The organism is Paenibacillus sp. S150, from assembly GCF_019352175.1.
Lineage (GTDB): Bacteria > Bacillota > Bacilli > Paenibacillales > Paenibacillaceae > Paenibacillus_AQ.
This window is the reverse complement of record NZ_JACBYI010000002.1, coordinates 173,014-403,699: the sequence shown is the minus strand read 5'-3', so window position 1 is coordinate 403,699 and position 230,686 is coordinate 173,014. Positions and strand designations below refer to the sequence as shown.

Here is a 230,686-nt window from a genome sequence, read left to right as displayed (position 1 = left end):
TATCGGCAATATAGGACTGACCTTTGTGAAGCGCGGGCCGCTTCAGAGCTGTATGATCGGCTACAGCCTGGACCGGGATTATAACGGCAAAGGCTATATGACGGAGGCTGTGAAGCAGGCGGTACGCTATGCCTTCGAGGTGCTGAAGTTTCACCGGATCACAGGCGAGGCCTCTCCCAGGAATCCCGGATCTATCCGTGTGCTTGAGAATGCGGGATTCCACAAAGAAGGTATCGCCAGGAGCAACGTGAAGATCAACGGCGTGTGGGAGGATCATCAGGTTCTGGCTATTATCAATCCCTCCGAGTGAGCTATACGGCAACTTAAATGAACAGGAAAAAACGGCAGCCAGATTTACGGCTGCCGTTTTTCTGTATTAACGGGCATTGCAAGACTAACGGATCGAAATACATCTTGGAGGATACCTTTTTTGATGTCGGGGTCTAAGCCCAAGTGGAAAAAGTGAACTTAATTCTCTCCACATCCCTTTTTCGCAAACGTTAGTGGGAAAAAGGACCCCTAATTTATCTGATTCTCTCTCTTTCAGGGGAATAGGCTTCAATGAAGTCTGCTTTTTCCCACTATTTCTTCTACCGTCAGCTTTTCCGTCCATTTAGGTTTACTAATTCCACTTCACTTCATTTTACTCCACTTTCCTACCCCAGCTATCCCGTTAGCTCCAGCTTGCACCTTATCCACAATAAAAGAAATTCAAGTATCGTTAAAATTGGAAATCCTCATCCTTCAGCGGTTCCACGTTAAGCGCCCGGATATATCCGTTGCCTTTCTTGGAGAAGAAATCATGCTGCTTGGTGTGGGTGCTGATGCCGTTCTGGACAATCGGGTTAATCTCTTCCTCGTCGAACAGGGGGTCATGGCCCAGATTCATCATCGCTTTGTTGGCGTTGTATCTGAGGAAGGTCTTGACCTCGTCCACCAGCCCGATGGAAGCATAAATCTGCTCCGTATAGCGCTCTTCATTCTCATGCAGCAGGCGGAGCAATCCCACCAGCGTCTGGTGCAGGTCGCGCTGCCCGTCTTCCGGGAGTCCGTCAAAGATCTCCTGTGCCAGCACACCTACATAAACCCCGTGAATGCTCTCATCCCGCAAAATAAGGTCGATAATCTCGCCGCTGCAGGTCATTTTGCCCTGACCGGCCAGATAGAGCGGATAGAAGAAGCCGCTGTAGAACAAGTAGCTCTCCAGCAGCACGGAGGCTGCCATGGCGAGGTACAGATCCCCGGGCGACTCTATGCTTTTGTAATATTGTGAGATGGTCTCCGCCTTGAATTGCAGGAACGGATTTTCTTCCACCCAGCGGAATACACTGTCTATCTCCTCTGTGGAGGCCAGAGTGGTGAAGATGCTGCTGTACGACTTGGCGTGAATCTGTTCCATCATGCCCATGAAGCCCAGCACAGCCTTGCGCTGAAGGCCTTCCACATGCTCCATAATCTGCGGCATGCCTACTCCGCCCTGAATTGTATCCAGCAGCGTCAGGCCGCCCAGTACTTTCATATAAGAGTCCTTTTCCTGCTCACTGAGCGTGAGCCAGGACATTTTGTCATCGGATAACGGGATTTCATCATCCGTCCAGAACTGCATAATATTCTGATTCCAGAACATCAAAGAGAAGTCATCGTCGGGACGGTTCCAGTTCACAGCTTGAATAGCGCTCATAATCGTGCAGTCTCCTTTTTTGCGGCTCCAGCCTTCCATTTAGATCGAGCAGGTGAGGCATTCCTCGACGGACAGCTTTTTGGTCCGGGTGTAATACAGCGACTTCAGTCCTTTATGCGCCGCATACAGGTAGGAACGGGCCAGCTCCCGGGTGGATACATCACTGTTGACATGCAGAACGGCCGAGATGCCCTGGTCGATATGGGGCTGAATCTCCGCGATCAGGTCTATGACCTTGAACTGGTCCATCTGGTAAGCCGATTTATAGAAAAACACATTGTCCGGCCGCAGGTACGGCATCGGATAGTAAGTGGTTGAATTGGCATAGGTCCGGGTCTCAATCTGCTCGACAATCGGCATCACGCTCGAAGTGGCATTCTGGATATAGGAAATGCTGGCCGTCGGCGCAATCGCCAGGCGGTAAGCATGGTACAGGCCGCTCTCTTTTACTGCATCCCGGAGCTGTTCCCAGTCAGCAGGGGAGGGGATAAACATATCACCGAACAATGCCTGCACTCTTGGTGTAACCGGGCGGTAATCCGTAGTCAGATAACGCTCAAAATAAGCTCCGGAGGCATAGTCGGATGCCTCGAAGCCATGGAAAGAGCGGCCGGTTGCAGCGGCAATCTCCATGCTTTTCTCCAGCGAGTGGAAGTTCATGGTCATGAAGAAGGTCCGTGCGAAGTCGCGGGCCTGTTCGCTTTCATAAGCAATGTTGTTCTTCGCGAGATAGCCGTGCAGATTCATGGCACCGAGGCCGACAGAGTGCATCTCGTTGTTAGCCTTCGCTACGCCCGGGGCATTGGAGACGCTGGTCATATCGCTGACAGCGGTAAGTGCAAGCATGCCCTCATGCACCGATTCACGGAGCTTGCCGTGCTCCATCACGTTGACAATATTCAGAGAGGCCAGATTGCAGCTTACGTCGCGGCGGATTACGTCTTCTTGGCCATAGTCGCCAATCTCCGAGGTTTCCTGCAGCTGGAAGATTTCCGTACACAGGTTGGACATCTTGATCTGTCCGACGTTTTTCAGGACATGGGCCGCATTGGCATTGCTCTTGTTCATGATATAAGGATAGCCGGATTCCAGCTGGATCATGGCAATTTTGGTCAGCATATCCCGTGCGCCCATGGCCTTCTTCTTCTTGACACGCGGATCAGCCAGCAGCTTGTCGTACATGTCGTCCAGGTCCATATCGTCGAGATGCGTGCCATAGGCCCTGTACACACTGTAAGGGGCAAATACATGCAGCGGTTCATTATCCTTCGCGAGCTTATAGAAGCGGTTCGGAATGATCAGGCCGATGGAGAGGGTCTTGAGTCTTGTTTTCTCATCGGCATTGATTTTCTTGCTGTCAAGGAATTCCAGAACATCCCAGCCAAAAATATTATAGTAAGCTGCTCCCGAGCCTTTGCGCTGGCCCATCTGATCCGCATAGGAAAAGCCGTCCTCCATGAGCTTGAGCACAGGCATAATCCCCTTGGCCGCGCCCTCGACACCCTTGATCGTAGGTTGACTGCCACACCGCCGCCGATCTTCGACAGCTGCATGCAGGTATTGAGCACGTAGTTGATGGAATTCAGCGAGTCGTCCATCTCGATAAGGAAGCAGGAGACCAGCTCCCCGCGCCGGCTCTTACCTGCATTCAGGAAGGTAGGGGTAGCCGGCTGCAGACGCTGCTCCATCATTGAACGGGCAAGCAACCCGGCAGTACCGGCGTTGCCGCGGCCCAGGTGAAGGGCGACTGCCGCTACACGGTCCGGGAAATGCTCCAGATATTGCTTGCGGTCATTGCTTTTTACAGCGTAATCCGTATAGAACTTCGAGGCGGCCATATAAGAGGGGAAGCTGAAGTTATACGCATGGGTAATCCTGTAGATTTCCTCAATCTCCGCCGTGCTGTATTGCGCATAGAAGTTCTCGTAATAGTCCTGTTCGATCATGTAATCAACCTTAGCTTTGGTGTCCGCAAAAACCAGGCTCCGCCGCTCCACATCCCGCATAAATTCGGCTACCGCCTCAAGATCTTTGTCCAGTTGGAAGAAGCCGCTCTCGTCCCGCTTCATTAGCATGTTGTTCAGTTCAATATGCCGCAACCCGGCTCACCTCCTGTTTAATCCGTTCCACATCGCCAAAGGTACCCGATAGCTCGAATTTTCCGATAACCGGCACGTTGTACCGGTCCGCAATCAAGTCCGCGCTATGCGCGAACAGCACGCCCCAGTTCTTGTTGCCGCTGGCGGCGGTTCCTCTGAGATTGGCATAATTGTTCTTCAGGAAAGCAGACACCTTCTCTGGAATCGGCGGGCAAGCTTGAAATACAGGAATGCAGCAAAAGTTCTACCCGAAAAGCTAATCCTGGAAATTCAAAAATATATCCAAGGAGAAACACTGTATATTCCCAAGCTGGAGGCGGATTATAAGAATTGGGGAAGCCTGAGCGGAGGAAGACGGCTGCTGGATCAGCGGAATGAGCGCATCAGAGATGCTTTTCATAGCGGCATTAGTATCGAGTGGCTGGCAAAGGAATATTTCCTCTCCGCCGACACCATTAAGAAAATTGTATATTCGCACAAAAAGTAAAGACGGCACTGGTGAAGATTCTTCATCAGTGTTTTTTGTTTTATGCCGACAATGATTCTAAATCATTGTTTTCATGTTCGAAGCTCCCTGTATCTTTTAGAATAAGGTGGTACGGAAAACCAAGAAAATGAGGGGATTATGGTATGGGTGAGCCAGCAAGCAGAAGCAGACATCTGATTGATCAAGAAATCATCGGTGTACTCGATGTAATACCAACAACTGATCTTACCGAAACGGCACTTATGGAATCGCGTAAGAATCAGACGCAAATGATGCCGCAGACCGATGTAACGCAGATCTTCCCGGTTGTATTAGAGGAACAGAGGGTGCCAAGTTACTTTGGCGGTCCGGATATTCGCATTGAAATCATTAGGCCAAAACAAGCGGAATATAATAAGCTGCCTCTATATTATTGGATTCACGGGGGCGGAATGGTCCTGGGCAGTCCAGTCGTTGATCGTCCGGCTAATGCGTCACTTGCTGCACAGCATAGTTTTTGCTGCGTATCTGTGTACTACGGCTTGGCTCCCGAGCATGTTCAGCCCAGTCAGCTGCAAGACTGCTATTCCGGCCTAAAATGGTGTATTGAGCATGCAGAGGAACTGGGGATAGATATACAGAGGATTGCCCTCGCGGGCGGAAGCGCCGGCGGCGGATTAGCAGCCGGGCTGGCATTATACATTCGTGATCAGAGGGAATTCACGGTCCATCATCTTAGACTATTGAGACCTATGCTGGATGACCGGACAAGCATAACGCCGGATCACCCGTATGCCGGAGAGTTTATCTGGACCCGGCCAAGCAATTATTTTGGCTGGAAAGCAGTATTGGGGCATGAGCCCGGCCGGGAGGCGGAAAGTGAGTATTATGTGCCAGCGCGTGCAGCATCACTGGCCGGGTTGCCGCCTGTGTATATGAATATAGGTACCGTTGATTTATTCATCGATGAAGCGCTGCTATTCGTAAAACAGCTGGTTTTTGACGGTGTCCCGGCAGAGCTGCATGTCTATCCAGGGTACCATCATCTGTCGCCGATATATCCGGATGCCCATTATTCACGGGAAGGCGCCAAATCAAGTGAACACGCCTTGCTGAAAGCCCTACAGCTGCTCTGATCTTGAGGTCCGAAAAGGTCTGTAGAAGGCGCGGATGTCCTCGGCCAGCAGCTCCGGTTCTTCCATGGCGGTAAAATGTCCACCGCGGGGCATTGAAGTCCAGCGGGTTATATTCAGGCTGCGCTCAGCCCATGTTCTGGGCGGCAGCAGGATATCTGCCGGGAAAAGCGCAATGCCTGCCGGTACCTCTATGCGGCCGAGTGAAGGCAAGGAATGCGTATTCTCATAATACATATGCGCCGATGATCCAATCGTGTTGGTGACCCAATAGATCATAATATTGGTGAGCAGCTCGTTTTTGCTAAATCTAAGCTCCAGATCACCGCTGCAATCGCTCCATGAACGGAATTTCTCAACCAGCCAGGCAGCCAGCCCTACGGGTGAATCGGATAGTCCAAAGCTAAGCGTCTGCGGCTTGGTCGATTGAATGGACATATAGGCGCCTTCAAGGGAAATCCACTCCTGAGCCTGCTGCTTGTATCGCAGCTCTTCTTCCGAAAGCTCTGCCTGAGCTTGTGAAGCCAGCAGATCTCTGATGATGCCGATGTCGGTCAGATGGATTCCTATGAGCAGTTCGGGATGGCTTGCTGCAAGATATCTTGTAACACCTGAGCCCATATCCCCGCCTGCGGCAGCAAACCTGCTGTAGCCGAGTTCTTCGGTCATGAGCTTAGCCCATATTCCGGAAACACGTGAATTGTTGATTCCACTGTGGCCAGGACGGCCGGAGAAGCCAAACCCGGGCAGTGAAGGGACAATGACATCGAAGGAGTCCTCAGGGTCACCGCCATAAGAAGCGGGATCAGTAAGCAGAGGGATAATCTTCCGGTAACGCAAGTAACTGTCCGGCCAGCCGTGGGTAAGAATCAGGGGGATGGGATTAGGCCCTGTGCCGCGCTCATGCACGAAGTGTACAGCTATTCCGTCAACCGTACTGCGAAACTGGGAGAAGCGGTTCAATTCGGCTTCTTGTGCACGCCAGTCAAAATCGTCCCGCCAATACGAAACAAGCGATTGCAAATAACCTAATTCCGTACCTCTTTCCCAACCGGAGTCTTGCAATTGGCCGGGCCAGCGGACGTGATCCAGCCTGTATTTCAGGTCGTCAAGCACTTCATCAGATACCTGGATTTGAAAACGTTCAACAGTCATAATGGACTCTCCTTCCCGTAGCACATCGTTATTATATCTCTTGATTTTGTGTGATACACTGTTATAAATGAAGCATTTGACTATACTATTGGACAGGTGACGACGATGCCGCAAATTGACCGATATAAAAAACGCACGGTTCACATTGAATTTGCAGCAGTGGAGGATTTTAATATTCTTCCCTATCCGGAACGTTATACTCTGCTGTTTGTTACGTCCGGGAGCATCAGCGGCACATTAAATGCACGGCCAATAGCTATCGCTGCCCCCGGTGTGCTTTGCTTGGCTGAAGATGCTGAGATACAGATAATTGAGATGAATGACGTAGCTGCACAATCCTTCAGCTTTCATCCGGATTTCCTTAACACTGTCACTCTTTCTGGTCCAGAGGATTACTTTCCCGCCAATCCGAGAATACAAACGGGTCTTTCACTTTTTCAAGGTGATCATTTAAATTCAGGGGTACCCCGTGTAACCGAAAAAGCATTTCCAATTTTATTGGAATGGTTTTTTGTGCTTGGAACAGAGGTGTATGCCCAAAGTGATGAACTATGGGTGTGCAGAATAAAAAAATACCTGATCCAAATGTTAGGGCTGCTTGAGGATTTGAACCGTGATAGAGAGCATTCACCTGTTGATCTGGTAATGGATTATATACACACTAATTATCCCAACAGGATTGCGTTGAAAGATTTAACGAATTGCGCCCGTTTGAATCGCGTATCCCTCAATAAGCTGTTCCGGGAGCGATGCGGAAATACAGCCGTTGGCTACTTGCTTTCGCACCGTCTGAAGGTTGCGGGGGAGCTTTTAACGCATACAGATATGAACCTGAATGAAATTGCACATTCCACCGGATTTGAGTATGACACCTACTTCATTAAACAATTTACAGCTAAAAAAGGGATGTCGCCCACAACGTACCGGAAAACCTCCCGCAAGCTGGCTCTTGTTCAATAGGAGACTTTGTCTACACTAACTTTCAACATCAGACCTTCCTCTGTATTCACTCGGGGTTAAGCCTACGAACTTTTTAAACTGCCGCATAAAATGCACATCGTTCTCATACCCGCAAATGCCGGAAACCTGGCTTATCGCATACGGGGTGTTCTTCAGTAAATATGAGGCATATCCCAGTCTGTTGAGGATGATGTCGTTTATTACTGATATCCCAAAGATTTGTTTGTACATATGCTGAAAATAGGAACGGCTCATATTCAGCTTATCCGCCAAAGCTTCTACTGTATACCAAGTCGAAGGAGCGTTGAAAACCTCATTCCGCAGGTTCAGGAACTGATCATAGTATTTACTGACTTGATTACGGGACTCCACATGATTTCGGATATCGCTAAGCTTCATAAAAAGGCAACGAATGGTATAATCGGTAATTTCATTGCGGAAGGTTCCGTTTTGCAGATTCTCCCAATGAATATCGTTCACTTTTCTGGAGATATAGAAGGGGTCATATGCCTTGATTAAGGTATCCAAAGGAAGGTTCAGCCGATCAAAAAAAGCATCCGCAGCCTCCATATCAAAATGGAACCAATCATGAATCAGCGGCTGTTCAGCATCCCGGTAGAAATACGGGCTGTTTTTGTTATAAATAATAAATGTGTTAGGTTCAGCCATCACCGTTTGTGATCGGATTTGAAGCTCCATTTTGCTCCGGAAAAACACAAAAACATAATCGCCGGAGCCTCCCGGGCGATCAACGGTGAAGCCCTCCGGATGAATCACGTTATAGCCGCATCTCTTAAGCTGTATCAAACAAGCTCCACTCCCCGAAAAGATTATAGATCAGTCATTAAATAGGATAAATCATTTTCTTTTAATGAACAAGATAGTAATCTGTGATAAGAAATACAGATAATATTTCAGTAATGAGAGAGGATAGGTGCCAAAGTGCCAGCAGCAGCTACGAAATTTTATATAAAAAACTATCCGCGGCCCCAATTTGTGCGCAGCCATTGGCTGGATCTTAACGGGGAGTGGGATTTCAGCTTCGATGATGCCAAAGCCGGCGATGCGGAGCGCTTTATGGACCATTTTCCGGCCGCGCAAAAAATAAACGTTCCATTTACCTATGAGACTGTGGCGAGCGGGATCGGCGAGGAGAAATTCCATCCGCAGATCTGGTACCGCAGAAAACTGACGCTTTCTCCGGAGGCGGAAGGGAAGCGGACGATGCTGCATTTCGAAGGCGTGGATTATAAAGCGGCCTGCTGGGTGAACGGCAGCTTTGCGGGGGAGCATGAAGGGGCGTACGCCCGGTTTTCCTTTGATATTACCGGCCTGCTTATGCAAGAGGACGAAAATGAAATCGTGCTGAAGGTGGAAGACAGCGACAGCTGTCTTCAGCCCCGGGGGAAGCAGCGCTGGGCCGGCCGCAATCATGATTCGTTTTATGTGCAGACGACAGGCATTTGGAAAAGCGTTTGGCTCGAGCATGTCCATGAAACCCGCCTGGACAAGGTGAAAATGACGCCGGACATCGACCGCCAGATGATCCGGTTTGATTTCAGCATGCACGGTACGAAAGACAAAAAGGATCTCCGGCTGGAGACGGAAATTACATTTAAGGACGAAACGGTAAGAAAGCTGAGCCTTTCGGTGGACAGAGCCTCGCTGACCGTGGAAACCGGCATGATGAGCGGCATCAACGGCCCATGGCTGCAAAACCTGTGGTCGCCGGGCAATCCGAATCTGTTTGACGCGGAATTTGTGCTGTACGAAGGAGAACGGGAGATCGATAGGGTCGGCTCTTATTTCGGCATGCGTAAAATCTCGATCAAGGGCGGCCAAATCCTGCTGAACAATATTCCCCTTTACCAAAGACTGATCCTGGATCAGGGCTACTGGCCCGAAAGTCATTTGACGCCTCCGTCCGAGGACGCGCTGATAGAAGATATCGAGGCAATCGCCGGGATGGGCTACAACGGCTTGCGCAAGCATATGAAGATCGAAGACGCCCGGTTCCTGTACTGGTGCGATGTCAAAGGCATGCTGGTCTGGTCCGAAATGGCGGCCGCTTATGAATTTAACGATGAGGCCGTAGAGCGGTTTACCAAGGAATGGCTGGAGGCCGTGCAGCAGCAGTACAATCATCCCTGCATTATCACCTGGGTGCCTTTTAACGAATCCTGGGGTATTCAAAATATTATCCATGAAATCCGGCAGCAAAGGTTCACGGAAGGCATTTATCATTTGACCAAATCCATCGATCCATATCGACCGGTCATCACCAATGACGGATGGGAGCATACGGTTTCCGATATTTTGACCCTTCACGATTATGTGGAGCGGGGCGAGGATTTGTACGAAACCTACAAGGATAAGCACTCGATTACGGGCAGCAGCGGTACTTATAACGAATGGAAGTTTGCGTTCGCCCAAGGCTACAGCTACAAAGGACAACCGATTATCATCAGCGAGTTTGGAGGCATTGCCTTCAAAAGCGGACAGGGCTGGGGTTACGGCAATCAGGTGGATACCGAGGAAGCTTTCCTGGAGCGGTTCGGCAGTATAACCGGGGCAATTACAGCAATTCCGTTTATTTCCGGCTACTGTTATACGCAGCTTACGGACGTGCAGCATGAGGTGAACGGCCTGCTGACCGAGGACCGGAAGCCGAAAGTGGCGCCGGAGAAGATCCGGCAGGTTAATTTGGGGCAGAAAAACGGTAGCGCTGTGGCTATATTGCCGAATATGGCCAACTGACTGAAGATTAAATTCGTGTGATGACAACAAAAGCAGTCCATCCCCGGCAAAGGGCGGGCTGCTTTTGTCAGTTCCGTTTAGCGAGTATTCTGATATACGATATTTCCTTTTATTGTGCCGCCTGCAAGGAGCTGAATACAATATTGCGCAGCTTGCGGGTAATCGCCATCGTACCGGCATCTTTTTTCTGGATCATAAATAGTATGGTCAGACCGTCTTGAGGACTGTTGCAGAAGTACGCCCCAAGCCAGCCGTCCCAGCCGTATTCGCCTTTGCCGCCGATAATCCCGGCTTTCCCGGTGTCGTTCAGGATGCGCATCAGGTTGCCGTAGGTATGTCCGCTCAAGGTATGCCACGTATCGAAGCCCTTTTGCTGCCAAGCGGTTAAGGAAGGCGATGTTAAATACTGAACCGTTCTGGGCTGCAGCAATTGATGACCGTTTAAGCTGCCTTGCTTCATCAGCATCGTCGTAAATTTGGCGGCATCGTCAATCGTGGACGCAAGGCCCGCTCCGCCCGACTCGAATGCCGGATTGCGGTCCAGCTGATGGCTGATGCCCAGATGGCTTTCTGCGTACAGCTTCAAGCCGCCTTCGCCGTCATCCTGATAGGTTTTCGCCAGGCGGGCTCTTTTTTCTTCAGGCAGCCAGAAACCGGTATCTTTCATTTCCAGCGGCTCAAAGATTTCCTTCTTCAAAAATTCACCATACCGCATGCCGCTAACCGCTTCCACAATTGCTCCAAGGACATCCGCCGACGTTCCGTACTGCCAGTATGATCCCGGCTCGAACGAAAGAGGACCTTGTCCCAAACGGTTGGCGAATTCCATGGTGCCCATTGGGTTTTCACCGTATAGACGGCTGCCCAGCTCCTGGAATAAGGCCTCTGTGTGCTGCCCGGCCTTGTCGGTTCCGCCATACACCAGCCCAGATGTCATGTTGAGCAAATCCTGAATATTGACTTCCCGGCTGACCGGTACCAGCCCGCCGTTTCTCTCAACCTGCTGGTTTTTGAAGCCCGGGATATAGTGGCTTACCGGATCGAACAAATCGATATCCCCACGCTCCAGCAGCATCATAACGGCCGTGGCGGTAACCGGCTTCGTCATCGAATACAAACGGAAAATCGAATCCCTTGCAACAGGGCGCCCAGACTCAAGATCGGCCCAGCCGTCTTCATGATAAAAAACTTCGTTGCCGTCCTTGATCACCATGAAGTTTGCACCGGCGATTTCCCTGCTGCCGATACTTGCCCTCAGCGTTTTTTTCAATTGGTTGGTTAGGTTTGGCTCCAGCATTGTCACCTATGTCTCCTTCTTAATAAACTAAAGCGGTTCGCTATAGAAAATATTAAGCGCTTTTGGAGCGGTTGTATAGTGCCGTAACGAACTTTAACCACCGGATCGGCACGAGGGGGATACGACGCTTCCAACTGTTCTGCTTCTTCGTCGGTCAGCGTGACCGAGAGTGCCTTGATCGCCTCATCAATATGACTGGTCTTGACGGCCGGTTTATCCAGCAGGCGGATAAGCCGCACAACAGCATCCAGCATGGATACATCTAATTCGGCAACATTCGTACCGCGTTTGGAGGCTCTCCTGTGGTTCGCCTTGAGCTCATCATCGCTTAACTGAAGCGGCCTTCACCGAGTATTACCCCCTTTAGGCCTTGAACAACAATACAGAGCAAAGGGGAGCCATTGCTGAAAACTGTGGAATTCAATCAGCCTTACTGTTAATATAAGATTTACGCCAATAAAGGATGAGATATAGAAAAAGAGGACAGCTCAATGATGAAAATCTACAGACATAAAGCTTATTTTACCGGAGTACATGTTTTATTGTTTATTTTCTTGTCTGCAACACTGTATGCTTATTCCCCATGGATTCGGGTTAAGGTCAAAGAATTAATTGATCCTGCGGGTAATGTCTATACGATTGCCCACCGCGGCGCTTCAGGATATGCTCCTGAGAACACACTGCCGGCTTTCGAACTGGCAATCGGTATGAAGGCGGATTTCATTGAGCTGGACATCCACTTAACCATGGATCATATTCCTGTCGTGATTCATGATGAGAGCGTTAATCGCACAACCAATGGAAAAGGATATGTTAAAAACATGACCTTAGAGCAGATTACTCGGCTTGACGCAGGGTCATGGTTCAACAAGGCGTATCCGATGTTTGCCAGGGAGAGCTATGCAGGCATTACAATTCCCACACTTGAGCAGGTGTTTGATACTTTTGGCAAAAATATCAAATATATTCTTGAAATCAAGGATTCTACTCCAAACAATAATATTGAATCCTTAATAAACGAATATATTACGAAATATGATTTGGAAAAAGAGGTAGCCATTCATTCATTTAGTGCAGCCAGCTTGCGTAAGTTTCACCAAATCAATCCGGCTATTCCGTTATATCAGCTCGTATGGAATAATTATGCCGCATCGAGAGTCTCGGAATCATACCTGGCGGACGTGAAATCATACGCAGCGGGAATCAGTCCAAACTTTCAGGGAATCACTTCAGCTTATGTGGCGCAGGTGAAGAATTCTGGACTTAAGGTGATGCCTTATACGGTGAATTACCAAGTCAACATGGATAAAGCCTATCTTTGGGGGGTGGATGGAGTGTACACCAATTTTCCGGACCGTTTTCTTGAAGTCATTAATACCAACAGGGACAACGCTCAATGGTAACACAATTAAGCAGGAGACAGTTCAATTAACAGAGGCAGTCCGGGACTTTTATTGTCCGCGGCTGCCTCTGTTTGCGCATTCGGGAGCCGCTGCAATAATTATCTCTGAGGTACGGGAACGGGAATAACCTGCCGCCAATTATGGGCAAAATAAGCGTAATCTTTGTTGTAAGCCTGTCAAAATTTCTTCCGGCATTTCCCTGACCTTAATATCCCTGCCCAGAAAAAGTAGCCAATCGGTTATTTCGGCCACTTCTTCGGGCTTATCAACATGGATAAAAGTCTTTAATAAGGCTGTGGTCTGGTAAGGATTTGTGTAGGAAAGTGAAGCTTTTAAAGGATGGTATTTTTTAAACTGGGCAATCGCTTTTGGACCAAGCTCAAGGATCAGGTTGATTGCTTCCTCCTGCTTGCTCAGTTTTTCCAGGATCTTTTTCCGGCTTAATCTTTTTTTCGCCGGGCAGGGTATGACATCGGTAAGCAGGTCAACAGGATACAGCTGCTTCTTTTCCTCCCTTAAGTCAAAGCCCTCAATCAGCCAGAGGCTTTTTTCCCGATAAAGGTGCAGAAGATAAATTGGATAAGACTTGATTACCTTCTCTTCTTCGAGGGTTATCAATAAATAGCTGTCCACAAGCAGAATTTGAATCAGTTTTTCCAGCATGGGATGAGGGAGGTCTGAAAGATCAAGCAGGTCGGGATTGCTCGGATTGGTCCCTTCAAACAGCAAGATTTGATTTAATGAAAAAAGGTCATCCTGCTGGTTTTGTGAGATGAGGCTCAGTAATTTTTCGGTTAAAGACTGCCGGCTCTTTAGATAGGGGAGCTGTTGATTTCTGGTGGCCATAAAGGCAATAAACAGTGCTTTGACCTCATTCACGGTAAAGCGGACAACAGGAAGGACCGAGTTATGCATGACAAAATAGCCCCCGTCCCTCCCGACTTCAGCCACAAGCGGCATCCCCATGGCTTCGATTTCCCGGATATCTCGAATAGCGGTCGAACGGGAGATATTGAATTCCCGCATGATTTCAGCAATTGTAAAGCGGGAGCGGTTGTTGATATAGCGCATGATGATATTAATCCGTTCAACTTTTTTCATCGGGACTCCTAAACAGTATCATTTTTTGACATATTTTAAGGCTATCATATACTCATCAAGTGAAGAAGACAAATCATTTGATAATCTAACCAAAGAGGAAGGTTTTGAATATGGCGGATTATACCCTCGAACAAAAAGACAGCTTTACTGTGATCGGTTTAGGAACGGAGCTGAAGAGTGATTACAACGACTATGGGCGGATAAACAAGGAAAAGGCAGATTTTTGGCAGGCTGTCAGCAAAGATGGCCGGCTTGATTATTTAAAAGGCATAGCAGCGAATAACTATATTTTTGCCGTGAACGAAGCCGTGAACCACAAGATGATGCATTATGCCGGCGTCATGACCGGGGCAACGGCTCCAGAGGAAGCCAGAGTGATCCAATTTCCTAAGGGAGAATACCTGGTTGTTAAGGGGGAAGCGCAGACGGCTGACGAATTGAACAATAAGCTGGCCGGTATTGCCTTTGGCCAAGCCTTGCCGGATGCAAAGAATGTTGCCTATGTCGGGGGGCCAAATACTTCAGTTGAGATGGGGCAGCGGAACGGGTTGATTGTTGGTGAAATGTGGATTCCTGTGGTAAGGAAATAAAAAGTACAAGGAGAGATGGGCATGTCCTATACCGTTGATTTTAAAAATGTGTCTGCGGTTGGCCTAGAGTCTTCACCCGCAGCAGAAGCGCTTGCCGGCTTGCGTGCTAATGAAGCCCGTTACTTTATGAACAAATACAAGCATGAATTTACGGTTGTACCAGCCAGCGAAAGCCAGGAGACCCTTGATTATGTGAACCGGATTTTGAAAGAAGAGCGTGATATTGAGTTTTCGGCCAAGCCTTTGGAAACGTCGCGTTTTCAAGTGGAAAATATCCAATTTTCCTACGTCTTCTATGAAGACGGGCTTGCGCTCAACGTCATGTATACGATTGATGATCCTAAGAAGCGGGCCGTTGGCTTTAAGCTTTCCGAGGGGATGGAGGTGCCAAAAGAGTTGGAAGGAAAGTTTAAGTTTGCAAGGCAGAAGTCTAAGCTGGCGGGAACCATCCGCGGTTCATTTTTTGTTATTAAAGGAGAATATTAAAATAGAACGAAGGTAACGTTAGCGGGAAGCTGTTCCGCAGCGGTTAAGGGGCGTTCAATAAATGGTTCGGGGGATTGCAATAATGAAACCGTCAGTGCAAAAAATTCGCGATTTAACCTTGGTGCGAAGAGCGGGAAGCCGCTTGCTGGTCATTGGCTGTGACTCCAGCGCAAGTATCGGGAATAAGCCGATGGATGCAGTGCAGACTCCGCCGGATATCGTCGGCTATTATACAGCCCGGGTTGCGGTGATGGAAGTTCTGTCCATAGGGGCGGACATTCTTACCGTAGTGGATACGTTGGCTGTGGAGAAGTATCCGACAGGGAGCGGAATTATCCGCGGGATACAAAAACTGTTGGACGAAGCCGGACTTACGGAGGCTCATTTGAATGGCAGTACAGAGGACAATTTCAACACATGCCAGACCGGCGTAGGGATTACCGTTATCGGGGAAACCGATGAGGAACGGCTGAAGCTGATGCGGTCGCTTGCCGGAGATTGTGTAGTTATGCTGGGGGAACCGCTGGTCGGGAGCGCAGTATTGGAACAAGGGGCAAGACTATGCAGCATCCGGCAGCTGCAGTCACTTGCAGCCTCGCCTGAGGTGCATGAGATTCATCCGGTCGGCTCTAAGGGGGCCGGGTATGAGGCAGAACTTCTGGCTGAGCTGAACGGCTGCAGCTTTCAGGCAATACCAGGGATCACGGAGAAGCTGAATGCCTCGGGAGGTCCGTCGACGGCAGTGATTTTCTCAGCGGCAGAGGGCAAGCTTGAAACCATCCAATCCGAAATTGGCGGAGAGCTGGAGATCATCGGCCGTTTGCTTCCCCTCAGGCGATAGAGAGCAACAGATAATTAATCTATAGGCTGATTTCAGCCGGATTAGTTGTACTTTTTCCCACTAAGGATCATCCGGAATCCGAATGCGCTACCTTAGTGTTCCTTTTTCCCGCTAAGGCTGGCTGCAAGGGCTTACCGGATCTGAAGCTCTTTCGGATGAAGGCACAATGAAAGAAAGCGAATAGAATGGGCACCAGGACACCCGCGGGTGTCTTTTTTTATTGTTTAGGAAATTATGAATTGCTTTTGCTGTGGATAAGGTGTGTATAAAGTTGGGGGTAAGTTGAAGATGTGGTCATCGTGCTGAACCTGCGGGTTGCGCTTTGCAGGAGGAACAGCGGAATTTGAGGAGCTAACCGGAACCGCGGGGTGGGGAAGTGAAGTACAATGAAGCGAAGTGGAATTAGTGAACTTAAATGGACAGAAAAGCTGGCGGCAGAGGCAATAGTGGGAAAAAGTAAAATTAATTTCAGTGTATTTCCCTGTAGAGGGTAGAATCGGATGAATTAGGTATCCTTTTTCCCACTAACGCTTGCGATGAAGGGTATTTAGGAAGAATGAAGTTCACTTTTTCCACTTGGGCTTGCCGCCGGCCGGTCCCGGCAGCCAACCTTGAATTTGAAATCTCAAACGGCTGCGCTGGCCAGTCAAGGACGGCATAGCCGTTTTGTTCATGAGAAGAATTTATGTTTTGGGGTCCCCGCAAAGTACCTGAGTCATCATCGAAGCCAAGGCCCCGCTTTGTGGGGTTATTTTGTTACGAATAAAACAGCGTCTATTTTAATTAAGCCCAAAAATAAAAAGTCGATTTTAGGCCTAAAGTGCGTTTTTTTGCGAAGAATCTATTCCCAGCATTTGATACACTTGTGCATATTTGGAGACAAAGTTTAACCGTTCAATATGGAAGACACGTGAAAGGGGGTGATCCTCCCAAGTTGAAGCTCATGGGATTGATGTGGCACCGTTGTGTTTTATTCAGATTTTAGATGAATAGGAGGATTTAAGTACATGGGTGTAAAAATGATTTCCATCAAGAAATCAATGCTTGCAATCTTTTTATCATTTCTGATAGTAATTCCGCTTGCCGTCCCGCCATCTCCGGCTAATGCAGAGTCAGCGGACAATCTCCCCGCCCGTCAGGCCGAGTATCTGAACCGTGGATTAGTCGCGGTACTGACCGGTAACGGGGTCTTTTTAAGCTGGCGGTATTTGAATACGGATACAAATGATATCGCTTTCAATGTATACAAAAACGGATATAAAGTAAATTCGGCTCCCATCAGCGACTCTACAAATTATGTGGATGCAACTGGCGCGGACAGTTCCCGGTATCAGATTTCCACTGTTATCGGCGGTAAGGAAGAAATGCAGCCGGAGACGGCATCGGTGTGGCATAACGACTATTTGCCCGTTCCGCTGAATAAACCGGCCGACGGCCGCACCAAGGACGGCGGCACGTATTCCTACTATGCCGGAGATGCTTCCGTGGCGGATTTGGATGGGGACGGCAATTATGAAATCGTTTTCTTGTGGAGCCCGAGCAACTCGAAGGATAATTCCCAGGCAGGCTATACCGGAAATGTCTATATCGATGCCATTGAGCTGGACGGCACCAGTCTCTGGCGGATCGACATGGGCGTCAACATCCGCGCCGGAGCGCATTATACACAGCTGATGGTGTATGATCTGGACGGTAACGGCAAAGCCGAGGTCGTCGTCAAAACGGCGGATGGCACGAAGGACGGACAAGGTAATGTGATCGGCGACGGCACCAAGGATTACCGCAACGAAAGCGGATATATCCTGTCGGGGGCTGAATATCTGACGCTGTTTGACGGTGAAACCGGAGCAGCCGTGTCTACCGTCCCTTACGACCCGCCAAGAGGCGATGTAAGCGCATGGGGCGACGGATACGGCAACCGTGTAGACCGCTTTTTGGGCGCCGTTGCCTATTTGGATGGCGTGAAGCCAAGCGTAGTTATGGCCCGCGGCTACTACACGCGTACCGTGCTCGCCGCTTACGACTATGCAGGCGGCGAACTGGTGAAGCGTTGGACATTCGACACTAACGAAGCCGGAGCGCAATATGAAGGACAAGGCAATCATAATTTAAGCGTGCTTGATGCTGACGCTGACGGTAAAGATGAAATCATGTACGGCGCACTTGCGATTGACGACGACGGAACCCTGCTCTACAGCACCGGACTCGGCCATGGCGACGCTATGCACGCCGGCAAGCTCGATCCGAATCGCGCCGGTTACCAGGTCGTCAGCGTGCATGAACACTCGGGTGCTGCATACGGGCTTGAGATGCGCGATGCCGCTACAGGTGAAATCCTCTGGGGTGAGAATACAGGCAGAGATACCGGCCGCGGAATGTCCGCTGATATTGATCCGAATTATCCGGGATACGAATCCTGGGCCTCCACGATAGTCGACGGACAAATGGAACCCTTGACCCGCGTATATGCAGCCAGCGGAGAAGCCATTTATGAACAGAACGAAGCGCCGAAAAGCGCCAATTTTGCGGTTTGGTGGGATGGAGACCTTGAGCGTGAGCTGTTCGATCACGATTGGGACAACAGCACCGGGACAGGAATTCCGCTCATTTACAAGTGGGATTACGAGAATAAGCAGCTGAAGGAGATCTTCCGGGCAACGGGCGCCTTGACCAATAATTACACCAAAGGAAGTCCGGCCATCCAGGCGGATATACTGGGAGATTGGCGCGAGGAAATTCTGCTCAGAAGCGAAGACAGCACGGAATACAGACTCTATACGACGACAATCCCAACGGGCTACCGGATTCCCGCGCTGATGCAGGATCCGGTATACCGGCTGGGCGTAGCCTGGCAAAATGTAAGCTACAACCAGCCTCCCCATACCGGATTTTATCTCGGGGCGGAAGCGACGGATTTTCCTAAAGCGAATCTAACTCTTACCGGAGCAGAAGAATCGCCTGAAGAGGTCTATCACTTTGATTTCGGCACGGCTCCGGCAGCCGGCACAACCGACGTGCAGGATACCCTTTATGCACAGGCTGCGGGATACGGCTTCGAGAATACAAGCGGCATTGCGGCAGGCGCAAGCCAGGTTTCTCTGCCGGAGAACGCCAAATTCTTAGTTGATCTGCCCAATGCCAATTACAAAGTAACGCTCAGACTGGGGGATGCTGCCCATGACTCGAACGTAGGCGTCAAGTCCGAATTCGTTCAGAAGCTGGCCGTGACCCGCGTGAACGCGGGAGACCCCCTGGAATATTCCTATGACGTTGCGCTGGTAGACGGGCAGCTGGAGTTCATCTTCTCCGGCACGGCCATTGATGTGCAGGAAATCATCATTGCGAGGTACCCGGAGAAAGTGCAGGGAACCGGAACAACGATATATATGGCCGGCGATTCGACGATGCAGTCTTACAGTGCGGCGCAGGCTCCGCAGGAAGGCTGGGGCCAGCAATTCGGACGCTACTTCTCAAATGGCGTAGTGGTCCAGAACGATTCGATCGGCGGCAGAAGCAGCAAATCGTTTATGGCTGACGGCCGTCTGGATTCGATATTGCAGCGGATCAAGCCGGGGGACTTCTTCTTTATTTCCTTCGGCCATAATGATGCCAGCATAGGAATTCCGGACCGCTATGCGTCTCCGGAGGATTATAAAACCTACTTGGCCCGTTATGTGAACGGCGCGAGACAGCGCGGCGCAACACCGGTGCTGCTTACTCCGGTAGGGCGCAGAGATTTCAATACAACCACCCAGGAATTTAATGTAAGCTTCCCGGAATACGTGAAGGCGGCCAAAGAAGCGGCGGAAGAGCTGAACGTGCCGCTGATTGATTTGAGCACGCTAAGCATCGCTTATTATGATCAGGTCGGTCTGAGCGCTACGGAGAAAATCTTCCTGTACGCCAACCCGGGCGAATATCCGAAATACCCGGATGGTGTGGGCGATAATACGCATTTCAGCAGCTACGGCGCGCAGATCATTGCCTCATTGGTTGCAGGAGCTGTGAAAGATATGGATCTAAGCATTTCGCCGTATGTCATTGACCCGGACATTTCGGAGCCTGAGCCGGAACCGGAGCTCCAGGTCTATGAGGAGAACTTTGAGGGCGATCCTGCCGCCGCACAGTATTCAATGGTGAATGCCACAGGTATCGCCGGACAGATGGCGGGAACTGTCGTAGAGCAGAACGGGAACAAGGTGCTGTCCGTTGCCGGTTCCGGCTCCGGTAACCGTGCGAAGGTGTTCCGTTTGTTCGACGCGGTGAACGGCGACATCGTCAATGTTAATTTCGACTGGCAGTCCGGCAATGTAGGCGCGGCCCCGTCCGAAGGACATCTGTCGCTCCAGGATGCGAACGAGAATATCATTTTCACTCTGTTAACAAAAACCGGCTCCACAGATCCAAATACAAAAATCCATTATTTTGTCGGCCCGTATACAGCTGATTACGGAACCGGCACTACAGCTGTACCTGATGGCGGCACCGCCACAAGCATCCGGAAAAACGAATGGGTCAATGTGAATGCCAATATTAACTTTGCCGAGAAAAGAATCGATTTGACATTGACGAGTCTGGCTGACCCAAGTATCACGCAGACGATCGGGGATATTCCAATGAGTCCCGGAGTCTACACCAATAACGTAAGGGGTATCCGGCTCTTGGGAACGAGAAAAAGCGGCGGCGGCACACTGGACTGGACCACCCAGATCGACAATGTGAAGCTCGAAGGTACAAAGCTTCCGCCGGCTGCAGGCGATCAGACGGCGCTGATAGCATTGCATAATGAGGTGAAAGCATTGGATCTGTCAGCTTATACGGAAGCCTCCGCAGCGGTGCTGAATAGAGCCTTGGCGGCTGCGGAGGCGGTCATCGGTACAGAAGCGACACAGGCCCGGGTCGATCATGCCTTTAACATGCTGACGGTCGCGAGGGATTCGCTGACAAGCGAACCGGCAGGCGGGATTAGCGGGTACAAATTCGATTTCGGCTCCGGAATTGCAGCTGAAGGCTACACGAAGGTAGACGCCAAGAGAGCTTATGTGGAAGGAAACGGTTATGGCTTCGCCGATACCGCTCTGGTCCAGGACGAGAACCGGGAAACCGGGGATCACCTGAAGGAAGATTTCACGCGTGTGAACGGCACCTCCTTCCTCGTGGAAATGGAGCCGGCTAATTACCGGGTAACAATGACCATTGGCGATGCGCAAGAATCAACCAATGCAGGCGCTGTTGTGGAACAAATGCCAAAATTGCCGGTTACCGCCGTACCTTCTGGCGAGTTTACTGAAGTTTCGTATGACATTGCCCTTATTGACGGTATCTTTGACTTTACCTTCCCGGGCAGCACACCGAAGATCAATGCACTGAAGATCGAGCGTCTGCCTGACAACGGTGCAGGGCATCAGCCGGTTATTTATCTGGCAAGCGATTCCACGGTGGCCAATTATGCGGAAAGCTATCGTCCGCAAGCCGGATGGGGCGAAACGCTTAAAGGGTACTTCGATCCGGATGAGATCAGTATCGATAACCGGGCGGTCAGCGGGTTAAGCAGCAAAACCTTCCTTGTAGGCGGATATCTCAACGATATTCTGCTGGGCATTCACGAGGGGGATTATCTGTTCATGCAGTGGTCTCATAATGATTCCACGCCCTCCCGTCCTGAACGTTATCTTACGCCGGAGGAATTCAAGGTATATCTGAAAGATTACATTAACGGCACTGTGCAGAGGGGCGCAATTCCGGTACTGGTCACGCCTGTGAACAGACGCGATTTTACCGGAGAGATATTGAACAAGAGCTTCCCGGAATATGTGCAGGCAATGAAGGAGACCGCACAGGAAACCGGAACCTTATTAATTGATCTGAATCAGGCCAGCTGGGAATATTTCCAGGAGCTTGGGCCTGAAGGCACTAAATCTATTTTCATGTGGGTAGGTACAACCGAGGATAATACACATCTTCAGATGAACGGTGCGGTCAAGGTATCCGAGATGGTGGCACGGCTTGTGCAAGAGCTGAATATTCCGCTTTCTGCTTTTGTTACACTGGAAGAGGAGCCTTCGGACCACCAAGCGCCGCATACGACCGCGGCAGTGGAAGGAGAATCACAGAACGGGTGGTATACTTCGGCGGTAGAAGTGACGTTTACTGCAACCGATGAACATCCCGGAGTAGACGCGACCTACTATCAGGTTGATGGCGGTGAGATTCTGAGCGGCACGAATCTGGCTTTAAATGATGAGGGCAAGCACACCGTGACTTACTGGAGCGTCGACCTGGACGGCAACAAGGAGACCGGGCAGTCGCTTTCCGTGCCGATCGATCTAGCGCCTCCGGCCATCGACATCCAGGGCCACACGGAATATACGATTGATGAGCGGGTAGAGATCACCTATACGGCTTCTGACACGCTGTCCGGCGTGGCGGAATCAAGCGGCGTGCTGCTGAATACTCCGGCTTATACGTTGGAGCCCGGCCGGCATGAAGTAACCGCTGCGGTCTCCGACTTAGCGGGCCGGGAAGCGAGCGTAGACTTCAGTTTTGGAATTACCGCTAACTTCGCAAGTCTGGCTAGGCTGACGCGCGGCTTTGCGGGTGAATCGGAAGATCCGGGCGCCGGGGCAATTGCCGAGCAGCTCGCCGGCAAGCTGCTGCAGGCGGAACAGGCGGCGATTGCCCATGAAGGTGCGAAGGCACGCCAGCTCCTTGAGGCCTACAGCAATGATGTCGATGCCGTCAGAGATCAGATCTTTACGGCGGACCAAGCGGATGTGCTGCATAAGTGGGCTGCATGGATCAGCCAGGCGACCCCGCTCGCGGGCAGCGCTCCCGGCACTCCTGTGCTGTCCGATAATAACGGTCATGATACCGGGCTGAGAGACGGAGATTACACCATCACGATGAATCTCTGGTGGGGCAATAACGGCACCCGGTTCAAGCTGTATGAGAACGGCGAGTTGCTCACAGAAGTGCCTTTGACAGACCAGTCTCCGGCCGCCCAGTCCGTACAGATCGGCATTGCCGGCAAGCGGAACGGTACGTATGTCTATACTGGTGAACTGATCAATGCACTGGGTACGGCCACGAGCGTGCCGCTGACTGTAGTCGTCACAGATGCCTCCCCGGGGCAAGCGGTATTGTCAAACGACAACTGGGATGGAGACGGCAGCTTTAATGTCAGTATGAATCTGTGGTGGGGTACCAATGCTGCCGAATATGAGCTTTACGAAAATGGAGTCCTGGTAGACTCACAATCTCTGCAGCCGCATACGCCCGGCGCACAGTCGGCGGTGACGGCAATCTCTGATAAGGCTCCAGGAACCTATGAATACGAGGTGGTGTTACGCAACCCGGCGGGTGAAACCAGAACGGAGAAGATGATAGTAACAGTACGTAAATAGCCTGGTCAGGCGCCCGGCAGAAGATACAAATTACGAAAAGTCCGGATTCCGGGCTTTTCTTTTTTTAAGCTTGAGGGAAGAGACACCTATTGCGGAAAAGCAAAAAGAACCTGGATAGTTTTATCAGGTTCTTTTATATTGCATATAAACGGACACGATGATATAATCGGTTCACGACTTTGTAATCTTTAGTTTACAAAAATATCACATTTTATATTTTAAATGTACCATGCCGCTAAGCTCTTGTCAAATGTTTTTTTTAAAGATAAGACTTTATAGGCTTGGCACACTAAATAATCCTTCTATTTCTCGCTGAAACACCCCGTCCTTTATAAGGACGGCGTAGCCGGTTCTACTTAATTTAATGGTTAGGGGAGATATTGAATGAGCTCTTTGGTTCTCGGTTTTCAGGAATTGGACAATACGCAGCTTTTGCTCGTTGGCGGAAAAGGGCTGCATTTAGGGGAGTTATCAAAAATCGAAGGAATACAAGTGCCGGAAGGATTTTGTGTTACAACAGCGGGATATCAAAAAGCCCTTGAGCACAACGAAATGTATTATGCTTTGTTGGACCGGCTAACCTTGCTGAAAGCTGAAGATCGAGAGCAGGTTGGTGAAATCAGCAAGAAGATTCGGCAAATCATTATGGACGCAGAAATTCCTTCCGGTGTGGTGAGAGCAGTTACTCACTATCTCTCCCGGTTTGGCGAGGAACTTGGCTTTGCAGTGCGCTCCAGTGCGACAGCTGAAGATTTGCCGCATGCCTCTTTTGCCGGTCAACAAGACACCTATTTAAATATTATCGGCAGGGAAGCAATCTTGCAGCATATCAGCAAGTGTTGGGCTTCGCTATTTACGGACCGCGCGGTAATCTACCGGATGCATAACGGATTTGACCACCGTCAGGTTTATTTATCCGTTATCGTTCAAAGAATGGTTTTTCCGCAGGCTTCAGGGATTTTATTTACCGCTGATCCGGTGACCTCTAACCGAAAGCTGCTATCCATCGATGCCAGTTTTGGACTGGGAGAAGCGCTGGTCTCCGGCTTGGTATCTGCCGATTGTTATAGGGTACAGGAAGGGCAAATCGTCGATAAGAGGATAGCAGCCAAAAAATTGGCCGTCTATGGACTAAAAGAAGGCGGAACAGAGATCAGGAAGATCGATCCCAATCAGCAAAAGGCTCAAACACTTACTGAACAACAAATTTTACAACTGGCACGCATCGGAAGACAGATCGAAGCTTATTTTGGTTCCCCCCAGGACATTGAATGGTGTTTGGCCCGCGATACCTTTTATGTTGTGCAGAGCCGGCCAATCACTACTCTATACCCGATCCCTGAATCGAAGGATCAAGAAAATCGCGTCTATGTATCTGTCAGTCATCAACAAATGATGACCGACCCTATGAAGCCCTTAGGATTGTCTTTTTACCTGTTAACGACTTCTGCTCCCATGCGTATCGCCGGCGGAAGGCTGTTTGTTGATGTCACACCACATTTGGCTTCTCCTGCCAGCGGAAAAATGGTCATAGATGCCTTGGGAAAATCCGATCCGCTTATCAAAGACGCACTCATGACCATCGTAGAGCGGGGGGATTTTATAAAATCCTCACCAGATGACAGGAAAGCACTGAGTCCCGTTGAAAGCAATAAAGGTATATTGTCTTCGGGTCAAGCACAAACCGGAGCCGATCCGGCAATTGTTCCTGTTTTGATGAAGAGCAGTCAAGCATCGGTAGCAGAGTTGCAACAAAACATCCAAACGAAAACAGGCCCGGATTTATTTGATTTTATTCTGGAAGATATCCCGCAATTAAAGAAGATTCTCTTTGACCCGCAAAGCCTGGATGTGATTACGGCGGCAATGGATGCATCATCATGGATCAATGAAAAAATGAACGAGTGGCTTGGAGAAACTAACGCAGCAGACACGCTGTCTCAATCTGTAGAGAACAATATTACTTCGGAAATGGGGCTGGCGCTGCTGGATGTCGCAGACGTGATTCGTCCTTATCCGGAAGTCATAGATTATTTACAGCATACAACAGATGATAACTATTTGGATGAACTGGCTAAGTTTGATGGTGGGCAGGAAACCCGGGACGCTATCTGTGCATATCTGGATAAATACGGAATGCGATGTGCCGGAGAAATCGATATTACCAGAACCCGTTGGAGCGAAAGGCCAATTATACTTATCCCCATGCTTCTCAGTAATATCAAAAACTTTGCGCCTGATGCCGGCACCCGCAAATTTGAGCAAGGGCGGCAGGAAGCTATGAAAAAAGAACAAGAGTTATTGGAACGGTTGAAGCAATTGCCGGATGGTGAACAAAAAGTCAAAGACACAAAACGGAGGATCGGCCTGATCAGGAATTTTAGCGGGTTTAGGGAATATCCAAAATACGGCATGGTAAATCGCTACTTCGTTTATAAACAGTCTTTACTGAAAGAAGGCGAACAACTCGTACAAGCGGGCGTCATTCAGGAAAAAGAAGATATCTACTATCTCACCTTTGAAGAGCTCCGCGAAGCCGTACGCAGCAATAAACTGGAGTACCAGATCATCAGCACACGTAAAGACGAGTACAAATTATATGAAAAACTATCTCCTCCGCGTGTTATCACGTCTGACGGTGAGATCATTGCGGGTGAGTACAAGCGAGAAAATCTCCCAGCCGAAGCGATTGCGGGCCTGGCTGTTTCTTCCGGAGTAATAGAGGGACGGGCACGTGTCATCTTAAACATGGAAGCTGCTGATCTGGAATATGGCGATATATTAGTCACCTCCTTTACCGACCCTAGCTGGACCCCATTGTTCGTATCCATAAAAGGCCTGGTCACCGAGGTTGGCGGACTGATGACCCATGGAGCAGTGATTGCACGTGAATATGGCTTGCCGGCAGTTGTCGGAGTGGAGAATGCTACCAAACTGATAATAGATGGACAACGAATTCGCGTGCATGGAACGGAAGGGTATATCGAAATATTGTAACCGTTCAGTGAATTAAGTGAATCTTATGAGAACCCGCGCCCAGCGCGGGTTCTTTGTTGTGCGCCCGGCATGGGCCAATAACTTGGCGGCAGTGGGGATTTGAGTTTCCGGGACACAAGCTCAAGCCCGTCCAATCGTTCATGGACATCATTCGAGCAGGATCACAAGGAATTCGAATTTTATCTTGTTTCTTTAGAAAATCTTTCGGTTTAACCGCAGTGGAATTTTAGTTCCTTCTTTTATCATGGATGAACAAAGGACAGTGGGGAGAATCCATGGAGCCAGTAGTCAACAAGGAGGAATGATTGTATGCGAATCGCTATGTTCACCAATAATTACAAGCCATTCTTAGGAGGTGTGCCTATTTCCATTGAACGGCTTGCTCAAGGATTGCGGCAGTTGGGGCATACTGTATATGTGTTTGCTCCCAGATACGGGACGGAGCAGGATGAAGCTTTTGTTATACGGTACCGTTCCAGAAAAAAGAGACTGAAAGGCGGTATCGTGGTTCCTGACATTTTTGATCTGTCGATTGAAACCTTCTTTTGCGTTCTTGAGTTTGATCTGATCCATGTACATCATCCGATGCTGATGGGTCAATTGGCGCAGCGTCTGGCGCGCAGGTATAACCTCCCGGTAGTGTACACCTTTCATACCCGGTATGAGGAATATCTACATTATATCGGTATGCTTGACAGGCTGCAGAAGCTCGGCACCGGGAGCAGGTTGAAAGCAGTGCGGTCCATTTGCGCCAAAGTGTTCTCGGTATGCCGGAAGCTGGTATTGCAGCATAATCGGTTCTTCACCAACCGGTGTGATCTTGTCTTCACTCCGACTCCCGGCATGAAGGATTTCCTTCAGGAGCATGGGACCGTAACGGATATAGAGATATTGCCTACCGGACTTACGGAATATGACTTTCAATATAATGCCGACGAGGTTGAAAGAATCAGGGTACAATACGGCAGACCCGGTAAATATCTCTTCTGTACAGTATCCCGGCTGGAGAAGGAGAAAAATATTAATTTTATTCTCGAAGGTCTGAAGCAATTGAAAGCGAACAAAGGGGATTGCTTCCGGCTTTTAGTTATTGGCGACGGTTCTGCCAAAGCTGAACTGGAAAGAGAAGCTGTTAAGCTTGGGCTGCAGGACAATCTTGAATTTATTGGAAGCATCCCTCATAATGAAATCCGCAACTTTTATCAAGCTTGCAGTATCTTTCTCTTTGCATCGCAGTCAGAGACCCAAGGAATCGTTCTGTTGGAAGCTATGGCGGCAGGATTGCCTGTCCTTGCGGTGAAAGGCAGCGGTGTCAGCGACATTGTTGAAAATGGCGAGCATGGCTTTGTAACCGAAAATGATGTTCTCCTATGGGTATCCCATCTGGAGAAATTATTGGGGGACAGCAATATACGAAAAAAAATGTCAGATGAAGCCCGTAAAGAAGCTGTGCTTTATCTTCATTCGAGCGTTGCTAAAACAGCTGAGTACGGGTATCAGAAGGTTTTGGGCAATGAAAGGCAGGGAGTTCTATGGGTTGCCCAAGGCTAGTTCATGTAATTTCCAAAATACTGACACATTATTTAGGGTTTGTGGCCATAACAAGCCTGTTTGATGTACAGAATCAAGAACATTTTCAGAATAATATTATAGTCGGCTTTTGGCACGGAGACAGCTTAACGATGCAGCTGCTGCTCAGAAAATTGTCTGGGCAATTCAAAGGAATCAAGGTTATCATTACTACAGACGCAAGAGGCAGCTATATCGAAGGCCTGTTGAAGGTTTATGGGGCGGAGGCCGTCCGGATGCCGGATGGGTTACGGATACGCCATTTTTTAGAAGCTTTACAGCGGATCGGCAAGGACGAAGGAATATTGGCGGGTGCTCTGGACGGACCAACGGGTCCCATTCATTGTCCTAAGAAATTGCTGTTCAAACTGGCGGAAACCGCGCAAAAGGAAGTAGTGTGCGTGTCTTTTCATTACAGCCGGGTGCTTCGGCTCTGGAAGAGGTGGGATAAGTATGCCATCCCCTTACCCTTTTCCAGCATAACTGTAAAAAGTGAAGTCTTATCGTTTAAAAAAGAAGGGGATGGACATGACTTATCACGTGCTGATTGTCGAAGACGACAAAGAAATTCTTGAGGGTGTAAGCATCTATTTAAAAAATCAGGGTTATGTGGTATTCAAGGCCTCCAATGGATATGAGGGGCTGGCCTGCATTGCCAAAGAGGAGATTCATCTGGCGATTGTCGATATTATGATGCCAGAGATGGATGGAGTTACAATGACCATGAAGCTGAGGGAATCCTATGATTTCCCGGTCATTTTTCTGACTGCCAAATCGGAGGAAATAGACAAAGTCACTGGCCTTAATATCGGAGCGGACGATTACATCACCAAACCCTTTGCTCCAATGGAGCTATTGGCGAGGGTTAATTCGCAGTTGCGCCGTTATTCCAAATACTTATCTTTTTTGACTGCAAAAAATGAGGAGAATATTCATACCATCGGCGGATTGGAGCTGAACGAGGATTCAGTGCAGGTAAGCTTGGACGGTAATCCGGTTAAGCTCACCCCGCTTGAATTTAAAATCCTGGCGCTCTTGATCAAGAGTCCGGGACGGGTCTACCCTGCTGAGGAAATCTATGAGAGAGTCTGGAATGAACGTGCAGTCTCTACAGAAACGATTATGGTCCACATCCGGAATATCCGCGAAAAGATAGAGATTAACCCGAAAAATCCGAAATATCTTAAGGTTCTTTGGGGGGTTGGATATAAAATTGAAAAACAATAACAGCAGCAGACTGGCGGGCAGAATGTTCCGCTTTTTGCTGATCGCAGTCATGTCGATAGTAGCGGTTGCTTCATATCCGGAGATATTGAAGAAAGCGGAGGTCCTGGAGCAGCAGCAGGCACATCCTGATTCTGGCGCTATAGACCATCAGAAAGACGAGTTTTTGAAAAAGATGTTCCAGGCGAATTATTCTTTATCCTGGGATATTTTACGGCAGAATAGCGAAGACGGCCTGCTGCCTTCGGACGCGTTTCTCCCAAAATCTTTAAACAGCGGCGACAACAGATCCGATTACGTCGAAGATTTCATTTCCAGATTCAATGAGGTTATAGATAACTGGCAGCAGGATTTTTTTCAGAATACCTTCAAAAACTACAACCTCGAATATCTGGCGATTGATCATAAAACGGGGAAGATGGCAACCAACAGTCTTCAACAGTCGCTGATTGAGCTGGCAGATCATCCGCAGGAATCTGTCCAGCTTAACGGAACTTATTCTTTCTATACGGTCATTACGTATCAGCCGGACGGAACAATGGAGATCCCTGTATGGCACGGAATGGACGAGTCGAAGCAAAATGCTCTGCTGCTCTTGGAAATGAATAACACGATTTTTGCCGAGGAAAAAGGGGCTCAGCGGCAATATATCGCTCAAATCGCTCCTCCACTGGATTTCACCGTTGTTTATGCCTCCAAGCAAGAGCAGTTCTACGCAAGCCAGAGCAGCGTATCCTCCATTCAGAGCAAAAGCTTCAATGAAGCAGGATTCAGCATGGTCTATCAGCTGTCAGTTGGCTGTGTAACGCTTATGGCCTTGCTGCTGTTTCGAAGAAGCTGGTATGCAATTGGAGGCTGGGCGGCAAAAGTCCCCTTGGAAATATGGATTATCGGATTGACGGGAACCGTATTCTTCTATGATGTCTTCCTGCAATGGTCAGATGAAATCGCGCGGGGCAATTTTCGGGCTACAGACGGGACTGTCTCGTCTCTCCTGATCTGGTACAGGGAAATAAGCAGGGGGATTTTACCTCTATCGGAAACGGCGTTATCGCAAATCTTCATTGGATCAGTCTGGTTTGTTATCTTAACCATTTGGCATTTTGGAGCTTTATCGATACTGCAAATCGTTCAAACAGGAGCAAAGCGTTATTTCCGGGAACATATGCTGCTCGGCAAATGGTCCGGGTGGATGATGAATATGGTACAGAGCCATATCGTTTCTTTAAAAGCGTTTAGTCTGTCAGATCCCTACAACAAAATGCTGGCCAAAACTTTGGCGATTCATTTTGCAATCCTCGCAATGATTTGCAGTACTTGGTTATTAGGAATTGTCCTGCTGATTCCCTATTCCCTCTTCGTGTTCTATTCTCTAAGAAAGTATATGAACAATATAAGAACCAACTATGCCGTTCTCTTCAAAGCCACACAGCAAATGGCGGAGAAAAATCTGGAGATTTCAATCAACAGGGATTTAGGGTTGTTCAATCCATTGAAGGAACAACTGGGGAAAATCCAGGATGGCTTTAAACGGGCTGTGGACGAGGAAATAAAAAGTCAAAAAATGAAAAGTGATTTGATAACCAATGTATCCCATGATTTGAAGACACCTGTTACAGCCATCATTACTTACGTGGGCCTGCTGCAGGATGAGCAGGTCTCGGATGAGGAAAAACGCATGTATGTAGACATCCTGAATAACAAATCCCAGCGGCTGAAGCGGCTCATTGAAGATTTATTCGAATTCACCCGGACGTCAACCAGTAATATTAGCCTGAATCTGATAGATGTCGATTTGGTTGAATTGATTAAGCAGGTGCAGGTTGAATTGAGCGAGCAAATCGCCGATTCCCGTGTTCAACTCCGGTTTCAGCTGCCGGTAGACAAGGTAATCGTTCCACTGGACAGCGAAAAAACATTCCGCATTTTCGAAAATCTTTATACAAACATTATTAAATATGCGTCTCCCGGTTCCCGGGCCTATATTGAGGTGGAGAACAGGGAGACAGAGGTGAGAATCGTATTTAAGAATGTCTCCGGCTCGGAGCTTGATTTCACTCCCGACGAGATTATGGAGCGGTTTGTCCGCGGGGATAAGTCACGCCACACCGAAGGCTCGGGCCTGGGACTGGCTATCGTGAAGAATCTGGTCGAACTGCAGGGAGGAAGCTTCCGGATCGAGCTGGACGGAGACTTGTTCAAAGCAATTGTAGAATGGAAGAAAAAGCAAGAATAATTTACTTGCAGCCGCACAATTTACTTAGAAACGGGCAACAGCGACCAAAAACGATAGGCAGCGATTCTCGATAACAGAGAATCGCTGCCTTTTTAAAAATATAAGCATTTATATGCCTGGCACACTAAATGATTCTTCGATTTCTCGCTGAAACACCTGTTAGGAGCCGGTTATGCATTCTTTAGAAATTCTTTCGGATTCTACAAGGTTTAGCTTTTAAATCTTTTCTTATAATTTGACTGTACATCATTATCATGCGCTTGAAGGGGGAGGAAAGAGCGGGCAGATCATATGTTTAAAAAAATTCATTTTAAAAATAATGTCAACGTCCTGTCCACTGCTGGCCTGCCGGGAATAATTGCGCTTTGCATTTACGGATACAAAGCGGGGCTGTTCACTTCTTTTGAAACGTTGCGTACGCTTATGGATCAGACCGGTTTTTGGGGACCGCTGGTATTCATCCTGATTCAAATTATTCAGGTGGTATTGCCCATTCTTCCTGGTGGAATCAGTTGCGCATACGGAGTGCTTCTTTTCGGGGCAGCTTACGGTTTCCTCTATAACTATGCCGGCATTGTCATGGGTTCCGTGATTGCGTTCCTTCTGTCCAGACAACTTGGTAAACCGTTTATCCGAAAGATCACACCGGGCAGAATCTATCAGAAATATATTGGCTGGCTGGACAAGAGTGCCTGGTTTGAGAAGCTGTTTGCTTTAGGGATATTCCTGCCTGGAGCACCGGATGATCTTCTGTGCATGCTTGCTGGTGTCAGCGGGATGAAGTTGCATAAATTTATCATCATCCTGATCCTGTGCAAGCCGGGTGCTCTTTTTTTATACAGTACCGGTTTGTCTGGTGCAATAAGCTGGATTACCGGATAGGGGATTTGTGGATGCTGCCGGCCGGTACTGCGCCGAAATCCCGTCATAAGGGGGAAAATAAATGAACGATTCAACATCGATGATCATACAGTTACAGCATTGGATTGAGTGGATTGGCGTGCTGACAAGCTTATATGGAGCGTATTTTATATCTCTTGCTCTGATAGGAGAGGTGAAGAAAAAAACAAAAACAAAAACAATGCCACCTGTCACTCGATTCGCACTGGTGATAGCGGCCCGCAATGAAGCGGATGTAATTGAAAACCTGGTCCTTAGCTTGCAGCAGCAGAATTACCCTGCCGATTTGTATGATATTTTTGTAGCGCCTAACAATTGTACCGATAACACCCGCGAGCTTGCCGTTTCATGCGGTGCACAAATTTTTGACCCGGTTGGAGAAATACGATCCAAAGGAGATGTTCTGTCCCAGTTTGTGAAGAGGTGTTTGAACGAAAAGAAGTACGATGCCATCTGCGTTTTTGATGCCGACAACATCGTGCATTCAGATTTTTTGCAAAAAATGAATAATGCCAAGCTGTCAGGCGCTCACATCGCCCAAGGCTTTAAAGACAGCAAGAATCCCACTGACAGTGATATTGCTTCAAGTTTTTCTATTTATTTTTGGATCATCGACCGTTTTTACAACGCCAGCAGAGAGGCTCTGAAGCTTTCAAGTTTCATAACGGGAACCGGATTCATGGTAACAACCGCTTTTCTTGAAAGAATTGGCGGATGGAACACAAGAACAATTACAGAGGATTATGAGTTCAGCGCGCAATGTGTGCTTGCAGGAGAGAGAGTGCATTATGTGTCCGATGCGATTGTGTACGATGAGCAGCCTCTTACATTTGAGCAATCATGGAAACAGCGCAGACGTTGGAGTACGGGCAATTTTGACAGCTCGAAATATTATCTCAGGGATTTGCTTTCACAGGCTGTTCATAAACGCAGTGCCGCTTGCTTTGATCTGGCAATGACCTATTTGAGTCCTGTTATTTTCATTTTATCTTTAGCTGCATTGTTGGGCCAAGCTGTTCTTATGGGATGTAAATTCTTTATGCCCTCCTTCACGGACCAGCCGCAGTTTCTGTCATTCGGTTTGTTTTTGGGATTAGTGTTATGCAGTATACTGGCTGTTTTTGTGACTTATACAAGTAATAGAAAAACAATCCGGGGACTCTGCAGAGCAATTAGCTTTTTTATGTTATTCTTATTAAGCTGGCTTCCAATTAATGTTGTCAGTCTTCTAAAAAAGCAGCGGAAATGGGAGGCTATTGCGCACACAAGGGCGCTTACCTTGGAGGATTTATAAGTTGGACTGCGATCTTGATGCCCATAAGCGGGTGCCTGTCAATATAATTTGTTAATGTCGGTGGAACAAGACACAGAGTCTCGGTAAAAGTCGCTAAGTTAGCGGCTTTTTTCTTTTAAGGAAACCGCGGATAATATGTTAACGGTACCTGTAAAAAAACCTTTGACAAATACAACAGGTACCGTTATATTAATAATCAACAGGTACCGTAAATAAATTAATCCAATCCATATTAAGGAGGCTTCATTATGAACATGAGTAATGAACTGTACGAAAAACTCGCGAAACTGCAATGGCTGCTGCAGAGACATCACTTGAAAACCCATGCCGCCGTTGGACCTATGGCCGATACGTCACGCGGGCAGGGCAGGATACTGGCGTTTCTCCGGATGAAAGACGGGATCAGCACAAAGGATTTATCCTATATGCTGGACATCCGGGTATCCTCCCTCAATGAATTGCTTGCCAAACTGGAGAAAGCCGGATACATCACCCGCAAGCCTTCAGAAACAGACAAACGAATCATATTGATTTACCTGACGCCAAAAGGACGGGAGGAAGAGGAACACGACATCGGCAGCGGCAGCATATTTTCCAGCCTATCGCCAGAAGAGCAGGTTAGCTTCGGGGAGTACCTGGTCCGCGTCATTACAGCTTTGGAGGAAGAACTTGGAACGGACGTAGGACGTGATGAAATGGCCATTTGGATGGAAGCCGCAAAGGAGCGGATTGGCGCAGAGGAATTTGACAGACTAATGTCAATGCGCGAACAGATGCAAAGAATGTGGGGGAATTCTGGGGATGGACGCTTTAGCGGAAGGTTCCCTGGAGGCGGGGAAGGGCATGGCAGAGGGATGCATGGTTTCGGCTGGCCTTCAAGAGATGGAAGAAATTCGTCGCCGGACAACTCACATGACCCGGACGATAAGCCGGACGATAAGTAAATAGAGCATTTACAACAAGCAGCAGGGGTGCTGCCTTTCCACAAGCCGTTAAGCAGCGCCCTTATTTTATTGCGCCTTTTTAAGTCAATAGTTAGAATTCTAAGTTAATTTGAAAACTAAAAATATATAAATAAAGAAAGTGGTGACCCGCATGGATGCAGAAAACCTCCATTACTTTGAAAAAGCACCTGTCGCAAAAGCCGTAGCTCACTTCGCTGTCCCGATGATGCTAGGCACATCAATGAGTGTCGTATATTCCATCTTGAATGCCCTTTTCCTTGGCACACTGGGCAACACTGCCATGTTAACCGCACTCGCACTGACCTTGCCGTTATTCGCGGTCATTATGGCGCTAGGCAACCTGATTGGCGTCGGCAGCAGTGCATTCATCTCCCGTTTGCTGGGAGAGAAAAAAGTTGATGATGTAAGGCATGTGTCTTCATTCGCCTTTTACAGCAGTCTGGTTCTCGGTCTTATCGCAATGGCCGTTGGCCTCCCGCTCATCGATTCAATCGTTCATGGGCTGGGGGCGACGCCTGACTCCTTTGGATTTACAAAGGACTATGTCACAATGATGCTTATTGGTTCACCATTCGTCGTATTATTCTTCACCCTGGAGAATATCGTGCGCTCGGAGGGTGCAGCAATTACCTCGATGACCGGCATGCTTCTAAGTGTTGTCGTGAATATTATTCTCGATGTGCTAGTCATCTTCGTCTTCCATTGGGACGTGATCGGCGTTGCGTCTGCTACGGTCATTTCTAACCTGGTTGCGAGTGCATTCTACGCCTTTCATATAGGATATAAGAGCAAATTCTTAACGATCTCCATCAAAAGGTTTAAGGCTACCAAGGACATTCTGAGCAATGTATTCAAAATTGGCGTTCCCGTCTTTATTATGAGTATCTTCATGGGGGCAATGTCGCTCATTTTTAACCGTTTCTTGGTCGAGTATGGGGAGCAGGCTGTGGCGGGGTTTGGAATATCGTCACGTTTATTGCAATTCCCCGAGTTAATTCTGATGGGCTTAAGCGAGGGAGTCGTACCGCTCATTGCGTTCTCTTTTACAGCGAATAAATTGCGCATGAAGCATACCATTCAATTCACGATTAAAACAATTGTGGCGTTAGCAGCCGTGTTCGGCGTTATCGTCTATCTGATTTCCGACCACTTAATTGGTTTATTTACGGATGACCCGCAATTAATTGAAATGGGCAGCTACATTCTGCATGTGACGTTCTTATCCCTGTTTATTACAGGAATGACTGCATTGTTTACGGGGATCTTCCAGGCAACAGCACAAGGGACCGCCGCGTTTATTATGTCAGTTATCCAAGGAATTACTCTGATTCCTGTGCTCTTTATCGCCAATCGGTTGAACGGCTTCCACGGGGTAGTCTGGTCGCTCGTCATTTCGGATGCCGTCGCGTTCCTAGTTGGTGCCATTATGCTGTATGTTCTGCGGAACAAATTGCAGCCGGATGTGGATAATTTAGGTAAAATAGAATTAAAAATATAAGAAAGGCAGAAGGAGTGTTGCAATGATTTATTTGAGAAGCTTTAAGCTTTCTGATTATACGGATCGAAATCCCAACATATACCCTGATTATGTCTTTAAGCATTTGGCGGGAGAGGTGTTTTTGTTTGATCGAATTACTGTGTTGTATGGCAATAACGGTAGCGGAAAATCCACATTACTCAATGTGATTTCCAACAAGCTGGGAATTTGGGGGGCTGAAACAGAGTTGAGTGACGGCATAAAATTCTAATCGGCCACATTTGAATAAAATACGGATTTTGTGCATATGTATCAGAAAAACCGCGAAGCACCGCGGTTTTATCGATCCATGTTATTTACAGCATTACGCATCTCTTCATCTGTTAAGTGTGTATATATCATAGTTGTTTGTATAGATGAATGCCCTAACTGATTCTTTAACCTTGGTACATCGTTGTTTTCCAAATGGTATCGCGTTGCAAACGAGTGTCTAAGTGAATGTACTGTTAAAGAAGGTTTCCCAAAGGAAGCGGCATATTTTTCAATCAGCTTTTCAATCGAGCGACCAGTCAAACGCCGGCTTTTTCCTTTACGGCCAACAGGAGCTGCAATGAATAAAAAGCTTTCGTTTTTTTCTGGTAAATATCTTGCTTCTCTGATCTGCAGATAACTTTCTAAATCCATTAAAGCCTGTTTGCTAAAGTAAACGTATTGTTCTTTATCACCTTTACGGATCACTCGGACTAAAGCTTTATTCATATCTAAATCATCCATATTAATGCCCGCAACCTCGGACAATCTAAGCCCTGAACCCAATATCAGCGAAACGATCGCCGTATCACGCTCGCGATTGAAGCGATGAAACGTAAAGATCCGTTTGTTCTCCTTATGCATTTCTCCAAAATCATGGGCCACGAATTGTCTGAACGCTTCAAAATCATCTTCTCTAAGAATTTTTCCTTCAATGCGGTTCGCTATGGTTTCCTGGCTTTCCTTGACGGCATTCAAGTCCATTTTGGCCATTACATTTCGTTGAATATAAGGCTTCAGATCGCTTGTTTCCGCCTTGTTCTGAAGGTAATCAAACAAAGATTTTAGCGAGGACAATTTGCGGTTTATTGTAAGTTTCTTGTTTCCAAGCTGATAATCCAGGAATGACAAGAAGTTTTCCACCTCACGGATAGTTAATAGCTCCAGCGTTTCTAAGTTTATTTCTTTCCGACTCGATGCAGCTTGATTCTCAGCAATAAGCCAATCGAAAAAAATAATGTAATCATGGCAGTAATTAAGAAGTGTCGTTGGAGACAGCTTGCGTTTTTTGCTATCGATAAATTCTGTAACATACCAGGGTAAATCAGACAGCTTTTCATCAATCCGTTGCATGTAGTGCATTTTCATTTGCTTATCCATATGTACGAACCTCCGTGTAACAAATATAGCTTATTATTAATTATTCGTCAAATTATTATTTTACGTAATATTAATACTCCCCGCTGATACAATATCACAAACCCAGTACTGCGGGCTGGACCGGGTACTGGGTTTGTTTTTCACAGAAACTGTATGCGATTTGCAGAGCTTTCGGAGCCGGGGGGTGTTACAATAACTGCTCCCAACTCAATGGAGTACCCTTTTTTAGATCTCTTTTACTTGGCTTTCCTAAAAGTAGATCATAGTATTTTGGGTCCAAGCCAAATCCCGGACGAATCACGCTTAAATTTTTCGTTGTCAGCACTTCGCCGGCCTTTATATCCTTAGAAACATAAATCGACCGCCTGAATTGAAGTGAATTTTCTTCTTCCTTTGTTGGACCGATTGAAACCCCGCCCAATGACTTCCAAGCAGCATCAGTCTCTTTCACGAGTGAAGCAAATTCATCAGGCTCCAGGGAAAAAGCAGAATCAACTCCACCTTCATCTCGGTTAAGTGTAAAATGCTTTTCAATTACTGTACTGCCAAGGGCTACACCCGCAACTGCTGCTCCAATTCCCAAGGTATGGTCTGATAAGCCTACCTGACAATCAAACAAAGCTCTTAAATAAGGAATCGTATTTAGATTCGAGCTTTCGGGTGACGCAGGGTAACTGCTCGTGCATTTCAATAAAATGAGTTCATCGCAGCCTGCATCCGAAATTGTTTTTACTAAATTTTCAATTTCACCAAGTGAAGCCATCCCTGTTGAAACAATCATCGGCTTTCCTTTTGACGCAACCTTTCTTAATAAAGGGATATCATTATTTTCGAAGGAGGCAATTTTGTAGCAAGCAGCATCAAGGGTTTCTAAAAATTCAAGCGATGTTTCATCAAACGGTGTACTAAAAGGAATCATCCCTAATTTCTTGCAGCATTCAAAGATCGTCTGATGCCATTCCCAGGGTGTATACGCCTCATGATAGAGTTCAAATAGAGACTTTCCTTTCCACAGCCCATTTGATTCAATCCTAAAATCTCCATGCTGGATATTAAGTGTCATCGTTTCCGGAGTATATGTTTGAATTTTAAATGCATGCGCTCCGGCTCTTGCCGCCGCCTTGACGATGTCCAGCGCCCGGTCCAGCGACTGATTATGGTTCCCTGACATTTCCGCGATGATAAAGGGCGGCTGGCCCTTACCTATGCGTTTGTTGCCGATGGTGATCTCCTTCATGTGCGTTCCTGACCTCCTCTTTCAGCCGTTCGCTTTGCTGCTCCCAGGGTTCCTTGAATAGACTCATCAGCACCACATCGGCGTAATGGTTATTTTTGCGGATATGCCGGACCAGCCGGCCTTCTTCAATAAATCCCAGTTTGTGGTGATAGGACAGGCTCCGGCTGTTGAAATCCAGTATTTGCGCACATACCTTCCGCATATGTCTAAACATCAAGTCCAGCGCCAGTATCCCCATGATCGTCCCGGACCCCCGCGGACAGGCTTGATCCCCAATATACAAGCCCCATTCACAAGTTTTATTCTTGGGATCGATTTGTGAAAAGTTAACTAAACCAATTGGCTTTTCTTTATAAAAACACAATTTCACCAGTTTGCTCGCATCTTTTTCCATGGACTCAAACCACCGGTAATGATCTTCTAACGGGATGAATTCACCATGATTCATAAAAGGACGTATATGATCTGCATTACGCCATTCCAGTACAAGCATTAATTCTTTTTGACCTGGATTTTCCAGTTTATAGTCGTTAATGTGTGCCATTTTCCCCTCCCATAATCATCTTTATCACGTCATTGAATTTATCCTCTCCCATAAGCTCAAGGGCTTTTTCAGACATCTCTTTCACCAGTAACGGGTTGGCAAGCATTGTGCTTATTCCGTTCCCAATCCTTTTCGCCGTTACTTCAGCACTGACCCCTAAGCAGCAAGCAGCCCCTCTCTCATGCACCAGTTTTGTTATTTCCATTTGGTTATCCGCAGTTATAATTAAAAGTGAAGGCAAGCCCAGATAGCATCGCTCCCAGGTCGCGCTTCCGCCCGCTCCGATGGACAGGTCGGCCTTCCCCATCAACGCGGCCATATAATCAATCTGGCAATGATAAGTTACCCCTGGCATACGTCCGCACATCTGTTGAATACTACCCCTGTCTTGATTCATTTCACCTACAACGACATCCACGAGCATCCCGGAAGTTGGGAAATCGCTCCAATTCTGAAATGCTTGCAAGGTTTTCAAGGTTTCATGGGTCGGATCTGTGCCGCCAAAAAATACAAGAATCCGGTTGATTCTTCCATCACGGTCAGCTAGCTGCTTTTTAGCTAATCGAAATTCTGGACGGAATATGGCATAACGGGTTCCTACTAATTTCACGCAGTTTTTTGGAACTAAATCCTTATAGCGGTCCTCAGCATCCGAACAATTTTGATCTAATACAATGCTGCATCGATGTGGCCGGTTAGCCAAGTCATCAATCACAACAATCTTCTTCACATTCTCTTCTATGAAGGTCTCCCATCTCTGATCGATTCCATAATGGTCAATGATCAAGCAGTCAACAGGCGGAGATTTAATAAGTATCTGTGCTGTTTCCATCGCATCTGTTTGCCAATCCACCTGTAACCAGGATGCATTCGTCCGGTCAGTTTGGAAAGGCAGCAAAAAAACGGGATAGCCTTTATCCGTAATATAATTTATTAAATTCCCGGGTAAATCACGGCAAATGAACGAGACTTTCGCTTTCTCTTTTTCAAGTTCATTGGCAAGTGTCAGACAACGCATGACATGACCAGTACCCATTTCGTAGGAAGAATCTACTCGAAAGATTATATTCATTTTCCAAGTCCCGCTTTTACCATGCGGTCCAGCCACCGTCGACAGAAATATTTTCACCTGTTAAATAACCCGAAGCAGCCGATGCAAGAAAAACCATGATTCCTTTTAAATCTTCAGGTTTACCGATCCTGCCTAAAGGGTTTTTCTCTTCAAGATGTTTAATGAAATTTGTATCCGCTTGAACAGATTGATTTGGAAATGGTCCAGGTGATACGGTATTTGCTCTAATCCCATATTTACCGAAGTGGCAGGCAACATAACGGGTAAATTGATTAATTGCCGCTTTACCTGCTCCGTAATTAGCCGGATTATCCATCCCGCTGCCGCCATAGACCTCAGGGTTTGGAGAGACTAGGCCATACATGGAAGACACATTAATGATGGAACCATTTTTTTGATCCATCATGTAAGGCAGTACAGCTTTAGTACATCTATAAGTTCCATTAATCGTTCCATCCAGGCCTTCTAACCAAACCTCTTCACTCATTGTGACGAAATTTCCTGGCGAACTGAATGCTGCATTATTAATTAAAATATCAATACTCCCGGTAGCCTCAAAAATTTCCTGAAAACATTTTTTGATTGATGCTTCTTTTCTAATATCGATAAATTTCCCGAAGCATTTGGATGTGGTTTCATTGGAAATCCTTTCCGCCAAATCCATACACTTCACTTCATCCGAACTTACAATATAGACATTAGCACCAGCCTCGGCAAGACCTTCTGATATCGCTTTTCCTAAATAACCCGCACCGCCTGTCACTACCGCTGTTTTGCCCTGCAGATTAAAAATCCCGCTAATTGCAGATTCCATTTTATTTCCACCTCCTGGGATCAATAATGTTTATAGGCATATCCATAAATAATTGATGAATCTCTTTAATCGTTTCTTGTCTCAAAGGCGGTAATTCCATCATCGCGAGATTTTCCTTTAGTTGATCGATCGTCTCACACCCAATGATGATTTTGGATACACCTGGAAGCTCCCTTACAAACAAAAAGGAAAGTTCCTTGATGGATATCCCTGTTTCTTTGCTGTATTCTGATAAGCGTTCCAATGGTTTTTTTGCTTGCTTAAGCTTTTCAGGAAGCTTCTCCGGTTCCATTACTAATAATCCTTGAAGATAGATGCTCCGTGCGAATACTTCTATTCCTTTTTCAGATAGTTTTTCAAGCATTCCCTCCCGTATCCATCTTTGGTCAAACAAATTAATGGGCATTTGAATACTATCAAAACAGCCCAAGTTCAAATACATCTCAATATCTTGTGGATCATATACGGAAACACCAATTTTATGGATAATTTGTCTTTGCTTAAGATCACTAAGGATTTTAATGATCTCGCCATTTTGGTAGTTCATATCCAGAGGATCATGCAAAAGACACATCTCTAAAGCAGAAAGCCTTAAATTTTTCAGAGAAGAAATTATTGAAGAATACACAACGTTTTTTCGTTCTTCTTCAGTTTGGAATCCTAATCTCTGTACAGAGGGCAGCTTTGTCACAATAACAGGCCTGCTATTCAAATGTAATTTGTTTAAACAATCCCCAATAATTTTCTCACTTTCACCATATCCCGGTGCTGTGTCAAAATAACCGATACCTGAGGAAACGGCATATTTAATTAGTTCGCAGCTTTTTTGCATGGACGGAATACCTGCCGCATTAGCAATACCATAATTCCCGCCTAATTGTGCCGTCCCCAGCATAAGTCTGGATAACCTTTTCATCCGAAAAACCTCACAAGCTTTCAGGGTTATATAATCTTGTGGCTTGATTCAACTCGTTAATTAGTGATATATCATCCAGCCATTTCACTTTGATTCCCTTATTAATTTCAATCAACTCCGGATGATTCAACAAAAAGGACTTTAATTCTTCAAAATAAAGCGGCCTTTTTCCAACATCTAAATCTTTATATATTTTCTCAAATAATTCTAAATCCTTAGGTTCATCCAGCGTTAGTCTCCAATCCGGGAAAACCCATTTATTCGGAATAACGATAGAATCCACATTGAAAAGTGTTGGATTATTGAAAAAATAAAAAGACAGATATTCTGTATAAATGAGGTTTTCTGAATGCTGCAACAATTGCAATAGTCTTCTAAGCGCTTCAACTGTAATTACATCGCCAACAGTACCCATTGTAGATTCCTTTGCATAGGTAAAATCGGCTCCGCTTTTTAAATGATGATCTATTAAAAAGGCAAGAATTTCCGGTGAAACAAAAGGATCGTCGCCTGTGACACGAACAACAATATCTGCATTTGTTTCTTCAGCAGCTCTAAGCATTCTTTTGGCAACATTTATTGGATCTCCAGTTACTATCTTCACCTTATTATCCAAAGTGAAGGCCGTGAGCGGTTGATCCTCAGGAAGGTCAGAGGTTGCCAGGATTACTTGATGACAATTAGGGACTGCCAAACAATTGATTAGACATCTTTCAATTGAAGGAACACCATTTATAGGAAGCAAAGCCTTTTGCCGAAGCCTTGTTGATTTCAATCTGCAAATAACTGCAATGCAAACCTTGGGTTTCTTGACCATTTCGCGGGTGATTGGGGTATCAGCGGGAATAACTGATTTTGCGATAAGCGGGAATAGTTCTGAGGCCTTTTGTGCCATAAATGCATCCGGTACGGAAGAGCGTTTATATATTATTTTTTCATCTGTAATTATCTCTCCCGGGTTAATACCTTTTCTGGAAACTATTTTTAAAGAAGAATCCTCAAGATACTTTCGTTCTGATTCTTTTATTTCCAGGCTGCCAAATACAACCTCTGCTCTGCGCAGCTTTTCAACCATTACTCTAAATTCGTGCGGTTCTAGTGCTGAATAGTAATCAGTCCCTTTACTCGAACGATGAATTGTAATATGCTTCTCAATAATTCCTGCCCCCAATAAATAGGCGTAGACAGGCAGGTCTACAGCCATTTCATTGTCGGCATCTTCGTGATCGGCAAATCCAACCTCCAATTGATATCTTTGTTTTAAGTAAGCGAGACGTCTTAGATTTGAATCTTCTGTTCGCGTAGGGTATCCTTGAAAACCATGGATTAAAATGATTGGACCCCTAAAGTTATTTTTAATATAGGCTAGCTGTTTATCAATTTCTTCCTCAAACCAACCGCCCACGCCAATTAATATTGGTTTTTCAAACTTTTTTAAAGCTTGAATTAATGTATTGGACTGTAATACTGTTGTTGGTACTTTTAAACCGTCAACGAAATTTTCAAATTCAGCTAATACCCCAACCCCCCATTCATCGTAAATGTCCACCCACACCTCTAAGCCCAAGCCTTTCGCAAGTTTTAAAGAATCGGCCCATATTTTCTTGTCGATAGACAAATCAATATAATCTTGATAGTAAATAAAGTCCGGTGCAGCTATACTGTCGTATCTGAACCATTGAAATTTCACAGCATCTGCACCACTATCTGCGGCGGCAATAATCAATTCTGCGAGCCGGGCGGGGTCACCCAAATGCGCATTAGCAATCTCAGCAATGACCTTCACTTTTGCCACCTTGAGCACTCCCTTCTTTATTTATTGGAATAATGGCTTATCACCTTCTTCACAGCATCAACAACATCCATCACATCGCGATGATCCATCCCCGCAAATAAAGGGAGTGTGATAAATTCTTCATAACAGCTTTCAGCGACCGGACAAATTCCCTTTTGAAAGCCTAAGCTTTCGTAATACGGGTGAAGATAGACCGGGATATAGTGGACATTTACACCGATATTTTCTTTTTGCAGGGCTTGAAAGATCTCTTTCCTGCCGGCAGTAAGCTTTGAGAGCTGAAGTCTTAAAACATATAGATGCCAACTCGAATCAACATGTGAAAGCTGATGCGGGAGAATAATTTCTTCTATCGGGCCCAGTTCCTTTGTATAGAATTCAGCCAGTTGCTTGCGCTTTTCGATAAAACCGTCAATTTTTTTTAACTGTGATATGCCCAGTGATACTTGAATATCTGTTATCCGGTAGTTAAACCCGAGGAATTGCATTTCATAATACCAGGGTCCGTCGTTTTTCCTTAATAGACCCTGATTCCTTGTGATTCCATGTGTCCGGAATTGCAGCAATTTCTCATAAAATTTTTCATTATTTGTAGTAATCATTCCACCTTCACCCGTTGTTATATGTTTCACTGGATGAAAGCTAAACATCGTCATATCACCAATTGAACCAATACTTCTATTCTTATATTTTGCACCAAGCGCATGTGCAGCATCTTCAATCACAACCAGTTTTTTTTCCCGGGCGATTTTTATGATTTCATCAAGCTCAGCCGGCTGGCCTGTAAAATGAACCGGAATAATTGCTTTTGTTTTTTCTGTTATGTTCTGTTTTATTAATGTTGGGTCCAGGTTATACGTTAGCGGATCGATATCGACGAATACGGGTTGTCCTCCCTGGTATAAGACACAGTTGGCTGAGGCGGCAAAGGTCATTGGTGTTGTAATAACCTCATCCCCCTCGCCAATTCCGGCAGCAAAGCAGGCACCATGTAATGCTGCTGTTCCGCTTGAAAAGGCCACAGCATACTTCGCTCCTGTGAACCTTGCAATATCAGCTTCAAATTGTTCAATGGCAGGACCAGTCGTTATGAAATCACTTTGCAGCACCTTGATAACCGATTTGATATCCTCCTCATCAATTACTTGTCTTCCATAAGGCAAATAGCGACCACGTACGGGAGCTCCACCATGGATTGCCAGTTTATCTTCGCTCATGATTTGAAACACTCCCTTTTTCATTTATTCAGGTCTTTCATTGATTAACCGGTTAATCAAATTTGAAAGCTCGCCGCCAGAATGTTCTATTTTATATGAGGACAGTAAAAACTTGTTTTTCACATTTTCATAATTTAATTTCTCTTGTTCACTTGCAAAATAGTGAGAGACTGTTTTTATCAATTCTGCTGGCTCGTTCTGGATATAACTCTCAAGGGAATTATAATAATCGTATTCACGATTTGCATGAATGAAATGAAAGACAAAAACGGGCTTATTAAATAAAAAGGATTCCAATGCAACGGTAGAAAGTGAAGCGATGACACCATCTGAATTAAAAATCAGCTCACGTGTGTCTGCTTTTTTATCTTTGATAACACGGACAGATTTATATTTCTCTTCCAAATCCGTATAGATTGAAATCAGCCTTTTTGAAAGCTCCCAAGGATGAGGTTTTATGATTAATTGAAATTTCTCATTAGCAGCCAGCCCAGTGATTAGCATTTGTATCTTATCTGCATCTAATCTAGGCCCTGTAGCAAGCAATAACGTAATTTTATTTGGGTCAAGGCCGTGTTCCTCAATAAAAGTAAGATTGGGCAGCCGTGCAGAAGTAAAGATTTCATCATACCGGGGGTGACCGATTACGGCGATTCGTTTTTCTTCAAGTCCTCTTGCCAAATACCATGATTTTTCATATTCTCCATATATCCCAACATGGCTTGAGAAAACAGGGATAAATGCTTCTTCCCCCATTAAAATCCCATGCTGCAAACAAATGCTGGGAATTCCTTTCACAGCTCCAACGACCGCAAGGGACCGGCTGACCACATCCTCGGTCGTACCTATCAATACAGCACTTATTGGAATTTGATCATAAAGATTAGAAACTGTTTCTATGGCATCTACAATACCGGGAATCCGCTTAATGAAGGTTTGGCTAAAAAAGGGATTGCTAAAAGCGGGATGTCCTTCGTATTTGGCTAAAATTGAAGCTGCTATTCTGATCAGCTCTTCTGACGCATGTCTTGTGTCGCTCTTAAAGCCTCCAATACATACATTTGGAATCCCAAAAATTTCAGATGTTCTGGAACGTGACAAAATCATCGTTTGATCTCCACTAAAATGATCGCTTAGTGTTTTCTCCGAAATCCTTGTGTAGTCTTGATTGATTAATATCTTTCCCTCTACATTTGTCTTAAATGGCCGCTTAAAAGGTGCTACCATCCTTTCAAAAAAAGGCTGAATCTCGTTTTGTGCCTTAATACCTGAATCGTTCAATTTCATCTCAAAATCTTTATGCTCCATTTCGCTGCTAAGTTCATCATTAATTTGTTGATAGAAATTCGTCATCAGGGCAATGGGTATGTCTTTATATTTTAAATCCTTTAACACATTGATGAATTCACTATAAAGAGACCAGTAATTTGACAGATAGACAGACACCCGCTTTATCCCTCCCTGTTATATGCATATTGGCAGATCCTTTATTTTTGTTTCATTGCTTTTAGATCTTCTCTAAGCTCTTTACAGGTTCTCTGAGGCGGCAGCATTTGTATAAATTCACTCTTTTCTTCTTGCTGCAGTTGGTAATGAATGGATAATTCTGTTATATAGTTATCATCTAAAATATTCTCTATCGGATAGAAATCCCAGAATTGATTTAAACGCCAAAAAAATCTGGCATCCCCGATTCTATAAAATTCGGGATTTTCATCCCAGAATGAGCCGAATTTTTCTCTGATGACAGGGAGAACGGAGCTTCTGTGCATGACGGAGCAATGATCGATTTGGCAAGGGGCCACCGGGACAATTTTCTTTGCAGGCCTTAATTGTTTTCTCGTTATCTCATTCTTTTCATTCAGGTAATTGACTAATGAGGCCGAATAGACAATCATGACACTGGGATTGATCTCTAAATAATCCACCATTTTTTCTAGTCTAGTTTCTCTATAACAGTTATCATCAGTTGCATATGAGATATACTCACCCGACGCTTTTAACAAGGCTTCATTTATTAGAGCGGCATATCTAACCTTCTCAACTCTTTCGTTCATGGTTTGAATATTACTCTGATAAAATTTGATTCTTTTATCATTTAAAAATGGCTCAATGACTTTCATTGTTTCTGAATTCGAATTATCATCCATCAAGAAGAGCTCAAAGTCTGTAAAAGTCTGATCTAAAATGGATTGAATGGACTTTGTGATATATGCCGGTTTATTGTAACTGGTCATTAGTATGGATACCTTTGGCAATATAACCCCCCCTAATTTTGTTTACTTGCTATAATATGTCTTGATAATCAAAACGTAATAGGATATAAGACTAAATTTTTAAACAAAGCGTAGAATGCAGGACGGCGTGGTTTCATATTATGGCTTGAACCTTCATTAACAAATGATCGATTCGCTGTTGAAAGGTGTGCGAAGTCAAAACGCGTTTTCTTGCCTGTACAGCAATTTGTTTGCGTGCTTCGTCGTGCGCAATATAATAATGAACCTTCTCAAGTAAATCATTCTTATCCTGGAAAGAAATAATTTCTTTCCCTTCCTCAAAATGATTTAGCAGCTCTTCTTTAGAATCAATAAGTTGAAATGCTTCACAGCCGGCAGCATCAAAGGTACGATTGTTGATGCTTTTGGCAATAATACCCGTGCGGTTTTTATTGTATTTCTCATCGGAAGGACGGTGGATATTTAGAACAATTTTAGAACCATTATAATAATTCACAACTGTTTCGGGATTTACCCAGGCATTCACTAAATGAATATCCCGATTTAAATTTTTTATCCATTCATTATTATGCTTCCCCCACCCTCTCCCAACTACTTGAATTTCATAATCTGTTCTCTGTAACAAGAATTCAATAAGCTCAATTCGATTACTGTAGGGCACGCCTACTAAACAAATATCACTTGTGAACTCTTCAGAGACTGGTGTGGAATGAAACATTTCCGGATCTGTTCCCAGCGGAAGATGATAAACATGTGGATGCCCAAGTTTTTTATATTGTTCCAATGCCGCTTGATCAATGGTAAAAATGCAGTCAAAATAAGTGATAAGCGGAATGGTCCAATCTATATAATAAGGATCTTCCGTCATCCAAATAGCCGATTTTACTTTTGTTTGTTTTATGAATTCCAGGATAGGCTTGGAGATTTTCAATCCGGCCATTGCCAAAATAAGATCCGGCTGCATAGATTGTTTCATAAGTTGTAATGCATTTAGACCTTTATTTACTGTAAAAGGTTCACAGCAGTGGCCTGCATTCTGAAATGCTTTTACTACACTTTGTTCAAAAAAGTAATAAACGGCTCTAAAGCCTGAAGTAATAAAAAGAATTTTCATTTTCTTCTCTCCTTGTAAATTTGAGATAATGGGATATTGTCACTAGCATAAAATAAAATAAGCCATATGATGTTTTATAAAATACGTGGAGGTGAACATATGGCACACACCTTAGTTGAATTCGGCAGAAGCGTCCAGACAAACCTGGTCAATGGAGTTGTTATTCCAATTAATGCAACACCAGCATTGATCTTGCAATTTGGTATTTCCAATCCCACTGCAACCAACTTTTTAGAAATCACTACTACAGTAGGCTGGCAGGTGACTAACGTTTTTGCTACACCGCCAGATCAGCCCAAGCTCTTCCTTCAAATCTTTTTTGATGGAGCCGTTGTTGGCAGTACTGTGCAAGAGTCCATTTCAAACGGTGAAGATGAACCGCTTGAAATGACTACAACATTCCAGACCATTCTTACGGATGTACCCGTAGGATTTCATGCATTTCAAGTGTATGCCTCAAACCCGGAGGATCTCGAGGGAGATATTACCCTAACGGGTCCAGTCAATATTACCGGAAAAGTTTACGCGCCTGCATAAACTTCTTAAAATTAGCATTTCTCAATCCATACTTGTACTAATTAAAATAAAAACTCCTTTGTAGAAGTCTTGTTAGTTTTAGGGAACTAACAAGACTTCTACTATAAGGAGTTTTTTTAAAATGAAATGATTCCCGCCGACGCCTTCCATTAAATTTCCATAGGATGTTATTAAAAACCTGGAAGGAATAGATGTAAATATACTATTCATCCGAATGGCAGCATATGCCAAAACAGTTGAACATTTAAAGATATTTCAAGTGTTGTTTATGCTGCTGCTATAGATCCGAATTCACCTTAATCAATAATTTCATCAGTGTCTCCGCTTCTTCCTCCGTAAGGCCACCGGTAATGCTTTTTTCCACTTCCATAAAAATACCATTGAATTCTTCGACCAGAACCGCAGCTTTTTCCAGCAGGTATATTTTTTTCTGCCGCTCATTTTCTTTGGGGATTACCCGCCTGATGTATCCCTTTTTCTCCAATCCCTGCAGCATGCTGGTGATGCTGGCCTCCTTGCGGTTAAAATGCTCCGCCAGATCCTTCTGGATCAAGCCTTTATCCTGATGCTCTGCAATATAGCCGATCATCTGCCCCTGTTGGGCATTCATGCCCAGCTCGGCCAGTCTCTCATCGGCCTCCTTCTTCTTTTTTAACCCAATTTCCCGGATCAGATCTGAGAAAGGCGTGTTCGAAATTCGCTTCGGCATGCGGATAACTCCTTTTACAATAGTTAGAATTCTAATTATATGTACATCATACACTTCGCCCTTCTAACGTTCAATTAAATATGAATATATATTCTATTATTATCATTTTTTAATTTAATTTCATTAATTATGATTATAGTCACAGTTGAATACCAGTTCTGTAAATATAATAAAAATACTATAATTACATTATTTTCTATATTTCCGCATTACTTATTCGAATGTAATTATAAGTTTCAGGAAAGGGGTTGTGTCTGCTCTTTCTTTTACATCCTAGATCGCAGCTTGAGTACAGGCCAGATAAAGAATGTCTGCAGGAACTCGGCACAGGTTAATTCCAACCATTTGGATCGGAGGAGTAATATTTATGAAAAAGAGTTTAGCATCCCTTCTTGCAGGCCTCTTAGCATTAGGATCATTCGCATCCGCAGGTACGGCAGCCGAGAACAATGGGCGCGGTAAATCCCCGGAGCTGTTCACGGGAGCTTCCCCTATTTCGATTACGGGCCAGTCATGGAAAGCGCCGGCGGGAGGCGGTTCCGAGGATAAGGTATATGCTTATCTGGAAAGCGTTAAAGGCAGCCTGCATTTATCTTCGAAAGATAATATCCGCGGGAAATTTCAAATTACGGAACAAAAGGTAAACAGCAAAACAGGCAGCCAGCACTACCGATTAAGCCAATATATTTCCGGAATTCCGGTATATGGAGCGGACCAAACTCTGCACATCGACAAAAGCGGCAATGTCACCTCACTGCTCGGAAGTGTGGTTGAAGATGTCTACCAGACCCTCCCCCAACCCCTGGTTCAGCTTAAGACCCTTTCCGGAGCAGAAGCCATCTCCGCTGCCTTAAAGGATGCAACACAGGATTACGGCCCGCTTGGCGAGGCCCAAGTTACGCCTGCAGCGGATTTATATTATTTTATCGTTGCCGGAGAGCCCAAATTAACCTATAAAACAGAAGTGAATGTGCTCGAACCGGAGCCGCTGCGGATACGCTACTTCATTTCTGCCGAAGACGGAAGTGTGTTGTTCAAATATAATATTCTGGAGCATCTGACGGGCACAGGGACAGGGGTTAACGGTGATACAAAAACCTTCGAGACCCGGCTCTCCGGCTCCACCTACCAGCTGTACGACAACACACGCGGCAACGGCATTGTTACTTATACGGCCAGGAACCGTACCAGCCTTCCGGGAACGCTGCTAACCAGCAGCACCAATGTCTGGACGGACAAAGCCGGAGTGGATGCCCATACCTATGCGGAAAGAACCTACGATTACTACCTCCAGCATTTTGGCCGGAACAGCCTCGACAACAACGGACTGCAGATCCGCTCGACCGTCCACTATTACACCTCTTACAATAATGCTTTCTGGAATGGAGCGCAGATCGTCTTCGGTGATGGCGACGGGGTGACCTTTACCCAGTTATCCGGGGACTTGGATGTTGTGGGACACGAGCTTACACATGGAGTGACCGAGCACACAGCCAATCTTGAATACTACGGCGAACCGGGAGCACTGAATGAATCCTTCTCCGACATTATCGGGAATTCCATTGAAGGCGATAACTGGCTGGTAGGGGATGATATCTATACACCGGCTATTGCGGGTGATGCCCTGCGCTCACTGGCCAATCCAACGCTCTACGGGCAGCCGGACAAATACAGCAGCCGTTATACCGGCACCAGCGATTACGGCGGTGTGCATACGAACAGCGGCATCAACAACAAGGCGTTTTACCTGGCGGCTCAGGGCGGCACATTCAATGGTGTTTCCGTTACAGGAATCGGCCGCGAGGACGCCGTTCAAATCTATTACAATGCACTGGTCTATTATCTTACAACTTCCTCTAACTTCTCGGCCGCGCGCACAGCAGTCATCCAGTCGGCAACAGAACTGTTTGGGGCAGGCTCACCTCAGGTCACGGCTGTGACCAAAGCGTATAATGCGGTTGAAGTGTATTAAAAGCTAAATGAACAGGCCAGTGATCATTTCTGATCACTGGCCTGTTGTCTTGTTGTCATATACTGAAGCTCTGCCAGCATGAATCCAGCAGCCCCCGAATGGCCTCCTCATCCATCGTCAGATAATGGTTCAATGAGCCTTTGACGGCATATACAATTGATCCATAATGCATTTGAACCATGAATTTAGGCTCCATTTCCCGGAACAGCTTCGCTTCAACGGCCTCCTGGTATACCTTCTCCAGCGGTGTGCACCAGCCATTCACATAAGCAGCTTTTTTAACCTCATCATAGATATATGGAGAAAAAGAATACTGCTCGATGAACTGGAAGCCTTGCGGGTACTTCAGAGACAGGCGGATCAGATTTTCCCACGCCCGCTCCAGCCGCATACGAATCGGCTCATCTGTGAAGAATCCTTCCAGGACGGCCTGACCGTTGAAGCTGACAATTCCTTTGTAAAGCTCATTGACAATGGCTTCCTTGCTCTCGAAGTAATGATAAATGCTTCCGGTGGATATGCCGGATTTTCTGGCAATCAAGGACATGGAGGTTGCCTGAAGCTCCTTCTCGATGATCAGTGCCAGGGTAGTCTCCAGAACCGCTTGCTGTACCTTGTTATATTTGTCGAACACAAGGCTTACCCCCTATCAAGAAATGAATAATTCGTTAGACAGAATATTCATTCTAATTTAAGGCAAGACCATACAGCATGTCAAGGAGCTTACTGATAGTTCTGCGTCATCGTCTCCAAATATTGCTCGATGGGAACGGAATTCCGCAGTGCAAGCAGACCATTTCCGGCTTCTCCGATTACGGTCCGGAACCTGTTGCTCTCTCCTGTTGCCAGCGCGGCAATTGCATCGACAATCATCTGCGGATCATCGAGCCGGCTGCCGTCTGTGTGCTGCATCATGCCAGATACCTTGTCTATCAGCTCATCGTAAACCGTGATATTTTCATCTTTGTTCCACACAATATTATTCAAGAAGTTATTGCCTTCAGACCCGCCCTGCTCAATAAGCCTTAGTTCAATATTCTGTGGCTTCAGCTCGTAATACAGCCCCTCAATCAGGCCTTCCAGCGCAAACTTGGACATATTATACAGGGAACCCAGCGGTAAAACGGTTGCCACCCCCATTAATGAGCTGATGTTGATGAACATGCCCCCGCCGTTGGCTCTGAAGTGAGGGACGAACTTACGAATAATGTTAATCGGTCCGCGCGTATTTACAGCAAACTGCCAGTCGATATCCTTTTCTTCAGCAAGCTCCAGCGGACCGTAAGTCCCCATTCCCGCATTGTTGACAACCACATCGATTTTGCCGAAAGCCGCTATCGCCTGATCTGCTGCGGATTGAACCTGCTCCACACGGGTCACGTCCAGCTTGAACAGCTTCACATTTTCATAGTGCTGAAGCTCCTGCTCTTTCTCCGGCGTACGCATGGTTGCTGCAACATTCCAGCCCAGCTTGGCAAAATGAATCGCTGTCAGCTTGCCCAGTCCGGTGCTCGTTCCTGTGATAAAGATAGTTTTCTTCTCCATAATAAAACCTCCTCGTATAATTAGATCGAACGGTCATTCTAATTCCGGTTAAAAAAATATCGTCCACTAGAACGATCATTCTATTCCATTATGTGCATTTCAGCATCAGCTGTCAAGTATCAGCTCCGGACAAATGAACCAACATATAGTTAAGAAAATGATGAATTCGCCAATTGCTATAAGCTTTTGGCCCTGCTGCTTATCAGGTCAATGGTCTGATTGAATTTCTTAATTTCATCCGGGTCCAGATCTCCCAGAAGCTGATTAATCCATTGATGGTTTAAAAGCTGCATATATTGGTACAGCTCTTTACCGGATTCCGATAGGTAGAGCTCTTTGGCCCTTTTGTCAGCCTTGGAGCGTCCGGTTCTTACGTACCCTTTTCCCTCCATATTTTTCACGGACCGTGCAATGGCAGCCTTGTCGATCGCTAAAAAATGAGCTAATTCTTCTTGGGTAGTGCCCTCATTGTCACCTATATTAACCAAGAAAATGCTGTCCGAGTAGGACAGATCCTTGGCCGAAAGAGATTTTGAAATAAAACTGACAAAGGTACGGTTAAGAATTCCAAAGGCTCTGATTATTTTTTCATTTTCCATAATATACTCCCTCTATTCCCCTAAAAAGAAGTCTTCAACATTCTGATTAAACTGCTCCGGTTGATCAATATGGGTAACATGTGCAGCGTCCACTTTCTTATACTCCGCATTGGGGATTAACGAAACCACCCGGTCGGCATCCTCCTGATCCATGGCACCGTTTAGTTCACCGTCTTCACGAATTTCGTAATTTGCGTGCAGCAGCAAGGTGGGACAGGTTATTTTTTGAAGGGCTTCAGCATGGTCAAAGCCGGCATTCCAGCTTCCATCATAGAATCCTGCACCGAAACGCGGATCATAGTAATCAAAGCCTCTAAGCATCAGGCGGACAGTATCCGGGAGAAAAGAAATTTCGACTGCCTTACCCGGATTTGCATTCCGGTAGCTTTTAACAGCTGTTTTAATCATAGGCAGCGAAAATTTACCCACATTTTTCTCGAAAAACGCGGAATTGCTGTCCAGCCAGTAAAGCAGAAAATCGTCTTCTCCTTCCCCGATAAAATTGTTGGCAGTCGTAAAGGATCGGTAAGCAACCGTTTTTTGAACTCTGGGATACTCGGCTGAAAACAAGGGCGGATCTTCCAGAACAATGGCTTTAACCAGTTCCGGTTTATTGGCAGCCAGCCAGGCCGTTAGAAGTCCGCCTGATGAATTTCCGGTCACAAACACCGGTTCTTTAATCACCGTTTCAATAAAGCTAGCCAGATCGCTGCCGATCTGATTGGCATTCAGGAAGTAATCATCCGGATAGGCAGTTTTTCCGTGACCCGGGTAGTCCACGGCGAACACATGGAATTTGGCAGACAGCTCCGGCAATACCCGGCTGTAACTGTACCAGTCCATATGCTGGGCGTTTAGTAACAGTAATGCCGGTCCGTTATCCGGTCCCTCAGCATAATTGAAATTGACTTGACCAACCTGCGCAGTTTTTTCCTCAATACCTGCTTCAGTGACTTTCTTATGCCATGGATCTGCATAATTGTTCAATTTATTTATTACAATTAATAGTACCGCTGCTGAAGAAACAAGAATGGCTCCGATTCCCCAAAGGATTTTTTTTGATGCAGAGTGTGACTTTTTCTTAATGTTCATGTTCGCTCCCTCTTTCTTAATGAACAGAAAATTCTGTTTTTTAACAAATCGATCGATAACTTGATTCAATATAGATGACTTAGTCATTTATATCATTATTGCTTTTCCATGTCAACAAACCCGTTTTTCTAAAATCATCATTTAGTGTGCAAAGCATATAAATTCATATATTTTAAAAAAAAGAGGCAACCCTCGCAGGCCGCCTAGTATTTTGCACTTATTATTTGCTTACTGCGCCTTAAGCCGCTTTCGTCAGCTTGCGCACAACCTCCTGGCTGTACTTATGCTTGGTAATGAAGTAGAAGCTGAGCTGGAACAAGAAATAGACCGCGACCACAATCGTTGTGTTCTTCATGAATTCGCCGAGAATGTCGGAGCCGCTCATGACATGGGTGACCAGATAGATGAAGCAGTAACCGAAGATGCTCCCCAGCAGCAGCGGCACAAAGAAGGTAATCAGCAGCTCAGCGGACACTACCGCCCGGATTTCCTTGTCACTGATTCCAATCTTGTACAGCTTGCGGAAAAAGACAGTGGCATTCCCGATTTCGGTATATTGCTTGAAGTAGAGCACCATCCCGCCCGCTACGAAGAACAGCACACCGACGAGAGAAGTGACGAATACAAAGAGCGAGTAGTTCTTTTTCAGCTCTTTATAGGTATCAGCTTTGGAGGCTACCGCAAACAGCCCGCCGCTTCCATCCTTGTCTGTGGCCTGCAGTGCATCCTTCAGCTTCTGAACGGTCCCTTCCGTACCCTTCCAGGCGGTAAAATCCATCCCGTAATGTATACCGGCCGCACTCGCGTTCACCTTGGACTCCATATCCCGGTAATCCTCATTGCTGACGACGATGCCTGAGCTTGACGGATAAGCGCCCGCTGATGCAAACCAAGTGCCGTGGTAGGAAGCTTTCACTTGGTAATTGAAGGTGTACGTGCCATCCGTGAACTGAATGTCTTCGCCTGGATCAATACCATGAGTACCCGGCTCCCAGGCCGTAATGATATTAAGGGCTTCCCCTGCTCCTACGGTTACCTTCTCCCCTGTGAGCGAGTTGTACACGTCCTGCGCCAGGACCGGCTTGGTCTTCAGAACATCATATTTGTCGCCTTCCAGGTTCATCCTCAGGTTCAGAAAGCCGGTTTCCCGGATCGACTTCAGCGGCTCGGGGGACTGCTTCATCAGTTGCTCCAGTTGTGCGCTCTCCAGCGTGTGGATGCCTGCCACCGAAATGTACTCGATATCATATTTGTTCCGCTCCGCAATGCTCCCGGACAGCTGCAGCAGCGAAAACGGTGACGCAACAAGGAAAATGGTCATGCCGCTTAGAATACTCAGAATGAACATAATCCGCTTGTTCTGATTGAATTTGTGATTAATCTCAGTGATGGTGAGGATGTAGCGGTAGTAGAATTCCTTGTCTTTCAGGAAGCTGATCAATGTGTTCCCCAGGTGGGAGATGACCATATACATACCGGTGAAGCTCATCAGAATGTAGGTAATGATCATTAACGGGTTGGTATGCAGGCTCTCGTAATTGGAGATCACTGCCAAAAAGAGGATTGATGCAATGACCAGTCCCGCACCCGCGAGCCCCAGCATGGTTTCGTTCTTCTTCACCGGATTATCCTGCCTGCGGGAATCCTTCATCAGCTCCGCAATATCCAGCCTGCCCACCTTCACACTGGAAATCAGCTGTGAGACGATGAAGATCATGGTGAATGCAGCCGCTGTTACCGCAAAGCTGGCGGCACTGAGAGAAAACGCGACCCCTTGCAAATCCAGCAGATCAATCGCCACATTTTGGAACAGCCGGGAAAAGACCATGCCCGTGACCATGCCGGCAATGAGCGAGGAGACACTGATCGCCAGATTCTCCATCAGGATAATCTTCTGCAGATCATTCTTATTCATCCCCAGCGACATAAAGATGGCGAATTCCTTGCTTCTCGCCTTGATAAAGGAAGAATGCGCATAGTTGATGAAGAACACCGAGAAAAGCGTAAGGGCAGCCAGACTCAGCATCAGCACAATCCGGATCACATCCTCCGTCCCCCCCTTCCGGATGCTGTTATTGAACAGCAAGGAGGTATACAGGAAAAAAATCGTGATCGCAAAGGCGCTGCAGAGGAAATAGGAATAGAAATTCCGCACATTCTGTTTGAAATTTTTAATCGTCACATCTCTAAAGGTCAACTGTGTTCCCCTCCGATGATCGCCAGACAATCGAAGATTTGATCAAAGAACTCCTTGCGGACCCCGCTGCTGACAATCTCCATGCAGATCGCTCCATCCTTGATGAAGATGATTTTTTTGCAGAAGCTTGCCGCGAAGGCATCATGCGTAACCATCAGGATGGTGCTGCCCTTTTCCCGGTTCATCTTCTCCATGCATTTCATTACCGCATTAGAGGACTTGGAATCCAGGTTGCCCGTCGGCTCGTCGGCGAAAACAATATCCGGGTCATTGACAAGCGCCCGGCTGACCGCTGCCCTCTGCTGCTGGCCGCCGGAAATGTTGTAGGGATATTTCCCGGCAATCTCGTCGATGCCGAGCAGCTTCATGATTTCTTCGCTTCTGGACTCCATCAGTTCTTTATCCTTCTTATCGAGGATCATGGGCAGCATGACATTTTCCTTCAGCGTGAGGCTGTCCATGAGATTGAATTCCTGGAAGACAAAGCCGAGATGCTGCCTGCGGAAAAGCGCCATTTCATTTTTATCCAGAGCGGTGATATTCTTGCCTCCGATATAAACCTCGCCGTAGCTTGGCTTGCCGATGCCGCTCAAGATATTCAGCAATGTGGTTTTGCCGCTGCCGGAGGGACCCATAATGCCGATGAAATCCCCCTTCTCCACGTTGAAGCTGACGGAATCCAGCGCCACTGTGGAATGTTCACCATTTTGCACCCCGTAGACCTTTTTGACCCCTTTGACTTCCAATACTGCGCTCACGTTCTCATCTCCTTAACCCGGGCGGTATGGATGCCCAATACCCGGATTGTGTTATCTTTTATACAGCTTCATTGTAATAAATCCCGGAGGGCGGTATCCATTCATTTAGGTTACGCTGTCTTTCAATTTTGAAAGGTAGGAAATCCGGACCTCTGTGCCCTGATTGACTTCGGAGGAGATGGTGAGGCGGTGGCCCAGCTTTCTGGCAATTTCCGAGCAGACATACAGGCCGATGCCTGTTGCCTGATGGTGGGTCCGGCCATTTTTGCCGGTAAAAAAGGGCTGGAACACCCGCTGCAGGTCCGCTTGTTCGATGCCGATGCCTTCATCCCGGATGGACAACACAACCTGGTCGCCGCACTGCTCAATGTGGAAATGGACCGGCTTGGCCTTTTCACCCGCATCCGAGTATTTGATTGCATTGGAGACGATCTGCTCCAGCATCGCCGTATTCCATTTGCTGTCCGTCATCACGAGCACGCTCTCGTCCGCACACTCGATCATCGGGTAGACATTGTTGTAGATATATTGGTTCCGTTTGCTGTTGATCAGGCTTCTGAGCGATTCCAGCAGATTGACACGCTCCGGATTATAGTCCCTGGTGAAATGCTCCAGGCGGAAGAACTTCAGCATCTGGTTCAGCATGCTCAGAATGGCATTCTTCTCTTCCTCGATATGCGTAAGTGCCGGGGCATGGCCTTCAGGATTCATTTTGTAACTCTGCAGAATGAGGTCAATGACCGAAAGGGGGGTTTTCAGATTATGTATCCATTGCGAGATAAACTTATGGGTGTTATCGGCCTGGGATTTCACTTCATAGATTTGGTCCTGATAGCTGCGGTGTATCCCGTGAATCAGAGTGATCACAGCCTGCTGCTCACACGAAAAGCCTTTTTCTTCAATCTCGATATTCTCTGTCAATCTCTGGATCTCCCGGTTCACGGAGACGTATCTGATGAAGCGGAAGCACATAAATAGGATAAAAACATAGAAATAGATGCTAAACAGGTAAGTGAGCTGGATATTGCTGCTGATAAAATAATTGCAGTATACGCTCACCAGGATGTGGCTGATGAAATAGACAAGGGTAAATGCAAATTGATCGCGCAGAAAATCCCGTAACAGCTTGATAGTCACTTGCGGCCCCCTCCGATCATAGCCGAATCCAAAATATAGCCCACGCCTCTTTTGACCTTGATGACATCCTGAAAGCCGAGATTGGCCAGCTTGCTTTTGACCCGGGTGACATTCACGGTAAGCGTATTGTCCACGACGAAGTGCACATCGTCCCACAGCTCCTCCAGCAGCTCTTCCCTGGTGACAATCGTATCCCTTTTCTCCAGCAGCTTCTTCAGGAGCTTATATTCATTCTTGCTTAGTTCTTCTGTAGCTCCATTATGGGACATTCTGAAATTGCGCTCATCCAGATGAATCGGCAGCGGCTCCGGTTCCGGCACCTGCTTGCCTGCATACTCACCGTAATTCCGGCGCAGAATCGCCATAATCTTCGCCAGCAGCACCTGGATATTCAGCGGCTTGACGATATAGTCATCCGCACCCAGCTCCATGCTGAGCACCTGGCTGGACTCTTCATCTCTGGCGGAGATCACAATGATCGGCACCGTGGTTTTTCTGCGGAATACACGGCAATAGTAGAAGCCGTCATAGTACGGCAAATTCAGGTCAAGCAGCACAAGATGCGGGGCTTCCTGCTCGAAGATCTTTTCCACCTGCAAAAAATCGGCAACCTCCGCCACTTCATAGCCGTACTTGCGCAGGATATCCGTCATCAGCGTCCTGATTCTGATATCATCCTCGACGATCATGATCTTGAACAATTCGCTCACCTCTTACAGCCTCCAGATTTGGCTTCGTTAACACTTCGATTCAATGGCTTGGCCGCAGGTTAAATTGGCAGAAGCAGCTGCCGCAAACCATTCAGCAGACGGATTTCCGACATCTCGGTCATGGCTTTCCCGGGGAGCACCACGGTGAACACATATTTCTCACGCAGGATGGATAACGCCTTGAATTGCGGGAAATTAGTGAACTGGCTGATAACTCCCTGCTCTCCGCGTACACACGATTTGATCTCGAACAGCTCGGTAGGAACGGTAAAGCCTGTCTGAATCACTTTGGACATCGCTTCCTTGGCCGTCCAGAGCAGGGTCAGAAAAGCAGGCTCCGGCCCCAAGCCATGAATAAGCCCTTCCTCTTCCTTGGACGTGATTCTTCTTAAGGCATCCATAGCCTTTTCATCCACAAGCTCCATGTCAACGCCAAGCAGCAGCCGTGGATCGTAATCAATCGCTGCTCCCAAATCATCACAATGGGTGATGGTAATCCCCCGGGTCCTTCCGGCCACGATCGGCTGGCACAGAATCCCGTGATCCACCTGAATTCCGGCCAAATCATCATGTTCACCCGCAACCGCCATTTTGGCAGCCAGCTTGCCGAGTATGTAACTGTTCCGCCTTCTTGGATATTTGAAGCTGTAATACTGGTCCTTCTCAGCCTTGCTCAGATAATCCAAAGGACCATCCTCCGGCGGCAAGGTAACCACACTGATATTCAACCCGTAGCGGTCTTCCGCGCCTTCCAGCTGAAAATCCGCTTTTTGTACATACTTGGAGAGAAACTGCCCGTGCTGTCTTGCGAAGGTTGTATATAACATTTTCCTGCCCCTATTCTTCTTCCCAAGGAGTGATTATTTAAAATTAAATACTTTGGAATTGGTTTTTCTGTTCCTGTATTTCACGAAGTGGTTGATGTCATCAATTTGGAAATACAGATTTTTTTGATACAGATAGCTCATTTCCTTGCCGGGAGGGTCGCCGAAGGAATGGCCCGGAAATACCCGGGCACCGGCAGGGATCAGCCGGATCAGCCGGTGAATGCTGTGATACATATCCTCTGCCGAGCCGCCCTCGCTGTCGCACAGTCCGCAGCCTTCGATAAAAACCGTATCCCCGGAGAACAGATGATCTTCTCCCCAGTAGCAGACACTGCCCATCGTATGACCCGGGGTGAGCAGACAAGTAATCCGGGTGTCGCCGATGCGTATCCGGTCCATGTCTTCGACGGTTCTGAGCCGGTTGCAGCGGTACTTGTAGTATTCAGCCTCCGTTTTGGAGATATAGACGGTGGGATGATAGAGCAATTCCAGCTTTTTCACCATATTGGTATGGTCAAAATGAGAATGGGTCAGCAGCACAGCCTCAAGGGTAGCCCCATGCTGCTCCAAAATCCGGATCAGCTGCGATACATCCCAGGATGGATCAACAACAAAAGCTTTGCGGGAGGTCTTGTCGATTCCGAGATAAGCGTAGTTAAAAAAAGTCATACACTGCGTCTTGATGGTAAACAGATCGTAGGTTGCTTCCATGTCCGCCTCCTCAAAAATTTGTAGCGGGAAATTTCCAGCATATTCCCAATGAATCTATTAAATTATCATCTACAGTCTCCTGAACTGTCAATGAATGTTTATGCTTTGAAAAAAACAAAAAAGCCTGCAGCAACCATGCAGACTTTTCAGAAACGATTTCGGTTAAAATGCCAGATGCACAGAGCCATCCTCATAAATATCCACCCTCTGGGTACAGAGAAGCATACCAAGCCCGTTTGCTGTGCCCTTTTCCTGCAAATCCTTTTGCCGGCGCTCCCATAGCTCCTTGTCATGAATAATGTCATAAAGATAGTATTTCTCGGAGTTTGCGGCATCCATTTCTTCAATGAAGATGAAGTTGTCCCCAAACAGGCCGCGGAACCAGCCGGCCGCCTCTTCGTGAGAGCCAAACTTGGGCAGATCAGCCTCAAAACGCTCCTGCAAATACCGCTGCTTCAGCCGGCCGATCCTAACATAATACTCTTCAAGCGTTTGTGGAGTAATCATATTCCTGCCCCCATTTTCAAATATAGAAATTTATGCTTTGCACGCTAAATGATCCTTTTATTTCTCGCTGAAACACCCCGTAGCCGTTTCCGCTTGTCATTCAAAATTTATATCGTGAAGCCTTTAAACGCTTATGAGTGTTCATTGCCTGGTATGACGGGTATTGAGAAGTAGTGAATTACACCACACATATTAGGGGGGCATATCCTTGGAAAACACAGACTGGATCTCAGCCGCTGCATTGGCGCTCTCATTGCTGTTTATGCTCAGGGTGATCAGCCTCAATAAGCGTGTCAACGAACTGCAGTCACAGCTGGAACGGATGGACAGCCGTTCAGCGACGGGCGGAGGCTTCATCAGGCCAGGGGGGAATGCTCCGACACCGCTGTATGTACAGAACATGGAGATTGCGCCGGATTTGGAGCGGAGGCTCCACCTGCTCCTGGCCGAGGGCAAGAAAATCCAGGCCATTAAAGTGATTCGCGAAGCACGGAATCTGTCTCTGGCCGATGCCAAGAATTATATTGATGAGATGGAAAGGAACAGGTAAGCCCAACCTTGATAAAGGTGCCCCTGCCAACCATAAGTATAACTTCCGGCTGCGCGGGCCCTGGTCTCCGGATTTGCACCGCTAAGGGAATGGAAAAACTAGCGTATATAATTGTCGAGTGCCTTGTTGAGATCCTCCAGCACCTTGTCCTGATTGCCGTGATGCACTGCTTTGACTACGCAATTCTCCAGATGGTCCTTCAGCAGCAGCTTTGCCGCTTTGTCCAGCGCTTTCTGAATGGCGGCAATTTGCAGCAGAACCTCCGAGCAATCACGGTCTTCGGCAGTCATTTCCTTGACGGCCCGGACATGGCCTTCAATACGGGCCAGCCGGTTGACAATTTGCTTGCGGTACTTATGCTCGTAATCCTCGTCATGAATATGCTCGCCTGCTTCCTGAACCATAGCTACACCCCGGCTTATGTTGTGACTTCTTAGATTACCTTGCTAGAGGTATTATAGCAAGAATAGATTCACAGAGACAAATGAGCCTACCTGAGCAGCCGCAAGCCGCTCAGAATCACGGCCAGCGTACTCCCTTCGTGACTCACCACACCCAAAGGCAAATTGATGCCGCCCGCGAAGTTGGACACCACCAGCAGCAGAATGACGGCAAGGGCAAACGTAATGTTTTGCTTAACCACCCTGCCGGTTCTGCTTCCAAGGGAGATGGCAAAGGGAATCTTGGAGATATCATCGGTCATCAGGACAACGTTGGCCGTCTCCAGTGCAACATCGCTTCCGGCCGCTCCCATGGCAATCCCCACGGAAGAAGCCGCGAGCGCGGGAGCATCGTTTACACCGTCTCCGACCATTGCAACCTTGCCGTACTTCGCTGTCAGCCTGCGGATCACCTCCAGCTTCCCGTCCGGCAGCATCTCCGCATAGATCTCTTCTATTCCGGCTTGTCCGGCAATAGCCTCCGCAGTAGGCCGGGCATCCCCCGTAAGCATGACCACCCGTTTATGCAATGCTTGCAGCTGCCTAACCGCTTCTGCCGCGTTCGGCCGCAGCGTATCCTGAACAGCCAGAATTCCCGCATAACGCCCTTCTATCTCCACGAAAACGACCGTCTTGCCTTCCCTCTCCAGAGCTTCCGCCACAGAAAGCGGTGCTTCATTCAGCACGGCCTCCAGCACAAGCCCCCGTTTGCCAAGACGGCAGGCCTTGCCGTTCACCAGGCCGCTGACACCCATCCCGGTTACCGCCTGCATGGCAGCCGCCGGCTCCAGGGTGAGCCCCTGTGCTTCGGCTCGGTCTACTACCGCTCTTGCAATCGGGTGCCGGGACAGCTGTTCCAGCGATGCCGCAAGCCGCAGCAGCTCCACTTCTGTAAGGCCAGGCGCCGGAAGGACATCCGTCACCTTTGGTCTGCCTTCGGTCAGGGTTCCGGTTTTGTCAAAAACCACGGTGCCCACATTCCCGATCTGCTCCAGATGGACTCCCCCCTTGAACAGGACGCCTTTGCGGGCAGCGTTGGAAATTCCCGAGAGAACCGCGGGCATAATGGAGGAAACAAGCGCACAAGGGGAAGCCACAACGAGGAAAATCATTGCCCGGTAGATCGTAGCCTCCCAGGTCCAGTTAAACAGATAGGGCGGGAGTATCATTAACAGCAACGCGAGACCAACCACACTTTTGGCATAAATGCCTTCAAACCGTTCCACAAAAAGCTGGCTCGGCGGCAGCTCATTCTTGGCCTCCTGCACCATATGGATAATCCGTGAGAGCAGTGTGTCCTCCGAGCCCTTGTCCACCAGTACCCGCAGGGCGCCTTGGCCGTTCATCGTTCCGGCAAAAACAGAATCGTTCAGCGTTTTATCCACCGGGATCGCCTCCCCGGTAATGGTGGCCTGATCGACTGCAGAGCTGCCTTCGACAATCGTCCCGTCGCAGGGAATCCGTTCGCCTGGGCGCACCAGCACGAGATCGCCTTTTTGCAGCTCGGAGGCTTTGACCCGCTCTTCCGAACCATCCTTCAGCCGCACTGCTTCTTCCGGCCGGTACTTCAGGATCGCCGCGATGTCCTGGTTGGTCTTCTCCATGGAGTAATCCTCCAGCGCACCGCTCAGACAGAAGATGAAGATCAGCACAGCGCCGTCCAGCCAATAGCCAATGCTTGCCGCACCTATAGCCGCAACGACCATAAGAAGATCGACATCGAGATCCTTCTCCTTAACAAGCGTCGTCAGGCCTTCCCAAGCCTTGCGGTACCCGCCGGCGGCATAGGCCAGGACGAACAAAACAATCGACAAGGCCCCTTGCCCGCTCCGCTCCAGACTCCAGGCCAGCCCAATCAGCACCAGACAGGCGCCGGCAATCAGAATTCCGCCGTTCTTGTCCCATACAGCCTTCCATGAGGCACCCTTGGTCTCTTTCTCAAGCATGATTTCGCCCATACCTCTCTACTCCCTTTTCGTTATAATGAGAACTGTTCTCATAAATATATCCCCCCCGGGGGCATACTGTAAATGATTTTCCCGCAGAAAAATTGTGACAAAAAAAAGACCTCTGACAAATTCCAGAGGCGATTCGTGAGCTTGTTAGAGACTAGATGTCTTTCCTGGTGAAAATCCGCAGCGAAATCAGATAAGAGCAGTAGAGCAGGAATAGATAGGCGACGCAGGCGATAGCCAGCAACAGAATATTGTCCGCGGTTCCCGAGTGGACCCATTCGAAGAGCACCGGAAACTGCTTCGCCAGGCTGGACATTGCGGTGAAGCCGAACATGATCAGCATCATGAAGAGCATGTTAACCACCTGCATCCCCTTTTGCCCCAGCCAAAAGTAGAGCGGCAAATACAGTCCGGCAATAATCGGGAAGCCGGCAATGACAAGCGACAATTCTCTCCAGGCAATAGGCTCAGCGGACTGCCCGGTTAGATAAAGAAGCAGTGTGCAGATCAAACTGATGATTACATAAGGGAACAGGCTCAAATATTTAGCCAGCACCAGCTGATGCCGGGGGAGCGGAAGCGTGACCAGCAACCGCTGATTATTGTGCTGTACATCCAGTGTGCAGGCGTTCATCAGCAGCAGAAACTTGCGCACCAGAATGAAGTCCTTGCGGATCAGATAGAAGGAGCTATACATGCGCTTCACTTCCTTTTACAGTAAAATACATGATCTCTTCCAGCGTAGGAGTCTCGCAGATCGCGGCATTCTTGAAGTAGCGTTCGCCCTCCGTCCGGTTGCCGATCAGTCCTTCAAAACCCACTCCACTCTCACGGATGTGCAGAAACAAGCGCCGCACATCCTGGTCGAGCAGCTCCTTTCCGCCTTTGACCAGCAGATACTGCTCCGCAAGCGTCTCCTTCATCTCGTTGAATACAATCCGCCCGTCATTGAGGAAAACAATGTAATCCGCAATCCGGTCCAGATCGGTGGTGTTATGCGTGGAGAATAGAATCGACTTCTTCTCGTCCTGAATGTGCTCGCTGAGCAGCTCAAGCAGCTCCCTGCGGAAGACGGGGTCCAGCCCCGACGTCGGCTCATCCATAATCAGAAGATCCGCACCATGCGACAGGGCAATTGCAAGCGAGAACTTGATTTTCATTCCTTTGGACAAATCCCTGATCTTCTTGCCCGGCGGAAGCTTGAACAGCTCCTGGTATTTCAGGTATGTATTTTCATCCCAGCGGCTGTAGAACGGGGCGATGACCCTTTTCATATCTTTAACCTTAAGATGCTCGTAATAAATATTTTCGTCCGATACATAGCCGATCCGGTCCTTGTCCGCCGCCTGATGCAGCGGGCGGTTCTGCCCAAACAATTGAATTCCGCCCCGGTCCGGATAGACCATGCCCATGATCATTTTGATCAGGCTGGTTTTGCCCGCCCCATTCGGCCCGATCAGCCCTGTAATATACCCTTCATTGATGCCCAGTGTGATATTTCGAAGCTCAAAATGGCTGTAGCTTTTGCATAAGCCTTCCAGCTTAATGACCTCACTCATTCTTTTTCCTCCTCACAGAGCAGCTTCAGCATTTCCGCAAGCTCCTTGTATTCCATGCCCAAAAGCCTGCTCTCGTCGATAATTCCCTTCAGCTTCCCCTCCATAATCCGCAGCCGCTGCTCCCGGATATACTCCTGATCCGCGCCGGATACGAATGACCCCTTGCCGACTATAGAGTTAATCAGCCCCTCACGCTCCAGCTCCTCGTAAGCGCGTTTGGTTGTAATGACACTGATCTGCAGCTCTTTGGCCAGCAGGCGGATCGACGGCAGCGGCGTGCCGGAGAGAAGTTCACCCTGCAGGATCAGCTGGCGTACCTGCCGTGCGATCTGGGCGTAAATCGGTTCACCGGAGGTACTCGATATCAAAATGTTCATGTTGCCATATCAGCACCTTCTCTGTAACTATTGTATTTATTGTATATGTGTAATATATACATTATTTATTTCATTGTCAAGATTCTCCTTTTTCAACGGCGGCTGTAAACAAGAGGTATTCCCGCGCAGCTTTATGGGAAAAGGTAAACTTGAGAGCTTCACCATTCGAGCTTTTAACTGTTCATTGCCAATCTCGATTATATGTAGATGTAAAAGGGGGTTACCCGTTCCAGTGCGCACTAAATGGTTCAAGCTCGGCTATGGAGCATTAATTACCGTCTTTATGTTGCTGCTCATGCCCAAATATTCTTATAATGATCCGGACACGTTCTGGCATATTGAGCTTGGCCGCTACATGATCGCCCGCCGCACTGTGCTGCATCATGCCATCCATACCTTTTACGGCGACAAGCTGCCTTATATTCCGCATGAATTCGGCTTTCAGCTTCTCATCGCTCCCTTATATCAGACATTCGGGTGGCCGGGAATCTACCTGTTGACCGCCGTATGCCTGTTCTGCCTGATTATGGGGCTGCTTCGGCTTGGCCGCGTTTCACGCAAAGAGCTGGGCCTCCAGGAGGGCCATCCGCTGCTGCTGCCTTTTGTGCTGCTGATTACCGGCTGGATTTACTACAACTATTTTAAAGGCCGGCCGCAGATGATCTCCGCCTGGATGATTGTATGGTTCTTCGTCTATTTGCGTGAGTTCCAGCTGAAGACAAGCTTTAAATATGCTGCTGCGATGATCCTGCTCTCCTGTGCTGTAGCCAATATTCACACCGGGGTGTGGCTGGTAATTGCCGTGTTTACAGGCATGGCCGGATTGGAATCACTGCTTGAGAGGAAGCTTACCATACGGCGGGCCGCTGTATTTGTACTGGTCTGGATATCCGGGCTGCTGAATCCGGGCGGACTGAAAAGCCTGCTGTTTATCTTTACCGTGACCCGCAAAAGCTTCAATATGCTGATCAACGAGTGGCAGCCGATCCAGTTCAGCCGGATGGAAAATCTGCCGATTCTGCTGCTGCTGCTGTTTTTTGCCGTAACCCTGCCCTTCTCGCTGCAAAAGAAGCCCTTCCGTTTCTTTCTGATGGCCGGCATTCTCTATCTGGGTGTATCTAACTTCAAGCAGAATTTGTTCATGTGGCTGTTCATCCCTTATTTCGCAGGAGCTTTCTTCGAAGCAGCTCCGATCTTCCGCAGCAGTTCCTTGCGGCTGGGACGGGGCGGGCTGATGCTTGCGCTGGCTGTCGGCTTAGCCTTAAATATAGGCTATAACTTTACCGTTCCGCCGGTAATCAACGCCAGGGCGTATCCTGTGGAAGAAATGAACTATGTTCTGAACCATACGGAGCCAGGCACAAGACCGAAGGTGCTCTCCAGCTACGGCTCATCCGGCTATGTAATGTACCGCGGCGCAGAGGTGCTCTGTGACGGCCGGCAGGACCCTTTTATCACCAAAGACTCTGTAGGTGCGATGGGCTGGACCGCATTCGAGCGTTCCATGTACGCCTTCTCCGAATACCTTCCGGACATTGTGAGCTTTGACCGTCCCGACTATGTTATCGTCAAAAGCGGCAGCTCCGCACGGCACTACCAGGACTGGGTAAAAGCCTTCGGAGCACCGGTCTACAAAGGAACCTACGGCAGTGTATTTTCCTTTTGATGGCAGGCTTCTATCAAGCTGCACGGTGAACAGGCATAATCCGCATGGAATGACGGGTTATGCCTGTTTTTTGCGGATTTGCCTGCATTCATCCGATTAGCCCGGCCGATCTCAAGAAATGTCTTACGATGTCCTGCTGGTAACGTACGCGTACCGCGAAGCTCAGGCTCCAGCAGGTCTCGACGGTAACCGCCCTTGCACCAAGTATCCGTTCAGCTGCCATCCGGGAGGTGCCGGAACGCTCACGCAGGTGGATATTGAAGTGATGTGAGGGCAGCAGGATGGACTGGTTCATCCGTTTGACAATTCGCTTCGCCAAGGAACCGGCCCGGCTGCCCTGACTGATAATCAGCGTCTGCCCCACCCGCCTGCGGTTGATTTGCGACAATCCGTTGGCCTCATGCAGATCCAGATACCAGTTGGGCTTATAGCGCTGCGCCAATGCGAAGACAGAGGCTGCAAGCGGGTGGCCCGCCCGGCTTCCGGCGCTCCGGGGAAACGTTCGGTTGAGGTCAGGAACTCCTCTGCGGCGCTTGCGGTAGGCCTTCTGATTCGCCAGCGGGAGGATAATCAGCCGGCCCCTGCGGAGAAACAGCTCCTCGCGGGCAAACTTCCCGGCCAGCTCTTTGGCCGCGCGGATACTGGCCGGCTCATTGCCATGAATGCCGGAGACGATCATAAATACAGGACCCGGCTCCCGGCTGCTGATGACATAATACGCTGTGGCAAAAGAGGTTCCCGGAGCCAGCATGCTTTTCTCAACTATCACCAAAGCCCACCTCCTTATGACACACCGAACCGGCCTCTAACCGTTTCAGCAATATTCTTCTATATATGTATGCAGCAGCAGCCTTACGGTTTGGACGAAAGGCCAGACAACCCAGGCCGGTTTCAGACAGGTTCATAACGGATGGCCTTCGGCAACGCTAAATCCCCCCACAAAGCCATCCATGCCGCTGACGCGGCACCACAGAGGATGGAAATGGGGGTGGATTTTGTTGCGTTTAATTTCTTGCGGCCTTTAAGCGCTTATCCTCATCCGTAAAGTTATTTCCAGGGTAGTGGGGCCTTGGCTTCGATGATCACTCAGGTACTTTGCCGGGACCCCAAAACATATAAATTATTTTTTCTAGAAAGCCTGATTGCTCAGGCTTTCTTCACTTTCAACAGACGGGCGGTTCAGCCGTTATGTGTACTGCGGCAGCCAACTGCCATGGGCCGTGATCAGTTCGTCGCACATCGCAACAATATCATCCATCGACAGCTCGGCAGCCGTATGCGGATCAAGCAGGGCCGCGTGATAGATATGCTCCTTTTTGCCGGTTATTGCCGCTTCTATGGTCAGCAGCTGAGTGTTGATGTTCGTGCGGTTCAGTGCAGCGCATTGCGGCGGCAGATCACCCACATAGGTTGGGGTCACACCGCTGGCATCCACGAGACAAGGCACTTCTACACAGGCTTCCCGCGGGAGATTGGTGATCAGTCCGGTGTTCATCACGTTGCCGCCGATCTTGAAGGGCACATTGGTTTCGACCGCTTCCAGAATATACGAGGCGTATTCATGCGAGCGTTCATGGTGCAGCGCTTTGTTATTAACCAGTTCCCCGCGCATCTGCTGCCACTTCTCAATTTGCTCCACACAGCGGCGGGGGTATTCGTCCACCGGAATCTGAAAGCGTTCGATTAGCTCCGGGTAGCCGCGTTTAATGAAATAGGGATGATATTCTGCGTTATGCTCAGATGACTCCGTAATGTAGTATCCGAACTTCAGCATCATTTCGAACCTCACCATATCACTATGCGGCTCTTTTTGCTTCTCCGCGGCCCGGCGTTTAATTTCCGGATACAGGTCCTCCCCGTCCTTCGTAACCTCCAGCAGCCAGGCCATGTGGTTAATGCCCGCTATCTTTGCCTGTACACCGCTCTGCTCCAACCCCAGAGATCCCAATAAACCGGGAATACACTGCTGCACGCTGTGGCACAATCCAACAGTCTGCACCCCGCCATACATGTTCATTACATTCGTCAGCACAGCCATCGGGTTGGTATAGTTCAGGAACAGGGCGTCCGGACATACCTCACGGATGTCTGCGGCAAAATCCAGCATGACCGGGATCGTGCGCAGGTTGCGGAAAATGCCGCCAATGCCCGCTGTATCCGCAATCGTCTGCCGCAGGCCATATTTCTTGGGTATTTCAAAATCTGTAATCGTACAGGGATCATACCCGCCCACCTGGATTGCATTGATCACATATTTGGCGCCGCGAAGCGCTTCCTTGCGGTCGGTATAGGTCTTTACAACACAGGTGCTGCCGCTGCTGGCCCTGATATTCTTCAGCATGCTGCCGGAATCCTCCAGCCGCTGCAGATCAATGTCAAACAACGCAAGCTCAAACCCCTGCAAAGCCTCCGTACCCATGCAATCGCCAAGAACATTCTTGGCAAAAACCGTGCTGCCTGCTCCGATAAATGTAACTTTGGACATAAAAATCCCCCCTCCTCATTAGTCGAACTCTTCTATAACCAATATAGATGAGAGCGCCCTCATTGAATATGGAGAAACACAAGTGCTATATGGATTATTGTTGCATTTATAGTCAATCTGTTGTAGCCTGACACTAATATGTCCCAATGCACCCTGTACAACCTTATATTTCAAAACAAAGGTGGCATGTATATGAATCCCGAGCACTACGATTTTACCGCCGGCTTTAACCTGCTTCCAGAGGAGCAGGATCTTGCCGTGCTGTTCAGCGGTGAAGGCAGACCTTATCCCGGCCACAAAATTGGACCTTCCGTCCATGATTATTACCTGATCCATACCGTTCTTAGCGGAGAAGGCAGCTTTCAGAGCAGCACCGTTACCCAGCGTTGCCGGAGCGGCGATACCTTCGTAATCTTTCCGGGCTCGCTCTTCAGCTACCAGGCGGATGCTCATAATCCCTGGCATTATGCCTGGGTAGCGCTGCAAGGCACAGCGGTAACCTCACTGCTCTCCAATATTGGCATTACCAAGGAACGGCCGCTCCTGCAATCCGGGAATACCCTGGAGCTCCACAGCTTGTACGAACGGATCCGTCTATGCTTCCAGCAATCCGCTTATCCGCGTCTGGAGAGTCTGGAGGCCTCCGGATGGACGAGGCTTCTGCTGCACCATTTTGGCCGGGACAACCTGGCGCTCCTGCCAGCCAGGCCCAAAGAAATGCCGGACATCATCGACCGGCAGATTGACCAGGCGATCCGCTGGATTTCGCTGCAGTTCCATCAGCAGATCAGCATTGATCATATGGCCGCCACACTCGGCTACCACCGTGCCCACCTCTCCAAAGTCTTCAAACAAAAAACTGGCCTGTCCCCCAAGCAGTATCTGCTGAAGATGCGGATGGACAAAGCCAAAGGCCTGCTTGGCGGCCCCCTTACCATTGATCAGGTGGCTTCTTCAGTCGGCTTCAATGATGCGCTGTACTTCTCCAGGCAGTTCCGCAAATTCAGCGGCATGTCACCCAGTGAATACCGTTCGGTTCTGCGGCAGGAATAGACTGTGACTGCCGGTCTATGCCCAGCTCCTGTACCGCTACTAAAATATCAAACGAATCCCTTCGCGCCACACTGTCACAGGCTAAGTCTACCGCGCGTTCCCTAAAGGATTATTAATTTATGGATAGTACCGTAATTGACGTTTGGATTACACAGCAAAGATTGATAATGATATAATAAAGATTGAAACGGAGTTGAGGATTCATGGAGCTGCTTAACCCAAGAAATGATTTTCTGTTCAAACGCATATTTGGTAGTGAAGAGAACCGCGATGTACTGCTTGCCTTTCTAAATCGTACGTTTGCTGAAGCTGGGAAGCCATCGCTAAGTGAGATTATTCTTCTGAACCCATACACCGAGAAAGATTCCCCACGAGATAAACAGTCTATACTGGATATTCGGGCCAGAACGACAGAGGGCGAGATCGTCAATGTAGAAATGCAGCTGTTTAATAAATATGACACTGAAAAGAGGACATTATTTTATTGGAGTAAGCAATACTCAGGTCAGTTGCAGGAAGGCCAGTCTTACAGCAAACTTAAAAGATGCGTAACTATTAACATTCTGAACTATGCTTTTCTGCCGAACGATTTGTATCATAGCGTTTTTCATCTGAGGGAAGACCGCACTGCAATAGAGCTGATAGATGACATTGAAATTCACTTTCTGGAGCTTCCTAAGCTGGATGAACAAGCTGTCTCCCTCGAAAAAGGGGGGCTGGTGAATTGGCTGCTGTTCCTGAAGGGGGCAGATCAATCGAAGTGGGAGGTGCTGACGATGAATGAACCTGTATTAAAGAAGGCTATGGATACTTTGGAGTTTTTAAGTCAGAACGAGGAAGCCCGCCGACAGTATGAAGACCGGCAGAAGTATCTGCATGACGAAGCTTCCATGTACGAAGCGGCAGAGATAGCAGCCATACGGGGACGTGCTCAAGGGAAAGCTGAAGGGAAAGCTGAAGGAAAGGCTGAAGGAAAGGCTGAAGGAAAGGCTGAAGGAAAGGCTGAAGGAAAGGCTGAGGCCAAAAATGAAGTGGCAAGAAAGCTGCTTGCTCTAAATGTTGATCTTTCAGTTATAGCTGAAGCTTCAGGCCTTACTGAAGATGAAATCAAGGCATTGAAGCCGTTGAAGTGAAAAAGCTCCACAAAAAGCGAAGCTTTTGATATTTAAAAGCTTCGCTTTTTGTTCAAAGATAAGAATGTATATGTTTCACGCTATAGATTAGCCTTATCTTTCTCGCTGACACGGATACCGTCCTTATAAGGACAGCGAAGCCGTTTCCACTTGATTAATAGACCTGAGTACATGTAACATGAGCACTTTCTATGCGAAACCCATCATCCCAATCAGTACATAGCAAAAAGGAGCATCGGGGGAAATGCTCCTCTTCGCCTTACATCTTCAGTTAGTTGAGGTGACTGTTGGGTTCAAATTGAATCCCAACCTTATATTTATAATTTACCATCCAAATTACATACATGCAAGTAACTTCAATATATTCCACAAAAATCCGATTTAGAAGCCTTATGATAACTATACATTTTCCGCAGGGGACTCTAATTATTCGTTGATCGGATAGCCGGCCTCCCGCAAAATCGAATGGATAACCGCCGTCTTCCCCTTGCAATAGGCATCAATATCATAAAGGAATTGTCCGGCCAGCTTCAGCTTCACTCCCTCATATTCCTGACACGCCTCCGGGTGGGCACGCAGATAGTCGCGCAATGCAATATGCTCCAAATACCCTTTGCCGTCCTTGGGACATACGTACAAATGATACTTCATGAAGCCGTCTTCCTGCTCCCGCCTGAATGCTTCCCTGCCCTCTATTCCCAGGTTGCCTTGATGTTCATAACCATATTGTCCCAACCTGTCAATGATCTCCGGCAAAACCGCATAGCTCTCCATCACGAGATCTATATCGATGATGGGTTTGGCCGACAAGCCCTCAACAGAGGTGCTGCCGACATGTTCAGCGGCGATAATAAGGTCTCCCATGATTTCAAGCAGCCAATCCCGAAGCCTGCCGAATTCAGCTTTCCACACAGGATCATAGGGAACCAATTCAACAACTTTGGTTTTTTCAGCGATGCTCTTCACCTTCCTTTATTATTTCTCTATCCGCACCCGGTATATTCCCCAGATGGTCAGCGCTGCCGCGGCCAGACTTCCTCCGGTCCAGCAGACTCCACTCCAGCCCCAGTGCTCCCAAGCATAGCTGCCCAGCGTGGAACCCGCAGCACCTCCGGCGAAGGAACTGACCATGAACACTGTGTTGATCCGGCTTCGCGCCGCAGGCTCCAGGGCGTAAATCCGCGCCTGGTTGCTGACCTGTGTTCCCTGTACACCCAAATCCAGGACAATGACTCCAGCGATCAGCGCCCAGATCGACAGCCCGGAGAGTCCGAATAAACCGTAGGAGATCAGCGTCAGCAGAATCAGCAGGCCGATAATCCTCTTCGGAGCGATCCTGTCGGCCAGCCTTCCGATAACCGGAGCACCAGCCGCTCCCGCTACACCAATCAGCCCGAATAATCCGGCAATCGCACTGCTGTATCCGTAAGGAGGCCCTTCCAGAAAGAAGGCCAGGGAGGTCCAGAACACACTGAAGGCGCCGAACATGCAGGCGCCGATCAGCGAGGCCTCACGCAATGTGGAATACTTCCGGACCAGCACTCCCATGGATTTGAGCAGATCCGTATAAGAGGCCGAGGTCTCGGGCTTCGTTTCCGGCAGCAGCCGGTAGAGCATGAAGGATAACAGCAGCATCAGAACGGCAGCAATCCAGTACATGGCTCTCCAGCCCCAAAGGTCACCAATAACCCCTGACACTGTGCGGGCCAGCAGGATGCCGAACAAGAGACCGCTCATCACCGTGCCGATGACCTTGCCTCGTTCCTCCGGCAGCGCCAGCTGGGCCGAGAAAGGCACGATAATTTGCGGCACGACTGTGGTGATGCCGACAGCGAAGCTGGCGATGTACATCCACGGCAGACTTTGCGAGGCGGCAAAGCCAACCAGTGACAAGGCTACGGCTACCAGCAGCACAGATATTAATGTCCTCCGCTCACGGATATCCCCCAGAGGGACAAACAACAGCATCCCGAGCGCATAGCCGATTTGTGTGAACATGGAGACATAACCGACCGCATTCGAGGAAACCCCGAACGAACGGCCAATATCAGCCAGCAACGGCTGGTTGTAGTACAGATTCGCCACGGCAAGCCCTGAGGTTGTGGCCAGAAGAAGAATAAGTCCGCGCGGGATTCCGCTTTTAGAAGAGGCTGCAGCGGATATGGCAGGCAGTGACATAGGTTAAGGTTCCTCCGTTCACTTATGCTGTGGCGGCAGCAAAGCTTTATTTTAGGTAAATATATTATAGCAGCATCTGTCAACCGGGAGATTACAGGCTGAACCATGCCCGCTCTGCATACAAGCGGTTCTTTCAATTCCCGGGATAAAATACAACCCGCCTTCTCATACTAAGCTCCAGAGATGGAGGTGAACGTTATGCCCAAAAACAGCGCCGATCCCAAGAACGACCGGGCCAACAACCGTGCAGACAAGAAAAATAATCAGCAGAATCACGATCATCTCACCGAGGTGCCTCAAATGCTGAAAGGCGACAAAGCTGCCGACTATGTCCCAAGCTTAAATGGTGTTACCAAAAATGAGACCTGATTAATGAACAGGCTGCACTAATATCGCCAACTGAGCGAAAGTGCAGCCCATTCTTTGACAAAATCCTATGCATATTCATAGATTTGAAATTAGCGCATCAACGGTTGGAAAATATTATATAATACTCTAGAGCACGGCTGGCAAAAACGAAGCCAATACCTTATGCAGCCCATTTTGTTCGCAAAATATCATTGGAGCAAAAGCTCACAAAACCTTTAAAGGAGCTTATTACATGAGTTATCAACCCCCGCCGTTTGGAAATCAGGAGTACTACAGCCCGCCACCCCCTACAGCCCGGACAAACGGCAAGTCCATTGCCGCCCTCGTGCTGGGAATTCTGTCAGTCATAACTCCCTATATCGGCCTATTGTTCGGAATTATTGCCATTATCCTTTCCGCGATTTCACTTAAAGAGATCCGCAACCGTTACGAGCAAGGCAGAGGAATGGCAATTGCCGGACTGGTCTGCGGAATTGTCGGAACAATTATCTATGCCGTTATTATTGTGCTCATCGTCGTTGCTGTAATTTTCTTCAACGAATATGACGGAGGCTATAATACCTTCAGCAACTTCAACAACATTTAATCATCCGGCAGAGCAGGGCTTATGAACGCAGCAATAACAAGCAGAAACGGCTACGCCGTCCTTGTAAAGGGCGGCGTGTTTCAGCGAGAAATAGAAGGATAATTTAGTGTGCCGAGCATATAAATTCTATATTTTGGAAAAAGGAAGCTGACACCGGTTTCGAGAATCGGCATCCGCTTCCTTTTTTTATTGTACCGGCCGGATATTATTCCGGCGGGGTTCCTTTGCTCATCAGGAGATTGATGTTCTGCTGCTGCCGGTATTCGGTGGGGGTCAACCGGTACCGCTTGCGGAACATCTGCGTGAAATGCTTCATATCCTGATAACCCACCCGTTCGGCGATCTCAGCCAGCTTCAGCTTGGGATTAAGCAGCAGCAGCTTGGCCTGCTCCAGACGCAGCGAGGTCACATATTCCTTGTAGCCCTGCCCTGTCTTTTGCTTGAACAGCTGGCTGAAATACGCCGGATTCAGGAACACGACAGAAGCCATTTTCTCCAATGAGAGGTCTTCATAGAAATGCTCCTTGATGTAATGCAAGGCTACATCTATCGCTTTCTCCCCGCTCCCCTTCATGGGCTCAAGCTCCAGCGCTTGTGAGGCAGACGCTTCTCTCATCCGCTTGACAATCTGCGGGACCGTGCTGAAATCATAGCTGAGGCCAGAGTGAATCATTTGAAAAGGGATTTTTAAATAGTGTGTAAGATGGTCTTTGACCTCATCCTGAAACTGCTGGATACCGGCATCGTCCCGGAGGGTAATGAGTCCCAGCAGGCTATGGCGGTCATAGCTGACGACAAAACCGCGTCCGTGCAGCTCGATCAGTTCAGACAGCACATTCTCGACAATGAAATGCTCCAGCCGTATGCTTCTGTCCCCGGCAGCAAGCTGCACCATAACCATATAGAAATGCTTATAATCTTCAACGAAAGGCTCAATATCCAGATTGCCGATATTAAGGCCGGACGCCAGACGCTGGAAGACTCCTTCCCGCAGAAACCGCAGACTCGTTTTCAGTCTCTCCCCCTGCTTGGAAATGTCGTTGTCCTTTTCAATTTCAGCGGCCAGGTTATTAATAATTTCCAGCAGCTTGTTTTTGCCTATTGGCTTGAGCAGATAATCCCTTGCCCCGAGACGGACCGCTTCCTGGGCATATGAGAATTCACTGTGCGCCGAGATCACCACCCACTTCACATAGGGATAGCGGCGTTTGGAGATCTTCATAAATTCCAGGCCGCTCATCCCGGGCATCAAAATATCGGTCAGCACAATGTGGATTCGCTGCTCTTCCATAATCTTGACCGCTTCTTCCGCCTTGGCCGCCATAAATACCTGATGATCCGGACTGATCTGCCTGATGGTGCGTTTGATGCCTTCGCGGATTACCCGTTCATCATCGGCTACAAGAATATTCACGTAATGATTTCTCCTTCCACCCTAATCGGCAGCACAATGGCAACCTGTGTCCCTTCTCCCGGGAAGCTCTGAATCCGCAGGCCGTATTCCTCTCCGAACATATGCTGCAGGCGGCGGTGCAGATTTTGCAGCCCGATCCCGCCCTTTCCGCCTTCCTTGGGACTGTTCCCGTTCAGCGACTGAAGCAGACGCTCCAGCTGCCCGGCAGACATCCCGTTTCCATTGTCTTCAACGATCAATTTAAGAAAGGAATCCTCTTCGCGTGTGTACACCTTCAGGATCCCTTGGCGGCTGAGGGATTCAAGTCCATGCTTGACGGCATTCTCAATGACAGGCTGGACTGTCATCTTCGGAACGCGGATATTCAGCCAGCGCTCGTCGATATCGGTGACAATCTGCAGTCTTCCCTCCAAGCGGATGGAAATGATCTTCAGATAATGGCCGATCTGCTCCAGCTCCTCGCGCAGCGTAACCTCCGCGGCATCCTCCCACTGGCTGCTGTAGCGGAACATGGATGACAGGGAGAGCACCAGCTCGCCCAATTGCTCATTCCCCTCCTCATCCAGCATCCAGTAGATCATATCCAGCGTATTGTAGAGGAAATGCGGGTTGACCTGAGACTGCAGCGCATGCAGCTCGGCATTTTTTTCGCTGACGGAAGACAGCTTCACCCGTTCGATAAGTTCCTCGATCCGCCGGACCATCCGGTTAAAAGAGGCCACGAGGATATTGATCTCCTGATAGGAGGATACATTGACCATTCCCCGGAAATTCCCGATCTCCACCTGCCTCATCTCGCGGATCAGCTTCTTCAGCGGAGAGGAAATCGTCTGCGACACAATGGAAGCGATTAATGTAGAAACAATGATCAGGATCGAGATGACAATCAGCAGGTATCGCTTCATCTCGTTCAGTTCCACGTTGAGATCCTTGTCCGGAGTAATGCTCATGACCCACCAGCCTGAAAACGAAAGCCTGGAGGCCACAACCAGACGGTTCGCTTCCTGATTGACAATCTTATTCTCGAAATTTTTCAAGGAAGGCAGATTATCCGCTACTGGAGCAGGATCGGTTGCCGAAGTGACAAACCGCCCGTCCTCCGACATGAGATACACCTGGCTGTGCGCGCCCAGCTTGAGATTTTCCAGAGCGTCCAGAACAGGCTGGGGATTCGTCTCGTAGAGGACAATGCCGATTGGCTTGTGCTCATTGAGGTCATAAATTTGCCGGCCAAAAGCAAATACCGGACTGTCCTCCACCTGATCGATCAGCGAACGCTGATACACACCCAGCCAGACCATTTTTCCGGAAGATGCCTGCAGCTGATTATACCAATCCTCATTTTGGTAATCCGGGTCAACCACGTTCATGTAGTTGCCGTAATTATAAATCTTGCCTTTGTCCGTGATGACATGGATTCCCACCAGATCATCCCGTGAATAAAAAATCGAGCCGATAATGTTGGTGATGGTCTGTTCATTGATATAAGCTACCGCCGGCTCATCCGTTGTTTCATTGATCAAGCGAATCATCTCGAAGTTATTGCTGAGTGATTTGGACAGCGCATCATACCCTTTATACAGCAGACTGAACAGTCCGGCCGTCTGGGCGACATTCTTTTCCGACAAATCACTGATCTTCTCATGCAGTTGAACCGTAGTCCTGTTATAGTACAGCAAGCTGACAATAAGCAGAATACTGGACATGCAAAAAAGAAACAGCAAGAACAACCGATGATGGATGGAATGAAAGCCGCTCTTCATAGGACTCTCTCCTTTCAACACCTTGTCCTGCCGTTCCTTATTATAATTCCATCGTAATTTCATTTGCAACGTTGATTAGCCTTTGACCGCTCCTGCCACCATGCCCTTGGTAATCTTGTTGGACAGGAAGAAGTAGATCAGGATCACCGGCAGCGCGCCCATAACCAGGAATGCCCCGATGTTGCCATAATTGACCGAATATTGGCTGACGAAGGTGTATACTCCGAATGGCAGGGTTTTTAATCTCTCGGATGAAATAAAGGTTGCCGCCAAAATGTACTCGTTCCAAATGTTGATAAAGGTCAGAATGCATACAGTCATGACGGGCGGAACCGAAACCGGAAGAATAATACTGCGGAAAATCCGGTATACACTCGCTCCGTCGATGAATGCCGATTCCTCGATTTCATGGGGAATATCCCTCATGAACCCGGAAAGAATAAACACGGCAATCGGCGTAGAGAACGCAATGTAAGGCAGGATCAGCGACAGGTGCGTGTTAAGAATATGGATGTTTTTGAAAATAATCATCAGCGGCAGCAGCGTCGCCTGCATCGGAATCATCATCCCCATCAGGAAGATGGTCATTACGACGTTGGCATACTTCCAGCGGAACCGCGAGATGGCGTAGGCAACCATTGCCGCCAGCACGATAACGCAAATCATCGTAATGGCTGTAACGAACACACTGTTGGACAAATACTTCAAATAGCTCCCTGACGTATAGGCCTCGCTGTAGTTATGCCATTGAAAGGACTTAGGGAAGGAAAAGAAGCTGCCGTCCATAATCTCTTCATTGGTCTTCAGGGAATACAGCACCAGCCAGAGCAGCGGATACAGTTGGGTCACCACAGGAATTGCAAAAAGAAGATACACGATTCCTTTTTTGAATTTTCGCATGATCGCGCACTCCTTTCCTAATTGAATTTTCTCTCGAGTTTATTAAAGATGGTATTGATGAATCCGGTGAAGACCAGGCAGACCACAACCAGGAAAGTGGCAATCGCACTGCCATAGCCATATTTGAAGGACATAAACGAGCTGTTGTACATATGTGTGGAAATTACATCGGTAGCATGTGCCGGACCGCCTCCAGTCATAACCATGACCAGATCGAAGGCCTGCAGGGAGCCGATAAATGCCAGTACAATCGATATTTTGAAGATCGGAACGATCAGCGGAAGTGTAATGTAGCGATCCGCCTTGAAACCATCCGCCCCGTCGATTTTTGCCGCTTCATAAAGCTCATCCGGAATGTTCTGTACGCCTGTATACTGAATCAGCAGATGATAACCGAAGAACTGCCATAGGGATACAAGATAAAGGGCAAACATGGCAATCTTAGGCTCGGTCAGCCAGTTGTGTGTCCAGCTGTCCAGTCCCAGTGAAATCAGAACACCGTTGAGCATGCCGCCCATGGAAGCCGGGTTATAGATTGTCTTCCACAGTTGTCCAATAATTACGACTGACAGAATAACCGGTGTGAAGTAGATCGACACCAGTGTGTTTCCCCTTCTTACATAACGGTTAAGCAGAATGGCCATGCCCAGGCAAAGAGGAATTTCCAGCATGGAAGCTACAGCGTAGAGCAGAGTTCTTCTAACAGACGGCCAAAACACCGGATCATTGAAGAACATATCCTTAAAATTGCCGAATCCGATAAATTGCGCAGAAGAGAGGCCGTCCCACTTCAGCAAGCCAGTATACAATGAAACCAGTATGGGGATGAACACAAGGCACACATACAAGAGCAGACATGGCAATACGAAGACGGCTATTGTGCGTGCTGGCACCTTAAGTACTTTCATCTTTCCCGCCTCCTAAACAAGCAGATTCTTTGTCTATTTACACTCCGGGGCTTCTTTATAAATTCGATGCGAAGAAGCCTTGGTCAGCCGCTTCGCATCGATTAGAGAAACTGTGCTTCAATTAATTACTTATTTATTGGCTTCAAATGCAGTTTGATGTTCCTTGGCTACTGCGGCGGAATCCATTTTTTGCACGAACAGGTTTTGGATGCTGCTCAGGTGAACCTGCGCCGTTGCCGGATTCATCGTGTTATCGAATGCCAGGTCGCCGCCTTTGACTTGGTTGAACAGACCGGCAACCGTGATGGCCAGATCAGAGTAGCCGGCTGCTTTCAGGTCGCCGTCTACTTTTTGTCCCAGACCTACTGCGTTCTTCAGCTCAAATTGCTTTTGCGGATAATTCGAGGCGAAGAAGTTGAGGAAATCTTTGGTTTCCTGCAGGTGCTCGCTGTTCGCGGATACCGCAAACGCGCTGCCCGGTGCAAGCATGAATTCATTTGGATCGCCTTTGCCGTTCACGGTAGGGAATTGGAAGGCTCCAACTTTGCCGGCTACGGAAGAAGCGTCAATGGCTCCTGTTTCCCATGTACCGATTACCCACATCGCTGCTTTGCCGGATTTGAAGATGTTCCCGCCGGCATTGGCATCGATGGAAGTGGCGCCGTCAGGGAATGCGCCGGCGGCAACCAGCTGCTGGAAGGCATCTACCGCTTCAGTAAAGGCAGGATCCTCAAAGGTTTTCTTGCCGTCCACAACATCTTGCAGGAAGCCGGGGCCGCCATTGGTGCGGAGCAGAATGTTCATGAACAGGAAGGAGCCTGTCCAGGAGTCCTTTTCACCGATTGCCAGCGGGGTAATGCCCTTATCTTTGAGGAGCTTTACATCCTGAAGCAATTCATCAAAGGTTGTCGGTATGTTCTCAATTCCAGCCTGAGCGAACAAATCTTTGTTGTAGTACACAACCTCAATGTTGTTGCCGTCCGGTAAAGCGTATACATTGCCGTCAAAGCTGTAGTAATCCAGCAGACCTGCCTGGTAAGTATCCTTCAACCCGTTTTGATCCAGCATGTCGTTGAGCGGAGCGAACAATCCGGCATCCACAAACGGTTTCATTTGTGCGGCCGGATTAACAATCGTGATGTCCGGGACTTCTTTGGAGGCTGCTTGTGTTTTCAGTTTTACTTTTTGCTGGTCGGTGTTCAAAGTATCCAGTTCAATCGTTACGTTAGGATGCTCCTTCTCGTACTGGTCTTTCAGCTCGTGCACCATTTTGTACGAAGGCGTGGAGGGGTCCGGATAGATGTTCTGGAAGGTGATCGTGACCTTCTTGTCACTATTGGTGGTGCCCGCTGCTGCCCCGCTGTTGGTGCTGCCCGGTGCTGCGTTGGATGCCGCGTTGTTCTTGCTGTTGCCGTTCGAATTGCCGCATGCCGCTACGCTTAATGCCATTGCTGCGGTTAGTGCGACGGTGAATGTCGTTTTCATTTTTCTGTTGACCATTAACGATGCCCCCTGTGTTCGTGATAGGTTAATTATCTTCTGCTTAAGCGCTTCCAACAAGGTGGGAACTACAGAAATAAGGTTTGTTTTTTCTAGATATATTACATAATTTCCTGAACAGCAAAAAAAGACCCCGGCATTGGGCAGCGGGAGTCTCAGGGTTTAGTTTTCTTAGTATTCTGTCCTGTTCCACTGCTTCAGCACCTCTACCAGCCCCGGAACATCCAGCCCGTCGAGGGAAAAAGCTTTGCGCAGCAGCTCGTGGGGAATGAATTCGTCGTATTTGCCGAGGTACGGCGCTTCATCGGGACCCAGGAGAGCGATCGGGTTGGAAGCCGCGCCCGCCTCGGCGATGATCTCCTGCTCCAGCGTCTGCGCATCCGCCTTCCCGGCGACCACCATATAATAAGGCTCCATCGGCACGACTGAGCGGAGTCCCAGCGGTCCCTTCAGGTTATTCTTCAGCAGCCGCTCCAGCGTCCGGAATTGCCTGCTGCCCGCCCACGGCAGGATGAACATGGAATCTCCGCCTGCCGGAAGCACGGAATGCGTAAGCAGTCCGCTCTCCCTGGCCAGACGGCGGGCCCGCTCCAATCTTGCCGCCGCGCTCGGCGCCAGGTAAGGGTACAGTGACGTAGCCCCCAGCACTTCACGGATCTTTGCCATAATACGGGTGTGCACATCTCCGCCCGCGCCAAGCCACAAGGTGTCTACCTTGCCTCGCGAGCCTTTGACATATACCGCCTTGTGGCGGTTGTCGACCTCTTCCACCTTCCACAGCCTGCCGGCCAGGGTGAAGCAATACCCCGGAGGCGGCACTGTGGTAATCGAACCGATTTCCTCTGTGCCGTTATATACCACATGCTCCTCATCGTCTTTGAATACCGCATAGAAGCGGAAGTTATTGACGATCTTCTCCCCCGCCAGACCGATGAGCAGGCTGCCTTCCTCCAGGGTCTCGATATGGCCCATGCCGATCATGTATTCCATAAAAGCATCATAATCCGCCGGCTCGATCTGCTGGAAGGACGGCAGGCCCAGCACTGCCGCCTTCAGCTCCTCCGGCTCCGCTTCCCCCATGCTCTTCAGAATGCTCATGGTCTGATGGTACAGCAGCCCCGCCGGAAGCCGGCGCACGACCAGCGGCTCGACCCATTTCTCGCGCACATACAGCTCGATGACCGCGATGGCCCGCAGCAGCGTCCACGGCATCCGCGCGGGGAGCTGGGCTTCCTCGTCCTCCTCCTCCGGCGTGACGAAGATCATCTCCGAGGCGGCATCGCCGCGCCGCCCGGAGCGCCCCAGCCGCTGCACGAAGCTCGCGCAGCTGTACGGCGCACCGAGCTGCAGCACGCGCTCCAGCTCGCCAAGGTCAATGCCCAGCTCCAGCGTCAGCGTGGCCGCTGCCACCGCCGGGCCGGGACCCTGACGGAGCGCAGCCTCCGTCTCTTCACGAAGCATCGCGGAAATGCTTCCGTGATGCACATGGAACACATCGCGCTCGCCGCGCTTGGCAGCGGTTCTCCGCATCTCCAGGATCGCCTCCTCGGCATCCGTACGGCTGTTGGTGAAGATGAGCGCTTTCTTCAGATGCGTATGGTCATAAATGAAGCCATAATACGCCTGGCGCGCCCGCTCCAGCTGCTCGGCCTGCACTTCGTCCCGCGCATCCGGAAAAGAAAAATGCTCCACGCTGAGGCGCAGCTTGCGCCCTCCCTGGGGCGCGGAGACCTCCACGCTCTCGCGGGTGCCCGCGGCCAGCCACTCCGTAACGGAGGCATAATCGCTCAGTGTGGCGGACAGCCCGATCCGGCGCGGGCGGCAGCCGGCCATGCGCGAGATCCGCGCCAGCTGGCTCAGCACCTGAATGCCGCGGTCCGCCCCCATGAAGGCATGCACCTCATCAACTATAATGAAGCGAAGATCGTGGAACAGCGCCGGAATGGCGTTCGGGCGGTTCATCAGCAGACCCTCCAGCGATTCCGGGGTAATCTGCAGCACACCGGAAGGGTTCTGCATCAGCTTCGTTTTGTCTGCCTGCGGCACATCGCCATGCCAATGCCAGACCGGAATATTCCCTTCGCGCAGCAAGTCATTCAGCCGGGTGAACTGGTCATTGATCAGCGCCTTAAGCGGTGCAATATAGAGAATGCCCACGGAGGCGGATGGATCTTCATATAACTGGGTAAGCGCCGGAAAGAAAGCCGCTTCTGTCTTGCCCGAAGCCGTCCCGGAAGCAATCAGCAGATGATTCGGCGTATGAAGCAGCACACGGCAGGCATCCACCTGGGCTTCACGCAGCGTCTCCCAGCGGTTCTTATAGATGAACTCTTTAATAAATGGAGCCAGCCTGTAAAACGGGTTGTCGCTCATAGGTCAAACTCCGCCAGAAATCCATCCAGCTCGTTCGTCTCGGACCCGGCAGGCCTGCCGGGCCGCTCGCCTACGAGCTTCTCGAACGATATTTCCGGATGCTGGTGCAGGGTATGCAGCAGATCCATGAAATCGCGCACAACCTCACGCGGGGTGAGCAGCTCATCCGCACCCAACCGCCCTGCGGCCTCTTCCATGAAATGTACAAGCTGCTCCTGGGTCAGTCTTGCTTCATAGCCATAATGAAGGGCATGAATATCCCGCAGCTTCTGCAGCAGCACCAGGATTTCCTCATGGGACAGCATATCCAGCGCAATAATCGGCCCGGTATAATTGTTCAGCCCCGCCCCGGCATAACGTCCGGCTACCAGCCGCGACCGCAGCGCTTCATAGCTGAACAGCCCGCGGCGGCTGTCTTCGACGAATTGCGGTGTCCCCCCAATGAAGATGCCGAGGCGCTCCGCCTTGCCCTGCATAGTATCGTTGAACATGGTCAGCAGCTTCTCGTAGTTGCTCTGGCGCGAGATGCTGCTTACGATCTTATACAGATTCACACCTTCATCAATGAACAGCAGCAGCCCCTTATAGCCAATGCTGCCTGCGAACTCAGCCCACAGCTTCATATAGTCATACCAGTTGTCATCGTCGATGATAACACCTACGCCAAGCGCCTTCCGCGCCTCGGTACGGGTAGCGAACTCGCCGCGCAGCCAGCGCAGGGAGTCCTGCTTCAGCCCATCATCGGCAAGCTTATGGCCGTTCCAATAAGCCGCCAGTACTTTGGCAAAATCAAATCCGTGTACAAGCCCGCGCATTTCTGAAGCCACCGTATAAATCCTCTGTTCGACCTCTTCACCAAGCTGCGGAGCGTCCGGGCCATAGCCCTTCTCCTGCATTACCGCCTGCTGTAGGGTAACAATCCACTTCTGGAGTATGATCTCCAGCGCTCCGCCATCGGGACGTGTGCGCGTGGAGAGGCGGCTCATCAGCTCACGGTAGGTGGCGAGGCCCTGCCCCCTGGTTCCAACCAGCCTGCGCTCCGGAGACAGGTCGGCATCCGCCACGATAAAGTCCCGGTCCATGGCGTAGTTGCGGATAATCTGCAGCAGGAAGCTTTTGCCGCTGCCGAATTTGCCGGTAATCAGCTTGAAGGCGGCACCGCCTTCTGCAATATTTTCCATATCCCGGAGAATGGCTTCAACCTCGGGTCTGCGGCCAACGGCAATATGCTCCAGACCGATACGCGGCACCACACCCGCAGTCAGTGAGTTCACAAGCGCAGTGGTCATCCGTTTCGGTATTCTAAGTTCACTCATCGATCATTCACCCCACCCAAGTATTGCAGCATCGGCACAAATTCCTCGTTCAGCTGTTCTTCGTCGATCAGCAAATCCCCCAGCAGATCCATGGCAGTCTCGTTGATTCCGTCGAACAGCAGCTCTGCCATCGTTCCACCGGCTGCAGCCAGCTCCTGAACCGCTGCACTTCCTTTGCCTTCGGCAAGAGCTTGGACTACAGCCCGCTCAAGCGGAGTCAGCGCGGCGGCGAATTGCTGCCAGTGCGCCGGAGCGCTGTCAACGGCATGTGCGGCCCCAGCCGCTTTTGAGCCCCCGGCTGCCGGCTCCGAATCCGCCTCAGCCACGGCTGGATCAGCCGCTTGATCTCCATGCCCCGCCTTTGCCGGAATCCGGGTGCGCCCGGCTGAGTCCTCTTCCGCCATCCGCCGTTCCTCAAGCTCCTCAGTCTCTTCAACCGTGAGCAGCGTGCGCACGACTTCGGAATCGCTCTGGAGCTGCTGCAGCTTCCTGTCATCGATGACAACCGCCGGCCCCTTTTCCTTCTGCTCTGCCTTGCGGAATTCGCGCTGCAGGAAACGGGTGACCAGCTCATCCATATCGGCATCAACCTTAACATCCTTCAGTCTGCCCCGGTAGCCCACCAGCGCACGGAGCTTATTTTCCGTCAGCCGGAACAGCCGGGTGATCAGACTGCGCAGCGGGGGCGATTTGCTGATCCGCACTACAGGCACGAGTACGGAATAACCGTACAAAGAGATATCATACACGGCACTGCGGAACAGGTACCGCTCCCGGACCACCGCCGGACCCGGCTGGAACATTCCAATCAGATTCAAGCCATGCTTGCGGGCCACGTAAGCGTCAATCAGCGCAACCACCTGCGGGATATAACGTTCCGCTGCCGCTTGGCCTTCACCTGTATAGAATTTGGATTTGCTTATATCATAATCCGACATCACGGTCAGGACTTCAAAGGACAGCTGCTCCGGCGCAGCAGACAGGCAGCGCATCAGCTCAAGCTCAGCCAGATCACCGGCAAGACCGCGTGAGCGGGCGGCAATGTCCGATAGCGGAATCTCCAAATGATGCACGAACGAGAAATCCGCAATCCACCCTCCAAGATACTGATCCAGCCTTTTGTACTGATCCCGGTAAGCTTCCCACAACAAATTCAGCTGCCGGTATCCCTCCCGGGGCTCGTCCCAGCCCACACCGTTAATCAGCTCGTAGACATGCAAAAAGATATAAGACAGATCCGTCTTCGGATACCTGCCCTGTCTGACTTCATCCCGCCAGAAGAAATACCATCTGCCCTGCGCCCCCGTCATATGCCCATAGGTCGGCCAATAGCTCTTGAACGGAACGAACAGCGCCGCCGGTTCCTTGTGATCCGCAAGCTCTCGTGCCCGCGCCACAAACTGGCTCTCCGTTGTCGTTGCCGGCTCCTGTGTCTCCTCCATGTCCCATAGCTGAAGCTGTACGGCAGCTTCCTTCGGAGCCTTCTTCTTTGGTTTGGCCGTTGGAAGCTTGGGAACCCCGGCCTCTGCCGGATCGCGCGGAGGAATCGGAAGATTCTGCTCTGTGCTCTCCCACACCAGCTCCGTGAAATGCAGCTGCTTCCCGTCTCTGCTCAAGTATCTCACCCCGATTCCGTTCTTACGAAAAAACGGTCCTGTTCACAGAAGTGAAGGAACCGTTTGTGTTCTCCTGGTAATATAAAAAGCTGTCTGCATCTTACTACTAATATTAGCATTCCTGACGGACGAACATCAAGCATGTCATTGAAGATTGGTCCCCTAGCCCACCTCAAGCCCTTTCGTTTCCTTGCCCAGGAAGAGCACGGCCAGAGCGCCGATAATAATCGTCACAAAAAACAGCATGAAGATTGATCCGATCCCGATCTCATTGCCGACCATAACGCCTACCAGCGTAGGTGCGATAATCCCGCCAATCCGGCCAAAGGAAGTCGCAAGGCCTGCCCCCGTTGAGCGAATGGCGGTGGGATAAAGCTCCGGTGTATAGGCATACATGCCGCCCCAAGCGCCAAGATTAAAAAACGACAGGCAGATTCCGGCAGCCATCAGCATGCCCTCGGTGGTTGAATTCCCGAACCAGGCGGCACTGACCGCAGTGAGCAGCAGATAAATGACAAGCACAAATTTGCGGCCGAATTTCTCGATGAAATAAGCGGCCGTGAAGTAGCCCGGGAGCTGTGCCAGCGTCATAATCAGCACATACTCAAAGCTTTTGACGAGACTGAAGCCCTTGATGACCATGACCGTAGGCAGCCACAGAAACATGCCGTAATAGGAAAAGACCACCGTAAACCATAAGATCCAGAGCATAACCGTCGAACGGCGGTATTCCGCGGACCAGACCGTGGCAATACGGCTGCGCAAGGGTACGGGTGCGTTCTTCTTGATCTCCGCAAAGCGGGGAGAATCATCTATGGCCCGCCGCAAGTACAGCGCATAGAGTGCAGGAACCGCGCCGATGGCAAAGGCTACTCTCCAGCCGTAATCCGGAATGACAAAATAAGCGATCAGCGCCGAGAGGATCCAGCCCACCGCCCAGAAGCTTTCCAGCAGCACAACCGCCCGGCCCCTTTCCTTGACAGGCATACTCTCCGAGACCAGAGTCGAGGCTACAGGCAGCTCTCCGCCAAGACCAAAGCCGGCTATAAAGCGCAATACACAGAGCATGGCGTACCCGGCGGCAAAAGCCGATAACCCGCTGGCCAGCGAGAAGATCAGCAATGTCCACAGCAGCACCGATTTGCGGCCAAAACGGTCGGCAAGAATGCCTGCCGCGGCTGCACCCACCGCCATGCCTATCGAGTTAATGCTGGTCAAATATCCGATTTTTTCCGGTCCGAGGCTCCATTCCTTGGCGAGCGCCGCAACCACAAAAGAAATCATTCCCACATCCATCGCGTCAAACATCCAGCTCAGGCCTGCACTGAACAGCAGCTTTCTTTGCTTAGGATTCTGCAGCAGCGACATATTATTCATCCTTTTGCACCTCTTCCCTGACTCCGGCTAATCAACATGGTTTTAATTCCTTGTTCACATACACATTCTATGTTTGCCGTGTTCAAAAATCAAGGAATAACGCTGCATTGCAGTATTGCCGGGCCAATGCCTGAAAATAGCAGGTCTGCACAGAGATGGCGGCAATCATCAGCATATTCCGCACGGCATGCCGCTGGGATTTGGTCAAATGATTCAACCGCAGCATCATATTTCCCAGTGAAACCTTAAGCACCTTGTCCGCCTTCGTGGAATAAGCCTGCTGCGCACTCCGGTCGGCAATGCCCAGGACTGGCGTCACTGGACTGTTTTTAATCTCTTCGAACAGCTCCGCATAGGCGAGATACAGCTGCGCCGGTTCCACCAAATCGTCATCGTCGCGCTCCGGCGCCAGGAAGAGCATCCGGAACAGATGCCGGATACTCTCAAAGTCCAGCGAGGCCTTCAGATCATCGATCATAAATAAAAGCGCGGCCTGGTTGAACGAATATTTTTTGCCCTCCCTGGGCGAGCCCAGATATTCCTTGAAGTCGCGTTTTACCCAGTTCTGCATAGAAGTGGAAGATAATGTAGAATACTCAATCAGGTGGCCCAGTGTGGCGATTTCTCCGAGTGACAGCCCTTTTACGCTGCCGCCTTTGATAAGCTTTTGCAGGATGGGAGGAATCTCCGTGGATAGAAAAGCCGGGAGCGAAGCGCCCCTCTCCGCCTCTTCAGGATGAAATTTGGACCACGCGTCCTGCAGGATATGCAGCGGCTTCCGTTCCACAGCTCCTTTCAGGGACAGCAGCAGCTGGGACATCTCAATCCGGCTGAGTGTAAAAGCTTCCATATATGGCACCCCTTCGCCATTTGATTTTCTCCGGAAAAGTTCGTACAATGAGTTCACATGAACTCATAATATGAGTATAACCTATTTTAACGACGAGAGGGATGGTAAAGATTATATGGGTATAGGACTTAGTTTGACGCTTGTGGCAATTTTGATCGTTTTAACGGCATTTTTTGTAGCGACGGAATTTGCAGTGGTACGGCTGAGAGGCAGCCAGGTAAGCCAAATGGTGCTTGACGGCAAGAAGAATGCCCTGGCGGTGCAGCGGGTTGCTGCCAACCTTGACGGCTATCTGTCCGCCTGCCAGCTCGGGATCACAATTACAGCACTGGGGATCGGGGCGTTGGCAGAGCCTGCGTTTGAGCAGCTTCTGATGCCGTTATTCGATCTGGCGGATATCAGCCACAGTGTCAGTGAGCCCATTGCATTTGCTCTGGCATTCATTATTGCCACATTCCTGCATGTCGTAGTCGGCGAGCTTGCTCCAAAGACAGCCGCTATCAATATTCCGGAAAAAATCGGTCAAATTACCTCACCGCTGATTATTTGGTTCTACAAAATTTTATACCCTCTGATATGGCTGATGAACGGTTCCGCCAACCTGCTGGTCAGCTTGTTCGGGATGAAGCCCGCGAGCGAGCATGGCGATGCGCATAGCGAAGACGAGATTCGTCTGATCCTCTCCGAGAGCTATGAGAGCGGCAAAATCAACAAAGCTGAATATGGATATGTGAACCGTATCTTTACCTTCGATGAAATGCTGGCCAAAGAGATTATGGTGCCGCGGACGGACATGGTTTGCCTCTTCACCAACCATACTTTGAAAGAGAATTTTGAAATCATCCGCAAGGAGCAGTACACCCGCTTCCCTGTGGCTGACGGCAGTAAAGACAATATCATCGGGATGATCAACACCAAACAGCTCTACCTGCAGTACGACAACAATCCGGATTTTGATTTCAAAAGCCTGATTCTGCCGATCCTGACTGTTTCTGAGGTCACTCCGGTCAAAACACTGCTGACCCGTATGCAGAAAGAGCGTGTGCATATCGCCCTGCTGCTGGATGAATATGGCGGAACCTCCGGCCTGATTACCATCGAGGACATCCTTGAAGAGATTGTCGGGGAAATCCGGGATGAATTCGATGGGGACGAACGCCGCAATATCGAAAAACTGAGCGATTTCCATTATTTATTTGACGGCAATGTCTCTGTCCTGGAGATTAAGGAGCTGACGGGTCTCGATCTGCACGACGATGAGGTGACCACGATCGGAGGATGGCTGTACAGCCATCTGGAAGAGCCTGCGGTGGGCAAAAGTATCACTCAAGAGCATGTGACGCTGACTGTCCTGGAAATGAACCGTCACCGCATCCGCAAGGTGGAGATTGAAATAGCCCAGCCGGGAACTGAAGATCCGGCCCCGGAGCCGCAATAATTATACGTCCATGAATATTGCCAAACGGCGCTCCCATTGCGGAGCGCCGTTTGGCTTTTACAGATTTATTAATTCCATAAATAATTAATGAAGTTAATTATAATTCGGTTTCTTTTCGGCAGACCATCAATACATTCCCGTCCGGGTCCTTGAAGTTGAACCAGTGATCATGCTCAATGTCGGTCAGCAGCTCTGCTCCCGATTCTTTGACAAAATCATAGGCGGCGCCAATATCCTCAGTGTTCAGTTGGAAAGAAGGAACCTTCAGCACAGCCTCGACTGTGAAAATCCTGCTGTCCAGCACAATGCCCGGGCCTTGCATAGGAATAACGTAAAGATGTCCAAACAGCACTTCGCCGTCCTGGGGAAGTCCCAGCAAGCTGCAATACCAATTTTTCGACCTTTCAATATCACTCACCGGAATGAAAACAGCACCAATCTGATTCAGAATCGGACTTGTCACAGCCAGTATGCCTCCTCTATGAAACTCCAAAATAATTGAACCACTTAACCATTTCGATAAAATATGTCATTTCCCTGCCCCTTTAGTGGACGGATATGAAGATATGGTATAATCTTGTCAGATTATCTTCAGACGTCAGGAGAATGAAATTTGGCTATCGTACCCTTCGGGCAGCAAAGACTGACACCGCCCAAAATATTGTCGCTTGGATTTATACTGCTGATCGCCGCAGGAGCACTCCTGCTATGCCTGCCTGCGGCATCCACCGGGGAGAGAATTTCCTTCATTGACGCTTTGTTCATGGCGACTTCAGCAACCTGTGTTACAGGTCTTGCCGTGATTGACACCGGGACGCAGCTCACCGTATTCGGACAAATCGTGCTGCTGGTACTGTTCCAGTTCGGAGGCCTGGGATTCGTAACCATGGCAACCTTGATTACACTGGTGCTTAACAAACGGATCTCACTGAAGGAACGGCTGCTGCTGCAGGAGTCCATGAACCAGAATTCAATGCAGGGGATTGTCCGGCTGATTCAGCGGGTGCTGCTCTATTCACTGGTCATCCAGCTCAGCGGAGCCATACTTCTCGCGGCCAGATTTACACTGGATATGCCATTTGGCAAAGCGATGTATTATGGTTTGTTCCATAGCATCTCAATCTTTAATAATGCAGGTTTTGATCTTTTTGGAGATATCCACGGCCCCTTCAGCGGCCTTACACGGTATGCCGAAGATCCCATTGTGAATATCACCTCCATGCTGCTTATATTTCTGGGCGGGATCGGTTTTATCGTCCTGTCCGATGTGATTGACTATCCCAAGCGCAAACGGCTGACCCTGCATTCCAAAGTCGTGCTTTCGACATCGGCTGTCCTGATTCTGGGCGGGGCAGCGGTCTTTTTCTGGCTGGAGCTGAATTCCACTCTGAAGCCGCTGCATGCCGGCGGCAAAATCATGGCTTCCTTCCTGCAGGCAATTACTCCGCGCTCCGGCGGTGTTACGACCATCGAGATTCCGCTGCTGCGCGAATCCACCCAGTTCCTGATGATCCTGCTCATGTTCATCGGCGCGGCCCCCGGTTCTACCGGCGGGGGAATCAAAATCACCACCTTCGCGATTCTGGCCAGTACAGCTTACGCCAAGATCCGGGGCAGAGAGGACATCGTCATGTTCCGCCACCGGATTTCCAAAGAAAATGTATACAGGGCAATCACCATGACCCTGCTCTCACTCATGCTCGTTGTCTCTGCCACGATGCTGCTGTCTGTGACCGAAAGCGCCGACTTCCTGACCGTGCTCTTTGAAGCCGTCTCCGCCTTCGGCACCTCAGGCATCACCATGGGGCTCACACCTGAGCTTACAACGATGGGCAAGGCACTTGTGATTATCCTGATGTTCGTCGGGCGGATAGGTCCGCTGACGCTGGCTTATGCGCTCAAGCCCAAGAACAGCAAGGAGCTTTACCGCTACCCCGAAGGCAATATCACAATCGGGTAGAAACAAATGCGACCCTTTTCGGCAATTATGCCGACAGCGGTCGCGTTTGTTTTACTCTTCCTCAGCCTCCTCCGGAAGCTCCTGGGTATCCAGTGCCGCATCCAGCAGCAGATTATAGACATCATCATCATTTTCAAGCAAGGCATCGGTTTCCAGGAACTGCTCCTCGCTTCCCGGCTCGGCGGCAAAGCTCAGGCTGTAATCCCATTCAGTGCCGCGTTTGCTGAAGAATGTGATTTCATAGGGGGAGCCGTGATTTTCAAGTGTGAAGACCGTTCTCCCGATGTAGCTTCTATCTTCTTCGCGTTTCATTTCTGCCCTTATAATTTCCACGTTCATGCTCTTTCCTTCCTTCTTCCATCTCATCCTGACTACGATTTAGTATATCATGATATGGGCGCAATTCCTTCCCCCTCTACACTGATTGACTTTTTTCATCCGGCGGTTAATAATTTAATACTATATGAACTTGAAAATGGAGAAGAACACTCTCAAGCTCCGTTCTATAAAAGACTAAATTATCAGTAAATGGAGGAAATCGCAATGACCAAACTGGAAGCCCAGCTTAGTAAATATGCGGATTTGGCGGTTCAAATTGGTGTTAACATTCAGCCTGGACAAATCCTGGTCGTGAGCGCGCCAGTCTCGGCAGCGGAATTCGTACGTCTCATTACAGCCAAGGCCTATGCCATCGGCGCAAGCCAGGTCAAGGTCAACTGGAGCGACGAGTTCATTACACGCCAGCAATTCGAGCACGCCGCACCGGAAGTATTCACAAAGGCGCCTACCTGGTTCGCCGGAGAGCTGACCGAGTTCGCCGAGAATGGCGCAGCCTTTCTCCATGTCATCGCCGAGGACCCGGATGCGCTCAAAGGCATTGATCCCGAGCGGATTGCGAACTTCCAGAAAACCCGCGGAGCCGCTCTGACCAAATACCGCGAGTATCAAATGTCCGACAAGGTCAGCTGGAGCATTGTGGCTATTCCTTCACAGGCATGGGCGGATAAAGTATTCCCGGACGTTCCGGCGGAAGAGCGCGTAGATAAGCTCTGGGAAGCGATTTTCCACACAGTGCGTCTGGACCGTGGAGACCCGGTAGCGGCCTGGCAGGAGCATTTGGATACCCTTGAACAAAAAGCCGATGTCCTGAACGCCAAAAAATATAAAAGTCTTCATTACATAGCACCGGGCACAGACCTTACCATCGAGCTGCCCGCAGGCCATCTGTGGGCACAGGGAGACAGCATCAATGCCCAGGGTCATTCTTTTGTCGCCAACATGCCAACGGAAGAAGTATTCACTGCTCCGCTCAAGACCGGTGTCAACGGGACCGTCCGGAGCACGAAGCCGCTCAGCTATGGAGGCAATATAATCGATAACTTCTCGATTACCTTTGAGCAGGGCCGGATCATCAGCGTCCATGCCGAGCAAGGCCAGGAAGCGCTTGAATATCTTATTGGACTGGATGAAGGGGCAAAATATCTCGGCGAGGTTGCGCTTGTTCCGCATAAATCACCAATCTCCGAATCGGGTATCCTGTATTTCAATACTCTGTTCGATGAGAATGCCTCCAATCATCTGGCTATTGGCACAGCCTATGCCTTCTGTCTTGAAGGCGGCAAGGATATGAGCAAGGAGGAGCTGATTGCCCGCGGCCTGAACACAAGTGTTGCCCACGTCGATTTTATGATCGGCTCACCGGAGATGGATATTTACGGCATTGCCAACGACGGTACACGTGAGCCAGTATTTCTGAAGGGGAACTGGGCGTTTTAAAGCAGAACAGGAGATATTGAAAGGAGTGTAACCGATGCTGAGTTATGAGCAAAAGCTGGAGAATTACGCATTGCTGACAGTAAAAATAGGAATTAACATTCAGCCTGGGCAGACGCTGGTGGTCAACGCAGACATTTCTTGTGCAGAGCTGGTGCGGCTGGTTGTCCGTCAAGCCTATGAAGCGGGTGCCAAACTGGTCAAAGTCAATTATACCGATGAGCTCGTCACACGGGCACGCTATGAATTGGCGCCGTCCGAAAGCTTCCTGGAACCGCCGAAATGGCAAGCGGATGAGCTGGAGGATCTGGCCCGGAACGGAGCGGCGTTCCTTTCCATTGTTTCAGCAAATCCGGATCTGCTGAAAGGAATAGATCCCCTGCGTATTGCCGACAATCAGCGGACCGCCGGCAAGGCTATGGCATCTTACCGTGAACTGCTGATGGGCAACCATGCCAGCTGGAGCATTGTGGCTTACCCTTCCCCTGTCTGGGCGGCCAAGGTATTCCCGGACGCCCCGCCTGAGCAGCAGGTTGGCCTGCTGTGGGATGCCATCTTCAAGGCGGTCAGAGCAGACCAGGAGCATCCGGTTGAAGCCTGGCGCCTGCATCTGGGGGGGTTGAAGCAGCGCTGTGATGCTCTCAATGCCAAAAAATACCGCAAGCTCCACTATACCGCGCCTGGTACAGATCTCACGGTTGAGCTGCCTGAAGGCCACATTTGGTGCCAGGCGGGCGCCGTGAACGGACGCGGAGTGCCTTTTCTGGCTAATATTCCGACAGAAGAGGTGTTTACCGCACCGCTTAAAACCGGAGCGAACGGCAAGGTCAGCAGCACGAAGCCGCTCAGCTACAGCGGCAAAATCATAGACCGGTTCAGCCTTACACTGGAAAACGGGAAAGTTACAGACTATACAGCCGAGGCAGGACAGGAAGCGCTCTCGTCGCTGCTGGCGATGGATGAAGGCTCCGCTTATTTTGGCGAAGTTGCCCTTGTGCCCTACCATTCTCCCATCTCGGAAAGCGGCATACTGTATTACACTACCCTCTTCGATGAAAATGCCTCCTGCCACCTGGCTCTGGGAGCAGCATACGCTTTTACCTTGCAGCAAGGCACTTCGATGACCAAGGAAGAGCTTGCAGCACGCGGGATGAACCAGAGCCTGACACATGTGGATTTCATGATGGGATCACCGGAAATGAATATCGACGGAATCACGGATGACGGCCTTGCCGAACCTATTTTCCGCAACGGAGACTGGGCTTGATTGTAATCTCTTGAAGTCTTGACAAATCTTATGCGTATGCAAAGCACCCTGCAGATTCTCTTGCAAAAGAGGCTGCAGGGTGTTTTTTTGGACTGCTTCACTATATTCAACCTAGTAAAAAACCCAATTTTGAAGTTTTGTTCAAATATAATTCACAATATTGTTGAATTTAATTCACAAATATGTCACAATACAATTAAGGATTCTATTTCCAAGGAGGTTATCCCGATGAAGGAATCATTGACCCACGATATGGACCCTGTGGAGCCGGAACGTACAGAAGCGAAAGCCCCTACCGACTCAAGCATTGTTGCTTCCAATGCGATTAAGTATACGGCTTATATCATGCTGCTGTTTGGTTTTCTGTATTTTCTGATTGCATACCTGGCCCCCATGCTGTGAAGAGGCTGCCCTATCATATATATTTTATAGAAAGCGCTTACGGCTGATCTCCTGAGCTTGAACCCATTTTGTCGATACCGGCAATGAACGTGCTGATCAGCCGGGTCAAGCTGATGTCCGTCTCCAGCGGCATCCCGAAGGCCCTCTTGTTCTCCAGGGCAGCGAATCCGTGCAGCAGGCTGCGCAGCCCCCGGACGGCATGCAGCTCGCCCTCTGCACCCAGCCCATAGCCGGACAGCACTTCAATAATCAAAGACAGCACCCGGCCGCTTATCTTCTCCAGTTCCAAATTCCCTGCCTCCGGCGCCCGCAGCGTAGTTTCATACAGTCCGGGGTGTTCCCTGGCAAAATCAATGTAAGCCTGTCCCATGGCGTGAACAGCTTCATCTCTCTTGAGTCCCTCCGAAGCGTCAGACATTGCCGTATGCAGCAATTCCAGGCCGTGAACGGCAAGCAATGAGCGCAGCCCCTGAAGACCGTTAATGTAATTATACAACGACGGGGAACGCACACCCAGCTTGGCTGCGAGCGCAGCCAGGGTTACCGCCTCTATTCCCTGCTCATCAGCAATTTCCACAGCTGCCAACACTAAGGCATGTGTATCCAATCCGGCTCTTGGAGACATTCAGCTCCCTACTTTCTTCAGCAGTGCTTCTGCTTGGTGAATTGCATATTTCATTTGTTCGCCGGGAGCCTTCAGCAGATTGCCGTGTCCTGCCGCAAGCAGCTTGGGCGAAACCCGGATCAGCTTGAGCGCGCTCTCCAGTGCCCGCGTTTTATTCCATGTTGCCATAGCGGGAAAGGGAAATAAGGGTATGACTGTCCCCGATACAGCAGTTCCGCGGAAGGTCTGAAAAGCATCTCCGACAACAAGCGCTCCGGTACGCACATCAAGAAAGGACATCGAACCCGGCGTATGGCCGGGAGTCGCGATGGCTGTTAAAGAGCCGATAGCATCGCCTTCCCGCACCAGGATATCCGGCACCGTAGCAATCCTGGCCGGAACACTGCCCTTAATCGGCGTTTGCGGCTCGTCAGCCCTCAAGGAACGGTCTCCCCTAAGTAAGGCGGAATCCCGTTCGGAAATATACACCCTAGCTGCCGGAAGCCGCTTCTTCAGTTCATCCAGTGCTCCAACATGATCGCCGTGGGCATGTGTCAGCACAATGCGGTTAACCGGTTTATTCAACTTTGCCGCCGTATCTAAAAATTCCTTGCACGCTGAATGGCAGAGCAGCATCTATCAACGTCAATCCATCCGCTTCTTCAACCAGGTAGCAATTAACGGGAAATAATCTGGGCATCCAGGTGAGCTGCAGCAAATGGCCTTCCCGAGTCAATCTCATGCGACCCCCTCCAAAACTAATGATATTAGTTATAATATAAACTAATATAATTAGTTTATCAAGTGCGGAATTCAAAATCTTGCGGCAGGACGGCGCCATACAATTGGCCCATGATATTTAGAAACTGTTTGCCTGCCGGCGTCAATTCAGTAAAGGAATTTGCGACAAGTCCGATATCCCGGGTGATTCGAGGCACAATTTCTTTGATCATCAAATGATGCGTAACAGAAGAAAGCGAGAAACGGGATATAATGCCGATCCCCAGATGTTTTTGAACCATATGAATTAAGGTTTCGGCTGTTTGGACAGTCAGATTCTCATGAAAGGGTATGCCCTTTTCTTCCAATGTGTTTAAAACAACTGCTTCATGCCCGCCTTTGCAAAATATAAGCTCATTCCTGTAATCTTCCAGGCTTACCTCCCTCTCTAATTGTAAAGGATGATTCTCCGGCAAAATGGCTGCCATACTGTCATGCGCCACGATTTTAAAATCGAAAGGCTCAAAAGGAGACGCAACAATCCCGATTTCCACCGACCGGTCGTCAACCCACTGCTTAATTTGATTGGAGGTTCCTTCCATCAGTTCAATCGTAACCTGCGGATATTGGGTACGGAATAAACCAATCGCATCCGGCAACAAGTTCGCCGAGGCTGCCGGGAATGATCCGATTCTCACCTTACCGCGCAAGAGCTTGTTCTCCTGACAGGCGAGCTGGAGCATTTTGCTTTCAAGCTCCTTCATTTCCCTTGCCAGAATCAGCATTTCTTGTCCCACATCGGTAAGTGCCAGGCCATTCTGCTTGTCCCGAATAAACAGCTTGATCTGTAAAAAGCTCTCCAGGTTTTTCAAGGCCTTACTGACTGCAGGCTGAGAAATAAACAGCGCTTTGGCAGCCTCCGTTACATTCATCTTTTCCGCGACCTTAATAAATACTTCGAGTTGATTGATGTTCATATGCTTGACCACATCATAACCATTTGGTTATTCCTATCATGAATTATTTGTATTTCAGTTATATTGAAACATATTCTATGATAGAAGACAACTCAGCGATAGGTGAAGAAAGGAGCTGTCACGGCTATGGATAAGACTCAAACCACGCGTACAACTCTCATAAAGAAACGCATTTCCTCCAAGCGTGTATGGCTTACTGCCTGGATGATTACTGCCGTCTTTATCCTTTCCAATTCGGCAACCCCGCTTTATGTATATTGGCAGCAGGAAATCAACTTCTCCAACAGCACGCTCACATTAATATTTGCTTCCTATATTGCCGGGCTGCTCCTTACGCTTCTGTTTGCGGGTCAACTGTCCGACCGTTATGGACGCAAGCCGGTTTTATTTCCGGGAATCACAGCGGCTATTATGGCTTGTGTGCTGTTTGCAAATGCACATTCCGTCCTTGCCCTTCTGGCAGCCCGTTTCCTATCTGGGATTGCTGTCGGTGTCATTGTTTCAGCCGGTATGGCCTCTGTTGCCGATGTGGGCGGAACGAAGCTGAAGCAAACGGCCTCCCTTGCAGCATCGGTGTCCATGGTACTCGGTGCAGGCCTCGGTCCGCTGCTCTCAGGCATTCTGACCAGCGTTTTGTTACGTCCTGTCGTCCCTCTGTTCTTGATTCAGGCTGTATTCTTGATCAGCGCATGTTTTGTTGTATGGACACTGCCCCAAAGAAACACAGATTTGCATGATCAGAATAAATGGAATCTGCATTGGCCCGGCGTCCCTTCAGCCAATCGTCTGCATCTTGCTCTAGGCATTGCCGCTTTTGCACCGGGCATTACTGCAACATCTTTTGTATTGTCCCTTGGGCCTTCCCTGCTCTCAAAACTTCTTCATGTAACTAGCCCATTGGTAGCAGGCACTACAGCCTGTGTCATGTTCCTGACAGCCACAGGAATTCAATTTGTCCTGAACAAGCTGCCTGTCCGTACGATTTTCATCGTCAGTATGACTGCCACTATTCTATCCATGGCAGGTCTTGTTGCAGCTGTTGCCCTCTCGTCGGCAATGTGTTTCTTCATGGCGGCCATTTTTGCAGGTATGGGTCAAGGACTTGGCCAATTAGGCGGATTGACGCTCATCGGCGTTCATGTCCCTGAGCATCGCAGAGCGGAGGCGAATGCTGTTTTAAATTTGGGAGGATATATTCCGGCTGCCTTATTGCCTGTATGTACCGGCTTTCTTATTGATAGTAAAGGGCTTGTCAGCGGAACTACCGGTTTTGCTTTCATTTTAACTGTACTGGTTATTAGTGCGTTCTTTTTCGTGTTACGCCAGGCCGTGTAGGATGTCCAAACGTTTCACCAGGTTAAAGCGTGTTCAGAATCAAGCAGAAACGGCTTCGCCGTCCTGATAAGGACGGTATCCGTTTCAGCGAGAAAGAGAAGGCTAATGTATAGCGTGAAACATATAAATTCTTATCTTTAAAAAAAACAGGTATAGCCTCCTCTCAATCGAGGGGCTGTACCTGTTCCGGAGCAATAATTACTCAACCGAAGCGGCCCATAATATATTCCTGGGTCATCTGATTGTCAGGATTGCTGAAAACCTTCTCCGTCTTATCATATTCAACAAGCGACCCGAGGTAAAAATAAGCGGTATAGTCGGAGATTCGCGCTGCCTGCTGCATGTTATGGGTAACAATAACGATCCGCAGCTCTTCCTTCAGCTCCTTGATCAGTTCCTCTACTTTACCCGTTGAGACCGGGTCCAGCGCCGAAGCCGGTTCATCCAGCAGCAATATCTGCGGATTGACCGATAAAGCACGGGCAATGCAAAGACGCTGCTGCTGTCCGCCGGACAAGGCCAATGCCGAATCCTTCAGGCGGTCCTTGACTTCATCCCACAGGGCGGCGCGCCGCAGGCTGCTCTCCACAATTTCATCCAGCGCCTTTTTGCCTTTGATGCCATGATATTTCGGGCCAAACGCAATATTCTCGTAAATGGATTTATAGAACGGGTTTGGCTTCTGCCAGACCATGCCGATTTTTTGACGAAGCTTGATGACATCCGTGCCGGGTGCATTGATATCCACGCCGTCGATCCAGATGCTTCCCTTCGTTGTCGATCCGGAGATCTCATCATTCATCCGATTCAGCGAACGGAGAAAGGTCGATTTGCCGCAGCCCGAAGGGCCGATAAGCGCTGTAACTGTATTCCGGGCAAAGGGAAGGCTAATCCCCTTCACTGCCTCATATGTGCCGTAAAATATACTCAAATCCTCGGTCTGGAAGGACTCGCGCACCACTGGTTCCGCTATACCCATCTCATATTCCTCCTATTGATCCATCTATGCTTGCTGTCAGCTCATTCTTTTGGAAGCCGTAAGCTTGCGGTAAATCATCCGTCCGAAGTAGCGCGCCGCCAAATTGAAGATCAGCACTGTAAGGACGAGTACAGCCGAAGCACCTGCTGCAATCTGAGCCGCATCCGGTGCCAGGCCTTCACTGTTGATCTTCCAGATGTGCACAGCCAGCGTTTCTGCCGGACGGAAAGGATTCAGCGGTGAAGTCGGGCTGGACGGATTCCAGTTGCTGAAATCCAGTCGCGGGCTGCTCATGCCCGCCGTGAACATCAGCGCGGCCGCTTCCCCGAAGACACGGCCCGCTGACAGGATGGTTCCGGTAATAATGGTCGGCAATGCAACCGGAAGCAGAACATTGGTGACAATCTTCCACTTGGATAACCCAAGGGCAAACCCTGCCTCCTTCTGCTGGTTCGGCACTGTGCGGAAGGCCTGCTCCGTTATCCGCACCATCAGCGGCAGATTGAAGAAGGTCAGCGCCAATGCGCCGGAAACCAGGGAGAAGCCAAGATTAAAGGTGTTGACTATGAGCAGGAGACCGAACAAGCCGACAACGATCGAAGGAAAAGAAGACAATACCTCCACGATCAGACGGATGAAGTTGGTCAGCTTGCCGGGGCGGGCATATTCCGCCATGAAGATTCCGGCACCGAGGCCAAGCGGCACTGTAATGATAAGTGTCAGCACCAGCAGATAGATGGAGTTGAACAGCTGAGGCCCGACACCTCCGCCCGTACGGATCTTTTGCGGTGCCGAAGTTAAGAAATCCCAGCTGACGTGGTTCAGGCCGCGGATCAGAATGTATCCAAGCAATCCCACCAGGATGGCTACAATCAGTAATGCGAAAAAAACAATCAGTGCTGTGGCGATTTTGTCTGCGGTTCTTGGCTTCAAATTTTATTTCTCCCTTCAAGCATTCTTACGAGGAGGACAAAGACAAATGTCATCAGCATAAGAACCAGCGCCATGCTCCACAGCGCGTTATTTTGCGGTGAGCCCATCGTTGTATTGCCCATGCTCAGTGTAATTACACTGGTCAGGGTCGAAGCGGATTCAAAGAGCGACCGCGGGACGAAAGGCGCATTCCCGATAACCATTTGCACAGCAAGGGCCTCGCCGAATGCGCGGGCCATCCCCAGCACCACCCCTGTCATAATTGCCGGGAATGTAGTCGGGAGAATCACCCGGGCAATTGTCTGCCACCGGGTGGCACCGAGCGCAAAGGAGGATTCTTTCTGGCTTTGCGGCAATGAAGCCAGCGCGTCTGCAGCCACGCTTGTAATCGTCGGCAGGATCATGACCGACAGGACAAGCGCGCCTGCAGCAACCCCGATACCCTGACCAGGGAACGTGTTGCGCAGAAAAGGAACAATGACGCTCAGGCCCACAAAGCCGTATACGACCGATGGAATACCTGACAACAGCTCAATGACCGGCTGCAGCAGCTTTTTGCCCCAGCCCGGAACAATCTCTGTCATGAACAGTGCGGCGCACAGGCTGAGCGGACTTGCAATCAATGCGGCAAGCAGCGTAACCAGGAATGAACCGGCGATAAACGGGAATGCTCCATAGGACGGTGAATCTGCTTCCGGCGACCATTTGGTGCCGAACAGGAAATCCGACACTTTTACATCTCCGCTGATGAAGGTGGAAATACCCTTGGACGCTACAAAATACACCATCGATATAATGATGACTATCAATAGCAGTACACAAAAGGACATATAAGCCCGTCCTATAAAATCTTCTATATGATGTTTTTCGATCTTTGTTTTTTTCGGTTTTGCCCTCAAGATGCTCCCTCTTTCTAAAGTGAAAAGAGAGGCAGAAGAAATCCGCCTCTTAATCACATGAAGTTCTAATGGATGATATCCTTAAATTTCGGGAAGGAATTACTTAGGCGTTACTGTACCGGCCACATCGCGGGAAACCTGCATTTGCGAAGCCGGAATGTACCCCAGTTCCACTACATCGCCTGTTTGCACTTCATCAGTCAAGATGTAGTCGAGGAATGCTTGTAAAGCACCGGTTGGTTCGCCGTTAGTGTACATGTGCTCGTAAGCCCATACCGGATAATTACCGGAGATTACGTTGTCTACGGATGGCTCAACGCCTTCATAGTTCAACGTTTTAACTGTGTCATCCAGGTAGGACAGAGCCAGATAACCAATCGCTCCCGGTGTTTCGCCAATCATTTTCTTAACCGTACCGGAGGAATCTTCCTGGATCGAGCCCTGCAGGTCTTCTGTTTTGGTTTCAAGCGCGAAGCTTTCAAAGGTAGCACGTGTACCGGAGCTGCTTGGACGGTTGATGATCTGGATCTTTTGGTCTGCACCGCCTACTTCGCTCCAGTTCGTTATTTTGCCGGTGAAGATGTCAACAAGCTGTTGCTTGGTCAATGTATCCACGCCTGCATCCGGATGAGCAACTGCTGCAATCGCTACAACCGCCACCTGATGGTCTACGAGCGCTTCTGCTTTTGCTGCATCGGCATCCTTCAGCTTTTCTTCTGCAAATACATCGGAGTTGCCGATATCCACTTGCTTCTCAGCAACCTGGGTAAGGCCGGTGCCGCTTCCGCCGCCCTGAACCTGAATGTCCACGCCAGGGTTCGCTTCCATGAACTTCTCAGCCGCCTGCTCAACCAGCGGCTGCAGCGCCGTAGAGCCTGATGCCAGAATAGATCCGCTTAAATCTGCGCCGCTGCTTGTTTCTGTAGGTGCATTTGTGGCAGCTGCATTATTTCCCCCGTTATTGGTTGCTGCATTGTTTCCACCGTTGTTGTTGCCGCATGCCGAAAGTGCTACTACACTTGTTAATGCCAGAGCCATGACCCACGTTTTTCTAAATTGCATTTTTTTGTCTCCTCCTGAGTGTTTTGTATAGCGTCCGCCTCTTCGCGTAATCCGCGAGCGCATCTGCTATGTTTTGTGAGTGTCTGCTGCATATTATCTTCTTCGTACAAAACTCACTTTGGAAGCATCAGATAATGTCCGTGTCACATCTGACTCTTCTTATTCTAGAGCCCGTTCGTCAGGGAAAAGTATTAAGTTTGTAAAGCGGAAGATAAAAAACATAATAGAAATTATATAATTCAATAGATATAATCTATAATTAGATTAACATTAATTAATGCAGCGCTATTTTGCCGGAGGTACACTATGAACATTGTTAAGCTTCAGATTGTTGTCCTGATTGAAAAATACAAAAAGGTTACGGATGTAGCCGCCGAAATGGGCTTAAAGCAGCCTACGGTATCTTTTCATATGAAAAGCCTGGAAAGCGAGCTGGGAACTCCCCTTTTTCAATACCGCAGCGGACGGGTGCTGCTGACCGATGCCGGACGGACGCTTTATCAGTACGCCTCCAGAATTGTTGCCCTAACGGCTGAAGCCGAGCGCAGCATTAAGCAGTACGCCTCTCTCTCTTCCGGTCATCTGGAGCTGGAAGCGGGCTTTGTACCAGGTACTTATCTTCTGCCAAAAATGGTCTCGCAATTCATCCGCCGGCATCCAGGGCTGGACATTTCACTGTCTGTGCAGCCAGAGGCCTTGATTCGCGAACGCCTGAGAGGCAGAGAAATACAAATGGCGGTAATGCATACTGCTGAAGGGCAGGACAGTTCCTTGACTACTCTTACCATCGCCCGCAATGAAGCGGTTTTAGTCTTTGCGCCGGGACATCCCTTTGCGGATATTAAGGATTTCTCACCGGAGCAGGTTGTTCTGGAGCCATGGATTCAGCATGAGCCGGCTTCCTTTCTGCGCGGAATCGCTGAGGAATGGGCACAGCTCAACGGTGTCAGGGTGTGGGGGCATGCAATGCTAAGCTCACCGGAGGCGATAAAAGGAATGATTCGTGAAGGCGGGGGTGCGGGGCTGCTCTCCAAGGCAGGGATCGAGGCAGAGGTGGCTTCCGGAGGATTGTGCTATGCACCGCTGCCGGGAGTTCAGCCGGAGCACGGCGAATTCGTGCTGGCCTGGCGGAAGGACTATGCATTGACTCCTTTGCAGCGTGCTTTTGCAGAGCTGGCAGCCCCTCCTAAGGAAGAGGAAGCCTTCTAGATTCTTCTTATATTAAAAAGAAGCGCCTGCCTCGTAAAGCGAAGGCTTCCGTTTCAGCGGGAGAAGGCTACCTTTTCTCAGCCACCAGGGCGAAGGTTTTGGGAATTCCTTTGTCATATACCTCCGAGGATAGATTCGGCTCCTCAGCCAGTTCGCGGATTACCAGCCCGCTGCCCGCTGCCGCTGTCACAATCTCCCCCAGCGTCCAGCGCCGCCAGTAGACAGCACTCTGCTTTTCCGTTCCCTCCGGTTCGCCGGGTGAAGGCAAATACTTGGAATAGGATACCTGTTTTTCTTCCAGCGATGTGTCAAAATAATCCCCGCTCACCTTGTGCCTGCGGACCTTGGCGGTCGATCCTTTGGAGGAAATCAGCTTCGTTGTGACCGGGTGGAAATCCCGCAGCACAAATCTGCCGCCTGGACCAAGCAGCCGGTACACGATATCCATAAAAGGAGCAAGATCCGTAAAATAATGCACAATCCCCATCTCGGCAAACACAATATCATGCGAGCCATCCAGCAGTGCCTCGGGCAGCTTAAGCACATCCGATACTGTATAGGCCAGGGGAACCCCTGCCGCTTCCGCAAGCTCGCCAGCATAGCGGGCGTTGGCTTCCGAGAAATCAGCCACACTCACCTCTGCCCCCAGCAGTCCAAGCGCTACAGCCTTCATGCCGTTCGAGCCCATGAGATTTATTATTTTTTTGCCCCGGACCTCACCGAGATAATTCAACAGCGGATACAGCTTCGCCGCAGGATCTTTCCCGAGCTTCGCCGCCGCCTCTTCCGGACTGCCGAAGCGGGCAGTCCAGGCCGTGTAGGTATCCTCGTTCCAGAGTTCTTCACTGGAAGGGATGATGCCCCGTGTTTCATCCTGGTCGCCCGGGTTTGGAGCTTGTTCATGTTCATTCATGCGATAGAACCCCTTTGTCTTCTATGATAGTGCTCTCAAGATGCCCCCGGAAGGGATTCTTTGACCTTCAATGCCTTTTTGCTTCCTGCATATAAGTATACAGCCAGTCCGCCCATTACCAGCACACCGCCGGCCCATTGCAGCCCGGTCAGCTGCTCGCCCAGCAGCAGAAAGGCCAAAATGCTCGCGCCCACAGGCTCGCCCAGAATATTCATGGAGACAGTAGTCGCCGAGGCATACTGCAGCAGCCAGTTAAACAGGATATGCCCGAATACTGTGGGAACGACGGCGAGCAGAACAAAGATTCCCCACTCCCGCGGCGGATATGCAAAGAAAGGAATGCCTGCCGCCAGATTATAAATGGCAAACACCAGAGCCGCCGAGATAAATACGATCAGGCTGTAAAGATACGATGGCATACGTGCGACCAGCTTCTGTCCAATCAGCAAATGGGCGGCAACCGCTGCCGTTCCCCCGATGGACAGCAGGTCACCCTTCAGGTTATCCGAAGAGAGGCCGATATCGCCCCAGCCGATAAAAGCGACGCCGAATATGGCAATGGCAAGGCCCAGCATGGCGGCTGCAGTGCTTCGTTCCTTATACAGTATGTAGGCACCAAGCATAATAAATACCGGCTCCAGCGCCATAATCATCGTCGAGCTGGCAACAGAGGTATACTTCAGCGAGCCCATCCACAGCAGAAAATGCAGCGCCAGCATGACGCCGGAGACTCCCAGCAGCAGCCAGTCTTTGCGGCGCAGGGCAAAAGCCGCTCCGCTGTATGGACGGGCAAACGGCAGCATCAGCAGCGAAGTGAACAGCAGCCGGTACATGCCCTGAACCGAAGCCGGAGCAGCCGACCATTTAATAAATATGGCAGAAAATGAGATGGCCACGATTCCGATCAGCATCAGGACCGGGACGGGAACGGGCGGTTTTTTTAAATTCACAGCTTTGCATCCTTTCAGCTTGAAAAAAACTCACTATGTTAATTTAACGCAGAACGGGGGAATTTGCAGCTTTTTCATGAAAATAATTAAAATTCCATTAGCTGTCTTCATTCAGAATACAAATAAAAAGCATGAACTCCCCTATATGGCAGGAATCCATGCTCCGCTCTGCTGATCAGCAGCCGGTGTGTAAATAATATCCGTCGGATCAAACACTTCTTCCGCTTCACTAACCATTGACCCTATCTTTTTCAGGTATAGTAACGCTTCCCGGCAAAAAGCCTCATCGGAGAACGACGGACCGGCTTCATGGCTGCTTTGGCAGAGGACTCCATTAGAATACCACCTCTTGCTCCTTCCGCAGCCGTACAACTCTTCCGCCCAGAACCGAATTATGATGCCTTACAATCTCAGCCCCGCTGAGACCGGCATTGTCAAATGTGCTATGCGCATCCTCAACCAGCACACTGTTGTAGCCCAAGCTGTAAGCGCGCCTGCAGGTGGTATCCACACAGAACTCGCTTTGCATACCGCAGATCACCAGATCGGTGATGCCGAGGCGCTGGAGCTCATCATGCAGCCGTGTCCGGTGAAAGGCGTCCCAGGTTGGCTTCTCGACAATCAGTTCACCTTCCCGGGGAGCGGCATGGCTGCTGATCTCCCACGTCGGAGTGCCTCTGGTATATTCTTCGTCCTCTGTATGCTGAATATATACAACAGGTGTACCTGACGAGCGGGCTTTATGCAGCAGAGATACAATTCTGCCCGTCACCCCCTCTTCATCATGCAGCTTCATACCGGGGTATGAGAACATCGCCTCTTGCACATCGATAATTACTAAAGCCGTTGACTGGTCTGCCACTGTAACACTCTCCCTTCACCCTCGAAATTTCACTGGCGGACTGCTCTATCTACGGTACCGATTATACCAGAAGTGCAAGCGGAGAGGCCCGGGTTTCTTATTGTTTTTTGTCGGAGATGACCAAAATAAAGGTCGCAACCGGTCCTAACAGCAGTGACAGCAGAAACCAGTTAAGCCCGCTTCTATTCTTTCCTTGCGCCAATCCGGCATTAATTAACGCCAACGTCCCCCAACCTGCATAATACCCGTTTTCCATCGCGGTTTCCTCCCGAGTATATAATTCATCACACGTAATACACGAGCAATGTAAAGATGTTCCTCCATTAAAGATATTTTATGGAAATCAAATGATGCCCGTTTGATTGGGCCGGAACAGTAATGCCCAAGCAGTATAGCGCGAAAAAAAGGACTCCTGCAAATGCAGAAGCCTGCCGTAGGCCACGACAAAATCACCCCACTTTTAAGACTCTAAAAGCGGGGAAAGAACTTACGGGACGTCGTACTACTTCCCGCGCTTATTATGCCAAATGAGTGCATGCAGCTGCGGGAGCACCCGCGCCTTGTTCATCCCGGGATCGGCGATGACCTGCTTGAACAGCCATTCCAGCCGTCCAAGCAGGCGGGCCGAGATATCGCCCTCTTCCGTAACATTCTCATTGCCCGGCTGCAGATAGAGCGGTACATCGGGATACCGCCTGTGGATGCTTTTCGCATACTGATAATCCTCATCGTCAAACACCACAACCTTCAGGCTGTGCGCAGAGCTGCCCTGCGTCTTCATCTTGTCCATGATGCCATCAAGCATCTCCCAATTGGTCTTCATCCCGGAGCTTGGCGGCTTGGGGCTGACCGTCAGAACATCCACATCATAGAACCAGTCCTGCCAGCGGCTGCCCTGCGTTTCGATGGCGGCCTGGATGCCGCGTTCGTGAAGCATCCGGATGAATGTGCCCATGCCTTCACCAATCAACGCCGGGTTCCCCCCCGAAATTGTCACACAGCCGAAATTGTCTCCGGCCAGCGCATTAAGCTCAGCCATAATTTCCTCCGGCGCAAGCATCCTCACCTTATCCTTCGCCGAGCCGTCCCAGGTAAATGCGGAATCACACCAGCCGCAGCGGTAGTCGCAGCCGTAGGTGCGGACGAACATCGTTTTGACGCCGATAACCGCACCTTCTCCCTGGATCGTCGGGCCGAACATCTCAATGACCGGCAGCTTACTCACAATCACAGCCCCCATGCAGGCGATAGGCTGGCCCCGTGTCAGGAATGTCCGCAGCCAGCACCTCCGCCCAGGAGGTCGGCGTTTCCCACAGCTTGACAGAATACAGCGGCAGCGACGCCTGTTTCAGCTTATAGGCAATATAGGCCGACAGGTTCTCGACCGTTGTACGGAAGGATAGCAGCGCTACCTTGGAGCCGGTAACCACCAAGGTTTCCAATACCGGTTCATTGCCCATAGCGAGAAAAGCATGATCCAGGTGATCCACCAAACTCTCCTGCACCGTTGCCTTGAGGTCGCTGAAATCAACCACAAACCCTTCGTCAGAATGCCCCTCCTCTACCAGCGGCTTGCCCTTCAGCACCACCTCAAGCTTGTAGGTGTGGCCGTGCAGGTTGCTGCACTTCCCCTTGTGCCCCACCAGCTGATGTGCAGAGTCAAAAGTAAATATTTTACAGACGGATACCTCGCCCAGCATCAGGAACCGACCTCATTTCTTTCCGCTTCATACTGCGCAAGTCCCCGCTGCCGCAGCTGACAAGCCGGACAGGTGCCGCAGCCGCTGCCGATAATTCCGTTATAGCAGGTCAGCGTATGCTCGCGGATATATTCGAAGCTGCCCAGCTCGTCAGCCAGCTTCCAGGTTTCTTTTTTATCCAGCCACATCAGCGGTGTGTGAATGACGAACTCATAATCCATCGACAGATTAAGCGTAACATTCAGCGACTTCACGAATACATCCCGGCAGTCCGGGTATCCGCTGAAATCAGTCTGGCATACCCCGGTAATGATATTGGAATATCCAAGCTGCTTGGCAAGAATCGCTGCAAAAGAAAGAAACAGCAGATTGCGGCCATCTACGAACGTGCTCGGCAGCTCCTCCCCTTCACCCGCGGCAATCTCAATATCATTACGGGTCAAGGCGTTTGGCGCCAGCTGGTTCAGCAGGCCCAAATCGAGAATATGCTGCTTCACATTGAATTTCCCGGCGATTTCCCTGGCGACCTCAATTTCCGCAGCATGGCGCTGATTATAATTGAAGGTTACCGCTTGCACCTCTTCAAATTGCTGCAATGCCCACACCAGGCAGGTGGTGCTGTCCTGTCCGCCGCTGAATACGACTAATGCCTTTTTGTTCATAGCTGCTGTCTCCTCTCCCTTGCCCTCAGATTAACGGTTGTCCACTTTCTCAGGATACAGGTCATGATTGATCAGCCGGTGCTCGGCCATCGCTTCATATTTGGTTCCCGGACGCCCCCAGTTGCAGTAAGGATCGATGGAAATGCCGCCGCGCGGGGTGAACTTGCCCCAGACCTCGATATAGCGGGGCTCCATCAGGGAGATCAGATCATTAATAATAATGTTCACGCAGTCTTCATGGAAATCCCCATGATTGCGGAAGCTGAACAGGTAGAGCTTCAGTGACTTGGACTCAACCATTTTTTGCCCAGGAATGTATGAGATGTACATTGCGCCGAAATCCGGCTGGCCGGTAACGGGACACAGGCTGGTGAACTCGGGACAGTTGAACTTGACAAAATAATCACGGCCCGGGTGCTTGTTGTCGAACACCTCAAGGATATCCGGGTCATAGCCGAATTTATATACGGTGCCTTGGTTGCCCAGCAGGGTAACCTCCCGCATTTCCTCTTTCAATCTGCCTTCTGACATGACAAAAAACCCCTCTCTTTTCCCCCGGCTGCCCGCCGGAACTGGAAAGAAGAACGAGTTTCGAAAACTTGGCTCTACTAAGAAGATACGCCTTTCCGCTCCTTGATGAACGGACGTAAGTGAGTGACTGGCAGGCGCTGTCTTTTTGCGCACAGCATAACGGGAAATAAGCACAGGCGTTGCCTATCCTTCCCAGGCCTTTTGGATTTCAAGGACTTTGTATGCAATTGCGGTCTTAGTTTTTTATAGAGGGAGTTTGCGAACCTCTCCTGCGCCTCAGGCGCAGATTCTTCTTAAATTCATTGTTACTTGCGAATTGAACTATACCATGTCCGGCGGTCGGTGACAACCCTCACAGGTGATCCAGAATCAGTGAACAGAGCATACCCAGCGCGGCGACAAGTCCGGTCAGCGGTCCGCCGTCCTCATAAGCCTCCGGCATCATGCTGGAGGACACCATAGAGATAATCCCGCCTCCGGCAAAAGAGGCAATCAGCGCCGTTGTCGATCCGCTGATTGCTGATGAAGATACCCCTAACCACGTTGCAATCAGCCGGCAGGCAAAGCGGCGCTACTCTTTTCCCGTCCTCCAAATCCAGAACGCTAGAATCCCCATCCACAGCAGCATTAGAAGGCTTTCAATTAAAAGCGGCCCCTCGCCATTCAGGATACTGTCCAGATTCCCGACGACTTCAATACTAGGCAAAATGGCAAACAACGGGTACGTCCAGGGCGGAAGCGCCAGATATAAGGAAGCGGCCAGAAAAAAAACAATCATCACCGCAGAGCTTACAGCGGCACCATTTTGGGATGAGCTGACCTTCAATCCGATAATCATGCCGGTTTGTACAAAAATAAGGCCCCCTGCCAGCATATAAGGCAATAAAACTATAAAGCTCATATTGAGCCCCTGGTTAAGCAGATACACTATTATTTGCGAAAGCACGGAAAATAACAGCACCGCCGCTCCTTTAGCCGCAATAATCTGACCTCTGCCAAGCGGGGAGACAAGCAGCGCATCAAAGGTTTTGCTCTCCCGTTCTTCAATTAGTCCGGGCCCGGTCACCATGATTCCAACCATCACCTGGGCAAACAATATCCATGTGGACAAAAGCATGAAATTAAGACCGCTTCTGTCCATAACAGCAATGATAACCTTGGACATAAATATCGGCAGCAGTAGAAGGATAAGAAAGGAAGGATTGCCGAGCATATCCCTCGCCTCATGTCGCATCAGCTTCAGAGCCAGCTTCAACTCAGCTCACTTCCCGTCAAAGCCGCAAAGACATCGGCCAGCGTGGCTTCCCGGCTGTGCAGGCTGATCATCCGGCCGCTTGCCAGCAGGCCATAAATATGATCCTTGGTGGACTCTTCTGCCACAGGCCAGCTTTCGGTGATCACCCGGTTCTCATTCCAGTATTCCGCCGTAAACTCGTCTTTGCCATAGGCCTGCTTCAAGCTCTGCGGAGAATCAAGTGCAACCAGTCTTCCTGCATGCATGATCCCGACACGGTCGCTTAATTCTTCAGCCTCGTGCATATCGTGGGTTGTAAGAACAATCGTCGTGCCCTCCGCTTGGATTCTTCGGATATAATCCCTGATTAAGACTGCCGAGTTGGGATCAAGGCCACTGGTAGGCTCATCCAGAAACAGCACCTGCGGCTGATGCAGCAGACTTCTTGCGATCAGCACCCGCTGCTTCCAGCCCTTTGACAGACTGCCCGCCTTGGATTTCTGACTCTCCGCCAGTTGGAGACTATCCAGCACTTCATCAATGCGGGACAGGGAAACGCTGTACAGCTTGGCGAACAGCTCCAGATTGCTGCGGATCGAGCTGCCCATGTAGAGGTTGGGAAGCTCAAACACAACTCCGACTTGGGAATGGATTTTCTTTTTATGATGCAAAATATTCATACCATTAATTAAAATCTCGCCGTCACTGGGTTGAAGCAGTCCGGTCATCATACGCATCGCGGTTGTCTTCCCCGCACCGTTGGGACCGAGAAAGCCAAATACCTCGCCCCTGTCCACCGTAAAAGACAACCGGTCTACCGCCCGCTTTTCCTTGAAAAATTTAGAAACCTCCATAAGCTGAATCAATGGCTCAACCACCTTCATGAATTGATTTGGCCCTGCTCAAGCTTATTCTTGGTTGTGAAGGAACATTCCTGACAGTTCTCTCTCCTTAACATTCGCCAATTCTCCATCCCTTCCTGGTTCCCGGCAAGTGAAGCTGTGGCAGAACTATGGATTCAAATTCGAAGAAAGGGGTAACTTAAAATTAATAATCTCCATAGATAAGGATGGGATCATCTGATGGATCAAAGTGTACAGAGGCTTATGGATTGGCTGACCGCCCAAGCGAATGAAACGATTGTAATTGACAAGCAGGAGATGAACGACCTAGATACCGTTCACTTTACTCTGGACACGGTGGATTACCGCAATGCCGATGATGTTATTGATGAATATCTGGACAGTGCGCTGATCTTGCGCGGCTCTGGCAGTACTCTGAACAGAGACGGCGAGCTTGTGCCCCTTCCTCAGCAGAATTATGAGATTGCCGTCAGCGGGCTTCACCTGGATGCAGTCGATGACAGCAAGGTTGAACTGCGGACGGAGCGAGCGAAATATTCCATCTCCACCAGCTGAATAAGTCCAATAATACGTAATATCACGGGGATTGATGAGAAGTTATTTATCGCCTGAAGCTTTCTGCGATAAATAGAAGGATAATTTATAGCGTGGAGCATAAAGATTTTTATATTTTTCAAAAAAAAGGACGCCGCCTATTGGACTGCGTCCTGTTTCCGTTCATTCTTCGCCGATAATCTCGACTTCCGTCTCCAGCTCCACGCCGAACTTATCCTTTACCGCAGCCTGGACATGATGAATCAGACCGATGTAGTCCTTGGCGGTCGCATGATCCGCATTCACAATAAACCCTGCATGCTTGCGGGAGACTTCCGCTCCGCCGATTCTTGTCCCCTGAAGCCCGCTTTCCTGAATCAGCTGCCCGGCAAATCTCCCTGGAGGCCGCTTGAAGACACTACCGCAGGACGGATACTCCAGCGGCTGCTTGGATTCACGCTGGCGGGTCAATTCATCCATTGCGGCTTTGATTGCCGCGGGATCACCCGGCTGCAGGAGAAACCTGGCTTCCAGCACAATGAACGCCCCGCTGGCGAAGATGCTTTTGCGGTAGCCCCACTCCAGCTCCTCGCCCTGCAGCGTCACCAGCTGCCCGGCTTTGCTGATCGCAAGCGCGCTTTGCAGCACATCCTTGACCTCTCCGCCGTATGCACCGGCGTTCATGTACAGCGCTCCGCCTACAGTCCCCGGAATCCCGCAGGCGAACTCAAGCCCTGCAAGCCGCTTCTCAAGGGCAAACCTGGAAACATCAATAATCTTTGCGCCGCACTGGGCATAGAGCAGATCGCCTCTTAGCCCCATTTCACTTAAATCAGAGGTCTGGAGGACAATTCCGCGGATGCCTCCGTCGCGAATAATAACATTTGAGCCGTTACCCAGAACAGTCAACGGAATTTCATTTACGCGGGCATATGTAACAATGGCCTGAACTTCCTCATACGTCGCAGGCTCCGCCAGGATATCGGCCTGGCCTCCCATCCGGGTGAACACATGGCTCTCCAGCACCTCATCGCGCTTCACTGCTCCAGCTGTGACCAGCTGCTGCAGATCCTCATGTATTTTGCTGATATTCATCCTCTCTGCTCCTTTGACACTATTAAAAGTAATCACAACTTTAACAACGAACAGGCTCCCTTGTCAATGACGGGAGCCTGCTGTCTGCTGTTTATATAAACATTATGAGTCAGATTTGACGGATATAACCTATCCTTGGGCGGAGGCCGCCTTCTTGCGGAATTCCACCCGCCGGATTACCCGTTCTTCCTCTTTCAAGCGGGGACAGGTGTAACAGTAGCTTCCGCCTTCAGTTCGGTAGTACATGCAGCAGCGGTTTCGAATCTGCACGGTCTGTTCCGGATCGGCCAGCGCTTCTATCCTGCGCACTTTAACCAGAAAAGGGTTCCGCTTCAGCCCGAAAACCTCTGCCGGCAGACCATCCTTGAGGTAACTGTAATCCTCCTGCAAAGTGTATAACAGCTTGGAATTCTGAAGTCCCGCCGTGAACAGCTCGATATAATAATTGAATTTGGTCGGCAGCTGTCCCCATATTTCCCCCAGGCTGAGGCCGCTGGCCTCCGACATGCTGCACAGCAGCGGCGCAGCGGTATCACTGTAGAAGCCGGCAAGTATTTCATTGCGCCAAGACTCCCGCGACTCTTCCGCAGGAGCTGCCTGGATGTTCCAGTCCTGCAGCGAAAATGCAATCCGGCAATACCCGTCCGCCGGAATGAGATGAACTGTCAGATTAGACAGGCTGATTGCCGGGACTGATGAATAGACGGAGATTGAATATTGCACTGCAAGCGCCACACTCGAGAAATAACTGCCGAAATATGCTCCGGCCGCTTTGTCGTCCAGCGCCTTCATCAGAGGACGGTAGCAGGCGATGAAGGTACGCGCCCCCTCTTCTTGAACAAGCTCCGTTGCCTTAAAAGAATGGAGCGCCTCCGCAGGCGGGGCAGGATGAAGATCAAACTTGCTGATCAGCTCTTGGGTCAACGCCTCATTCATGCCGCTCTCCCCCTACATCCCTACAGCTTTGTAAGCCGCCAATTCATAAGGCAGGCAGAGAGGCACGCCCGTGCGCGGATCAGGCACAATATCCGCTTCAATGCCGAATACCTCACGCAGCACAACAGGCGTCATAACCTCAACCGGAGAGCCTTCGCTGATTACAGTTCCGGATTTGATTGCCACCATATGCTGCGCATAACGGGAGGCATGGTTCAAATCATGCACCACCATAATAATCGTGCGTCCCTCCTCCTGATTCAGCTTCTGCAGGAGCTGGAGAACCTCCAGCTGGTGAGCCATGTCGAGAAAAGTCGTAGGCTCGTCCAAGAACAGAATATCAGTCTGCTGAGCCAGGGCCATCGCAATCCAGGCCCGCTGGCGCTGGCCCCCTGACAGACGATCAATCGCGCGGTCGTGGAATTCCTCCATCCCCGTCACGGCAATCGCATTCGCGATAATGCTGCGGTCTTCCGGAGTAAGCGTACCAAAGCCCTTCTGATGCGGATACCGTCCATAGCCGACCAGTTCGGATACAGTGAGCCCATCAGGAGCGGTGGGATTCTGCGGCAGAATTGCCAGCTGCCGTGCTACCTCCTTGGTGGACAGGTTGTGGATCGACTTGCCGTCGAGCATTACACTGCCGCTCTTAGGCTTCATGATCCGCGCCATGGTCTTGAGAATGGTGGATTTCCCGGAACCGTTGGCTCCGACAAGCGCTGTGATTTTCCCCGTCGGAAGAGACAGGTTCAGCCCCTTGACAATCACCGCTTCAGCATACCCAATGCTTAACTGTTCTGTGTTCAAGCGTTCCGACATAATTTTCACTCCTTAAAAGTTTTATGGAGCTTTTGCTCCCCTAGATATTACTTCGCAATAAAACTCGCTTCGAAAGCATTTGCTTAAGTTTTATGGAGCTTTTGCTCCTATAGAAATCGCTTCGCAATCCTGCGGATATCAGGCCTTGGATCTGGCCAGCAGATATAGAAAGTATGGTGCGCCTATGATCGCTACCACAATTCCTGTCGGAATCTCGGAGGGCTGGAGAATCCAGCGGCCGACCGTATCGGCGGTCAGCAGCAGCAGCGCGCCAACCAAAGCGCAGGCGGGCAGCAGGATCTGATGCCTTGGACCCACGATCCGGCGGGCCAGATGCGGGGCGATCAGTCCCACAAAGCCGATGCCGCCGCTAACGGCGACACAGGAGCCGGCCAACGCAACTGCGGCAGCCAAAAGCAGAATGCGTTCCCGCTCCACCGGCATGCCCAGACCCGCAGGCGTCTCGTCTCCAAGGTTCAGAACATTAAGGACTCTTGCCTTATAGAAGGCGAACGGCAGCAGGATCGCAATCCAGGGCAGCAGCGCCAATACAAAGCGCCAGTCGCCGCCCCAGATCTTTCCGGCCAGCCAGGTGGCTACAAATTGATAATTCTGCGGATCAAGCCGCAGGGCCAAGATCAGCTGAAACGCATAAATTCCTGCACCGACGGCAATTCCGATAAGAATCAACCGTGTCGGCGACAGACCATCCTCTCGGCGGTAAGCCAGAAAATAAATCAGCGTTGCAGTAAGTGCGGCCCCGGCCAGCGCCAGCAGCGGCAGCATAAAGATTGGGGCTGCTGCAGTTGCCGGGACGAAGGAAATGAAGATAAGTACGGCAAAGCCTGCTCCGGCATTGATGCCAAGTGTTGAAGGCTCCGCCAGCGCATTGCGCGACAGACTCTGCAGGATGCAGCCTGCAACGGCAAATCCCGCCCCGACGAGCAGGGAAATAACGATCCGCGGCAGGCGGAAATCAAAGAGAATCAGCTTTTGCTGCGGGCTGCCTTCTCCCAGCAGAGTATGTAAGACTTCAAGTGGAGACAATCGGATAAGCCCGGTATTCATGCTGATGATGAACATCGCAGCTATAAGAACCGCCAGCAGAGATAATATGGTGGCCTCACGGCTTCGGCGCTTTTTCGGGGCGGCAGACTGCAGGCTTCGGCTCATGCCAGTCCTCCCTTGCGCTTGCTGGCCAAATAGATGAAGAAAGGCACACCGATTACCGCAATCAAAGCGCCCAGCGGGGTCTCATAAGGTGCGTTGATCATCCTGGCGGCAATGTCGGCAAAAACAATCAGCACACTGCCAAGCACCGCAGAGCAAGGAATAATCCAGCGGTAATCTACCCCGACCAGAAAACGGGTAACATGGGGAATGATTAACCCGACAAAAGCGATAGGTCCGACCGTGGATACTGCTGCTCCGGCAAGAATTACAACAATAAGGATGCCGGAGGTTTGTACCAGCCGGGTCCTTTGCCCAAGGCCTGCCGCCACATCCCGGCCCAAGCTGAGCAGGGTGATGGAGCGTGAGAGCAGCAATGATCCTACAAGAGCTGCCGCAACCCAAGGAAACAAGATCCGCAGCTGTGTCCAGCTCGTACCGCCGATCCCTCCCGCCATCCAAAAAGCGATGTCTTGCGAGAGATGGAACAGAATTGCAATGCCCTGGCTGAGCGCCAGCAGCAATGCGCTAACGGCGGCTCCGGCAAGAGTCAACCGCAGAGGGGTCAGACCGCTATGGGACAGTGAACCAATCCCGAAGACCAGTATGGACGCTGCTGCGGCTCCAATGAAGCAATAGAGCATGATATACATGAAGGAAAGCGAGGGCGCAAAGGCAAAAGCCAAAGCCAAGCCCACGCCTGCCCCCGCATTAAGTCCCAGCAGACCGGAATCCGCCAGCGGATTGCGTGTCATGCCCTGCATGATCGCACCGGCCACAGCAAAGCATGCGCCTACAATAGCTCCAGCCAATGCACGGGGAATCCGCAGCTCCCGGATCACCTGATGCTGGGGCAGCTCGGGGTTGAAATGGAACACAGCCTTCCATACGGAAGCCAAGCGGATATCCGCCGCCCCCACCGAAACGGAAAGCGCCAGACCGAGAATAATGACTCCAAGCCCCGCAATCAAAATGACAACAGCTGCTGCAGGCCGGGTTTTCAACTGCTTCTCCCCTGCCGGGCCGGTGGGAGCTGTTGAGTGTGTGGATGTGACCATAAGTCGTCCCCTTACCAGAATAATTACTGACTATTCAAATGATAACAACTATCATTCTCATTATCGCAAATCTATGATTGATGTACAAGCATTCAATTTTCTGAAAAAAGGTGCAGCACCGCGTATCCCGGGATACAACGGCCTGCACCTTCCATGTGCCCGGCAGTGTTTTTTCACCCGGGCTTTCAGGACTTTTTTATTTCACAAGACTGCTTAAGACATCGTCTATGGTTTTGGAATTGGCTATGGCTCCGCTGTACAGCCAGCTATGGCTGGCATCAAACTCATGCACATTGCCTGCTTTGACGGCGGGAATGCCCTTCCAGATCGGACCTTCCAGAATTTCCAAGCCTTCTGTTTTGTCGCTGTTGACCAGGAAGATATGATCTGCAGTCAGCTCAGCCAGCTTCTCCAGAGAGATCGGGTTCCAGGTTGCTCTGGAAGCGGCAGGAATCTCTGTAACGAGATTAGGCAGCTTCAGACCAAGGTCGCCGTACAGCACAGCACCGCTGCTGCGTGTTTCGTCCACAATATAGAAGTTCTTTTGAACAAGCCACAGAATCGCTACGGATTCATCTCCAATGATACCGGAGATTTTTGCTTTGGCATCGGCGGCTTTTTGATCGTAAGCAGCAATTGCCTGCTCGGCTTCTGCACTCTTGTTCAACAGTTCGCCAATTTTGAGCAGGGACTTCCGCCAGTCTTTGCTGATCTCGTCGCCCAGCACATACGTAGGGGCAATTTTGTTCAACTGGTCATAGAGGCCGTTCTGCACAAGGGCTTCCGACTGAACGATATGAAAATCCGGTGCAAAGCTGGTTACAGCCTCAAGCGGAAGATCATAGCTAATCGTAGGAACATCCTTCAATTCATCGGACAGATAATCCTGAACTCCGTTAGTCACAGACCATTGGGCTACCGGAGTTACCCCAAGCGCCACCAGATAATCCTCCATATACGATGCCAGCACGCGCTGCGGATTAGCCGGAACAGTCACCTCATGCCCCATAGCATCCGTTACTGTTTTTTCAACTGCCGGCGCTTCAGTTGCCGCAGGCGCTTCTGTAGCATCAGCTGAAGCTGCCGGTGCGTTAGCCGCCCCTCCATTGGAGTTGGCGCTGTTGTTATTGCCGCAAGCGGACAATATAAGCGTCAGGGTCAAAAGCGCGATTGAGGCCAGCTTCATGCGGCCGGATCTCTTCAGGTTAAACGAAATCATTAGTACCCCTCCTGTGTGTGTACAATCTATATTGGTCAAAGGCCTTGTGCGCCTTCGCCTCACTTCATTAAATGATATTGATTCTCATTCTCCGTGTCAACATAATTATTATTAGCAGGGTTGGCTTTCTGTTAAGTTCTCTAATGAAAGAAAAAAAGGCCGCCCCCAGCGTCTGCGGGAACAGCCAATATATGACAGCCATCTGTCTATTTGTGCAAATGATAAGGTACCGTGGCAACGACGATATCTTTTTGATTCATCAGATAAGAACGGATGAACAGGCTGGTCTGATTATGCAGGACCGCCTGCCACCAGTGCCTGGTAATAAACTGTGGAATAAGCACTGTAATATGGTCAGTCGAAGCGGTCTTCCATTCCACCGTATCTATAAATTTGACGAGCGGACGGATAATGCTGCGGTAACGGGAACGGAGCACAATCAGGCGGACCCCCGGATTCCATTCCTCCCATCTTTGCTCTATTTTATTAATTTCTTCTTCATCAAAGCCAACGTACACCGCCACCACATTATCCGTCAAGGATTTGGCATAGCTGATGGAATGCAGAACGGCCCGGGTTACCCCAGATACAGGAACGACCACCGTGCTTCCCTTGATGCAGGGCTTATCCGTTGCCGGACAAATGCGCAGCTGATCGGCAGTGTTGAGATAATGGCGGTGTATCCGGTGGAACACGAACATTACAACCGGCAGGAAAATAAAGGCCATCCAGACACTGGAGAACTTCGTGATAATGAAGATAAGAGTAATGGTCAGCGTGGTCAGCATACCTACAGTGTTAACCGCGAATTTATTCTGCCAGCCTTTGGGCCTGGTCTTGAACCAGTGCACCATCATGCCAAGCTGGGACAGTGTAAAAGGAATAAATACCCCCACCGCATACAAAGGGATCAGGCCCTCGGTATTTCCGTGAAAGGCAGCAACCAGTACAGCCGACAACACACCGAGAAAGATAATGCCGTTCGAGAAGCCCAGGCGGTCTCCACGGACCATAAAGGCATGGGGCAGATACTTGTCTTTGGCGAACATAAAGGCCAGCAGCGGGAACGCCGAGTAGGCCGTATTGGCTGCCAGGAACAGAATGACAGCTGTGATCCCTTGTATGAAAAAGTACAAACCGCCGCGGCCAAAAGTAGATTCGGCAATCTGGGACACAACCGTAGCCTTTTCATCCGGCGTAACTCCGTACCAGTAAGCAAGAAGGGTGATTCCGGTGAACATAATACCCAGGATCAGTCCCATCATCATCAAGGTTTTGGCAGCATTTTTCTCCGCAGGCGCCCTGAAGTTTGGAATAGCATTCGATACAGCCTCTACTCCTGTCAGGGCCGAACAGCCGGAGCTGAAAGCCTTAAGCAGCAAAAACAGACTGACATTGGAGACGGCCGCCCCGAGCTCGGGAACATTGGCATGCGCTCCGCCGGTTGCATACTTGAATAACCCCGCAAGAATCAGTACAAAGATGGATACCACGAACAGATACACGGGAATAGCTATGAAAGAAGCAGATTCCGTAACGCCCCGCAGATTGACAATGGTCAGGAGCAGAATGACGGTTACGGCGATAAGCACACTGTGGTCATGAAGACTTGGAAAAGCAGAAGTAATGGCATCTGTACCCGCCGAGGCACTGACCGCAACGGTCAAAATGTAATCCACCAGCAGCGACCCTCCTGCGAGAAGTCCGGTAGGAATGCCAAGATTGCTTTTGGCAACAATGTACGCGCCTCCGCCCTGCGGATAAGCAAAGATAGTCTGCCGGTAGGATAAAATCAAAATAGCCAGCAGGCCCAATACGGCTAATGCGATTGGCAATGAGTACCAGATGGCGGTAAAGCCCGCGGCCACCAGCACAATCAGGATTTGTTCTGTTCCGTAGGCTACAGACGAGAGCGCATCAGATGACAGGACAGCCAGTGCTTTCACCTTGGATAACTTTTCATGATCGAGTTCGTTCGACTTCATCGGACGCCCGATCAATAGTCGTTTTACCTTGCTTACCATTGTTGTAACAGTTCCTCTCTTTGTGAGTTGAAACGGAAGTACCGTGCGCCGTTTTCATTGGTGGATTTCATAAATGCAGGCACAAAAATAAGCATACGGAAATGATCCGCATGCTCACGCATCGTCATTCTCCCACCATTGCTTACGAGGTTAGCTGGCGGATTCGGGCTGTGGTAGCCCTACGGTTGCAGCCTTGCAGGCCGTTCCCGATTCACCCCGTTGGCGCTTAGGCCAAGTTGGTTCCCCCGTTTTTCCTTACGGAAAATTCAGCGCATATTCAACTTCTCACAAGGACTAATATTAGTCTACAATGCGCCTTCCGTAAAGCGGTGAAAAAAATGAAAAAAGAATGAAAACCATCCAATTAACGCAAACGTACGATAAGGGATATCCGGCTCTTTCATTCTCTGCGATTATCCCTTTATCACGTGTCTTTTCAGGGTTTGATTCATATTTGTGTCAGAAATTCCGGAAATGGATTGCCCTCTAAATTCTGCTGTGGCATTCCCTACTCTACAGTGTCTTCCTTACGGCCGGTCCAGAGCAAAATCGCGATTAGAGCAAAGGCAATCAACGCCAGCAAAGGGATGGTAATGAATCCGAAATAATTCAAATAATCCTTGTTGCAGGGAACGCCAACCGTGCATGGAAGTACCTTGCTGAGGGCGGGAATCTTCTGCTCGGCATAATGATACAGAGAGATGCAGCCTCCAATCAGGCTTAGGGGAAGCACATAGGGAATAATCTTTTTGTCATTCCGGTATGTGGCAATGCCCAGCAGTATCAGCTGCGGATACATGAAAATACGCTGGAACCAGCATAGCTTGCAGGGCTCGTACTTCAAAACTTCACTCAAATACAAGCTTCCTGCTACAGCAATAACGGACACAAACCAGGCCAGGTAGAGACAGTGGCGTCTGCAGAAAGTAGAGAACCTCATCACTCGGCGCTCACTGCTTCGGAAGCGGACTTAATCTGAGCGTCAATGGCCTCCATATTGAATGGCTCATCCACTTTGTACCCGTTGATAAACAGAGTAGGCGTAGAAGTGACACCGGTATCTTCGGCAAGCTGGGTGTCGGTTTGCAGCTCATTTTCATAGGTGCGTTCCTGGATATCCTTGCGTAAAAGGTCAAAATCAATAGGAAGCTCTTCCTTCTGCGCCAGGCTCACCAGAAAATCCTCTGTGGCCCACTCTGCGTTCTCATCCCCCTGATTGGCATAGAGAGCATCGTAGTAGGTCCAGAAAGCATCGCTGTTCTGATGATAGACAGACAATGCGGCCAGCGAAGCCGTTTCGGAATCCGGGCCGATAAAAGCCATATTCACGAAGTACAAGGCAGCCTTGTCCTGATTCACATACTCCTGGGCCAGCTGCGGCTTGATAACACTTGCAAAGCTGGAGCACGCCGGACATTTAAAATCACCGAATTCGACGATTTTTACCGGAGCATCTTCTTTGCCGAGTCTTGGCAGCCCGCTGTAATTGAAATCGACCGGTTTGCCTGAACCTGCCGTTGAAGCAGAATCCTTGGATGCAAGCATAAAAAGTCCGACAAAAATAATCACTACAATTGCTATGGTGCTAATGATCAGAATCCTCGTTTTCTGCTTCTGCTGCTCCAGCTCAGCCCTGCGTTTCTCCGCCTTGCTTACTTGGGGAACCATGACTTTGTTTTTTTTAGATTTGCTCAAAAGAGAGTTCCTTTCTGTCCCAACAGGACGATGATGAAACTATATCCTTTAAAATTATATAATTAAAACTCTCTGCTTGGCAAACCTTGGTTCAACCCGCTTCCGTCTTCTCCCGCTTCTTCCGGATACCCGGCTCCATCAAGTGCTTCTCCCGGGAGGTTGCCTCCATAGGCTGCAGCGGAATCTTAAAACTGAACACCGTCCCCCCGCCTTCGGCATTCTCCGACCATATGCTGCCCTCCATAAGCTCAACGAGCTTCCTGCAGATGGCCAGTCCCAGCCCTGTGCCGGGATATCTGCGGTTATGGGAAGCATCCACCTGGAAAAAGGGCTGATACAGACGCTGCAGCTTCTCCGGCGCGATCCCGGTCCCGGTGTCCCTCACATGGAACAGGAGTCCAGGTGATGCACCTTCCGCACTGCACGTCTCAACGGACACCGCTACTCCCCCTTCATGAGTAAATTTGACAGCATTTCCAATCAAATTAACCAGAATCTGGCGGAGGCGCGCACTGTCCCCGATCAGTTCTTCAGGAATGGACGGGTCCAGCTCAAGGGTCATCGTCAGCCCTTTTTGACTCGCAGCAACCGTGAACAGATTCATGCACTCCCGCATCAGCACAGGAAGCTCGAAGGGGGCTTTCAACAGCAGCATGTTCTCCGCTTCAAGCCGGGAAATGTCGAGCACATCGTTCATGACACTTAAGAGCGCAAGGCTGCTTGTATTTTGCAGCTTCAGCAATTCGAGAAGCTCCGGGACAGTGATTTCCTCAGCAAGCAGCTGGTTAATGCCAATGATGCCGTTAAGCGGAGTCCGGATCTCGTGGCTCATCGTGGCCAGGAATTCGCTTTTCATCCGGTCAGCGCTTTCGGCGGCATTTTTGGCTATAAGAAGCTCCTGCTGCTGTTCAGCCAAAGTGGTGATGTCTTCAGCGACAATATAGACGTAATTTTCTCTGTTATTCACCAAGGGAAAAACAGTGGTGCTGCAAATCAGCCTGTCCCCGCTTTTGGTTCTGACGGTCAGCTCCAGCTTTCCGGAGTGTCCTTCCGCCGCCCGCTTAATTGCTGCTGTAAGCGTCTTTTCGTCCCGAGCAGTGCTTAATACTTTTTTATAGTCACTCAGTTCCTCCCGGCCGTAGCCTGTCGTCCGGCGGAGCGAGGGATTGGCGCTGATGACTTTTTGGCGCAGAGGATCGATACATACCACCATATCCGGACTGAACTCGAATAGGGCCGTGTACCGCTGCTCATTGAACTGGGCGGAGAAGAGCACCCGCTTCCGGTCTCTGTACATAAGGCCAAGCACAACCGCCGCCACCAGCAGGAAGGTACAGGCAAGGATCATCCCCAGCAGCGAATCATTCAGCAGCGGGGTTCTGCCTGTGTAGACGGCCGACGCCGCATTAGCATAGGAAGCTCCGGCCATAGCTATATAATTCGTTCCCGACAGCACTGCGGCAAGAACAAGAATAAGCAGTATTTTCCGGCCGGAAAACATATTGTAGGGCTTCTCAACCCAACTGGAGTCGTAAGAAGCGGTAACCGCAGGAATCGCCAGCGAAAGTATAAAGGAACCGAATATCGACAGTATGCTTTGCTCAAAGGCCGCCGTGTATTGAGTCGCCAGCATCCCGCTGTAATGCATGACCAGAATGCCGCAGATGAAGAGCAAGCCGCCCAACCCAAGGGTCGTCTTATTGCGCGTACGGGAGTTATTAAAGAGCATAAAGAGCACGTAGGAAGCAGCAATAGGCACAAATAGCGAAAACAGCAGCAGCGGAAGGTAATAGGATACATTGCTTTGCGGCATCATTGCCCGCATGCTGATAAAATGCATACTCCACAACCCTATGCCCAGCGCAGTAGAGCTGATAAGGATAAAAGATGCACTCCTTTTGGAAGCACAATCCGCTCGGACAGATCCAAAGCTATGAAACAGGATAACCATGCTATTACAATAGAAAAGAGGACCAGCAAATCATTGTAAAATGAATGATCGGTCATCGGCCCCTCTCCTTTCTGCTCCTATGAATTTGATGTAGCGGGATACACTCCTTTTACCCGTCATGAAACGACTCGAATCCCCAAATCCAGCTTCATTTATGCTGCATAAAATAACCCCACAAAGTGGGGCCTTGCTTCGATGATGACTCAGGTACTCTGCGGGGACCCCAAAACATATAAATTCTTATCTTCCAAGCGGAAACGGCTTCGCCGTCCTTATAAGGACGGTATCCGTTTCAGCGAGAAAGATAAGGCTAATGTATAGCGTGAAACATATGAATTCTTATCTTTTAAAAAAAGACACAGCGCCAGTCTTGACGCCATGTCTTCGAACACCTGCCATGCTTTTATTAAGCTCCGGCCTCTTCGGTCAGAAACTGCACCTTTATGACTTTGATGCGGGATATCCGTTTATTATCGGTCTCCTCCACCATGAATAAATGATTGTCAAATTCAACCGTTTGGCCTTTTTGCGGGGGATTGACCTCAAGCTTGGAGTACAGCCAGCCGCCGATGGTATCATAGTCATCCGTCTCCATGTTCAGCCCAAGCCGGTCGTTGATCTCCTCGATCAGCATCAGGCCGTCAATGGAGAATTCATCCTCCCCCAGCTTCTCTACCCCTGGACGCTCTTCGTCGAATTCGTCCTGAATTTCCCCGACGATCTCCTCCATAATATCTTCGAGCGTAACCATGCCTGAGGTACCGCCGTATTCATCGATCAGAATCGCAATTTGCGTCTTCGCCCGCTGCATCACCTTGAGCAAAGCGCTAATCTGAATCGACTCCGGAACCGTAAGAATAGGACGTATCAGTTCATTGTAATTGGGCGCATTGTCCCGGATCAGATCCTTAATGTGGATAAAACCGAGAATATGGTCCTTGTCGCCTTCACAGACCGGGTAGCGCGTCCGCATGCCGTCAAATGCAGCCTCCATGTTTTCTTCAAGGGTAAGATGATTGTTGAGACAGATCATTTCAGTACGCGGAATCATGATCTCACGGGCCATGGTGTCGGCAAATTCAAAAATATTGTCTACCAGGGTCATTTCGGTGTTGTCAATAAGTCCGCTTTTGTTGCTCTCCTGCATAATGATGCGGATTTCTTCCTCCGTGTGAGCCGTCGCCAGCTCTGAAGCAGGCGATAAGCGGAAAATCCGCAGCAGCCCGCTGGCCAGACCTTTGACGATCCAGATAAAAGGATACATGATCCGGTAAAAAATATTCATTGCACCCGCGGTTAGCAGAAGTACCGCTTCGGCTTTGTTCACGGCAATCGTCTTGGGAGCAAGCTCTCCGAGCACAATATGCAGAACTGTGATGAACATGAAAGCAATAATCAGCGAAATTACATAAACCGAGGTTTCGCCAAATCCTAGGCTTGTTACAATCGGCCCCACAATCGTTGCGATAGCAGGTTCACCCAACCAGCCCAGTGCCAGTGAAGCAAGGGTGATGCCAAGCTGGCAGGCGGACAGATAGCCATCCAGATTGTGTACGATATTACTTGCTGCCGCTGCTCGTTTGCTGCCTTCCTCAATCAGGGAATCAATGCGGCCGCTGCGTACCTTCACCATCGCATATTCAACCGAAACAAAAAAGCCATTAAACAGCACCAGCAAAATAATAAGACCTACATGTAATATACCGGGTAAAGGGTCGCTCAATTTATACTCCTATCCACCGTCTCCACGATTCAGGCGGATAGGCCCACCTCCTTCGTTTGTTCAAAATGTCGGCTTGTGCAGCAGCAACAATTCCTTTCCGAATCAATTTCCCAATGCTTTCATCTCCTGTACTTAAATCACGGATATAAATATACACATTATTATAATATTACTCGGTGTATAAAAACAGGTGCGAACAAGGGTAAAAAATGATCTTTTGTTTACTCTATATAAGGATAAGGTTAAATCTTAAGCCCCCTTTCCGTCAACCTCAGCACCTCCGGCGGCATTCTGGATATGAAATGCCCCCTGCAACTATCCTAGTTTAATTGCGTAAAATTGGAAAAGGGGCTGTGGTGGTTTAAACGGATAGGCAACGATGGTGAACCCGGTGATATGCGGATGGGATATATAAAATTCGCCGGAAAAATAACAATAGGAATTGGCGCAATGATTATCATATTCAGCGTCCCCTATCTCTTTGTTTAATGCTTTTCCCTTCACGGTTTATTCGGATAATTTTTTGAAATAAACAAGCAGAAACGGCTGCGCCGTCCTTGACCGGGCAGCGCAGCTGTTTGCATTTCAAGTGTAAAGCCGGCTGCTGAAGCCAGGCGGGAAGCCAAGTATAAAAGGAATCACCTCGTATCCCCCCAGCCGCTTTTTCGCAAGGGTTAGCGGGAAAAAGGAACCCTAATCGATCCGTTTCTCTCCCCTGCAGAGGATACGCCTGCATTAAGATGAACTTGAAGCATTCATTTAAAGGGCAGCCATTTTAGTGGGAAAAAGTATAACTAATCCAACATATTCGGCTCCTGGATCATCCCTAGTGGGAAAAAGTACAACTAATCCGGCTGAAATCAGCCGTATGGGGGAGCGGGCCTCCATGAAGTGTACAAAATCCCACTAAAGCCCGTTAAAGCCAGAATTCCAGCCCATTAGTGTTACTTTTTCCACTTCGCTTCCGTTCCCTATGAATCTCCTTGCGTTCCATCAGCTTTTTCAGGTTCGCCGGTTCCATTCATATACATTAAGTTTCCCCTGAAATAACGGCTTGTGAATTTCATTCCTCCGTGGTGCCGTGCAGCGGCATGGGTGTCTTATATTTATATAAAACCGCCATCATGGCGGTTTTTTTGAAAGATAAGAATTTATATGTTTTGGGGTCCCCGCAAAGTACCTGAGTAAATCATCGAAGCCAAGGCTCCACTTTGTGGGGTTATTTTGTTTTATCGGCTCAGACAAAAGCTTCCTGGCGGCAGCTCAACCGTCTTGGTGCCTTACTTCAGCAGCATTTTCACAGCGGCCTTCAATTGTTTGATCGTCTCTGTGCCAACCCATCCGCCTGCGCTTGCCAGGAGCACATTATGAAAAAGCTTCATAGCCAGAGAGTATGTCATGGTCCCGATAATAATTTCCATTACAAAGAAACTTACAATATCTCCAGTGGTTATAATGTAAATTTTAAATTCCTGATTATGAAGCATGGCGCATTCCTCCGCCTTTGAAGGGTTTATATAACCCATATGCTCCACGCTGATTGTCCAATGCCAGGAGCATTTGACAGGAAAGCCTCAGACGCCAAGAAACGGCAGCCGCCTTAAGCCAAGGCAGTGTGCCGTTTCTATTTGCACTATGGATAACTGTTCATATATTAACGGCAGTTGCGTGTGGTCGGCGGATTGCCGATCGAGCCGGGATATTGATATGCCAGCGGCTCGTCGAAGGTGGCATAATCAAAATTCACCATCAGCAGCACAATGCGTTGTCCGCTGGCCTTGTCGCTGATAATGAGGTGGTCGCGGCCGGCAGCTTCCAGCACTCCAGTGTAGACCTTGGCATTCCAATCCTTATTGTTCTCGTATGTGAAGTAAAAGGTACCGACTTTGCCGAGATTCAGCCGGAAAATGTTTTCGATGTATGATTGCTCAAACACTGGCGCAGTGGTGGTCATTACTCCCCCGGCTGGAGTCATGGGGCTGCCGCTGTTGACCTGGGGAGGCATTCCGCCCATGACCCCCATGGTTCCCATGTTGCCCATTCCCATCGGACTCATGCTGTGCATCCCGTTCATGTTATTCATGCTGTTCACATTGTTCATATTATTCATGTTGCTCATCGCACCTGAAGGATTGCTGCCAATCGTATACGTAACGGGGCGGTAAGGTTGAACTATCATCTGCTGATAACCTCCTAAATAATTGGTCTGCCACGCTGCTTGGACGGCCTAAGGCAAAAATGCGGCTTGTTCCCAAGCTAAATGTCGCTAAAGAGGCATTGCCTGCACTTAGTGAAGAGCTTCAAGTAAGCTGCGGAAGCGGGGCAGCAGGCTTTCTCCGGCTGCATCCGCATCCGCTTAACCCGAAGGATCTAGTACACTGCAGGACAATCGCTGCTGGTGGGAGTAAAGAAGCAATGCGCTTTGAAGCGGCCGGTATTCTGCTGGTTGTACCAGGTGCCCGGGCATTCTCCGACCGGACGGAAGAACCAGAGCGCATTGGAGGCCGGCCATGTTCTTTCCCCCGCAATGGCGCGTCTTGCCAAGCGGATATCGGATTCCCGGGCGCGCTGGTAGAAATAACCCTTCTGCGGTGCTTCGAAGCCGCCCGGGCTTTGGAATACCATATCATTCACACTGCGGATATCATTGAAGTCCAGGCAGTTGCCAAGGATCCGGTTGACGCCCACATTGCCGACCATCAGCATGCCTAATTCCCCATCCTCCTCGGCTTCCGCCCGCATCAGCCGTGCAAGCACTCTTACATCCTCCGAGTTTGCTTTAATTACGGCCACATTTTCTCCTCCTTAGCCTACACATTTCTCAACTGCTCGCTGTATTGTATGTGCATTCGCCCAAGAGGTGACAGTCCATTCCCAACTTCCGCCCATTTTCTGTAAAACCCGCTTACGGCTCGTAGATCATTTTACGTGTCATGCCGCCATCGACTACAAGCTGGGCCCCGGTGACGAAATTGTTATCCGCTGAAGTCAGATATAGGCAAGCTCTGGCGATATCCTCCGGCTTGCCTACCCTTCCTGACGGATGCTGGGAATGGTCGATTTCCCTTAACTCTGCATAGTCACCCGTTTCAATCCAGCCCGGGCAGATGCAGTTTACCGTGATCCCGTCTTCGCCGAGTGTTACCGCCATGGCATGGGTAAGTGCTGATATGGCACCCTTGGAGGCCGCATAGGCTTCTGTATTGGGCTCTGACATCATTGCCCGCGTAGAGGAAAGATTGACCACTGCCCCGCCTGCGGGATTATTCCGCATAATCTTCGCCGCTTCACGTGTAGCCAGGAACACACCGCGGGCATTGGTGTTCATCACCCGGTCCCAGGCCTCTACAGACAGCTCGTATAATGGCTGTGTGTGCGGGTTGGCAATACCGGCATTATTAATCAGAATGTCTACCGTTCCGTAGGTTTTGGCTGTAAAAGCAGTCATTGCGATGACCTGTTGTTCCTTGCTGACATCACAGGCGTAAAATTCAGCCGTTCCGCCTTCACGGCAGATTTCCGCCGCCGTCTTGCGTCCGGTCGCTTCATCCAGCTCGGCAATAACGACATTCGCGCCCTCGGCCGCATAGGCTTTTGCGATTGCCCTGCCGATGCCCTGGCCTGCGCCGGTTACAATGACTGTTCTGTGCAGATATTTCATGTTCAGATCACTCCTATAATTGGGTGGATTTCACACAATACAAATATCCCCTTGCTCCGCTGACAGGAAACAAGGGGATTGTACAGGATACGCCGCTATATTGTAAATACCATTATATTGTTCTATTCTGCCGTAGAGTAGTGGGGCTGCCGCTGAAAGCCGTGGTATCTGGTCCCCTGGTAAGTCAGTATCCCTCTGTCTCCTTCGGCACTCATGCCATATTCATTGCCGTCCACTTTGAACTCCATCCGCGCTCCATGATCCGACTCATAGGTCAAATAGTAGGTTGTGCTGGTGCGGCTGTTATGGCTCTCATCCTGCAGCTGCTGCTGCCGGACCTCACTTCGTTTGCTGACGATGCGGGCAGGGATGGTCAGCATGGGCGAGCTGTTGTTCCGGCTCCACTGCAGCAGCCCCCTGCCTGCAGATACAGCGACAATGCCAATCACCACGGCGAGAAAGATCGGTATTACCGTCCCCGTCAGATCAAACATCCAAGATGGATCCGGACCCATTCCCATTCCCCCTTATTTTCATTTATCCTGCTTCCAGCAAGAAACAGGCTTCTGTATATGTATATGCCCCGGCTGTTCCATAAAGCATTGCAAAAACATTATTTCTAAGTGGAGTATAATTGCAAAAAGACCACCCTGCCCACTCTTGTCAGAGGTCAGCTGTGGCCTTCGTTATTAATGTCCCTCCAGCGGTTCAATTACGCATGTACGAGATCCAATAATTGCTTAGTTTCGTCCGTTTCTTCAGGAAGCATTCCATTGTCCGCCCAGCATGCCTTGCATTGTTCTTCAGTTTCACAGAGGTATGCGTCATCACAGTTGTAGCACAGCTGCAGAAGGTTTCTGGTTACATAATCCGTTTCGAAAGTTTTCATTATAATCTCTCCTATTCGGGATGAAAGTTTGTGAAATAATGAACTTGTTCTCTATGTGTTAAATATATCACAGGATTATTCGTTTGTCATGTGATTTTTTTCACATTTTTAAAGAGAATTTTAAATAAGATTTTTCCTTATATTCAGATTAATCCGCTGAACCGGCTTGGCGGTCCTGTTTCTAAGGGCTGTATCCATTCAGCGAAAAATAAAAGGCTGCCTCAGCGGCAGCCTCATCCCTAACACATTCTCTTACATTACACGCCAGGTTAAACCTCCGTTTGTGGTCTGCAGCAGAATGGATTTGCGGTCTTCCTTTTTCTCGATCAGCAGCCAGCCTACCTCACTGGTGACGAACTGCAGCTTCACAATCTCCGGATATTCCACAAGCTTGGATTGCAGCACACCGCTGGCTGGAAGAGCAGTCCAGGTCTTGCCCTGATTTGTTGTCCGGTACAGTACATCCTGCTTCAGGGTCCAGCCAAGCTGCGAGTTCAGAAAGGCAGGCGGGATGTGGCGGTTAATCCCTGTCTGGGACCCCAGTCCAAAGGAGACAAATTTCCAGTTCTCCCCCCCGTTGGCTGTGAAGTAGCCATTATAGGCAATGCTGCCTTCCTTATCCTTTTGGCAGCCTACAGACATCCACCCGTTCAGGCTCACTTTGTCAAAAAAATCAGGTTCTCCCGTGATGACACGGTCACAGCCTTCAAATTGTTCATTGACGAGAAATTCCTGACCGGAGCTCCAGGTAGCCGCAGCGTCTTTGGTCATGTAGATTTTGGGCAATGCGCCGGTTTGCAGCGTTACAAAGCCATGCGTTAAGTCCTTGAACACCATTCCCGTAATCATTCCGGATATAGGAACTGAGTTATTCGGCAGATTCGGATTATACTGCTCATTCTGCATGACCAGATTCCAGGTAGCTCCGCCGTCACTGGTTGCATACAGCGCTTTGCTCTCCTTGGCGGCTTTTGCATCCCAGGAGGTCATCAGCCAGCCATGCGAAGGGGAGTTGAAATAGATCGATGAAATCGTATTCGCATCAGGAAAAGAAGAAATTTTCCAGCTGCTTCCCCCATCCGTCGTGCGCAGCACAACCGTTTCCGTGAGTCCCGAGGCGCTCCGGATAATCCAGCCGTTATCGGGATCGGTGAAGAATATATCCTTGCCATACACTGGGTTGGACAAAAACTGGACATTCGCTGACGGAGAGATGTTGCTCCAGGTCTTGCCGTTATTCTTCGTCATGTAGATCCGCAGTTCATTCTTGGTTACACCCCAGGCAAGCCCTATGGCATTATTCAACAGCCTGAAATCCGTCAACCGGGTCTGAATCTGGTATTTTGGGGCATTTTCGTTATCGACATTCTGGGCATCCGGGGTAATCAGCGTAATGGTCTGCCCCTCTTCCGGCGCTTCCGTCGGCTGCGGGGGCTGGGAAGGCTCCGGAGGAGGAGAAGAGCAAGCCGAAAGTATAAGCAGGCTCAGGAGTATGGTGAATACAGCTCCCAGAACCTTGAACCCTGTTTTTCTGAATGACAAAGCTCTCTCCTCTTCCTCAAAAAATTATTTGTAATGGTTAAGCTTACTGCTCCTATAGCCGTATAAACCATAAATAAGCAAGCCGATGATCAGCCAAATGACGAAGCCAATCCAGGTCGCTCTACCCAGATTATACATCAAATAGCTGCAGGCCGCCGCACTTAACAAAGGGATAAAAGGAACCCACGGCACTTTAAAGCCTCTTTTGAGAGTCGGATGGGTATAGCGGAGTACAATTACTCCGAGAGAAACGACAAGAAAGGCGAACAGTGTGCCGATGCTGGTCAGGTTGGCGAGCCGGTCCAGCGGAACAAAGCCGGTAAGCACGGCAATAACGCCGCCCACCATCCAGGTGCTGCGCACAGGGGTGTGCGTCTTCGCACTAACCTTGGACAAGGCTCGCGGCAGAAGCCCGTCCCGTGAAATCGCGAACAGCAGACGCGTCTGGCCAAACAGCATAACAAGCAGAACAGTAGTCATCCCGGCAATAGCACCTACTGAGATAAGTCCGGCAATCATATTCTGATCCACAAAACGCAGCGCGAAAGAAACCGGATCGCTGACATTCAGGCTCTGGTAAGGAACAATTCCGGTGAGCACAAGGGAGACCGCAATATAGAGCACCGTGCAAATTGCCAGAGAGGAAATAATTCCAATCGGCAGATCACGCTGCGGACGCTTCACTTCTTCCGCTGCGGTGGATAGGGCGTCAAAGCCGATATAGGCAAAAAATACAGTAGCTGCACCATTAACTACGCCATGAAAACCAAACGGCATAAACGGCGTCCAATTCTCCGGCTTCACATAGAATAAACCGGTAACAATAAACAGCACAACGACCGACAGCTTGATCACGACCATGATCGCATTGAAACGGGCCGTTTCCTTGACTCCCCGGGTCAGCAGGTAGGAAATCAGCAAAATAATGATAACGGCGGGCAGATTGATAAACGTTCCCTTGTCCGCATTATACGCTCCGGAGAGCGCTGTGGGCAAATGCAGGCCAAAGCCTTCGAGAAGACCCTGGAAATAGCCCGACCATCCGCTGCTCACCGCCGCCGCCGCAACCCCGTACTCCAGCACCAGATCCCAGCCCAGAATCCAGGCCAAAAGTTCACCAAAAGCCACATAGCTGTAAGCATAGGCGCTGCCGGATACCGGAAGTGTGGAGGCAAACTCCGAATAGCAAAGAGCCGACAGCACACAGGCAAAGCCAGCCAGCACAAATGAGAGTACAAGCGCCGGGCCTGCATGCTCTGCAGCCGCCACTCCCGTCATTACAAATATTCCGGTGCCGATGATCGCCCCTACACCCAGCGTGGTCAGATCAAATGCACCCAGTGTCTTGCTGAGCTTGTCTCCTTCGGCACTGACCGGAGCGGTCAAAGGCTTCTTGCGGAATAATTCCATACGTAAATTCTCCCCTGTCTTCTATATAAGTAAATAATGAGTCCTATAAATACAAGAAACGTGGAAATACTAAACATTCATGCCCCCTGTCTTCCAAAATCCTTGTTGGCTTGTCCATTATTGGGTAATGGATTAAAAGCAAGCCGCTTGAAAACACTAACCTTAGCGATTATGATGGATAAGATTGGACACAAAAAATTCAAAATTTCAGGAGGAGATGTAGCAATGGCCCCCCCATTCAAACCGAATCGTGTCGTAGTAATCGGCACCGGTGCAGTCGGCACTACCACTGCCTATACCTTGCTGCTGCGCAGACGCATGCAGGAGCTGGTTCTAATTGATGTCAACCATCAGAAGGCGCTGGGTGAAGCGCTCGATATGAACCATGGCATGCCCTTCGTCGGTGGTGTGAAGCTCTGGGCAGGAACCTATGAAGATTGCCGCGAAGCAGATATTATCATTGTGACCGCCGGCGCCTCCCAAAAGCCGGGTGAGACCCGGATCGATCTGCTGCGCAAGAACATCTCGATTTTTAAAGACATCATTCAAAAAATAACCAAATACAACCAGCATGCCATTCTGCTGATCGCGACAAATCCGGTCGACATTCTGGCTTATGCCACTCTGAAGATCAGCGGCTTCGACCGCAGACGCGTCATCGGTTCAGGAACCGTACTCGACAGTGCGAGATTCCGTTACCTGATCGGCCTGCACAAAGAAATCGATCCGCGCAGCATTCACGGACAGATTATCGGTGAGCATGGCGACTCCGAGCTGCCGGTCTGGAGTCTGGCCAATGTTGCGGGGATTGATCTCGGCTTTGACGAAGCAGAACGCAAGGAAATCTTCGAGGATACCAAAAATGCAGCCTACGAAATCATAGATGCCAAGGGCTCAACCTCCTATGCGATCGCGCTGGCGCTGGACCGGATTGTGGTCTCGATTCTGCACAATGAAGGTGCTGTGCTGAATGTCTCCACTCTGCTTAACAACTATAATGGAGTGTCCGATGTTTTCCTGGGCGCCCCATGTGTGGTTGACCGCTCCGGCGTACGCGAAGTACTGGACCTGCCGCTCAGTGAAGAGGAGCAAGCCCTGTTCCGGCAATCCGCAGAAAAGCTGAAGGGTGAAATCTCCAGGCTGGAGCTGTAGACTCACGCTGTGCCATGACAGACTATTTCCACCTCGCGAAGAGGCAGAGATAGTCTTTTTTGCGTACTGTGGACCCGAATTACAAAAGAAAACGCCCTTCCGGTTATGGAGAATAACCCCCACTACTGAAAGGACGGAGCTTCTGAACTCAATAAATATAACATGAATCGTCAGGTCTGCCAATGAAATAAGTCATGTCCGATGCTCGCCGGATTCCATAAGCGCTGCGTATTCATCATCCATCTTGCGGCAAGCTTCGGCTCGAACTCACATTTCATAATGGACCGGAACAGGCGGCATGCTGATCTGCAGTCTGGACATGGCTTCTTCCTTCTCCCGGCTGGTAATATGCGTATATACAGTAGTCGTTTGAATAGATGAATGGCCCAGCAGCTCCTGGACCGTCCGCAAATCCGTTCCCTTGCGCAGCAGCATGGTGGCAAAGGAATGGCGAAGCTTGTGACTGGAGTAAGGACGGCGGCGGGCGGCAGGAACGTCATTCTGATAACGGCGGAAGGTGTTGGCGGCGATCCCCTGGATCCCGCGGATCGAGAGCCTCCGTCCTTTTTGCGAAATGAACATAGCCTCCTCCTTGCTGCGCCAAGGCTCCAGCCGGTCGGCCAACGCCTGCTCCAGAAAAGGGGCCAGCTCTGCAGGCACCGGAACGTTCCGCCATTTACGGCCCTTTCCGAATACGCGCAGCATCCGGCGCTCTGTATGGTAATCGCTTAAATTTAGGGTGTGGACCTCCCCTACCCGCAGCCCCATATAGGACATGAGCAGAAAAACCGCCAGATTCCGGCTCCTGTATTTGCCCTCTACAGCTGACAAAAAACGCTGCAGCTCCTGTTCTTCCAGATAGACGGGCTCACGGTTCTTTTCGGTCTTGGACTTCTTGATTCCCGCTGCAGGATTCGCAGTCAGCAGTTCCAGCTCTATCAGCGCCTTGAACAGGCAATTCACCGAGGCATGCTTGCGGTTACGCGTGGAATCGCTGACCCCCCGTTCACGGACAGAGGTTAAATAGGAGACGATATGCAGCTTCTTAACGGTCTCCAGCTTCTTTCCGTTCAGACCGGCCAGGAACTCCCGCACATCGGAAAGATAGGACTTCTGTGTATATGGGGTATAGCCGGCATCCTTCATCCAGATCAGAAAGGCATCCAGCTCCTCTTCATAGTCAGGCTCCCATTGGTTCATGTCCTATCTCCCTTCCTGTGTTTATAACAATTTATTCCTTAAATTTCTTCGTCTATGTGCGCGAAAAAGCGGCATGGATGTTTATTGTACCATAGAATAGCTTCATAGAATCAGGTGGATAAAAGGCTTCTTTTCTCAGTGTCCGTCTCCCCGCTTCTCCATCCTGACGCATGCTTCTGTACAGTGGACAGGAACTCGGCAAGTGCAGGGGACTTCCATTTTTTGTTGTGGTACGCGATTTGTGTAGCCACCCGCTGGGAATCGTCATTCCAATGGAGCCGGGCCAGCTTGCCTTCGGCCAGCTCATTTCGCACGGTAATCAGCGGCAGGAAGGAGATTCCCAGTCCGGCCATTACACATTGCTTGATTGCTTCAATACTCCAGAATTCCAGCTTCGGATCGGGGAACACGCCATGGCTGTTCAAGTGGCGCTCGAACAAGATCCGGTAGGTGCAGCCGGTTTCCGTATGCAGAATGGTTTCATCTTTTAAATGATGCGGCAAGACCTCAGCAAGCTCCAGAAGCGGATGGCCCAGCGGTGCAACCAGTGTCATGGCTTCATGAATAAGCGTCTCCGTATGCAACTCCTTGTACTCTGTCTCCGGTTGGAGCAGAAACACCAAATCCAGCTCCCCGGTGCGGACAAATTCGGTTAACTCCCAGCAAGCCCCCGGCTTCAGGGTAATTTGCACCTGGGGATACCGCCCGCGGAATTCCTTGATAATGCCCGGCAGCCGAAAAGCAGCCAGTGATTCCGGTGCCCCTATCCGCAGTACTCCGGACAATCCGGTTTCTGAACGCAGTGCAACCTCAGCCATGGTGTGCATCCGGGAAATCTCCTGGGCATACGGGAGCAGGCGGCGTCCGGCATCCGTGAGCAGGATTTTTTTGCTGATCCGGTCAAACAGCGGCTGCCCCAGCTCTGCCTCAAGCGCCTGAATCTGGGCAGTTATACTTGACTGTGCATAATCGAGCTTCCGGGCTGCACGTGTGAAGCTGCCGGTTTCCGCCACAACCAGGAACGTGAACAGATGGCGGGATTCCATCGACGCCCTCCTCCTTCGTGCTTCCGGTCTATCCATCGGTTTTTCGAATGGATGCCATTTAATAATTCCGTTTTTCCAATGGATCTATTATCTGATACTCTATACTTAAATACAAGGAAAGCGGGCCATCTTAATCATGAAAAAAATGAACTCTCTACAACGCAATATCGGAATGCCGCAGGCCATTGCCCTGTATATTGGCGCCGTACTTGGTTCAGGAGTGCTGATTGTTCCCGGTCTTGCCGCAGAGATAGCCGGTCCCGCCTCCCTTCTCGCCTGGGGATTTATGACGCTGCTGATTCTCCCTTTGGCTCTGTCCATGGGCCTGCTGTCTGCCAAATACCCGAATGCCGGCGGTGTCTCCCACTTTGTCACACTGGCTTTTGGCCCCAGGGCCGGAGCGCTGGCCGGCTGGTTCTTCCTGATGTCGGTCCCGGTTGGGGGGCCGGTCGCCGCATTGACCGGAGCCGGATATATGTCGGCTGCCATGGGCTGGGGGGATAACGCCAGAATCGCCATGGCCGCGGCCATGCTCGGAGTTGGTCTGGTGACGAACTGGATTGGAATGCAGATGGCCGGAAAAGTACAGATTGCTGTTGTAATCGCAATCGTCGCCGTATTGGTCTTTTCCTTTGCCGCAGCTCTCCCCCGGATGGAAGCTGTGCATTTCACACCTTTTGCCCCGCACGGCTGGATGAGCGCCCTGCAGGCGGCGGCGATTCTGTTCTGGTGCTTTATCGGCTGGGAAGCCGTATCCCATCTATCCGAGGAATTCAAGGACCCGCAGCGGGCAGCGGTTAAGGGCGTTGCCGTCGCTGCCATTATTGTCGGCATTCTGTACTTCCTGTCTGCTCTCGCCACAGTCGGGACACAAAGCTATCTTCGCGGGGGAGCGGATTCCTCCCTGGTCTGGATCATCAGCCAGCCGCTGGGCTCATGGGGCGGATTCATCGCCGGCCTGACCGGACTGTTCATCTGTACAGCAACAATCATTGCCTATGCCGGGGCCGCTTCCCGGGTAGCATATGCACTGGCCCGGCAGGGGTATGCCCCGAAATGGATGAGCCGCTTGTCCAGCCGTTATCAGACGCCAACCGGAGCCATTGGCTTTCTGCTCATATGTTTTGCCGCCGTACTGTTTCTGTACGGCAGCGGCCTGCTGTCAATTACAACACTGATTCAATTTCCTAATGCGACCTTCATATTAACATATATCGGAGGCTGTGCAGCAGGAATACGGCTCCTGAAGGGGAGCCGGCTTGGCGTTGCGATCAGTTGGATCTCCTTTGCCGCTACAGCGGCTGTGTTTCCTTTTACCGGCTGGGCAATCGGTTATCCGCTCCTGATCACGGCTCTGTTTTTCCTGATCGTGCATACCGCAGCCAGCCGCAAGAATGCTCATCAGGAGCCGGCCCCTGGCGAGCCGCAGGAGGTTAAGCAAAAGGCGCTTTAAAAAACTATAACAAATCTCCGGCACGAGCAAACAGGCCGCAGCTCCCCTTGTCTCCGGGGTCCTGCGGCCTGTTTTTTTATCTGCCTTCACTTCACCTCTGCGGCAAAAACAGCCGATGTCTGATTCAATGTATATTTGCCATCCTCCGTAAGCCAAGTGGCCTCATAGAGATAGTAATATACACCTTTTTTCTTAGGCGCTTCAAAGGCCCCATTCAATAAGTCAACCGGAACGTATACGTTATCCTCCCTGATTTCCGATACAGATACCTTTGACGGCAACGGCTCATAATCAAGTGCAATGCTTACCCGATCCCCCGGATTAATGACTGCCGGCGCCGTACCATTTAACAACGCCTTACCCCCCACGTAATCACCGCAACCGAGCGTATCCCAGCAATAACTGCTCTGAACCGCAGGTATCGTGGTGCTGCCGGTTTGTACTGAAGGCAGCGGGGGTTGTCCCTCCGGTGATGCAGCTTGTTTGGCAGCCTGCGGTCCTTGATCCGCCGGAGGACTTTGCGGTGACTCGATTTTATCCGCGAATTCCGTCGCCGCCCCCTTTGCTTCCCCAACAGGCGCTAAGGGATGTTCCTCCGACGGCTTTGCAGCGCAGGCAGCGAGCAGCGAGCCCATTAACAAGACAGCCATGAAGCTGAAATATTTTATCAGTATACTCACCTCATCTCTAAGACGGGTTTTCCGGTAAAAGGTTGCTGCAGCTCAAGCGCAATTTGAGTGGATATGGGCAGAGTGATCTTCTGGAAGTTTCAGCAACGGCAAAGTTGGTTATGAATGAAAAGAGCCTGCCCAAATGAGCAAGAAGGAGACGATTGACCATGCCCAAAGATAATAAAATCATTCTCGAAGCTGCGGCGCGAAAATTTGCCGATGACAATGCCGAACCTCCATTTCTGCCTGACTTGGGACCTGAAAAAGGACGCGAAACGGTAAACACAGTTCAAGCCAGTGAAATCCCGAAACCGGAGGCGGATATTCAGGATCTCGTTGTACCCGGCGGACCGGGCGGCAAGGTTCCGGTACGCATTATCCGTCCTGTGAATACTACAGGTGAAGTTCTGCCTGCCATTTTATATATCCATGGTGCGGGTTGGGTCTTCGGCAACAGCCATACCCATGACCGGCTGATCCGCGAACTGGCCGCAGGCGCTGGAGCCGCAGTCGTGTTCCCTGAATACAGCCTCTCTCCGGAAGCCAAATACCCAACTGCCATTGAAGAAATTTATGCGGTGCTGACCTGGATTGCCGAGCATGGGCCTGAATATGGCCTGGATACAGGCAAAATAACCGTCGCCGGAGACAGTGTGGGCGGGAACATGACCGCAGCGGTCACCCTGATGGCCAAGGAGCGCAGCGGTCCGGCAATTTCCAAGCAGCTGCTGTTCTATCCGGTTACGGATGCTGCTTTTGATACTGAATCCTACCATCTCTTTGCCGAAGGCTACTTCCTGCAGCGGACCGGTATGAAGTGGTTCTGGGATCAGTATACAACGAGCGAAGAGGATCGCGCCCAGATTACGGCCTCTCCACTTCGTGCCAGTCTGGAGCAGCTCAGCGGACTTCCGGAAGCGCTGATCATTACCGGTGAAGCCGATGTCCTCCGTGACGAAGGGGAAGCTTATGCCAATAAGCTGCGTGAAGCCGGAGTATCTGTAACCGCAGTCCGTTTCCAGGGAATTATCCATGACTTTGTGATGCTGAATGCCCTTGCTGAGACCAACGCCAAAAAAGGAGCGCTGCTGCTGGCCACCAGCTGGCTTCGCCAATAGTTCAGACCAACAGACCCGCATTGGATATTTCTCCGGTGCGGGCCTGTTTGTGCGTAAAAGGGAAAAATTCACTGCCTGCCGGCAAGAAATGAACGTCTGTTGAATCTGCAGTTCACTCAAGGGGCATTTCATGGGAGCTGCCTAGCCCACAATTCAAATGGATGGCTATTTCCGCTGGGCGTAGAACTCTGCCGCTTTGACCAGCATGTCCTTAAGCGAGCTGAAGGAAGTTGTTTTGCTCACGTGCTCATTAAGCTTGTCCTGCGGCAGTGACTTCAGTTCCTCCGCTGTGGAAGCAGAGAATCCTCCGCTTTGCAGGAAATCCCTAATCGACTCAAAAGGGGTAAATTTCTGCAGAAAAGGACTGGAGAGCAGCTGGTCCAGCGGCAGCTGATCTAATGGAAGCTTTTGCAGCAGCTCGCCGACACCGCCTTCTTTAATTTTGTTGACAATATCTCCTATACTTCCTAATCCACCGAGGTTGAATCCCATAAATCACGCCTCCTATGCAAACTATAGTTGCTCTTTTATTACCCTGGGCTGGCAGATTTGAATTATAGTTAACGTAATATTGATTATGTCAACTTTCAATCACGAGGAAAATCTTATTTGGCATAACCGGACCTCCAGCTCAAGCAGGAAGACGATTCTATTGTACTCTCTACAGCAGATTCCCCGATAATCACCTTGGCGCTCAAAATCCCAGAAATCAATTGCGCCAAATACAGCAGAATGGAGATTCAACGCCGCACCATGCAGTTCTATTGCAGAAAGTGCAATCCAGCTCGGCAATAATCCCTGCCGGATAGGCAGGGATTCGGTCTAATGTTCCATCGGAAGCAACTAGACTTTATTCAAGACAAGCTGCCGCGCAGATACTCGCCTATTCTCCTTGCTGCTTCAAGCAACCGCTCTTCGCTTTCTACCAGAGCGATTCTGACGAAGCCTTCTCCCTGCGAACCAAACGCATCACCAGGTATGACTGCTACGCCTGTGTGCAGCAGAAGTTCACGGGCAAATTCCCGGGAAGCCCCTGGTTCACCTCCCCTTGCGTATTCGGCAGGCAACGGAGCCCAAATGAACATCGTTGCCTTGGGACTCGGAACAATCCAGCCTTGCCGGGCCAGCGCCTCAATGAACACATTCCGGCGACGTTCATACAGGGGAGCCACTTGATCCGCTCCTGAACGCATTGCCAGCTTAAGCGCAACAACAGCCGCTTCCTGAATCGGCTTAAACACACCATAGTCTACATTGCTCTTGAATTCGCGAAGTGCGCCGACCGCTTGCCGGTTACCAGTCATGAAGCCGATACGGCAGCCGGCCATATTGAAACTTTTGGAGAAGGAATGAAATTCAACAGCAGTATCCAATGCTCCAGGCACCTGCAAAATACTCACCGGCTTATAACCGTCAAAGCCCATTTCCGAGTAGGCCAAATCGTGAATAACCAGCACATTCCATTTGCGGGCCAGCCCGGTCAATTTCTCCATATAGGCAAGATCCACAGTGGCAGATATGGGATTGCCGGGAAAGCTAAGCAGAATAAATACAGCCTTATCCCATATCTCATCCGGAATACTATCCAAATCGGGAATAAAGTCGTTCTGCTCCAGCAGAGGAAGCGTCCAGGACTGCACGCCTGCTATCGCAAGCGAACCGGAATAAACCGGGTAACCCGGATCAGGCACGATGGCCAAATCGCCCGGATTGCAGACGGCAAGCGCCACATGTGCCAATCCATCCTGCGAGCCCATCAGTGCAACCACTTCATCATCCGCAGTTACCGTAACGCCGAACCTCTGATCCATCCAGGCTGCCGCCTGCTTGCGGAATTCCGCACTTCCCTTGGAGGATGGATAAGAGTAACTATCTTCCCGAAGCGCCGCTTCACTTAGAACCTGCCGAATTTCCGGATGGGGCGCCTGGTCCGGGCTGCCGATGCCAAGATCGATCACATCCAGTCCGGACTTCGCCGATTCCCCTTTCCATGCTGCCACCTCCGCAAAAATCGAGGAACCCAGCTGCGAGAGCTTATCCGATCTCCAGCTTCCTTTGGAGCTGCTAAACGTCAACGAATCCACCTACTTGTTTTTGAATTATTATAGCATGATGCAGCGGAACTTAATTTCAAATATTTTGGCCAGCAAGATGAAATTCAATGATATGGTAAATTAAAGTTATTAAACATTAAATTCCTTTTCAATACTCTATTAATACTCTTTTTTAGTAGCCCAAAATATGCTGCCTGCTATTAAAAATCGTTTCCAGTCCAAACAGCGTATAATTTATGTTATACGCTGTTTTTTTGGGGCCACCGCCGGGCACCCACCCTTCTTCCTGAACATAAGATAAGTTATCAAGAGTGAAGGTGGAAATGGGTATGTCTAAGAACAAACGAGGCAAAGCATTATGGCGGATTCCGTCCAGGGGCAGAGGCACATGCCCGATCTGCGGAAGTACGCGCATCAAGCTGTTGTATTTTGGCAAAGGGCTCACCGGCGAAAAGCTTGCGGTCTGCAAAAAATGCGACGGCAAGCAAGTGAATTGAACGGATCACTTTGGTAAATATGACTGACTGTACATGACCGCAGCAAAAAAGGGGAATGCCGTTTTCACAGCACTCCCCTTGCATGTTTTTCACTCCGGATTGGGCAAATTCAGCTGCCAGGTTACGCCATAGCGGTCCGCAACCCAGCCGAATTTGCGGCTGAACGGATATTCGCCCAAGGGCATCAGAACATTTCCGCCCTGCGAGAGTTGTTCATAGACGGCATCAAGCTCTGCTTCGTCCGCGCAATTTACATACAGTGAGATGGCCGGTGTGAAGGAAAATCCGTGCTTCACATAACTGTCAATACACATGAAGGAAGCTCCCTTGATCGTAAAGGCCGCTTGCATTACCGTTCCCTCGGCCCCCGCTTCGCCTGCTCCATAACGCTGAATGCTTATTACCTCGGAGTGCTCAAACAATGAGACATAGAAGTTCATGGCCTCTTCCGCCTGGCCCTCAAACATCAGAAATGTGCTGATTCCCGGTTGTGCATTGGTCATCTAATCTCAGCCCCTTGGAGTATATTGGTCCTTAGGCTTTATTGTATCGAGTCAGAAGCGGACATGCCAGCTCCCGCTCCCGTTTTACGCAAAGTTTTGATCCACAGCCTGGAGATATCGAGAAAACCAAACGAGCCGGTATGAAGACCGAAGAGGCTCTGATTGAGCTGCGCTCTTTTATTCAAATGGCAGCCGTACAGCAACCAGCAATGGTCCCGCACTAGCTCTTCTGTCTGCTCTAACAGCTGACTTCTGCCTTCCTCCGGCAGTTCGGCAAAACCCTTCAGCTGCTCTGAAATCTTCTCCCTCTGGCTCTGCTCCAGCAGGGAATAGAAGCGATTGGACGGGTTGACGAAATAGTTAATCATTCCCCATTGCCAATCGTCCTCCAGCACCTCCTCCGCGAGCAGCAGATCGTCTTGCCGCAGAAATTCCTCCAGCCTGAAATCCGAATAGGGAGCAAGACGCAGGTTCAAGCCGATTCGTGCTCCGCGGCGCTGGAGCCATTCCGCTTCCTCCCGCTCCTCTTCCCTTCGTGAGGCATACGCGAGCGTGAGCTCTTCTCCCTGATACCCGCTGGATTGCAGCAGCCCCTCCGCTTCCTCAAGCGAGGGCCGGCTCCAGATTTTGCGGCGGCTTCTCCATGGCAGAAAGCTGCCGGCAGGCGTGATGCGGTGACCTCCCAGTTCGCTGGCCAGCGCTTCCGGATCGTACAGCATCCGCAGCACCTGCCGGAATACCGGGTGATGCTGCCGCCCCTCCCGGTGGAAATTCAGCATTATATACCTGCAGCCCAGTGCAGGATAGTCAATGCTATGGTTGGCACACTCCCCGGAATCCGCCCCGCCCAGTTCCGCGTCCGGCAGCTGATACGTACGGTCACTGTAGCCAAGCTCCGGCACATACCAGATTTCAACCCGGTCGAGCAGCGGACGTATGGCATAATATTCGTCGAACGCCGACAGCACCAGCACATTCTCATTGTAATCCAGCAGCCGGTAAGGACCGGTTCCAACTGGTCCATGAGCGAAATCCACATCGTAAGGGAGTATGGACATATGCACACAGCTGAACAAATGCAGGAAAAACAGATTGGGACGGGCCAGATCTATACGGAGGCGGTGATCCCCCTGAAGCTGTATCCGCACAATATCCCGGTAATGCCCCAAGGCCGGACTTTGCAGATCCGTCAGCCGCTGGAGCGTTTCCTTCACGTCTCTTGAATTTAGCAGCCTGCCGTGATGAAAGCGCACGCCCTTGCGCAGATAAAAGATATAGCTGGTATGCTCCGGGTTGGTCTCCCACATGTGGGCAAGCCCCGGCAAAAAGCTTCTGCTGTGCGCATCATAGATTACGAGTGTGCTGCATATCTGTCCAATCAGATAGGATTCGAAGGCCGTATAAACTGAAGCCGGGTCCAGCTTCTCCATGCGCCGGTTGCTTGTGATGCGGAGAATATCAAGTCCTGTGGCGGATTCCTCTTCACTGCGGTAGCCCATTTGCTTGTTCAACAGCGACAGCAGGCGCTCCTGAAGAGCGCCGTTCACCTCCGGCAGACCGATCAGCTCGATTCCCTGTTTGATTTTCCCCTTGCCGGTCAGTTCCTGAAGCTGCTCCTCCAGCACCTCTTCCACGCTCCGCAAAAAGGCCATCTCCGACTTATGTCCCCGCCCCCGCCCCGGCTGCCACTGAATGAAGCTCTTCTCTTCCAGCTTGCGCAGGATGAACTTCACATTGCGGGGAGTACAGCACAATACCGAAGCCAGCATATCTATGGTCACCGGAAGCGGTTCATGAATTCTGAAAGGCGTATTAAGGGCTGCTGCCAGCCGCAGAAAATGCACGACGTTATTGTCCATATTTATTGCTCCTTTAAAGGTGAAAGAGAGGGGGGAAAGCTTACACTTTTATTTCCCCCTTTTATCTGTACAATTATACACAAGCAGACACGGCTGCGTCATATACCCGTAAAATATAGTACGGCATCGCTAGACATTACAAATTCGGCAATCAGATTAGGAGATCCACGATCACATGAAACAGCATCTGCGGCAAATTCATCCCTTGGCCTGGACCATTATCATCGGCACCATGTTCGGCCGTCTGGTGACCTCAATGAGCATCCCGTTTTTATCCATTTATTTGACACAAGTTCTTGGCGCTTCGCACTCGCAAACCGGCCTTACGGTGGCCGTCAGTTCATTGGCAGGCGTGCTGATCAGCTTCTACGGCGGCTATATTTCCGATATCTTCGGGCGTAAAATCGTCATGCTGGTCTCCGTGTTCGGCTGGGCCTGCGTCTTCTTCGGCTTTTCGTCCGCGCAGCATCTCTGGGTGTTCTTCCTGGTAAATACGCTGAATGGGCTGTGCCGCGCCGTATTCGAGCCAACCTCGCGCGCCCTGCTATCGGATATCACACCACCGGATCACAAGCTGCTGGTCTTCAATTTACGCTACGCTGCGGTCAATCTGGGTGTGGTTTTTGGTCCTATTATCGGGCTTCAGCTGGGCTCGGCCCAGTCCACCTTCCCGTTCCTGATCGCCGGCATCGTATATATTGCTTATGGACTCGTACTGTTCATGCAATTCTCTGTTCACCGGGCCAGCCTGCCCGTCCGTTCAGAAGCCAGAGCTCCCCGGCTGCGTGAAGCGCTGGCGGTCACCGGACGTGACCGTGTGTTTCTGCCGGTGCTGCTGGGTACCATCTTCTGCGTGCTGGGCTACGGACATTTCAGCTCCACGCTGGCTCAGTATTTGGCGGTCAACAGCCATTTTTCGAATGGCGGACAAGTTTTTTCCTATATGCTGTCCCTTAACGCAGTAACAGTGCTGGTTGTGCAATATCCCATTGTCCGTACAGCCAGCAAATTCCCGCCGCTTGTTCCGTTAATTCTCGGGAATATTTGCGTGGCGCTAAGTCTGCTCCTGTTCGGCCTGGCGGGCGGGGCGGCGCTGCTGATGTTCAGTGTAGTGCTGTTCACCATCGGCGAGGTGCTGCTGTTCACCATGATGGATATGCTGATTGACCGGATCGCCAAGCCTGAATGGAAAGGCACGTATTTCGGCACAATAGGCTTCAATAACCTCGGCAACGTGATGGCGCCCATTCTCGGCGGTCTGCTGCTGGATCAATTTGGCGCCACGAATGGCCCGGCTGTATTTGTGCCGCTGGCCTTAAGCACAGCACTGGGCCTCCCTTTCCTTATTGCCGCACACAAACGACTCAACGCCAGGGAGCGTTCAGAAGCAGCTATCACCTCGTCCGGCGCTTGATTCCACAATATTTTAAAACCCGTCACAGACGAAGTGCTGGGCGGGTTTTTGTATAAAAGCAAGGTAATACAGGATGCAAACTGCCGGGTCCTCATTCCCTTCAGTGAAATAGTTAACATAATATATAATATGTTATTCAAACTTCCAAGGCGGCTCCGGCTCCATCATCTCATTTAACTGGTGTGAGAGCCGTGCACCCCATCCTTTTTCTGCTTTTGAAGAGTTTCAAAGGAGGGTGATAGGATGTTTTTGCTGTATGGAAGCAGGGAAGGTGGAAGAGTTTTAGCTTCTATTATGAATTTTTCATATAATGAAATAAGATTAATAGGGGTTTGATGACCTAAATTTGCATGACCATTACCCGAAACGGGAACTAACGTTCCCTGTCGGTTGTTACTGCTTCTAATTAATTCAATTTCAAGGTGTATTCCTGATTTTGAACGGTCTTTTTGCTATAATTAAGGTAAATAATGGTTGGGGGGGTTGGTCTATCATGAAAGATGATGACAACAATAACGAGGTATCTCAGATAAGTTACGTGGAATCCATACACAATCCAGCTCCTAGCGATCCTGTCCTCCCCCGCCGGCTGCATTTACAAGCACCAGACAACATAGTCTGGCACACAGAATCCATGGAGGTTGACAGTCTGCATGAAGCCTTTGAATGGATAACGAGCGGTCCGTACAACGAGATTGGACATCTTTATACCGGCTACAAAACGGCGAACTGGATGCTGGCCCATGTTCTTGTATTTGAGCGGATACGGCTGAATACGATTGCAGGCTCCCCATTTCAGGTGCATGCGGATTATGATATTACCGGTGAAGGTATACTCTACAAGGTCTGGGTAACCCCGCTGTCGGCAGAGGGGGAAAACGAAGCAGAAGCTTGAAGCATCCATCCATAATCGGGCCTCTTCAGGCACAATTTGTATTCAGCCTGCCATATTATAGATATGAACAGGAATCCAGCTTCAGTTCATAGGTCTAAAACAACCTGATTGCAAGCTGTACACTTGAAGCAGCCTCTTATCAGGAAAAGAAGATTTTCGCATCCCCTGCAGAATATAACTCAGCTTATATAAGTTAACATAATAAAAACTACGTCATCCAACTGCCGAAGGCCGGCTTTTCTTCTCCCTAAAAATCAGCTTGTACAGCGGCGGAACGGCAAAGAAGATGAAAAATGTCCGGAACAGCTGATAACCGGCCACTGTCGGCAGATCCGCCCCCACTTCATGGGCAATCAGGCTCATCTGGTCCATGCCCCCCGGTGCAAGACTCAGGAGTGCCGTAGAACCGGACACGGCTTCATAATAGGCAAACAATAAACCCAGCCCATACGATCCCGCAATCAGGACAATGCCGCTTCCGAGCGCCAGAGATAAGGTCAGCAGCTTGTTGTTCAGCTTGCGCGGATCAAGCAGCAGCCCGACGAACACCCCGATCATCAGTTGGGCCGCACTGGTTATTGCTCCTGGCAGAATTGGCCCTTGCAGACCGCTAAGCTGGAGTATGGCTGTTATGAGCGCCGGGCCCAGGAGATAGGCAGTCGGGAAATTAATCTTTTGACCGAGGATTCCGCAAACCGTACAGGCAGCAGCAAAATAAATAATATTGGGAAAAAGTGCGTTCCAAGCTGAAGCGGTACCGGCTGCCAATATCCCTGCGGATTCTGAACCCGGGAGGTTTCCGAACAGCGGACTATAGATTAACAGAGGCACACAGATAATGATCATCATCAGCCGCACAACCTGGATAACGGTGACCACCGTAATGTTAATGTCCTCGGTTTCTTCTGCCAGCATGAGCATTTGCGTCAGCCCGCCCGGAATGCTGCCAAGCAGGATCGTTCTGTAGTTGCTTCCCGATATTTTGGATACAATTGCAGCAATTCCCGCACAGAACAGCAATAAAAGAGTTGTCATTAGCACCATGGAAGGAAGCTGATGGGCCATCTCTTTAAGTGCCGAGCGGGTAAGCGAAAGCCCGATTGTATAGCCGACAATGATCATTCCGGCATTTCGCACCTGTCCCGGCCAGGCGTAATAGTTCTTCAGAAGGTTCGAGGCAACCAGTGTGGCGATCATCGGGCCCAGCAGCCAGGGAAGCGGCAAACCAAGCAGCATGAACGCGCCCCCGCCGGCCAAGGCAGTCAGCAATGTAATTGGAAAAGAATAGGAACTGCGCGGTGCTTGTGCAGATCTTGTCATAGCAAATCCTCTTTTCTGGCATATCATCAGCGATTAGTATTGCAGAGTCAGCACGCCTTGATACTTATTTAACGTCTCCTTGGAAATCATCAAGTCTTTTATTACGTTAACAGGGTGGCCTGCAGCTTGCAAGAATTTATCCTCCTTGTCAAAAAGCAACCTGCCGAGGAGTCCCAGCGCCTTGGTGCGGTAATGCATGGGTATGGCTATCGCAGGCTGCAGCTGCTTCATGACTTGGGAGGCCGTCTCTCCGTTCATCGTCATTCCCCCTCCAACCGGGAGCATAAGAATATCCACTGTACCTATCTGCCTGATCTGCTCTGCTGTAAGAACATGCCCAAGATCGCCTGCATGGCAGATCCGCAGACCGTCTACAGTGATGACATATACGATATTGCCGCCTCTCTTGGTTCCTTGAACGTTATCATGAAAAGTGGCAACACCCTGTATCTCCACTCCTTTTATGCTGTAATGCCGTGCCTGATTCACCAGCTCATAATCGCCTTCGGCAAACTGAATCTGGTTATGATCCTTGTGATCATGCGTGACAGCGACAATATCCGCCTTGATCTTAGGCATCCGGTAGCCCAGAAATTTCCCGTAGGGATCAATCAGAATGACCGTTCCCTGCTGTGATGTAATTTGGAATGCGGATTGGCCGTACCAGTGAATGTTCACATCCGTTCCTCCCAATCATTTTAAAATCTAAAATTTGTGCATTATTCCGCACATTTTCAGCTGCAGATATCCTGTTTCTTTTGATGTCAGAGCATTCATTCTATTAAATCAGCTACCGTATAAGACATCAGCACCTGATCCACCTGAATGTGAATATCATTCATAATCTGTTCAAAGGACATCCGCACCTTATGGCCAAACAGATGATTGCCTGTCGTATCCAGCATCCGGTCCCAGACCGGGCTCTCGTCATGCAGCGCACCGTATACATCGGATAATGTGATATCCGCAGGAGCTTTTGCCAGCGTGTAGCCTCCCCCTCTGCCCTGCCGCACTTCAATATAGCCAGCATCCGTAAGCCGGGACAGAATCTTCCGCAGCGCCGTAGGCTCGCAATGGATCTGCTCGGCGATTTCGGCGCTGGAGTATTGTCCCGGGCTTGAAGCCAGAACCACCAATGCCTGTATTCCGTAACCAAAACGTTTCAATTCCGCCATCTGCTGCGCTGACTCCTTCAATCGTAATTAATGTGCAAATAATAGCACACTTACTTCAAATCAGCAAGAAAACGTGAAGCTGCATCCACACATGGATAGAAAAAAGACATACCGCAAACAAGGCAGGAGCGCTTCACGCTGTTTGTCATTGGTTCGAATTTCTGCGGAATAGTCCTGCTCCTTGGCAGTGAACCCACCCCGATGAACAATAGCCTTGCTGCTTCGGCCTGTCAGGGAAATTTATTTGTTAATCCCGTTAATACTTAATGTACTGAAATATTGACTGGGATTTCCCTGCTTGGGATTGAAGCGCTCTTGGAACTCACCGCCTGTATAGGCGCCGATCACGCGGTGCCAGAAATTGCGGGCAGGGGTGTTGGCCCGGATCTGCGATACCTTCCAGTCTCCGGGAAACATGTCGAACAGCCGGTGTGCAGCCCATGTGCCTACTCCGCTGCGGCGGTACTTTTTCATCACAAAAAATTCTGTCATGTAGAACTGCCCCTCCGTACTGCGAAGCAGCCTGTCCACGAGTGCAAAACCGGCAATCCTGTCGTCCGCCGTAAATAAGTAGGCAAATTTATTGTTGCCGCTGTTCCAGTAAGCCTCCAGGCCGGGATAAGGCGGAAACGCACCGTCCCGCTCCACCTCAAGCTCCAGATAACGGGTGAAGTCATATAAATAAAACTGCATCAGCTTGCTGATTATATGGCGCTGCTCTTTGGGAACCAGCTCGATTCCAAGTTCCATGGGGTCACCTCTGTGATTCACTTTTATTACACATTCTATAACTTTGTGCCTTCAGGAGCAAGGCAAGCCCACTTGTGCGGCGGCGAATTTCCGCCAAAGGCCATAAAACATGATAAAATAGAAAGACACGTCCAAAAAACAACAGCAACCCGAAGGCAGGTGAAGAAGACATTGAGCATTCAAAAAAACAGCGACCGTAAAAATCTTGACCGAAAAGTGCTGCTTATGCCCTGGTTCGTGCAGCAGTTCATTGACTATAAGCGCCCTGATCTCTCCCCCTCCACCCTGCTGGAATACATCCGCGACTATGAATCATTCTTCGGCTGGCTGCGTGCAGAGGGACTCACGCAAGCCGCGGGCCTGGCGGAGATCACTTTACTTGATCTGGAGACTCTGCATATGGACAGCATTGTCGGTTACCGCCTTCATCTGACCACGCGAGCCGAGGGAACGAATACAAAAGTCACCGTTTCCCGCAAGCTCTCTGCGCTGCGGTCTCTTTTTCACTATCTAAGCCAGATTGCCGAGGACGAGAACTTTTATCCACTGCTCAAGCGCAACATCATGGCCAAGGTCGAGATCAAGCGCATTCACAAGCCGAAGGACACTGCCGCCAAACTCAAAGGCAAAATTCTGGAGGATGAGGAGCTGCTGGAGTTCGTAGGATACATTTATGAAGGCTATGGGCGCGATGTTGAAGCGAACAAGCAAGCCTATTATTCGTTTCAGCTCAACCGTGAACGGGATGCCTGCATTGCCAGCCTCATTCTGAATTCCGGCCTGCGCGTCTCTGAAGTGGTTAACCTCAATGTGGATGACCTGGATGTGAACAATAAGCTGCTGTATGTCTACCGCAAGGGGAATAACGATGAAACGTTCAAGACCCCGGTCTACTTCCGGGAGCAGGCCAAGGATGGCCTTTTCCTTTATCTGGACCTGCGCCAGTCACGCTATAAGACGCCCAAGAGAGAAAAGGCGCTGTTCATCTCCCTGCCGAACGGCAGCCATGAAGGCAAGCGGATGACCAAACGGGCGATCCAGGAAATGATTATCAAATACGCCAAACGGTTCGGCAAGCCGTATCTGACGGTTCATAAGCTGCGCCACTCTTTTGCCACAGACTATTATCTGCAAAATGACATCTACAAAACGAAGGAACAGCTTGGACACGCTTCAACGGAAACAACCGAAGTCTATGCCCATCTTACGGACAAAACAATGTCTGAGGCGATTGAGCGGCGTCTCGGAGAGCTGAATACCCGTCACGGAGGGAGTTCATGGCATTAAATGTCTCACCCATATGAACCATTATCTGCTTCACCCGATCCGGGCCACACCGATTTGCAGTCCAACTGTGAGAACTGCTTCGGTCTATGCTGTGCCGCGCTGCCCTTTGCCGCTTCAGCGGACTTTGCCATTGACAAAAACGCCGGCCAGCCTTGTCCCAGTCTGCGGAACGACTTCCGCTGCGGTATCCATACCGGGCTTAGAGCTGCAGGATTCCGGGGCTGTACTGTATATGAATGCTTCGGTGCAGGCCCCAGGGTTTCCCATAGCACCTTTGCCGGCCGGGACTGGCGGGAGGCTCCGCAGACGGCTGCTCAAATGTTCGAGGTCTTCCCGGTCATGCGCCATCTGCATGAGCTGCTGCGCTATCTGGCCGAAGCGTTGGCTCTGCCGTCTGCCCAGCCGGTCCATAGCCGGCTCCGTACAGCACTGGAGCAGACGGAACGGCTGACTCTGCTTCCGGCAGAAGCAATTCTGCAGGTGGATATCCCCGCTTACCGTGCAGAGATCAATGTGCTGCTGCTGCGGACCAGCGAGCTGGCACGCGACGCTGAGCGGCATAAGCTTACCCATGCGCCCAAGCATCCCAAAAGCTACGGGCGGGGCGCCGACCTCATCGGAGCAAAGCTTAAAAAAGCCGATTTGCGCTGTGTCAGCCTGCGGGGAGCTTATCTGATTGCCGCTGACCTTAGCGGGGCCGACCTGAGAGGGGCCGATCTGACCGGCGCTGATTTCCGCGACACGAATCTGTGCGGCGCCGACCTTACGGGCACACTTTTTCTGACCCAATCACAGCTCAATGCCGCGAAGGGCGATGCCTTAACCAAGCTTCCTGCTGGACTGGAACGCCCCGGACATTGGACTGCCTGGTAATAGGCTTTTAGCAAAACAGCGGCTGGTCCCTCCTTCGGCGGGAGAGGGAGCCGCTGTTCTTTGTGACAGGGTTTACAAAAGATGTATCGCAATGTATGGGTCTATGCCATTACTTGTTTTCTATTATGAATTTTTCATATGTTGAAATTTTGAAAATAAGATCGTTTCTGCCACAAAAGGTTGGCCATTCCTGCGCTGTCGCTGATGTCAAACCGGCCGATGCCAGAGGCCTGCGGCAAGCATGCCGAAGCCTGCATCGGACCCCAGAGGGCCATTGCCGCTATACGGCTCGCTTCTCCAAGCAGTGCGATATCCTCTGCCTGGCGGATCAGCACGATTTTGGGGTATTGTTCCTGCTTGAACCCTTCCACCAGCACATAGTCGTAGTCTGCAAAAGCTTCAAGCAGCCCGGGCAGGCTGCTTGTCCGCTCCTGAATGACCGAGGTCCGTGCGTCGCTCGTGATGGCAACTGCCGAAGCCCCCGCCTGCCGCTGCTTCCAGGTATCTGTTCCCTCATGATCCATGTCAAAATTATGGCCATCATGCTTAATGACCGCAACTGTGCAGCCCTTCTTCCGCAATTGCCGGATTAATTCGCAGATCAGTGTTGTTTTACCGCTGTTCTTATAACCGATAATCTGGCATACAGCAGGCCGGGTATTGCCCCTACCGGCAGCAAGCATCTCTTGGGATTGCTCCGCGCTGCCTACTGTATGACTAGTCCCAGGGATGAATTTCCGGCCCCGGTTGTGATTATCCGCCCTGTTTACTCTCTCCAGCCTTTTACGGCCTCTGTAAATCCCTGTTCTGCATCCGCTCGCATTCTTCCGCCTCTTCATCGCTTGCCGCCTCATTTCCGCTTCTCCTGCCTTTTCCATGGTCCGGCTTCCTGCTAGCCCCGGATTTCCCCCGGCAATTTGAGCACCTTCACAGAATCTCCGGCTGACATGCCCCGTTTTCCCGGAGGAATCACAAGCAGGCAGTCACTGTCCTTGATCGTTACCATTACAGAGGATTCATCAATAGCAGCCGGATAAGCATACAGGCGGCCCTCTTGAATCCCGAGCCGGGAACGGACAAACCGGGTGTAGTTATTTACTCTGGAATAATCCGCCCCGAGCACCGCCGTCCATTCCGGCAGGAATGGCTTAATGTCTCCCTGCATCTGTGTGATGACAGGCCGGGCGAACAAATAAAATCCGACAAAACAGGCTCCGGGATTGCCTGATAAGGCCAGCAGGAGCTTGCCCCCCCGCACGGCAGCCGTTGTCACGCTTCCGGGACGCATCGTCACCTTGTTGAACAGCATGTCCCCGCTGTTCTCGCGGATCAAATCACCCATAATGTCATAATCGCCGACGGACACTCCACCGGTGGTGATCACCAGATCATAGCTCTCCAGCGCCATCTGCACCTTCCCCCGCGCCAGTTCAATATCGTCCACAATCGCCCCGAGCATAACCGGCTCCCCGCCGCTCTCGCGCACCAGCGCTTCCAGCATGGGGGAATTGCTGTTGCGGATTTTTCCGGGAGCGAGCGGCTGGTCCACCTCCAGCAGTTCGGTTCCGGTCGCAAATATACCTACCTTGGGTCTGCGGACTACTTTAACCCAAGGAATCCCAAAAGCCGCCAGAACCGCGATATCTCCAGCTGTAATCATTGTGCCGGCCGGCAGCACCAGCTCCCCTTCCTTAAGCTCGAAGCCCCTCCTGGTGATATTGCTGCCGGCCTTCTGCGGTTTACGGATACCTACCTGGGCTATCCCGCCTTCTTCCCTGCGCTCCGTGGCTTCCAGCATAACCACTGTATCCGCACCATCCGGCACCTGGGCTCCGGTCATAATCCTTGCAGCCGTGCCGCTCCGGATATCGACTGCGGAAACGGCACCGCAAGGAATGTCATCCACGATGTCCAGCCAGACCAGGCCTCCTTCCGCAATCTCCCCGGTATCCGCGGCAATAAGCGCATACCCGTCCATCCCTGAACGATTAAAAACGGGGAACGGATGCGGCGCATACACAGGCTCAGCTAAATAACGCCCTGCACTCTGATTAAGCGGCACCTCTTCCGGATTAAGCACCTGCGCATATTTAATCATCCGCGCCTGGGCTTCCTTAACCTGGAGCGCTTTACGATGAAATTTGGAGCTTGCTGCTTCTTTTCTGGAGTTCATATGTATCCGACCTCTTCTGTTCGTATTGTTATTGTTAGCCTGCTGGCGCTGCTCCGCCGTCCATACAGGCACCATTTTAACATGGCAGCCTGTCTAGGGAAAAAAATAAATGCCCGCGCTCATAAAAAGCGAAGGCATCCTGCAAGAGGTATCCCGGTAACCAGGGTTATGATGAAACGAAGCTCTAGCCTTTTATAAAAGCCGCTAATATCAGAGCACCGGTCACATGCAGTGTGCCGGCCAGCAGACCATAGCCTATTTTCCCCAACCGGGTGCCGTGGTCAAGGTCCAGCTTCGCCCAGGCGGCCAGGAACAGACGGACTGCTTTTTCCAGGAAAAATAAAAGGACAAAAGAAGCTATGGAGATTACAAGCGCATCTCCCAAACTGTTCGATGAGGCAATGGAGGACGATAGAATATAGCCCTGTGCCAGCAGCTTAAGCACGAATCGCGTGGTAACCGCCATATTGCCTGCTTTGATTTCTTCCAAATCGTTGTAACGGGTAAAGAGCGAATCCACGTACATCAGCACGCATAGCAGTACCGAGCCGCTTAACGTCCATACCACCATGGACACCAGAATATGGAAATCCATTGTTTAGCCCCCGATTATCAGTTTGCCTGCCTTTGGCGGCAGCATAGAGAAGGCGAAGAAGAAACGCTTTCTGTCTCCCCTTCGCCTGTGGACACCAGCCTGAAGGGCGGCCTGTGCCAATATGTTATTGTTTGCCGTATTGCTTCATCAGCGCGGCCAGCTCGTCTTCCACAGCCTGGTCCTTGCCCAGCTTCTCGAATTCATCATCCAGCGCTTTGTTGCCGGAGCTCATTTCATTGCTGGCCTCAGCCTGGGCTTCCGCCTGCAGCATCTTGTCTTCCATGCGCTTCAGTCCTGCAGAAGCCGAATCGGAGCTGAACCCGCTCATTGCTTTGTTGATTTCGGTTTGCGCCTTGGCTGCATTGTAGCGCGCAACCAGCGTTTCACGCTTGTTCTTCATCTGCGTCAGCTGTTTGCGCATTTCCTCCAGCTTCCCGCGCAGATTGTCAGCCGAAGCCTTGTTCTGATCAAAGCTTGCTTTATATTCCACCAGCTTCGCTTCAGCGGCTTTCTTCTCCTCGAGGGCACGGCGTGCCAGATCGGCATTCCCGGCCTGAGCGGCAGCATGCGCCTGCTGGTTGCGTTTGTTGACAAGCGCTTCCTGTTCTTCGTGGAGCTGCTTGAATTTTTTCTCGATGGCAATCTGGGCAGCTACGGCCTTTTCGGCATCCTCCAGATCCTCAGTCATGTCACGAATGTATTGGTCTGTCATTTTGATCGGGTCTTCTGCCTTGTCGATAATCGCGTTCACGTTCGACATGGTCAGATCGCGCAATCTTTTAAATATAGACATGGTTCATTCCTCCAAAATAAAAGTGAAATGCTCAGTTGTTATCTTTTACGCAGGGAGAGCCATTATCGTTTCAAATTTTGCCCAAATAAATATTGATCCACTTTGCGGTTCACGATTTCTACCACCTGTGCGATGCCTTCCTTGCTCAGATTGTCGTAGTGGATGCCCATAACCACGGTAACAGTCCGGTCAAGTGCGGCAGCCGCCCGGGCGGAAACAGACTCGCTGATCGTATGCTCCTTGTGATGGGGGACTGCCGATGTTAATACCTTGACGTTCCCTTCCTCCACATAAGCGGTGCTGGCGGCTCCAATGTGGCGGACACCCCCGGTAATCAGCAGCAGCAGGTCACGGCCCACGTCTATGGCAGACAGTTCAATATCATCGGGGTGCAGATTTGGAGAAGTCATGAATTTCTCCCCTTTCCCATTATATTAACCATGGAACACGAAGAAATCCCACGAAGTGAAGACCCTGCCTTCAATAACATGCAATATTTTAGAGGATGCCGCGGATTTCATCCAGTGAAGAGATGTTCTCTTCGGTCATGAACTGCTGCAGCTCTTGAACGAGCGTGCTGCCGGCGCGCAGATTCATAAAGTTATAGGTACCTACCTGAATGACCGTTGCACCGGCCATAATAAATTCAATGATATCTGTAGCCGAGGTAATTCCGCCCATGCCGATCACCGGAATGGATACCCGCTTCGCTACCTGATGCACCATCCGCAGCGCCACCGGCTTGATCGCCGGCCCGGACAATCCGGCATACAGATTGTTGAATACGCTGCGGCGGCGGCGGACATCGATTTTCATTCCCGAGATCGTATTGATCAGCGAAATCGCATCGGCGCCTTCCTCCTGGCACATTTCAGCCATGCCCGCGATATCCTCGGCGTTCGGCGACAGCTTCACAGCGAGCGGCAGTTTGGTTGCGGCTCTTACGGCACGCACTACCTCCTGCGCCGCCGGTGTCTTGACCCCGAAGGCGATGCCTCCCTCCTTGACGTTGGGACAGGAAATGTTCAGTTCAATCATATCCACCGCAGGCTTGCCTGCAGCGCTCCGCGCATCGGCATCACGCTGGATCAGTTCCGCACCCAACACATAATCAGGCAGTGTGTTGCCGCCCAGATTCACCAAACGGGCGGTATCCAGTGTCTCCCAAAAAGGAAGCTCCCTGGCAAGGAATGCTTCAACCCCCGGGTTCTCCAGCCCTACGCTGTTCAGCATGCCGGAGGCCGTCTCATAGACGCGCACACCGGGATTGCCTGCCTTGGCATGAAGGGTAAGGCCTTTGCCGGAGATGCCCCCGAGCAGGGATACATCATACAGCTTGCCGTATTCACGGCCAAAACCGAAGGTCCCGGAGGCCATGATAATCGGGTTCTTGAAGTGCACACCCGCTATATTTGCAGTCATATCAGTCATGGAAGACCACCTCTTCCGCCAGGAATACCGGACCGTCCGCGCAAGCCTTGCGCTGTCCGTCACGGCAGGAGACGCTGCACACAAGACAGGCGCCGATTCCACAGGCCATGCGGTTCTCCAGAGACAGGTATACATCCGGTCTTTTGCCGGCCGTCTCGGCGGCTATGCCTTTCAGCTGCGCGGCCTTCAGCATCGGATGCGGCCCGCACACAAAAATATGGTCATAGCTGGTGAAATCGACGCTGTCGAGTACCAGCCCCCCCACATTTACTGTCAGTTCGGCGGCCAGAGGACGAAATGCCTCTGTGCGGAAAGCTTCACGGCTGAAGCCCAGATAAATATCGCTGCCAGGAAGCTCCTGTGCACAATAATACAGCGGAGCGATTCCAATTCCTCCGCCTACCAGAGCCACCTTGCCTTCCACAGCCGGAAAGCCGCTGCCGAAAGGCCCTTCAAGCTCCAGAGAAGCTCCCGGCTCCAGACCAGCCAGAATCTTCGTCCCTTCACCCACCACATGATACAGAAATTCAACGCCGTCGCCGTTCACTTGATGTATGCTTAGCGGTCTGGACAGCAACGGAAAGGCTCCCCATGCCCGCAACATGTAGAATTGCCCCATTGTACCCCCGTAATTCCCTTCAACCCGAAGGTGATACACTCCATCTGCCAGCCGCTCGTTACTAATCACCGTCGCCACGTTATCAAGCTCCTTCAAATTTTATCTTATTAACCATGCCTTAGAAGGAACTTAAAATCTGTGATAAAGTTCACATTTGCAGGTGCCTATTTCCGCTTCCAAACTCCGCGTTCATATGCCTTCGGGACATTCTGCCTGTCCACCCCGCCAAGCGCTTCCTCCGCATGCAGCGCCCAATAAGGATCGCTGAGCATTCCTCTGCCCACAGCAACCAGCTCCGCCTTCTCCTCAGTGACAATGGACTGCGCCTCCCCATACGATTCCAGCCGTCCAACGGCAATGACGGGAACCTGCAGGCCGCTGCGGATATACTCCGCAAGATCAACCTGGTATGCCGGTCCTGCATTAGGACCTCCATTCGAGCCAATGGGTCCTTCGCCGCCCGAGGACACATGGAACATGTCTACTCCGGCAGCTTTGTAGCGCCGGCAGAATTCCAGGGCATAAGCTTCATCATAACCGCCTTCAACGTATTCCTTGGCTGATACTCTCATAAGCAGCGGCATTTCAGCCGGAAGCACACCGCGGACGGCCTCCACAACCTGCTCCCCAAACAGGACCGGATCGGCGCCATACTCATCATCCCTGATATTGGTCAATGGCGAATGGAACTGGTGAATCAGGTACCCGTGCGCTCCGTGAAGCTCTACGGTATCAAAGCCTGCCTCCACCGCCCGGCGCGCCCCTTCACGGTAAGCAGCAATCAGTTCGGCAATCCCTTCCTTGCCGAGTGCCTGCGGAGTTTTGGAGTTGGCGTCGAACGGAATCGCCGAAGGCGCAACCGGCGGTTCGGCATCCAGCGCCTTGCGTCCGGCATGGCCGAGCTGTACGGCAATCTTAGCGCCTCCGGCATGTACCGCACCGGTCAGCCGGCGGTAGGCTTCAATATGTTCGTCACTCCAGATTCCGGTATCTGCATTCGTGATTCTTCCATCCGGATGAACGCCGGTCATTTCCACAATAATTAATCCGGTGCCGCCTACAGCACGGCTGACATAATGGACGAAATGCCAATCATTGGGTGTGCCATCCTGACTGGCGACTGCATATTGGCACATGGGGGGCATTACAATCCGATTTTTCAGAGACAAGGCCTTTAACTCATAGGGTGCAAATAAATCCGGCATTTCCATTCTTCCTTTCTGTTATTCCGTGTATTATTTGGCCGGGAAACTTCCCGTTTTTAACCGGCATGTATTCCAACCTCGGCATGAATAGAGTTTGAATACATGCCCTAGTATACACGTATTTTCCGCCCCGATAAATCCTAATCGGCGAAATGGGGATTAAGCATAATATTGCCTGTGCAAGGGGATAACAAGATTAGGCAACAGAAGGATAAATGAATGGCATTAAGTCTATGAATCCTCATCTGTCAAGAACATATTCAGCTGTGCAGTCAATAAAAGGAGGCGTGCTTTGATGAAATGTCTGCAGAGGAGCCAAAAAACGCTCCTATTGGCGATTGTTTTATTGATTCTGCTCAGCCCGGCTTCCATAGGAGAGTCGGCCGCTGCTTCTCCGGAAGTTCCGGGGACGTTCCCCAGGCTGAATGATACCCGGAAAGCCGCCTCAGACCCCAAAGCCGACCCGTCGATCCCTGCGGGCTCCTCTTCCCAAGCGGCTGCCCGTTCCCAAAAACGGGCCAAAGCCCTTACACTCAGCCAACTGCTGCGCAAATATCCCGAAACGATTAAGACACAAGGGCCCCGCCTTAAACGGATCGCCCTCACATTTGATGATGTGCCGGACCCGAGATTCACACCGCAGATTCTCGACGTTCTCCGCAAGCATCATGTCAAAGCCACCTTTTTTATTGTTGGCAGCCGGGCAGAGAAGCACCCTGATCTTGTAGCACGCATTATCAGAGAGGGTCACGCTGTCGGCAATCATTCCTATAGCCATCCGGAGTTCGGGAAGATCAGCGTAAAGGCATTCCGGACACAGATCATACGCACGGAAAATATCATTGATGCAACGGCCGGCTATAAGCCCCGGCTGATCCGCCCGCCCTATGGAGACATCAGCGAGCAGCAGCTTAAATGGGCCAAAGCCCACGGCTACAAGCTGGTGAACTGGAACGTGGATTCTCTTGATTGGAAGGGGCTGTCCAAAGCTCAGGTGCGCAACAATATCGTTGCCCATGCAGGCAAGGGGGCAATCATTCTCCAGCACGGCGGCGGGGGCCGCGGCAGCAATTTACGCGGAACAATCCAGGCGCTGCCCGAAGTGATCAGCATTATGCGCAAACGCGGTTACACTTTTGTAACCGTCCCGCAAATGCTTCAGGTTAGCCAAGAAAAGTAAGACAGGCACAGCCTTTGAAGGCGCAAAAAAAAAGGAAATGAGGCTTGCCGTGCTCCGGCATGCTTCGTTTCCTTTTGAGTCTTAAACCTATTCAATCACGTACAGATGCACATATTGATAACCGAAATCCGCCACAAAGCTTTGGCTGCCCGGAATAAAGATATCAATGCGGTTCCCTTTGATGGCACTGCCGATATCGGTTGCGGTAGCCAGGAATGCCTGCTTGGGAAGGCCTGGATGCGAATACCCTGTAACCAATACCCTGGTGCCGAGCGGTATCACACTGGGATCAACAGCGATCGTGCCCAGCTTGAGGGGATTGCCGAAATAGTCGACCGCGCCCCATTTGCCGTTCTCGCTGCCTGCCGAGGAATAAGCGGAGGCTTTGACCTGCAATACTTTGCCGTAGCTGTATTCTTTGCCCCAGGCCTGAACAGTATTGGCCTGCGGTTCTACACTCAAGGCGGATACTGTTGCCGAAGCTTTGGCCGCAGCTGCTGTCTGAGTCTTGACGTTACCCGGAATAGCGAGCTTCAGTCCCGGATAAATGTTATTGGCGGCAATATTGGGGTTGGCATTCATAATTTCATCCATGCTGATGCCATAATGGTTGGACAGGGTATAATAGGTAGTAGTATCTCCCGCGATATGTACACTGTCCGCCTGAACGGGTGCTGCTTGCACCAATGCACTGATTCCTAAGGCTGCTGCGAGTGCTGCAAGAGCTCCAAATTTGATTTTCATAATTTCCTCCTTCATTAATAGCGCAATCCGACTGCAGGAAAATCCCGGTCTTATTGCTTCAATGTAACTCCGGACGTATGTATCCTGTATTTGCCCTGACGGGTTTGTAAAACCACAGTTATGAATATATCACAATTTTGTAACCAATGCCTATGAAATTGTTACCAAACTGAAAGAATTAGCGTTTTGAAGCGCTTTTATTGAAGCGGAGAATACATACAACAGCAGAAACGGCTGCGCCGTCCTTATAAGGGACGGAGTGTTTCAACGAGAAATAGAAGGATAATTTATGTGAAAAGCATATAAAATTCTTATATTTTAAAAAAAAAGGGCCGAAAAGTTCATTTTTTTGCAGCATTTACAGATAAATTCCGCACAAATTTTACACAGAGTTAACATTTCTCGGGTTGGCAAATAGTAGAATGATAGAAGATGACAAAGACATGAAGCATTTGGAGGGTCCATGAACGTGAACGCAGAAGAAAAAAAGAACATCCATACCAGCCCGGCAACGGCGTATCTGAACCGGGATTTAAGCTGGATCGAATTTAACCGGCGCGTGCTACAGGAGGCGCAGGACCCGGATAATCCGCTGATGGAGCGGGCCAAGTTCCTGGCGATTGTGTCCAGCAATCTGGATGAATTCATCAGCGTGCGCGTGGCGGGGATACAGGATCAGATCCGGGCGGGCTATACGAAAAAGGATTTCACCGGATATACCCCTTCCGGCCTTTATAAGCGTCTCATCAAGCGGGTCAGCAAGATTATTGCCGATCAATACCGGACATTCCGCGATATCTCACGCAATCTGCACAAGGAAGGCATCGTATTTGTGAATTATGAGGATCTGACCCAGGCGCAGGAGCTCTCGATTGAACAATATTACCGGGACATCATTTTCCCGGTCCTGACACCGATGGCCGTAGACCAGAGCCGTCCGTTTCCGCTGGTGCACAGCCAATTCATCTATCTTGCCGTCGTGCTGACCCGCAAGGACAGCCTGGAGGATGAGCCTTATTTTGCGATTCTGCAGATTCCTTCCAACCTGCCCAGATGCATTCCCCTTCCCCACCGCTCCAACAGCAAAAAACGGCAGTTTGTATTCATAGAGGATGTTATCCGCCATCATATCCAGACCCTGTTCAGCGGCTATGATCCCGTAGCCGTAAGCGAATTCCGCTTAACACGCAATTCCGACCTGACGATTGACGAGGAAGGTGCGGAGGATCTGCTTGAGGAGATTGAAAAAGAGCTGCGCAAACGGCGGCGGGGCGTTCCCGCCCGTCTTGAAGTGCAAAAAGGCATTCATCCCTATGCGCTGGAGCAGCTGCAGGCCGAATTCGAGCTGGAGGATTTCGTCTTCGAGATTGACGGGCCGCTCGATCTCGGTTTCCTGCGCGGCTTCGCCGGCAGCCTGAAGGGCTTCAGCTATCTGCATGATGTGCCGATTGAACCGCTGTATCCGGCGGAATTTGATGAGAACGAGGATTTCTTCGAGGTGCTGCGCGAACGCGATGTGCTGGTCTACCATCCCTATGAATCCTTTGATGCGATGGCCGACTTCATCATTCAAGCCTCCGAGGATGAGCAGGTCATGGCAATCAAAATGACGCTGTACCGCGTCAGCGGCAATTCTCCGCTGATTACGGCGCTGGCCCATGCCGCTGAATCCGGCAAGCAGGTCACCGTGGTTGTGGAGCTGAAGGCACGCTTCGACGAGGAGCGCAATATCGCCTGGGCGCGCAAGCTGGAGCAGTCCGGCTGCCATGTGGTGTATGGTCTGGTTGGCCTCAAAACCCATGCCAAGATCACGCTGATTGTCCGCCAGGAGGGCCTTGAGCTGCGCCGTTATGTGCATGTCGGAACGGGCAATTACAATGACAGCACTGCCAAGGCCTACACCGACCTCAGCCTGTTCACCGCGAACAGCGAGATCGGCCTGGATGCTTCCGAGCTGTTCAACCAAATGACAGGCTATTCGGCCAGCTATGATTGGAATTCTTTCATCGTTGCGCCGACAAACATGAGCCTTTCGCTGCAAAAGCTGATTCTGCGCGAAGCCGAGCATGCCGCCGCCGGTCGTCCCTCCCGGATTATCGCCAAAATGAACTCCCTTTCCAATCAGGAGGTCATTGACAATCTCTACAGCGCCGCCCAGGCCGGGGTATCGATTGATCTCATTGTGCGCGGAGTCTGCTGCCTGCGTCCGGGCATCGAAGGGTTAAGCGAACGGATCACCGTGCGGAGCATTGTAGACCGCTTCCTGGAGCATTCCCGGATCTACTACTTCGAGAACGGCGGCAATCCGGAAGTCTACCTGTCCAGTGCCGACTGGATGACGCGCAATTTGACCCGGCGCATTGAATTGATGTGCCCCGTGAAGGACAGCGAAATCCGCAATCAGATTGTCAAGATTCTCGACATTACGCTTAAGGATAATGTGAAATCCAGCTTCCTGCAGCCGAACGGATATTACGAGCGTGCAGACGACAAAAAGGCCCCGTTCCGGAGCCAGTTCGCCGCTATGGATGTTACGCGCTGGAAGGGAAGCCGAGTTTTACCTTCAGCCCCCAAACATTCCTGAAGGCTTTGAGTGCATTCTCAATATCCTCCAGGCCGATCAGCAGCTCCCCTGCACCCTGCAGCTCCAGATCAAGCGTATTGCCGTGCAGGCGGGCATTCAGTCCGCTTACAATGCCTATCTCGGTACTGTCCAGAGCAATGCTCAGCTGCACCAGCGTGCCGAGCTTATGAATCCATTCCTCGTCGGAAGCCAGCAAAATGTCCTTGTGGATCAGGGACAATTTCTGCTTCCGGCTTTTTGTGCTGTAGGAGGCGATCAATGCCCCAAGTATCAGCTGGCGGTGTGTCAGCCCGCGGATCGGTGAATTCATCAGCCAGTACCGCGTATGCCGCTTGGATTGATAATAGTTGATATTGGTGCCGGTTCGATGCAGCATGATCGAGACATAAATCAGCATCCTCTGCTCCTCCCGGTCCCCTTCCCCGCCAAACGCGTCAAAGAGACTGCGGGCCAGCTTGTATATGTGGTCCAAATGCCGCTTCGAGGTGCGGATATCAAAACGGATGATTGTGTTAAGACTGAATTCCAGCGCACTCTCACGCACCGGCTGCTCGGGCTCAAGCAGATCATGCAGCATGCCTTCCCGCAGGCCCTCCCCGCTGATAACCGCCTGACAGGCACCAATATACAGATATACCGTGTGAAAAATAATCAGTCCGGAGACGATGATATCCCCCCGGCTCTTGGACAGCCCGTCCAAATCCTTGCGCTTCTCATACGGAATGGCCGGCAAGGTCTCCATAAAATGATCGATGGTTGGACTGGACAGTATATAGCCGTGTGAATTCGGAAGTGAATAATCACGGGTCTTCTGGTCCAGCTTCCCCAGCGAACGGAGTGTTCCGCCAAGTCCGTAGAGCGGCAGCCCCGGTGCGCTGCTCAGCCAGTCATGCTCCACCAGCCTCCCCGTTACATAAGCCTGAAGCTTCCGTACCTGGTCTCCGTTCCAATTGCCATGGTGGCTGAACATCAGATTCGTATTTACGGCACCGAACGGGAAGGAAATGCTGTGCTGGTAGCGCCGTCCCCGGAACAGGGTAATCTCCGTACTCCCGCCGCCAATATCAATAACAAATCCGTCCTGGACATCAAAGGCGTTGATGACGCCCAAAAATCCAAAGTAGGCCTCCTGATGGCCGCTGACCACTTCAATAGGAATCTCCGATGCCTCCGAAAGGTAGGAGATAATCTCCGGTGAATTCGCCGCATTGCGGATGGCTGCAGTGGCTCCGGCACGGATTTTATCGACCTCAAAGGCGCTGCAAATTTCCTTGAACTGATGCAGGACAGGCACAATCGTATCCATGTCCTTCCGCTCCAGTCTGCCGTCCTTGGTGATTTTCTCGCTCAGACGAGCAGAGTATTTGCACTCCTTGATGATTTTGTAGCCTCCTTCCGTCGTCGTATCATAAATCACAAGACGAATGGAGTTGGAACCAATATCAATGATGCCAATCCGGCAAAGATCATCTCTCATCTGTATGTACTCCTTTTCAAGTTGATTGGCCATTTATATACTATATCACCCAATTCACCTCCAGCCAAAAGCAAAACGGCCGCTGAAGGAAGATTCAGGGCCGTCTGGGGCTGCTTTATAGGACCTTGCTTAAGAAATCCTTGGTACGGGCATGCCTCGGATTGCCGAATACCTGGGACGGTGCGCCTTCTTCGACAATCACGCCGCCGTCCATAAACAGGATGCGGTCGCCCACTTCACGGGCAAAGCCCATTTCATGGGTGACGATCACCATTGTCATGCCGTCTTCGGCCAGCTTCTTCATAACCTCCAGTACTTCGCCGACCATTTCCGGATCCAGCGCCGAGGTTGGCTCATCGAACAGCATCACATGCGGCTGCATGGCAAGTGCGCGTGCGATGGCAATCCGTTGCTTCTGCCCGCCGGAGAGCTGGGCCGGATAGGCATCCCGCTTGTCTTCCAGGCCTACGGTGCGGAGCAGCTCCATGGCGATTTTCTCCGCTTCGGATGGCTGCTGCTTTCTGACTTTCAGCGGAGCCAGCATGATATTCTGGAGCACGGTTTTGTGCGGAAACAGATTGAACTGCTGGAAAACCATGCCCATTTTTTCCCGGGTCACGTTAATATCATGCTTTTTGCCCGTAATGGACTGGCCCTCGAAGCTGATTTCACCGCCTGTAGGCTGTTCCAGCAGATTCAGACAGCGCAAAAAGGTGCTTTTGCCCGAGCCGCTGGGGCCGATGACAACCACAACCTCCCCTTTTTGAATCTGCAGGTCAATGCCCTTCAGAATTTCCAGCTTGCCGAAGCTTTTTTGCAGGTTGTTAACGGCGATCATCCGTATTCAGCCTCCTTTCCAATAAACCAAGGATCTTAGACAACGTAAATGTCAGAATAAAGTACATAACAGCGATTACCAGCAAGGGATTGAGTCCCTGATAGGTGATGGAGGTGACGGATCTCGCCTCGAACAGCAAATCCGCTACTCCAATCATCGATACAATGGAGGACTCTTTAATAATGGTGATGAACTCATTGCCGAAGGCGGGCAGCACATTCTTGATCGCCTGCGGCAGAACAATATAACGCATCGTCATTCCTTGCCGCATCCCCAGCGAGCGCGCCGCCTCCACCTGGCCACGGTCCACGCCCTGTATCCCGGCACGGAAGATCTCCGCCAAATATGCAGAGCTGTTAATGGTCAGTGTGATCGCTCCCGATTGAATCGGTGAAAACTTAATGCCGAATTCAGGCAGCCCGTAATGGATCAGGAACAGCTGGACCAGCATTGGCGTGCCGCGCAGAAATTCCACCCAGGCTGTGGCGATAAAACGCAGAATACGCCATTTGGACATGCGCAGCAGGGAAACTACAATCCCGAGCACAAATCCGAAGAATACCCCCAGCACTGCCAGCAGCAACGTGTACTTCAAGCCGGACAGAAAAAAATTGCGGTACTCGTAAGCAATATCGAAAAGCCCCATTGTCGGCATAACCTCCCATCTGCAAAAAAATAGAAAACAGCGGATCACCGCCATTTTCATATCAAGCCTTCATAATATTCCTTCCCTGCAAGGGGGATCTGTCTGCTTAACGTTAAGAGAAAGGAACGAAAGCTGTTACTTCTCGGCAAGCTCGCTGGCCGCCGCAACGTACTCGTCAATTTTGCCTTCCGAATCCAGGCGCTTCAGCGTTGTATTTATTTGATCCAGCAATTCGTCATTGCCCTTCTTGACGCCGATAACATAACCGTCATCTTCTGCCTCCGGTTTGGCATCCGTAATGGCAAGCCCCTCCACATTCTTCACGAAGGCTTTGGCTACAGGTCCTTCCATAATGGAAGCATCCACACGGTTGGATTGCAGCTGCATCACGATTTCGGAAATTTTGCTCAAGGAGGTCAGCTGAGCGCCTTCAATGCCCTTGGCGATATCTTCTTGAATCGATCCGGTCTGCACCCCCAGCTTGATTCCTTTCAGGGAATCCATGGTCGCAAACTTATCCTTGTCAGCTTCACGCACAACAACCGCTTGCTCCGCTTTATAGTAAATATCGGACAATCCTACCGCTTCTGCACGCTCAGGGTTTGGGCTAAGACCGGAAATTACCATATCGACTCTGCCGCTCGACAGCTCGTTCAGCAGGGAGTCGAAGGACAAATCCTTGATGACCAGCACGGCGCCCATGTCGGCTGCGATATCCTTGGCAATGTCGATGTCGAAGCCAACGATGGTATCTTTGCCGTCCACTACTTGGTGGAACTCATACGGCGGAAAATCCGCGCTTGTTCCCAGTACAAGCGTCTTGGCAGCAGCTTCGGCTCCTGCATTTGCGCCGCTGTCAGCAGCAGCATTATTGTCTGTGTTATTGTTGCCGCAGCCGGCCATAAGTCCTGCCGCAAGCAGCATTCCAAGAGAAAGTTTACCCCATTTGTTCATCTGTGTATATCTCCCCTATTCTCTTTCAATTCTCCAGTTGTCCCATTGACCGATTTATTATAAATCACTGCGCATGAATATGCAAAGACAATTTTGTGACAAAGCTTGTTAAGTAAGCATTAGGAAGCTATAGGGCGCAGCTGAGGTTTCCCGGCTCATTTTGCACATTCTATTAAAACAAGTATATACTAGGTACTATCTCCACCAGCTCCCGGAACAACGGAATTGGTTCATGAGGTCTCTACGGGTGGTATTAACTTGCTAATGAGCTCACAAAACTTAAGCCTGTGCTTTCGAAGCGAGTTTTGTACGAAGCCATTTCAGGGTGTGAAAGCTCACAAAACTTTTAGGAGGTGCAATCATGCTTTTGGAAGCTATGTACCATGTTCCGCGTGACAAGTGGGCCTATGCCTACGATGCAAAGACTATACATCTGCGTGTTCGCACCAAAAGGGATGATGTGGACTGTGTAGTAGCACTCACCGGGGACAAATACAACTGGAAAGATACATCCTACGATATCATGATGGAGAAAGCGGCGTCGGACGACAAGTTCGATTACTGGGAAGCCGCGGTCCGGCCCAAATATAAACGCCTCAGCTACACCTTCCGTGTGAGCAAAGGCAGCGAAAGTGTATATCTGCTGGATAATGGCATCCGCGCGGAATGTCCGCCCGCGCCCAATCACTTCTACGAGTTCCCCTACATACACCAAATCGATCTGTTTCAGGTTCCCAATTGGGCCAAGGATGCGGTGTTTTACCAGATCATGACTGAACGGTTCGCCAATGGCGATCCTTCCAATGATCCGGTGGGTACGGAGGAATGGGGCGGAACGCCTAAGCTGGATAATTTTTTTGGAGGCGACCTGCAAGGGGTGCTGGACCATTTGGACGATCTGCAGGAACTGGGGATCAATGCGATTTACTTCACGCCCCTGTTCGTCTCGCCTTCCAATCATAAATACGATATTGTCGATTATAAAAAGGTCGATCCCCATTTCGGGGATAATGAGCTGCTCAAAACCGTTGTCGAGGAATGCCACAGAAGAGGAATCCGCGTCATGCTGGACGCCGTGTTCAACCATTGCAGCGACAAGTTCCCGCCGTTTCAGGATGTGCTGGAGAAGGGCGAGTATTCGGTATACAAAGACTGGTTTCACATGAACTCCTTTCCGGCCGAAATCGTCGACGGTATTCCAACGTATGACACTTTCGGTTTTTTTGGCAATATGCCGAAGTTCAACACTGCCAATCATGAGGTCAAATCCTACCTCCTGGAGGTAGCCGAATACTGGATCAAGGAAATCAAGGTGGACGGCTGGCGTCTGGATGTGGCGAATGAGGTCGACCACCATTTCTGGCGCGATTTCCGCAAGGTGGTCAAAGCTGCCAACCCGGAAGCATACATTGTCGGCGAGGTATGGAGCGACTCGTTGAACTGGCTGCTGGGAGACCAGTTCGATTCCGTGATGAATTATCCTTTTTCCGGCACGGTACTGGAATTCTTCAACGGGGGCATGGACGGCATTACCTTCGGCCACCGGATCGGCGCCCTCCTGATGCGGTATCCGCAGCAGACGAACGAAGTAGTCTTCAATTTGCTGGGCAGCCATGATACCCCCCGGCTCTTAACCGTTGTCGGCGAGGATAAACGCAGGCTCAAGCTGGCGGTTGTTTTTCTGTTCACTTTCATGGGCACTCCCTGCATCTATTATGGCGACGAAATCGGCCTTACCGGCAATGAAGATCCCGACTGCCGCAAGTGCATGGAATGGGATGAAGACAAGCAGGACCGCGAGCTGTATGACTTCTACCGGATGATGATCGCCCTGCGCAAAGAAAACAAGGCGCTGCGCGAAGGCCGCTTCCGCCTTCTGCAGGCTTGCGAGAATGACCCGTGCATCGTCTATGAGCGCTCGGATGATGTGATTCATTTTACCGTGTGGATGAACAACTCGCCGGAGCCCCGTACCCTCAGCCATCCGATGGAAACGGATGATTGGCAGGATGCGCTGACCGGAGATCCCGTTGCACCGAAGGATGGAATGATGCATATTTCGCTTGATCCGTATGGTTACCGGATTCTCAGCAGGTATTTGGATTAATCCATATTTTATGAATAAACCAGTCATACACGAATGAAGTGTCCGGCTGGTTTTTTTTTTTGCAATATTATGTACTCACTCTTATATGCCGCTATCCGATAATCAGCATGTCATTGCTGTCAAACTTCCAGTCCTCCGAATATGCAACCTCCCAGTAATACCCGTCAGGATCTGAGAAATATCCGCTATATCCCCCCCAAAACACTTTTTGCGGCTGTTTAATGATGGTTCCCCCTGCCTGTTCAGCCCTCTTCATGATTTCATTCACTTCGTTCTGTGATTTGGTGTTATGCGCGAGCGTAATGCCGGAGAAGCCGCTTCCTGTCGGCGGTTCTTTGTCATTAATGTCCTCCGCCAGGCCTTCAAGAGGATATAAGGCAAGCTTGGTTCCGGCAGTATTAAAAAAAACTATGCCCGGGCTCTCCTCGCTTACGCTGGTTTCAAACCCCAAGCCGTCCCTATAAAATTGCAGAGAGCGGCTCATATCCCTTACGCCCAGAGTAATCAGACTGATCCGGTTCATTCTGGCATCCGCCTTTCTGAATTGTCCGTAAATCTCCATGACTTTAAGAAATGTCTCCTGTTGTGCAATCACAATTGTGCAATATGATTATAAATGTCGATGTACTGCTGCGCAGATACGTTCCAGCTGTAATCTCCGGCAAAAGCGTTCTTGGAAATCTTTTTCCAGTGTTCCGGCTTGTGATAAAAGGAAACGGCCCGGCGGAGCGTGTACATCATATCATGGGCGTTGTAATCTTTGAAGGTGAAGCCATTGCCCTCTCCGGTCTCTTCATTGTAGGCATGTACAGTATCGTTAAGCCCTCCCGTCTCACGGACTACCGGAATACTGCCGTAGCGCAGAGCCAGAAGTTGGCCGATACCGCAGGGCTCGAATTTGGACGGCATCAGGAACAGGTCGCTGGCTGCATAAATTTTGCGGGACAGCCCGTCATTGAACAGGATTTGTGAAGACAGCTTAGTCGGGTAACGCCATTGCGCCTCGCGGAACCAGCGCTCGTAGACTTCATCGCCGGTGCCCAGCAGCACAAACTGGATGTCATCATAATAGAGCAGCTCATCCAGCACGCGTGTCAATAAATCCAGGCCCTTGGAGTCAACCAGGCGCGTAACCATGGCAACCATTGGAATATATGGCGCCACGGGCAGACTTAGCTCCTGCTGCAAGGCCAGCTTATTTTCGGCTTTTTTGGCCAAGTTGGAGCGGTAGCGGGTGTAAATTTGCGGATCGCTGGCCGGATTATAGAGCTTGGTATCGATCCCGTTGACGATTCCGCTCAGGCTGTCCGCACGTGAGGAGAGCAATCCTTCCAGTCCGTAGCCGTAATAGGCCGTGCGGATTTCTTCAGAATAGGTCGGGCTGACGGTAGTGATGTGATCACTGTAGACAATGCCGCCCTTCATAAAGTTCACGTTGCCGTAATACTCCACGCCGGGGAAATAGCTGTCATTCAGACCCAGCAGCTCTCCAAGCACCGAATAAGGGAATACCCCCTGATACAGCAGATTATGAATCGTAAACACCGTGCGGATATTGCTGTAAAACGGATTATGGCGGTAGTGTCCCTGCAGCAGCAGCGGAATTACCGCGGCATGCCAGTCATGGCAATGCAGCACATCAGGCTGGAAACCGATGGTCTCCAGGCATTCCAGCACTGCGCGGTTGAAAAAGGCAAAGCGCTCTCCATCATCCATGTAGCCATAAATGCCGTCCCGCCCAAAATAATATTCATTATCGATAAAATATACCGGAATGCCGTCATAAACGATCCGTTCAATGCCGCAATATTGATTGCGCCAGCCGATCGGCACGGTCAGCACTGCGACATGCTCCATTTGGGAGACAAACTTCTCCGGAATTCCCTTGTACTTTGGCAAAATGACCCGCACATCCACTCCTGCGCCTTTCAGCGCTTTGGGCAAAGCTCCAATAACATCGGCCAGCCCGCCGGTTTTGACAAACGGATGAGCTTCGGCTGCGGCAAACAAAACCTTCATATCTCAATATCCCCCTTAAGTGTATGGGCTATGCTCCCAAGGTCATTTCACTGCCCTGCGGCCTGATTTCTTGAGTACCAGGAAGCTAAGCGGCGGAATGGTCAATTCGATGCTGTTCAACTGGTTGTGCCATTCTGTCCTGGTGCTCTTCATCGGAGTATTATGCATACCGGAGCCTCCGTATTCCGTACTTTCCGAACTGAACAGTTCTTTATACGTCCCTGGCCGGGGAACTCCAATCCGGTACAATTGCCGCTCCACCGGTTGGAAGTTCATAATAATCAGCAGGGTATCGGCCGCTTTTTTGCCCCGGCGGATATACGAAACTATGCTCTGGCCGCTGTCGTCTGCATCAATCCATTGATAGCCTTCCAAATCGTGATCCAGCTCCCACAGCGCCTTTTCGTTCAGGTAGAGCTTGTTGAGGGCTGCGGTAAAGGCCAGCATGCGGCGGTGGCTCTCATAACCGAGCAGCAGCCAGTCGAGCTGGTCCTGATCCTTCCACTCGATGAACTGGCCGAATTCCCCGCCCATGAAGAGCAGCTTTTTGCCGGGATGGCTGATGTGATAACCCAGAAGCAGGCGCAGACCTGCGAATTTCTGCTCATAGGTGCCGGGCATTTTGTCCAGCAGCGACTTCTTGCCGTGCACCACCTCGTCATGGGACAGCGGAAGGGTATAATTCTCCGCATAGGCGTAGCAGATGGGGAAGGTCAACAAATTATGATGATAGGGCCTGGCCCCGAAATCATGTTCTATGTAGCCCAATGTGTCGTTCATCCAGCCCATATTCCATTTGTAATTGAAACCAAGCCCTCCCTCATGCACAGGAGCAGTAACCCCCGGCCAGGCGCTGGACTCCTCTGCCATCATCAAGGCTTTGGGGTAATACTGGAATATCGTCTTGTTGAGGCGCTGCACAAAGCGGATGGCTTCCAAATTCTCCATCCCCCCGTTTGCATTTCTGCGGTACTGGTGCTCCTTCTTCTCAAAATCAAGCCGGAGCATGCTGGTAACCGCATCCACACGCATCCCGTCAATATGATACATTTCGAACCAAAACAGTGCGTTGGAGATTAAGAAGGAAGAGACTTCCGGTTTGCTGAAGTCAAAGGAAAGCGTTCCCCATCCCGGCTTCTCCGCCAGCAGCGGATCGGCATATTCATACAGCGGCGAACCGTCGAACATCCGGAGGCCATGGGCATCCTTGGCAAAATGAGCCGGAACCCAGTCCAGCAGCACGCCGATGCCTGCCTGATGAAGCCGGTCGATCAGAAACATCAGCTCCTGCGGTTCCCCGTAGCGGCTGGTCGCCGCAAAATAACCCGTGCCCTGGTAGCCCCAGGACAAATCATAAGGATGCTCTGCCAGCGGCATAAACTCTACGTGGGTATAGCTCATTTCCGCCAAATATGGAATCAGCAGCTCACTCATCTCCCGATAAGTGTATAATTCTCCGTCTTCCTTCTGCCGCCAGGTCCCAAAATGCATTTCATAAATGTTCATCGGCGCGCTGTAAGGAGCCTTGCTTCTCCGGCGCCAAGCCGCATCTCCCCAGGAGTATCCTCCCAGATCAGCAACAATCGAAGCCGTAGCCGGACGCACCTCCGCCTTGAAAGCGTAGGGGTCTGCTTTGAGGAAGGTCGAGCCGTCCGGGCCCGCGATCCTGTATTTGTAAAAAGTTCCCGCTGTCAACCCCGGAAAAAAACGACTCCAAAATCCTGAATCGGGTATCTTATATAACGAGTCCACGTCTTCAGTTCCATCCCAGCCGTTATGATTACCAGCCAGTCCTACATATGTCGCATGAGGAGCCCACACGGTAAAGCGGACGCCCGGTATTCCTTCTTCAGCGGCAATGTGCGCGCCCAGCATCGTATAGCTGCGATAATTCGTGCCCTCATGGAAAAGATAAATATCATCAGCTGACGGGAGGTTTACTGTTGCTTGTATTTCGGCCAAATCATCACCACCTTTTTATATAGGGTGCACCTTTAACATTACCCGAATGTTCAGGTTTTGAAAATGATTTCGGTTAGAATTCCGGGAGTAAAAGGAATAAAGAAAATAATTAATGTAATTTTTGCAAAACCACGGCAATATATTTCACCTATGCGTTTCAAGTGCTTGCTCTGCGTGTATATTACAAGCATTGACAAAAAAATGGGAGGGATAACAAATGAGTAAAAAAGAATGTATCGCCATGCTTTTGGCAGGTGGGGAAGGCCGCAGACTGGCTCCCCTGACTACCACCATGGCTAAGCCTGCAGTCCCTTTCGGCGGACAGTATAGAATCGTTGATTTTCCCCTCAGCAATTGTGTGAATTCCGATATTGATACGGTAGGAGTATTGACACAGTATGAAGCCAATTCCTTGCACAATCATATTGGCGCCGGTGAGCCATGGGGGCTCCACACTACGGCGGATAAAGGCGTGAAGCTGCTTCCTTCCGGCGTTGAAGGCAGAGACAGCTACACAGGAACAGCCGATGCTATTTATAAAAATATTGAATTCATTGACAGCCACAGCCCCGAGCATGTTCTTATTCTGTCGGCGGATCATATTTACCATATGAATTACCGTAAAATGCTCGATTATCATGTGGGCAAAGCGGCCAAAGCCACCATTTCAGTGATGGAGGTCCCTTGGGATGAGGCCAGCCGCTTTGGCGTGATGAACGTGAATGAAGACCTTAAAATCTCCGAGTTTGCCGAAAAACCAAAGGTTCCCAAGAGCAATCTTGCGTCCATGGGAATTTATTTGTTCGAGTGGAAATACCTCAAGGAGCACCTGCTGCTGGATGCGGCAAATCCGGCCTCCAGCCATGATTTCGGAAAGGATGTCATCCCAGCCATGCTGGACGGCAACGAGGAACTCTTCGCCTACCGTTTCAAGGGCTACTGGAGAGATGTGGGTACAGTTGACAGCTTGTGGGAAGCTCATATGGACCTGCTGCATGACGACAATGGCTTCAAGCTCGACAACTCCCGCTGGCCGATGTACAGCCGGGCCCGCCGGTTGAAGCCTGCCGCGCATAAACCCCGCCTTCAGCTCCCGGCCGCTGACAGCCTTGTGAATGAATCCTGCCTGCTGGAAGGCAGCCTGCAGCGTTCAGTAGTCTTCGGAGGTGTGGAGGTCGGCAAGCTGAGTCTGGTCAAACAGAGCGTCATTATGCCTGGAGTGAGAATTGGCCGCGGCGTTATGATTGAGAATGCCATTATCGGCGAAGGAGCCGTAATCAAAGACGGTGCTGTAATCAAAGGCAGTTCCGACAATATCGTTGTCGTGGGTCCGCATGAGATTGTCGCCGCCAAACCGGTCATCAAGACCCAGCCCTCCCGTCTGCTGCAGGAGGTCTACGAGAAAACCGGCCGCATGCGTGCAGAAGGGCTTCCTTCTTAAAGGCTTCCGTTTCAGCGAGAAGTTGAAGGATAATTTATAGCGTGAATCATATATAAATAAGAGAGGCGGCAGCTGTCTGTGACGGCTGCCGCCTCTCTTATTATTTTGTCCCTGGTCCCGTTGTAACTTTCTGGGAATGGGTCTAGAGCAGTTTCCCGGCCTCTGGAGCCGCTGGAGGAAGCTCAGCTGTAATAGGCAAGATCACGGTTACCTGCGTTCCCCTGCCAAGCTCGCTGTCCATTTCCAGCCTGCCTCCGTGAAGCTCCACAATTTGCTGTGAAATTGCAAGTCCCAGACCCGTACCTCCGTTCAGCGCGTCAACCTGGAAGAACCTGTCGCGTACTCTGGCAAGATGCGCCTCGCTGATGCCGATGCCGCTGTCACGCACAATTACGGCCATTTCACTGGCCGGCAAGCGGTGTGCGGACAGGACGATACTCGAATCCTCGGAAGAGAACTTCACTGCGTTGTCCACCAGGTTGAGAAACACCTGCTTCAGCCGGTTGGCATCAGCCTTGATATAGATCGTCTCCTCGCATTCCAGAAGCAGATGAATCCGTTTCTTCTCCGCTTTGGCCCAAATATTCAGGATCGTTTCCTGCAAAAGGACTTTGGTATCCACACGGCCCATGGATAGCTTCATCTCATTCTGCTGCAGCTTGGAGAAGTCCAGAATCTCTTCCACCAGCCCGATCAGGCGGTCGCTCTCCTTGGAGATGATGCCCATGCCCAGCTTGGTTTCCTCCGGATCATAGCCGCCGGAAATGAGCGTTTCGCTCCAGCCCTTGATACTGGTGAGCGGTGTCCGCAGCTCATGGGAGATAGAGGAAATGAAATCATCCTTGATCTGGTTGCTGCGGATAATTTCATCCGCCATATAATTCAGCGTGGAGGCCAAATCGCCGATTTCATATTTATAATCGCCTTTGATGCGCGCGGTGAACTTCCCTCTGGCCATCTGGGCCGAGACGGCTGTGATATTGTTCAGCGGCTTCACAATGGAATTGGCCAGTCCAAAGCTGAACAGAACCACAATAGCCATAACCGCCGCGCCAATCCCGATGGATACCAGCGTCAGGTTCAGCAAATCACTGTCAATTCTCTCCATAGAGGTAATGTACCGGATAACATAGGTCTCGCGTCCGTTGATATGCATCATTTTGGACACAGCCATGACACTTTCGTTCGTGCCCGGCTGCCGGCCAACCCATCGGCCGACACCTCCGCCTACCGCCTCCGGAACATCACTCGTAGTGATCGTCCGGTCCGGCTGAAAGCCGGTGGAGCTGATCAGCATATTGCCGTCCAGGGTCAGCACCTGCAGCTCGGTATGGTCCATCTGAAAGAAGTCGAGCAGCTTCTGGAGCTGGTTGGGCGAGCGCTCCCCTGAAATCTCATATTTCAGGAAATCCTCTGCCGTTCCGATATGCGTTGTGATTTTACTGTAGACACTGTCGTAATAATACGTCCGGATCGCCAGCAGGAATATAACCTCAATGAGGAGAAGCGCCACAAAAACGACAAAAATATAGTGCAGTACAATCTGTCTGCGCATCCCCTTTTTAATCATTGTCCTTGGCCTTTCCACTTATAGCCATGACCCCATACAGTCTGGAGATACTCCGGTTCCGACGGATTATTTTCGATCTTTTGGCGCAGCCGGCGGATGTTCACATCCACAATTTTGGGATCTCCCATATACTCCTTGCCCCAGACATGATCGAGCAGTGAATCACGGCTAAGCGGTGTATTCTCCATTTCCAGGAAAAATTGCACCAGTGAGAATTCGGTTGGCGTCAGCTCAATAGCCTCTCCGCTGCGTTTGAACTGCTTGGAAATCAGATCGAGCGTAAACGGCCCGGAATGAAAAGAAACCTTGGCGGACTGCTCGCGGTGCACATTGACCCGGCGCAGCAGGGACTGGATGCGGGCGATCAGCTCTGTAGGGCTGAACGGCTTGCTTACATGGTCATCCGCCCCTACCGAAAGCGCATAGACCTTGTCCTGCTCCTGCACCTTCGCGGTCAGAAAAATAATCCCCAGCCGCTCATTGGTCTCCCTGATCCGTCTGCACACCTCAAACCCGTCAATGCCCGGAACCATTACATCCAGCAGTGCAATATCAATATCGGGCACCGTTGTCAGCTTGTGCAGCGCTTCATTTCCATCTGCCGCCTCCAGCACCTCAAAGCCGTTGCGCTTGAGATTGATTACAATAAAACTCCGGATGGATTCTTCATCCTCCAGGATCAGTACCTTACTCATCAATTCCCTTCCTTTCAATAGGCGAGGTGATCTTGTTGCTGTCTCCCCCGCTTGTGCTTTGTTCCAGGTCTCCCCGGTAGCCGATAATTTTGTCCAGATCGCTCCCAAGCAGCTCCCAGCCGGAATTCTTCACCCGGTCCCACTCCGCAGGAGAAAAGAAGGACACCTCGGCCACCGTCTCTCCGGTATCCGACATAATGAAGCGCAGGTATTTATCCTGAACGGATTTGGTGTCGACCGTTACCTTCTCATACCATTCCGGTGAAAAATTAATAATAAAGCGGTCCGACGGATCACGATACTGCTGGTCGGAGAAGACAAGTCCATTCTTCCCGTCCCATTTGTAGTAGGAATTGAAATAAGGTATTGTCTGCGGATCAAAATACTCCCAGCCTTGGGGCCGTTCCAGCAGCCCGACCTCAATAATCCCGTCGCCGTCGATGTCCTCACTGATAATCTTCCGTTCCTTGAAGGTCCGGGCATCCCCAGGAACAGCCACACGAAGCTTATTGTTATCCATCACAACCACAGTCGTATAGGCTGAACGGGAATCTACCGCCGCATCCAGAATGATACCTTCTTTGTGCTCGGCTACCTTTCCTGAGACAATACTGTAATAATTATTAAAATACGGGTCCAGATCGTCCAGCTCATCCAGCACCTTGAATCCATCACTATACTGATAGGTTGTAATTGTGGCAAATTCATTGCGCTTGAAATTCACGACAGTGATGTCCGGAATGCCATCCTCGTTCAGATCCCCCAGCAGATATTGGGTATATGGCTGCGTCAGCACTTCCTCCAGGACTCCGTCCGAATACTGGTACACCACCATGCCTTTTTCTTCGCCGCGCGAGTAGCCTGCAATGATATCCAGCTTGCCGTCACCGGTCACATCCTTAATATCCACAGAATCCAGTTCTGTCCCGTTGCCGTCAAACACAAGCTTCTTGACCCATTCCTCTTCCTGCTTCTCCAAAATCATGCCGTGTATCTGCACCGTTTCATTCTTCGTCAGATAGAAAACGAGCGTCTCCACGACGCCGTCCTTATCCAGATCCTCGGTAAAGATGGAGCTGTCATCATCATTCGCCGGACGGATCAGCGTGGAACTGGCAGGCTTCAAGGAATTGATTGCTGTCAGCAGTGACGCCTTGTCCGCCGACAGCTGCGGCTCCTTCATCCGCGAAACAGGATCACTGATGAAGGTGCAGCCCGAGAGCACGGACAGGGACAGTGATACCGCCGCCAGACGCTTCAGTACTTGTCTATTCAACTTTATCACTCTTTCCCGGTTGCATGGTTCTTGTTCCGTTACAGATGGGAACGCTCCTGAGAGGTCAGGCGGCGTCCCTTCACATCGTGCTTGATTCTGCCGTCTTCCAGCACCCAGATCCGCGTGGCATACCGCTCCGCCAGCTCGATGGGGATCACCGTAATCACTGTAAGCCCCTTTTCCTCGCACAGCTTGCGCAGCGTCTCCAGCACGTTCTCCGCTGTTTTGGGATCCAGGCCGGTGACTGGCTCATCAGCCAGTATAACCTTGGCACCATGCACCAATGCACGGGCAATCGCCACACGCTGGCGCTCCCCGCCGCTTAACTGGCTGGTCTTCATCTTGGCCTTATCGAGCAGACCCAGGAGGTCAAGCTCGTCCATTGCGCCCATATAATCATCTGAACGAACCATGCCGGTGACCATCCGCCACAAGGGCGTCTGCGAGGATTGGCCGATCAGGACATTCTTCAGCGCAGTACGATTCGGATTCAGCTCCGCATTCTGTTCCAGGTATGCCCATTCGCGGCTGATTTTGCGTTTGCCGGCGAAGACGCTTTTCATAATATCGGTTCCATCTACCCGGAAGTTGCCCCGGTCCCATTTCTCCTTGAGCGCCAGACACCGCAGCAATGTTGACTTGCCGCTGCCGCTGGCTCCCAGCAGCACCACAAGCTCACCTGCTTCTAATTGAAAGCCAATGTCCTGCAGCACCGGAAGCTTGTCTTCGCCAACTGCTTTGGCCAAATGTTCAACTGTAATCATAGTTCAGCCTCTCCCTGTCTTCATCTCTTCTCTATAGTGTACTCTGAAAGCGGGATCAAATTCCATGCGAGCACTCGTTCTTATCTTACCTCAAATCGGCTGCCGTGGCGAGAATAATAACCCGGCCAGGCCGAACAAAATATACAAAGCGCCCAGAAGGGCAAAAACACCGCCGCCCCAGCCGAATTGCAGCAGCAAGCCCCCGATCCCCGGACCGATGATGCTCCCGAGGCTGTAATGAAAAGATGAAACTACGTTTGCGGCAGGCAGCAGATTTCCGGGCAGGATATCCGCAGCATAACTGAGTCCCAGCGAGAAGAAGGAGCCTACCAGCCCACCCGCTGCCGCCAGCGGCAGAAGCGCAAACGCCAAGCCCCCGCCCGCTCCGCTGAATATTAGAATCTTCTTCCGGCCATAGCGGTCGCTCCACATGCCCAGAGGCAGCTGCAGCAGCAGTCCCCCAATGCCGGCAAAAGGCAATAATGCGGCAATCTGATTGGTGGTGAAGCCGATGCGCAGTCCATAGACCGGGAAATTGCTGTTCAGGCTCGCTTCCATATATCCGTATAAAAGAGCCGGTATCAGCGCATACCACGCAAGACTGTAGCTGCGGGCGAAGCGGCGGGCTTGCCCCTCCCCATGCTCCGCCTTGTCCGGATGAGAGTCCGGCAGCTTCAGCGCCACAAGTATCAGAACAAGCGAAAAGAGCAGGGCTATGGCTGCAAAAGGCGATGCCAGACCGAACCGCAGCAGACTTATGCCGAGCGGCCCCAGGCTGAAGCCCAGCCCGTAGGACATGCCATACAGCGAGAGATTGCGGCCACGGTGCGCAGCTGGCGTCATTAACAGCACCCAGAGCTGGGCGGCGTAATTAATGGCCGAATCCCCCACCCCGACCAGCAGGCGCAGCAAGAACCAGGCCTTGACACCTGGCAGCAGCGGAAATAAAATTAGCGACACCAGCACAAGGCTGATGCCTGCCGCAACCAGTTTTTTGAAGCCGATTGCGCCGAGAATCCGTTCGGCCGCCAGCGTCATGGCGAAGGAGCCTACATATAGTGCGGCGGCATTCAGGCCATTGAGTGAAGAGGAGACCCCTTGTTGCTCCAGCAGAATGGATAATACCGGAAGCAGCAGGCCTTGACTGAGTCCCGCCGCAATAATCACTGCAATAAGAATGAAATAGCTGAGTGTACTGCTCCGGTTCACGGATGCAGCGTGACGGTCTGGCACAGATAATCCTCCTGTCATAATCCTATGGCTACGGCTACTGCCGGCGTCTTGGCAAACACCGAACATTATAGTGGACAACCTTCTTCAAAACAAGAGATAATAGTAAAAGTGACCGATTTCCTGGGGGTGCCAGCTTCATGAACTATCAATTAGAAATTGATGTCTCGCCGGTATACGAACTGCTGGACAGTTTTATGTTATATGTAACTAGAAAATGGATTTCCAATCTGGACATTGGACACGACTGGATTCATGAGATTGACGGCCGGCTTGTGCCGCAGCAGATTTCCGCCTTGCGCCAGGCTGCCGAGTGGCCCTTCGAAGACTATGATGTGCTGTATGCCTGGGCGTACAGCCGGGGAGCGGCTTCCAAGGTCACACAGTTCCTGGATGAGCTGGAGTCCTCCTCGCTGGAGGACTGCTTCGAGCGCACCCGGCCATTCTTCCATCATTTCACGATGGAGGAATGCGCCAGGATCAAGTACGGATACACACCGCTCCTGCGCCTGTGGTACACTCAATATTTCCGCCATACCGAGCAGAAAATGCTGCCGCTGATGATCGAGAATGCCTCGGAGAAAAAAATGCTGGAGAGCAAAATGGATATCGTGGCCCTGATTGAATATGCCTCCGGCGGAATTGTCATCGAGGACATTCCGGAGCTGGAAACCATTGTACTGCTGCCCACCGTCCACAACCGTCCGATCAACACCTATTGCTTCTATAAAAAAATGATGCTCGTGCAGTATCCGGTGGATGTGCCTCAGGACAGCGAAGAAGAACCGCCTACTGTGCTGCTCCGCTTAACCAAAGCACTCTCCGATCCGACCCGGCTGCGCATGCTGCGCTTCATCGCGCATGAGCCCAAAACGATGTGGGAGATGCAGTCGGAGCTTAGCCAGTCCAGGGAAATGCTGATGCATCACCTGCTCATCCTGCGCGTTGCCGGATTGCTGCGTGTGCATCTGCGGGGGGAAGGAACAGAGCGCTACAGCATCCGCCCGGACGGGGCTTCGGAACTCCAAATGTTCCTTGAGTCCTATATTCGTTTATAATAAACACTAAGCCTGTGCTTCCGGAGCCAGTTTTGAACGATGCTGATCCTGGAGCGATGCTCTCAAAACTTTTAGGAGTGAGCGTTATGAAATATTTGACACAGCAAGTAATTTTTGATCTGGACGACACCCTGGTGCACTGCAACAAATATTTTGACCTCATTCTGGGGCAATATTTTGAGCTGATGTCAGAGTGGTTCGGTGAATATGGCGCGACAACTGCAGATTTCCGCAGCAAGCAGGTGGAAATTGATGTGCATACCGTAAGCACAAGCGGCCTTGCCAGTGATAATTTCCCGAAATCGCTCATCGCCACCTACCGTTTCTTTTGCATCAAATATAACCATCCCGCCGACCCTTATCAGGAACAGCAGCTGATGAAGCTCGGAATGAGCGTCTATGACCAGGAGGTTGAAGCTTACCCCGGCATGGTGGAGACACTGGATACGCTGAAGCAGGACGGCCATGCCCTCTACCTCTATACCGGAGGAGACGATACCATCCAGAAGCGCAAAATAGAGCAGATGAAGCTCGACGCTTATTTTGATGACCGGATTTATATCCGCCAGCACAAAAATGTGGAAGCGCTGGAAACTATTTTGAACACGCACAGCTTTGACCGCAAAAGCACCTGGATGATCGGCAATTCCCTGCGTACGGATGTGCTTCCCGCCTTGACTGCGGGCATTAACAGCATCTATCTGAAGCAGCAGAATGAATGGCTGTACAATCTGATTGAGCTGCAGCGCGAGATGCAGCAATCCGTCCAGACCATCTCCTCCATCAGCGAGGTTCCGCCGGTCATCCGCTCTGCCGCTCTGTTCAAGAACCACGGCTGATGCGCTTCTCGGCCCCTTGTTACAAATGGCATATGCAGCCTGCTGCTGGTGTGATTATACTATTCGAGTAGATTTTCATATCACGCAGGAGGTTAGCAATGAACAAAAAAGCAAACCCAAAGCCCTCAGCGAACAACAGACGATTATTGCCGATGCTGCTTGGGGTCGTGGTCATTCTGCTGGCCGGGATTCTGATCTTCATCACTACAAAGGACAAGAGCAGTGAAGCTGCCGAGCTCGCCAATCTGCCGAACTACACGGATGTGAAGGGTACCATCGTTGTTGACGGACTGAAGTACGAGAAGCAGCCGCGTCTGGGCAGCGAAGAGGCCAAGGTGAAGGTCATCGAATTCGCCGATTTCAAATGCCCCGCCTGCAAGAAATGGACCGCAGCTTATATGGACACCTTCATCAAGGACTACGTGGATACCGGCAAAGTACAGTTCTATTTCATGAATTTCGCCTTTCTCGACCGGGATTCCTATCTTGCCGCCAGCGCCGGGGAAGCCATCTACAACCAGAGCAATGAGAAGTTCTGGGAGTATGTGCATAAACTATATGAGAACCAAGGCGACGAGAGCAAGATTTGGGCGACCCAGAAATTCATCCTGAAATTTGTGAAAGACAACATTAGCGGCATCGATTACACCAAGTTCGAGCAGGATCTTAAGAATCAGACCTATATGTATGACGTTAAGGAAGACTTCAAAATCGCCGGCTCCTATGGTGTGAACGGCACACCCAAGTTTATGGTTGACGGCGTGCTGCTCCCTGACTCTTCCTACGAGGGTCTGGCCGCTGCGATCGAATCCGGGCTGGCTGAAGCCAGATAAAGGCCTGCGGTTAATCAATAATTCCAGCATAAAAACCAATAAAGAGGATGCGCAGCAGCCATGAATCATAGGGCCGGAGCGCATCCTCTTCTTGCATGTCTTAAGGTTAGCCGGGCGGTCTGCAGGCTCTTCGCCGAGCTTACTCGATAACCAGCTGTCCGGTATCCATGTTGTTCAGCACCAGCTTCCCCTCCAGGGGGGAGCCGTCCTCCGCAGTAAGCTTCAGCTTGCCGGTCCGCCCCTTCTCAATCAGTGCCTTCACTTGGGCATCGGTAAGCTTCCGTCCATGCGTTTCCTTCCAGATCACGAACTTGCAGCCTTCCTTGTAATGGGAGCAGCCATAGCCCTTGCGTCCCATAAAAATCCTTCCGCCGCAGCCCGGACGCGGGCAGGCTCCGATAATTCTGGGTCCGGCGTCCGCAGCGCCTTCTGCAGCCGCCTGCCTGCCCCGTGAAGGCGCTGCGGAAGCGCCGCTTACGGATTCCCCGCTGCGCTTGCGCGCTGCCGCCGGCTTGCCGGAAGCTTTGCGGGGGCCGGCGGCAGCGCTCCGGCTCCCGGCTCCGGTGCGGACCGAAGGCGTCTCCCCTTCAAAGGAGGCTTTATCCGCACGGGACTGCACCCGGACCTTGTCCACAATCATGGAAGCAAAACGTTTCACATTCGCCATGAACTGGCTGTCTGCAGCCGTACCTCTGGCAATTTCATTCAGCCGGCGCTCCCACTGTCCGGTCATTTCCGGGGAGGTCAGCAGTTCAACACCCGCGCCCCGGATCAGCTCAACCGCCGTGCGGCCCTTCTGGGTGATGGAGATTTTTTTGCCCTGCATTTCCACATAGCCGACATTCTTAAGCCGTTCAATGGTAGCTGCCCGGGTAGCCGGCGTGCCCAGTCCGGAATCCTTCATGGCGTCGCGCAGCTCTTCATCTTCAATCTGCTTGCCTGCACTCTCCATCGCTTTCAGCAGGGTTCCCTCGGTATAGTGCTTCGGCGGCTGGGTGTCCTTCTCTTTGACAATGGCATCGCTGCAATGCACTCCGGCATTCGGATCTGTAGAGAAAGGCTCGCTCACCTCAATCTCCTCGTCCTCCTCGTCCTCCTTGCCTTTGCCCCTGGAAGGCTTCGCCCTGTCCTTTTTCTGATCGCCGTAGATGACCTTCCAGCCCAGGCTCAGCAGCTCTTTGACCGTAGTTTTGAAGCTTTCGCCTTCTGCTTCCGTAATCACGGTATGCACCTTATACTCGGCAGCCGGATAGAACTGCGAGAGGAAACGGCGGACGATCAGATCGTAGAGCTTGGCCTCATCGGCGCTAAGGCCGGATGCCCTGCGGTTCGTCGGCAGTATGGCATGGTGGTCCTCGACCTTGGAGGGGTTGCAGATGAATTTATTCCCCTTGTGCACCAGATTCCGGTTTGCACCCTTCACCCACTCGTCATAGGCCGTTCCCTGCAGCGCAGAGAGCGATTTGTGCATTTCCGGAATGTTCTGTTCGGTGACATAGTTGGAATTCGTCCGCGGATAGGAAATCACCTTATGCTTTTCGTAGAGCGCCTGGGCGAGATCAAGCGTTTTTTTGGCCGAAAAAGCATGCTTGCCGTTGGCCTCACGCTGCAGCAGCGTCAGGTCATACAGCTTGTTCGGATATTCCTTCGTTTCCTTGACCTCGTAGGACGCAATCCGAGCCGGCTTGCCCTTGACCTTGGCAGCAATTGCTTCAGCCTTGGCGCCATCGGTCATCCGTTCTCCCTGCCACATGCCTTTGTAGGTCATATCACGCTGGGCAAAATGTCCCTCGACTTCAAAAAACTTCAGCGAGGAAAAGGCCTCGATGGTCTTCTGCCGGTCATAGATCAGTGCAAGCACCGGCGTCTGCACCCGGCCAACCGACAGCAGCACATTATGCTTGGTGGTAAAAGCGCGCGAGCCGTTCATACCGATCAGCCAATCCGCCTCACTGCGTGCTTTGGCTGCCTTGGTGAGATTCTCGTACTCTGATCCGTCCTTCAGCTCCTGAAATCCCTTGCGGATCGTTTCCGGGGTCAAGTCGGAGATCCACAGCCGCTTCACCGGCTGGCTAAGCTTCAGATGCCGCTGAATCAGCGAAAAGATATGCTGTCCCTCGCGCCCGGCATCGCAGGAATTCACCAGCAGGTCGCTGCGCTTCGCCAGTTCGCCAATTACCTTCAGCTGGTCGAGGGTGCGCGCATTCGGCACCAGCTTGAATTCTTCCGGAATAATCGGCAGATCGTTAATATTCCATTTCTTATACTTCGAATCATACGCTTCCGGCTCGGCCAAGCCAATCAAATGCCCGATGGCCCAAGTAATGATATACTGCTCGCCTTCCAGATAAGAACGGTAGTTTTTGGCCTTCGGTTCTATTGCGGCGGCGATATTCCGCCCCATATCCGGTTTTTCCGCAATAATAAGTGTCTTCAAAAAGATTCGCTCCTTAGCCTCATTCTTCCAAATTACGTCCAGTATTCTATTATAACATTAACTCGGCCACTTTTTAACGTATCCGCCGGAATCTTTACGAAGCCGTTAACTCTGTCCGGAAGCGGCACGGGATACCGCTTCAGCAATGCCGATAACCTCCTTGCTGCTGCATCTCCGGTCTACATATTCAACCTGATGCAATGCCGCAGCCTTGCCGACGACAATGGCCACCGGTATGCCCAGCAGACTGGAATCCTTGAACTTTACTCCCGCCCGTTCATCCCGGTCGTCCAGCAAGACCTCGATCCCCAGCTTGGCCAGCTGCTCATACAGCGCTTCAGCCGCAGCCTTCTGCACCTCATCCTTGGTTGACATCAGCAGGATGTGCACCTTGTAGGGCGCCAGCGCGGCCGGCCAGATAAGCCCCTGTTCATCGTAATGCTGCTCAGCCACCGCAGCCAGCAGCCGCGAAATCCCGATGCCGTAGCAGCCCATAATGATCGGCTTGCTCCGGCCCGCGGCATCCAGAAATGAGGCGCCCAGCTTCTCGCTGTATTTCGTTCCCAGCTTGAAGATGTGTCCGATTTCAATCCCCTGGTGAAAATGCAGCACACCTTGCCCGCAAGAAGGGCAGGTCTCCCCTTCCGCCGCTGTGCGGAAATCCGCCACATGCGCAAGGCTGAAATCCCGGCCGGGAACCACGCCGCTCAGGTGGTAATCCCGTTCTCCGGCTCCGGTTATCCCTTGCGTCATTGCCGCGACTGCCCTGTCCGCCAGCACAGCTAGCGACAGTCCGACCGGTCCAACATAACCGCTCCCGACTCCTGCCTGGGCCTGCACGGCCTCATAACCGGCCAGAGCAATCCCGCTGGCACCGATATAGTTCCGCACCTTGACTTCATTAACCTCATGATCCCCGCGAACGAGTACAGCAAAGGTTTTGCCGCCGCCTTCATAGATCAGCGTTTTGATCACCTGCTCCGGTGCAATGTGCAGCTCCTGCTCCAATTGGGCAATTGTGCGGATACCGGGAGTGTGGAACTTCTCTGCGGCAGGCAGATTACTGATATCCCGCACAGCGTCCTCCCCGGCGTAAACCTCGGCCAGCTCCAGATTGGCGGCATAGCCGCAGACAGAGCATACAGCAACCGTATCCTCACCAATCCCCGACAGGGCCATGAATTCGCGGGTTTCCCCTTCTGCCCCTATGGCGCCCGCATCCGCCTGCACCGCACGGTAGGCCAGGCCGCAGCGTTCAAAAATCTGCCGGTACGCCTCATGCATCCTTGCATACGTCTCATCCAGCCCTTCCCAGCCGGTGTCAAAGGAATATGCATCCTTCATCAAGAACTCTCTGCCGCGCATCAACCCGGAACGGGGACGGCGTTCATCGCGGAATTTAGTCTGAATCTGGTAGACGGTAACCGGCAGCTTCCGGTAAGAGCTGATTTCGCCCCGTATAAGGGATGTAACCACCTCTTCATGTGTCGGCCCCAGCACAAATTCACGTTCGTGACGGTCGCTCAGCTTCATTAACTCTTTACCGTAAATGCCGTACCGCTCCGATTCCTTCCAGAGCTCTGCGGGCTGCATGGAAGGCATCAGTATCTCCTGCGCACCGGCAGCATCCATTTCCTCACGCACGATATTCTCAAGCTTGCGCAGCACCCGGCGCCCCAGGGGCAGATAAGTATAAATTCCAGCCGCCAGCTGGCGGATATATCCGGCACGCAGCAGCAGCTGGTGATTTATGGTTTCCGCTTCCGCAGGCGCTTCCCGAAGGGTTGTTCCCAACAAATTACTTTGACGCATGCTAATCAGCCTCTCTTTCTGTGAATAAAGTGAATTTCCAGTCCCTGATGTTAACGCAAAAAAGACACATCCGTCAGGGACGAATGTGTCGTGTTACCACCCTGGTTCAACCGCCGGGACAAGCCTGGCAGTCCTCAATTCGGATAACGGCCGATTCCGGCAGCATGGTGCTGCAGCTTCCAAGGCAGGATATGCTAATTCCGTTCTGAGGGACCTTTCAGCCGGTGAATCCCTTCTCTGTTCCGACGGCTCTGGATAGCATAAATCCTTGGTCAAAATCGCTTTTTGCTATGAAGAATGCTTCTAACTTTAGCCGATTCTCAGGGTTCGCGTCAAGTACAATTCTTATACCAATACCGTTGAGCCCATCAGATATTTATCCACTTCACGGGCGGCTTCGCGTCCTTCATTAATTGCCCATACCACAAGACTCTGGCCCCGGCGCATATCACCGGCAGCGAATACTTTGTCAACATTTGTATTGAACTTGCCATAACGGGCCTTTACATTGCTGCGGCGGTCCGTCTCAAGCTGCAGCTCTTCGATAATATCCTGTTCCGGCCCATCGAAGCCAATGGCAATCAGCGCGAGCTGAGCGGGATATACCGCCTCAGTGCCCGGCACCGGCTGATAAATCTTGCGGCCGGTTTCATCAACCATCCGGCGGATTTGCACGGTGTGAAGCTCCTTGAGATTGCCTTCTTCGTCACCGACGAACTTGGTGGTCATGATGGAGAATTCACGCGGATCGTCACCGAATACCGCCTTGGCTTCCTGCTGTGCATAATCCAGGGTGTAGACATTCGGAAATTGCGGCCAAGGGTTAGCGATCGGATCACGCGTCAGCGGAGCCTTTTCATGCGTGCCGAACTGGGTGATGCTGCTGCAGCCATGACGCAGCGAGGTGGCTACACAGTCGGAGCCGGTATCGCCGCCGCCAAGCACAATCACATCCTTGCCGGCAGCAGACACATAGTTCCCATCTTCCAGATTCGAATTGAGATAGCTTTTGATTGTTGCGTTCAGGTAATCCATCGCGTACATGACGCCCTTCAGCTCGCTGCCCTCCACATTGAAACGGCGGGCCTTGGTCGCGCCGCCGCACAGCACCACTGCGTCATATTCATCGACCAGCTGCTGGGCGGGGATATCCTTGCCGATCTCTGTGTTCACCACAAAGTTCACTCCTTCGGCAGCCAGCAGATCCACCCGGCGCTGAACCACCCGTTTGTCCAGCTTCATCGTTGGAATGCCATAGGTCAGCAGCCCTCCAATACGGTCGCTGCGCTCGAATACCGTTACGGTATGCCCGGCTTTGTTAAGCTGTGCCGCAGCGGCGAGCCCGGCGGGTCCGGAGCCTACGATGGCAACCGTTTTACCTGTACGCTTCCCAGGAGGATTCGGCACGACCCAGCCTTCCTCGAAGCCTTTATCGATTATCGCCAGCTCAATGGTCTTGATCGTAACCGGCTGTCCGATCAGGCCGACGGTACAGGAGCCTTCACATGGCGCAGGACAGATGCTGCCGGTGAATTCGGGAAAATTGTTCGTCTTGTGCAGCCGCTCCAGCGCTTCCTTCCACAATCCACGGTACACCAGATTGTTCCATTCCGGAATCAGATTGTGGACCGGACAACCCGAGGTGCCGCCGCTCATATCAATGCCGGTATGGCAGTAGGGTGTTCCGCAATCCATGCAGCGCGCGCCCTGGGTCCGAAGCTCGTCCTCGGTCAGATGCTGGTGGAACTCTTCCCAGTCCTTAACACGCTGCTCAGGATCACGATCACCTGGGAGCTGGCGCTTATACTCCATAAATCCAGTAGGTGTAGACATATTTACGATTCCCCCATCCGATCTCTTCTTGGTGATGTATAGTACATTGTAGCATATTGCGGCATCCCTATGTTTTTCAGCGCAATAAAGTACCTGCACATTCTATATTACCTAAACGTTTAGCATTTCTAATTTTAATAATTATAGTAGCATCCATTACTTTCGCACTGTAATGGACTAATTTGCTGATTATTTGTACTATTTCACATGTTGTGTCAGAGAAAGCGCTTTTTCTTCAAACCGAACGTTCGTAAACGAAGAATCGGTAATCATACGGATTCTTTTCATCGCGGATGCCTTGAATGCTGGAAATTTCTCTCCACTCGCCCCAGTTGACCTCAGGAAACTTTGTATCTCCTTCAATGTCTTGTTCAATCCGGGTTACCATCAGCTTGCCGGCATACGGCAGCATCATCTTGTAGATCTCCGCACCGCCAATAACCATCAGCTCATCCCCCTTACTGCCTGCAGCCAGTGCTTCCTCCAACGAATGCACAACTTCGGCCCCCTCCGGAGCAAAGCTGCGATCCCGTGTCAAAACGATGCTTGTCCTGCCTTTTAACGGCTTGCTGCCAAGGGATTCCCAGGTCTTGCGCCCCATCAGCATCCTCTTCCCGAGCGTCTGGGATTTGAAATAGTCAAAATCGCGCGGCAGATGCCAGGGCATATCATTATCCTTGCCGATTACATTATTTGCGGCCATGGCCCAAATCATGCTAATGCTCACAGGTATCTCCTCCTTTACTTAGGATCTGCGCCCTTCACGGAAAGGGCTATATGGCAACCGGAGCTTTGATCCCCGGATGATGGACATAACCGGCAAACTCGAAATCCTCAAAGGTATAGTCAAATATGCTCTCCGGGAGCCTGCGGATCACAAGCTTCGGCAATGCATATGGCTCTCTGGCCAGCTGGGTGGCCACCTGTTCCAGGTGATTTGTATAAATGTGCACATCTCCCCCTGACCAGATGAACTCTCCCACCTCCAGCCCGGTCTGCTGGGCAACCATATGCGTCAGAAGCGCATAGCTGGCAATGTTAAACGGCAATCCCAAGAACGTATCCACCGAGCGCATCGTCAGCATGCAGGACAGCTTGCCGTTTGCCACATAGAACTGAAAGACAAAATGGCAGGGCGGCAGCTTCATCTGTTCTATTTCCCCCACATTCCATGCGCTTACAATATGGCGGCGGGAATCAGGGTTGTTCTTGATCGATTCAATGACGGCGGCGATCTGGTCGATATGGCGTCCATCCGCGCTCTCCCAGGCACGCCATTGCGAGCCGTACACCGGTCCAAGCTCACCCTTGTCGTCAGCCCATTCATCCCAGATCGAGACTCCATGCTCCTTCAGATAGGAAATATTCGTGTCCCCCTTCAGAAACCAGAGAAGCTCATGGACAACCGATTTCAGATGGATGCGCTTGGTGGTTACCAGCGGGAAGCCTTCAGCCAGATCGAACCGGAGCTGACGTCCAAAAACGGATAATGTCCCGGTTCCTGTCCGGTCGCTTTTTGAGGCGCCATGGTCCAGGATATCCTGAAGTAGCTCTAAATAATTTCGCAACGTTCATCCCCCACATTTCTTTAATTTATGCTATCAGTTTACCATGAACATGATGGCCTTGTAACTTCCCAAACTCCTGAAGCATATGCCCTTCGGCGAATGGATTGCGGGGAATTGCCGTTGCTGACAGCAAAACGGCGGTTCCCCGTGATCGGGGAACCGCCAGTCTGCGTTTTTATCCATAGCCTGCCTGTGAATTTATGCCTTCCAAGGCTCAGTTTTCAAATTTTCCGTAGAATGCATTGCGGTAAACATCCGCCAGTTCCGTGACCAGCGGCAGCTTGGGATTGGCCGTTGTACACTGATCTTCAAAGGCGCGGTCAGCCAAATAATCCACACGGGATTCGAAGTCCGCAGCATCAAAGCCCAATTGCTGAAAGGATTCTTCGATGCCCAGTTTTTTGTTTAACCCGCGGATCGCATTAATCAGGCTTGTTACGCCTTCCTCGGTTGTACTCGCAGGCAATCCCAATATACGGGCAATTTCCGCGTAACGCTGGTCGGCTACAAAATGGCTGTACTTCGGAAACGATGCAAATTTAGTAGGAGCCTTTGCATTGTAGCGAATGACATGGGGCATTAAAATGGCGTTGGTGCGGCCGTGTGCGGTGTGATACTGTCCGCCCCATTTATGTGCAAGGCTGTGGTTGATGCCCAGGAACGCATTGGCAAAAGCCATTCCCGCAAGCGTGGAAGCATTGTGCATTTTCTCACGGGCAACCCTGTCGCCTTCAAGAGCAGACTTCTCAATATTCTGGAATACCAATTGAATGGCCTTGATGGCCAGCCCATCCGAATAGTCGCTTGCCATAACCGAAACGTAGGCTTCAATGCCATGGGTCAACACATCCATGCCTGTGTCCGCTACAGCGGACTTTGGCAGACTGTATACAAATTCCGGATCAATAATGGCGACATCAGGCGTCAGTTCATAATCAGCAAGTGGATATTTTGTATTGTTACCCGTAGTTTTGTCCGTGATTACAGCGAACGGCGTAACTTCCGATCCAGTACCCGAAGTTGTCGGAATGGCTACAAACTTTGCTTTCAGTCCCAGACTCGGATATTTGTAGGTCCGTTTGCGGATATCCAGAAACTTTTGCTTCAAGTCATTGAAGTCCGTATCCGGATATTCATAGAACAGCCACATCGCTTTGGCCGCATCCATCGGCGAACCGCCGCCCAGGGCAATGATGCAGTCCGGCTTAAACTCATTCATCATTGAAGTGCCTTTGTCAACCGTGGTTGTGGACGGATCAGGCTCAACCTCCGAGAATACTTTAATCGCTACCGGACGATTGCGCTGGCGAAGATAATGCTCCACCCTTTCAACGTAGCCCAGTTTGACCATCATGGGGTCGGTGACAATAGCCACCCGGCTGATGTCCGGCATAACAGCAAGGTACTGAGTCGATCCTTTTTCAAAATACACCTTTGCCGGAACCTTGAACCATTGCATATTCACTGTACGATGCGCTACTCTTTTGACATTAATAAGGTTTACTGCAGAAACGTTGGAGGAGGTCGAGTTGCGTCCATAGGAGCCGCAGCCCAGAGTGAGTGAAGGAAGATTGGTATTGTAAATATCTCCGATAGCCCCCTGGCTTGAAGGAGAATTGACGATAATGCGGCCGGTTTGCAGCCGGTCGGCAAAATTGCGGATGACTGAGTCATTGTTGGAGTGAATAACGGAGCTGTGGCCCATACCGCCAAACTCGACGATCTTTGCAGCGAGTTCAATTCCCTGAGCGGCATTTTTCACCTTGTAGCAAGCCAGAACAGGGCTTAATTTCTCTGCGGACAGCGGATATTTAGTCCCTACACCCTCAACTTCGGCAATCAGAATTTTTGTTCCGGCCGGTACCTGTATCCCGCACATTTCAGCAATCTTCACTGCGGATTGACCGACGATTGCGGGATTGACGGCACATTTCTCAACATTCATAGCACCTGATGTCAATTTGGCGGCTTCCTCGTTGTTTACAAAGTAGCAGCCATGTTTGATCAAGCGTTTTTTCGCCTGCTCATAGATCGGTTCCTCTATTATCACCGCCTGCTCGGAGGCGCAGATCATGCCATTGTCAAAGGTTTTGGAGAGAACTAGATCAGTAATTGCCTGATCGAGATTGGCGCTCTTCTCAATAAAGCAGGGAACGTTGCCAGGGCCAACGCCAAGCGCAGGCTTGCCGCAGCTGTACGCCGCTTTAACCATTGCCGAGCCTCCGGTCGCCAGAATAAGCGCAACATCGGGATGGTTCATCAGTGCATTTGTTTTGTCCATCGACGGATCTTCAATCCACTGTATGCAGTTCGCCGGCGCTCCCGCCTTGACAGCTGCTTCAGCCACAATTCTCGCTGCTTCACTGCTGCATTTCTGCGCTGAAGGGTGAAAACCGAAAATAATCGGGTTGCGGGTCTTGATCGAAATCAGCGATTTGAAAAGCGTGGTGGAGGTTGGGTTGGTGACGGGCGTTATGCCCATAATAATTCCAACCGGTTCGGCAATTTTCTGGAAGCTGTCGTATTGGTTATCTTCTATAACCCCTACAGTTTTATCATTTTTGATGTAATTATGGATGTATTCAGTTGCAAAAATGTTTTTAATAATTTTATCTTCGTATACCCCCCGCTTTGTTTCCTCAACAGCCAGCTTTGAAAGATACATATGCTTATCCAGCCCTGCCAACGCCATCGCTTGAACAATACGGTCTATCTGTTCCTGATCAAGAGCCATGAATTCCTGGTAAGCCTTCTTCGCCTTGTCAATCAAAGTTTGTGTGTACTCTTCCGCTGTAGGTTTCTTCATTTGAATCGCCTCATTTTTAACGGCCAATTCGAATTCCCCCTTTAAGCATTGGATTATGGAATCAATTTACTCTTTTATCATAGCATGAAAAAAAAACAAAAAAATGATTTATTAAAGCGCTTTCATGAACAATTATTGACGAAATTATGTGATTTTTTTCACATAAATTATTTTTAGAGGTAAATCAATATTGGAAACGGGAGGTGCTATCATTCCGGACATTTAATTTCTTATATTTAAAAAGAAAGGCGGGAACGCAGATGCGTTCCCGCCCTATATTGCGGATCATTACGTATTTAATTATTTCATTACGTGAATCGGATGGCCTTCTACCAGTTCTGCAGCTTCCATGACGATTTCGCCAAGAGTTGGATGCGCGTGGATCGTCAGTGCGATATCTTCGAGCGTTGCGCCCATTTCAATCGCCAGCCCCAGCTCGGCGATCAGGTTGGATGCTTCAATCCCCACGATTTGCGCGCCGAGCACCAGATTGTTATCGCTGTTGGCTACAATCTTGATGAAGCCTTCAGGACTGTTCAAGGAAACTGCGCGGCCGTTGCCGGCGAACGGGAATTTGCCGCTCTTCACAGTATAGCCTTTGTCCTTGGCTTCCTTCTCGGTCAGGCCTACACTGGAGCATTCAGGATCTGTGAACACGACAGCCGGAATCACCTTGTAGTCCACGACGGATTTGTGTCCCGAGATGGCTTCTGCGGCAATTTTGCCTTCATAGGAGGCTTTGTGGGCCAGAGCCAGACCAGGAACAATATCACCAATCGCAAAAATGTTGGGAACGCTGGTGCGGCCCTGGTGGTCAACCTTGATCAGTCCGCGGTCGTCCAGCTCAACACCGATCAGATCCAGACCCAGCTCGCCGTCCGTGTTCGGACGACGGCCAACCGTAACCAGCAGGTAATCCGCAGTAACTTCCTTGGACTCTCCGCCGACAGAATATTTCACGGTAACTTCCTTGTCGTTCTGAACCGCACTCTCAGCTTTGGCATTGGTTACGATCTCGATGCCGGTCTTTGCCATATTCTTGGCAACCAGACGGGTCATGTCCTTATCAAAGCCGGGCAGAACGGTGTCCAGACCTTCAATAATTGTAACTTTAGTACCAAATTTGGAGTACATCTGACCAAGCTCAGCACCGATGTAGCCGCCGCCGATTACGATCATGCTCTTCGGAATTTCCGGCAGATCAAGCGCTTCAGTCGAGGACAGAATGCGCCCGCCGAACGGGAAGGGCTTCAGTTCAATCGGGCGCGAACCCGTAGCGATAATGCAGTTATTGAACTTGTAGCGCGGGGATTCGTGCTCGTTGAACAAACGGGCTTCGTTTGTGCTGATGAACATGGCTTCACCGCTGAATACTTCGATCTTGTTGCCCTTCATCAAACTGGTTACGCCGGTAGTCATTCTTTTGACCACGCCGTTTTTGAACTCCTGTGTTTTGGCCCAGTCCACTTTGACGTTCTCGGCGGTAACTCCGAAAACTTCGCCGTGCTGTGCCGCCTCATATTGATGGGCTGCAGAGATCAGCGCTTTGGAAGGAATACAGCCGCGGTTCAGGCACACGCCGCCGAGTTCCGATTTATCCACGATCAGGACCTTTTGGCCGAGCTGGGCGGCACGAATTGCTGCCACATACCCGCCGGGACCTGCACCAATTACCAATGTGTCAATTTCGATTGAAGCGTCTCCGACTACCATTTATTACACCTCCATAACTAACATATCAGGATTGGCAAGCAGTGTTTTGATATAGTTCATAAAGTTCTGCGCTGTTGCGCCATCGATGATGCGGTGGTCAAAGCTCAGGGACAGAGCCATTACCGGAGCTGCCACGATTTCACCGTTCTTCACAACCGGCTTCTCGGTGATGCGCCCGGTACCGAGGATCGCCACTTCAGGGAAGTTGATGATCGGAGTGAAGAACATGCCCCCGGCGGAACCGATGTTGCTGATGGAAATCGTGCTGCCCTTCATTTCGTTCGAAGCCAGCTTGCCGTCGCGTCCGCGCAGAGCCAGGTCGCTGATGCTGCTTGCAATCATCCAGATGCTCTTGCGGTCAGCGTCTTTGATGACAGGGACGATCAGACCGTTGTCCGTATCTGTGGCAATACCGATGTTGTAGTATTTTTTGTAGACAATTTCATTGGTTTCTTCGTCAATCATGGCATTAAGCGCAGGGAATTGACGGGAAGCCGCAACCAATGCTTTGACGATAAACGGAAGATAAGTAACCTTCACGCCCTTCTTCTCGGCCACCGGCTTCATGCGGGCACGGAACGCCACCAGCTCAGTAACGTCCACTTCGTCCATAATGGTGACATGAGGCGCAGTATAAGCCGATTTAACCATTGCGTTGGCAATCGCCTTGCGGATACCTTTGAACGGTACGCGTTCTTCTTCCAAGCTGACGTTGCCGGAAGCCGCTGCCGGTGCGGCTGCTTTTGCTTCTGCCTTAGGAGCTGCTTCGGCTGCCGCAGGCGCCGCCGCCGCAGAGCCTCCGCTCAGGAAGGCTTCAACATCTTCATGCGTGATTTTGCCGTTTTTGCCGGTTCCGTTCACCTTGGAAATGTCCACGCTCTGGTCACGGGCAAATTTGCGTACGCTTGGAGTAGCCAGCACGTCACGGTCAGGAGCCGGAACTGCCTCAGGCGCCGCTCCGCCTTCTTTCGCATCTGCAGGGCTTGAAGCTGCAGGCGAAGAAGTTGTATCTGCGCTTCCCTTGGCCGCATCCGCTTCCTGGGAACCATGAGCTTCAGGCGCAGGCTCTTGTTCAGGAACGTCGCCTTCCGCATCGATAATTGCCACAACTTCGCCCACCCGGCAGACCTGTCCGTCTTTTGTGAAGACTTCCAGCACCGTGCCGTTAACCGGACAAGGCACCTCAACTACCGCCTTGTCGTTCTGAACTTCCATAACAATATCGTCATCGGTCACTTTGTCGCCGGCTTTGATATGCATTTTGATAATTTCGCCTTCATGCAGACCTTCGCCCAGCTCAGGGAACCGGTATTCAAATTTAGCCACCTTGAAAACCTCCTAAAAATTTTGTATGCATGTGCTTCCAGAAACAGCAGCAAACAGTAACTGTTCCGGGAGCACTGGCCCGAGGATAATGAATAGGTTTTAGAATTCCATAACTTTCTTTACTGCTGCAATTACGCGTGCAGGGGTAGGAATCCATGAATCCTCGATTTGCGCAAAAGGATAGATGGTATCAGGACCCGCAACACGAAGCACAGGAGCTTCGAGATGGAGAATTGCTTTTTCGTTAATTTGTGCAATAACCTCTGCGGCCACACCGGAACTCTTCTGCGCTTCCTGAACCACAATGGCGCGGTTCGTCTTCTTGACGGAAGCGACAATGGTGTCGATGTCGATCGGGCTAACCGTACGCAGGTCGATAATTTCGGCCTTGATGCCGTCCTTCTCAAGCTGATCGGCCGCTTTGGTAGCAGTATGTACCATCAGACCGTAAGTAATGATCGAGACGTCAGAGCCTTCACGGACCACGTTTGCCTTGCCCAGCTCAACGGTATATTCACCTTCCGGCACTTCCGCGCGGAATGCATGATAGAGGTTCAAGTGCTCCATGAAGAAGACAGGGTCATTGTCACGGATCGAGGCGATCAGCAGTCCCTTGGCATCGTATGGATTGGAAGGAATGACAACCTTGATCCCCGGACTTTGGGCAATCAGCCCTTCCAAGGAGTCTGTATGAAGCTCGGCAGCTTTGACGCCGCCGCCAAATGGTGTGCGGAACACTACAGGAGCATTGAATCTGCCCCCGGAACGCCAGCGCAGGCGTGCAGCCTGAACGACGATTTGATCAAGCGCTTCAAAGATAAAGCCGACGAACTGGATTTCAGCGATTGGACGGAAGCCCTGTACACCCAGACCAAAAGCCAGCCCGCCGATTGCGGATTCAGCCAGCGGGGTATCAAATACGCGTTCCTCGCCAAATTCCTTCTGCAGGCCTTCCGTTACACGGAAAACGCCCCCCACATTACCAACGTCTTCCCCGAAGATCAGAACGCCCGGGTCACGGTTCAGTTCAACGCGCATTGCGTCACGGATTGCTTCTTTCATATTCATTTGTGCCATTGCCTGATATCCCCCTTATTCAAAATCGGCTTTTTGTTCTTCCAGATGCTTCGGAGTTACCTCGTACATGCTGTCGATCAAGCCGGGAATGGTCATTTTTTCGGTCTGCTCTGCTTTTTTGATCTGTTCATTTACAGTTGCCTTCGCTTCTTCTCTGACACGCAGCGTGTCCTCTTCGGTCCACAGGCCCTTCTTCTCCAAGTACTTGGCAAGACGGGCAATCGGGTCCTTCTCGTTCCACTGGCCTTCTTCTTCCTTGGAACGGTATTTGCTGGCGTCATCGGAAAGGGAATGCGGACGGAAACGATAGGTTACAGCTTCAATCAGCGTAGCACCTTCGCCTTTGCGGGCGCGCTCGGCAGCCTCCTGCACCGCAGAAATGACTGCAAAAACGTCCATGCCGTCGATCTTGACGCCGGGAATACCTGCGGCAACCGCTTTGTGGGCGATTGATTTGGAAGCCGTCTGCTTCGCAAACGGTGTTGTAATGGCATAGCCGTTATTCTGTACGAAGAAGATCACCGGCAGCTTGAAGCGGCCTGCAAAGTTCATGCCTTCGTAAAAGTCGCCTTCGGAAGAGCCGCCGTCACCGGTGTAGGTAATTGCGACATTCTGCTGCTTCTTCAGCTGGAAGCCCATTGCGATGCCTGTGGCATGCAGGATTTGCGCACCGATAATGATCTGGGGCATCAGCACATTTACACCCTCGGGAATCTGTCCGCCATGCTGATGGCCGCGCGAATATAGGAAAGCCTGGTATAATGGAAGTCCGTGCCACACCAGCTGTGGAATATCACGGTAGCCCGGGCATACAAAATCTTCTTTCTGCAGAGCGAACTCACTGCCTACCATTGTAGCTTCCTGGCCGGATACCGGCGCATAGAAACCCAGGCGGCCTTGGCGGCCCAGGTTGACGGCACGGTCATCCCAGGTCCGGGTAAATACCATACGATACATAATTTCTTTCAGCTGATCGTCAGTAAGGTCTGGCATCTTATCCTTATTGATAACTTCTCCATCGGGGGAAAGCACCGAAAGGGCCTCCACATCCTCTGTGTACACTTCGTAAGGAACTTTAGTCATCATCTTCACCTCAATAAAAAAATTTGAATATCAGTGTCCTCTGTTATAGAATTATTATACACCTGTTTTATCTGTTTCGTCAAAGAAATACGCATAAAATTTATGTTTCCATAAATTTTGTATGTATAACAGGTAGTTTATTTTCCTATAACAGATAGACGATTATTTGGCAAGTAAATGATATTTAACACATCTACCGCTTGGGTAATTTTAACGCAACCCCGAGGCTAATGCAAAATTCGACAAGAAAGGTGACGATTCAGCTATGAGTGAACCTGTTTTTCTGAAACGTACAATTGTGAAACAAACCTTATGGAGCGAGCATCTCAAGGAAGAGCGCAAGCTCCGTATTTATCTCCCTCCCGGTTACAATGAGGTGCTTAGCTACCCTGTGGTCTACTGCCAGGACGGGGAAGAATTCTTCAACTTCGGCCGGATTGCCACCCTTGCCGGACAGCTGATTCTGGAGCAGGATATCGAACCGTTCATTATTGTTGGAGTCGAAGTAAATGCGGCTGTGCGGACACAGGAGTACGCTCCCTTCGGCAGCCGCTTCAAGCAGTACCTTTCATGCTTCGCCGAAGAGATTATTCCCTACATTGAACATAATTATCCGGTTCTCCGTACGCCGGAAGAACGGATCATCGCCGGCGATTCACTGGGCGGCAGCGTATCCTTGCATCTCGCGCTGGCCTATCCCGCCCTCTTCAGTCGCGTGCTTAGTCTTTCCGGCGCTTATTATCCGCAGACACGCGAAATCCTCGCCCAGGAAGAGGACCTTTCCTGGCTGGACATCAACATGGTGGTGGGACTGCAGGAGACCGAGTATAAGACCGATACCGGTGTCTACGATTTCGTTCAGATGAACCGGGAGACCAGGGCATTGCTGGAGTCACGTGGGGCTACCGTTTCCTACCGCGAGAAGGACGGCCGCCATCTCTGGGGATTCTGGCAAAAGGAGCTTCCAGAATCGCTACTCTATTTCTTAAACAAATAAAACAGCTTTGAAAGACAAAAAAGTGAACATCCTGCGAACATATGTATCATGTTTAAGTGTTTACGCTTTCATTATAGGATGGGCTCCTAAGGTGCCCGTCCTTAATATACAAGGACGGCAACCCAGCCCGCAGAGGCCTTTTACAGGCATGAGACGTTAGAGCTTTTCCTTGATAATCCGGTTCAGCAGCACATCACAGCCCGCGTTGATCAGGGTGTAAACCTGCTCGAAATTACCGGTAAAATAAGGGTCCGGCACTTCCCTCAGCTCCTCCTCGGGCAATAAATCCATGAAGAACAACAGCTTTGCATTCTCTCCGCCCGGAACCCTCCGCACATTCTCGCCATTGGACTGGTCCATGCAGAGGATATAATCAAATGCCTTGAAATCGCCGCTGCTTACAAGACGCGCCTTCATGTGCTCATAGCTGATGCCTTGCGCATCCAGAATACGCCGGGTTCCTTCATGCGGCCCTTTGCCCACATGCCAGTCTCCGGTGCCTGCAGAATCGACAGCAACCTGTTCCGTCAGCCCCCGCTCAAGAATCTTGTGGCGAAGAACAGCCTCCGCCATCGGCGAACGGCAAATATTACCCAGACATACAAACAGCACGTTAACGATTCTTCTCACCTCCAGCATAGTTTTACTTATAATTCTGTACATTAACGTACTTTATTTATTTTAGCGCGGTCAGGGACAATTGTACAACTTTTCGATCTGCATTATACTTGGTCAGGAAAACTAACTATGCCGTCACTAATAAGGAGGTTGCCCCATGCCAACCAAACGGGTTGTTATCTTTGCCGGAGGAGATCTGTCGGCGGAGTATTTATCTCTATTAGATGAAGAGGATTTTGTAATCGGGGCTGACCGGGGAGCTTTATTTCTCATTTCGCACGGGGTTATGCCGGATATCGCTGTAGGCGATTTCGATTCCGTCACTCCGGAAGCCCTCCGGCAAATCGAAGCGGGAAGTAAAAACACCATTGCCTGTGATCCCGTAAACAAGGATTTAACTGACAGTGAAATGGCGCTGGATCTCGCACTGGGCACCCAGCCGGAATCGATTCTGCTCCTGGGTGTGACGGGAACAAGGATCGACCATACCCTCGCCAGTATTCAAATGATGACAAGAGCACTGCAGCGCCAAGTACGCTGCTCGGTGATGGATTCGCACAACTATATCACCCTGACCGGCTCCCAGACTGAGATCCATGGAATGGGTTACACTTATGTCTCCCTGCTTCCATTGACACCGGAGGTCACCGGAATTACGATTGAAGGCTTTCAATATCCGCTGACAGGCGCCACACTGAAGCTGGGGCAATCTCTTGGAGTAAGCAACATGCTGACTGCTGACCGCGGCACCGTCTCCATAGAGAGCGGACTGCTTCTGATTATCCAAAGCAAGGACTGATACATATGGATTTGGAGACATCACTGTAACTTTTGTTTCAAAAGTGTAAAGCCGGTAAACCTCTTGCCGCACAAGGGTTTCCGGCTTTTTTCTTTGCGCGCGTCACCTAAATATTAATATTTTGTAACTTTTAATGAGATTTTAATAAAACGCTTCCATCTCTTGCCCGGCCTGGATTTGACGCCTCTGCTCCAAAATTTAGGTGATTCATAACCTGCTATACTACGAACAGGCAAGAGAATAGAGATTCAGATATTAATTGGGAGGTAATACAAAATGAAGAAACACCAATGGTTCAAACAAGCAATTGTAGTGGGCATGTGCACCACGATTGGCCTGGGCACCCTCATGGCAACAGGAGCCGGCACAGCACCCGTTGCTGCCGCAACTGTGTCCTCCGAGACAGGTCAAAGCATTGTGAACTTCGGGAAAAAATATTTGGGTGTGCGTTACGAGTTCGGCGCTTCCGCTTCTTCCTCCAAATCCTTTGACTGCTCCTCGTTCACAAAATTCATTTTTGCTAAATACGGCATAGATCTGCCCCGTACCTCTGTGGCACAATCCAAAGTAGGCACCTCCGTATCCAAAGCGAACCTGAAGGTGGGCGACTTGGTGTTCTTCTCCAGCGGCAGCAGAGCTACGGGCTCTAATGTGACCCATGTAGCCGTCTACGCCGGAAATGGCAAAATTCTTCACACTTACGGTTCACCCGGTGTAACCATCTCCGACTTGAACTCCGGCAATTGGAAAAAAACCTATCTGAAAGCACGCCGCGTACTGTAACAGCACTGGACTAATCCCATTCATTTGCAAAAAACAAAAATTGGTTGGCTTTGTTCAGAGTATGGTGTCAGCATGCGGCGCCCCTTCCGGCGCCCGCAGTACATATCCGGTTCCACGCACCGTATGAATCAGCTTATTCTTGTGGCCTTTGTCCACTTTTAAGCGGAGATGTCTGATATACACATCAACCACATTGGTGTCTGCATGAAAATGATAGCCCCAAACCTGCTTCAGAATTTCATCACGGGGACAGACGTCCCCCAGATTTTCAGCCAGATAATAGAGCAGGTCAAACTCTTTGGGCGTCATTTTCAGCTCTATGCCATCCCGGCTTACCAGCCGGCGGGTTGGATCAAGGATCAGACCATCCACCTTCAGCCGGGACGAAAGGCCGCGGCGGCGGCCTGTAAGTCTCAATAAATTATCGACTCTGCATTTGAACTCACCGATATGTACAGGCTTCACCATATACTCGTTGCCACCTGCCTTAAAAACCGCTACCGCCTCCTCGCCAAACGCTCCATTTGAAATAACCATTACAGGAAGAACACTCCCCCGCTCCCTCAGATCCGAAATTATACCCCATCCGGCCCACTCTGCCGCCCTATTCAGTTCTGTGAGCAGCAGTACGGGTTCCACTCTGGACAGCAATGAGCGAAGATCCTCGAGATCTTCGCTCATTGCTGTTTGCAGGCCCATCTCCTGCAGCGCCTCTGCCAGATTCAAGCGTTCCTCCCTCTCGCGCCCCTCTTCCGGGCCGACACGGACATCGGCGGGCTGCGCGGGCACAAACCAGGCAATGGTCTCATTTCTCATTCACTGTTATCCCCCGCATCATATCAGCCTTGCAGCAGCACTGCTGCAGATGATCCTTAGATTTCCCGCAAAGCAAAGAGACCATTCTCCGGAATGGCCTCTTTGTCCTGAATATTGTGCGATTTTATTTCATAAAGTCGATTTCATGAAAGTTTAGAACCTCGGTTTCCCAGCGTTCCCGGACAAACCGCTGATGATCGGGATGCGCGTTGTAGGTATCATAGGCTTCCCGGTTCTCAAACTCCATAGAGAAGCCGTAACTAAACTCGCATTTGGCACTTACCTGGCGCAGCACCTCAAAGCCAGCCACTACCGGTATGGCACTGAGAATCTTCTCTCCGTCTTTAAGAAAGCTCTCTGTTTCCGGTGAGCCTTGCGGATGCTTCAAAGTAAAGATCGCCATATGTCTGATTGCACCGTTTCGCATTTCAATATTCCCCCTCGCTATCCGAAATACCGGTGATAAAAGCTGCGCGCGGCAGCAATATCACTGGTTCCATGAATCAAAGCCCGTCCATCCCCAAAAATGACCAGCCGGTACGGCTCCTCGGTAAAGGACACCAGATAAGGATTGCTCTCAACCGTACCGCTGCCGAGGCTTGCAAGGCGGGCTGCCGTGTCCTTCAGATTCAGCTTTTGGCGGAGCGCCGGCCGGATCTGCACCGTATCCCTGCCGCACAGCACATCGCTGCGTTCGGTGTTCGCCGCAGTCAGATAAGGATAAACCGGATGACAGCCGCAGGAAGGACAGCTATCCTTTTTCGCGGCCTTGACGCCGATCTCCTGATGTTCGTTGCGCCATACATCGAACGACAGCAGCTTGTTCCGAAGCTGCTCACGGTGTCCGCCAAGCAGCTTCAGCGCCTCCGCTGTGCCGTTGGCCGTAACCAGCTGTACTGCCTGCGGAAGGATGCCGGCCGTGTCACAGGTATCGCCGCCAAGCGGCACCGCACCCAGGAGACAGTTCAGGCATGGCGTTTCTCCCGGCAGGATCGTGTAGGTTATGCCATAGCTTCCGACACAAGCGCCGTAAATCCAGGGAATGCCGTGCTTTTGAGCCATATCATTGATGATCAGCCGGATGTCGAAATTATCCGTTCCATCCATAATCAGATCCACACCTTGAAGCAGGCTCTCCAGCTCCTCGGCGCGCACATCCAGCACCTGGGCCTCAATCGTAATTTCCGAGTTGATCTGCTCAAGCCTCGCCTTGGCTGCTGCCGCTTTGGGGATGCGCTGCCGGGCATCCTCTTCCGTATACAGCTGCTGGCGCTGCAGATTGCTCCACTCCACATAGTCGCGGTCCGCCAGAACAATCCGCCCTACTCCGCAGCGGGCCAGTGTCTCGGCAATTCCTGTACCCAGAGCGCCCGCTCCGATGATCAGCACGGCCGAGCGGGCAAGCCCCGCCTGCCCCTCCGCACCAAAGGGAGTGAACCGTACCTGTCGCGAATAGCGGCCGTCCCGCCCGCGCTCCTGTTCGGCAATATCTTTTTCCTGTTCCGTATGGCTCATAACAAGGCCCCCCATATATTTAAAAGCCGGAGAGAAGCCGCCCGGGCTGTTCGCCTCCAGCTTCAGCTTATACTGATTGCGCCGACCACTGCTCAACATTCCAAATCTTGGTAACCCAATCCTCATAAAAATCCGGTTCGTGGGAAACAAGCAGAATCGTACCTTTGTACTCCTGCAGTGCCCGTTTTAATTCTGCCTTGGCAACTGCATCCAAGTGGTTCGTAGGTTCATCGAACAGGAGCCAATTGCTCTCGCGCATCATCAGCTTGCACAGGCGCACCTTGGCCTGTTCGCCTCCGCTCAGCATGTTCAGCGGACGGGTAATATGCTCATTCTTCAGGCCGCAGCGGGCCAGATGGGCACGCACCTCATGCTGGCTGAGACTGGAGAACTCATTCCATACGTCATCAATCGGCGTAAGATTTGCCGCCTTAACCTCCTGCTGGAAGTATGCGGAATTAAGGAAATCGCCGAGATATGTTGTGCCGCTGTAGGCAGGAATCACGCCCAGAATCGTCTTCAGCAGTGTGGATTTACCCACCCCGTTGCAGCCGACAATGGCAATCTTCTCACCGCGTTCAATCGTCACATTCAGCTTGGGCAGCAGCGGGCGTCCGTAGCCGATTTCGAAGTCAATGCCTTCAAATACCGTCTTGCCGCTGGCCCGGCTCTCCTTGAAGGAGAACGCCGGCTTGGCAGCTTCCTCCGGACGGTCAATCCGCTCCAGGCGGTCAAGCTGCTTCTCGCGGCTCTTTGCCCGGCCGGAAGTGGAATACCGCGCCTTATTGCGCTGAATGAAGTCTTCCTGCTTTTTGATAAATTCCCGCTGCTTCTCATAGGCTTCAATATGCTGATTCTTGTTCATGTCGGCCATGTGGAGGAACTTCTCATAGTTGGCCGTATAACGGGTCAGCCTGGCAAATTCCAGATGATACACGACATCCACGACTTTATTCATAAATTCGCTATCATGGGAAATCAGAATGAACGCATACGGATATTGCTTCAGATAGCCCGTCAGCCAGTCGATATGCTCCACATCCAGATAGTTGGTGGGCTCATCGATCAGCAGAACATTGGGCTTCTCCAGCAGCAGCTTCGCCAGCAGAACCTTCGTGCGCTGGCCCCCGCTTAATGATGCCACATCACGGTCCAGGCCGATTGCCGACAGACCCAGGCCGTTGCCCATCTCCTCTACCTTCACATCGATCAGATAGAAATCGCCGATATCCAGCTGTTCCTGGATTTCGCCCATCTGCTCCAGCAGCACCTCAAGCTCACCAGGAGCTGCCTCACCCATTTTCTCAGTGATGGCCATCATTTCCATCTCCAGCTCAAGCAGCGGCAGGAAGGCATCCTTCAGGACATCGCGCACGGTTTTGCCGGGAGTAAGCATCGTATGCTGGTCGAGATAGCCGTAGCGGACCTTAGGCGTCCACTCCACCTTGCCGCTGTCCTTAAGCAGTTTGCCGGTCAAAATATTCATCAGAGTCGACTTCCCGACGCCATTCGCCCCTACCAGTCCAACATGCTCACCGGCAAGCAGCCGGAACGATACATTCTTGAACAGCTGCCGATCTCCAAAGTTGTGGGAAACGTCTTCTACAGTAAGTAAACTCATAAATTCTCCGTAAGCTCCTGTCTATATTTTAAATGAGGCCCATATTCCTTCAAACCAACATGCAACGATTTATTCTAGCACATGTAAGCGCCACACTGAAACAGGAGTTTGCCCGGAAAAAGCTTTATCGGCCAAATAAATCAGAAAGATCATGGTTTTTTCTGAAATATTCCACCGCGTTTCGTAAATATGCGTCCCGGACATTGCTCTTTGAGCAGACGTTCAAGTGTCTCACCCAGCCGGCCTTTATGCTGAAAAGGGTCCGGCTGGTACGGCAAGCCGTGTACCTTCATGCCTCCCAAAGCGGATTCCAGCAGGCCGGCAGCAGACCGGGCGGAAAGCGGCAGGCAGATCCGCCAATGCGGCTGGGGAGTCCTCCCGCTGCCGGCCAGCCAGCGCAGTGTTTCCTCCAGGCGCCAATCCGCACCTGAAGCCACGAGCAGCGGTATTGCGCTCGCCGCAAATTCCTCAAGCGCCCCCTCATAGTCTGCTGTGCCCAAATCGAGGACCACGAAGCTGTACGCGCCGCTGAGCAAAGAGCTGATATCGCCCCCCGGCGGCCTTTTATAGAAGTGCACCCCCTTCCATACCAAGGGCGCAGCGGCACCCTCGTGCCTTCCGCCTTCCTCCGGAATTTCCAGCATATTCCCAATTCGTTCATACACTGTCGAAGCCGGGTTGAAATCTACCCAGGCGGCAGTACCGAATCTGGACAGGCAGCTGCTTGCCGCCAAAGAGGTATGCGTTGTGCCCAGGCCGGGCGCTACACCAAGGAGAGCGACCACATGGGCTGCCTGTTGCGGGCGGACGGGTGCAGGCTTGCTGCGCAGAATTCTTTTCCCGGTCGCCTTCCCTGCTTCGGCTTCGATCGGCTCCAGAGCAGCAAGAACAGCTTCCGCGCCGGGATATCTCTCTTCGGGATGCTGGCGCAGCAGGCGCCGGATTACCGGGATTAGAGAGTCCGGCAATTGGAGGCGCAGCTTTCCCTCCAGCCCCGGCTGCCAGCGGCTGAATTGGCCTCCGGTAGCCATGTACAGCAGCAGTGCCCCCAATCCGTACAAATCCGCGGCAGGCCCGCTTGGTCCTCGCCCATACTGCTCTGGAGCCGCAAAGCCGGCCGTCCCCAGCTTCTCGGTGTCGTCCTTGCCCAGCCTGCGCGCAATGCCAAAATCAATCAGCATCAGCTCATCAGGGCCTGTCAGCATAATATTTCCGGGCTTCATATCCCGGTGAACAATCGGCGGATGGTGACCATGCAAATACTCCAGCACCTTAAGCAGCTGCTTCGCATACCGGATAATGTGTATTGCGGGCAGCGGCCCGGGATTGGACATGAGGTGCTCGCTTAACGTCACTCCCTCGATATAATCCATTACAAGATAACAGTAGCCTTCCCGGTCCGGCGGAAAGAAATCGACCACCCGCGGCAGCAGCGGATGGCTTAGGGAGATCAGCAGCCCGGCCTCCGCCCGGAAATCCCCGTGTCCGCCTTCTTTGCTGATACTCTCCTTTACGGCCCAGCGTTTTCCCGGCAGGCGCAAATCCTCTGCGAGAAAAACATGGCTCATGCCCCCTGTTCCGATCATTCCGGCAATTCTGTATCTGTTCCCGAGTACTTCTCCGGCCTTCAGCCTAGATTCAAAAATCACGGTTATCTCCTCCAGTTCCTCGTTATCTGGTCAATAAAATAGGGAAAGCCTCCGTTATCAGCGCATGAAAACGGCATAAAGCCGGCTGCGCGGACAACGGGATGCTTTCCCTTTGGGTGAACGATCCGTTTTAATATTTAATCATATAAAGTGTAATTTCATCACGGTTATGGAACAGCTGCTTGGCCCGCTGAAGCTGCATCCGCTCTTTCTCGAACATGGCGATAATTTCCTTGATTACCGCGAGCGGCTTCTTGTGCATCAGCTTCACAGTGACAACCGCCGTTCCACCGGGCGTCAGGCTGTGCAATAACCCGGTAACCAGCTTCGCCATCAGCTTGGGGCTCCAGCTCATGTCACAGACCAGCAAGTCAAATTCATTGTCCGGGAATTTTACTTCTCCGGCATTTTTGCGCAGGATCTTCAGCGCCGGGTTCTTGCGGAGCGACTCGTGCATCAGCGCCGGGTCAACGGCTGTCACCTTGAGCCCCCGCTCCAGCAGAAATGAGGTCCAGCCGCCCGGAGACGCGCCGATATCCACCGCATTCCGGAAGCTGCGGAACGGAATCGCAAATTCTTTTTCCGCTTCCATCAGCTTGAACTTGGCCCGCGATATCTGCCCGTCTTCTTTGCGGAAGCGGATCATGCCGCCGTTCCAGCCCGACAGGCTGTCCTCCGGGCGGGATACTCCCGCATACAGCGCCCCGCCATCGGCATAGACCGAAATGACCCAGGCCGGTTCCTGCACAGTGAACTCCGCTCCCAGATTCTGCAGCCGCTCCTGCAGCCATTCGCGCAGCTCGCCCGGGCTGTCCGTCCAGAAGGAGCTGCCGCCCTTGCGGACATGCAGCACCGCCTTCTCGCCTTCCAGCTCACTGCGGCGGCTCAGGTAAACGGCCAGACGTTCCAGCGCCGACATATCGCCCTGGTCCTGGAACTGCACAGGCAGGATATGCCGCAAGAAAATCGGCGGATTCCCGGCCAGCACACGCGATACCTCTTCAGGCTCCGCTTCCAGCGTCGCCAGGAAGATTTCCCCCGGCAGCAGCACCGTGCTCTTCACCGCGCCGAACAGACGGCGGAGCTCCTCCTGGGCATAAGGGGCAAAGCCGTGGTTGGCGGTGCATATATACCGCGAATGTATTTTTTCTTCCGGAGCAGGGGTCTGCCGGGGAGTTGCAGCAATAGAATCGTTCAAAGAGTTGTGCCTCCAGGTCTTATTTTGATCCAGGGACGGCCGCTATCCCATTCAATATCAGCAGGAATATCGTAAGCGGCCAAGATCATTTCTTTTGTTAAAATTTCCTCTTTGGGACCGGAGCCTGCCAGCTTGCCGCCCTTGATCAGCGCCACATGCGTAAAGAGCGGCACGATTTCTTCCACATGATGCGTAACATAAACTACGGATACGTCTCTCTGCTTCAGCTTGTCAATCTCCGCCAGCATCTTCTCGCGCTCGTACAGATCAAGCCCGGCACAGGGCTCATCCAGAATCAGGAGCTTTGGCTCGGCCATCAGACAACGCGCCAGCATCGCCTTTTTGCGTTCCCCCTGGGACAGCGTGCCGAACGGATGGTAGGCCATCCCGCCGAGATTCATATCCTCCAGCAGCCGGACCGCCTGCTCATGCACGGCACGCGGAATATCCTGATAGAAACGCAGATAAGCATATGCACCGGTAGCGACAACCTCCCATACAGGATCGGTCAGCGACAGCTTTTCCATCAGGGAAGGGCCGATATAGCCGATCTCCTTGCGCACCTCGCGCAGATCGCACTGGCCGTATTTGTAGCCAAGCACCTCTACAGAGCCTTTGCTCGGAAACAAATAGCCGGTCATCATTTCCAGCAGGGTGGTTTTGCCTGAGCCGTTGCGGCCCAGAATTACCCAGTTTTCGCCTTGCTTCATTTCGAGCGAGACATCATCCAGAATCAGACTCTGCTCTCTGCGCAGGGACAGATGTTGTAAAGATATCATTATGAGGTCACACTCCTTATGTAGTCCAGCACCCGCTCCACAGAGCCCATGGAATAATAAACAGCCGGAGCTTTGCTGCGGTCCGCCGGGGCAACCAGCAGTGCAGGCACACTGGAGATTTGGTAGGAATTCACTAAGACGGGCAGCATGTTCACATTTCCGGCTGCGAGCAGCAGCTTCTCCGGCAGCAGATGCTCCGCCACCTCCAGCATCCGCCGGGCAGCCTTGCAGGTTCCGCACAGCGGAGTATACAAAAACACGGCCAGCGGTTCGCCCTCCCGCTCCAGCACCTCCAGAAGCTCCCGCTGATCCATCTCCTTCATCGGCTGCACGCTCCGCCCGCAAGCTCCAGGAGTCTGGCCGGGTCCAGCGGGCCATTATGGAGCAGAACCTCCCCGGGGACCGCAGGATACAAGATTTCATACATCTCCCTGCGTCCCTGCAGACTGGAGGTATGCAGATAGATTTCGTGCGGGAACAGCCCTTCCAGCACGATACGTCTCGCAACTTCGCCGCCGCTGAAATCCTCAGGTCCCATGTCATAGTCCAATGACAGAACGCAGACCTCACATTCACGCAGCAGAAGAAGGCATTCCTCCGTGGACCGGGCCAGAGTAAAGCCCGGGGGGTGTTTCCGGTAATCGTCCATATATAAATTGATCATGGCTGCGCCTCCGCTTCATACCATTCGCGTACTGTGGCAATTTCCTGCCGGTGGGTCCCGTCCGTTCCCTTCTCTGTCTCCATGGCAACGGCCGCAAGGCGGCAAGGCTCCGCAAGCAGCAGACTCCGCAAGCCCTCGGCACCGATGCAGCCCCTGCCGATTGGCGCATGCCTGTCCCGGCGCAAGCCGAATGCATGCAAGGAATCGTTCAGATGAACGGCTTTCAGATGCGGCCAGTAGCCCAGCTCATGGCCCCGCCGGAGAAATTCCTCCGTGTGCTGCGGATTCCAGATCCCGGCGGCGAACGCATGGCAGGTATCCAGACAAAACCCGATTTTCTCCGGATAACGGCTCAGTTCACGGATTTTGACCAGCTCTTCCAGGGTCATGCCTTCGCTTCCGTGGTTGCCTGCCTGGTTTTCGATCAGGAGCTTGGCCGCTCCGCTCCAGTCTCTCAGGGTATCATTTATACATTGTATAATATTTTGATAGCCTTGTAACGGCTCCAGGCCGGCAAAATGTCCAAAATGAACCACGATGCCCAGCGAACCGCAGGCTTCGGCAATCTCCAGATCATTAAGCAGCGATGCCACCATTACCGATCTGGAGGCCGCACCATCACTGCCTGCCGCCAGATTAGTCGGATACGGGGTATGGGCAATGGATACCATCCCCTTCTCCCGGCAATAGGCGGCGCAGCTCTCCGCATCCCGCCGGTCCAGCGGCTTCAGGCGCAAGCTGCGCGGATTCTTCGGAAAATATTGAAAGCATGCCGCACCGCTCTCCCAGGCGAACCGGGCAGCCTGCCCGTAACCGCCGCGAATGCTGACATGCGCCCCGATTTTGGGGCTATTCGCCATGCTGGCAATCCGGGCAATAAAACACCTTGCGGCCGGACAGCTCTTTTTTGACAATCGTTCCCCCTCCGCGCAGGCAGGGTTCACCCTCACGGTCGTATACTTTGCACCTGTCATTATAAGAACCGGTAACCGTATCTCCGGTCATGAACGGCATTTCCATATAACCGCCGATTTCTGTTGCTTCCGTAAGCACCTTGCGCACGCTGTCGTACAGGCGCGTTACCGCTTCCGGTGTAAGATTCTGCACCAGCGTTGTCGGCAGCAATCTGGCTTCAAAGGCAATTTCATCCGCATAGCAGTTGCCGATCCCGGCCATCACATGCTGGTTCACCAGCAGGCTCTTCAGCGCGCCGCGCCGCCCTTTGAGCAATGCCGCGAAACGCTCAGGTGTCATGCGCCGGTCCAGCAGCTCAGGACCCAGCTTGCCCATTGCCGCCTCGCTCTCCTTCACGGACAGCAGGTGCAGGTATCCCAGGCGAAGCCCCATGAAATACAGGATATGATCTCCGAACGCCAGTTCGACCTGTGTAGACCGGTCAGGCCGCTCTTCCTCCGTACCGTAGAACATCAGTCCGCCAAGCATTAAATGCAGCAGCAGCCTGCGGCCATCGTGGAGATGGAACAGGATATGCTTGGCGCGGCGCTCCACAAATACAATGCGTGCCCCGAGAAGACCTTCGGCGAAGTCCCCGCTCTTCATGTTGATGGTTTTCTCCCGGTTTACGGTCACACCTGTAATCGGAGCGTTTATAAGATGCTGGCTGAGCAGCTTTCTGTAATTCTCCATTTCCGGCAATTCCGGCATATTTGCATCGTCCCTTCGTAAGTATCATAGTAAGCAGTAAGCACACCTTTGACATTATACACCGAGCATCCCCATAAGTTCAGCTAAATCCTCACAAATTTCATCGGGAGTGACTCCGGTGAGGCGCTGATAGTCCTCCAGGTTGTCCCTTGTAGTCAAACCGGTCAGCACCAGGATGGTCCGGCAGCCCGCCCGTACCCCTGCGGAAATATCCGTACGCATATTATCCCCGACCACAACCGCCTCACCCGGCTTAATCCCCAGCAGCGATGCGGCGTAAGCAATGAGATGGGCTTCAGGCTTGCCAATGACCACCGGCGGAATACCGCTGGCCGCTTCGATCGCTGCTCCGAGCGAGCCTGCTCCAGGGATTACGCCGTCATCGGCGGGCAGCATCAGATCGGGGTTCGTGAGCACGAACTTCGCACCCTCGCGGACCCAGCGCGAAGCCCGTGCCAGCGAATCATATGTAAAAGACCGGTCAATCCCCTGCACTACGTAATCCGGAGCTTCGGCCACCAAGGTAAGCCCCGCTTCGCTGCAGGCCTGAATCAGCCCTTCTTCTCCAAGTATCGCCACGGTTGCTTCCGGTGATTCCTCTGCGATATAACGGGCTGCTGCCAGAGAAGAGGTGCAGACCTCATCCGGCTCCGCTTCAATGCCCATTCCGCGCAGATGCGCCGCCACACTGGCAGGGGTCCGCGAGGAATTGTTCGTTACGAACATATACGGAATTCCCGCCTTGCGCAGAGCGGCGATAAGGAGATCTGCCCCGGGTATCATCCGGCCGCCATGGTATAATGTTCCGTCCAGATCGATCAGTAGCCCTCCAATATTGTTCATCGCTGACCTTCCTTTTTCGCTCAAATATAATTAATTACATTAATAATAAACCTTGTTAAGTTTTTTAATTTCTTTGCTTGCTCTGCAGAAACCCATAAGTCTCGCATTGGTTTCCGGATGAGCCATTATCCAGTTCCAGAGGCAGAGAAGGCTTAATTTTTCGCCATTTTCTCCAGTGCTTCGTTAATTTTTAAGCCAGCTAATCGTTTAAATTCAACACACTTCGTCGAAAGCTAGCGAACCCGCGGCCCATCAGGCTTTTTTTGGCACAGCACTGTCATTTCCTGCGCTTTCCCGGAAAATAATTCACTTTTCAGGGGCAATTTCCGGGGCTCTCCGGTACACCGGAAAGGTGCAAAATTCCTCGGCCAGCAGCGTCTGCGGAAAGATGGCCTGCGCTTCCGCAAGCAGCGGAAGCAGCTCTTCCTGTGTAGTGTAGCGGGAGCTGAAATGCGTCAGCAGCAGCTCCCGCCCGCCTGCTTCACGCGCCAGCTCAGCGGCCTGGCGGGCTGTGCTGTGATGATACTGGTAAGCCATATCCTTCAGATCATGGCCAAAGGTTGCCTCATGGATAATCAGATCCGCATCCTGCGCAAGCGGCAAGGCGCCCTTGCAAGGCCTTGTATCTCCCAGAACGGTCACGATACGGCCTCTTTTCGGAGCATTGACCACCTCCGCAGCACGGATCAGAAGGCCATCCCCGGTCATTACATCCTGACCCTTTTTCAATCTGCCATATAGCGGCCCCGGCTTCAGGCCATAGCTGTGCAGCAGCTCCGTATTCAGATTCCCCGGACTGTCTTTCTCCGTCACCCGGTAGCCGTAGCTGTCAATCCGGTGCTCCAGCAGCGCTGCCTCAACCTTAAAGCTGTCATCCTCGAAGACAAGCCCGCCGCTGTGCTCCACAATCTCCAAAGGATAAGGAATCCGCGACTGGCTGGCTGACAGGGAGATTTCCAGATAGGCTTTGAGGCCGGGCGGGCCATAGACTGTAAGCGGACCCGTGCCTCCCTGGTAGCCGCGGCTGGACAATAAGCCCGGCAGTCCGAACAGGTGGTCACCATGCAAATGGGTGATGAACAGCTTCTCCAGCTTGCCCAGCCGCAGCGGGGAACGGAGAACCTGGTGCTGCGTGCCTTCTCCGCAGTCGAACATCCAGAAGCTGCGCCGCTCCTCCAGGAGGCGCAGAGCAACAGAGGTAACGTTCCGCTGCAGCGTAGGCACCCCGGCATTTGTACCCAAAAAGTATATTTCCATTGTGCTCCTCCTCTCTTCATTCTTCGGGAAGCTTTTAATTCTGCACTGCAGAATCTGCTGCAGAATCTCATGCAGAGAATTTTACCCTTTTTGGAGCAAAAAATCATCTTTTGAACAGGCGCACAGCTCCAGCAAAAAACCTCCCGGTTACGGGAGGTTCCGCTGTGATGGGGTACTGGCCCCTACAGACTGATTGTATGGGAATAGGAGGGTTACTGCTTCTCCACATTAAAATACTGTGCTTCAGGATGCGCGAACACCATAGCCGATACCGATGCCTCCGGCTCCATCATGAAGCCTTCGGTAAGCTCAACGCCAATGTCCTCGGGCGAAAGGAGCTTAAACAGGGGGCCTTGATCCTCCAGATCCGGGCAAGCCGGATAGCCAAAGGAAACGCGAATTCCCTGGTAGCGCGCACCGTGTCTTTGCTTCATGGTCATATCTGCCGGGTCCGGAAAGCCCCAGGTATCCCGCATCATGTGATGAACCCGCTCGGCCAGTCCCTCGGCCACCTCCAGCGCCACTGCCTGCAAAGCATGGGAGCGCAGATAGTCGCCCTTATCCTTCAGCTCAGCCGACATTTCGCGGACCCCGTGACCGGCGGTAACCACCAGGAATCCGACATAATCCATAATCCCGCTGTCAACGGATTTCAGAAAGTCAGCCAGACACAGGTAAGGCTCAACATTCTGCCGCGGGAACGTGAAGGTATGAAGAACCTTGGCTGTATCCTGCGGATCATAGATCACAATATCATTGCCGCTGGACTGGGCCGGGAAAAATTGATACATCGCATGTGGAGTAATGGTGCCCTCCAGCATAGCATGATGCAGAATATCATCCACCGTATCCTTCAGCTCTACTGTGCGCGGATCACCGGCGGCAAGCTGGGCTTCCACTGAACCGCGCAGGCCCAGATGATGGCCGAGGAGCATCTGCATATTCACATAAGGAATGATATGCCCCAGCGGGTAGCTGCGCAGGACATGCCGCTCCAGATCGGGGGGTGTAAAAACCGGCGCATCCGCCGAAATCCCGGAACGGACCGCCCTTGTCAGCACCGGAAGCTCCTGCTGCGGAGCCACGGCTACAGCCGCCTCCGCTTCGAGGCGCACCTCTTCTTCGATCTTGCTCCGTTCCTCCGGATTCATCAGCCGGTTGGCTATATCCAGACCGTCCATGGCGTCCTTGGCATAGAGCACCAGCCCATCATATTCCGGCCGGATACGCGTCTTGGTAAATTTGCGCGTCAATGCCGCGCCCCCTACCATAATCGGCACATCGATACCCGCTGTCCGCAGGTCCTGCGCGGTCAGCACCATCTGCTGTGCCGATTTCACAAGCAGGCCCGACAGGCCGATCGCATCGGCTTTTTCGCGCCGGAATGCTTCGATAATATTCTCCGGTGGTACTTTTATACCCAGATTGACTATCTCGTAACCATTATTGGAGAGGATGATCTCCACCAGGTTTTTGCCGATATCGTGCACATCGCCCTTAACCGTAGCCAGCATGATCCTGCCCTTCACCGAAGTCTCGTCCTTCTGCATGAACTGCTCCAGGTGGCCGACTGACGCCTTCATCACTTCAGCGCTTTGCAGCACTTCAGCAACAATCAGTTCATTGTTGTTGAACAGCCGGCCTACCTCGGACATTCCCGCCATCAGCGGGCCGTTGATAATCTCCAGCGGCCCCGACTTGGTTAAGGCCTCGTTCAGATCGGGAATCAAACCTTCCTTCGTCCCTTCAACCACATAGGAAGCCAGACGCTCTTCCAGCGAAAGGCTGGAGATTTTCTCTTTCTTCTCCACCTTCTTGCCGCGAAAAGCGGCTACAAAGGCGGACAACGTATCATCATTCGTATTATAGATCAGCTGCTCAGCCAGAAAGCGTTCTTCTTCAGGAATGGAAGCATAGCGCTCCACCTTTTCTGTATTCACAATCGCATAATCCAGTCCGGCCTTGGTGCACTCATAGAGGAACACCGAATTAAGCACCTCGCGTCCAGCTTCGGGCAGTCCGAAAGAAACATTGCTGATGCCCAGAATCGTGTGCACAGCCGGGAGGGCTTCCTTGATCAGCCGGATTCCGTCAATGGTCTCCTTGGCGGAACCGATATACTGCTCGTCCCCGGTGCCTACAGGAAACACAAGCGTATCAAAAATCAGGTCCTCAGGTTCCAGACCATATTTCCTGACCAGCAGCTCATAGGAACGTTTGGCGACTTCCAGCTTGTCCACAGCTTTTATAGCCTGTCCCGACTCGTCAATGGTACCCACTACAATCGCAGCGCCGTATTTATGGATGAGCGGAGTGACCTGCTCGAACTTTTCTTCGCCGTCTTCAAGATTAATGGAGTTAATAATCGCTTTGCCCTGGCAGTACTGCAGCGCCAGATCAATGACCTTGGGATCGGTGGTATCAATCATGAGTGGAACTTTTACCTTCTTGACCACCAGCTCCAGAAATTTCTTGATATCCTCGGTCTCATCACGGTCAGGGTCCTGCACACACACGTCGATTACCTGCGCTCCGCTCTTCACCTGCGCCCGGGCAATTTCCGAAGCTTCTTCGTATTTGCCCTCCGTAATCAGGCGCTTGAACTTGCGCGAGCCGAGCACATTGGTACGCTCGCCCACCATGTACGGACGGTTGTCACTTTCAATATATATGGGCTCTATACCGGAGAGTGCCGGCGGGTGCTGCCCTTCCAGTCCGCGCGGCGGATATTCTGCAAGCGCCTCGGCCATTGCCCGAATATGGTCCGGTGTGGTTCCGCAGCAGCCTCCGGCGATATTGAGCCAGCCTTTCTCCGCGAAGCCGGCAAGCTTGCGGGCAAGCGAATCCGGCGACTCATGGTAATTGCCGTTCTCGTCCGGCAGTCCGGCATTCGGATAGCAGCTCACTGCCGCTGAGGAAATTGCCGACAGCGAGCGGATATGATCACGCATAAACTCCGGTCCGGTGGCACAGTTCAGGCCGATCGAAATCGGCTTCAGATGCTCCAGGGAAATGTAAAAGGCTTCAATGTTCTGACCGGCGAGCGTGGTTCCCATAGGCTCGATGGTTCCCGAAATCATTACCGGCAGCGTAATGCCAGTCTGTTCAAAAGCATTGCGGATTCCGATGCTCCCGGCCTTCACATTCAATGTATCCTGGGAGGTCTCGAGCAGCAAGGCATCCACCTTGCCGTCGATCAACGCCACCGCCTGCTCCTCATAGCTCCTCACAAGTTCCAGGAAGGTAACTCCGCCAGTAACTGAGAGCGTCTTTGTCGTTGGCCCCATGGCCCCGATAACATAGCGGGGACGGTCAGGGGTATCATATTTGTCCACGGCATTCCGGGCCAGCCGGGCAGCTTCAAGATTAATCTCGCGCGCCCGCTGCGGAATATCATATTCGGCCAGCACCACTGAGGTTGCACCAAAAGTATTGGTCTCAATTAAATCTGCACCGGCTTCCAGATACTTTTCATGGATACTCTGTATAACGTCAGGCCGGGTAAGCACCAGCATTTCATTGCAGCCGTCAAGCTCTTCCCCGCCAAAATCCTCACCGGTAAGCGGCACCTGTTGAATCATCGTACCCATTGCTCCGTCTAGAATCAGTATGCGCTGCTGTAAGCTCTCAGCAAGTGTGAATTTAGCCACCTTCTATCCCCCCAGTAAAACGTTAGAGTAAGTTTAGCAGAATAAAAGGATTTCGAAAAGCCTTCCTTTCCACTCTGCATTGTCCGTAATGCCGTCGGCGTCTGCCGCCATGGATTCTGCAGTATTAAGGCTGCACCACAAGCTTCTTGCTGGGCATAGAATGCTGTGTCCGCGCAGTTACATGGGAAGTCACAGTGTATTCCCCTTCGCCGTCTATCCTTCCTTCAGCCCGATATGTACCATCCCCTGCGGATTTCCCCCTGAACTCAAACTTCCGGCTTTTATTATTGTCATTGACGATCTCAAAAAGGACCTCTTTCGCATCATCGACGGGTTCGCCGTCCTGAGTAACCAATGCTTCAAAGGTCACCTGCTGGCCTGCAGAAACCTGCCCGGGGCTCCAGTCCAGTTCAACTTGGATCGGCTGCATAGACATATTTGCCGCAGTATGCAGACCGTTTTCTGCCTCCCTACTTTCTGAACAGCCCGCAATAGACGCGGCAATGATTATCGAACAAAACGCAGCCAGCTTCCTATGGTTTATCATTTGTAGTCCTCCCGGGTAAATGGTAGGTTTCATTATGATACTGACATCTTGTGAAGCATTCTTTTTCTATTATACACATTATATTCATATTATCAGCAGTAAACCTCATTTTCCCCGCCATTTCGTGAGATTGGTCATATACACAGCAGCAATTAAACATTGGAGCTTGCAACAAGCAGAAACGGCTACGCCGTCCTTATAAGGACGGTATCCGTTTCTGCGAGAAAGAGAAGGCTAATTTTTAGCGTGAAACATATAAATTATTATCTTTTAAAGAACAAAACGGCTATGCCGTCCTTGACTGGCCAGCGCAGCCGTTTGAGATTTCAAATTCAAGGTTGGCTGCCGGGACCGGCCGGCGGCAAGCCCAAGTGGAAAAAGTGAACTTCATTCTTCCTAAATACCCTTCTTCGCAAGCGTTAGTGGGAAAAAGGATACCTAATTCATCCGATTCTACCCTCTACAGGGAAATACACTGAAATTAATTTTACTTTTTCCCACTATTGCCTCTGCCGCCAGCTTTTCTGTCCATTTAAGTTCACTAATTCCACTTCGCTTCATTGTATTTCACTTCCCCACCCCGCGGTTCCGGTTAGCTCCTCAAATTCCGCTGTTCCTCCAGCAAAGCACAACCCGCAGGTTCAGCACGATGACCACATCTTCAACTTACCCCCAACTTTATACACACCTTATCCACAGCAAAAGTAATTCATAATTTCCTAAACAACAAAAAAGCCGGCATCCCAAATTGGGGATAACGGCTTCTTAGAAAATTTGCTATAAAGATTTCACAAGTGGAAGCAGCTCACTGAGGTGCCCTATCTGATAATCCGGTGTGATCTCAGGATCGGATGCTTTGCCGGTCCGGTTAATCCATACGGTAGTCAGGCCTGCAGCGAGACCTCCAAGGATATCGGTTGTCAGCTTGTCTCCAACCATAATCCCTTCCTCCGGAGAGATATCCAGCAGACCCATGGCATGTCTGAAGATTTCCTTATCCGGTTTGCCCTTGCCGAAGTTCCCCGAAATGACAACGTGGTCAAAATAAGGAATCAGCTCCGGCACCCCATCCAGCTTCTCCTGCTGCAATGCAGGGCAGCCGTTAGTCAGCAGCAGCAGTTTGACTTTCCCCTTCAGTTCATCCAGCACATGCAGGGTCTCTTCATACATATATGGACGGCTGCGGCGTTCTGCGGCAAATTTGGAGGCCAGCGTTTCGGCCAGCGCTTCATCCTCCACCCCCAATGCTGCCAGTCCGCGTCGCCAGGATTCCTTGCGGTAGACGGGAGCAAGCTGCTCCATTTGGCGGAATTCCGGCTGTTCACCGGCCGTGAAATCCCCCCACAGCGCTTCAAAAGGATTGATCCCAATCAATTTGGTGAATGGAAACGTCTCATATGATTCATACAGACTTCTTGCTTCCCTGCGGACGGCTGCTTCCAGTTCCTTGGGGTTAACCAAATCACCCGCTGCTTCACTTGCATAACGGAATGCTTCTTCTACGCTCCGTTCATCCCAGAGCAATGTGTCATCAAGGTCAAAGAGTACGGCGGAAATCGGCATTGATGGTTCTCCCTCTCCCTATGCTGGACTATATCCTTCTATTCGTTCACTAATTCAACATGATTCTGTTTGGCGAACTGCTCCAGCCGCGCACTCATAGCCTGAATGTCATAGCGGTTGAACAGTCTGGAGAATACCCACTGTGTGCGCTTGCCTTTATACTTGATGGAGACTGTGCCGCGCGTAACGGTGATCTTCTCAATATCGGCTGCCGGCAGCCAGCGCTCACGGTTATATTTGATGGTGGAAAGTCTGGCACGTTCAACCTTCAAATAAGGACGGCGGAAAAACAGCAGTGCCGCGAGCAGAAAATACAGCACAACCCCCAGCCAGTTGGCCAGGATGCCGCTGCCCTTGGCTTCATCTATGGAGCCAACAACCCAGAACATAATGCCAAGAAGCAATAACAATACGGGAAACACAATGTTCCGGCCTTTAAAAACATCACTGTTCTTTGCAGCAGCCGAACTGGCTGAAGCATAGATGGATTCCTTCCCTTGCTTCTTTCGCTGCTTGTTGATTTGCTGTGTGTTGCGTTGAACCATTCTTTCCCAAGAACGGGCCATGTCAGTTCCCCCTAGTCATTCTGTAATATCTATGAAAAGGAACAGAGCACAATGAACTGCTGCCTTGTTGCCTTGTTCAAGCTCTTATTTATCCACAATTTCAATGGTATTGAGCTGGGCCCGGAAGTTGCTGCGGATATTGCCCAGATAAATTTCACGAAGCTTGGCTCTTTCTGCGAGCTCCTCTTCATTCAGGCCGTCATTCTTCTGCTTGCGCGCCAATTCGTTGATGCGGGCGACCAATTCATCAATATTCAAAGCGTTCCCTCCCCTATAAATTCATTCTAACTGTGCCATGAGAAAAAGAGCTTGTCAAGGTCTGCTCCCTGAAAGCTCTTGGCATCCATCGAAAGGTTCTAAGCAAGAGTTAATAGATCGGCAAAGTCAGCACATCTCCGGCCTTGATATCGCTGCCCTCCAGACCGCTTGTCCGTTTGATTCCTTCTATATATACAGCCGTTCTCATATCAGCCGGTTTGTTCTTGATTGCTATGCTCCAAAGGGTATCCCCGCGTTCCACGACGACCCGCTTCTCCTGGTTGATTAAAGATAAAGAACCGGCAAAAACATTGCCTACCACCGTAAAGCCGGAAATAACCAACAGTAGAATCAAGGACAGCTTCACAATATTGCCCTTACGGAGCAATACTCTCAACGTTGCAATTAAAGGCATAATAAGCTTGTTAATATCCAGTTTATCCGTTGGGGCAGAACCATCTCTGGGTGTACGGGATTCGGGAACCTCATCGTAAATACTGCGGTATGTGCTGTACCTTAACATATTAACCGACCTCCAAACACTTGTTCTTACTTTCGGAAATAATATAACACGAACATGTGTTTTGATCAATACTTTTTTCGAACAATTGTTCCCTCCGTTTTCAAATCGCTTTTTATGATCTTTAACAAGCAATTCTTCTGCTATAGGCTATCATTTCCAACGGTTTTAGAACTTATGTTTGTACGAACGGAAGTTCTATGTTATAATTTTCCCAAACATAGTATATGGGGTTGATTCCGATGTCAAAGATTTCAAGTCGTCAACTGGCGATCCTGGAATTTATTCGTAACGAAGTCCGCAGCAAGGGGTATCCGCCTTCCGTCCGGGAAATCGGCGAAGCTGTAGGCCTGGCTTCCAGCTCCACGGTGCATGGCCACCTGGACCGGCTGGAGAAGAAAGGGCTTATCCGCCGCGATCCGACCAAACCGCGTGCAATAGAATTGCTGGGACAGGAAGATTCCGAGAATGTCCATCAGTTCGTTCAGACCGTTACACGCATCCCAGTCGTTGGAAAGGTTACCGCCGGGGTGCCGATTACAGCAACAGAGAATATTGAGGATTATTTTCCATTGCCTGCTCATTATGTAGGAGATAACAAAGTGTTCATGCTTTCTGTTCTAGGTGACAGTATGATAGACGCAGGTATTATGAATGGCGATTATGTGATTGTCCGCCAGCAGCAGACTGCGGACAACGGCGATATCGTCGTTGCCATGACCGAAGAGGATGAAGCCACCGTCAAGACCTTTTACAAGGAACGAGACCATATCCGCCTGCAGCCGGAGAATCCGGCTTACGAGCCTCTGCGTCTGAATCGTGTCACTATTTTGGGCAGAGTTATCGGACTATTCCGCGATATTCACTAATATCCCCCCCATGAAGACTGTTCCGCTGCTAAGCGGTGCAGTCTTTTTCGTTTTCTTTCGTGTCTGGCTCCATCTTCCGCAGTTTCCTCCCTTATTGTTCCCGTTCTCTTATGCCTGATTTCGCAAACAAGAACATTCGTTCCCTTCCATTCCTGAAGCGCAAATTCCCAGAACTCTCACCGCCTTCCGCTCATATCCTGATCGTAAAGGAGTGCTGATAACAATGCCCAATTATCGAATCATCATTGATCTGTCGCAACGGATGCTGTATCTGCTTGACAATGATACTGTTCTTAGAGGCTTCCCTGTTGGAATAGGAAAAATGTTAACCGTCTCTCCGGTTGGAGAATATACCATTATCAACAAACAGCCTAATCCCGGGGGACCCTTTGGCGCCTTCTGGTTGGGCCTCTCCAAGCCCCATTATGGGATTCACGGAACCAATGATCCTTCCTCCATCGGTAAAATGGTCTCCCATGGCTGTATCCGTATGTACAACGAGGATGTGCGGTTCCTCGCAGCAGCTATTCCTGTCGGAACCCGGGTGACCATAAGGGAATAACACGAGCAGAAACAACTTCGCCGACCTTTAAAAGAGTCTCCGCTTCTGAAGCGGCGATACAGAGTATTGCTTTGAAACCTATAAATTATATAAAGGACACCCTGCGGGGACGTTGGCCAACGTCCCGCAGGGTGTCCTTCACCTTCAAGCATTTATTTTGCACACAAACAGGGAATCTGCAGTTATATGTCGAAACATGTATATTGGAAGATTAAATCTTGAAAGGAAGTGCCTGGCTTGAATCAGTCAAAAATAAGAACCCACATCGATTTCAAGGTCGATGCCCTGGACAAGCTCTCCAACCTTCTATTGAATAACAACCATGGGGAACGCAAAGTCAATCTGCTTACTGCCTTCGGCAGCATTCAGGGAAATGTAGCCACGAACTCCGGCAGCAAAGAGGATGTATTCAATCTCAAGTCGCTGATGGACGATGTCATTGTCGATGAATATATCTCCTACTTGAGTTCAGAGCATCCGGAAAAGACCTTCAACTACAATTTTGTTGTTCTGGATAATGTGACTGTGCGTCCGTTCACCAGCAACGGAACTGAAACTGAATATAAGCAGCTCATTGTATTTGCTGATCAAATTACTGCTTTCAACTTCCTGTAACCAGTTAAGTGCTGACCTAGGAAGCATTAGCAGGACAATGTGCCTCCCGGTGAACCTCACCGCACCCTGCAGAACACAATCCCGGAGGCACTTCAATTTCAGTGCAGCGTCTGCCCATATCCAAGCTCATCCAGAATCCCTTCGGCAAGCGCGAGCTGAACCTCCTCGCTTTCCTTCAGCTTTCTGGCATATACTACTGCGCTTTTGGCCACCTTTTCGATCAGTCTGCGGCCCTGTTCCTTGGTAATAGACACTTCTGCTCCCGAACGCCCCACGACCTCCGATAAGCAAAAGAAGGCAATCCGCATGCTGTAGTTCTCCCGGCTTAAAAAGTAGAACAGATAGGGAACATTCTTCAACAGGCGGTCCACCCAATGGGTAATCTCACGGATCTGATATATTTCTCTGGGGTCCTGCTCATAGCCATCAAATATCAGTGTAACCTTACCGCGCAGCCTCTTCTTCTCGTATTTGTTGAACTCACGAAGATAATTCTCCAGCCGCCCCTTCTCTACATCTTGCCTGGAGACAGTAAGCACTGTTATCCCTTCCGAATCCGTGTGTGCTGCAGGTTGTATTTGGGCGCCGCCGGTTGCCAGCCGCTTCGGCAAGCCCACACGCTGCCGCAGATTCTCTTCCACTTTCGTCACCTTCCATTTAAGCAAGATACTGCCGGAGCGGCCGGATAGCCGCAGCGCTTCCCGGATCGTCACTCCTGCAATGCAGTTACAGCAAAAGAGCCGCTTCTCAGCAGCTCACAGACACGATTTATGCTTCCTTGACCTTAACCGAAATCACATTTGCAGGGTTAATATGCTTGCCGCCCGCCATAATCCATTCAGTAAGTCCGCTGGATTTCAGATAAGACCGCGCTTCCTCAGCCGTCTTGAATGTGGAATCCAGCTCCTCAATTTGACCATTCACGTATTGAAGCTCATAGTGAACTCCGCTCACAATAAACCACCTCCACTCTATCATTTCGACACCGGATGCGATTTACCTTTATCTGCGAGCGTTCAATCTTTGGGAATGGCCGCGGGACCTGTCCGTTATCCCTGCTTCTTCGGCACACGGACCCTAAACTCAAATCCGTCACGGCTGTAGCACATTCCTGCTACAAGCACATCATCCGGCGTCCATCTTTGCACAGGTCCGGCATAGTCCGCGATAACATGCGGTCTTCCTTCGATCAGCTGGACGACATATACCTTCTCTTGAGCAAGAGCCGCAGTGAACAAATCGGCATCGCTTGTCAGAACTTTATATGTAGATTTCATAACGGCCCCTCCTTGTATGCTGTTTCGTACCGCTCGCGAATCTCACGGTTTTTGGCATATATGTATAAATCCAAAGCGGTGATGCCTCTGCGGGCAAGTTTGACAAACAGTATAAACATATAAATACATATTACCACAACAGCCAGCCAAATCATCAGTCCCAATCCACTAATTAAAAAAGCTCCCGGCAGCAGGTTCATGCTCAATGATCTCCCCCAGTTCTTCATTCGAAAATCCACGGCTGTATCAGACAAGACAAATTTCAGTATATAGGTAGTATACAGCGGCATGGAACAATATGTAAACGAGCCAAACAGCTTATTTTCCTGAAAATCAATACTGGTGATGGCAGGCTCATTCAAAGTAATTGTGATCTGCCCGGTGTCTTACGCACTTCAATTTAAGCTTAGGCGTATTTCTTCCCATGCACAGGCTGCCAGGCGAGAATATTCGCGATCAGAAATACACGCGGCGAGCCCGTTGTCAGGCAGGTTGCTCTGATTCGGTCTTCACGTATGCCCAAGATCTCTATTTTGCGCTGGGTAATCTTGCCGGTCTTATCCTGATACACAATTTCGATGGTCTGGCCGTTTTTCACCTTCATTAGAGCTTCCCCCCAAAAGAATAGGAACGTTTGTTTGCATTATACACAAACATATGTTCTGTAAACAAGCAGTAATATATTCTTTGTCTGGGATAAAAAAGAAATGATCAAACTCCACTCATTTTATTCCATATATAGGGATGTATGGTTTTTACATCCTGTATTTATGTCTACCTGCCACAATAGCAACCGCGCTATACGACATCAGCGCCTGCGTGCCTGCTATCACTGGTACAATGGCTGTAAAAATCAGTATCAGCTAATAATTCATCACCAATTTTTGCATTCCTTAGCAACTCAGTATGGTCAGTATAATTTTGCACAGTAGATGCTTCGTAGAATCTGGTAAATGAAAATCCTGTGCTAATTCTACTTATTGAGTATCTTTCATTCTCAAATGTAAATTCTATTTCTCTTCCAATGGAAAGATCATTTTCTAAATCGCTTAAATCGTAATCCATTAGAATCACCCTCATTCTTAGAATTTACTGATTATACAGCATGAGAATTACAGCGGATGTCTATTCCCATGTTTCCAAAAAGATTGAAGAGAGCAGCATGGAGAAGTATGAAGCCCACATGAAATCTATCCTCGAATAGCACCCGCTATTATTTGTGGGCATTTTGTGGGCACCGTTAACTTAAGGGTCTCCCACTATTTCCACGCCCACATAAAGAAAAGCCCCTAACGCTCAGAGCGTCAAGGGCTGCTTCATCCTAGTAAAGCGTCATGTACTGATCTCTTTCCCACTCATGGACTTGTGTGCGGTAGATATCCCATTCAATCTCTTTCAGCTCGTAGAAGTGGGCCAGTGCATGCTCGCCGAGGGCATCGGTAATGACATAGCTGCGGATCATCTCGCTTAAAGCTTCCTTCAGATCGGCCGGCAGGCTTGGGATGCCTTCTTCAATCCGTTCTTCCTCGGACATCACATAAATGTTGCGGTCAATTGGAGCCGGAAGATCCAGCTGGCGTTTGATGCCGTCAAGACCTGCCTTCAACATTACAGCAAGTGCCAGATACGGGTTAGCTGCAGGGTCCGGATTTCGGACTTCGATGCGTGTGCTGAGTCCTCTGGAAGCCGGGATGCGGATCATTGGGCTGCGGTTGCTGGCAGACCAAGCTACATAGCAGGGGGCTTCATAACCGGGCACGAGTCGTTTGTAGGAGTTCACAGTCGGGTTCGTAATGGCTGCAAAAGCACGTGCGTGCTTCAAAATGCCTGCCATGTAATACCGTGCAGTTTTACTCAGGCCAAGCGGGTCGTTTTCGTCATAGAATACATTTTCATTGCCATTGAACAGGGATTGGTGAGCGTGCATTCCAGATCCGTTCATGCCAAATAAAGGCTTGGGCATAAAAGTAGCATGCAGGCCGTGCTGGCGGGCAACCGTCTTCACGACGAGCTTAAAGGTTTGAATTTGGTCGGCAGCCTTGATGGCATCGGCATACTTGAAATCAATCTCATGCTGGCCGTAAGCCACTTCATGGTGAGAGGCTTCAATCTCGAAGCCCATTTCTTCCAGAGTCAATACGATTTCGCGGCGGCAGTTCTCCCCAAGATCCATCGGCGCCAAATCAAAATATCCACCCTGATCGTTCAGCTCAGTCGTAGGATTGCCCTTCTCGTCGGTTCTGAACAGGAAGAACTCCGGCTCCGGCCCAACATTCATAGCCGTAAAGCCCATTTCTTCGGCTTCCTTCAGGCAGCGCTTGAGAATACCGCGCGGGTCGCCGGCAAAAGGCGTTCCGTCAGGCATGTACACATCACAAATCAGCCGCGCAACCCGATTGTCCGAAAACCATGGGAAAATAACCCAGGTGCTGAGATCAGGGTAGAGGTACATGTCAGATTCTTCGATACGCACATAACCTTCAATAGATGAGCCATCAAACATCATTTTGTTGTCCAGCGCTTTCTCCAGCTGGCTGACGGGAATTTCCACATTCTTAATTGTACCGAGCAGGTCGGTAAATTGCAGGCGAATAAAACGGACGTTTTCATCCTTGGCGATACGCAGGATATCCTCTTTTGAGAAGCTCACTTTACCCTCTCCCTTTCAAATCTCTTTGTATTATTTATTAAAAAACCGGGATAGCTCGCCTTGAATGAGAGACACTTGTCCCGGTCTTTTACCGGAAACCAGTTCCTGCTTCAATAAACGGTGCAGCTGTGAATCGGACAACTCTCTACGCCTAACCTCTGTATCAGGGGTAATGACCGTAGCTTCTTCGGATTCCTTCGAGACGGGGTTCATCACTTGCTTGATGCCGGCAATGTTAACACCCTTCTCGATCAATGCTTTGATTTCCAATAGGCGTTCTACATCATTAAACGAAAACAAACGCTGGTTGCCGGATGTACGCGCGGGCACAATCAGGCTGTGCTGCTCATAATAACGAATTTGCCTTGCAGATAAATCTGTCAGCTTCATTACGATTCCTATAGGAAATAAAGCCATATTTCTGCGGATTTCATCACCCATGACTCATCCAACCTTCCAATGATCTTTTTCTCATCTCATTGTACATTTCCTTATTTGGCGTGTCAATGGTGTGTAAGATATTCTCACAACATTTTATGTTGCCTTAAGAATCCGAGTGAAGTGAGTGTAAGCTAAAACATAACATGACCTCCGAAGTATATCACAGAGCTCACTCCACAAGCAAAAGTTGGACCTGTATGGGACAATGAGGGCAGGGCCTTAGGACACAAATCCGCCCACCGGTCAAAGCCGGTGGGCGGATTTGCGACAGAGTATGTGAAATAACCCTAAAGGCTTCGTATGAGGCCGATCACAGGTCAGCTTTTTGGTTGGCCGACTCGTAGCGTTCGCGGATTTCAAGATTTTTTGCATAATTATATAAATCCAGCGCCACAATCCCTCTGCGGGCAAGCTTAACCAGCAAGACAAAAGCGTAAATCCCCAGTCCAGCACAAACCAGCCATATCAAAAAGAACAATATGCTAAAGCCCCCTCCATAAAAAAAGCCTGGTTGCTGAGTTGCCATCATATCCCTTCTTTCAAATGAGTTAATGAAATTCCCTGCCTGGTGCGGGTAGGGGATTCGCACTTCCGCTCAAACAATGAATCAAGCATACCGCAATTGGTACATTATGTAAATCCAAATATTATAAATTTTACAGTAATTTACGGTCTCTCATGCTCTGCAACGCCATCAAAACGCCGTATTTCACATGGGAATACGTTAATCCGCCTTGCATATAGCCAATATATGGCGCACGGAGGGGAGCATCTGCCGATAACTCCAGGCTGCCCCCCTGGATGAACGTACCTGCCGCCATAATGACAGGATGCTCATAGCCGGGCATGTCCCAAGGCTCCGGAACGACATGGCTGTCCACAGCCGCTGCGCGCTGTATGCCCTGCACAAAGGCAATCAGATGCTCCGGACCGTCAAAAGCAACCGCCTGA

At 50.6% G+C, this 230,686-nt stretch carries 213 protein-coding genes, 5 pseudogenes and 2 riboswitches (2 of these 220 running past the window's edge); of the genes and pseudogenes, 57 read left to right on the top strand and 161 right to left on the bottom strand.

Annotation, left to right across the window (positions count from 1 at the left end; all coding sequences use genetic code 11):
• On the top strand, positions 1-310 hold the 3' portion of the coding sequence (locus HYD27_RS04385) for a GNAT family N-acetyltransferase (RefSeq protein WP_219211865.1). It extends 230 nt beyond the left edge of the window; only the last 310 of its 540 coding nucleotides appear in the window; its start codon lies off the left edge, out of view; it ends in the stop codon at positions 308-310.
• Positions 311-721: 411 nt separating this feature from the next.
• On the opposite strand, the gene nrdF is transcribed toward HYD27_RS04385, so the two are convergent.
• From nrdF to HYD27_RS04370, 3 genes and pseudogenes are all read right to left on the bottom strand, one after another.
• On the bottom strand, positions 722-1,681 hold the full coding sequence (nrdF, locus tag HYD27_RS04380) for a class 1b ribonucleoside-diphosphate reductase subunit beta (protein WP_219211863.1): 960 nt from the start codon (positions 1,679-1,681) through the stop codon (positions 722-724).
• 39 nt (positions 1,682-1,720) lie between these two features.
• Positions 1,721-3,780 (bottom strand): annotated as a pseudogene (gene nrdE, locus HYD27_RS04375) (class 1b ribonucleoside-diphosphate reductase subunit alpha).
• A pseudogene (locus HYD27_RS04370) lies at positions 3,767-3,985 on the bottom strand (class Ib ribonucleoside-diphosphate reductase assembly flavoprotein NrdI); the annotation flags it as partial. The pseudogenes nrdE and HYD27_RS04370, both read right to left, overlap by 14 nt.
• Positions 3,986-3,997: 12 nt before the next feature.
• Between HYD27_RS04370 and HYD27_RS04365 the strand changes: the two are divergent.
• Positions 3,998-4,267 carry a CD3324 family protein gene (locus tag HYD27_RS04365; protein ID WP_219211861.1) on the top strand — a complete coding sequence of 90 codons (270 nt, stop codon included), beginning with the start codon at positions 3,998-4,000 and terminating at the stop codon, positions 4,265-4,267.
• 143 nt (positions 4,268-4,410) lie between these two features.
• Positions 4,411-5,382 (top strand): alpha/beta hydrolase, encoded by a 972-nt coding sequence (locus HYD27_RS04360; RefSeq protein ID WP_219211859.1) that lies wholly within the window; start codon positions 4,411-4,413, stop codon positions 5,380-5,382.
• On the opposite strand, the gene HYD27_RS04355 is transcribed toward HYD27_RS04360, so the two are convergent.
• Positions 5,368-6,534, bottom strand: a complete 1,167-nt coding sequence (locus tag HYD27_RS04355) for an epoxide hydrolase family protein (protein WP_219211856.1) — start codon at positions 6,532-6,534, stop codon at positions 5,368-5,370. The genes HYD27_RS04360 and HYD27_RS04355 overlap by 15 nt on opposite strands.
• A 105-nt stretch (positions 6,535-6,639) precedes the next feature.
• Here HYD27_RS04355 and HYD27_RS04350 point away from each other — a divergent pair, with 105 nt between their 5' ends.
• Positions 6,640-7,494 carry a helix-turn-helix domain-containing protein gene (locus HYD27_RS04350; RefSeq protein WP_219211854.1) on the top strand — a complete coding sequence of 285 codons (855 nt, stop codon included), beginning with the start codon at positions 6,640-6,642 and terminating at the stop codon, positions 7,492-7,494.
• A 15-nt stretch (positions 7,495-7,509) separates the two neighbouring features.
• Here HYD27_RS04350 and HYD27_RS04345 read toward each other — a convergent pair whose 3' ends face one another.
• Positions 7,510-8,301 carry a helix-turn-helix domain-containing protein gene (locus HYD27_RS04345; RefSeq protein ID WP_220101488.1) on the bottom strand — a complete coding sequence of 264 codons (792 nt, stop codon included), beginning with the start codon at positions 8,299-8,301 and terminating at the stop codon, positions 7,510-7,512.
• 135 nt (positions 8,302-8,436) lie between these two features.
• On the opposite strand from HYD27_RS04345, the gene HYD27_RS04340 reads away from it, so the two are divergent.
• Positions 8,437-10,251, top strand: coding sequence for a glycoside hydrolase family 2 protein (locus tag HYD27_RS04340; RefSeq protein WP_219211853.1), 1,815 nt, complete (start codon positions 8,437-8,439; stop codon positions 10,249-10,251).
• A gap of 109 nt (positions 10,252-10,360) precedes the next feature.
• On the opposite strand, the gene HYD27_RS04335 is transcribed toward HYD27_RS04340, so the two are convergent.
• Both HYD27_RS04335 and HYD27_RS04330 read right to left on the bottom strand, forming a co-directional pair.
• Complete coding sequence (locus HYD27_RS04335) at positions 10,361-11,548, bottom strand: serine hydrolase domain-containing protein (protein WP_219211851.1); 1,188 nt, start codon at positions 11,546-11,548, stop codon at positions 10,361-10,363.
• A gap of 2 nt (positions 11,549-11,550) precedes the next feature.
• Positions 11,551-11,847 (bottom strand): annotated as a pseudogene (locus tag HYD27_RS04330) (hypothetical protein); the annotation flags it as partial.
• A 192-nt stretch (positions 11,848-12,039) separates the two neighbouring features.
• On the opposite strand from HYD27_RS04330, the gene HYD27_RS04325 reads away from it, so the two are divergent.
• A complete protein-coding gene (locus tag HYD27_RS04325) occupies positions 12,040-12,951 on the top strand; it encodes a glycerophosphodiester phosphodiesterase family protein (RefSeq protein WP_219211849.1) in 912 nt (303 codons plus the stop codon).
• 138 nt (positions 12,952-13,089) lie between these two features.
• On the opposite strand, the gene HYD27_RS04320 is transcribed toward HYD27_RS04325, so the two are convergent.
• Positions 13,090-14,052 (bottom strand): helix-turn-helix transcriptional regulator, encoded by a 963-nt coding sequence (locus HYD27_RS04320; protein ID WP_219211847.1) that lies wholly within the window; start codon positions 14,050-14,052, stop codon positions 13,090-13,092.
• A 110-nt stretch (positions 14,053-14,162) separates the two neighbouring features.
• Here HYD27_RS04320 and HYD27_RS04315 point away from each other — a divergent pair, with 110 nt between their 5' ends.
• The 14 genes from HYD27_RS04315 (at position 14,163) to HYD27_RS04250 (ending at position 36,305) form a co-directional block, all read left to right on the top strand.
• Entirely contained in the window at positions 14,163-14,642 is a 480-nt protein-coding gene (locus HYD27_RS04315) for a GyrI-like domain-containing protein (RefSeq protein WP_219211845.1), read from the top strand.
• Between the two features lie 21 nt (positions 14,643-14,663).
• Positions 14,664-15,128, top strand: coding sequence for a phage tail protein (locus HYD27_RS04310; protein ID WP_219211844.1), 465 nt, complete (start codon positions 14,664-14,666; stop codon positions 15,126-15,128).
• Between the two features lie 82 nt (positions 15,129-15,210).
• On the top strand, positions 15,211-15,969 hold the full coding sequence (locus HYD27_RS04305; protein WP_219211843.1) for an AIR synthase related protein: 759 nt from the start codon (positions 15,211-15,213) through the stop codon (positions 15,967-15,969).
• 1,007 nt (positions 15,970-16,976) lie between these two features.
• A complete protein-coding gene (locus tag HYD27_RS04300; protein ID WP_219211842.1) occupies positions 16,977-23,372 on the top strand; it encodes a rhamnogalacturonan lyase family protein in 6,396 nt (2,131 codons plus the stop codon).
• A 384-nt stretch (positions 23,373-23,756) separates the two neighbouring features.
• Positions 23,757-26,369, top strand: a complete 2,613-nt coding sequence (gene ppsA / locus HYD27_RS04295; protein WP_219211841.1) for a phosphoenolpyruvate synthase — start codon at positions 23,757-23,759, stop codon at positions 26,367-26,369.
• 309 nt (positions 26,370-26,678) lie between these two features.
• Complete coding sequence (locus tag HYD27_RS04290; RefSeq protein ID WP_219211840.1) at positions 26,679-27,920, top strand: glycosyltransferase; 1,242 nt, start codon at positions 26,679-26,681, stop codon at positions 27,918-27,920.
• A 131-nt stretch (positions 27,921-28,051) separates the two neighbouring features.
• A complete protein-coding gene (locus HYD27_RS04285; RefSeq protein WP_219211839.1) occupies positions 28,052-28,513 on the top strand; it encodes a lysophospholipid acyltransferase family protein in 462 nt (153 codons plus the stop codon).
• A complete protein-coding gene (locus tag HYD27_RS04280) occupies positions 28,467-29,165 on the top strand; it encodes a response regulator transcription factor (protein ID WP_219211838.1) in 699 nt (232 codons plus the stop codon). Before HYD27_RS04285 ends, HYD27_RS04280 begins: the two co-directional genes overlap by 47 nt.
• Positions 29,152-31,398 (top strand): sensor histidine kinase, encoded by a 2,247-nt coding sequence (locus tag HYD27_RS04275; RefSeq protein ID WP_219211837.1) that lies wholly within the window; start codon positions 29,152-29,154, stop codon positions 31,396-31,398. The genes HYD27_RS04280 and HYD27_RS04275 overlap by 14 nt, the downstream gene beginning before the upstream one ends.
• Positions 31,399-31,689: 291 nt before the next feature.
• Positions 31,690-32,280 (top strand): TVP38/TMEM64 family protein, encoded by a 591-nt coding sequence (locus HYD27_RS04270; RefSeq protein WP_219211835.1) that lies wholly within the window; start codon positions 31,690-31,692, stop codon positions 32,278-32,280.
• A 61-nt stretch (positions 32,281-32,341) separates the two neighbouring features.
• On the top strand, positions 32,342-33,592 hold the full coding sequence (locus tag HYD27_RS04265) for a glycosyltransferase family 2 protein (RefSeq protein WP_219211833.1): 1,251 nt from the start codon (positions 32,342-32,344) through the stop codon (positions 33,590-33,592).
• A 248-nt stretch (positions 33,593-33,840) separates the two neighbouring features.
• The gene (locus HYD27_RS04260) at positions 33,841-34,536 is read left to right on the top strand and encodes a MarR family winged helix-turn-helix transcriptional regulator (RefSeq protein ID WP_219211831.1); all 696 of its coding nucleotides are present in this window, start codon (positions 33,841-33,843) and stop codon (positions 34,534-34,536) included.
• 151 nt (positions 34,537-34,687) lie between these two features.
• Positions 34,688-36,055: an MATE family efflux transporter gene (locus HYD27_RS04255; RefSeq protein WP_219211830.1), complete on the top strand. Its 1,368-nt coding sequence runs from the start codon at positions 34,688-34,690 to the stop codon at positions 36,053-36,055.
• 22 nt (positions 36,056-36,077) lie between these two features.
• Positions 36,078-36,305 carry an AAA family ATPase gene (locus HYD27_RS04250; protein ID WP_228744967.1) on the top strand — a complete coding sequence of 76 codons (228 nt, stop codon included), beginning with the start codon at positions 36,078-36,080 and terminating at the stop codon, positions 36,303-36,305.
• Positions 36,306-36,373: 68 nt separating this feature from the next.
• On the opposite strand, the gene xerS (HYD27_RS04245) is transcribed toward HYD27_RS04250, so the two are convergent.
• The 11 genes from xerS (HYD27_RS04245) to HYD27_RS04195 form a co-directional block, all read right to left on the bottom strand.
• Positions 36,374-37,444 carry a tyrosine recombinase XerS gene (gene xerS, locus HYD27_RS04245; protein ID WP_219211828.1) on the bottom strand — a complete coding sequence of 357 codons (1,071 nt, stop codon included), beginning with the start codon at positions 37,442-37,444 and terminating at the stop codon, positions 36,374-36,376.
• Positions 37,445-37,631: 187 nt separating this feature from the next.
• On the bottom strand, positions 37,632-38,681 hold the full coding sequence (pseI, locus tag HYD27_RS04240) for a pseudaminic acid synthase (RefSeq protein ID WP_219211827.1): 1,050 nt from the start codon (positions 38,679-38,681) through the stop codon (positions 37,632-37,634).
• Positions 38,644-39,225: a UDP-4-amino-4,6-dideoxy-N-acetyl-beta-L-altrosamine N-acetyltransferase gene (pseH, locus tag HYD27_RS04235; RefSeq protein ID WP_219211825.1), complete on the bottom strand. Its 582-nt coding sequence runs from the start codon at positions 39,223-39,225 to the stop codon at positions 38,644-38,646. Before pseH ends, pseI begins: the two co-directional genes overlap by 38 nt.
• Entirely contained in the window at positions 39,212-40,297 is a 1,086-nt protein-coding gene (gene pseG, locus HYD27_RS04230) for a UDP-2,4-diacetamido-2,4,6-trideoxy-beta-L-altropyranose hydrolase (RefSeq protein ID WP_219211824.1), read from the bottom strand. The genes pseH and pseG overlap by 14 nt, the downstream gene beginning before the upstream one ends.
• 16 nt (positions 40,298-40,313) lie before the next feature.
• Positions 40,314-41,111: an SDR family NAD(P)-dependent oxidoreductase gene (locus HYD27_RS04225; protein WP_219211821.1), complete on the bottom strand. Its 798-nt coding sequence runs from the start codon at positions 41,109-41,111 to the stop codon at positions 40,314-40,316.
• A 1-nt stretch (position 41,112) separates the two neighbouring features.
• The gene (locus HYD27_RS04220) at positions 41,113-42,027 is read right to left on the bottom strand and encodes an aldo/keto reductase (RefSeq protein ID WP_219211819.1); all 915 of its coding nucleotides are present in this window, start codon (positions 42,025-42,027) and stop codon (positions 41,113-41,115) included.
• A 10-nt stretch (positions 42,028-42,037) separates the two neighbouring features.
• On the bottom strand, positions 42,038-43,822 hold the full coding sequence (locus HYD27_RS04215; RefSeq protein ID WP_219211817.1) for an N-acetylneuraminate synthase family protein: 1,785 nt from the start codon (positions 43,820-43,822) through the stop codon (positions 42,038-42,040).
• A 17-nt stretch (positions 43,823-43,839) separates the two neighbouring features.
• Entirely contained in the window at positions 43,840-45,039 is a 1,200-nt protein-coding gene (pseC, locus tag HYD27_RS04210; RefSeq protein WP_219211816.1) for a UDP-4-amino-4,6-dideoxy-N-acetyl-beta-L-altrosamine transaminase, read from the bottom strand.
• A 24-nt stretch (positions 45,040-45,063) separates the two neighbouring features.
• A complete protein-coding gene (locus HYD27_RS32620) occupies positions 45,064-46,485 on the bottom strand; it encodes a CDP-glycerol glycerophosphotransferase family protein (RefSeq protein ID WP_219211815.1) in 1,422 nt (473 codons plus the stop codon).
• A gap of 41 nt (positions 46,486-46,526) precedes the next feature.
• Positions 46,527-47,297, bottom strand: coding sequence for a glycosyltransferase family 2 protein (locus tag HYD27_RS04200; RefSeq protein ID WP_219211810.1), 771 nt, complete (start codon positions 47,295-47,297; stop codon positions 46,527-46,529).
• Positions 47,298-47,409: 112 nt separating this feature from the next.
• Positions 47,410-48,390, bottom strand: coding sequence for a CgeB family protein (locus HYD27_RS04195; RefSeq protein ID WP_219211809.1), 981 nt, complete (start codon positions 48,388-48,390; stop codon positions 47,410-47,412).
• Positions 48,391-48,489: 99 nt separating this feature from the next.
• Between HYD27_RS04195 and HYD27_RS04190 the strand changes: the two genes are divergently transcribed.
• The gene (locus HYD27_RS04190) at positions 48,490-48,927 is read left to right on the top strand and encodes a hypothetical protein (RefSeq protein ID WP_219211807.1); all 438 of its coding nucleotides are present in this window, start codon (positions 48,490-48,492) and stop codon (positions 48,925-48,927) included.
• Positions 48,928-49,204: 277 nt separating this feature from the next.
• Here HYD27_RS04190 and HYD27_RS04185 read toward each other — a convergent pair whose 3' ends face one another.
• Positions 49,205-49,636, bottom strand: a complete 432-nt coding sequence (locus HYD27_RS04185; protein WP_219211805.1) for a MarR family winged helix-turn-helix transcriptional regulator — start codon at positions 49,634-49,636, stop codon at positions 49,205-49,207.
• A gap of 367 nt (positions 49,637-50,003) precedes the next feature.
• Here HYD27_RS04185 and HYD27_RS04180 point away from each other — a divergent pair, with 367 nt between their 5' ends.
• Positions 50,004-51,608, top strand: coding sequence for a M4 family metallopeptidase (locus tag HYD27_RS04180; RefSeq protein ID WP_219211803.1), 1,605 nt, complete (start codon positions 50,004-50,006; stop codon positions 51,606-51,608).
• 55 nt (positions 51,609-51,663) lie between these two features.
• Here the strand turns inward: HYD27_RS04180 and HYD27_RS04175 are convergent, their stop codons facing one another.
• From HYD27_RS04175 to HYD27_RS04125, 11 genes are all read right to left on the bottom strand, one after another.
• A complete protein-coding gene (locus HYD27_RS04175; protein ID WP_219211802.1) occupies positions 51,664-52,242 on the bottom strand; it encodes a TetR/AcrR family transcriptional regulator in 579 nt (192 codons plus the stop codon).
• Positions 52,243-52,331: 89 nt separating this feature from the next.
• The gene (locus HYD27_RS04170) at positions 52,332-53,153 is read right to left on the bottom strand and encodes an SDR family oxidoreductase (protein WP_219211801.1); all 822 of its coding nucleotides are present in this window, start codon (positions 53,151-53,153) and stop codon (positions 52,332-52,334) included.
• Between the two features lie 176 nt (positions 53,154-53,329).
• Complete coding sequence (locus tag HYD27_RS04165) at positions 53,330-53,752, bottom strand: MarR family winged helix-turn-helix transcriptional regulator (protein ID WP_219211800.1); 423 nt, start codon at positions 53,750-53,752, stop codon at positions 53,330-53,332.
• A gap of 12 nt (positions 53,753-53,764) precedes the next feature.
• Positions 53,765-54,844: an alpha/beta fold hydrolase gene (locus tag HYD27_RS04160; protein ID WP_219211799.1), complete on the bottom strand. Its 1,080-nt coding sequence runs from the start codon at positions 54,842-54,844 to the stop codon at positions 53,765-53,767.
• A gap of 238 nt (positions 54,845-55,082) precedes the next feature.
• The gene (locus HYD27_RS04155) at positions 55,083-57,041 is read right to left on the bottom strand and encodes an FtsX-like permease family protein (protein WP_219211798.1); all 1,959 of its coding nucleotides are present in this window, start codon (positions 57,039-57,041) and stop codon (positions 55,083-55,085) included.
• Positions 57,038-57,799, bottom strand: a complete 762-nt coding sequence (locus HYD27_RS04150) for an ABC transporter ATP-binding protein (protein ID WP_219211797.1) — start codon at positions 57,797-57,799, stop codon at positions 57,038-57,040. The genes HYD27_RS04155 and HYD27_RS04150 overlap by 4 nt, the downstream gene beginning before the upstream one ends.
• Before the next feature lie 105 nt (positions 57,800-57,904).
• Positions 57,905-58,936, bottom strand: coding sequence for a sensor histidine kinase (locus tag HYD27_RS32615; protein WP_219211796.1), 1,032 nt, complete (start codon positions 58,934-58,936; stop codon positions 57,905-57,907).
• On the bottom strand, positions 58,933-59,646 hold the full coding sequence (locus HYD27_RS04140) for a response regulator transcription factor (RefSeq protein WP_309242011.1): 714 nt from the start codon (positions 59,644-59,646) through the stop codon (positions 58,933-58,935). The genes HYD27_RS32615 and HYD27_RS04140 overlap by 4 nt, the downstream gene beginning before the upstream one ends.
• A gap of 59 nt (positions 59,647-59,705) precedes the next feature.
• A complete protein-coding gene (locus HYD27_RS04135) occupies positions 59,706-60,473 on the bottom strand; it encodes a 4'-phosphopantetheinyl transferase family protein (RefSeq protein ID WP_219211794.1) in 768 nt (255 codons plus the stop codon).
• A 33-nt stretch (positions 60,474-60,506) separates the two neighbouring features.
• Complete coding sequence (locus HYD27_RS04130; protein WP_219211792.1) at positions 60,507-61,184, bottom strand: MBL fold metallo-hydrolase; 678 nt, start codon at positions 61,182-61,184, stop codon at positions 60,507-60,509.
• Between the two features lie 162 nt (positions 61,185-61,346).
• Positions 61,347-61,691: a hypothetical protein gene (locus tag HYD27_RS04125; protein ID WP_219211790.1), complete on the bottom strand. Its 345-nt coding sequence runs from the start codon at positions 61,689-61,691 to the stop codon at positions 61,347-61,349.
• Positions 61,692-61,899: 208 nt separating this feature from the next.
• Between HYD27_RS04125 and HYD27_RS04120 the strand changes: the two genes are divergently transcribed.
• Positions 61,900-62,241 carry a ribosomal protein L7/L12 gene (locus tag HYD27_RS04120; RefSeq protein WP_219211788.1) on the top strand — a complete coding sequence of 114 codons (342 nt, stop codon included), beginning with the start codon at positions 61,900-61,902 and terminating at the stop codon, positions 62,239-62,241.
• Positions 62,242-62,339: 98 nt separating this feature from the next.
• Here HYD27_RS04120 and HYD27_RS04115 read toward each other — a convergent pair whose 3' ends face one another.
• The 5 genes from HYD27_RS04115 to HYD27_RS04095 all read right to left on the bottom strand — a co-directional run bounded on the left by HYD27_RS04115 (position 62,340) and on the right by HYD27_RS04095 (position 66,572).
• Positions 62,340-62,645, bottom strand: a complete 306-nt coding sequence (locus HYD27_RS04115) for a metal-sensing transcriptional repressor (protein ID WP_219211786.1) — start codon at positions 62,643-62,645, stop codon at positions 62,340-62,342.
• A gap of 86 nt (positions 62,646-62,731) precedes the next feature.
• Complete coding sequence (locus tag HYD27_RS04110) at positions 62,732-64,639, bottom strand: heavy metal translocating P-type ATPase (protein ID WP_219211777.1); 1,908 nt, start codon at positions 64,637-64,639, stop codon at positions 62,732-62,734.
• A 151-nt stretch (positions 64,640-64,790) separates the two neighbouring features.
• Positions 64,791-65,333, bottom strand: coding sequence for an ABC-2 transporter permease (locus tag HYD27_RS04105; RefSeq protein ID WP_219211775.1), 543 nt, complete (start codon positions 65,331-65,333; stop codon positions 64,791-64,793).
• Positions 65,326-66,195, bottom strand: coding sequence for an ABC transporter ATP-binding protein (locus HYD27_RS04100; RefSeq protein ID WP_219211773.1), 870 nt, complete (start codon positions 66,193-66,195; stop codon positions 65,326-65,328). Before HYD27_RS04100 ends, HYD27_RS04105 begins: the two co-directional genes overlap by 8 nt.
• Entirely contained in the window at positions 66,192-66,572 is a 381-nt protein-coding gene (locus tag HYD27_RS04095; RefSeq protein ID WP_219211771.1) for a GntR family transcriptional regulator, read from the bottom strand. The genes HYD27_RS04100 and HYD27_RS04095 overlap by 4 nt, the downstream gene beginning before the upstream one ends.
• 232 nt (positions 66,573-66,804) lie before the next feature.
• Here HYD27_RS04095 and HYD27_RS04090 point away from each other — a divergent pair, with 232 nt between their 5' ends.
• Positions 66,805-68,238, top strand: a complete 1,434-nt coding sequence (locus tag HYD27_RS04090; RefSeq protein ID WP_219211763.1) for a hypothetical protein — start codon at positions 66,805-66,807, stop codon at positions 68,236-68,238.
• A gap of 88 nt (positions 68,239-68,326) precedes the next feature.
• On the opposite strand, the gene HYD27_RS04085 is transcribed toward HYD27_RS04090, so the two are convergent.
• Together HYD27_RS04085 and melA are read right to left on the bottom strand one after the other, a co-directional pair.
• The gene (locus HYD27_RS04085; protein ID WP_219211761.1) at positions 68,327-69,007 is read right to left on the bottom strand and encodes a succinylglutamate desuccinylase/aspartoacylase family protein; all 681 of its coding nucleotides are present in this window, start codon (positions 69,005-69,007) and stop codon (positions 68,327-68,329) included.
• Between the two features lie 417 nt (positions 69,008-69,424).
• A complete protein-coding gene (melA, locus tag HYD27_RS04080) occupies positions 69,425-70,723 on the bottom strand; it encodes an alpha-glucosidase/alpha-galactosidase (RefSeq protein ID WP_219211759.1) in 1,299 nt (432 codons plus the stop codon).
• A 192-nt stretch (positions 70,724-70,915) separates the two neighbouring features.
• On the opposite strand from melA, the gene HYD27_RS04075 reads away from it, so the two are divergent.
• Complete coding sequence (locus HYD27_RS04075; protein ID WP_219211757.1) at positions 70,916-71,776, top strand: AraC family transcriptional regulator; 861 nt, start codon at positions 70,916-70,918, stop codon at positions 71,774-71,776.
• A 203-nt stretch (positions 71,777-71,979) separates the two neighbouring features.
• A complete protein-coding gene (locus tag HYD27_RS04070) occupies positions 71,980-72,909 on the top strand; it encodes an Rpn family recombination-promoting nuclease/putative transposase (RefSeq protein ID WP_219211755.1) in 930 nt (309 codons plus the stop codon).
• 426 nt (positions 72,910-73,335) lie between these two features.
• Here the strand turns inward: HYD27_RS04070 and HYD27_RS04065 are convergent, their stop codons facing one another.
• Together HYD27_RS04065 and HYD27_RS04060 are read right to left on the bottom strand one after the other, a co-directional pair.
• Positions 73,336-73,875 carry a GrpB family protein gene (locus tag HYD27_RS04065; protein WP_309242010.1) on the bottom strand — a complete coding sequence of 180 codons (540 nt, stop codon included), beginning with the start codon at positions 73,873-73,875 and terminating at the stop codon, positions 73,336-73,338.
• A 9-nt stretch (positions 73,876-73,884) separates the two neighbouring features.
• A complete protein-coding gene (locus tag HYD27_RS04060; protein ID WP_219211753.1) occupies positions 73,885-75,087 on the bottom strand; it encodes an MFS transporter in 1,203 nt (400 codons plus the stop codon).
• Positions 75,088-75,285: 198 nt separating this feature from the next.
• Here HYD27_RS04060 and HYD27_RS04055 point away from each other — a divergent pair, with 198 nt between their 5' ends.
• Together HYD27_RS04055 and HYD27_RS04050 are read left to right on the top strand one after the other, a co-directional pair.
• Entirely contained in the window at positions 75,286-75,456 is a 171-nt protein-coding gene (locus HYD27_RS04055; RefSeq protein ID WP_219211751.1) for a hypothetical protein, read from the top strand.
• Between the two features lie 232 nt (positions 75,457-75,688).
• On the top strand, positions 75,689-76,042 hold the full coding sequence (locus tag HYD27_RS04050; protein WP_219211749.1) for a DUF4190 domain-containing protein: 354 nt from the start codon (positions 75,689-75,691) through the stop codon (positions 76,040-76,042).
• A 205-nt stretch (positions 76,043-76,247) separates the two neighbouring features.
• Here the strand turns inward: HYD27_RS04050 and HYD27_RS04045 are convergent, their stop codons facing one another.
• From HYD27_RS04045 to HYD27_RS04000, 10 genes are all read right to left on the bottom strand, one after another.
• Positions 76,248-77,456 (bottom strand): response regulator, encoded by a 1,209-nt coding sequence (locus tag HYD27_RS04045; protein WP_219211747.1) that lies wholly within the window; start codon positions 77,454-77,456, stop codon positions 76,248-76,250.
• Positions 77,453-79,219, bottom strand: coding sequence for a cache domain-containing sensor histidine kinase (locus HYD27_RS04040; protein ID WP_219211745.1), 1,767 nt, complete (start codon positions 79,217-79,219; stop codon positions 77,453-77,455). The genes HYD27_RS04045 and HYD27_RS04040 overlap by 4 nt, the downstream gene beginning before the upstream one ends.
• A gap of 75 nt (positions 79,220-79,294) precedes the next feature.
• Positions 79,295-80,119, bottom strand: coding sequence for a carbohydrate ABC transporter permease (locus tag HYD27_RS04035; RefSeq protein WP_219211744.1), 825 nt, complete (start codon positions 80,117-80,119; stop codon positions 79,295-79,297).
• A 17-nt stretch (positions 80,120-80,136) separates the two neighbouring features.
• Positions 80,137-81,027, bottom strand: coding sequence for a carbohydrate ABC transporter permease (locus tag HYD27_RS04030; protein ID WP_219211742.1), 891 nt, complete (start codon positions 81,025-81,027; stop codon positions 80,137-80,139).
• 129 nt (positions 81,028-81,156) lie between these two features.
• Positions 81,157-82,527, bottom strand: a complete 1,371-nt coding sequence (locus HYD27_RS04025; RefSeq protein ID WP_219211740.1) for an extracellular solute-binding protein — start codon at positions 82,525-82,527, stop codon at positions 81,157-81,159.
• A gap of 171 nt (positions 82,528-82,698) precedes the next feature.
• On the bottom strand, positions 82,699-84,900 hold the full coding sequence (locus HYD27_RS04020) for a DEAD/DEAH box helicase (protein WP_219211738.1): 2,202 nt from the start codon (positions 84,898-84,900) through the stop codon (positions 82,699-82,701).
• On the bottom strand, positions 84,897-86,216 hold the full coding sequence (locus tag HYD27_RS04015; RefSeq protein WP_219211736.1) for an ATP-binding protein: 1,320 nt from the start codon (positions 86,214-86,216) through the stop codon (positions 84,897-84,899). Before HYD27_RS04015 ends, HYD27_RS04020 begins: the two co-directional genes overlap by 4 nt.
• Positions 86,213-87,832, bottom strand: coding sequence for a TerB N-terminal domain-containing protein (locus tag HYD27_RS04010; RefSeq protein ID WP_219211734.1), 1,620 nt, complete (start codon positions 87,830-87,832; stop codon positions 86,213-86,215). The genes HYD27_RS04015 and HYD27_RS04010 overlap by 4 nt, the downstream gene beginning before the upstream one ends.
• 162 nt (positions 87,833-87,994) lie before the next feature.
• The gene (locus HYD27_RS04005; RefSeq protein ID WP_219211733.1) at positions 87,995-89,209 is read right to left on the bottom strand and encodes an MFS transporter; all 1,215 of its coding nucleotides are present in this window, start codon (positions 89,207-89,209) and stop codon (positions 87,995-87,997) included.
• Positions 89,210-89,291: 82 nt separating this feature from the next.
• Complete coding sequence (locus HYD27_RS04000; RefSeq protein ID WP_219211731.1) at positions 89,292-90,059, bottom strand: DUF1836 domain-containing protein; 768 nt, start codon at positions 90,057-90,059, stop codon at positions 89,292-89,294.
• A gap of 115 nt (positions 90,060-90,174) precedes the next feature.
• On the opposite strand from HYD27_RS04000, the gene HYD27_RS03995 reads away from it, so the two are divergent.
• On the top strand, positions 90,175-91,497 hold the full coding sequence (locus HYD27_RS03995; RefSeq protein WP_219211729.1) for a hemolysin family protein: 1,323 nt from the start codon (positions 90,175-90,177) through the stop codon (positions 91,495-91,497).
• A 97-nt stretch (positions 91,498-91,594) separates the two neighbouring features.
• Here the strand turns inward: HYD27_RS03995 and HYD27_RS03990 are convergent, their stop codons facing one another.
• Positions 91,595-91,960, bottom strand: a complete 366-nt coding sequence (locus HYD27_RS03990; protein WP_219211727.1) for a VOC family protein — start codon at positions 91,958-91,960, stop codon at positions 91,595-91,597.
• 150 nt (positions 91,961-92,110) lie between these two features.
• Between HYD27_RS03990 and HYD27_RS03985 the strand changes: the two genes are divergently transcribed.
• A complete protein-coding gene (locus HYD27_RS03985; protein ID WP_219211725.1) occupies positions 92,111-93,457 on the top strand; it encodes a TrkH family potassium uptake protein in 1,347 nt (448 codons plus the stop codon).
• 51 nt (positions 93,458-93,508) lie between these two features.
• On the opposite strand, the gene HYD27_RS03980 is transcribed toward HYD27_RS03985, so the two are convergent.
• On the bottom strand, positions 93,509-93,796 hold the full coding sequence (locus HYD27_RS03980) for a hypothetical protein (protein ID WP_219211722.1): 288 nt from the start codon (positions 93,794-93,796) through the stop codon (positions 93,509-93,511).
• A 204-nt stretch (positions 93,797-94,000) separates the two neighbouring features.
• On the opposite strand from HYD27_RS03980, the gene HYD27_RS03975 reads away from it, so the two are divergent.
• The 3 genes from HYD27_RS03975 to HYD27_RS03965 all read left to right on the top strand — a co-directional run bounded on the left by HYD27_RS03975 (position 94,001) and on the right by HYD27_RS03965 (position 96,899).
• A complete protein-coding gene (locus tag HYD27_RS03975) occupies positions 94,001-95,233 on the top strand; it encodes an aminopeptidase (protein WP_219211720.1) in 1,233 nt (410 codons plus the stop codon).
• Between the two features lie 34 nt (positions 95,234-95,267).
• Entirely contained in the window at positions 95,268-96,497 is a 1,230-nt protein-coding gene (locus HYD27_RS03970) for an aminopeptidase (RefSeq protein WP_219211718.1), read from the top strand.
• 228 nt (positions 96,498-96,725) lie between these two features.
• Positions 96,726-96,899 (top strand): hypothetical protein, encoded by a 174-nt coding sequence (locus HYD27_RS03965; protein ID WP_219211978.1) that lies wholly within the window; start codon positions 96,726-96,728, stop codon positions 96,897-96,899.
• Between the two features lie 37 nt (positions 96,900-96,936).
• Here HYD27_RS03965 and HYD27_RS03960 read toward each other — a convergent pair whose 3' ends face one another.
• The 3 genes and pseudogenes from HYD27_RS03960 to HYD27_RS03950 form a co-directional block, all read right to left on the bottom strand.
• The gene (locus HYD27_RS03960) at positions 96,937-97,524 is read right to left on the bottom strand and encodes a TetR/AcrR family transcriptional regulator (protein ID WP_219211716.1); all 588 of its coding nucleotides are present in this window, start codon (positions 97,522-97,524) and stop codon (positions 96,937-96,939) included.
• Positions 97,525-98,245, bottom strand: a pseudogene (locus tag HYD27_RS03955) (MBL fold metallo-hydrolase).
• A 58-nt stretch (positions 98,246-98,303) separates the two neighbouring features.
• Positions 98,304-99,200: a LysR family transcriptional regulator gene (locus HYD27_RS03950; RefSeq protein ID WP_219211715.1), complete on the bottom strand. Its 897-nt coding sequence runs from the start codon at positions 99,198-99,200 to the stop codon at positions 98,304-98,306.
• A 126-nt stretch (positions 99,201-99,326) separates the two neighbouring features.
• Between HYD27_RS03950 and HYD27_RS03945 the strand changes: the two genes are divergently transcribed.
• Positions 99,327-100,535: an MFS transporter gene (locus tag HYD27_RS03945; protein ID WP_219211713.1), complete on the top strand. Its 1,209-nt coding sequence runs from the start codon at positions 99,327-99,329 to the stop codon at positions 100,533-100,535.
• A 202-nt stretch (positions 100,536-100,737) separates the two neighbouring features.
• Here the strand turns inward: HYD27_RS03945 and pstB are convergent, their stop codons facing one another.
• The 4 genes from pstB to HYD27_RS03925 form a co-directional block, all read right to left on the bottom strand.
• Positions 100,738-101,514, bottom strand: coding sequence for a phosphate ABC transporter ATP-binding protein PstB (gene pstB / locus HYD27_RS03940; RefSeq protein ID WP_219211708.1), 777 nt, complete (start codon positions 101,512-101,514; stop codon positions 100,738-100,740).
• Positions 101,515-101,550: 36 nt separating this feature from the next.
• Positions 101,551-102,447 carry a phosphate ABC transporter permease PstA gene (gene pstA / locus HYD27_RS03935; RefSeq protein WP_219211706.1) on the bottom strand — a complete coding sequence of 299 codons (897 nt, stop codon included), beginning with the start codon at positions 102,445-102,447 and terminating at the stop codon, positions 101,551-101,553.
• On the bottom strand, positions 102,444-103,346 hold the full coding sequence (gene pstC, locus HYD27_RS03930; RefSeq protein ID WP_219211703.1) for a phosphate ABC transporter permease subunit PstC: 903 nt from the start codon (positions 103,344-103,346) through the stop codon (positions 102,444-102,446). Before pstC ends, pstA begins: the two co-directional genes overlap by 4 nt.
• 99 nt (positions 103,347-103,445) lie before the next feature.
• Positions 103,446-104,408, bottom strand: a complete 963-nt coding sequence (locus HYD27_RS03925; RefSeq protein ID WP_219211701.1) for a phosphate ABC transporter substrate-binding protein — start codon at positions 104,406-104,408, stop codon at positions 103,446-103,448.
• Positions 104,409-104,714: 306 nt separating this feature from the next.
• On the opposite strand from HYD27_RS03925, the gene HYD27_RS03920 reads away from it, so the two are divergent.
• Complete coding sequence (locus HYD27_RS03920; RefSeq protein WP_219211699.1) at positions 104,715-105,617, top strand: LysR family transcriptional regulator; 903 nt, start codon at positions 104,715-104,717, stop codon at positions 105,615-105,617.
• 67 nt (positions 105,618-105,684) lie between these two features.
• On the opposite strand, the gene HYD27_RS03915 is transcribed toward HYD27_RS03920, so the two are convergent.
• From HYD27_RS03915 to HYD27_RS03865, 11 genes and pseudogenes are all read right to left on the bottom strand, one after another.
• Positions 105,685-106,530: a class I SAM-dependent methyltransferase gene (locus tag HYD27_RS03915; RefSeq protein ID WP_219211697.1), complete on the bottom strand. Its 846-nt coding sequence runs from the start codon at positions 106,528-106,530 to the stop codon at positions 105,685-105,687.
• A gap of 35 nt (positions 106,531-106,565) precedes the next feature.
• Positions 106,566-107,480 carry a DMT family transporter gene (locus tag HYD27_RS03910; protein ID WP_219211695.1) on the bottom strand — a complete coding sequence of 305 codons (915 nt, stop codon included), beginning with the start codon at positions 107,478-107,480 and terminating at the stop codon, positions 106,566-106,568.
• A gap of 334 nt (positions 107,481-107,814) precedes the next feature.
• Entirely contained in the window at positions 107,815-108,342 is a 528-nt protein-coding gene (locus tag HYD27_RS03905) for a cysteine hydrolase family protein (RefSeq protein WP_219211692.1), read from the bottom strand.
• A gap of 97 nt (positions 108,343-108,439) precedes the next feature.
• A complete protein-coding gene (locus tag HYD27_RS03900; RefSeq protein ID WP_219211690.1) occupies positions 108,440-108,598 on the bottom strand; it encodes a hypothetical protein in 159 nt (52 codons plus the stop codon).
• A 246-nt stretch (positions 108,599-108,844) separates the two neighbouring features.
• Positions 108,845-109,567: a 7-carboxy-7-deazaguanine synthase QueE gene (gene queE / locus HYD27_RS03895; protein ID WP_219211688.1), complete on the bottom strand. Its 723-nt coding sequence runs from the start codon at positions 109,565-109,567 to the stop codon at positions 108,845-108,847.
• A complete protein-coding gene (locus tag HYD27_RS03890) occupies positions 109,560-110,042 on the bottom strand; it encodes a 6-pyruvoyl trahydropterin synthase family protein (protein WP_219211685.1) in 483 nt (160 codons plus the stop codon). Before HYD27_RS03890 ends, queE begins: the two co-directional genes overlap by 8 nt.
• Complete coding sequence (queC, locus tag HYD27_RS03885) at positions 110,042-110,704, bottom strand: 7-cyano-7-deazaguanine synthase QueC (RefSeq protein ID WP_219211683.1); 663 nt, start codon at positions 110,702-110,704, stop codon at positions 110,042-110,044. The genes HYD27_RS03890 and queC overlap by 1 nt, the downstream gene beginning before the upstream one ends.
• Before the next feature lie 30 nt (positions 110,705-110,734).
• Entirely contained in the window at positions 110,735-111,235 is a 501-nt protein-coding gene (gene queF / locus HYD27_RS03880; protein ID WP_219211682.1) for a preQ(1) synthase, read from the bottom strand.
• Between the two features lie 229 nt (positions 111,236-111,464).
• Positions 111,465-111,508, bottom strand: a riboswitch (PreQ1 riboswitch).
• A gap of 79 nt (positions 111,509-111,587) precedes the next feature.
• Positions 111,588-111,728 (bottom strand): annotated as a pseudogene (locus tag HYD27_RS03875) (ZIP family metal transporter); the annotation flags it as partial.
• Positions 111,729-111,806: 78 nt separating this feature from the next.
• On the bottom strand, positions 111,807-112,490 hold the full coding sequence (locus HYD27_RS03870; protein ID WP_219211681.1) for an ABC transporter permease: 684 nt from the start codon (positions 112,488-112,490) through the stop codon (positions 111,807-111,809).
• Positions 112,487-113,335 carry an ABC transporter ATP-binding protein gene (locus tag HYD27_RS03865; protein WP_219211680.1) on the bottom strand — a complete coding sequence of 283 codons (849 nt, stop codon included), beginning with the start codon at positions 113,333-113,335 and terminating at the stop codon, positions 112,487-112,489. Before HYD27_RS03865 ends, HYD27_RS03870 begins: the two co-directional genes overlap by 4 nt.
• A 216-nt stretch (positions 113,336-113,551) precedes the next feature.
• Between HYD27_RS03865 and ymzB the strand changes: the two genes are divergently transcribed.
• Positions 113,552-113,887, top strand: a complete 336-nt coding sequence (gene ymzB, locus HYD27_RS03860) for a protein YmzB (RefSeq protein WP_219211679.1) — start codon at positions 113,552-113,554, stop codon at positions 113,885-113,887.
• 162 nt (positions 113,888-114,049) lie between these two features.
• Here the strand turns inward: ymzB and murB are convergent, their stop codons facing one another.
• From murB to bcaP, 19 genes are all read right to left on the bottom strand, one after another.
• Positions 114,050-114,961, bottom strand: a complete 912-nt coding sequence (gene murB, locus HYD27_RS03855; protein ID WP_219211678.1) for a UDP-N-acetylmuramate dehydrogenase — start codon at positions 114,959-114,961, stop codon at positions 114,050-114,052.
• Positions 114,962-115,090: 129 nt separating this feature from the next.
• Complete coding sequence (locus HYD27_RS03850) at positions 115,091-115,897, bottom strand: (2Fe-2S)-binding protein (RefSeq protein WP_219211677.1); 807 nt, start codon at positions 115,895-115,897, stop codon at positions 115,091-115,093.
• 12 nt (positions 115,898-115,909) lie between these two features.
• Positions 115,910-116,716, bottom strand: a complete 807-nt coding sequence (locus HYD27_RS03845; RefSeq protein ID WP_219211676.1) for an ABC transporter ATP-binding protein — start codon at positions 116,714-116,716, stop codon at positions 115,910-115,912.
• A gap of 138 nt (positions 116,717-116,854) precedes the next feature.
• Positions 116,855-117,889, bottom strand: coding sequence for a FecCD family ABC transporter permease (locus HYD27_RS03840; protein WP_219211675.1), 1,035 nt, complete (start codon positions 117,887-117,889; stop codon positions 116,855-116,857).
• Positions 117,886-118,944 carry a FecCD family ABC transporter permease gene (locus HYD27_RS03835; protein WP_219211672.1) on the bottom strand — a complete coding sequence of 353 codons (1,059 nt, stop codon included), beginning with the start codon at positions 118,942-118,944 and terminating at the stop codon, positions 117,886-117,888. The genes HYD27_RS03840 and HYD27_RS03835 overlap by 4 nt, the downstream gene beginning before the upstream one ends.
• Positions 118,945-119,140: 196 nt before the next feature.
• Positions 119,141-120,163 carry an iron-hydroxamate ABC transporter substrate-binding protein gene (locus tag HYD27_RS03830; RefSeq protein WP_219211671.1) on the bottom strand — a complete coding sequence of 341 codons (1,023 nt, stop codon included), beginning with the start codon at positions 120,161-120,163 and terminating at the stop codon, positions 119,141-119,143.
• A 206-nt stretch (positions 120,164-120,369) separates the two neighbouring features.
• Entirely contained in the window at positions 120,370-122,187 is a 1,818-nt protein-coding gene (locus HYD27_RS03825) for an APC family permease (RefSeq protein WP_219211669.1), read from the bottom strand.
• A gap of 124 nt (positions 122,188-122,311) precedes the next feature.
• A riboswitch (cyclic di-AMP (ydaO/yuaA leader) is annotated at positions 122,312-122,469 on the bottom strand.
• Between the two features lie 226 nt (positions 122,470-122,695).
• Positions 122,696-123,127 (bottom strand): disulfide oxidoreductase, encoded by a 432-nt coding sequence (locus tag HYD27_RS03820; RefSeq protein WP_219211667.1) that lies wholly within the window; start codon positions 123,125-123,127, stop codon positions 122,696-122,698.
• Positions 123,127-123,882 carry a DsbA family protein gene (locus HYD27_RS03815; protein ID WP_219211665.1) on the bottom strand — a complete coding sequence of 252 codons (756 nt, stop codon included), beginning with the start codon at positions 123,880-123,882 and terminating at the stop codon, positions 123,127-123,129. The genes HYD27_RS03820 and HYD27_RS03815 overlap by 1 nt, the downstream gene beginning before the upstream one ends.
• A gap of 91 nt (positions 123,883-123,973) precedes the next feature.
• A complete protein-coding gene (locus tag HYD27_RS03810) occupies positions 123,974-125,833 on the bottom strand; it encodes an ATP-binding protein (protein WP_228744962.1) in 1,860 nt (619 codons plus the stop codon).
• A gap of 406 nt (positions 125,834-126,239) precedes the next feature.
• The gene (locus HYD27_RS03805) at positions 126,240-127,556 is read right to left on the bottom strand and encodes a hemolysin family protein (protein WP_219211661.1); all 1,317 of its coding nucleotides are present in this window, start codon (positions 127,554-127,556) and stop codon (positions 126,240-126,242) included.
• A 1,280-nt stretch (positions 127,557-128,836) separates the two neighbouring features.
• Positions 128,837-129,043, bottom strand: a complete 207-nt coding sequence (locus tag HYD27_RS03800) for a hypothetical protein (protein WP_219211652.1) — start codon at positions 129,041-129,043, stop codon at positions 128,837-128,839.
• 167 nt (positions 129,044-129,210) lie between these two features.
• On the bottom strand, positions 129,211-129,621 hold the full coding sequence (gene gerQ / locus HYD27_RS03795) for a spore coat protein GerQ (RefSeq protein ID WP_228744976.1): 411 nt from the start codon (positions 129,619-129,621) through the stop codon (positions 129,211-129,213).
• Between the two features lie 305 nt (positions 129,622-129,926).
• A complete protein-coding gene (locus HYD27_RS03790; protein WP_219211650.1) occupies positions 129,927-130,349 on the bottom strand; it encodes a cell wall hydrolase in 423 nt (140 codons plus the stop codon).
• A gap of 112 nt (positions 130,350-130,461) precedes the next feature.
• Positions 130,462-131,217, bottom strand: a complete 756-nt coding sequence (locus HYD27_RS03785; RefSeq protein WP_219211648.1) for an SDR family NAD(P)-dependent oxidoreductase — start codon at positions 131,215-131,217, stop codon at positions 130,462-130,464.
• A 122-nt stretch (positions 131,218-131,339) separates the two neighbouring features.
• On the bottom strand, positions 131,340-131,732 hold the full coding sequence (locus HYD27_RS03780; protein ID WP_219211646.1) for a DUF2500 domain-containing protein: 393 nt from the start codon (positions 131,730-131,732) through the stop codon (positions 131,340-131,342).
• 197 nt (positions 131,733-131,929) lie between these two features.
• Positions 131,930-132,106 carry a hypothetical protein gene (locus tag HYD27_RS03775; RefSeq protein WP_219211644.1) on the bottom strand — a complete coding sequence of 59 codons (177 nt, stop codon included), beginning with the start codon at positions 132,104-132,106 and terminating at the stop codon, positions 131,930-131,932.
• Positions 132,107-132,358: 252 nt separating this feature from the next.
• Complete coding sequence (locus HYD27_RS03770) at positions 132,359-133,648, bottom strand: WD40/YVTN/BNR-like repeat-containing protein (RefSeq protein ID WP_219211642.1); 1,290 nt, start codon at positions 133,646-133,648, stop codon at positions 132,359-132,361.
• A 24-nt stretch (positions 133,649-133,672) separates the two neighbouring features.
• Positions 133,673-135,058, bottom strand: a complete 1,386-nt coding sequence (bcaP, locus tag HYD27_RS03765; RefSeq protein WP_219211641.1) for a branched-chain amino acid transporter BcaP — start codon at positions 135,056-135,058, stop codon at positions 133,673-133,675.
• 225 nt (positions 135,059-135,283) lie between these two features.
• Between bcaP and HYD27_RS03760 the strand changes: the two genes are divergently transcribed.
• Positions 135,284-136,210 (top strand): L-lactate dehydrogenase, encoded by a 927-nt coding sequence (locus HYD27_RS03760; protein ID WP_219211638.1) that lies wholly within the window; start codon positions 135,284-135,286, stop codon positions 136,208-136,210.
• Between the two features lie 267 nt (positions 136,211-136,477).
• On the opposite strand, the gene HYD27_RS03755 is transcribed toward HYD27_RS03760, so the two are convergent.
• Together HYD27_RS03755 and HYD27_RS03750 are read right to left on the bottom strand one after the other, a co-directional pair.
• On the bottom strand, positions 136,478-137,410 hold the full coding sequence (locus tag HYD27_RS03755) for a tyrosine-type recombinase/integrase (protein ID WP_219211636.1): 933 nt from the start codon (positions 137,408-137,410) through the stop codon (positions 136,478-136,480).
• Positions 137,411-137,520: 110 nt separating this feature from the next.
• Positions 137,521-138,456 (bottom strand): LysR family transcriptional regulator, encoded by a 936-nt coding sequence (locus HYD27_RS03750; protein ID WP_219211633.1) that lies wholly within the window; start codon positions 138,454-138,456, stop codon positions 137,521-137,523.
• 136 nt (positions 138,457-138,592) lie between these two features.
• Here HYD27_RS03750 and HYD27_RS03745 point away from each other — a divergent pair, with 136 nt between their 5' ends.
• A complete protein-coding gene (locus HYD27_RS03745) occupies positions 138,593-139,909 on the top strand; it encodes an APC family permease (protein ID WP_219211631.1) in 1,317 nt (438 codons plus the stop codon).
• Positions 139,910-139,995: 86 nt separating this feature from the next.
• On the opposite strand, the gene HYD27_RS03740 is transcribed toward HYD27_RS03745, so the two are convergent.
• On the bottom strand, positions 139,996-140,589 hold the full coding sequence (locus HYD27_RS03740) for a hypothetical protein (protein WP_219211629.1): 594 nt from the start codon (positions 140,587-140,589) through the stop codon (positions 139,996-139,998).
• Positions 140,590-140,747: 158 nt separating this feature from the next.
• On the opposite strand from HYD27_RS03740, the gene HYD27_RS03735 reads away from it, so the two are divergent.
• Entirely contained in the window at positions 140,748-141,698 is a 951-nt protein-coding gene (locus tag HYD27_RS03735) for an alpha/beta hydrolase (RefSeq protein ID WP_219211628.1), read from the top strand.
• Positions 141,699-141,863: 165 nt separating this feature from the next.
• On the opposite strand, the gene HYD27_RS03730 is transcribed toward HYD27_RS03735, so the two are convergent.
• Positions 141,864-142,190, bottom strand: a complete 327-nt coding sequence (locus HYD27_RS03730) for a hypothetical protein (RefSeq protein ID WP_219211626.1) — start codon at positions 142,188-142,190, stop codon at positions 141,864-141,866.
• A gap of 362 nt (positions 142,191-142,552) precedes the next feature.
• Positions 142,553-143,782: an aminotransferase class I/II-fold pyridoxal phosphate-dependent enzyme gene (locus HYD27_RS03725; protein ID WP_375373888.1), complete on the bottom strand. Its 1,230-nt coding sequence runs from the start codon at positions 143,780-143,782 to the stop codon at positions 142,553-142,555.
• A gap of 299 nt (positions 143,783-144,081) precedes the next feature.
• Here HYD27_RS03725 and HYD27_RS03720 point away from each other — a divergent pair, with 299 nt between their 5' ends.
• Positions 144,082-144,249: a hypothetical protein gene (locus tag HYD27_RS03720; protein ID WP_219211622.1), complete on the top strand. Its 168-nt coding sequence runs from the start codon at positions 144,082-144,084 to the stop codon at positions 144,247-144,249.
• 89 nt (positions 144,250-144,338) lie between these two features.
• Here HYD27_RS03720 and HYD27_RS03715 read toward each other — a convergent pair whose 3' ends face one another.
• Entirely contained in the window at positions 144,339-144,752 is a 414-nt protein-coding gene (locus HYD27_RS03715; RefSeq protein ID WP_219211619.1) for a VOC family protein, read from the bottom strand.
• A 38-nt stretch (positions 144,753-144,790) separates the two neighbouring features.
• Positions 144,791-146,611, bottom strand: coding sequence for an ABC transporter substrate-binding protein (locus tag HYD27_RS03710; protein ID WP_219211617.1), 1,821 nt, complete (start codon positions 146,609-146,611; stop codon positions 144,791-144,793).
• Positions 146,612-146,786: 175 nt separating this feature from the next.
• Between HYD27_RS03710 and HYD27_RS03705 the strand changes: the two genes are divergently transcribed.
• Positions 146,787-148,025, top strand: a complete 1,239-nt coding sequence (locus HYD27_RS03705; protein WP_219211615.1) for an MDR family MFS transporter — start codon at positions 146,787-146,789, stop codon at positions 148,023-148,025.
• 493 nt (positions 148,026-148,518) lie between these two features.
• On the top strand, positions 148,519-148,920 hold the full coding sequence (locus HYD27_RS31870; RefSeq protein ID WP_228744960.1) for a hypothetical protein: 402 nt from the start codon (positions 148,519-148,521) through the stop codon (positions 148,918-148,920).
• A 213-nt stretch (positions 148,921-149,133) separates the two neighbouring features.
• On the opposite strand, the gene HYD27_RS03695 is transcribed toward HYD27_RS31870, so the two are convergent.
• The 4 genes from HYD27_RS03695 to HYD27_RS03680 all read right to left on the bottom strand — a co-directional run bounded on the left by HYD27_RS03695 (position 149,134) and on the right by HYD27_RS03680 (position 152,165).
• A complete protein-coding gene (locus HYD27_RS03695; protein ID WP_219211614.1) occupies positions 149,134-150,240 on the bottom strand; it encodes an AbrB family transcriptional regulator in 1,107 nt (368 codons plus the stop codon).
• A 33-nt stretch (positions 150,241-150,273) separates the two neighbouring features.
• Positions 150,274-150,918: an MBL fold metallo-hydrolase gene (locus HYD27_RS03690; RefSeq protein ID WP_219211613.1), complete on the bottom strand. Its 645-nt coding sequence runs from the start codon at positions 150,916-150,918 to the stop codon at positions 150,274-150,276.
• A 95-nt stretch (positions 150,919-151,013) separates the two neighbouring features.
• Positions 151,014-151,415, bottom strand: a complete 402-nt coding sequence (locus HYD27_RS03685) for an RrF2 family transcriptional regulator (protein WP_219211611.1) — start codon at positions 151,413-151,415, stop codon at positions 151,014-151,016.
• 240 nt (positions 151,416-151,655) lie between these two features.
• Positions 151,656-152,165: a GNAT family N-acetyltransferase gene (locus HYD27_RS03680; protein ID WP_219211609.1), complete on the bottom strand. Its 510-nt coding sequence runs from the start codon at positions 152,163-152,165 to the stop codon at positions 151,656-151,658.
• 171 nt (positions 152,166-152,336) lie between these two features.
• On the opposite strand from HYD27_RS03680, the gene xerS (HYD27_RS03675) reads away from it, so the two are divergent.
• Positions 152,337-153,452 carry a tyrosine recombinase XerS gene (xerS, locus tag HYD27_RS03675; RefSeq protein ID WP_219211607.1) on the top strand — a complete coding sequence of 372 codons (1,116 nt, stop codon included), beginning with the start codon at positions 152,337-152,339 and terminating at the stop codon, positions 153,450-153,452.
• Entirely contained in the window at positions 153,453-154,325 is an 873-nt protein-coding gene (locus tag HYD27_RS03670) for a pentapeptide repeat-containing protein (RefSeq protein WP_219211605.1), read from the top strand. It abuts the gene before it with no gap.
• Positions 154,326-154,459: 134 nt separating this feature from the next.
• Here the strand turns inward: HYD27_RS03670 and mobB are convergent, their stop codons facing one another.
• The 8 genes from mobB to HYD27_RS03630 all read right to left on the bottom strand — a co-directional run bounded on the left by mobB (position 154,460) and on the right by HYD27_RS03630 (position 161,141).
• Positions 154,460-155,008 carry a molybdopterin-guanine dinucleotide biosynthesis protein B gene (mobB, locus tag HYD27_RS03665; protein ID WP_219211603.1) on the bottom strand — a complete coding sequence of 183 codons (549 nt, stop codon included), beginning with the start codon at positions 155,006-155,008 and terminating at the stop codon, positions 154,460-154,462.
• Positions 155,009-155,217: 209 nt separating this feature from the next.
• Positions 155,218-156,498 (bottom strand): molybdopterin molybdotransferase MoeA, encoded by a 1,281-nt coding sequence (locus tag HYD27_RS03660; RefSeq protein WP_219211601.1) that lies wholly within the window; start codon positions 156,496-156,498, stop codon positions 155,218-155,220.
• 184 nt (positions 156,499-156,682) lie between these two features.
• On the bottom strand, positions 156,683-157,093 hold the full coding sequence (locus HYD27_RS03655) for a DUF350 domain-containing protein (protein WP_219211600.1): 411 nt from the start codon (positions 157,091-157,093) through the stop codon (positions 156,683-156,685).
• A 124-nt stretch (positions 157,094-157,217) separates the two neighbouring features.
• Positions 157,218-157,886: a PspA/IM30 family protein gene (locus HYD27_RS03650; RefSeq protein WP_219211597.1), complete on the bottom strand. Its 669-nt coding sequence runs from the start codon at positions 157,884-157,886 to the stop codon at positions 157,218-157,220.
• 62 nt (positions 157,887-157,948) lie between these two features.
• A complete protein-coding gene (lpdD, locus tag HYD27_RS03645; RefSeq protein WP_219211595.1) occupies positions 157,949-158,296 on the bottom strand; it encodes a prenylated flavin chaperone LpdD in 348 nt (115 codons plus the stop codon).
• 88 nt (positions 158,297-158,384) lie between these two features.
• Positions 158,385-159,317: a dihydroorotate dehydrogenase gene (locus HYD27_RS03640; RefSeq protein WP_219211592.1), complete on the bottom strand. Its 933-nt coding sequence runs from the start codon at positions 159,315-159,317 to the stop codon at positions 158,385-158,387.
• Positions 159,310-160,014: a dihydroorotate dehydrogenase electron transfer subunit gene (locus HYD27_RS03635; RefSeq protein ID WP_219211589.1), complete on the bottom strand. Its 705-nt coding sequence runs from the start codon at positions 160,012-160,014 to the stop codon at positions 159,310-159,312. Before HYD27_RS03635 ends, HYD27_RS03640 begins: the two co-directional genes overlap by 8 nt.
• 86 nt (positions 160,015-160,100) lie before the next feature.
• The gene (locus HYD27_RS03630; protein ID WP_219211585.1) at positions 160,101-161,141 is read right to left on the bottom strand and encodes an NADH:flavin oxidoreductase/NADH oxidase; all 1,041 of its coding nucleotides are present in this window, start codon (positions 161,139-161,141) and stop codon (positions 160,101-160,103) included.
• 295 nt (positions 161,142-161,436) lie between these two features.
• Here HYD27_RS03630 and HYD27_RS03625 point away from each other — a divergent pair, with 295 nt between their 5' ends.
• Complete coding sequence (locus tag HYD27_RS03625; RefSeq protein WP_219211583.1) at positions 161,437-162,321, top strand: polysaccharide deacetylase family protein; 885 nt, start codon at positions 161,437-161,439, stop codon at positions 162,319-162,321.
• 87 nt (positions 162,322-162,408) lie between these two features.
• On the opposite strand, the gene HYD27_RS03620 is transcribed toward HYD27_RS03625, so the two are convergent.
• Positions 162,409-163,065: a 3D domain-containing protein gene (locus tag HYD27_RS03620; RefSeq protein ID WP_228744958.1), complete on the bottom strand. Its 657-nt coding sequence runs from the start codon at positions 163,063-163,065 to the stop codon at positions 162,409-162,411.
• 463 nt (positions 163,066-163,528) lie between these two features.
• Here HYD27_RS03620 and ppk1 point away from each other — a divergent pair, with 463 nt between their 5' ends.
• Positions 163,529-165,649: a polyphosphate kinase 1 gene (gene ppk1, locus HYD27_RS03615; RefSeq protein WP_219211579.1), complete on the top strand. Its 2,121-nt coding sequence runs from the start codon at positions 163,529-163,531 to the stop codon at positions 165,647-165,649.
• On the opposite strand, the gene HYD27_RS03610 is transcribed toward ppk1, so the two are convergent.
• From HYD27_RS03610 to HYD27_RS03595, 4 genes are all read right to left on the bottom strand, one after another.
• On the bottom strand, positions 165,597-167,126 hold the full coding sequence (locus HYD27_RS03610; RefSeq protein WP_219211577.1) for a Ppx/GppA phosphatase family protein: 1,530 nt from the start codon (positions 167,124-167,126) through the stop codon (positions 165,597-165,599). The two genes, ppk1 and HYD27_RS03610, sit on opposite strands and share 53 nt — an antisense overlap.
• A 115-nt stretch (positions 167,127-167,241) precedes the next feature.
• Positions 167,242-167,964 carry an amino acid ABC transporter ATP-binding protein gene (locus HYD27_RS03605; RefSeq protein WP_219211575.1) on the bottom strand — a complete coding sequence of 241 codons (723 nt, stop codon included), beginning with the start codon at positions 167,962-167,964 and terminating at the stop codon, positions 167,242-167,244.
• Positions 167,951-168,610: an amino acid ABC transporter permease gene (locus HYD27_RS03600; protein WP_219211573.1), complete on the bottom strand. Its 660-nt coding sequence runs from the start codon at positions 168,608-168,610 to the stop codon at positions 167,951-167,953. Before HYD27_RS03600 ends, HYD27_RS03605 begins: the two co-directional genes overlap by 14 nt.
• Positions 168,611-168,745: 135 nt before the next feature.
• The gene (locus tag HYD27_RS03595; protein ID WP_219211571.1) at positions 168,746-169,564 is read right to left on the bottom strand and encodes a transporter substrate-binding domain-containing protein; all 819 of its coding nucleotides are present in this window, start codon (positions 169,562-169,564) and stop codon (positions 168,746-168,748) included.
• Between the two features lie 361 nt (positions 169,565-169,925).
• Between HYD27_RS03595 and HYD27_RS03590 the strand changes: the two genes are divergently transcribed.
• Entirely contained in the window at positions 169,926-171,671 is a 1,746-nt protein-coding gene (locus tag HYD27_RS03590) for an alpha-glycosidase (protein WP_219211569.1), read from the top strand.
• Positions 171,672-171,762: 91 nt separating this feature from the next.
• On the opposite strand, the gene HYD27_RS03585 is transcribed toward HYD27_RS03590, so the two are convergent.
• The 3 genes from HYD27_RS03585 to glgB all read right to left on the bottom strand — a co-directional run bounded on the left by HYD27_RS03585 (position 171,763) and on the right by glgB (position 175,565).
• Entirely contained in the window at positions 171,763-172,194 is a 432-nt protein-coding gene (locus tag HYD27_RS03585; RefSeq protein ID WP_219211953.1) for a VOC family protein, read from the bottom strand.
• Positions 172,195-172,262: 68 nt separating this feature from the next.
• Positions 172,263-173,690 carry a glycogen synthase GlgA gene (gene glgA, locus HYD27_RS03580; protein WP_219211567.1) on the bottom strand — a complete coding sequence of 476 codons (1,428 nt, stop codon included), beginning with the start codon at positions 173,688-173,690 and terminating at the stop codon, positions 172,263-172,265.
• Between the two features lie 42 nt (positions 173,691-173,732).
• The gene (gene glgB, locus HYD27_RS03575) at positions 173,733-175,565 is read right to left on the bottom strand and encodes a 1,4-alpha-glucan branching protein GlgB (protein ID WP_375373890.1); all 1,833 of its coding nucleotides are present in this window, start codon (positions 175,563-175,565) and stop codon (positions 173,733-173,735) included.
• Between the two features lie 304 nt (positions 175,566-175,869).
• Between glgB and HYD27_RS03570 the strand changes: the two genes are divergently transcribed.
• Positions 175,870-177,093, top strand: a complete 1,224-nt coding sequence (locus HYD27_RS03570; protein ID WP_219211563.1) for a glucose-1-phosphate adenylyltransferase — start codon at positions 175,870-175,872, stop codon at positions 177,091-177,093.
• A 142-nt stretch (positions 177,094-177,235) separates the two neighbouring features.
• Here HYD27_RS03570 and HYD27_RS03565 read toward each other — a convergent pair whose 3' ends face one another.
• The 5 genes from HYD27_RS03565 to HYD27_RS03545 form a co-directional block, all read right to left on the bottom strand.
• On the bottom strand, positions 177,236-178,663 hold the full coding sequence (locus tag HYD27_RS03565; protein WP_219211561.1) for a sensor histidine kinase: 1,428 nt from the start codon (positions 178,661-178,663) through the stop codon (positions 177,236-177,238).
• Positions 178,660-179,358: a response regulator transcription factor gene (locus HYD27_RS03560; protein WP_219211560.1), complete on the bottom strand. Its 699-nt coding sequence runs from the start codon at positions 179,356-179,358 to the stop codon at positions 178,660-178,662. Before HYD27_RS03560 ends, HYD27_RS03565 begins: the two co-directional genes overlap by 4 nt.
• Positions 179,351-180,634, bottom strand: coding sequence for a hypothetical protein (locus tag HYD27_RS03555; RefSeq protein WP_219211558.1), 1,284 nt, complete (start codon positions 180,632-180,634; stop codon positions 179,351-179,353). Before HYD27_RS03555 ends, HYD27_RS03560 begins: the two co-directional genes overlap by 8 nt.
• A gap of 38 nt (positions 180,635-180,672) precedes the next feature.
• Positions 180,673-181,398, bottom strand: coding sequence for a phosphonate ABC transporter ATP-binding protein (locus HYD27_RS03550; RefSeq protein WP_219211556.1), 726 nt, complete (start codon positions 181,396-181,398; stop codon positions 180,673-180,675).
• A 90-nt stretch (positions 181,399-181,488) separates the two neighbouring features.
• Positions 181,489-182,649: an MFS transporter gene (locus HYD27_RS03545; RefSeq protein WP_220101484.1), complete on the bottom strand. Its 1,161-nt coding sequence runs from the start codon at positions 182,647-182,649 to the stop codon at positions 181,489-181,491.
• A 119-nt stretch (positions 182,650-182,768) separates the two neighbouring features.
• Between HYD27_RS03545 and HYD27_RS03540 the strand changes: the two genes are divergently transcribed.
• The 3 genes from HYD27_RS03540 to HYD27_RS03530 all read left to right on the top strand — a co-directional run bounded on the left by HYD27_RS03540 (position 182,769) and on the right by HYD27_RS03530 (position 185,358).
• Positions 182,769-183,686 (top strand): ArsR/SmtB family transcription factor, encoded by a 918-nt coding sequence (locus tag HYD27_RS03540; protein WP_219211554.1) that lies wholly within the window; start codon positions 182,769-182,771, stop codon positions 183,684-183,686.
• 86 nt (positions 183,687-183,772) lie between these two features.
• Entirely contained in the window at positions 183,773-184,525 is a 753-nt protein-coding gene (locus HYD27_RS03535; protein WP_219211552.1) for an HAD family hydrolase, read from the top strand.
• Between the two features lie 98 nt (positions 184,526-184,623).
• Positions 184,624-185,358: a DsbA family protein gene (locus HYD27_RS03530; RefSeq protein WP_219211551.1), complete on the top strand. Its 735-nt coding sequence runs from the start codon at positions 184,624-184,626 to the stop codon at positions 185,356-185,358.
• A gap of 139 nt (positions 185,359-185,497) precedes the next feature.
• On the opposite strand, the gene HYD27_RS03525 is transcribed toward HYD27_RS03530, so the two are convergent.
• The 10 genes from HYD27_RS03525 to pdhA all read right to left on the bottom strand — a co-directional run bounded on the left by HYD27_RS03525 (position 185,498) and on the right by pdhA (position 201,013).
• On the bottom strand, positions 185,498-187,795 hold the full coding sequence (locus HYD27_RS03525) for a type IA DNA topoisomerase (protein WP_219211548.1): 2,298 nt from the start codon (positions 187,793-187,795) through the stop codon (positions 185,498-185,500).
• 105 nt (positions 187,796-187,900) lie between these two features.
• Positions 187,901-189,607: a proline--tRNA ligase gene (locus HYD27_RS03520; RefSeq protein ID WP_219211547.1), complete on the bottom strand. Its 1,707-nt coding sequence runs from the start codon at positions 189,605-189,607 to the stop codon at positions 187,901-187,903.
• A 345-nt stretch (positions 189,608-189,952) separates the two neighbouring features.
• Positions 189,953-191,440 (bottom strand): glutamate synthase subunit beta, encoded by a 1,488-nt coding sequence (locus HYD27_RS03515; protein WP_219211546.1) that lies wholly within the window; start codon positions 191,438-191,440, stop codon positions 189,953-189,955.
• A 235-nt stretch (positions 191,441-191,675) separates the two neighbouring features.
• A complete protein-coding gene (locus HYD27_RS03510) occupies positions 191,676-192,167 on the bottom strand; it encodes a dihydrofolate reductase (RefSeq protein WP_309242009.1) in 492 nt (163 codons plus the stop codon).
• A 46-nt stretch (positions 192,168-192,213) separates the two neighbouring features.
• Positions 192,214-193,008, bottom strand: coding sequence for a thymidylate synthase (thyA, locus tag HYD27_RS03505; RefSeq protein ID WP_219211545.1), 795 nt, complete (start codon positions 193,006-193,008; stop codon positions 192,214-192,216).
• A 214-nt stretch (positions 193,009-193,222) separates the two neighbouring features.
• Entirely contained in the window at positions 193,223-195,841 is a 2,619-nt protein-coding gene (gene adhE, locus HYD27_RS03500) for a bifunctional acetaldehyde-CoA/alcohol dehydrogenase (protein ID WP_304623637.1), read from the bottom strand.
• A gap of 273 nt (positions 195,842-196,114) precedes the next feature.
• Positions 196,115-197,527, bottom strand: coding sequence for a dihydrolipoyl dehydrogenase (gene lpdA, locus HYD27_RS03495; RefSeq protein ID WP_219211543.1), 1,413 nt, complete (start codon positions 197,525-197,527; stop codon positions 196,115-196,117).
• Positions 197,528-197,530: 3 nt separating this feature from the next.
• Positions 197,531-198,853, bottom strand: a complete 1,323-nt coding sequence (locus tag HYD27_RS03490) for a dihydrolipoamide acetyltransferase family protein (RefSeq protein WP_219211539.1) — start codon at positions 198,851-198,853, stop codon at positions 197,531-197,533.
• Positions 198,854-198,952: 99 nt separating this feature from the next.
• The gene (locus HYD27_RS03485) at positions 198,953-199,930 is read right to left on the bottom strand and encodes an alpha-ketoacid dehydrogenase subunit beta (protein ID WP_219211538.1); all 978 of its coding nucleotides are present in this window, start codon (positions 199,928-199,930) and stop codon (positions 198,953-198,955) included.
• A gap of 15 nt (positions 199,931-199,945) precedes the next feature.
• A complete protein-coding gene (gene pdhA / locus HYD27_RS03480) occupies positions 199,946-201,013 on the bottom strand; it encodes a pyruvate dehydrogenase (acetyl-transferring) E1 component subunit alpha (protein ID WP_219211947.1) in 1,068 nt (355 codons plus the stop codon).
• A gap of 265 nt (positions 201,014-201,278) precedes the next feature.
• Between pdhA and HYD27_RS03475 the strand changes: the two genes are divergently transcribed.
• Positions 201,279-202,010 (top strand): alpha/beta hydrolase, encoded by a 732-nt coding sequence (locus HYD27_RS03475; protein ID WP_219211537.1) that lies wholly within the window; start codon positions 201,279-201,281, stop codon positions 202,008-202,010.
• Between the two features lie 156 nt (positions 202,011-202,166).
• On the opposite strand, the gene HYD27_RS03470 is transcribed toward HYD27_RS03475, so the two are convergent.
• Positions 202,167-202,631: a low molecular weight protein-tyrosine-phosphatase gene (locus HYD27_RS03470; RefSeq protein WP_219211945.1), complete on the bottom strand. Its 465-nt coding sequence runs from the start codon at positions 202,629-202,631 to the stop codon at positions 202,167-202,169.
• Between the two features lie 154 nt (positions 202,632-202,785).
• Between HYD27_RS03470 and HYD27_RS03465 the strand changes: the two genes are divergently transcribed.
• Entirely contained in the window at positions 202,786-203,427 is a 642-nt protein-coding gene (locus HYD27_RS03465) for a thiamine diphosphokinase (RefSeq protein ID WP_219211536.1), read from the top strand.
• 276 nt (positions 203,428-203,703) lie between these two features.
• Positions 203,704-204,210: a C40 family peptidase gene (locus HYD27_RS03460; protein WP_219211535.1), complete on the top strand. Its 507-nt coding sequence runs from the start codon at positions 203,704-203,706 to the stop codon at positions 204,208-204,210.
• A 54-nt stretch (positions 204,211-204,264) separates the two neighbouring features.
• Here the strand turns inward: HYD27_RS03460 and HYD27_RS03455 are convergent, their stop codons facing one another.
• The 19 genes from HYD27_RS03455 to HYD27_RS03365 all read right to left on the bottom strand — a co-directional run bounded on the left by HYD27_RS03455 (position 204,265) and on the right by HYD27_RS03365 (position 223,324).
• On the bottom strand, positions 204,265-205,026 hold the full coding sequence (locus HYD27_RS03455) for a winged helix-turn-helix domain-containing protein (RefSeq protein WP_219211533.1): 762 nt from the start codon (positions 205,024-205,026) through the stop codon (positions 204,265-204,267).
• A 124-nt stretch (positions 205,027-205,150) separates the two neighbouring features.
• Positions 205,151-205,453: a Dabb family protein gene (locus HYD27_RS03450; RefSeq protein ID WP_219211525.1), complete on the bottom strand. Its 303-nt coding sequence runs from the start codon at positions 205,451-205,453 to the stop codon at positions 205,151-205,153.
• Positions 205,454-205,470: 17 nt separating this feature from the next.
• Positions 205,471-206,541, bottom strand: a complete 1,071-nt coding sequence (locus HYD27_RS03445) for a ThiF family adenylyltransferase (protein WP_219211523.1) — start codon at positions 206,539-206,541, stop codon at positions 205,471-205,473.
• 67 nt (positions 206,542-206,608) lie between these two features.
• The gene (locus HYD27_RS03440) at positions 206,609-208,162 is read right to left on the bottom strand and encodes an ABC-F family ATP-binding cassette domain-containing protein (protein WP_219211522.1); all 1,554 of its coding nucleotides are present in this window, start codon (positions 208,160-208,162) and stop codon (positions 206,609-206,611) included.
• A 149-nt stretch (positions 208,163-208,311) separates the two neighbouring features.
• The gene (locus HYD27_RS03435; protein WP_219211520.1) at positions 208,312-209,811 is read right to left on the bottom strand and encodes a serine/threonine protein kinase; all 1,500 of its coding nucleotides are present in this window, start codon (positions 209,809-209,811) and stop codon (positions 208,312-208,314) included.
• 130 nt (positions 209,812-209,941) lie between these two features.
• Positions 209,942-211,009: an SAM-dependent methyltransferase gene (locus HYD27_RS03430; RefSeq protein ID WP_220101482.1), complete on the bottom strand. Its 1,068-nt coding sequence runs from the start codon at positions 211,007-211,009 to the stop codon at positions 209,942-209,944.
• Positions 211,006-211,788, bottom strand: coding sequence for an ABC transporter ATP-binding protein (locus tag HYD27_RS03425; RefSeq protein WP_219211518.1), 783 nt, complete (start codon positions 211,786-211,788; stop codon positions 211,006-211,008). Before HYD27_RS03425 ends, HYD27_RS03430 begins: the two co-directional genes overlap by 4 nt.
• On the bottom strand, positions 211,788-212,111 hold the full coding sequence (locus HYD27_RS03420) for a thioredoxin domain-containing protein (protein WP_219211517.1): 324 nt from the start codon (positions 212,109-212,111) through the stop codon (positions 211,788-211,790). The genes HYD27_RS03425 and HYD27_RS03420 overlap by 1 nt, the downstream gene beginning before the upstream one ends.
• The gene (locus HYD27_RS03415) at positions 212,108-212,452 is read right to left on the bottom strand and encodes a cyclic-phosphate processing receiver domain-containing protein (protein ID WP_219211515.1); all 345 of its coding nucleotides are present in this window, start codon (positions 212,450-212,452) and stop codon (positions 212,108-212,110) included. Before HYD27_RS03415 ends, HYD27_RS03420 begins: the two co-directional genes overlap by 4 nt.
• Positions 212,449-213,312, bottom strand: a complete 864-nt coding sequence (locus HYD27_RS03410; protein WP_219211943.1) for a deoxyribonuclease IV — start codon at positions 213,310-213,312, stop codon at positions 212,449-212,451. Before HYD27_RS03410 ends, HYD27_RS03415 begins: the two co-directional genes overlap by 4 nt.
• Entirely contained in the window at positions 213,302-214,117 is an 816-nt protein-coding gene (locus HYD27_RS03405) for an Fpg/Nei family DNA glycosylase (RefSeq protein ID WP_219211514.1), read from the bottom strand. Before HYD27_RS03405 ends, HYD27_RS03410 begins: the two co-directional genes overlap by 11 nt.
• Before the next feature lie 54 nt (positions 214,118-214,171).
• Positions 214,172-214,960: a TIGR01457 family HAD-type hydrolase gene (locus tag HYD27_RS03400; protein WP_219211512.1), complete on the bottom strand. Its 789-nt coding sequence runs from the start codon at positions 214,958-214,960 to the stop codon at positions 214,172-214,174.
• A gap of 306 nt (positions 214,961-215,266) precedes the next feature.
• On the bottom strand, positions 215,267-216,217 hold the full coding sequence (rnz, locus tag HYD27_RS03395; protein ID WP_219211511.1) for a ribonuclease Z: 951 nt from the start codon (positions 216,215-216,217) through the stop codon (positions 215,267-215,269).
• A gap of 212 nt (positions 216,218-216,429) precedes the next feature.
• Positions 216,430-219,807 (bottom strand): methionine synthase, encoded by a 3,378-nt coding sequence (gene metH / locus HYD27_RS03390; RefSeq protein WP_220101496.1) that lies wholly within the window; start codon positions 219,805-219,807, stop codon positions 216,430-216,432.
• Positions 219,808-219,991: 184 nt separating this feature from the next.
• Positions 219,992-220,414, bottom strand: a complete 423-nt coding sequence (locus tag HYD27_RS03385; RefSeq protein ID WP_219211509.1) for a FixH family protein — start codon at positions 220,412-220,414, stop codon at positions 219,992-219,994.
• A gap of 777 nt (positions 220,415-221,191) precedes the next feature.
• On the bottom strand, positions 221,192-221,977 hold the full coding sequence (locus tag HYD27_RS03380; RefSeq protein WP_219211508.1) for an HAD family hydrolase: 786 nt from the start codon (positions 221,975-221,977) through the stop codon (positions 221,192-221,194).
• 38 nt (positions 221,978-222,015) lie between these two features.
• A complete protein-coding gene (locus tag HYD27_RS03375; protein ID WP_219211507.1) occupies positions 222,016-222,543 on the bottom strand; it encodes a hypothetical protein in 528 nt (175 codons plus the stop codon).
• 84 nt (positions 222,544-222,627) lie between these two features.
• The gene (locus tag HYD27_RS03370; protein ID WP_219211506.1) at positions 222,628-222,801 is read right to left on the bottom strand and encodes a DUF896 domain-containing protein; all 174 of its coding nucleotides are present in this window, start codon (positions 222,799-222,801) and stop codon (positions 222,628-222,630) included.
• A gap of 109 nt (positions 222,802-222,910) precedes the next feature.
• Positions 222,911-223,324, bottom strand: coding sequence for a LysM peptidoglycan-binding domain-containing protein (locus tag HYD27_RS03365; RefSeq protein WP_219211505.1), 414 nt, complete (start codon positions 223,322-223,324; stop codon positions 222,911-222,913).
• A gap of 239 nt (positions 223,325-223,563) precedes the next feature.
• On the opposite strand from HYD27_RS03365, the gene lexA reads away from it, so the two are divergent.
• From lexA to HYD27_RS03350, 3 genes are all read left to right on the top strand, one after another.
• Positions 223,564-224,190, top strand: a complete 627-nt coding sequence (gene lexA, locus HYD27_RS03360; protein WP_219211504.1) for a transcriptional repressor LexA — start codon at positions 223,564-223,566, stop codon at positions 224,188-224,190.
• A gap of 223 nt (positions 224,191-224,413) precedes the next feature.
• Complete coding sequence (locus HYD27_RS03355; RefSeq protein WP_219211503.1) at positions 224,414-224,752, top strand: L,D-transpeptidase; 339 nt, start codon at positions 224,414-224,416, stop codon at positions 224,750-224,752.
• A gap of 237 nt (positions 224,753-224,989) precedes the next feature.
• Positions 224,990-225,367, top strand: a complete 378-nt coding sequence (locus HYD27_RS03350) for a hypothetical protein (protein WP_219211501.1) — start codon at positions 224,990-224,992, stop codon at positions 225,365-225,367.
• 98 nt (positions 225,368-225,465) lie between these two features.
• On the opposite strand, the gene HYD27_RS03345 is transcribed toward HYD27_RS03350, so the two are convergent.
• The 10 genes from HYD27_RS03345 to HYD27_RS03300 form a co-directional block, all read right to left on the bottom strand.
• A complete protein-coding gene (locus HYD27_RS03345) occupies positions 225,466-226,008 on the bottom strand; it encodes a hypothetical protein (RefSeq protein ID WP_219211499.1) in 543 nt (180 codons plus the stop codon).
• 127 nt (positions 226,009-226,135) lie between these two features.
• Positions 226,136-226,321: a hypothetical protein gene (locus HYD27_RS03340; protein ID WP_219211498.1), complete on the bottom strand. Its 186-nt coding sequence runs from the start codon at positions 226,319-226,321 to the stop codon at positions 226,136-226,138.
• Between the two features lie 95 nt (positions 226,322-226,416).
• The gene (locus HYD27_RS03335) at positions 226,417-226,644 is read right to left on the bottom strand and encodes a hypothetical protein (protein WP_219211497.1); all 228 of its coding nucleotides are present in this window, start codon (positions 226,642-226,644) and stop codon (positions 226,417-226,419) included.
• Positions 226,641-226,844, bottom strand: a complete 204-nt coding sequence (locus tag HYD27_RS03330; protein WP_219211495.1) for a hypothetical protein — start codon at positions 226,842-226,844, stop codon at positions 226,641-226,643. The genes HYD27_RS03335 and HYD27_RS03330 overlap by 4 nt, the downstream gene beginning before the upstream one ends.
• Before the next feature lie 206 nt (positions 226,845-227,050).
• Positions 227,051-227,248 carry a hypothetical protein gene (locus HYD27_RS03325; RefSeq protein ID WP_219211485.1) on the bottom strand — a complete coding sequence of 66 codons (198 nt, stop codon included), beginning with the start codon at positions 227,246-227,248 and terminating at the stop codon, positions 227,051-227,053.
• A 194-nt stretch (positions 227,249-227,442) separates the two neighbouring features.
• Positions 227,443-227,709 carry a hypothetical protein gene (locus HYD27_RS03320; RefSeq protein WP_219211483.1) on the bottom strand — a complete coding sequence of 89 codons (267 nt, stop codon included), beginning with the start codon at positions 227,707-227,709 and terminating at the stop codon, positions 227,443-227,445.
• 256 nt (positions 227,710-227,965) lie between these two features.
• A complete protein-coding gene (glnA, locus tag HYD27_RS03315) occupies positions 227,966-229,294 on the bottom strand; it encodes a type I glutamate--ammonia ligase (RefSeq protein WP_219211481.1) in 1,329 nt (442 codons plus the stop codon).
• 30 nt (positions 229,295-229,324) lie between these two features.
• On the bottom strand, positions 229,325-229,735 hold the full coding sequence (locus tag HYD27_RS03310) for a MerR family transcriptional regulator (RefSeq protein ID WP_019910684.1): 411 nt from the start codon (positions 229,733-229,735) through the stop codon (positions 229,325-229,327).
• 310 nt (positions 229,736-230,045) lie between these two features.
• Positions 230,046-230,261: a hypothetical protein gene (locus tag HYD27_RS03305; RefSeq protein WP_219211967.1), complete on the bottom strand. Its 216-nt coding sequence runs from the start codon at positions 230,259-230,261 to the stop codon at positions 230,046-230,048.
• Positions 230,262-230,391: 130 nt separating this feature from the next.
• Positions 230,392-230,686, bottom strand: partial view of a methionine gamma-lyase family protein gene (locus HYD27_RS03300; protein WP_219211479.1) — the 3' portion only. Its footprint extends 959 nt past the window's final position; the window shows 295 of its 1,254 coding nt (coding positions 960-1,254); its start codon lies beyond the right edge, outside the window; it ends in the stop codon at positions 230,392-230,394.

Bases quoted from the DNA above. Each gene is read 5' to 3' on its own strand.
- HYD27_RS04225 (WP_219211821.1), bottom strand. From the start codon at position 41,111: ATGGAATCTGCAATTAGCGGGATTTTTAATCTGCAGGGCAAAACAGCG.
- HYD27_RS04070 (WP_219211755.1), top strand. From the start codon at position 71,980: ATGGAGCTGCTTAACCCAAGAAATGATTTTCTGTTCAAACGCATATTT.
- HYD27_RS04190 (WP_219211807.1), top strand. From the start codon at position 48,490: ATGGCACACACCTTAGTTGAATTCGGCAGAAGCGTCCAGACAAACCTG.
- HYD27_RS03945 (WP_219211713.1), top strand. From the start codon at position 99,327: ATGGATAAGACTCAAACCACGCGTACAACTCTCATAAAGAAACGCATT.
- pdhA (WP_219211947.1), bottom strand. From the start codon at position 201,013: ATGACTAAAGTTCCTTACGAAGTGTACACAGAGGATGTGGAGGCCCTT.
- ppk1 (WP_219211579.1), top strand. From the start codon at position 163,529: ATGAACGTGAACGCAGAAGAAAAAAAGAACATCCATACCAGCCCGGCA.
- lpdA (WP_219211543.1), bottom strand. From the start codon at position 197,527: ATGGTAGTCGGAGACGCTTCAATCGAAATTGACACATTGGTAATTGGT.
- HYD27_RS03310 (WP_019910684.1), bottom strand. From the start codon at position 229,735: ATGGGTGATGAAATCCGCAGAAATATGGCTTTATTTCCTATAGGAATC.
- HYD27_RS03970 (WP_219211718.1), top strand. From the start codon at position 95,268: ATGCTGAGTTATGAGCAAAAGCTGGAGAATTACGCATTGCTGACAGTA.
- HYD27_RS04350 (WP_219211854.1), top strand. From the start codon at position 6,640: ATGCCGCAAATTGACCGATATAAAAAACGCACGGTTCACATTGAATTT.
- HYD27_RS03620 (WP_228744958.1), bottom strand. From the start codon at position 163,065: ATGAAAATCAAATTTGGAGCTCTTGCAGCACTCGCAGCAGCCTTAGGA.
- HYD27_RS04320 (WP_219211847.1), bottom strand. From the start codon at position 14,052: ATGAAAAAAGTTGAACGGATTAATATCATCATGCGCTATATCAACAAC.
- pseC (WP_219211816.1), bottom strand. From the start codon at position 45,039: ATGAGCGAAGATAAACTGGCAATCCATGGTGGAGCTCCCGTACGTGGT.
- HYD27_RS03650 (WP_219211597.1), bottom strand. From the start codon at position 157,886: ATGTCTATATTTAAAAGATTGCGCGATCTGACCATGTCGAACGTGAAC.
- HYD27_RS03730 (WP_219211626.1), bottom strand. From the start codon at position 142,190: ATGGGATTCAACCTCGGTGGATTAGGAAGTATAGGAGATATTGTCAAC.
- HYD27_RS03375 (WP_219211507.1), bottom strand. From the start codon at position 222,543: ATGGCCCGTTCTTGGGAAAGAATGGTTCAACGCAACACACAGCAAATC.
- HYD27_RS04360 (WP_219211859.1), top strand. From the start codon at position 4,411: ATGGGTGAGCCAGCAAGCAGAAGCAGACATCTGATTGATCAAGAAATC.
- HYD27_RS03385 (WP_219211509.1), bottom strand. From the start codon at position 220,414: ATGATAAACCATAGGAAGCTGGCTGCGTTTTGTTCGATAATCATTGCC.
- HYD27_RS04015 (WP_219211736.1), bottom strand. From the start codon at position 86,216: ATGAGTGAACTTAGAATACCGAAACGGATGACCACTGCGCTTGTGAAC.
- HYD27_RS04130 (WP_219211792.1), bottom strand. From the start codon at position 61,184: ATGGAAGCAACCTACGATCTGTTTACCATCAAGACGCAGTGTATGACT.
- HYD27_RS03640 (WP_219211592.1), bottom strand. From the start codon at position 159,317: ATGACTGATATGACTGCAAATATAGCGGGTGTGCACTTCAAGAACCCG.
- HYD27_RS03695 (WP_219211614.1), bottom strand. From the start codon at position 150,240: ATGACAAGATCTGCACAAGCACCGCGCAGTTCCTATTCTTTTCCAATT.
- glgB (WP_375373890.1), bottom strand. From the start codon at position 175,565: ATGCTGGGCGCGCACATTGCCGCTGAAGAAGGAATACCGGGCGTCCGC.
- HYD27_RS04250 (WP_228744967.1), top strand. From the start codon at position 36,078: ATGATTTATTTGAGAAGCTTTAAGCTTTCTGATTATACGGATCGAAAT.
- lpdD (WP_219211595.1), bottom strand. From the start codon at position 158,296: ATGACTTCTCCAAATCTGCACCCCGATGATATTGAACTGTCTGCCATA.
- HYD27_RS04195 (WP_219211809.1), bottom strand. From the start codon at position 48,390: ATGAAAATTCTTTTTATTACTTCAGGCTTTAGAGCCGTTTATTACTTT.
- HYD27_RS03750 (WP_219211633.1), bottom strand. From the start codon at position 138,456: ATGGAATCCCGCCATCTGTTCACGTTCCTGGTTGTGGCGGAAACCGGC.
- pseH (WP_219211825.1), bottom strand. From the start codon at position 39,225: ATGGCACACATTAACGACTATAAACTGGAAAATCCAGGTCAAAAAGAA.
- HYD27_RS04170 (WP_219211801.1), bottom strand. From the start codon at position 53,153: ATGGAGAAGAAAACTATCTTTATCACAGGAACGAGCACCGGACTGGGC.
- HYD27_RS04040 (WP_219211745.1), bottom strand. From the start codon at position 79,219: ATGAAGAGCGGCTTTCATTCCATCCATCATCGGTTGTTCTTGCTGTTT.
- HYD27_RS03960 (WP_219211716.1), bottom strand. From the start codon at position 97,524: ATGTCTCCAAGAGCCGGATTGGATACACATGCCTTAGTGTTGGCAGCT.
- HYD27_RS03535 (WP_219211552.1), top strand. From the start codon at position 183,773: ATGAAATATTTGACACAGCAAGTAATTTTTGATCTGGACGACACCCTG.
- ppsA (WP_219211841.1), top strand. From the start codon at position 23,757: ATGAGCTCTTTGGTTCTCGGTTTTCAGGAATTGGACAATACGCAGCTT.
- HYD27_RS03420 (WP_219211517.1), bottom strand. From the start codon at position 212,111: ATGAAGGAGATGGATCAGCGGGAGCTTCTGGAGGTGCTGGAGCGGGAG.
- HYD27_RS04110 (WP_219211777.1), bottom strand. From the start codon at position 64,639: ATGGGCGAAATCATGCTTGAGAAAGAGACCAAGGGTGCCTCATGGAAG.
- HYD27_RS03630 (WP_219211585.1), bottom strand. From the start codon at position 161,141: ATGCCGGATTTATTTGCACCCTATGAGTTAAAGGCCTTGTCTCTGAAA.
- HYD27_RS04335 (WP_219211851.1), bottom strand. From the start codon at position 11,548: ATGCTGGAGCCAAACCTAACCAACCAATTGAAAAAAACGCTGAGGGCA.
- HYD27_RS04055 (WP_219211751.1), top strand. From the start codon at position 75,286: ATGCCCAAAAACAGCGCCGATCCCAAGAACGACCGGGCCAACAACCGT.
- HYD27_RS03820 (WP_219211667.1), bottom strand. From the start codon at position 123,127: ATGAGGTTCTCTACTTTCTGCAGACGCCACTGTCTCTACCTGGCCTGG.
- HYD27_RS03380 (WP_219211508.1), bottom strand. From the start codon at position 221,977: ATGCCGATTTCCGCCGTACTCTTTGACCTTGATGACACATTGCTCTGG.
- HYD27_RS03335 (WP_219211497.1), bottom strand. From the start codon at position 226,644: ATGAAATCTACATATAAAGTTCTGACAAGCGATGCCGATTTGTTCACT.
- melA (WP_219211759.1), bottom strand. From the start codon at position 70,723: ATGTCCAAAGTTACATTTATCGGAGCAGGCAGCACGGTTTTTGCCAAG.
- HYD27_RS03920 (WP_219211699.1), top strand. From the start codon at position 104,715: ATGAACATTGTTAAGCTTCAGATTGTTGTCCTGATTGAAAAATACAAA.
- HYD27_RS03605 (WP_219211575.1), bottom strand. From the start codon at position 167,964: ATGATCGCCGTTAACAACCTGCAAAAAAGCTTCGGCAAGCTGGAAATT.
- HYD27_RS04260 (WP_219211831.1), top strand. From the start codon at position 33,841: ATGAACATGAGTAATGAACTGTACGAAAAACTCGCGAAACTGCAATGG.
- HYD27_RS04060 (WP_219211753.1), bottom strand. From the start codon at position 75,087: ATGTCACTGCCTGCCATATCCGCTGCAGCCTCTTCTAAAAGCGGAATC.
- HYD27_RS03890 (WP_219211685.1), bottom strand. From the start codon at position 110,042: ATGCTGGGCGAGGTATCCGTCTGTAAAATATTTACTTTTGACTCTGCA.
- HYD27_RS03530 (WP_219211551.1), top strand. From the start codon at position 184,624: ATGAACAAAAAAGCAAACCCAAAGCCCTCAGCGAACAACAGACGATTA.
- HYD27_RS03485 (WP_219211538.1), bottom strand. From the start codon at position 199,930: ATGGCACAAATGAATATGAAAGAAGCAATCCGTGACGCAATGCGCGTT.
- HYD27_RS03465 (WP_219211536.1), top strand. From the start codon at position 202,786: ATGCCAACCAAACGGGTTGTTATCTTTGCCGGAGGAGATCTGTCGGCG.
- HYD27_RS04270 (WP_219211835.1), top strand. From the start codon at position 31,690: ATGTTTAAAAAAATTCATTTTAAAAATAATGTCAACGTCCTGTCCACT.
- HYD27_RS03705 (WP_219211615.1), top strand. From the start codon at position 146,787: ATGAAACAGCATCTGCGGCAAATTCATCCCTTGGCCTGGACCATTATC.
- HYD27_RS03585 (WP_219211953.1), bottom strand. From the start codon at position 172,194: ATGAACCGGATCAGTCTGATTACTCTGGGCGTAAGGGATATGAGCCGC.
- HYD27_RS03835 (WP_219211672.1), bottom strand. From the start codon at position 118,944: ATGGTCACATCCACACACTCAACAGCTCCCACCGGCCCGGCAGGGGAG.
- HYD27_RS03570 (WP_219211563.1), top strand. From the start codon at position 175,870: ATGAGTAAAAAAGAATGTATCGCCATGCTTTTGGCAGGTGGGGAAGGC.
- HYD27_RS04165 (WP_219211800.1), bottom strand. From the start codon at position 53,752: ATGGAAAATGAAAAAATAATCAGAGCCTTTGGAATTCTTAACCGTACC.
- HYD27_RS04255 (WP_219211830.1), top strand. From the start codon at position 34,688: ATGGATGCAGAAAACCTCCATTACTTTGAAAAAGCACCTGTCGCAAAA.
- lexA (WP_219211504.1), top strand. From the start codon at position 223,564: ATGTCAAAGATTTCAAGTCGTCAACTGGCGATCCTGGAATTTATTCGT.
- HYD27_RS03965 (WP_219211978.1), top strand. From the start codon at position 96,726: ATGAAGGAATCATTGACCCACGATATGGACCCTGTGGAGCCGGAACGT.
- HYD27_RS04030 (WP_219211742.1), bottom strand. From the start codon at position 81,027: ATGAAAGTACTTAAGGTGCCAGCACGCACAATAGCCGTCTTCGTATTG.
- HYD27_RS03800 (WP_219211652.1), bottom strand. From the start codon at position 129,043: ATGCTTCATAATCAGGAATTTAAAATTTACATTATAACCACTGGAGAT.
- HYD27_RS03440 (WP_219211522.1), bottom strand. From the start codon at position 208,162: ATGAGTTTACTTACTGTAGAAGACGTTTCCCACAACTTTGGAGATCGG.
- HYD27_RS03545 (WP_220101484.1), bottom strand. From the start codon at position 182,649: ATGACAGGAGGATTATCTGTGCCAGACCGTCACGCTGCATCCGTGAAC.
- HYD27_RS04300 (WP_219211842.1), top strand. From the start codon at position 16,977: ATGGGTGTAAAAATGATTTCCATCAAGAAATCAATGCTTGCAATCTTT.
- HYD27_RS03400 (WP_219211512.1), bottom strand. From the start codon at position 214,960: ATGAACAATATTGGAGGGCTACTGATCGATCTGGACGGAACATTATAC.
- HYD27_RS03995 (WP_219211729.1), top strand. From the start codon at position 90,175: ATGGGTATAGGACTTAGTTTGACGCTTGTGGCAATTTTGATCGTTTTA.
- pseI (WP_219211827.1), bottom strand. From the start codon at position 38,681: ATGAAGGAGATCACCATCGGCAACAAACGCATAGGTAAGGGCCAGCCG.
- HYD27_RS03455 (WP_219211533.1), bottom strand. From the start codon at position 205,026: ATGAGAAATGAGACCATTGCCTGGTTTGTGCCCGCGCAGCCCGCCGAT.
- mobB (WP_219211603.1), bottom strand. From the start codon at position 155,008: ATGCTTGCTGCCGGTAGGGGCAATACCCGGCCTGCTGTATGCCAGATT.
- HYD27_RS04000 (WP_219211731.1), bottom strand. From the start codon at position 90,059: ATGGAAGCTTTTACACTCAGCCGGATTGAGATGTCCCAGCTGCTGCTG.
- HYD27_RS31870 (WP_228744960.1), top strand. From the start codon at position 148,519: ATGAAAGATGATGACAACAATAACGAGGTATCTCAGATAAGTTACGTG.
- pstB (WP_219211708.1), bottom strand. From the start codon at position 101,514: ATGGGTATAGCGGAACCAGTGGTGCGCGAGTCCTTCCAGACCGAGGAT.
- HYD27_RS03600 (WP_219211573.1), bottom strand. From the start codon at position 168,610: ATGGGGCTTTTCGATATTGCTTACGAGTACCGCAATTTTTTTCTGTCC.
- HYD27_RS03610 (WP_219211577.1), bottom strand. From the start codon at position 167,126: ATGAGAGATGATCTTTGCCGGATTGGCATCATTGATATTGGTTCCAAC.
- HYD27_RS03840 (WP_219211675.1), bottom strand. From the start codon at position 117,889: ATGAGCCGAAGCCTGCAGTCTGCCGCCCCGAAAAAGCGCCGAAGCCGT.
- HYD27_RS04315 (WP_219211845.1), top strand. From the start codon at position 14,163: ATGGCGGATTATACCCTCGAACAAAAAGACAGCTTTACTGTGATCGGT.
- HYD27_RS03450 (WP_219211525.1), bottom strand. From the start codon at position 205,453: ATGCGAAACGGTGCAATCAGACATATGGCGATCTTTACTTTGAAGCAT.
- HYD27_RS04310 (WP_219211844.1), top strand. From the start codon at position 14,664: ATGTCCTATACCGTTGATTTTAAAAATGTGTCTGCGGTTGGCCTAGAG.
- HYD27_RS03760 (WP_219211638.1), top strand. From the start codon at position 135,284: ATGGCCCCCCCATTCAAACCGAATCGTGTCGTAGTAATCGGCACCGGT.
- HYD27_RS04105 (WP_219211775.1), bottom strand. From the start codon at position 65,333: ATGTATAGCTCCTTCTATCTGATCCGCAAGGACTTCATTCTGGTGCGC.
- HYD27_RS04125 (WP_219211790.1), bottom strand. From the start codon at position 61,691: ATGATTACTCCACAAACGCTTGAAGAGTATTATGTTAGGATCGGCCGG.
- HYD27_RS04185 (WP_219211805.1), bottom strand. From the start codon at position 49,636: ATGCCGAAGCGAATTTCGAACACGCCTTTCTCAGATCTGATCCGGGAA.
- HYD27_RS03780 (WP_219211646.1), bottom strand. From the start codon at position 131,732: ATGGGTCCGGATCCATCTTGGATGTTTGATCTGACGGGGACGGTAATA.
- murB (WP_219211678.1), bottom strand. From the start codon at position 114,961: ATGAATATCAGCAAAATACATGAGGATCTGCAGCAGCTGGTCACAGCT.
- HYD27_RS03590 (WP_219211569.1), top strand. From the start codon at position 169,926: ATGCTTTTGGAAGCTATGTACCATGTTCCGCGTGACAAGTGGGCCTAT.
- HYD27_RS04160 (WP_219211799.1), bottom strand. From the start codon at position 54,844: ATGAACATTAAGAAAAAGTCACACTCTGCATCAAAAAAAATCCTTTGG.
- HYD27_RS04325 (WP_219211849.1), top strand. From the start codon at position 12,040: ATGATGAAAATCTACAGACATAAAGCTTATTTTACCGGAGTACATGTT.
- queC (WP_219211683.1), bottom strand. From the start codon at position 110,704: ATGAACAAAAAGGCATTAGTCGTATTCAGCGGCGGACAGGACAGCACC.
- HYD27_RS03745 (WP_219211631.1), top strand. From the start codon at position 138,593: ATGAAAAAAATGAACTCTCTACAACGCAATATCGGAATGCCGCAGGCC.
- HYD27_RS03680 (WP_219211609.1), bottom strand. From the start codon at position 152,165: ATGGAACTTGGAATCGAGCTGGTTCCCAAAGAGCAGCGCCATATAATC.
- HYD27_RS04305 (WP_219211843.1), top strand. From the start codon at position 15,211: ATGAAACCGTCAGTGCAAAAAATTCGCGATTTAACCTTGGTGCGAAGA.
- HYD27_RS04115 (WP_219211786.1), bottom strand. From the start codon at position 62,645: ATGGTTCAGGAAGCAGGCGAGCATATTCATGACGAGGATTACGAGCAT.
- nrdF (WP_219211863.1), bottom strand. From the start codon at position 1,681: ATGAGCGCTATTCAAGCTGTGAACTGGAACCGTCCCGACGATGACTTC.
- HYD27_RS03415 (WP_219211515.1), bottom strand. From the start codon at position 212,452: ATGATCAATTTATATATGGACGATTACCGGAAACACCCCCCGGGCTTT.
- HYD27_RS04020 (WP_219211738.1), bottom strand. From the start codon at position 84,900: ATGAGCGACAACCCGTTTTACAGGCTGGCTCCATTTATTAAAGAGTTC.
- HYD27_RS03775 (WP_219211644.1), bottom strand. From the start codon at position 132,106: ATGAAAACTTTCGAAACGGATTATGTAACCAGAAACCTTCTGCAGCTG.
- HYD27_RS03850 (WP_219211677.1), bottom strand. From the start codon at position 115,897: ATGAATGAGGCGTTGACCCAAGAGCTGATCAGCAAGTTTGATCTTCAT.
- metH (WP_220101496.1), bottom strand. From the start codon at position 219,807: ATGGGTACGATGATTCAACAGGTGCCGCTTACCGGTGAGGATTTTGGC.
- rnz (WP_219211511.1), bottom strand. From the start codon at position 216,217: ATGGAAATATACTTTTTGGGTACAAATGCCGGGGTGCCTACGCTGCAG.
- HYD27_RS03305 (WP_219211967.1), bottom strand. From the start codon at position 230,261: ATGGCAACTCAGCAACCAGGCTTTTTTTATGGAGGGGGCTTTAGCATA.
- HYD27_RS03445 (WP_219211523.1), bottom strand. From the start codon at position 206,541: ATGAGCCATACGGAACAGGAAAAAGATATTGCCGAACAGGAGCGCGGG.
- HYD27_RS03720 (WP_219211622.1), top strand. From the start codon at position 144,082: ATGTCTAAGAACAAACGAGGCAAAGCATTATGGCGGATTCCGTCCAGG.
- HYD27_RS04265 (WP_219211833.1), top strand. From the start codon at position 32,342: ATGAACGATTCAACATCGATGATCATACAGTTACAGCATTGGATTGAG.
- HYD27_RS03715 (WP_219211619.1), bottom strand. From the start codon at position 144,752: ATGACCAATGCACAACCGGGAATCAGCACATTTCTGATGTTTGAGGGC.
- bcaP (WP_219211641.1), bottom strand. From the start codon at position 135,058: ATGGAATTATTCCGCAAGAAGCCTTTGACCGCTCCGGTCAGTGCCGAA.
- gerQ (WP_228744976.1), bottom strand. From the start codon at position 129,621: ATGCACAGCATGAGTCCGATGGGAATGGGCAACATGGGAACCATGGGG.
- HYD27_RS04100 (WP_219211773.1), bottom strand. From the start codon at position 66,195: ATGAGTGAGGTCATTAAGCTGGAAGGCTTATGCAAAAGCTACAGCCAT.
- HYD27_RS03660 (WP_219211601.1), bottom strand. From the start codon at position 156,498: ATGAACTCCAGAAAAGAAGCAGCAAGCTCCAAATTTCATCGTAAAGCG.
- HYD27_RS03330 (WP_219211495.1), bottom strand. From the start codon at position 226,844: ATGAACCTGCTGCCGGGAGCTTTTTTAATTAGTGGATTGGGACTGATG.
- HYD27_RS03410 (WP_219211943.1), bottom strand. From the start codon at position 213,312: ATGGCGAATAGCCCCAAAATCGGGGCGCATGTCAGCATTCGCGGCGGT.
- HYD27_RS03355 (WP_219211503.1), top strand. From the start codon at position 224,414: ATGCCCAATTATCGAATCATCATTGATCTGTCGCAACGGATGCTGTAT.
- HYD27_RS03670 (WP_219211605.1), top strand. From the start codon at position 153,453: ATGTCTCACCCATATGAACCATTATCTGCTTCACCCGATCCGGGCCAC.
- HYD27_RS03755 (WP_219211636.1), bottom strand. From the start codon at position 137,410: ATGAACCAATGGGAGCCTGACTATGAAGAGGAGCTGGATGCCTTTCTG.
- HYD27_RS04135 (WP_219211794.1), bottom strand. From the start codon at position 60,473: ATGTTATATACAACCTTCGCAAGACAGCACGGGCAGTTTCTCTCCAAG.
- HYD27_RS03810 (WP_228744962.1), bottom strand. From the start codon at position 125,833: ATGGTTATCCTGTTTCATAGCTTTGGATCTGTCCGAGCGGATTGTGCT.
- HYD27_RS03560 (WP_219211560.1), bottom strand. From the start codon at position 179,358: ATGAGTAAGGTACTGATCCTGGAGGATGAAGAATCCATCCGGAGTTTT.
- HYD27_RS03550 (WP_219211556.1), bottom strand. From the start codon at position 181,398: ATGATTACAGTTGAACATTTGGCCAAAGCAGTTGGCGAAGACAAGCTT.
- HYD27_RS03950 (WP_219211715.1), bottom strand. From the start codon at position 99,200: ATGAACATCAATCAACTCGAAGTATTTATTAAGGTCGCGGAAAAGATG.
- HYD27_RS03405 (WP_219211514.1), bottom strand. From the start codon at position 214,117: ATGCCGGAATTGCCGGAAATGGAGAATTACAGAAAGCTGCTCAGCCAG.
- HYD27_RS03320 (WP_219211483.1), bottom strand. From the start codon at position 227,709: ATGGATTACGATTTAAGCGATTTAGAAAATGATCTTTCCATTGGAAGA.
- HYD27_RS04285 (WP_219211839.1), top strand. From the start codon at position 28,052: ATGCAGCTGCTGCTCAGAAAATTGTCTGGGCAATTCAAAGGAATCAAG.
- HYD27_RS03915 (WP_219211697.1), bottom strand. From the start codon at position 106,530: ATGAATGAACATGAACAAGCTCCAAACCCGGGCGACCAGGATGAAACA.
- HYD27_RS03975 (WP_219211720.1), top strand. From the start codon at position 94,001: ATGACCAAACTGGAAGCCCAGCTTAGTAAATATGCGGATTTGGCGGTT.
- HYD27_RS03520 (WP_219211547.1), bottom strand. From the start codon at position 189,607: ATGCGTCAAAGTAATTTGTTGGGAACAACCCTTCGGGAAGCGCCTGCG.
- ymzB (WP_219211679.1), top strand. From the start codon at position 113,552: ATGGATCAAAGTGTACAGAGGCTTATGGATTGGCTGACCGCCCAAGCG.
- glgA (WP_219211567.1), bottom strand. From the start codon at position 173,690: ATGAAGGTTTTGTTTGCCGCAGCCGAAGCTCATCCGTTTGTCAAAACC.
- HYD27_RS03655 (WP_219211600.1), bottom strand. From the start codon at position 157,093: ATGGATTTCCATATTCTGGTGTCCATGGTGGTATGGACGTTAAGCGGC.
- HYD27_RS03515 (WP_219211546.1), bottom strand. From the start codon at position 191,440: ATGTCTACACCTACTGGATTTATGGAGTATAAGCGCCAGCTCCCAGGT.
- HYD27_RS03595 (WP_219211571.1), bottom strand. From the start codon at position 169,564: ATGAACAAATGGGGTAAACTTTCTCTTGGAATGCTGCTTGCGGCAGGA.
- HYD27_RS03900 (WP_219211690.1), bottom strand. From the start codon at position 108,598: ATGGAAAACGGGTATTATGCAGGTTGGGGGACGTTGGCGTTAATTAAT.
- HYD27_RS04025 (WP_219211740.1), bottom strand. From the start codon at position 82,527: ATGGTCAACAGAAAAATGAAAACGACATTCACCGTCGCACTAACCGCA.
- HYD27_RS04355 (WP_219211856.1), bottom strand. From the start codon at position 6,534: ATGACTGTTGAACGTTTTCAAATCCAGGTATCTGATGAAGTGCTTGAC.
- HYD27_RS03565 (WP_219211561.1), bottom strand. From the start codon at position 178,663: ATGATTAAAAAGGGGATGCGCAGACAGATTGTACTGCACTATATTTTT.
- HYD27_RS03845 (WP_219211676.1), bottom strand. From the start codon at position 116,716: ATGTCGGAACGCTTGAACACAGAACAGTTAAGCATTGGGTATGCTGAA.
- HYD27_RS03625 (WP_219211583.1), top strand. From the start codon at position 161,437: ATGAAATGTCTGCAGAGGAGCCAAAAAACGCTCCTATTGGCGATTGTT.
- HYD27_RS04095 (WP_219211771.1), bottom strand. From the start codon at position 66,572: ATGAACATTTTGATATCGAGTACCTCCGGTGAACCGATTTACGCCCAG.
- HYD27_RS03325 (WP_219211485.1), bottom strand. From the start codon at position 227,248: ATGAAGGTGAAAAACGGCCAGACCATCGAAATTGTGTATCAGGATAAG.
- HYD27_RS03425 (WP_219211518.1), bottom strand. From the start codon at position 211,788: ATGATATCTTTACAACATCTGTCCCTGCGCAGAGAGCAGAGTCTGATT.
- HYD27_RS04220 (WP_219211819.1), bottom strand. From the start codon at position 42,027: ATGAAAAGGTTATCCAGACTTATGCTGGGGACGGCACAATTAGGCGGG.
- HYD27_RS04050 (WP_219211749.1), top strand. From the start codon at position 75,689: ATGAGTTATCAACCCCCGCCGTTTGGAAATCAGGAGTACTACAGCCCG.
- HYD27_RS04035 (WP_219211744.1), bottom strand. From the start codon at position 80,119: ATGCGAAAATTCAAAAAAGGAATCGTGTATCTTCTTTTTGCAATTCCT.
- HYD27_RS04180 (WP_219211803.1), top strand. From the start codon at position 50,004: ATGAAAAAGAGTTTAGCATCCCTTCTTGCAGGCCTCTTAGCATTAGGA.
- HYD27_RS03830 (WP_219211671.1), bottom strand. From the start codon at position 120,163: ATGATTTCGTTTAACCTGAAGAGATCCGGCCGCATGAAGCTGGCCTCA.
- HYD27_RS03980 (WP_219211722.1), bottom strand. From the start codon at position 93,796: ATGAACGTGGAAATTATAAGGGCAGAAATGAAACGCGAAGAAGATAGA.
- xerS (WP_219211828.1), bottom strand. From the start codon at position 37,444: ATGGATAAGCAAATGAAAATGCACTACATGCAACGGATTGATGAAAAG.
- HYD27_RS03475 (WP_219211537.1), top strand. From the start codon at position 201,279: ATGAGTGAACCTGTTTTTCTGAAACGTACAATTGTGAAACAAACCTTA.
- pseG (WP_219211824.1), bottom strand. From the start codon at position 40,297: ATGAATATAATCTTTCGAGTAGATTCTTCCTACGAAATGGGTACTGGT.
- HYD27_RS03365 (WP_219211505.1), bottom strand. From the start codon at position 223,324: ATGTTAAGGTACAGCACATACCGCAGTATTTACGATGAGGTTCCCGAA.
- HYD27_RS03710 (WP_219211617.1), bottom strand. From the start codon at position 146,611: ATGGACAATAACGTCGTGCATTTTCTGCGGCTGGCAGCAGCCCTTAAT.
- HYD27_RS04280 (WP_219211838.1), top strand. From the start codon at position 28,467: ATGACTTATCACGTGCTGATTGTCGAAGACGACAAAGAAATTCTTGAG.
- HYD27_RS03925 (WP_219211701.1), bottom strand. From the start codon at position 104,408: ATGCAATTTAGAAAAACGTGGGTCATGGCTCTGGCATTAACAAGTGTA.
- HYD27_RS04075 (WP_219211757.1), top strand. From the start codon at position 70,916: ATGAATCCCGAGCACTACGATTTTACCGCCGGCTTTAACCTGCTTCCA.
- HYD27_RS04005 (WP_219211733.1), bottom strand. From the start codon at position 89,209: ATGAATAATATGTCGCTGCTGCAGAATCCTAAGCAAAGAAAGCTGCTG.
- HYD27_RS03540 (WP_219211554.1), top strand. From the start codon at position 182,769: ATGAACTATCAATTAGAAATTGATGTCTCGCCGGTATACGAACTGCTG.
- queF (WP_219211682.1), bottom strand. From the start codon at position 111,235: ATGTCAGAAGGCAGATTGAAAGAGGAAATGCGGGAGGTTACCCTGCTG.
- HYD27_RS04290 (WP_219211840.1), top strand. From the start codon at position 26,679: ATGCGAATCGCTATGTTCACCAATAATTACAAGCCATTCTTAGGAGGT.
- HYD27_RS03825 (WP_219211669.1), bottom strand. From the start codon at position 122,187: ATGGTAAGCAAGGTAAAACGACTATTGATCGGGCGTCCGATGAAGTCG.
- HYD27_RS03685 (WP_219211611.1), bottom strand. From the start codon at position 151,415: ATGGCGGAATTGAAACGTTTTGGTTACGGAATACAGGCATTGGTGGTT.
- HYD27_RS03735 (WP_219211628.1), top strand. From the start codon at position 140,748: ATGCCCAAAGATAATAAAATCATTCTCGAAGCTGCGGCGCGAAAATTT.
- HYD27_RS03785 (WP_219211648.1), bottom strand. From the start codon at position 131,217: ATGAAATATCTGCACAGAACAGTCATTGTAACCGGCGCAGGCCAGGGC.
- HYD27_RS03460 (WP_219211535.1), top strand. From the start codon at position 203,704: ATGAAGAAACACCAATGGTTCAAACAAGCAATTGTAGTGGGCATGTGC.